Consider the following 226,261-nt stretch of genomic DNA (forward strand, 5'->3'; position numbering starts at 1 on the left):
CGAACGCAATCTCGGCCGTATCGCCCGGCTTGTAGACGCTCGACCCGATGCCGAAGCCGGCGGCGCCGACGTCCAGGTATTCCTTCATATTGCCGGGTTCGACACCGCCGACCGGAAAGACCGGCATGTCCTTGGGCAAGATGGCCTTCAACGCCTTCAAGCCCTTGACGCCTGCCAGTTCGGCCGGGAACAGCTTCAACGCATCGGCGCCGGCGTCGATCGCCGTAAAGGCTTCGGTCGCGGTGAAAAAGGCCGGGAACGAAATCAGGCCCAGCGCTTTAGCGCGTTTGATCACCGCCGGATTGGTATTGGGCGAGATGCAGATCTGGCCGCCGACGCTCGCCAAAGTATCGACGTCCTCGACCTTCAGCACGGTGCCAGCGCCGACGATGGCGGCCTTGCCAAACGCCTCGGCCATCAGCTTGATGCTCTCGAACGGCTCGGGCGAGTTGAGCGGCACCTCCAGCACCTTGAAGCCGGCGGCGACGATCTGCTCGCCGACGCTCAAGGCTTCCGCCGGAGTAATGCCGCGCAGGATCGCGACGAGCGGCAGGGTGTTCAGCGTATCCTGCCAGCGTTCGATAAGCGTCATATCAGTTTTCCTTGTTGCGCCATGGCCCACAGGCCGGCGGCAGAGGCGTCGTCGCCGTCGTGGCGGGTGATCTGCGTGAAGCCGGTGTGCTTCAGCGCGCGTTCGTACAGGTTGACCAGGGTGCCGTCGCCGATCAGGCCGACGGGGCGTACGCCGTGGCGGCCGATCTCGGCGCGGATTTCCGACCCGATCAGCAGGCCCGACAGGTACGAAGACAGGCTTTCCGGCTTGATGTGGCCGAACAGGCCTTCGGTGCGCACCGAGAAGACCAGCGACAGGAACGACTTGTCTTCCAGGGCGCGATCGACGCCCAGCAGGAAGGCGTCGGCATCGTCGATATCGTCGGTCATCAGGTCGCCGAGGATCGAATTGCGCTTCAGCACCTGGAACATTTCGCCGGTCATGTAGCTCGAGAAGCCGGTGATCTTGCCGCCCTCGACCTGCGCCCACTTGCAGTGCGTGCCCGGCAGGACGTAGGAGCAGTCGCCGGCCTTGGTCGCCAGGCCGTAGATCTGGGTTTCCTCGCCACGCATGACGTTGAGCAAGCCCTTGTGGTCGGCCTCGGCCGACAGGCCGGGCACGATCTTGGCCTTAAGCTTGTCCGACGGCGTGGTGACGATGCCGGCGACGATCTCGGGCAGGCCGGCAGGGCAGTGGACGTAGGGGGCTTCCTGCCAGCCGGTGCGCGAGCCGACCATGCCGCACAGCAGGATCGGCAGATCCGGACGCGCGAAGTCTTCCTTCATGACCGAGGTCAGCGCCTGTTCGAAGGTCAGCACGCCCAGGTTCTTGAGACCGATATTGGCATTGTGGCGCGCGATGATTTCGCCGTCGGTCCCGAACAGGAAGAGGCGGAAATTGGTCGTGCCCCAGTCGGCGGCCAGAAGGGCGGGAGCGCTGTCGGTCATATCGATTCCATTTGGTGGGACTAGAAAAACGTTAGCGGTATCTAGCCCTTAAACTTTTGCGGCTCAAGGCCGGTATGGCCGCGCAGCAATTCACTTGGGATTTCGAACAGTGTCCCGCCTTCACGGTCTTCTGTTAAGCCTTCGGCGGCCGAAGTAACGAACAGGCGGTCGAGCTTTTCGCCGGCGAAGCACGGCGACGTCGTCTGCTTGGCGGGCAGGTCGATATGGAAGTCTTCGGTGCCGTCGGCTTTGAAGCGCGTGACGCGGCCGGGTCCCCAGTGCGCGATCCACAGACCGCCCTGCGCGTCGGCCGTCATGCCGTCGGGGCCGCCCATGTCGTCGGTGAACTTGATGAACAGCCGCTTGTTGGTCAGTTCGCCGTTGTCGTCGATATCGAAGACGTAGACTTCGCCGACAGCCGTGTCGGTATGGTAGACCGTGCGGTGGTCGGCGGTGAAGGCCGGGCCGTTGGCGATCTTGTACGGGCCATCGACCTCCTGGACGGTCAGGTCGACATTGAGGCGATAAAACGCTCCGGAGACTTTTTCGATCGGCTTGTGCATCGACCCCGCCCAGATGCGGCCCAAGCTATCGGCCTTGGCGTCGTTGAGCCGGTTTTCCGGCTCGTGCGGGTAGGGATTGGCGATGTGCTTGATGGTCAGGGGATCGAGCGTGACCTCGGCGAACCCGCTCATCAGGCCGGCGATAAAGCCGCCCTGTTCGCGCTCGATGACCCATGTGATGTGTTCGGGGAACTGCCAGGTGCGCGCGCTGTTATCGAGATAGTATGCGTGCAGCTTGTTGCCGAGGATATCGACCCAGTAGACGCAATTGTCGCGGCGCGACCAAAGCGGGCCTTCGCCCAGAATGGCGCCCGCGGGCGAGCGGCGGATGATATCTGGCATGGTTTCTCTCCGAAGTCTGATGTTTTGTCTTTCTTCGCCCTCCCTGCTTGCGGGGAGGGGGGACCACGCGAAGCGTGGTGGGCGGGGTGTTCTGGCAGATGAATTGGGCGCTGAATTAACCAGTAGATGGCGCTTGTGGTGTCTACCAAAGTGCCCCGCCCACCACCTTCGGCGGTCCCCCCTCCCCATAAATGGGGAGGGCGAAGTGCTTCCATTTTATTCGATCAGAAGTATGCGTGCGGCGATAGGTGTCCTACCACTCCCGCACATAACCGTCCGGACCGCGCCAGGCAGGGTTGCGCCACGGGGGGCAGTCCTTGGCCAGCTCACGGACCTTGTCCTCGTCGATCTCGATGCCGAGGCCGGGGCCGGTCAGCGCCTCGACATAGCCGTCCTTCACGTCGAACACTTCCGGGTTCTTCATGTAGGTCAAGAGGTCGTGGCCGTTGGTGTTGTAGTGGATGCCCAGGGACATTTCCTGGATGACGTGGTTGGGCGTGGCGATGGCCAGCTGCATGCAGGCGCCGAGCGCCAGCGGCCCCAGCGGGCAGTGCGGCGCGACCGAGACGTCGTAGGCTTCGGCCATGGCGGCGATGCGGCGGACTTCGGAAATCCCGCCGGCGTGCGACAGGTCGGGCTGGATGATGTCGACGGACGCGGCTTCGAAGAAGGGCTTGAAGTCCCAGCGGCTGTAGAGACGCTCACCCAAAGCGATCGGCGTTGTCGTCAGCTTCGACAGCTGGGCGATGCCTTCGGGGTGCTCCGACAGCAGCGGCTCCTCGATGAACAGCGGACGGATGGGCTCAAGCGCGTGCGCCAGTTGCTTGGCCATCGGCTTATGGACGCGGCCGTGGAAGTCGAGACCGACGTCGAGACCCAGCGCCTGGACCGAGGTCGCGCGTTCCAGCACGCCGTCGATCACCTTGGGCGAATCCAGCCAGGCCATGTCCTCGCTGGCATTCATCTTGATGGCGCTAAAGCCCTGGGCGATGCGCGCCTTGGCGGCGTCGACCACGTCCGACGGACGGTCGCCGCCGATCCAGGCATAGACCTGCACACGGTCGCGCACGCGCCCGCCCAGCAGTTCCCACACCGGCACGCCGAAACGCTTGCCCTTCAGGTCCCACAGCGCCTGGTCGAAACCCGAAAGAGCCGACATCAGCACGGGGCCGCCGCGATAGAAGCCGAGGCGGTAGAAGGTCTGCCACATGTCCTCGATGCGGCTGGAATCCTGGCCGATGAAGCGTTCGCGGATTTCGGCGAAGGTGGCTTCGACCGCTTCGGTATGGCCTTCCAGCGAGGCTTCGCCCCAGCCGACAGCGCCGTCGGCGGTCTCGACGCGCACGAACAGCCAGCGCGGCGGAACGGCGAAGGTTTCGATCCGGGTGAGGGCGGCGCCCTTGGTGGTGAAGGTGCTCGAAGCCGGCATGGTATTCATCGTGAAGTCCTTGTGTCGCCCCCTTGACCTAGGCGCATGACGCCGCGAGGTCAAGAAAATTGTACTATAATATATCCAGACGCACGAGCCCCGATTTTCCGCCATCGGGACTCACATTAAGTTGACTTTACGTCCCATTATATTTTGCCCGTTATCTTGACGTTCGCGTAAACATCGCTCAGATAGTTCGCAGCATAATAAGGCGCATCGCCGGAGGATTCTCACCCCATGCCGACCCCTGAAAATTCAGCCTATATCTACGACCACGTGCGAAGCCCGCGCGGCAAGGGCAAGAAGGACGGAAGCCTGCACCAGATCACGGCGCTCGACCTGTCTGCGCAGGTACTGGCGGCGGTCCGCGACCGCAACGGGCTCGATACGACGCTTGTCGACGACGTGTCGTGGGGTTGCGTGACGCCGGTGGGTGAGCAGGGCGGGGACATCGCCCGGGCGGCCGTCCTGGCGGCGGGCTACGACCAGTATACGGCCGGCGCCCAGGTCAATCGTTTCTGCGCCTCGGGCCTGGAAGCCGTCAATATCGCCGCCGCCAAGGTGGTGTCGGGCGAAGCGACCATGGCGATCGGCGGCGGCGTCGAATGCATGAGCCGCATCCCCATGGGGTCTGACGGCGGCGCGTGGGCGATCGACGTGGCGGCGGCCTTCCCGCAGCATTTCGTGCCGCAGGGCGTGTCGGCCGACATGATCGCCACCAAGTGGGGTTTCTCGCGCACCGACTGCGACGCCTTTGCCGTCGAAAGCCACAAGCGCGCGGCCAAGTCCTGGGCCGAGGGCCGCTTTAAAAAGTCGGTCCTGTCGATCAAGGACCAGATGGGTGTCACGGCGCTCGACCACGACGAGACGATCCGCCCGACGACGGACATGCAATCGCTGGGCGGTCTCAACCCGTCCTTCCAGGCCTTTGGCGAAATGGCCTTCGACTCGGTCATCCAGCAGCGCTATCCCGAGGTCGAGCGCGTCAACCACGTCCATACGCCGGGCAATTCGTCGTCGATCGTCGACGGGGCGGCCGCCGTGCTGGTGGGCTCGAAGGAAGCCGGCAAGCTGTCCGGCCTCAAGCCGCGTGCCCGCATCCTCGGCACCGTGTCGATCGGCTCCGAGCCGTCGATCATGCTGACGGGCCCGTCCTTCGCCACCGAAAAGCTTTTGAAAAAGCTCGGCATGGCCGTCTCGGACATCGATATCTACGAGCTCAACGAAGCCTTTGCCTCGGTCGTCCTGCGCTACATGCAGGTCCTCGACATCCCGCACGACAAGCTGAACCCCTGCGGCGGCGCCATCGCCATGGGCCATCCGCTGGGCGCGACCGGCGCGATGATCCTGGGGACACTGGTCGACGAACTGGAACGGACCGGCAAATCGACGGGCCTGGCGGTCCTGTGCGTCGGCGGCGGCATGGCCACCGCCACCGTGATCGAACGCGTGTAATCGGGCGAAGAGGGAGAAACGACCATGGAAAACTTCAAGACCGAACTCGACGCCGACGGCATCCTGCTCTGCACTTTCGACGTGCCGGGCAAAACGATGAACACCTTCACCAAGTCGGCCCTGGCCGATGTCGAAGCCATCGCCGCGCGCGCCAAGGCCGAGGCCGACATCAAGGGCGTGGTCATCACGTCGGGCAAGACGACCGGCTTCTGCGCCGGCGCCGACCTGGAAGAAATGATCGGTGGCGCCTGGGAAACCGGCGGAAACCTGACGGGTGAAGCGCTGCTTAAAGCCAATTTCGACGCGGCGTTCGAGATGAACCGCGTCTATCGTCTGCTCGAAACCTGCGGCAAGCCGGTGGCGGTCGCCATCAACGGCCTGGCGCTGGGCGGCGGGCTGGAACTGTCGCTGGCCTGTCACTATCGCGTGCTGTCGAACGGACCCAAGGTCCAGGTCGGCCTGCCCGAGGTCAAGATCGGCCTGTTTCCGGGCGGCGGCGGCTCGCAGCGCCTGCCGCGCCTGATCGGCGCGCAGGCGGCCCTGATGGCCATGTCGGAAGGCAAGTCGTTCAAGCCGCAGGAGGCGCTGGGCGCGGGTGTGGTCGATGAGGTCACCGACGACGACAAGGTCGTCGAGGCCGCCAAAACCTGGATCAAGACCAAGGGTGACGCCGTCGCGCGCTGGGACAAGAAGGATTTCAAGATCCCCGGCGGCGGTCCCTACCATCCCACCGGCGCGCAGGTCTTCATGGCCGGCAACGCCCTGCTGCGCAAGCAATCCTACGGCAACTATCCCGCCGTGCTGAACCTGATGCACTCGGTCTACGAAGGTCTGCAACTGCCGTTCGACACGGCGATCAAGGTCGAGACACGCTTCTTCTGCAAGACGCTGGCGACGCCTCAAGCCAAGGCGATGATCCGTACCTTCTTCTTCTCGATGCAGGCCCTGGGCAAGGGCTCCGGCCGTCCCGCCGGTATCGCCAAGGCCGATTTCGGCAAGGTGGCGGTGCTGGGCGCCGGCATGATGGGGGCGGGCATTGCCTACGTCCAGGCCCTGGCCGGCATCGAAACCATCCTGATCGACCGCGACCAGGAGTCGGCCGACAAGGGCAAGGCGCACTGCGAAGACCTGCTGAAAAAGCAGGTGTCGCGCGGCAAGATGACGCAGGAAAAGGCGCAGGGCATCCTGGCGCTGATCACGGCGACGCCCGACTACGCCGCCATCGAAGGCGCCGACCTTGTGGTCGAAGCCGTGTTCGAGAACACCGAGCTCAAGGAAAAGGTCACCAAGGACGCCGAGGCGCAGCTTTATAAGGGCGCCAAGGCCGATACGGCGATGTTCGGTTCCAACACCTCGACCATTCCGATCTCGATCCTGGCCACGGCGTCGCAGAAGGCCGACAAGTTCATCGGCATCCACTTCTTCTCGCCGGTCGACAAGATGCTGCTGGTCGAAATCATCCGTGGTGACAAGACCTCGGACGAGACGGTCGCCAAGGCGATCGACTATGCGCTCAAGATCAAGAAGACGCCGATCGTGGTCAACGACAGTCGTGGCTTCTTCGCCAACCGCTGCTTCATTCCGTTCACCGCCGAAGGCATGATGATGTGGGCCGAAGGCATCGCGCCGGCCATTGTCGACAATGTCGGCCGCATGACCGGCATGCCGCGCGGGCCGCTGGAAATGCTCGACGACGTGGCTCTGGACCTCATGGTCAAGATCACCGCCGAGATGGCCAAGGCCGATCCGGATTACAAGCCGATCCCGGGCGAAAAGGAAGTCGCCCAGATGGTCGCCGACGGCCGTTACGGCCGCAAGAACGGCAAGGGCTTCTACGACTATCCCGCCGACAAGGGCGGCCAGAAGGTCCTGTGGGACGGCGCCAAGTCGATGTTCCCGGCAACGCTCACCGAAGCCGATCCGAAGACGGTCGAAGAGTTGAAGAAGCGTCTTCTGTACGTCCAGGCGGTGACGGCCGCGCGCTGTTTCGAGGAAGGCGTGATCACCGATCCGCGCGAAGCCGATGTCGGCTCGATCCTCGGCTGGGGCTTCGCGCCATGGTCGGGCGGGATCATCTCGCTGATGGACGCGATCGGGATTGCGGAGTTCGTGGCGGAACTCGAGCGCATGGAAAAGGCGTACGGCGAACGGTTTAAAGCGCCGCAGTTGCTGCGTGACATGGCCGCCAAGGGCGAGACCTTCTACTCGCGCTTCGGCAAGACCGAGACGGCGAAGGCGGCGTAAGTTTTTGCACCTCCCCGTTTTTCGCAGAAAAATGGGGAGGGGGAACGCACGACTGAGTGTTGCGGAAGCAACGGCGAAGGAGATGTGGTGGTGGGGTTTCTTGCTTCCAACCACACACCTGAAATTCAAAGAAAGCAAGAAACCCCACCACCACCCTGCGCTGACGCTCCGGGCGGTCCCCCTCCCCATCGCCCTACGCTAATGCTTCGGGCGACGGGGAGGTGCAAGTCAGCTTTTTTCTCCCCGACCGACGGTTTCGGCCCTTGCGTGCGTGTCTCCTGACATGCACTACTCCTGCGCATAAACGCGCAAGGTTAAGCGCCAACGATCATCCAGGGATGCCACCCATGTTCGACCGCCGTACCGTGATGGGCTTTACCGCCATGCTGGCCGCCTTGCCGGGGCTGGCCAGGGCACAAGCCGGACAAGCCAACGCGCAAAATACCCAACAGGAAGGCCTCCCGATCGCGCCGACCTCCGGGCCGGGCGTCCGGCCATCGCTGCCGTTGTTCGATATCTGGCCCGGCGACGCGCCCGGTGGCGAGCACGTTACAGCCGAGGAAAAGGTCGTCCTGCGCAAGCCCGGCGGCGATCCCAACGACACGGCCTATTACCATGTCAAGAAACCCTGGCTGATCGTCAAGAAGCCCGAAAAGCCCAATGGCGCCGCCGTACTGATCGCACCTGGTGGTGGCTATGTCCGCGTCGCGGTGTCGAAGGCCGGCAGCGATATCGACGCCTGGCTGGCGGGGCTCGGCTATACCGTCTTCACCATGGACTACCGCCTGCCGGGGGACAACTGGGCGGCCGGGCCCGACGTGGCGCTGCAGGACGTACAGCGCGCCATCCGCCTGATCCGTTCGAAAAGCGCGGACTTCGGCCTCGATCCGGCGCGCCTGGCGGTCATGGGTTTCTCGGCGGGTGGCCATGTGGCGGGGCTTGCGGCGACGCGGTTTGCCGACGCATCCTACGCGCCGATAGACGCCGTCGACAGCCTGTCCGCCAAGCCGACCGTCGTCGCCATGTGCTATCCGGTGGTGACGGCGACCCTGCCATACGCCCATATCGGCTCGGTCAACGAACTGATCGGCAAGACGCCCACCGACGAGCAACGCGTACGCGCCTCCGTAGAAAAACATGTACCGGCCGACGCGGCGCCGACCTTCGTCTGCGGCACGACCGATGATCCTGTCGTGCCCATGCACAACGCCATGCTGATGTACGAGGCGCTCAAGGCGCAGAAAATCCCGTCGGAACTGCACCTGTATGAGGGCGCGACCCACGGCTTCCCCCTGCACGACAAGGCCGGCAACGTCCAGCCCTGGGCCCTGACGGCGCTGGCCTTCATGGAGCGCCACGGGCTGAAGGCCGGATAATCAAAAGAGACGGTTAAAAAGCCGGGGGAGAACGGCGTCCTGTTCAGGAATTGTTAGCCGTGACAGCCCTACTGTCGCGGACAGATTTCAGACTTCGACAGGGCCTTTCGATGCTTTTCAGATCCCGTTCCGCGGCACAGACCGCGCAACAGCCTGAGACGACACCGGCGTATGAGCCGCGTTTTGAAGCCGCGCCGCCGGCCGTGGACGACTCTGCCGAAAAGCTGCGCAAGGTCATCGCCACCATTTCCGATATCGGGGGCTCGCTGGGGCTTGAGCTGGTGTCGGTCGCCGGCACGATCGACGATGTCGTCGCCCGCCACGCTGGCCAGGTGTCCAAGCTGCATGAACTGGCCGAAGCCGCCGAGCAGGTCGCCCAGCAGAATGCCGACGTCGTGGCCACGGCCCGCCAGGCCGAAGCTGCCCTGGAAGCGTCGGCCCGCCAGACGCGCGAACGCGTCGAAGGCACCATGCAGGCCATGTCGGCCTGGGTGCAGAGCGCCGAAAACGCCATGGCCAATATCGCCAGCCTGGAAAAGTCGCTGGGCAGCGTCGACTCCATCGCCAAGTCGATCGAAACCATCGCCGCCAATACCAACCTCCTGGCGCTCAACGCCACGATCGAGGCGGCGCGGGCTGGCGAGGCCGGCCGGGGCTTCGCGGTCGTCGCCACCGAGGTCAAGGCGCTGTCGGAACAGACGCGCGTCGCCTCGCGCCAGATCCAGGAAACCATGGGCGCGCTGACGCGTGAATTCGCCGCGCTCAACGACATCAGCGCCAATAATCTCAAGATGGCGCAGTCGATGTCGGGGCAGTCGGGTGAGACCGGCACGTCGCTGTCGGCCGTCAGCCAGGCCTTCGAATTCGCGCGCGGCACGGTCGAAGCCGTGTCGGCCAACGCTGCCGCCATCGAAAGCACATCGCGCCAGGTGCGCGCCGACGCCAGCCTGCTGGCCGAGGACGTGGGCGCGCTCGACAAGCTGCTGGGCGAGGGCGGCAAAAGCCTCGACAAGGTCGCCATGACGGGCGAGTCGATCATGCAGGCGGCCTCCGGCGCCGGCGTGTCGTGCGCCGACAGCCACTTCATCGACATGGCCAGCAATGCCGCGGCCAAGATCAGCGCCCTGTTCGAAAAGGCCGTGGCCGACGGCGCGATCACGCTCGATGCCCTGTTCGACAAGCGTTACGAGCCGATCAAGGGCTCCGATCCCGTCCAGCATATGACGCGCTTCGTGTCGCTGACCGACCGCCTGTTGCCGGATATCCAGGAAGCGGTCTTAAGCAGCGACAGCCGCATCGTCTTCTGCGCCGCGGTCGACACCAACGGCTTCCTGCCGACGCATAACCGCAAGTTCTCGCAACCCCAACGCCCGGGCGAAACGGCGTGGAACACGGCCAATTGCCGCAACCGCCGCATCTTCGGCGACCGCGTCGGCAAGCGGGCAGGGGCCAATAACGGCCCGACGCTTGTCCAGGCCTATCGCCGCGACATGGGCAATGGCGTCTTCGCCATGATGAAGGACATTTCCGCGCCGATCATGGTCAATGGCCGGCATTGGGGTGGGTTCCGGATCGGCGTGAAGCTGTAAGCGCTGAAGTAAGCAAGAAACCCCACCACCACCCTGTGCTAACGCTCCGGGCGGTCCCCCTCCCCATCGCTTCGCGACAGGGAGGTACAAGAAGGGCAGATTCGAACCTCTTGTGCCTCCCCGTTTTCGCAGAAAATGGGGAGGGGGACCGCACGACTGAGCGTTGCGAAGCAACGGTGAAGGAGATGTGGTGGTGGGGTTTCTTGCTTGATCCTCGCGAGGACCTAATCGATTTCCATAGTTCTTCTCGCTTGCCTTGGCCGGTCGTTCCCCGGCATACGGGAGGCTGCGAAAGGACTATCCATGAAAGACATCACCCGCCTGACCTCGGCCACGCTCGGCCGCGAGCATTCGCGCCGCGCCGTCAATGTCGGCGTCGAACGCGGCTCGACCGTGCTGATGGAAAGCGCCGAAGTCCTTTATGACGACGACATCAAGCCGACCTATGGCACCGACGGGCTTTCGACGCAAAACGAACTGTGTCGCCTGATCGCGGAACTGGAAGGGGCGGAACAGTCGTTTATCCTGCCGACAGGACTGGCGGCGCTGACCGTGCCGATGTTCGCGGTGCTCAATGCCGGCGATGAAATCCTTGTCGTGAACTCTTGCTATGCCCCCGTGCGCCGCTTCGTCGAAACTCAGCTGAAGCGCTATGGCGTCGCCGCGCGCTATTACGACCCGCGCCTGTCGCCCGACGAAGTGATTGCGCTGGCCTCGCCGCAGACCAAGCTGATCTATGTCGAAAGCCCCGGGTCGCTGACCTTCGACATCCAGGACATCCCCGGCATCGCCCGCGCCGCCAGGGCCAAGGGCATCCTGACGCTCTGCGACAACACCTATGGCGCCGGCGTCCTGTTCAAGCCGCTGGAACACGGCTGCGATATGAGCATGCAGGCGCTGACAAAGTACGTCGGTGGTCACAGCGATATCCTGATCGGTTCGGTCAGTGTGACCGACAAGGCCCTGGCCAAGAAGATCTACGCCACGCAGAAGGCCTGGGGTTTCTTCACCTCGGCCGACGAAAGCTATCTGGCGATCCGCGGCATCCGCTCGCTGCACCTGCGCCTCAAGCAATCCGGCGAGTCGGCCTTGAAGATCGCGCGCTGGCTGGAAGGCCGCCCGGAAGTCGCGCACGTCGTTCATCCGGGCCTCGAAAGCCATCGCGGCCACGACGTCTTCGCCCGCGATTTCTCGGGCTCCAACGGCCTGTTCATGGTGATCTTCAAGGGCGGGGACGAGACAAAGTCCCAGGAATTCCTCAACAGGCTGACCCTGTTCGGCCTGGGCTTCAGCTGGGGCGGGTTCGAAAGCCTGGCGGTCTATTGCGAGCCGCAGATCAAGAGCCGCGTCAAGCTAAGCAACGACGACGACTGGCTGCTGTCGGGTTCGGCAATCCGCTTCTATGTGGGGCTTGAGGATGCCGACGACCTGATCGGCGACATCGAAAACGCCCTCACAACGTTCGGCTGAGGCCGATCGACAGGGTCGGGCGGTCGCGGTTCCACGACGCATAGGCGTGCCAGTTGTTGACGCTGGCGCTGATGCCCATCTTCGGCGTCATCTGGTACCAGATGCCGATATTGGTGTTGAGCGAGTCCACGCCGCCGCGCTGCTTGTGGTAGCTGAGGCTAAGCCAGCCCGACATGTTCTTGATCAGGCCGTGGCTCAATGAACCGTTGAGGCCATAGGACTTGCGCACGCTCGCGAAGTCGGCGTCGCTATAGTCCATGCCGAGCGACGTGCCGACACCAAGCACGGTGCGTGACGCTGTGACCTGATAGGTCAGGCCGGAATCGTTATATTGCGGCAGGGTACCCGGGTAGACGCGGTATGTCGCCTGGTAGCGGATCGACGTTTTACCCAATGACTGGCGATAGCCGGCGTAGACTTGATCCTGGCTGTCGCTGCCCAGATTCGTATCGACGGTGCTGATGCCGGCGCCGTAGAAGGCGTCGGCCTTTTCGCCGGACAGATTGAAGCCCAGCTGGGGCTTCTTCATGATGACGCCGTTGATCACCGCCGAGGTCGACAGGCTGATCGAGGCGCGCAGGGTCGCCGGCTTTTGCCAATAGTCGGGATCGCCCGGATTGCTGCTGTCAGCCCAGGCCAGTCCGGGCACCAACGCCAGAAGAGGAATACATACAAGATACCGCATGACACCGCTTATACACGGCGTTGATATCGATTTCACTAAACGACAGGCTGAATCGAAATTAACTTTTAGATCGTTGTTTTTGCGGGTTAATCAGGCCGTTTCCGGGAGCGGAACATCTTGGAGTAGCGGCGTTTCAGGTAGCGCAGTTGAATTGCCCGAAAAGGCGGCATCATCGTCAATGCGCCGCCTATGGCCCCCGAAATCCCGCCGCTGCCGATACATACGAACGGGGCATTTGTGCGGGTAGGCAGGACATAAAGAACCAAAAGCGGAAACGCGAAGGCAGTAATCCACGGAATGCAAAGGATCAGGCGATCGCGCAGGGTTTCGGACATAAAAGAGCTCCGGAAGATGCGAAAAGGTTATCGCGATTTCCGGCAGGGCGCAATTACAGGTCGAATGTTCCGCGTTTCGTGGCAAAGGCGTCGCCCGCGGTGCTGAACTCCGACTTCAGCCGCGCCACCAAGTCAGCAACCGGCAGCACCTCGCGAATCGAGCCCACGCCCTGGCCGGCCGACCAGATCGTCTTCCACGCCTTGGCCTCGGGGCTGAGTTCGTGCGCCATGTCGATCTTGTGCTTCGGATCCTTCGCAGCCGCCGGATCGAGCCCGTTCTGAATCAGGGACGGGGTCAGGAAGTTGGCGTTGATGCCTGAAATCGCATCCGTATAGGTGATGTCCTTGGCCGAGGTTTCGAGCAGCATCTGCTTGTAGCCGTCGTCGGCGCGGGCTTCGGCTGTGGCGATAAAGCGCGTGCCCATATAGGCGAGGTCGGCGCCGGCCATCAGGGCGGCGGCCACGTCCTGGCCGGTCGACATGGCGCCCGACAGCAGGATCGTCCCCTTGAAGAAGCTGCGGATTTCGTTGAGCAGGGCGAACGGATGCTGCGTGCCGGCGTGACCGCCGGCGCCGGCCGACACCAGGATCAGCCCGTCGACCCCGGCCTCCATGGCCTTCTGCGCGTGGCGGGCATTGATGATGTCATGGAAGACGATGCCGCCATAGCTGTGGACGGCGTCGACCACGTCTTTTACCGCGCCGAGCGACGTGATGACCAGCGGCACCTTGTGTTCGACCGTGATGGCGATGTCGGCCATCAGCCGCGTATTGGTATTGTGGACGATCAGGTTGACACCGTAGGCCGCGTCGTCGGCCCCCAGCGCGGCCTTGATCTCCGTAAGCCACTCGGCATAGCCCTCGGATGTGCGCTGGTTCAGCGCCGGGAAGGTGCCGATCATGCCGGCCTTGCACGTGGCGATGACCAGTTCGGGGCCGGACACCAGGAACATCGGCGCGGCGACGGCGGGAAAGCGCAGGTTGCGCGAGAGCGGGGCAGGGATCATGCCCCAGTCATCTCAAAAATTGACGTTCACGTAAAGGGAAATTTGTGAGCGGGCTTTCTTGGGGGAGCCTTCTATGGCGTGGAAAAAGAATTCTTCGCCCTCCCCATTTATGGGGCGGGCGAAGGCATTGCTCTTCGCGATGCTTGCCAAACCTTGAGCCTGCGCTACATAAGCGCGATGAGCCATTATACCGACAACCTGACGCAGCTGGGCGCGGACGCCCGTCCCGCCGCCGATCCCGCGAACGCCACGCTGGAACGCGTGCCCAATCCGCACCCCGACATCGACTATGTCGCGCGCTTTACCGCGCCGGAATTCACCTCGCTGTGCCCCGTCACCGGCCAGCCCGATTTCGCGCATATCGTCATCGACTACGTGCCAGGCGACTGGCTGGTCGAATCGAAGTCGCTGAAACTGTTCCTGACCAGTTTCCGCAACCACGGCGCCTTTCACGAGGACTGCACCATCTATATCGCCAAGCGCCTGAAGGACCTGCTCGACCCGCGCTGGCTGCGCATCGGCGGCTTCTGGTATCCGCGCGGGGGCATCCCCATTGACGTCTTCTGGCAGACAAGCGAACCCTTGAAGGGCGTGCTGGTGCCGGACTTCGGCGTCCAACCCTATCGCGGACGGGGGTAAGGGGCGGCAATGGGGGGCAAGATGTGGGAAAAAGTCTGGGTAAGGCTGCCCGCCACGGCGATGATGCTGGTGGTGTTCAGCGGGTTTGGGTTTGTCGCAGGCGGCCTGCTGGCCAATTGGTTCGCCGCGACATTTATCGACCATGTCCCTTTCCCGTTCGGCCTGTACCCGAATTTCCGGTGGGGAATGCTGCTTCTCGTACTGCCGGGGCTTCCCCAGTGGTTGCTGAGCGAGCCCCGTGTCTGGGGTAAGCGCCAGCCGTTGCCGCTGGGCGCGTATCTTGCCTTTATTCCATTGTTTTTCTTCGTGCTGTATTGCGGCGTTTTTCTCGATATCCGCACGTTTTCAAACAACGCGCTTGCCGGGATGGCCACGCTGCTAGGATGTTATGCCGCCGCAATCGTCATCGCTGGTGCGGCGGGATACGGCTATTACCTGTTCTGGCAAAAGCGGCAGGACGCCCTGCCGCCGGTTGTGCCGGATGTTTTTTAAGCCGGCTGCCACCAGCCGATGCGGGCGCCGTAATCCGGGCGGTCGCGCTCCAGCGGCGCTTCGGACGGCGTGCCGAGGAATATCCAGCCGGCGACGTTTTCATGGCTGGCCAGCCCCAGCAGGGCCTTGGCGCCCTCGTCGTAGGAATACCAGTCGGTGATCCAGTTGGCGCCGTAGCCCAGGGCGCCCGCCGCGATCAGCAGGGTCTGGCAGACGGCGGCGGCCGACAACTGCTGTTCCCACAGGGGAATCTTGTGCGGCTGGACCGGCGAGGACACGATCAGCAGGGCTTCGGGCGGCGTCGTCAGCTTGAGCAGGGCGACTTCGGCCTTTTTGGGCTCGGGCTGCGTGGCCGCCAGAGCCATAAGCCGTTCCGCCAGCTCCGCCTTGGCTTCCGGGGTGAAGCGCACGACGCGCCACGGGCCGATCTTGCCATGGTCGGGCACGCGCAGGCCGATTTCGATCAGCAGGTCGACTTCTTCCGCCGACGGTCCGGGCGCCGTCAGGGTCGGCGCCGGCGCGCTGCGGCGGTGAAACAGCCGGTCCAGAACTTCGGTGGAGGCTTGCTGCGGCAGGGGCTGGCCGAAGGCGATGGGCGTACGGTCGAAATCGGGAAGGGGCATGAGACACCGCAATGAAGGAATCGCTTTGACTATATAGGCGGAGCGGTGCAAATCCACACCATGCAGCCGACATTACCGATTGATTTGCCGCCCTGGGACACGCCCGAAGCCGCCGAACGCCGGCCGCAATGGCGTACGGTCACGCAGGCGGCCGTTTTCGAGACCCCCTGGATTCGCGTCGAGGCCAGCGAGGTCATAGCGCCCACCGGCAATCCTGGACGGTATGGCGTCGTCCGCTTCGCCAACCGGGCCATCGCCGTGTTTGCGCTGCACGACGACGGCACCGTACCGCTGGTCGGGCAGGCCCGCTATCCCGTCGGAGCCTATAGCTGGGAAATCCCGGAAGGCGGCGGGCCGCTCGACGAAGATCCCGAACACGCGGCGCGGCGCGAATTGCGCGAGGAGGCCGGCCTCGAGGCCGCCGATCTTCGCCAGATACTGAGCTTCGACATGTCGAACTCGGTGACCGACGAGGTCGCGATCTGCTATCTGGCGACCGGCCTTACGCAGGCCGAAACCGAGCCTGACGAGACCGAAAACTTCGATTATGCCCGCGTTCCCTTTCCGCAACTGCTCAAAGCTGTTATAAATGGGCAGGTTCGCGATGGTTTAACCGTTGTCACGGTACTAAGGGTGTACCATATGGCGGTAACGGGTGCGTTGCCCGCCCATCTGTGCCGGGCCGTACTGGCCCGCGACTAACGGTTTTATGCAGGAGTCCGGCATGGCTCAGGTTTTCGAAGTCATCACCCCCGAAGACAAGCCGATCTGGCTGTGCCTGCGCCAGGAGGCGTCGGACACCCTGGCGGCCGAGCCGGGCCTGGCTTCGATGCTGCATTCCACCATCCTGTCGCACGACGACCTGGCGTCGGCCCTGTCGTATCATATGGCGCGCAAGGCCGGCGACGATACGCTGCGCGGCATGACCCTGCGCGAAATCGCCCAGAAGGCCTATGCCGCCGATGCGTCCCTGGTCGAGGCGGCCGAGGCCGATCTCCAGGCCATTTATGAACGTGATCCGGCGGCCAAGGGCTACCTGCAGGCCTTCATGTTCTTCAAGGGCTTCCTGGCCCTGCAGATTCACCGCGTCGGCCATCGCCTGTGGCAGGAGGGGCGCTATACTATGGCGCACTACCTGCAAAGCCGTGTTTCGGAACTCTTCCAGATCGATATCCACCCCGCCGCGAAGATCGGCAAGGGTATCTTCATCGACCACGGCACCGGCGTCGTCATCGGCGAAACCGCCGTCGTGGACGACGAGGTTTCGATGCTGCACGGCGTGACCCTGGGCGGTACCGGCGCCGACCGCGGCGACCGCCACCCCAAGATCGGCAAGGGCGTCCTGCTGGGCGCCGGCGCCAAGGTGCTGGGCAATATCACCATCGGCGACTATGCCAAGATCGCTTCGGGCTCGGTCGTGCTGAAGCCGGTGCCGGCCCATTGCACGGCGGCCGGCGTGCCGGCGCGGCTGGTCAACTGCAAGACCTGCGAAGACCCCGCGCGCAAGATGGATCACACCCTGGCCGACGTCGACTACGACTACGTGATTTAGGGGATAAGCGGCTTTTCTGTTTGCACTGCGGGAGCGTGCGCCGTATGAGGCCGACACGCAAATTTTATCCCTGTCCGGGGTGAACTGTGCTTTCATGAGATCATGGGGCGCGTGACAGACCCCGGAAGCAAACTGCATTCAGAGGCTGCCCATGTCCCCGACGGAAATCAACAAGGTTCAGGATTATCTGTTCTCGATCTTCAAGACCAAGGGGCTTGAGGTCAAGGCGCGCAAGCAGAAGGATTCGGCCGAAGTCTTCATCGGTGAGGAATTCATCGGCGTCGTCTATGTCGACGAGGACGAAGAAGGCTCGTACATGTTCGAAATGGCGATCCTGAAGGAAGACCTCTAAATCGCAAGCAAGCCGGCCGCCAGCACCAGGGCGGCCGTTTCCGTCGTCTGGCCTTCGTTGCACGCCCAGGCGCCGTTGTCTTCGCACGCATCGACAAAGCATTTGGCCGGCGGCGTGCCGCGCGCGATGACCGCGCCGAGCAACGGGTCCGCGCCCTGGGGCTGACCGTTCGGGCCGCCGCTGGGCCAGCCCGGCATCAGCTTTTTCTGCGTCCGGTAGGTCCAGTTGTAGGGATGGCTGACGAAGTGCGTGCCGTGCCCGGTGACAAAGCTTAAATTCAGCGCATTGCAGCCCAGCGCATAGTCGAGCACGCGTTGCGCCGTCCGTCTATGCACGGCGTCGCCCGTGACCTCGTGCGCGAACAGGCAGACGACGGCGCTGTCGAAGGCCATTTCCAGCGAACCCCAGCTATAGAGCGCCGGAATGGCCGCATATCCGTAAGGATCGCCGTCCTGAATGGCGGCGAGCGCGGTGGCTGCCCGATGCAGACCCGATATGGCGGCATCGCGCGCGGGACCCTTGGCGTAACGCGCCAGGGCCATGGCGCCCAGGACCTGCGGGCTGGGCCAGAAGAAGGGCAGGATGCCGGTGTCGTCGCGCGTTTTCAGGGGCGCGAACAGCCCCCACGCCAGGCTGGCCAGGTCGGCGTCGCCGATCAGCACGGCCATTTCCGACGTCGCCCACGCCACCTCCTGGCGGACATCGGGATCGACGTAGAAGGGATCGCTGTGCAGGACGTTGGGATTGGCCTTCAGCCACGCCCAGGACTTCAGCGCCGCCGCCCGGCACCGCTTTGCGAACGCCGGATCGGCCTTGGCGAATACACGGCTTGCCTGGCTCATCGCGCCGACGAAAACACCGGCATCGAGGCTGGAGGCGCCGCGGGCATTGCGCGGATTGGGATCTTCCGCCGGCGGCTTGCCCCAGGCATAGAGCGGCTCGGTATCGACCTTGTGCAGCACGCTGCCGTCGCGGTTCTGCATCCTGAGCAGCCATTCCAAACCCCAGCGCGCCTGCTGCAGCAGGTCGGGCAGGGGCCAGAGCGCCGGCATGTCGAGCTTGACGTCGGCCGCCGCCGGCCGCAGTTCGTACAACCACATCATCTGGCTGCTGCTGATGGCGGCCATATGCGTCCACTTGCCGAAATCGCCGGCATTGTACCAGCCGCCGGTCAGGTCGCGCGTCTCTTTGCCGACCAGGATATGCGCATCGGCGGGATGGCCGGCGGCGTGGCTCAGGCCCGTGACGGGGTCGTTCAGCGCGGCATTGGCGCGGATGATATAGAAGGTGCGCGCGGCGTCGTGCAGCAGGGGGCGATAGACGGTGTCGGCGATGGCAAACGGGGCGGACACGCGTTCGCCGCAACGGATGCGATAGCGGCCGGGCCTGGTCAGGGCGGAAAAATCACCGCTGGCGACGCGCTCGCCGGCGGCCTTGGTCAAGTCCAAGATGGGGCCGAAGCCACCTGAAAAGACGGTCTCACCGGTTTCGGTCTCGACGGTGAAGTGTCCGGGCAGGGGGATCGCCGTGGGATCGGCAATGGGATTGAGACCGCCGGCAAGGACGTCCGCTCCGGCGTCCGCCCCGGACGGCGTTTCCGACGCTCCGGCGACCGTCAGGCAGAAGCGTTTGGCCGCATCGGGCCGGAAGCCGATCTGGTTGAGCTTTGGCAAGTCGACGATCGGATTGACGGTATCGGCGGCGCGCGCCTGGCCTGTGAAAGCCAGGGCCGCGCCTGCGCCCATAAGCCACTGCCGCCGGCTGAGACTGCCCATAACGATCCTCCCCGTTTCGGGCGATCATGCGGGATTTGGCGGCCGTGTCTACTTAAGTTTAGTACATGTCCGCCTTGGTGCGGCGGCGGGCGCGCGGCTCGACGTCGGGCGGCGGGGGCGTGGCGCCGCGGGCTTCTTCGGCCTTGCGCACCTTTTCCTCGGCCTTGTGGACCTTGCGGCGGTCGAGTTCGTCGCCGGCGGCCTGGACCAGCTCGGCGAACATCGACAGGAATTGCGGGAAACGCGAGGCCAGGAAGCCGCCGATGATGGCGACGGCCGCGGCGGCGAACGGCGAATGGCGCGACATGCTTTCGATCATGCGCGACAGGCTGCCGACCGACGAATTGGCGAAGGCTTCGTCGAACATGCGCTCCTTTTTCGAGCGCTTGTCCTTGCGGTGGAAAACCTTGAAGACGCCATAGCCGACGATCGGCAGGAACAGCACGGCGCCGCAGATGGCCGGGCCGGCGATCAGGCCGAACTTGATGGTCAGAAAGTTGTAGAGCGACACGCTGAGCCAGATAATGCCCAGGATCGTACAGGCCAACATCAGGACAAAGCCGATCAGAGAGGTTTTGAACGACTCGATCTTGTGCGAAACGTTGAACATGGCGCCCTTCATACCTCCGGTCCCGATACAAACCTGATAGACAGCATACAGGAATAAGAGAACAATATGTTTAAGTTTCCAGTGATTTTCCGAGGCAAGTCAAGCGCATGATGCTGTTTCAGGGTTTATGGCACGCGCTTAAGGTGGTGAGCGCCGCGATGTTCTGGCTGATGGCGGTCGCGCTGGTCTGGGCGGGGCTGGCCCTGATGGGCAGCGATTCGCACTGGGGCTGGACCGATATCGCCGTGGCCATCGGCCTGGTGGCGGCGCGGGGCATGATTTCGCCGCGCTTCGTGCCGGGCGGGGCCAGCTACGTCATCGGCTTTGCCGCCCAGATCGTGTTCCTGGTGATCGCGGCGGTGCTGACCGGTTACAAGGTCTCCTGAAGCGCGTCGCGGATGATGGCGACGATCATGTCGATCTGGTCCTTTTCGACGATCAGCGGCGGCGACAGGGCGATGATGTCGCCGGTGACGCGGATCAGCAGGCCCTTGTCGTAGCAGCGGTCGAACACTTCGAGCGCGCGGGCGGTGGCAGCACCCGCGCGCGGCTCAAGCTCGATGCCGCCGACCAGTCCCAGATTGCGGATGTCGATGACGTGGCGCGCATCGCGTAAGCTGTGCACGGCGTCCTGCCAGTAACCGGCCAGCGACGCGGCGCGGGCGAACAGCCCTTCCCCGGCGTAGATATCGAGCGTGGCCATGCCGGCGGCGCAGGCCAGGGGATGGCCCGAATAGGTGTAACCGTGAAACAGCTCGATCGGCGTTTCCGAAGCCTGCATGAAGGTGTCGTATATGCGGTTCGATACGGCGACCGCGCCCATGGGCACGGCGGCATTGGTGATGCCTTTCGCCATGCAGATCATGTCGGGGCGCACGCCGAACCCGTCCGCGCCGAAGGCCGCGCCCAGCCGCCCGAAACCGGTGATGACCTCGTCGAAGATCAGCAGGATGTCGTGCTTGTCGCAGATCGCCCTAAGGCGTTGCAGATAGCCCTTGGGCGGTACCAGAACGCCGGTCGATCCGGCAACGGGCTCGACGATGACGGCGGCGATCGTGCTGGCGTCGTGCAGGGCGACGATCCGCTCCAGGGCGTCGGCAAGGTCGGTGCCGCCGTGCTTGGGCTCGCCTTTCGAGAACAGGTTGCCCGGGACGCCATGCGTGTGCGGCAGGTGATCGACGCCGGTCAGCAGAGTCCCGAAGGTCATGCGGTTGCGCACGATGCCGCCGACGCTGATCCCGCCGAAGCCGACGCCGTGGTAGGCGCGTTCCCGCCCGATCAGCCGCGTCCTGGCGCCCTGGCCGCGCATGCGCTGGTAGGCCAGCGCGATCTTCAGCGCCGTGTCGGCGGCTTCCGAACCCGAATTGGTCAGGAAGATGCGCTTCAGGTCGAACGGCATGATGCCGGACAGCTTTTCGGTAAAGTCGAAGGCGAGGGGATGGCCCATATTGAAGGTCGGCGCGAAGTCCATCACCGCGGCCTGCTTCTGGATCGCCTCGGTGATCTGACGGCGCCCATGCCCGGCATTGACGCACCACAGGCCGGAGGTCGCATCGAGGATCTGCCGGCCGTCATGCGACGTGTAGTACATGCCCGATGCGGCCGCGAGCAGCTTGGGCTTAGCCTTGAACGCGCGGTTGGGCGTGAACGGCATCCAGAAGCTGTCGAGGTTATCCATTTTCGAGGCTCTTTTTTGGCTGGCACGGGCGCGGAACGTGCTAATGTGACAGGAGTCGGCGTCCATTGTGATCACAGCGCCGGCCAGCAGACAAGAGGTCCGCGCGAATATGAAGGTGGTTTCCCGCAAGCCGGCGACGAACGACAATGCCAGCGCCCATGCGCAGGTCTACGAAGCCCTGAGCGAGGACTTGATCCAGGGCCAGATTCCACCGCTGAAGTCCTTGTCGCTACGCGGCCTGGCTCAGCGCTATGGCGTGTCGCCGATGCCGGTGCGCGAGGCGGTTCGGCGGCTGATCGCCGAAAAGGCGCTGGAGCTGCAGACCGAAAACAAGCGCCTGCGTGTGCCGCACCTCAGCGAGCATCGCCTCAGGCAACTGACCTTGGCGCGCTGCTGGGTCGAGCCGGAACTGGCGGCCATGGCGGCGCCGCGCATGACGCGCGACGACATCAAGCGCCTGCGCGACGACGACGCGGCCCTGATGCGGGCGCTGAAAAGCGGCGACGTCTCGGCCTATATGCAGGCCAATCACGATTTCCATTTCACCATTTACCGCGCCGCCGACGCCGATCTTCTGTGCGGCATGGCGCGGAGCCTGTGGCTGCAAAGCGGGCCGTTCATGCGTGTCGTCTTCGGGCGGCTGGGCACGGTGCAACTGCCCAAGGACCACCACCAGGACATGATCGCGGCGTTCGAGGCCGGCAATGCCGATGCGGCGCGGGCCTCGATGGCCGAAGACCTGCGCGAAGGTATGAACCTGATGCTGGACGCGATCGGCGAGCACGACGTGCCGCAACCCAAACGGCGGGGCAGGGGTTAGACGGAATATCGCCCTGATTTCTCCTCCCTATGCGAAGCAAGGGGGGCACGAAGTGGTGGAGGGGCCTCTTCCCCATATTGACTTCGCTTGTACCGGCAGTGTCTAATTGTGATCACAAAGCGCTTAAGCAGGTGCCCATGCCGATCTCTCCGCCGCAACTCCCCGCTGATACACTCGACGGCGTCCTGGCGTCGATCGCCAGGCTCGACCTGCCGAAACGGGCGCTGATCGACGGCAAGGAAGTCGCCGCCCATACCGGCCGGACCTTCGACAATTTTTCCTCGCGTGACGGTACGCGCATCAATGCCATCGCCGCCTGCGACATGACCGATGTCGATCAGGCGGTGAAGACAGCCCGTGCGGCCTTTGACGACGGCCGCTGGAGCCGCCTGGCGCCGCGCGCCCGCAAGAAGGTCCTGCACAAGCTGGCCGACCTGATGCAGGCGCATGCAGAGAACCTGGCCCTGCTGGAAAGCCTCGATACGGGTAAGCCGATCCGCGATGCGCGCGGTTTCGATGTCCCGGCGTCCATCAACACGGTGCGCTATTACGCCGAGGCGATCGATAAAATCTACGGCGAGGTCGCGCCCACCCCGCACGACCGCCTGTCCTATGTCGTGCACGAGCCTCTGGGCGTGATCGGCGCCATCGTGCCGTGGAACTTCCCGCTGCACATGGCGATGTGGAAGGTCGCGCCCGCCCTGGCCATGGGCAATTCGATCGTGCTGAAGCCGGCCGAACTGTCGTCGATGACGGCGCTCTATACCGCGATGCTGGCGCTCGAAGCTGGCGTGCCGGCGGGCGTATGGAACGTGGTCACCGGTCTGGGCACCGAGGCGGGCGACGCCTTGGCCAAACACATGGACGTCGACATGATCGCCTTTACGGGATCGGGCGTCGTCGGCCGGCAGCTGATGCGCGCCTCGGCAGACTCGAACCTGAAGCGGGTTTCGCTGGAACTGGGCGGCAAGAGCCCGCAGGTCGTCTTTGCCGACAGCGACAATCTCGACGGTGCGGCTTCGGCGGCGGCCTGGGGCGTCTTCTATAACCAGGGCCAGGTGTGCACGGCGTCGTCGCGCCTGCTGGTCGAGGAGAGCATCAAGGACGAATTCGTCGCAAAGGTCACCGCCGCCGCCAAGGCGATCACCGTCGGCGACCCGTTCGACCCGGCGACCCAGTTCGGCGCCATGGTGTCGCAGCGCCAGATGAACACCGCGCTCGACTATATCGAAAAGGGCCAGGCCGAGGGCGGACGCCTGCTGATGGGCGGCGCACGCATCCGCGACGAAAGCGGCGGCTTCTACGTCGAGCCGTCGGTGCTCGATAATATCACACCGGCCAATACCCTGGCGCAGGAAGAGGTCTTCGGGCCGGTCCTGTCGGTCATGACCTTCAGGGACGAGGCCGAGGCCTTTCGCATCGCCAACAGCACGGTCTACGGGCTGGCGGCCGGGGCGTGGACCTCGAACGTCAGCCGCGCCATGCGCGCGGCCAATGCCCTGAAGGCGGGGCTGGTGTGGATCAACGGTTGGGACGCCTGCGACATCACATCGCCGTTCGGCGGCATAAAACAGTCGGGCTTCGGTCGCGATCGCAGCCTGCACGCCCTATATAAGTATGCCGACCTTAAGGCCATTTCGATAAGCTTCGAGCCCTGATCATGAAACTGACATCCGCACAGGTCGCCCTGCTGGGCGAGACCATTTCGTTGACGCCGCGCGCCGGCTGGTTCCCGGTCTACAATCCCGCCGACGCTGGCGTCCTCGCCTATGTCCAGGAGCATACGGCCGATGACACGCGCACGGCGATCGCCGCCGCCGACAAGGCCTTTCCGGCGTGGTCCGGCAAGACCGCCAAGGATCGGTCGATCATTCTGAAAAAATGGAATGATCTGGTGCTGAAGCACAAGGAAGAGATGGCGCTGCTGGTGACCCTTGAGCAGGGACGGCCGATCAAGGAAACGCATGGCGAAGTCACCTATGGCGCAAGCTTTATCGAGTGGTTCGCCGAAGAGGCCAAGCGCGCCTATGGCCGCACCATCCCGGCGACCCTGCCGGGCAAGCATTTGCAGACGATCAAGCAGGCGATCGGCGTGTGCGCGGCGATTACGCCGTGGAACTTCCCGATCTCGATGATCACGCGCAAGGTCTCGCCGGCGCTCGCCGCGGGCTGTACCGTGGTCATCAAGCCGTCGGAAGAAACGCCGCTGTCGGCGCTGGTCCTGCTGCAACTGGCGAAGCAAGCGGGCCTGCCCGAGGGCGTGATCAATGTCGTCAATTCCACAAAAGCGGCAGAGATCGGCGGCGTGCTGACGTCCGACCCGCGCGTCAAGAAGCTGAGCTTCACCGGCTCGACCCCGGTCGGAAAGCTGCTCTACGCCCAGTGTGCCCCGACCATGAAGAAGCTGTCGATGGAGCTTGGCGGCAATGCGCCCTTCCTGGTGTTCGACGACGCCGAGATCGACGCGGCCGTCGAAGGCGCGCTCGCCTCGAAGTACCGCAATTCCGGCCAGACCTGCGTCTGCGCCAACCGGCTGATCGTGCAGTCGGGCATCTATGACAGCTTCGCCGCGCGCCTGACCGAGCGCGTCCGCGAACTGAAGCTGGAAGAGGGCTGGAAGGAAGACGCGACGCTCGGACCGCTGATCAACCGGAAGGCCATCGACAAGGTCCAGCATCTGGTCGACGACGCCGTAAAAAAAGGCGCGCACGTCGAGCTGGGCGGCAAGGCCCATGACCTCTTTTACGAAGGCACCGTGCTGACCAATGTCAGCCGCGAGATGGAGCTGTTCGACACCGAAATCTTCGGGCCCGTGGCGCCGCTCTTCCGTTTCGAGACGGAAGAAGAGGGGATCGCCATGGCCAACGACACGCCGTTCGGCCTGGCGGCCTATGCCTATACGCGCGACATCGGCCGCGCCATGCGGGTGGCGGCCAAGCTGCAATACGGCATGGTCGGCATGAACGACGGCCTGATCTCGACCGAGGTCACGCCGTTTGGCGGCGTCAAGGAATCGGGCCTGGGCCGCGAAGGCGCTGTCGAAGGGCTGGAGGAGTATCTCAGCATCAAATACATCTCCTACGGCGGGCTGGGGGCGATTTGATCGGTTCGCACGCATATTCTTGCACCTCCCTGTTTCCCGCAGCGTTAGCGAAGGGGAATGGGGAGGGGGACCGCGCGACTGAGCCGTTGCGCAAGCAATGGCGAAGGAGATGTGGTGGTGGGTTTTCTTATTTTCTTTTCAGCGTCGAGCATTTGGAAGTAAGCAAGAAACCCCACCACCATCCCACTTCGCCAAGGCTTCGTGGGACGGTCCCCCTCCCCATTGCTTCGCAACGGGGAGGTGCAAGGTGAGCGTGGATGATTTCATTTCCGAACAACAAGAATTGTTTGCCGCCGCCAATCCTGTCTCCCGAACGTTGTCGGGACAGGCTGCGGCTTGGCGATCCGGCGTTCCCATGCACTGGATGCGCGACTGGGCGACGACATTTCCAATTTACGTGAAATCTGCTCAAGGCGCTGTCCTGACAGACGTCGACGGCCATGCCTATGACGACTTCTGCCTGGGCGATACGCCTTCGATGTTCGGCCATGCGCGACCGGAACTGGCCGCCGCCATTGCCGATCAGGCTGCCAGGGGCGTCGGCTTCATGCTGCCGACCGAAACGGCCAATGCGGTCGGCGATCTTCTGGCGCAGAGGTTCGGTCTGCCGCAATGGCAGGTCGCCACGACCGCGTCGGACGCCAATCGCGCGGCGATCCGCTGGGCGCGGGCGGTGACGGGCAGGGCGAAAATCCTTGTCTTCGACGGCTGCTACCACGGCATGGTCGACGATTGTTTCGTCGCGCTTTACGATGGTAAGCCGGCCAACAAAAAAGGCCTGATCGGCCAGGTCCGTGACCAGACCGAGACCACTAGGGTCATCCCCTTCAACGACCTTCCGGCGCTCGAAGCCGCGCTGAAGACCGGCGAGATCGCCGCCGTCCTGGCCGAGCCCGTCATGACCAATTGCGGCATGATCCTGCCGCAGCCGGGCTTTCACCGCACCCTTCGTGACCTGACGGCGCGATACGGCACACTGCTGATCCTCGATGAGACGCACACCCTGTCGTCCGGCCCGGCGGGCTATGCCGGTGAACACGATCTCAAACCCGACATGCTGGTCATCGGCAAGGCGATCGCCGGAGGTATCCCGGCCGCGGTCTGGGGCGTCACGGCCGATCTGGCCAGGCGCATGGACGATGCTCAGTCCGCGGCCGGTCCAGGCTCAAGCGGTATCGGCACGACGCTGTCAGGCAATGCTCTGGCCATGCGAGCCATGCATGTCATGCTGACCGAGGTCATGACCGATGACGCCTATGCGGCGATGCTCAGGGGCGCGGACGAACTTGTCACTGCCTTGCGCGAAGTCATCGACCAGCACGACCTGCCGTGGTCGGTGGTCCATGTCGGGGCGCGCGCCGAACTGATCTTCGCCGCGACGCCACCGCACGACGCGGCTGCCATGCGCACGGTGCTGGACCATGACCTGCTCGAAGCCTTTCATCTCTTCCTGATCAACCGCGGCGTATTGATTGCGCCCTTTCATAATATGATGCTTATTTCGCCGCAGACCGACTCAAGCGCCATCCAGCGGCTGGTGACGGCGGTCGGTGATTTTGCGGCGATCTTCAGGACCCTTTCATGAATCTGTCCCCTCAACAGCAGGCCATATTCAGGGAAGCCGTGATGCTGCATCAGGGCGGGCGGCTGGAGCCTGCGCGAAACCTGTATCATCAGATCCTCCAGGCGGCGCCGAACAATGCCGACCTGCTGCGCTTCGCCGGGACGGTCGAATGCCAGTTGGGCAATCTGAGCGACGGCGCCGGTCTTTTGGCCCGGTCGCTCGACATGGCGCCCAACCAGCCGGAGGTGCACCACAATCTCGGTCACGCCCTGTTGCAACTGGGACGTATCGAAGAGGCGGTGCGCCGCTATGAAGGCGCGGTCGCCCTGCGCCCCGACTATGTGTCAGCCTGGTCCAGCCTGGGCGCCGCCCTGATGACCCTGGACCGGTCCGATGAGGCCCTGGCCTGCTTCGACCGCGTCCTTGCGATGCAGCCTGACAATCGCGAAGCGCTGTCGCACCGCGGCGGTCTTCTGATCTTGGCGGAACGCTTTGCCGACGCGGTGGCCAGCTATGACCGTCTGCTCAGGCTGGCGCCCGGCCAGGCCGCCGCCTGGTCGAACCGCGGCATCGCGCTGACGAAAACCGGCCGTTATGCCGAAGCGCTTGTCAGTTACGATCGCGCGCTCGAACTGGAGCCGGACCTTGCCGACGCGTGGAGCAATCGCGGCGACGCCCTGGGCGGACTGGGCCGTGACGAGGACGCCATCGCCAGCTGCGACCGCGCCTTAAGCCTGCGCCCGGATTTCGCCAAGACCTGGAATATCAGGGGCAATGCCGAACTGAACCTGCGCCGGCCCGAAGACGCCCTGGCAAGCTACGATCGCGCCCTGGCGCTGATGCCCGGCCATGCCGAGACCATGAGCAGCCGCGCCGGCGCTTTGCTCAATCTCAAGCGCTACGCCGACGCCCTGGAAAGCAGCGAAGCCGCCCTGGCGCTCAAGCCGGATCTGGTCGAGGCCCGCAAGAACCGGGGGGCGGCGCTTCTGGGCCTTGAGCGTTTCGACGAGGCCCTGGCCGAGTTCGCACGTGTGCTCAAGGTCCGGCCCGACTGGGCCGAGGTGCACAACAACTGCGGCAACGCCATGCAGGGGCTGAAGCGCCTCGATGAGGCCGCCGCCTTTTACGACAATGCCTTGCGCTTCGATCCCGACAATGCCGAGGTGCACAATAACCATGCGGGTATCCTCGTGCAGTTCGACCTGACAGAACGGGCCCTGGCCGGCTACAGGCGCGTCGTCGCCCTGCAGCCGGACTTTCCCTGGGCAGCCGGGCAGGTTCTGCACAACCAGATGCACCTGTCGGACTGGACCGGTTACCGTGAGCAACTGGAGCATATCTCGGCCCGGTTGCGCCGTGGTGAGAAATCCGTCGTGCCGTTCGGATTGCAAGCCATGGTCGATGACCCGGCGCTTCACAGGCTTTCCGCCGCCGCGTTCGCCGGCGAACTTTATCCCGGCCGTAACACCCTGCCGCCGTTCGCCGCTCCGCCGGAACACGACCGTCTGCGCATCGGCTACGTCTCGTCGGATTTCGGCGAGCATCCCGTCACCTATCTGCTGGCCGGGATGCTGGAGCGGCACGACCGCACGAAGTTCGAGATATTCGCCATCTCCCTCGGGAAGGGGACCGGTCCGTGGCGAGAGCGCGTGGTTGCCGGTGTAGAGCACTTCATCGACGTCTCGGACCTGAACGACGCCGACATCGTAACCCGCATGCGTGAGCTTGAGATCGACATCGCCGTCGATCTCAACGGTTACACCCAGGCTTGCCGTACAGCGGTCTTCGCCGAGCGCGTGGCGCCGGTTCAGCTCCACTACATCGGTTTCCTCGGCACCATGGGCGTGTCCTTTATCGACTATATCATCGCCGACGACATTCTCATTCCGCGGGACCTGTACGACGTCTATGCCGAAAAGGTCGTCAGCCTGCCGAGCTTCCAGATGAACGACGACCGGACATCGCCGCAAGCGCGAAGCTTTACGCGGGCCGAGCTGGGACTGCCGGACGACGGCTTCGTTTTTTGCTGCTTCAACCAGAATTTCAAGATCACACCGGACGTCTTCGATTCGTGGATGCGCATTCTCGACCGTGTGCCGGGCAGCGTCCTGTGGCTGCACGTCAAGGCGCCGGTCGCCATGCAGAACCTGATCGCCGAGGCGGAACGGCGCGGCATTGCGCCCGGCCGCCTGGTATTCGCGCCGCGCGTGCCCCTGGAAGACCATCTGGCGCGCCAGACCATGGCAGGGCTGTTCCTCGACACGCACCCCTATAATGCCGGCGCGACCGCCAGCAATGCGCTGCGCGTCGGCTTGCCGGTCCTGACCATGATCGGGCAGTCCTATGCCGGCCGGATGGGGGCAAGTCTTCTCCACGCCGCGGGAATACCGGACCTGATCACCGACACGCCGGAACAGTACGAAGACCTTGCGGTCGAACTGGCGACGCAGCCCGACCGGCTTGCGGCGATACGGCGCAAGCTTACCGACGGGATGGCGACCTGTCCGCTGTTCGATACCGGCCGCTCGACGCGGCATATGGAAGCCGCGTTTATCGCCATGCACGACCGCGTCCGCAAGGGACTCCAGCCCGACCACATTACGGTGAGCGACACCTGATGAGCCTGTCCGCGGACCCGGAAGCGATAATGCGCGAAGCCGTCGGCTTCCACCAGCAGGGGCGGCTGGACCAGGCCATGGCGCTCTATCGCAAGGTTCTCGATCTGCGGCCGCGCGATGCCGAGGTCCTGCGCCTGATGGGGACGGCGGCCTGTCAGGGCGGGCGTCCGGACCATGGGGCCGCATTGCTCGAACAGTCGCTGGACCTGTCGCCCGACCAGCCCGACGTCAGTCATAATCTCGGCCACGCCTTGCAGTCGCTTGGCCGGTACGACGCGGCGCTCATGCGTTACGACCGGGCGCTGGCGCTCAGGCCCGGCTATGCCTCCGCCTGGTTCAGCCGGGGCAATGCGTTGATGAACCTGGGGCGGCTTGAGGCGGCCATCGAAAGCTACGACCGCGCCGTGGCGCTGAAGCCCGACTATGCCGAGGCCTGGCTGCACCGCGGCAACGCTCAGATGGACCTCGATCGCCTGCCCGAGGCGCTTGCCAGCTATGACCGGGCCCTGGCCATCGCGCCCGGCTTCACCGAAGCCTGGATCAACCGCAGCGACGTGCTGATGAACCTGGCCCGGCCTGCAGAGGCGCTCGACGGTTATGACCGCATCCTCAGGGCGCAGCCCGGAATGGCCTATATCTGGTCGAACCGGGGCACCGCCCTGGTCGCGCTTAAACGCTGCACCGAGGCGCTCGACAGCTATGAGCACGCCCTTCGTCTCGATCCCGGCCTTGCCGATGCGCACAGCAATCGCGGCAATGCCCTGCAACGCCTTGGCCGCAACGAAGAGGCCATCGAAGCCTGCCAGGCCGCGCTGAAGCTTCGTCCGGACTTCGCCAGGGCCCTGAACATTCGCGGCAACGCCGAGACGGCGTTGCGCCGTTTCGAGGATGCGCTGGCAAGCTATGATCGCGCTTTGGTCCTGCAGCCAGGCTACGCCGAGGCGCTGGGCAATCGCGGCGGCGCGCTGATGAATCTCAAGCGGTTCGCCGATGCGATCGCCAGCTGCGACCAGTCCCTGGCCATCATGCCCGACAGTGCCGAGACGCATAACAATCGTGGCAGCGCCCTTCTGGGGCTTGAGCGGTTCGGCGAAGCCCTGGCCGAATTCGATCATGCCCTGCGCCTGGCGCCCGATATCGTCGAAGCCCACTCGAACCGCGGCAATGCGTTGCAAGGCCTGAACCGCTTCGGGGAGGCGGTGGTCTGCTACGACCAGGCCATTGCGCTGGACGCCGCCTACGTCCAGGCCTGGACCAACCGGGGGAATGCCTTCCAGTTCATGGACCGTTTCGAGGACGCCAATGCCTCCTACCGGCGCACGCTCGAACTCAAGCCCGACGCCGCGTGGGTACCGGGACAGATTCTGCACAACCAGTTGCTGGTGGCGGACTGGGAGGGGCTTGAAGACGGCCTGGCGGACCTGGTCGAGCGCCTGCGCAAGGGCGACACGGTGGCGACGCCTTTCCTGCTGCACTCGCTGATCGACGCCCCGGACCTGCATCGCCGCGCCGCAAGGGACTTTCTCGCCGAACGTTACCTGCCGCGGGACGACTTGCCGCCGCTCGTCCCGCCGCCGGCGCACGCCCGCATCCGGCTGGCCTACGTGTCCGCCGACTTCGGCGAGCATCCGGTCACCTACCTGATGGCCGGCGTTCTTGAGCACCACGACCGCGCGCGCTTCGAAGTCTATGCCATTTCGCTGACCCGGGAGGGCGATGCCGGCTGGCGCGAACGCGTCGTTGCCGCCGTCGACCACTTTATCGACGTCTCGGACAAGACGGATGCGCAGGTGACGGCCCTGATGCGCGAACTCGAAATCGATATCGCCATCGATCTCAACGGCTATACCAAGGGCTGCCGCACCGCCGTCTTCGCCGGCCGCGCCGCGCCGGTCCAGGTCAACTATATCGGCTTTCTCGGTACCATGGCCGCCGACTATATCGACTATGTGATTGCCGACCCGGTCATTCTCCCGCTCGCCGCCGCGCCCGATTACGCCGAGAAGATCGTTCACCTGCCGGTCTTTCAGGTCAATGACGACCGGCAGGCGGACCCGGCGCCCGCGCCATCCCGCAAGGCCGCCGGCCTGCCCGAGGACGCCTTTGTCTTCTGTTGCTTCAACATGGTCTACAAGATCGCGCCGGACGTCTTCGCCATCTGGATGCGGATACTGAAGCGCGTGCCGGGCAGTGTCCTGTGGCTCTACGCCAAGTCGGAAAGCGTGAAGGCCAATATGAAAGCCCACGCGGAAAGGCACGGCGTCGATCCGGGCCGGATTCTGTTCGCGCCGCGCGTGCCCCTGGCCGAACACCTGGCGCGGCAGAAGAGCGCCGATCTCTTCCTCGATACCTTTCCCTACAATGCCGGGGCCACCGCCAGCAGCGCGCTGAAGGCCGGATTGCCCGTCCTGACGCGCATGGGCAGGTCCTATGCGTCGCGCATGGGTGCAAGCCTCCTGACGGCCGCCGGAATGCCCGACCTGATCGCCGCGTCCCCGCAGGCCTACGAAGACCTGGCCGTTGCGCTGGCGACCGATCCGGCGCAATTGCAGTCTGTGCGCCGCCGGCTGGCCGAGGGGCTCGTTGCCGGCGGTCTTTTCGATACGGCGCGCGCCACGCGCGCCATGGAATCGGCCTATATCGCCATGCACCGGCGCTATAGCGATGGCCTGCCGCCCGATCACATCTCCCTGACGCCCGCTGAAGCCGGATAGGAAAGACCCGAAGATGAGCCTGCCGCCGCACCCGATGGTCGCCACGCCCGACGAGGCCAAAGCCTTCCTCGACGCGCATCCCCACATTCAGTATTTCGAGGTCTTCTTCACCTCGATGGCCGGGGTGCCACGCGGCAAGCGCTTGCGCCGTCATGAGCTTCTGCCGATCTACGAATACGGCCGCTTCCTGCCGGGCTCGATCCTGGTGGTCGACACGCAGGGCGCCGATGTCGAGGAAACCGGGCTGGTGTGGGAGGACGGCGATGCCGACCGCGTGGCGCGTCCCGTGCCCGGAACCCTCGTGCCGGCGCCGTGGCTGGGCGACGACATCGGCCAGGTCATGCTGTCGCTCTACGAGCTTGACGGCGCCCCCAACGATATCGATCCGCGCCACGTGCTGAAACGCGTCCTCGACCGCTATGAAGCCGATGGCCTGACGCCGGTGGTGGCGTGCGAACTGGAATACTACCTGGTCGACATCGCGCGCGGCGTGAATGGAGAGCTTCAGCCCGCGTCCGCCTTCAATACGGCTGAGACGCCGCAGGGCACGCAGGTCTACGGCCTGCCGGAAATCGAAGCCCACGGCGCCTTTTTCCGCCAGCTGTGGGAGACGGCGGACGCCCAGGCCATCCCGCTGGAGGGGGCGATTTCGGAATTCGCGCCCGGGCAGGTCGAACTGACGCTGAAGCACAAGCCGGATGCCCTGCGCGCCGCGGACGACGCGGTGATGTACAAGCGGCTGGCCAAGGGCGTGGCGCTCAATCTCGGCATCGAGGCGACCTTCATGCCGAAGCCGTGGGCCGACCGCGCCGGATCGGGCTTCCACGTCCATATCTCGGTCGCGGGCAAGGACGGCAAGAACCTGTGCGCCGCCGACGATCCGTCCGGCTCGCCGCTGCTGCACCATATGATCGGCGGCATGAAGGATCATCTGGCGGACTGCATGGGGATCCTGGCGCCCGGCGCCAACAGTTTCAAGCGCTTCAAGGCCAATTCCTATGCGCCGGTCGGCCTGACCTGGGGTGTCAACAATCGCACGGTTTCGCTCCGTGTCACGGCGGGGCCGGCGCACACGCGCCACGTCGAACACCGCGTCGCCGGCGCCGACGGCAATCCGTACCTGGTGCTGGCGGCGATCCTGGCGTGCGCGCACCACGGTATTACGCACAAGACCGATCCCGGCCCGGCGGTCGTCGGCAACGGTTATGCGGCGGCGGCCGAATCGGGCGCGACCTTGCCGACCAACTGGTACGCGGCTGTGGATTATCTCGATAAATCGCGGACGCTCAGGGAATATCTCGGCGACCGCTTCGTTGACATGTATGTCCGCGTCAAGCGCACCGAACAGGCGCGCTTTTTCGAGGCCGTCGGCGAACTGGATTACGAGTGGTACCTGCGTAACGCGTGAATTCAGGCCACGGTCAGTGGAAATCGGAAACTGTGCCCGCCTGTGATCACATTTAGCGATTGACAAGGCCTGAAAGCCGTATTCCTCTTTGTTAACGATTTGTGTCGCGTGCCCTATCCGTCCAGCCACCCGGAACATCCCAGGAGCCAGCCATGAGTTCACGTACATCCCGCCGTTCGCTGTTGACCGCGCTGGGCGCGGCCGCCGTAGGCATCAGTTTCGCGGGCCTCGAAGGCTGCAGCAAGGCCGATGGCTCCAAATCCGCCGGGCCCGAAGAGGCCAAGCTCAACTTCTACAACTGGGATACCTATATCGGCGAAACGACGCTCGACGACTTCAAGAAGGCGACGGGCATCGCGGTCAATATGACGCTGTTTGCGTCGAACGACGAACTGTTCGCCAAGCTGAAGGCCGGTAATCCCGGCTATGACGTCATCGTCCCGACCAACGATTACGTGCCGCGCATGATCGAAGCCAACATGCTGATGCCGCTCGATCACAGCAAGATTCCGAACTTCAAGAACGTCAATGCCGACTTTCAGAACCCGGTCTACGACCCGGGCCGGAAGTACTCCATGCCCTATACCTGGCTGGTCATCGGCCTCGGCTACCGCAAGTCGAAGATGAAGGGCGTCGTGCCGGATTCGTGGAAGTACGTTTTCGACTCCGACATGTTCAAGAAGCGCCTCACCGTGCTCGGCGATTCCGCCGACATGGTGCGCCTGGCCGCCAAGTACCTGGGCTACAGCCTCAACAACATCCCCGACGACGGGCTTGCCAAGATCGAGGCCCTGCTGACCAAGCAGACCAAGGCCGGCAATATCCTCAAGTTCGCCGGCGACGAAGGCGACCAGATGCTGGCCGACAAGGAAGCCGACCTGGTCGTCGAATACAATGGCGACATCGCGCAGCGCATGCTGGTCGACAAGGATATCGGCTTCGTCATCCCCAAGGAGGGCAGCGAACTGTCGTCCGACACCCTGGCCATTCCGGTCGGCGCGCCGCGTCCCGACAATGCGCACAAGTTCATCAACTTCATCCTCGACGGCCAGAACGGCGCGGAAATCGCCAAGACCATCCAGTATGCGACGCCGAACGACGCGGCGCGCGCGCTCATGCCCGACACGTACAAGAACAATCCGATCGTCTTCCCGACCCCGGCCGAACTGTCGAAGTGCGAATACGCCCAGTTCCCGGGCGTCGAGCGGGCGCAGAAGTACGAGGAGATCGCGACGCGCGTAAAGGCTGCCGCTTCCGGCGCCTGACGATCCGGGACAGCCCGGCGTGACGCCGGGCTTTTTCGCCTGCGGATTTGAAGGAGAGACATGGAACAGAGCTGGCGTCAGGCCAAATCCATATTCGTGACCATGCTGAGCGCGCCGCTGTTCTGGCTTGTCGTGTTCTTCATGGTGCCGATGGCGGTCGTATGGCTGTTCAGCTTCGGCGAGAACAGGGGGGTGGTCGATATCGCCATCACGGGAACCTGGTCGAACTACGCCCACGCCCTTACACCGCTCTATCTCGGCATCTTGTGGAAATCGATCTGGATCGCGGCGCTTACGACCTTTCTGTGCCTGGTCATCGCCTTTCCGGTCGCCATGGCGATCACCTTTGCATCGGAAAAGTACAAGGCCTGGCTGCTTCTGCTGATCATGCTGCCGTTCTGGACCAACCTTCTGATCCGCACCTACGCCCTGATCGCGGTGCTGCGCCACGAAGGTTACGTCAACAGCCTGTTGGGCATGGGCTGGTCGGGCGCCAGTCACCTGGTCGCGGCCATGGGCGGTCATCCGCTCGGCGATTTCCAGCCGCTGGACCTGCTGTATAACAATTTCGCGGTGATCATCGGGCTGGTCTTCGTCAACCTGCCCTTCATGGTGCTGCCGCTGTATTCGACGCTCGACCGCATGGACCGCTCGCTGCTCGAGGCCTCCATGGATCTCGGCGGCGGACACCTGCGCACGGTATGGAACATCATGGTGCCGCTGGCCATGCCCGGCATCGCGTCGGGCATCCTGATCACCTTCATCCCGGCGCTCGGCTCCTACCTGACGCCGGACATGCTGGGGGGGCCGGATTCGCAGATGATCGCCAATATCATCGAGGGTCAGTTCAAAGGCGCCAACAACTGGCCCTTCGGCGCCGCGCTCAGCTTCGTCCTGGTCTACATGACCTTTATCGGCATCGCGATCCAGGGCGTCATCGAGAGCCGCAGCAAGCGGGAGCGCCTGGCATGAGCGACGTCGTCATCAACCGCCGCCTGCCGCCCGGGCCGCTGGAATATCTACGGCGCTGGCCGATCCAGCTTTGCCTGGTGGCCGTGGCCCTGTTCCTGTACGTGCCGCTGATCAGCCTGATGGTCTTCAGCTTCAACGACACCAAGTCGAATGTCGTCTTTCATGCCTTTTCGCTGAAATACTACGAGAAGGCCTTCACCGATGACAGCCTGGTGACGGCGCTGGGCAATTCCCTGACCATTGCGACAGTGTCATCGATCATCAGCGTCGTCATCGGCGCCATGGCGGCCATCGTGCTGTGGCGCTTCCGCTTTCCGGGCAAGACAGCGTTCGATGGCGGCCTGGCCATCCCCATCGTCGTGCCGGAAATCTGCATGGGCGTCGCCATGCTGGTCTTTTTCGCCAAGATCTGCCCGTGGCCGACCAACCTGCCGTGGCCGTTCAACATGGGCGCCATCATTATCAGCCACGTGTCGTTTTCGTTTCCCTTCGTCACCGTCGTGGTGCGCTCGCGCCTGGCCAGTTTCAACCGCGAACTCGAAGAAGCGGCCAAGGACCTGGGGGCAGGGGAACTACGCGCCCTGCTGGACGTCGTGGTGCCGCACATCCGGCCGTCTCTGATCGCCGGGGCGCTGCTGGCCTTTACACTCAGCCTCGACGATTTCGTCATCACCTTCTTCACCGCGGGGCCCGACACCCTGACCTTCCCGGTCAAGGTCTATTCAATGGTGCGGTTCTCGGTGACGCCCGAGGTCAATGCCGCCTCGACCATCCTGATCGTCATCACCGTCCTGTTGACCTTCGTCGCCCTGCGCTTCCAGGGCAAGAGCGCGCTGACCGCCGGTCACGGCGTGCCCGATCATACCTGAGTGGACCCCATGACCGACGCGAAACCCATCATCCAGTTCGAAAACATCACCAAGCGCTTCGGCAAGGTGGCTGCGGTCGACAATGTCTCGCTGACCATCAACGAAGGCGAGTTCTTCTCGCTGCTCGGCCCGTCGGGCTGCGGCAAGACCACGCTTCTGCGCATGCTGGCGGGCTTCGAGATGCCGACCGAGGGGCGCATCCTGATCGACGGCAACGACGTCTCGCTGGTGCCGCCGAACAAGCGGCCGGTCAACATGGTCTTCCAGTCCTACGCCGTCTTTCCGCATATGAGCGTGCTCGACAACGTCGCCTACGGCCTCAAGATGGATGGCGTCGCCGCATCGGAGCGCCGCGACCGCGCCGAGGAGGCCCTGAACCTGGTGCAACTCGGCGGCTACGGCACACGCAAGCCCGACCAGCTTTCAGGCGGCCAGCGCCAGCGCGTGGCGCTGGCGCGTGCCTTGGTCAAGAAGCCGCGCGTGCTGCTGCTCGACGAACCGCTGTCGGCGCTCGACGCCAAGCTGCGCGACCAGATGCGCACCGAGCTGGCCATTCTGCAGGACAAGGTCGGCATCACCTTCATCATGGTCACCCACGACCAGGACGAGGCCCTGGCCCTGGCGACGCGCTGCGCCGTCATGAACAAGGGCCTGCTGCAACAGGTGGCGACGCCGTCGGACCTGTACGAGTTCCCCAATTCGCGCTTTGTCGCCGACTTCATCGGCAGTGTGAACCTGTTCGAAGGCACGCTCGACGTCGACGCCAAGGACCATGCCGTCATCAATACGCGCGACATTGGGCCGATCTATCTCGACCACGGCGTCACCGGCCCGGAAAAGGGGATCGTCTGGGCCGCCGTCCGTCCCGAGAAGATCGAGCTGCACAAGCGTACCGACACGCCGCCCAAGGTCGATGACGCGCCCGAAGGCTACAATGTCATCGCCGGCGTCATCAAGCTGATGACCTATCTCGGCTCGGAAACCATCTACGAGGTCGAGATCAACGGTGGGCGCCTGATCAAGGTGGTGCGCCCGAACCTGACGCGCTGGGAGCAGGAAGATTTCACCTGGGACGAAAAGGTGTGGCTCAGCTTCCACGCCTGCTCACCGGCGGTGCTGTTAAGCTAAGGGAAGTGGTCCACAGATTACACAGATTTCACAGATTTTTCAGGGCATTATTGGTTCGATCGTAGCTGACGACCTGTTCTGAATGCGCTTCGCGCAATCCAATCTGAAGTCTCCGGACCACAACATCACGCTCGGAATAGTCTGTGAAATCTGCGTAATCTGTGGACCACTTCCTTCAGAGTTTTCCACGCCTTGAAAAATGGTAATTTCCCTCCGTCCACGGCATTTTTTTGCTTCCAAATTCGCCTGTTTGGCGTACCTTCTCATTTTCCTGAAATGGGAGACGGCGCATGGCGAGCAAAAAGCCCGTTGTCGGCATCATGGCCTGTAATCGCACCGTGGGCGTGGAAAACGCCCACGCCGTGATGGAACGCTATGTGCGCGCCGCCGTGCTGTTCGGCGATTGCCATGCCCTTCTGATCCCGCCCATGACCGAAGGCTTTTCGTCGGGCGCCATCACGGAGCGGCTCGACGGGCTGATGCTGACCGGATCACCGTCCAATATCGGCGCGCAACGCTACGGTCAGGACGGCGGCGAGGGACCGTTCGACGACGGCCGCGATACCGTCTCGCTGGCCATGATCGAATGCATGGTCACCATGGGTAAGCCGGTCTTCGGCATCTGCCGCGGCTTCCAGGAAATCAATGTCGTGCTGGGCGGGTCGCTGCGCCGCGACGTCGGCCGCCGCATGGGCAGCGCCTTGTCGCACCATGCCCCCGACAGCGCCGGTTTCGACGCCATGTTCGATCATCATCATCCTGTCGATCTTGTGCCGGGCGGCGTGCTGGCGGGCGTTTACGAACGGCCGCGGATTTCGGTCAATTCGGTGCACTATCAGGGCATCGACAAGCTGGGCGAGGGGCTGACCGTCGAAGCCCGTGCGCCCGACGGCCTGATCGAGGCGGTAAGCGCCAATATCGGCGGATCGCAGGTCCTGGCCGTGCAGTGGCACCCGGAATGGCATACGGCCAGCCACCCCGACAGCCAGGTCTTCTTCCACCTGATGGGCTGCGCGCTGCGCGGCGTCCCTATGGAAACCGTGCGATTGCAAGCTGCAAAATTGTGATCACAATATTTGACTTTCGGCCCGGTTTGGCCGAGAGTCGGCGCCAGTAATTCCATAGGCCGCGCCATGACCGTTCCCGTTTCGAAGCCCATCCGCAACTACGATGTCGACGCCCTGCGTCAGCTCGACATGGCGCACCACCTGCCGGCCCAGACCGACTACCAGCTCCAGCACAAGCTTGGCGGTTCGCGCATCATCACACGCGCAGAGGGTTGCACCATCACGGATGCCGAAGGGGTAAGCCTGCTCGACGGCATGGCCGGGCTGTGGTGCGTCAATGTCGGCTACGGCCGTGAGGAACTGGCGCGCGTGGCCTATGAGCAGATGCTGGAACTGCCCTATTACAACACCTTCTTCAAGACGGCGACACCGCCGCCGGTCAAGCTGGCGGCGAAGATCGCCGAGAAGATGCGGATCGGCAATCCGGACCTGACGCACGTCTTTTTCAACTCCTCGGGCTCGGAAGCCAACGACACCATCTTCCGCCTGGTGCGCACCTACTGGGACCTGGCCGGCCAGCCGAAGCGCAAGGTCTTTATCAGCCGGCGCAACGCCTATCACGGTTCGACCGTGGCCGGCGCCAGCCTCGGCGGCATGAGTTTCATGCATGTCCAGGGCGACCTGCCGATCCCGGGCATCGAGCACGTCGACCAGCCTTACCTGTTCGGCGAAGCCTTTGGCGAAAATCCCGACGCATTCGCCGACCGCATGGTCAAGTCGATCGAAGACCGTATCCTCAAGGTCGGACCGGAGAACGTCGCCGCCTTTATCGGCGAGCCGGTGCAGGGCGCCGGCGGCGTCATCATCCCGCCCAACGGTTACTGGAAAAAGGTCGAGGCCCTGTGCCGCAAGTACGGCATCCTGCTGATCTGCGACGAGGTCATCTGCGGCTTCGGGCGCCTGGGCGAATGGTTCGGCCACCAGCATTACGGCATCAAGCCCGACCTGATCGCCATGGCCAAGGGCCTGTCGTCGGGCTATCTGCCGATCTCGGCGGTGGGCGTGTCGAAGACCATCGTCGACGTCCTGCTCGAAAAGGGCGGCGACTTTGTCCACGGCTACACCTATTCCGGCCATCCGACGTGCGCCGCCGTGGCCCTGGCCAATATCGAAATCATGGAAAACGAGGACCTGATCGCGCGGACACGCGACGTTACCGGGCCGTATCTCGCGAAAGCGCTCAGGCGTCTCGATGCCCATCCGCTGGTTGGCGAAGCGCGCTCGCTGGGCCTGATCGGCGCGGTCGAAATCGTCGCCGAAAAGGGTACGAACACACGTTTTACCGGCAAGGAAGGCGTCGCCGGACCTATGGTTCGCGATCTTTGCATCAAGAACGGCCTGATGGTGCGCGGTATCCGCGACAGTATCGTCATGTGTCCGCCGCTGATCATCACCGAGGCCGAGATCGACCGCCTGGTCGATATTATCGAACGGTCCTTGACCGAGGCCGAACCGGCGCTCCGTGCCTTATGACTGAATGATCACGCCGTACCAGCCGAGACCTTGGTAGGTCTCGTAGCCTGGCGTGCGGTGGAATGCGATCAACTGCCCCGACGCATCGACATAGTGGCCCGAAGCCGTGCCGCCTGTGATCAAATGGATGCGTTCGGTCAGGATACCCTTTCCGTCCGAAGCCGCGATAACCAAGCCGGTCGAGTCGATCAGCAGGGCGCGCGTCCGCGTCCGTTCGTCCTCGGACAGACGCACGCCCTCGGTGATCGCCGCGGCCTGGGGCGCCCAGTCGAAATGAATGCCCAGCACGCCGATCAGTTCGCCGTCGGCGCGGCCACCGCGCCGGACACCCGTGGCGTAGGTGGCGATCTGCGAATGGCGAAGCAGCGGCTCGGTGACGATATCGGCGACGGCGAATTCGGTGCCGCTGCGCAAGGCCGCGGCGCGCTTGAACCACGGACGGTCTCCGACATTGGTGCCGATGACGCCGTAGCGGTCGGGGCGGCCGTTGGCGATGACGCGGCCTTCCAGGTCGCACAGCCACAAATCGAGATAGACGGTGTAGGAGTCGAGAATGACGCCCAGGCGCTCGCAGGCGTGCTGGCGGCCTTCGGGCGAGGGGCCGCCGGCCTGGCCGACCATGGCCGCGTCGGTCGCCCACCAGCGCACGTCGCACGTCCGTTCATACAGGTTGCGGTCGATCAGTTCGACGGCGTTGAGCGCCAGGTCGGTGAAACGCACGCCCTGGCTCTGCGCCGCCATATCCTGGGTCAGGCCGTCGAGCTTGACGATCTCATGGCCCAGGTCGCGCGCCAGGTCCTCGACCTCGCCTGATATCGAACGCACCTCGTCGGCGACCACGGAAAAACCGGCGCCCTTGTCGCCGGCGTGCTTGGCTTCGATCAGGGCGTTGAGCGCCAGGATGCGCAGCTTGCTGGTCACGGCGCGGATGTCGCGGACCTTGGCGCTGGTGACGGTCTTGGCGCGCGTCGTTTGCGCGATGATGTCGGCCAGCGACACGGCCGAGCGTTCTGCGGAGGGCATGGGTTACCTTTGTTGCGTTGCAATATGGCGCGACGCTGAAGGCCCCGGAGTTAATGCGGGGTAAATTTTGCGGCCCCACAAACCATTGCACAAGGGGTAATATGTTGCGTGTGCGAAGACTGTCACGCCTTTGCCACGCTTGCTTTTGCGCTGAAACGATTTTGGTTTCAATTGAAATTATGTGTGACGCGAGGAGGCGCTGGCCGGTTCAGCCCTGAATGATCACGCCGTACCAACCCAGCCCCTGGTAGGTCTCGTAGCCGGGCGTGCGATGAAAGGCGACAAGCCGCCCCGAGGCGTCGGTATAGCTGCCCGAGGCGCGGCCGTCGGTCCGCATCTGGAGGCGTTCGTTAAGGAGGCCATGGCCGTCCGAAGCGGCGATGACGCGCCCCGTGGAATCGGCCAGCAGGGCGCGGGTGCTGCCGCGTTCGGCTTCCGACAGCCGCAGCCCCTGCATGATCGCCATGGCCTGGGGCTGCCAGTCGAAGTGGACACCCAGCACCCCCAGCAGCCTGCCATTCGCATCGCCGGCTTCGCGCACGCCCGTGGCGTAGGTCGCGACGTGCGCGCCGCCGAGCAAGGGCTCGGCGCGGATATCGGCTGCCGTGAAGTCGTCACCCGTGGCCAGGGCGCGGGCCTGCTGGAACCACGGTTCCGCGGCGACGCTTTTGCCCGCGACGGCGTACACATCGGGCCGGCCATTGGCAATGACATGGCCGTCGAGATCGCACAGCCACAGATCGAGATAGACGGTGTACGCGCTGAGGATCACCCCCAGGCGGCGCGAGGCATGCTGGCTGTGCGCCGGCGATGGCTGGCCGGCAGCCTCGACCACGGCCGTATCGGTCGCCCACCAGCGCACGTCGCAGGTGCGTTCGTAGAGGTTGCGGTCGATCAGCTCGATGGCGTTGAGCGCGAGGTCGGTCAGGCGGGCGCCCTGGCTTTGCGCGGCCATGTCGCGGGTCAGCTGTTCCAGGGCCGAGATCTCCTGGCCCAGTTCATCGGCCATCAGCTTGGAAATGGCTTCGACCTGAGTGGAAATCTGGCGGACTTCGTCAGCGACGACGGCGAAGCCGGCGCCCATGTCGCCGGCGCGCTTGGCTTCGATCAGGGCGTTGAGCGCCAGGATGCGCAACATGTTGGTGATGCCGGTGATATCGCGCAGGCGTCCCGTGGTGACGGATTTCGCCTTGGCGGTATGCGCGACGATATCGCGTATGCTGATGGCCTGCATGTGTTTCCCCCGGAGATTCCTCCGATTATTTGTATGATGTGTGGCGGGGGACTGGTTAATCGAACCTGAATTTTGCCGCGCGTGTCACGCTCTGTTTCAAAATGTTTCGACCATGTGAAACTTGTCTTGTGGACTTACAACCGGTCGCGCAGGGCGTAATAGCTGAGCCCGGTCACCAGGGCCGGCCATCGCAGGAAGCGGCCGCCGAAAAAAGCCGGGGTCGGCAGGCGCGACAGCAGTTCGATATCGCGGGTATCGCCCATGACGGCGCGCGCCAGAAGCTTTCCGAAATAGGGGGCCAGCACGACGCCCTGGCCGCTGTAGCCGGCGCTGACCAGGACATTGCGCGACAACCGCCGCACGAACGGGGCGCGGCTGAGCGTGATGGCCAGGGTTCCGCCCCAGGCGTGGGTAACGGCGGCGTCCGCCAGTTGCGGATAGATTTTCAGCATATTGCGCCGGACCATGCCGGCGATGTCTTTCGGGAACCACGGCGTATAGTTTTCGCCGCCGCCGAACAGCAGGCGGTTGTCCGGCGTCTTGCGCCAGTAGTTCACCACGAAGCGCGAGTCGGCGGCCGCCACGTCGCGCGGCAGGACGGCGGGATCGTCAAGCGGTTCGGTCACCAGGATGAAGTTGTTGATCGGCATGACGCGGGCGTCGACCGTGCCGTCGAGCCCTTCCATGTAGCCATTGCCGCACAAGAGGACCGTATCGCAGGTCAGACGGCCGTGTTGCGTATGCAGAACGGGCCGTGCGCCCGCCGTATCGATGCGCAGAACACGGGACTGTTCGAACAGGCTTGCGCCGACGTCCTCAGTGGCACGCGCCATGCCCAGGGCCAGTTTCAACGGGTGCAGGTGTCCGCCGCCCGCGTCGTAAATTCCGCCGTGATAGACATCGGTGCCCAGTTCGGCGGCGACCGCATTACGGTCCAATAGCGATACCTTGTCATAGCCGTATTCCCGGCGGACGAAGTCGGCATAGGCGCTGTCGTCCTTGGCGAAATGCGGCTTGTGCCAGGCATGAATCAGGCCGGATTTCAGCTCGCAGTCGATACCGTGCCGCGCAACGAGGTCGTAGAGGCTGGCCTTTGCGTCCTCGGCCATGTCCCACAACTGGCGCGCGGCATCGGCCCCCAGTTGGGTGGAAAGGGTCTCGGGATCGACGCGCTGTCCGGTGTGAATCTGCCCGCCGTTGCGGCCCGACGCGCCTGAGCCGATATCGGCGCCTTCCAGCAAGGCGACACGGACGCCCTTCGCCGCCAGTTCCAGCGCGGCGCCCAGGCCGGTGTAACCTCCGCCGACAATCCCGACCTCGACGCTCAGCTCGTCCTCAAGGCGGGGCCGAACCGGCGGCGCATTGACCGTCGCTCGGTACCACGATCCTTCGGGATGGCCGGTGTTCTGCATCAGGCGTTCAGGTAAGGAAGGGGGCACGTGGGGGAAACGCTGTTTCCCCCACGAAGACTACACGTTGAGAAGCAGGAATTCCCGCTCCCACGGGCTGATGGTCTGCATGAAGGTCTCGTATTCATAGAGCTTCACGCGCGTATAGGCCGTGCAGAACTGTGGCCCCAGCAGGTCGATGATCGGCTGGGCGCGCTCCATCTTGATGATGGCCTGGACGAGCGAATAGGGCAGGTCGCCCTGCGGCAGGGTCGAGGCGTCTGAATCGACGGGATCGGACGGCTTCAGCCTGTCGATCATGCCGAGATAGCCTGACGCCAGCACGGCGGCGATCGCCAGGTAAGGATTGGCGTCCGACGACGGGATGCGGTTCTCCAGGCGGCGGTTGTCGCTGTCGGCCGGCGGTACGCGCAGGCCCGCCGTGCGGTTGTCGTAGCCCCACTGCGTATTGACCGGGGCGCCCGAGCCCTTGGCCAGCCGGCGGTAAGAATTGACATAGGGGGCCAGAAGCGAGGTGATGGCCGGCATGTATTTCTGCTGGCCGGCGATGAAGGCGAAAAACGCGTCGGTCGGCTGGCCGGTCTGGGGATCGGAAAAGATGTTCTGGCCCGTTTTTCGGTCAATGATTGACTGGTGAATGTGCATGGCCGAGCCCGGCTCCTGCGCCATCGGCTTGGCCATGAAGGTGGCGTAGATGTCGTGCTCCAGCGCCGTTTCCTTGATGGTGCGCTTGAACATCATCACCTGGTCGGCCAGTTCCAGCGGATTGCCGTGGCGCAGGTTGATTTCCATCTGCGCCACGCCGGATTCGTGGATCAGGGTGTCAATTTCAAGCCCCTGCGCCTCGCAGTATTCGTACATATCCTCGAACAGGGCGTCGAACTCGTTGACCGCCGAGATCGAATAGCCCTGGCGGCCGGTCTCCGGCCGGCCGGAGCGCCCGACCGGCGGCTTCAGCGGATAGTCGGGGTCGATATTCTTTTCGACGAGATAGAATTCCAGTTCGGGCGCGATGACCGGTTCCCACCCCTTGGCTTCATAGTAGCCGAGCACGCGGCGCAGCACCTGGCGCGGGCTTTCCTCGACCGGGCGGCCATCGGGATGGAAGGCGTCGTGGATGACCTGGGCGGTCGGGTCGTGCGCCCACGGCACGACCGACAACGTGTTGAAATCGGGCCTGAGGAAGATGTCGGTATCGGACTGCACCGTGCCGACGACGCCTTCCAGGTCGGGATAGTCGCCGGTGATCGTTTGATAGAAAACGGCCAAAGGCAGGTTCATGTACGGGGCGTTGAGGAACTTCTTCGCCGGCATGATCTTGCCGCGCGCTACGCCGGCCAGGTCGGGGATCAGGCATTCGATCTCCTCGATGCCCTGGCTGGACAGCCACTCGCGGGCATCGTCCAGCGACGCCACGCCGCGCCGGGAAAAGGCCTTCTTGCGCTTGCCCTTCGATTTCATCGATGACTTCATGTTGTCGTGCGACATGGGAATCGCCTGCCGGATTGGATGTTCGACCGATCATGACACCGGCGGGAGCTCAATCCAAGGCTCCATCGTCAACGGCCGGCCCAAAGGGGAGGGCACCGGAAGAGTGTCGTGAATTTGTGATCACAATATGCCTGAAGACGGCGCGGTCGGCAAGCCGGGCCGGTGAGCCTCGCGATATTTTGTCCGTGACGCTGGCGGCGGCAGGCGATATGCAGCCGCCATGCCGATGATCGAAATTTCAGATGCCGCCGACCCGCGCCTCGACCTCTATCGCGATGTGAAAGACCGCGACCTGACCGGGCGCGACGGCCTGTTCATGGCCGAGGGCAAGGTGGTGCTGGAGCGTTTGTTCGTCTCGCCCGTGGCTGTTTGCGTGAATGTATTAACGACGCCCGAACGGTTGAAGACGCTGAATATTTCCGGGCTGATCGAACGCGTTCCGGTTTATGTGGTGCCGCAGGATATCATGGACGCGGTGGCGGGATTTCCCATTCATCGTGGCTATCTGGCGCTCGGGCGGTATGCGCCGCCGAAGAGTCTTACGGATGTTCTGACCGCCCCGCGCGTACGCGTCCTGGCACTGTCGGCGATCGCCAATACCGACAATATGGGCGGGCTGATGCGCAATGCCGCCGCCTTCGGCGTCGATGCGGTGATCCTCGACGCGGAATGCTGCGATCCGCTCTATCGCAAGGCCATCCGCGTCAGCGTGGGTGGGGTTTTGAAGGTGCCGCACTATCGCGTCGACGATCTGGCGGCGGCGTTCCGCGAACACGACCTGGCGGCCTATGCGCTTAGCCCGTCAGGCAGGATGACGCTCGATGAGGTCCAGCCCGGGCCGCGCTCGGCCTTTCTGTTCGGCGCCGAAGGGCCAGGACTGCGGCCGGAACTGATGGCCGCCTGCACCAGCGTTCGCATCGATATGCACGGGGGCTTCGACAGCCTCAACGTCGCCACGACCAGCGGCATCGTGCTTTATCATATGTGCCGGAACCAATAAAAAACCTCCCTTGTCGCCAAGGGAGGTTCATTATTGGGAGCTTTCAGGCTCGTATCAGATTTCCTGATTGTACGACCCGATTTCGGAATACTTGGCCAGGCGCGGCTTGACCTCCTTACGGAACAGGTCGCGCATGTCGTCTTCCGACCGCAGGCTTTCGACCACGACGACCAGTTCCGGCTTGTTCGACGAGGCGCGCACCAGCACCCACGAGCCGTCGTCCAGGTGGACGCGGGCGCCGTTGACGGTGATGACTTCCTTGATCTTGCGGCCGAGAATCTCGCCGCCGGCCTTGAACAGGTCTTCGTATTCCTTGACGATGCGTTCCAGCACCTCGTACTTCACCAGGTCGCCGCAGTGGGGCGACATGGTGAGCGACGTATAGGCGACCGGCAGGGCGTCCTTGAGCTCCGAAAGCTTTTTGCCCGGATTGCGGTCGAGCATGGCCAGGATCCACGACGCGGCGACCAGGCCGTCGTCATAGCCGCGGCCGAGCGGGCTGTTGAAGAAGAAGTGGCCCGACTTTTCGAAACCGGCCAGGGCCTTCAGTTCCGAGGTCTTGCGCTTGATGTAGGAGTGGCCGGTCTTCCAGTAGACCGTGGTGGCGCCGTTCTTCTTCAGCACTTCGTCGGTGGCATAAAGGCCGGTCGACTTGACGTCGACGACGAAGGTCGCGTCCTTGTACTGTTCCGACAGGTCGCGCGCCAGCATCAGGCCGATCTTGTCGGCGAAGATTTCCTGGCCGGTATCGTCGACCACGCCGCAGCGGTCGCCGTCGCCGTCGAAGCCCAAAGCCAGGTCGGCGCCTGTTTCCTTCACCACCTTGGCCATTTCCATCAGCATGTGATGGTCTTCGGGGTTCGGATTATACTTGGGGAAGGTGTTGTCGAGGTGCGTATCCATCTCGATGACCTCGACGCCCATGGCGCGCAGGGTCTGAGGCGCGAACGCGCCGGCCGTGCCGTTGCCGCAGGCGCAGACGACCTTGAGCGGGCGCTTGACGTGAACCTTGGACGAAATGTCGTCCATATAGCGCTGCTGCACGCCTTCGATCAGCTTGACCGAACCGCCGGGGCGTTCGACGCCCTGTCCGCCCAGCACGATTTCCTTCAGGCGGCCGATCTCGTCGGGGCCGAAGGTCAGCGGCGCCTGGCAGCCCATCTTGACGCCGGTCCAGCCGTTTTCGTTGTGCGAGGCGGTGACCATGGCGACGCACGGCGCGTCGAGGTCGAACTGGCCGAAATAGGCGATCGGCGACAGGCACAGGCCGATATCGAGGACTTCGCAGCCGGCCTGGACCAGGCCCAGGATCAGCGCGTTCTTGATGTTGATCGAGTACGAACGGAAGTCGTGGCCGGTGACGATACGCGGTTTGACGCCACGTTCCTGGATGTAGGTACCGAGGCCGAGGCCGAGCGCCTGGACGCCGAGATAGTTGAGATCGTCGCCGAACAGCCAGCGCGCGTCGTATTCGCGGAACCCGGTCGGGGCGACGACGGCATTGGTTTCGTAATCATAGGAGTTGGGCTTGGGTCCGACCTTGGGCAGAAGAGTCATCTATCGTCCTTCGTTTACAAAATGCGTTATTTGAAAAAGGGGGTGAGCGCATCCCGGGCGGCTGGGCCGAGGTGCGGGTGTTTCAAGGCGAGCGCGACGTTGGCCCTGAGGAGGCCGATCTTGTCGCCGCAGTCATAGGTGACGCCGTCATATTCCAGCGCGTGGAAGCTTTGCGTCGTCATCAGCCGCGCCATGGCGTCGGTCAACTGGATCTCGCCGCCGGCGCCGCGTTCCTGCGAGGCCAGAAGCTCGAAGATTTCCGGCTGGAGGATGTAGCGGCCCGACACGATCAGGTTCGACGGCGCCGTGCCCTTGGCGGGTTTCTCGACCATGCCGGTCATCTTGTTGAGGCGGCCGGACTGACCGTCCAGCGCGACGACGCCGTACTGGTGCGTCTGGTCATGCGGCACGGGCTCGACGACAATGATATTGCCGCCGACGCTCGCTTGCGCGTCGATGGCTTGCTTGAGGGCAGGGACGTCAGCGTCCATCACCATGTCGGGCAGCAGCACGGCGAAGGGCTCGTCGCCGATGATGTCGCGGGCGCACCAGACGGCGTGGCCCAAACCATGCGGCTGCATCTGGCGCACGAAGCTCATCTGGCCCGCCTGCGGCAGTTCGCTCAGCAGTTCGTCCAGGATGGCGGTCTTGCCCTTGGCGGTCAGTTGCGCTTCGAGTTCGAGCTGATGGTCGAAATAGTCTTCGATGGCGCCCTTGTTGCGGCCGGTGACGAACACGAAGTGCTCGATCCCCGCGGCCTTGGCTTCGGCGACGACGTAGGACAGGATCGGACGGTCCACCACGTTCAGCAGTTCCTTCGGGACGACCTTCGTCCCCGGAAGAACCCGCGTTCCCAATCCCGCAACCGGCACTACCGCCTTGCGTACCCGCTTCAATGACACGATGACCTCGGCAAAGACAATTTATGAAAAATGGCTGATCGAAATACGCACGGCCAGCTTACTTTGCTGCACTGCAAACAGCAACAGACGAATAAAATTTCAATTAGAGCGTATGTGTTACAGGACCATTACGGACGAAGCGGTAATGACATGCCATAACAGCATATTCCGGACTTTTCACTTGTATTAAGTAAAATTGTAATATTAATTCGCCGCAGACCGCCCGTTGCGATCGGCGGCGGACACATAACATAAGTTTGGGAGACGATCATGAATTTTTTCAAACAGATGGCGTCCTGGTGCGCAACGGTCTCGCTGGCTCTGGCGCCGGTTGTGATTCCGGGGAGCGCGCAGGCGCATGGTGAACTGACCCTGGAAAAGCCCAAGCCCAATGTCGCCGCGACCCCGCCCATGGGCTGGAACTCGTGGAACCACTTCGCCTGCAATATCGACGAGGCCAAGATCCGCGGCGCCGCCGACGCCATGGCCAGTTCGGGCATGAAGGATGCCGGCTACCAGTATATCGTCATCGACGACTGCTGGCAGACCAGCCGTGACACGAACGGCAAGATCGTTGCCGATGCGGCCAAGTTTCCGTCGGGCATCAAGGCGCTGGCCGACTACATCCATTCGAAGGGCCTGAAGTTCGGCATCTATTCCGATGCCGGCATCAAGACCTGCGGCGGTCGTCCCGGCTCGCGCGGACACGAATACCAGGACGCCAAGACCTATGCCGAATGGGGCGTCGACTACCTGAAATACGACTGGTGCAATACCGGCCCGGCCAATGCCGAGGCCAGCTACACCGTTATGGCCATGGCGCTGCGCGATTCAGGCCGCGATATCCTGTTTTCCCTGTGCGAGTGGGGCGACAACCATCCGCGCGACTGGGCGGCCAAGGTCGGCCACCAGTGGCGCACGACCGGCGATATCCGTGATTCGTGGGACAAGAGCGAAGGCTATAGCCACTCGCTGCTCGAAATCCTCGACGCCCAGGTCGATCTGTGGCGCGATTCCGGCCCCAACCAGTGGAATGATCCGGACATGCTGGAAGTCGGCAATGGCGGCATGACGGATACCGAATACCGTGCGCACTTCTCGCTGTGGGCCATGCTGGCGGCGCCCCTGATCGCCGGCAACGACCTGTCGAAGATGGACGACGCCACCAGGACCATTCTGATGAACAAGGACGTCATCGCCATCGACCAGGACGCGCTCGGCCAACAGGGCCGCCGCGTCGCCAAGGACGGCGATTATGAAATCTGGGTGCGTCCGCTGAAGGGCGGCGATCGCGCCGTCATCCTGTTCAATCGTTCGGCAGCCGCCCACGACATGAAGGTCGACTGGGAGACGCTCGACTGGCCGGCGGGGCTCAAGGCCGATGTCAAGGACCTGTGGTCGAAGGCTGTCACCAAGAACGCCAAGGGCAGCTACGGCGCCAGCGTGCCGTCGCACGGCGCGGTCATGGTGCGGGTGACGCCGAAGACGTGACGAAAAACGAGAGCGTTTCACTTCGCCCTTCTTGCTTGCGGCATGGCGGTTGCACCCTTCTCCCCTATTCAAGGGGAGAAGGAAAAGGTAACGCGTTACATTGGAATGCCATATGCGATTGCCCTGCCGTAAATGGGGGAGGGCGAAGAAAGCGCACTCGTATCGGGCAAATGCCGTCAGGCGTTCTGGGCCTTGCGCGCCTCGACGGCGGCTTCGGAGGCTTCGATCAGGTTCAGCGATTCGCGCAGGATCGATTCCGACGCGCGTTCGGCGCTGATCGCGTCGCCCTTTTCAATGGCGACTAGGATGGCTTCGTGCGCCGCGATGCTGGCCGTGTGGCCGGCGATCTTGTTGGTCAGGGTGATCGACAGGCGCAGCGCATTGGTGATCAGCGGCTTCAGGCGCCAGAAGAACGGATTGCCCGACGCCTTGAGGATCGAGACGTGGAAGTCGATATCGGCCTGCAAGCCGGCTTCCTGGTCGCCGGCGTGGGCGACCATGGCTTCCAGGCCTTCACGGATGGCGGCGATGGCCAGCTTGTCCTGAACCTCGGCGGCCAGGGCAGCGGCGGTCGGCTCTATCGCCAGGCGCATCTGGGTGAATTCGAGGAAGATCTTGTTGGAGAAGGGGCGCTCCATCAGCCAGCGCAGCACGTCCGGATCGAGCAGGTTCCAGTTGTCGACCGCTTCGACACGCGTGCCCTGGCGCTGGCGCGAGGTGACCAGCCCCTTGGCCGACAGCATCTTGACGGCTTCGCGCATGACCGTGCGGCTGGCGCCGAAGCGCTGGCAAAGCGCCGCCTCGGTGGGAAAACCCGTGCGATCGAATTCGCCGGTGACAATGGATTGCCCTAAGGATCGCATCAAGCCGTAGGCGAGGCTGACGCCAAGTTCCGAACGCATAGTCTCCGCCGTTCCTGTTCTTGTTATTGTGCCGCCATAACTCAGACCGAATCGGGCAGCAGAGTTTCATCTAAAAATCTATAGAAAATTCCGAACGCCACAAAGGATTTTCGCCATTTTGGTCTTGCGGGTCTCCATACCCTATTATACGACAAATACGCGCCAACTGTTCGCCGTCAAAGCACTAATGAGCGATGGGGCTCGCCAATGGGGAGAAATAAAATGATGAAATCCGTTTCAATCTTTGCCGTATCAGCGATGTTAGCGCTAACGGTCTCTGCTGGCAACAGTGTGGCAAAACAGGCCCACGCGGCAGCCCCCATTCCCCAACTGGTGCAGAAGAACGGCAAGTTCGCGCTGATGGTCGACGGCGCGCCGTTCCTGATCCTGGGCGGGCAAGCGAACAACTCGTCCAACTATCCGGCGGCGCTCGACAAGGTCTGGCCGGCGATCAAGGACATGAACGCCAATACCTTGGTCATGCCGGTGGCGTGGGAGCAGGTCGAGCCGACCGAGGGCCATTTCGATTTCAGCTTCGTCGATACCCTGATCAAACAGGCCCGCGCGCACAATGTGCGCCTCGGCATCCTGTGGTTCGGCACCTGGAAGAATACCGGCCCCAGCTATACGCCGTCGTGGGTCAAGACCGACAACAAGCGCTTTCCGCGCCTGACCAACAAGGACGGTTCGACCTCGTACTCGCTGTCGCCGCTGTATGACGCGACGCGCGAGGCCGACAAAAAGGCCTATGTCGAACTGGTCAAGCACCTCAAGGCGATCGACGGCCAGCAGCACACCGTCATCATCCTGCAGGTCGAGAACGAGACCGGCGTCTATGGCGCCGCGCGCGACTATTCGGCCAAGGCCGACGGGCTGATGAACCAGCCGGTGCCGGATGCGCTGGTCAAGAAGCTGGGCAAGCAGCCCGGCAACTGGCACCAGGTCTTCGGTGACGACGCCGACGAATTCTTCCATGCCTGGTCGATCGCGCGCTATTGCGACGATATCGCCGCGGCGGGGAAGGCCGTCTATCCGCTGCCGACCTATATGAACGACGCGCTGAAGGACCCGCTGAATCCGAAATCAACGCCGGGTTCGTACGCCTCGGGCGGTCCCACCTATAACGTGCTCGATATCTACAAGGTGGCCGCGCCGCATATCGACCTGTTGGCGCCCGACCTCTATACGCCGACCTCGCAGAGCTATGAGGCGTCGCTCGCCTTCTACGCCCGTTCCGACAATGCGCTCTACGTCGCCGAAAGCGGCAACAAGCCGGTCTATGCGCGCTACATCTTCTCGACCTTGGGCCGCCAGGGCATCGGCTTCGACCCGTTCGGCTTCGACTATTCGGGCTATTCCAACTATCCGCTCGGCGAAAAGACGTGGGGACCGGACCAGGTAAAGCCGTTCGGTACCGTCTACGCCCTGTTCCGCCCGTTGGAACGCGTCTGGCCGAAGCTTTCCTACGAAGGCCAGGTGTGGGGCGTCTCCGAACCCGACGACCATTCGGGCCAGGACCTCGACCTCGGGCCGCAATGGAAGGCGCGCGTCACCTATCGCCAGTGGCAGTTCGGCATGCCGGAATGGGATCCGGAGCACAAGAACGGCTATCCAGAAGGCTCCGAGGTGCCGTCGGGCGGCGTTGCCGTGGCGAAGCTGTCGGACAATGAATTCCTGGTCGCCGGCATCAATGCCCGCATCTCGTTCGACGCCGGCCCGGCCAACAAGGACAAGGGCATGCTGCTCGACCGCGTCGAGGAAGGCCATTACGACAAGGCCGGCAACTGGGTGTTCGAACGCGTGTGGAACGGCGACGAAACCGACTACGGCCTGAACCTGACCAACACGCCGCGCCTGCTCAAGGTCCGGCTATCGACCTATACGAAATAACAGCAAGAACGCCGGGCGATGCAAATATGGGGAAGGGTTGACGCTGCAGAGGTTGGTACTCCGGTCGTTCCCCCTTCCGTCACTCGCTCCGCTCGTGCCACCTTCCCCGTAAACGGGGAAGGAATTAGTCGATTTTAGCTCCCTTCCTTCCCCGTTTACGGGGAAGGTGGCTCCCCGAAGCCTTGGCGAAGGGGAGACGGAAGGGGGCGCGTAGTTGCAGGAAGGGCCAGTGTTTCAGGGAAGACTCATGAAGGTCCGGGTAAACTTAAAGGGAGAGACAAAATGAAAGCAAAACACGCTCTGGTTTCGGCCTCGGCCCTCGCGCTGCTGCTCGGTGCGGGCGCGGCCATGGCGGGCAGCTTCGACAAGACGGCGACGGGCATCGTCGTCCACCCCGATACGGGCTCGGCCAAGGCGGTGACGCTGGAGGTCATCAGCCCGTCGATCATCCACGTCGTGGCGGTCGACGATCCCGCCCGCGAACAGATGCCGTCGCTGATGGCGATCGCCCAGCCCAATCCCGGCAATTTCACCGTCAAGACCAAGGCCGTGAAGGGCAAGAAGAGCGTCGTGCTGAACGCCGGCCAGGCCTCGGCCGAGGTCGACCTGAAGACCGGCCTGGTACGCTTCTTCAACGCCAAGGGCCAACCGGTCCTGACCGAAACGCGCGCCGCCATCACCCCGGTGACGATCGAAGGCAAGTCCTACGTCGCCACGGCCGCCCAGTTCAATCCGGGCACGACCGAGGCGCTCTATGGCCTCGGCCAGCACCAGTACGGCCAGATGAACCTCAATGGCCAGGACGTCCTGTTGTCGCAGCACAATATGGACATCGCCGTGCCGTTCATCGTGTCGGACCGCAATTACGGCCTGCTGTGGGACAACGACTCGATTACGCGCTTCGGCAATCCCAAGCCCTACGGCGATCTCAGCCGCGACCTCAAGGTGGTGGGCGAGGATGGCAAGCCCGGCCTGACCGCCAGATACTATGTCGGCGGCAAGCTGGTCCTGACGCGCACCGAAAGCGACATCAAGTACCAGTACCTGAAGGACGTCGCGGAGAACTGGCCGAAGGAGGTCCCGACCAAGGGCGACGTCAAGGTCGTCTGGGACGCGACCCTGTCGTCCGACGTGGCGGGTGTGCACAAGCTGCAGCTTTACGCGTCGGACTATGCCGACCTGACGCTCGACGGCAAAAAGATATTGAGCGTCTGGCGGCAGGGCTGGAACCCCTGGTACCACAATTTTGAGCTGACCTTCGCCCGTGGCAAACCGGTCAAATTGCACCTGGAATGGAAGCCGTCGGGTGGCATGGTCGCGATCAAGCATTCCGATCCGCAGCCCGCAGCTGAGCAGCATTCGCTGACCTTCACATCGGAAGCCGGCACGGGCCTCGGCTACTACTTCATCGCGTCGGACAGCATCGACGGCGCCATCGCCGGCTATCGCACGGTCACCGGCCAGGCAACCCTGATGCCGAAATGGGCCTACGGCTTCTGGCAGTCGCGCCAGCGCTACGAGACGCAGGACCAATTGCTGGGCGTCGTCGCCGAATACCGCAAGCGCGGCTGGCCGCTGGATAATATCGTGCAGGACTGGTTCTACTGGCCGGAAGACCAGTGGGGCAGCCACGACTTCGACAAGGCGCGCTTCCCCGACCCCAAGGGCATGGTCGACGCCGTCCACGCCCAGCACGCCCACATCATGATCTCGATCTGGGGCAAGTTCTACGCCAATACCGACAACTACAAGGAGTTCGAGTCCAAGGGCTACATGTTCACGCAGAACGTCAAGAACGGCAAGCGCGACTGGGTGGGCCCGGGCTACCTCAACAGTCACTATTCGCCCTATAATCAGGAAGCGCGCGACATCTATTATCGCCAGCTCAAGGACAAGCTGATCGACAAGGGCTTCGACGCCTGGTGGATGGACAATACCGAGCCGGACGTTAATTCGAACGAGCGCCCGGAGGACTTCGCCAAGCTGATCACGCCGACCCAGATGGGGCCGGGCGCCATCGTGCACAATCCGTACGCCCTGATGAACACCAAGGCCATGTATGACGGCCTGAAGCGCGACCAGCCGGACAAGCGCCAGTTCATCCTGACACGTTCGGGCTTCGGCGGTCTGCAGCGCAATGCCGCGGCCGCCTGGTCGGGCGATACGGCCAGCCGCTGGAACAACCTCTACGACCAGATCTCGGCCGGCGTCAGCTTCTCGATGTCGGGCATTCCCAACTGGACGCACGATATCGGCGGTTACGCCCAGGAGACGCGCTACCAGGGCGCGGACGCGGGCTCGGCGCAGGAAAACCGTTCGACCGGCAATGCGTCGATCAAGCCCGAGGACCTGAAGGAGTGGCAGGAGCTTAACCTGCGCTGGTTCCAGTTCGGCGCCTTCTCGCCGCTGTTCCGCAGCCACGGCGAAGTCGTCAAGCGCGAGATATACAACATCTCGCCCGAAGGCTCGGACATGCGCGCCTCCATGGTGTGGTACGACGAGCTGCGCTACCGCCTGATGCCCTATATCTACGCCACGGCGTCGGACACCTATTTCAATTCCGGCACCATCATGCGCGGCCTAGTCATGGATTTCCCGGGCGACCAAGCCGTCAAAGACATCAAGGACCAGTACCTGTTCGGCCATGCCCTGCTGGTCGCGCCGGTCACCGAATACCAGGCGCGGTCGCGTGAGGTTTATCTGCCGAAGGGCGCTGACTGGTACAACTTCTATACCGGCGAAAAGCTGACGGGTGGCAAGAGGACACAAGTCGACGCGCCGGTGACGCAAATCCCGCTGTTCGTGCGGGCAGGGGCCATCGTGCCCATGGGGCCGGTAACGCAGTACGTGGATGAAAAGCCGGACGCGCCGCTGACGCTGACCGTCTATACCGGGGCCGATGGCACCTTCAGCCTCTATGAGGACGACGGCGTGTCGAACGGCTACACGCGCGGGGCATTTACGCGCATCCCGCTGAGCTACAACGACAAGACGGGCACACTCACCATCGGCGCGCGTACTGGCAGCTATCCCGGCATGGTGGCCAAGCGCACCTTCCGCGTCCGCTTTATCAAGGCCGGCACCTCGACCTCGGGCGCGTTCGACGCCAAGGACGCCGAGGTCGCTTATGACGGCGCATTGGTTACGGTAAAACGCTAACACTCGGATGCGGTAAAATGTAACGGCGCGGAGGGAGACCTCCGCGCCGTTAACGTTTTTGCCAAGCACATTGAATTCTGATATTCTGGACGCATTTAATGATTGGTGCCGTCCGCCCCGATCCGAAGCGCACGGCTGAGCGTAAGAACGTCAATACCCATAACCAGGGAGCCGTTTCGCATGTCGTCCAGTCCGATTTCACCCGCCTTTTCCGATGTTTCGGCCATGCTGGGAGCGCCCCAGGCGACGCTCGACGACGTGCCGCTGATCGCGCGCAAGGGCGTGGCCATGCTGCAAAAGGCCTGGCAGTTCGGCTCGATGGCGGTGGTCTTCCCGAACGGCAAGCTTTTGACGCTGAAAGGCACCGAGCCTGGACCATCGGCGACGCTGCTGGTGCACGATTTCAACTTCATCAAGCGCGTGCTGGCGTCGGGCGATATCGGCTTCTGCGATGGGTACCGGGACGGGGAGTGGGATACGCCGGACCTGGCGACCCTGCTGGAAGTGCTGACGCTGAACAGCGAGCGGTTGGGCCAGCTGTTCACCGGCAATATCGTCACGCGCACGCTCAACAATATCTGGCACGCCTTTAACAGGAACACGAAGAAGGGCTCGCAGAGGAACATCTTCGCGCACTACGACCTGGGCAACAGCTTCTACGACAAGTGGCTGGACCAAACGATGACCTATTCGTCGGCCCTGTTTGCCGGCCGATCGGCGGAAACCCACGACCTCAAGGCGGCGCAGCAGGAAAAATACGCGCGCCTGGCCGAACTGGTCGACCTCAAGCCCGGTCAGCACGTGCTGGAAATCGGCTGCGGCTGGGGCGGCTTCGCGCAGTACGCCGCCGAAACGATCGGTGCGCACGTCACTGGGCTGACCATCTCGCCCGCCCAGCACGACTTCGCCGTCGAGCGCATGCAGCGTCTGGGACTGTCGGACAAGGTCGAGATCAAGCTGATGGACTACCGCGATATCCAGGGCGAATTCGACGCCGTGGTGTCGATCGAGATGTTCGAGGCGGTCGGCGAAACCTACTGGGGCGCCTATTTCGACAAGGTGCGTGCGGTCCTGAAAAAGGGCGGCAAGGCTGGCCTGCAGATCATCACCATCGCCGACGAGATGTTCGACGACTATCGCAGCCGCGCCGACTTCATCCAGAAGTACATCTTCCCGGGCGGCATGCTGCCGTCGCTGCAGAAGCTGGGCGAGCAGACGCAGAAGGCGGGCCTGAACCTGATGTCCAACTTCAATTTCGGCCAGGACTATGCCGAGACGCTGAAGCAATGGGCCCAGCGCTTCGAGATCGCCTGGCGCGACGGCAAGATCCACGGTTTCGATGCCCAGTTCCGCAAGCTGTGGCTGTTCTACCTGGCCTATTGCGAGGCCGGCTTCCGTACGGCGCGCACCAATGTCGTGCATCTGGAGTTGCAGCGAGCCGACTGAAAATAATTCTGGCCGGCCGATCCGTTTCGGCCGGCCGAAACGTCTTTCCTGTGCAAGCCCACTTCACCGCAGGAACGGACCATGCCCCTTAAGCTTTTTGCCGCGCTTGCGGCCATACCCCTGGTCCCGGCGGCCGTGCAGGCCGCGGATTTCGTCACCATCCCTCTGGAAGCCACGATCGATGCCCCGGCCGATGTGGCCTGGGCGAAGGTCAGCGGCTTCTGCCAGATCGGTGTGTGGTTCAAGACGACCTGCGAGATTACCTCAGGGACCGACGGTCAGGTCGGGGCGGTGCGCCGCATCGCCGGCCGTGTCGATGAGCTGATCGTCGCCAAAACGGCCTCAAGCTATACGTACAGCCAGCCCAAATCACCGATCGACTATCACGGCACGGTCGAAATCCGCCCGGTCGATGCCGGGCATTCGAAACTGCTTTATACCCTGGTCTATGACGCTGACGCCCTGCCCAAGTCCGCGCCGGAAAACAAGGCGGCCGACCGTGAGGCCCGGACGAAGATATTCACGGCGGCGGTCGCGGCCATCAAGGCCCAGGCGGAGGCGAAGTAGATGGCCATGATGATCGTCATCTATCCGACGCCCGAAGACGCCGAGGCCTTCGACCGGCATTATTTCGGCCTGCACGTTCCGCTGGCCAAGAAGATCCCCGGCCTGCACAGCTATGAGGTCAGTGACGGGGCCATCGCTACGCCGGTCGGCAATCTCAATGTCCACAGGATCGGCGTGCTGCATTTCGACGACATGGCGGCGATCGGAAAGGCGTTTGCCAGCCCGGAAGGGCAGGCGGCCGGGGCGGATCGCAGGCTTTTCGCGCCCGATCATTCCGGCGTGCAGATGTTCCTGTTCGACACGCGCGAAGTCTGAAATGATCAAGAGGAAAGGGAGCGCGATGTCCGAACCCAAGGCTGCCTTTGTCCTGGTCCACGGGGGTTGGCACAATCATTCCGTCTGGGACAAGGTTGCGTCCCGGCTGGAAGCCAATGGCTTCGCGGCCTTTGCGCCCGATCTTCCGGGCGCCGGCGTGCACGCGACCGCGCCGGCGTCGTTGACGGCCCGCCCGTTCGACGCCGAAGCCTTCGCCACCGAGCGCTCGCCCGTCGCCGATCTCACCCAGGATGCGCGGACCGAGGCCGTTATCGCGGTGGTGAAACAGGCGGCGGCCGCCGGCGGCAAGGTCGTTCTGGTGGGGCATTCGGCGGGCGGTATGACGGTGTCGGCGGTCGCGGAACGGGTGCCGGACCGGCTGTCCGCCATCGTCTTTCTGTCCGGATTCATGGTTCCGCCGGGCGCGTCCTTGCTGTCCATGCTGATGCACGAATCCATGGCCTCGGCCCTGGGGCCAAAGCTGTTCATCGGCGATCCCGCTATCATCGGTGCAACACGCATTCACGCCGGATCGGCAGACGAAGCCTACCGCGCGCTGCTCAAGGCGTCTTTCTACGCCGACGTCTCCGCGGCCGAGTTTGAGCGAGCGGCGGCGCAGTTGCATTGCGATGAGCCGAACGGTGGCGCCGTGACGCCGTCACAGATTACACCGGGACGATTTGGCGCCGTGCCGCGCCACTATATTCGCTGCACGCAGGACCATGCCGTGCCCCTGGCCGGCCAGGACCATATGATCGCGCTGGTCGACGCCGCGATAGGTGGCCTGACGATCATCCACACGCTGGACAGCAGCCATTCGCCCTTCCTGTCGCAGCCGGCAGCCCTGTTCCGCATTCTCGCGGACATAGCCGAAAGCGCCCCGATTTCGTAACATCCTGTTGAATCCATGGCGTGTTTGCGTCATGGAAATCAGGGGCGTTGCCGAGATCAGGCGCGCGGGCGTTCGAAGGGGGCAACATGATCATCGGCATCGACCTGGGCACCACCAATTCGGCGGTGGCGGTGTGGCGCGACGGCAAGCCCGAACTGATCCCGAATAGTCTGGGCCAAATGCTGACCCCGTCGGCTGTCGGCATCGACGACACCGGCGAGTTGCTGGTCGGCATGGCGGCGCGCGAACGCTAGTCGACGCATCCGCACCTGACGGCCACGGCCTTCAAGCGCTATATGGGCACGACCCGGGCGACGCGGCTCGGCAAGACCGACTATACGCCCGAACAACTGTCGGCCATGGTGCTGGCGCGGCTGAAGGCCGATGCCGAAGTCTTTCTTGGCGAACCGGTCACCGAGGCGGTCATCACCGTTCCGGCCTATTTCAGCGACAAGCAACGTAAAGCCACGCGCCGGGCGGGTGAGCTGGCCGGGCTGAAAGTCGAGCGTCTGGTCAATGAACCGACGGCTGCGGCGCTGGCCTACGGCATTCACAACCTGGCCGACGAATCACGCTTCCTGGTGTTCGACCTTGGCGGCGGGACCTTCGACGTATCGATCCTCGAAATCTTCGAAGGCGTCATCGAGGTGCGCGCCTCGACCGGCGACAACCGGCTGGGGGGCGAGGACTTCAACGATCTCCTTGTTTCGGTCATGCGTCATCGCTTTGACAAGGAGCTGAAGACGAAGCCGGAAGACTGGGACGCCCTGCATCAGGTATTGCGCGCCGCGGCCGAACGGACCCGCCGGGCATTGACCGCCGAAGCCTCCGCGTCGATGGACATAGTCTGGAAGGGCAAGGCGTACAGCCACACCGTAACGGCGCAAGATTTCGAGGGGATGGCTGCGGCGCTGATCGAGCGGCTGCGTGAGCCGGTTTTGCGCGCCTTGCGCGACAGCGATATGCGCCCGTCCGACCTCAGTGAAATCGTGCTTGTCGGCGGTGCGACGCGGATGCCCATCGTGCGCCGGACCGTGACGCGCATGTTCGACCGCTTTCCTTCGCACGCCGTCAATCCCGACGAGGCGGTGGCGCTGGGGGCCGCGGTGCAGGCGGGACTGAAGAGCCGCGATGTCGCCTTGCGCGAGATCGCCGTGACCGACGTATGTCCGTACAGTCTCGGCGTCGATGTCGCGGAACGCCGCGAGGATGGCGGTTTGCGGGACGGGCTGTTTTCGCCAATCATCGAACGAAACGTCGTGGTGCCGGTCAGCCGGCAGCGCGTCTTTTCGACGATGCACGACGGGCAGCAGATGGTTCGTTTCGGAATCTATCAGGGGGAATCCCGGCACGTCGCCGACAACATCCTTCTTTCGGAGATTTCGATCCCCGTGCCCCCCCGACCGGCCGGGCATGTCGCTGTCGAATGCCGCTTCACCTACGATATCAACGGGTTGATCGAAGTCGACGTGCATGTTCCGGTGACCGGCGAACGGCGCGAGCTGGTCATCGTGGACGAAGACGGGCCTAAGGGCGACGACCTGGAACGGCAGCGCACCGCCCTTGCTGCACTGAAGGTTCACCCGCGGGACCTCGACGCCAACCGTGCAGCGATGGCGCGTGCCAATCGCTGTTATGAGGATTTCCTTGGAGACAAGCGTGCCCTGGTCGGCCAATGGATCGGTCAGTTCGAAAGTATTCTGGAAGGCCAGGAACCGCGTCAGATCGACCATGCACGCGCGGAATTAATGAAAGCGCTCGATTCCCTGGAAGGCGAGAGCTTCCTGTGACGCCGATCTGGAAGACGCTTGGCATCGCACGCACCGGCGACCGGAGTGCCATCCGGCGTGCCTATGCGGCTCGGCTGAAGGAGACCAATCCGGAAGACGATCCGGAGGGCTTCAAGGCCTTGCGTGAGGCTTACGAAACGGCGCTGCATCAGGCTGGGCGCCAGGCGCGGCCCACCGAGGTTACGGTGGTCCGTAGAGAGGATGTTGTCGCGGAACGCCAAGCGGAGCCCGGGCTGTCCGCCGAGGAGGAACTGTCCACCCTGGTTCCAGACGCCGACATGCTAAAGATTGCGGAGTCGCTTAAGGCGATGGGCCGGACCCACGCGCCGGTAGAGTCCGACAATGCCCTTCAGATGGCACGTGAACATCTCGAAACCCTGTTAAGGCGGGATAGTGAGTCTGACGACCAGGCACGGCTTGAAGCGTTGCAACGCCTTTTGCAACTGCCCGATCTGGAACGAATCGACATCCGCAATGCAACCGAAGCGTGGCTTCTTCACCTGCTATGCGCGCGCATCCCGCGTTCGGACCCGTTGATCGGTATCGCGCGCCGCTATTTTGATTGGAACGACGATACGATCGAACATAGACGGCGCGGCGACGACGCCGCTTTGAAAAACCGTCTTATCGAACGCGAGAAGGACCTGGCATTTTTAAGGCGCATATCGCAGCCCGGCAGCGAACACTATCGGGCTTTTCACGTCCTCAGCCGGCCGCCTAAGCAGGACACCTGGCGTACCCGTCTGCTACCTGAGGCTAAGCTGTCCGAGGTGCGGGCGCTACTGGTTCGCATTAATGTGAACCGGCCCCAGGTTGAGAATGAACTAAACCCTCAGACAGTCGCCTTGTGGGAAGCGCGGCTTGCGCGTCCTGGGCTGGCCGGCATTCATTTGTGGATGGCAATTCTTGCCGCGCCATGCCTGGCCGTACTGATACTTGCTTTCTGGTTTGCGGACAAAGTCCCGAGCGACCTTAGCCAGTCGGCCGGTCCGTTGTTGGTTCTCGCAGCGAGCGTGCCGGTTGTCTGGACGGTCGTGCGCAGCGTGGCAATCCTGGCCTACATCTGGCCGCGAAAGGCATGGAAACGATATGCAGACGCTCGCCCCATACCCTTGTTCGGCTTCATCGGTGCGGGCGGGGTGGTCATTCTTTTTGCGCTTTCGACTCTTCCGCCATCTCCGATCCTTGGCACACTGGTAATTGCCTTAGCCCTTGTCACCATCTGGTGGTCGCTGGTCACAGAAGAACTGGAGGAAAGCGGCGGCAACTGGACGTGGCATGTGCGGCTGGTTTTCGCGGGCGGGGCGGCTCTCCTGTGGTGGTTGGTCGGCTTGAGATCACCGATGGACGGCGAAACAAAGACCATGTTGAGTATCGCCTTTATAGCCGGCGCGCTCTTCGTTGGATGCGGCAGACGCCGCGCCCTGAGAGCCTGGAGCAGTTTGAAAGCCAAGGGGCGCGCGGCCGTATTCATGGGATTGATTGCCGCCTGCGCCGCCGGCTCGGCCGGCCTGTGGCTGAGTACTGACTCTGTATCCCCTGCTGCTTTCTGTATCGTAGCGTTGGCGTTGCTCTTCCATCAGTGGACCTTCCCGTTTGGAAAAGCATGGCCAATGAGCGCCATCGGACGGACGGGCTTCTACGTCGTTGCTGTGGTGTTCCTGAAGTGGAGCAGCGATGATGCTGGCGTTGCCATCGCTGCAACTGCCTTGACGGTGTGGCTAGGGAGTACTTGGTTGGTACGCTCGGGCCGCGCGGCGTAGCTATAAGCGCTGTGCAACTACAGCTTATCCCGTCAAAGAACCGCTTAGCGCCTGTGACAAAGCCCTTGTCTCTCCAGACAAGGAACGTTACGACGGACGCCCGTTAACAACCAGCACCGAATCCCGGATCGCCCGGGAAATGGCGCTTTGGGGGCATTTTGCAGGACAAGGGCGGCAAGGATTCAGGCGCAGGCGACGCCAAGGGGCATGGCACCGATATGCCGGTCGTTATCGCGGCGCCCGGGGCCATTACTCTTGTGCGTCATGGCGAACCGGCCCTGTCGCGCCGCGCGCTGCTCGACTGGGAAGGCTATCGCGACTGGTGGGCCAGGTACGAGGAGTCCGGCTTGCTGGAAGGCCAGACCCCGCCCCATATCCTTGACGGCTATGCCCGCGACGCCCGCTATATCTATTCCTCGACGCTCAGGCGTTCGATCGAGACCGCCCAGGCCATCTGCGGCAAACGTCCGTTCGAAAGCCTTGAGATGCTGGTTGAGGCGCCCTTGCCGCCGCCGCGCCTGCCACGCTGGATCAAGCTGTCGCCCAAGTCGTGGGGGTGGGGGACGGTGTCGCGCCTGTGGTGGTGGTACACCGACACGCACGGCGCCTGGGAAACGCGCAAGCAGGCCGTCGCCCGCGCGAAAAAGGCTGCCGATTTTCTCATGGACAAGGCGCGCGAAGGTGGTGACGTGCTTGTGCTGGCCCACGGCTATTTCAACCTGATGATCAGCCTTGAACTGAAGAAAATGGGTTATATAAAGACGGTGGAGCAGGGGTTCAAATACTGGGGGTGCCGCCGCTACGAGAAGACGACGAAGGATTAAGCACCCATGTCCGAAACCACCGAACTCTCCTTCGAAGCGGCGCTGAGCCAGCTGGAAAAGATCGTCACCGAACTCGAATCCGGCCAGGCGCCGCTCGAAAAGTCGCTGGAGCTGTATCAGCGCGGCGCCGAGCTGAAGGCCCTGTGCGAGGCGCGGCTCGAAGCCGCCCGCCTGCAGGTCGAAAAGATTTCCCTGAACAAGGCCGGGCAAGTCGAAGGCGTCGCTCCGGCGAGCTTCGAGTAAATGCTGACCCCCGTAGCAGCCAATTCCGATCTTCCTCCGCTCAAGCAGCGGCTGGCCGAGACCGCCGACCTGGTTACCATGGCGCTGGACGAGCTTCTGCCGCGCGGCGAGGGGCCTGAGGTCCGGCTGACCGAGGCCATGCGCTATGCGGCGCTCGGGCCGGGTAAACGCATCCGTCCCTTCTTCGCGCTCGAGACCGGCCGGTTGCTCGAGGCCGATTCCAATTCGGTGCTGCGCGCCGCCTGCGCGCTTGAATGCATCCACGCCTATAGCCTTGTGCATGACGACCTGCCGTGCATGGACGATGACGACCTGCGCCGGGGGCGGCTGACCGTCCATCGTGCTTATGATGAGGCGACCGCCGTCCTGGCCGGCGACGCCTTGCAAAGCATCGCCTTCGAAATCCTGGCCAGTGAGGACACGCACGAGGACCCTATGGTCCGCTGCGAACTGGTGCGCCTGCTGGCCCAGGCTTCGGGCGCGCTCGGCATGGCCGGCGGCCAGATGATCGACCTGATCGGCGTCCACGACGACCTGGGCGGCGTAGCGCGCATGCAGCGCCTGAAAACCGGCGCGCTGATCGTCCATGCCTTTGAAATCCCGCTGGTTATTGCCGATGCCCCCGAAAAGGAAGGCCTGGCCCTGATGCACTTCGCGCAGGACCTGGGACTGGCCTATCAAATCTCGGACGACGTGCTCGATGTCGAAGGCGACCCGGAGGAGATGGGCAAGGGCACCGGCGGCAAGGACGCCGAAAAGGGCAAGACGAATTTCGTGACCCTGCTTGGCCTCGGCGAGGCCAAGCGCCGCGTGGAGATGCTGAGCGATCAGGCCAAATCGCGGCTTGATATTTTCGGCGGAAAGGCGCGATACTTGCGCGACAGCGTTGACTTTGTTCTCAATCGGCGCAACTGACCAGCCCTCCTGTTACGCCCGCAACGGTACCCGCGTTGATGCCCGACACGCTCCTTCTCGACAGATTGCAGAATGCCGACGGATTCCATCCCGAGGTCATTCACACCTTGAATCCAGCCGAACTGCGCCAGCTGGCCGATGAGGTCCGCGAGGAAACCATCGACGTCGTGTCGAAGATCGGCGGGCATCTGGGCTCGGCGCTGGGCGTGGTCGAACTGACGGTGGCATTGCACCATGTGTTCAACACGCCGCGCGATATTCTGATCTGGGATGTCGGCCATCAATGTTATCCGCACAAGATACTGACCGGGCGTCGCGACCGCATCCGCACCCTGCGTCAGGGCGGCGGGCTGTCGGGCTTTACCAAGCGTTCGGAAAGCGCCTACGACCCGTTCGGCGCGGCCCACGCCGCCACCTCGATCTCGGCGGCCCTGGGCTTCTGCGCCGCGCGTGACCTGAAGGGCGAAAACAACAAGGTCGTGGCCGTGATCGGTGACGGTTCGATGTCGGCGGGCATGGCCTATGAGGCGATGAACAATGCCGCCGAAACGACCAAGAACCTGACCGTCATCCTCAACGACAACGACATGTCGATCGCGCCGCCGGTCGGCGGGATGAGCGCGTACCTGGCCAATCTTGTCTCGGGCGGCACCTACCAGTCGATCCGCCGCATTTCGCGCGGCATCGCCGAACACCTGCCGCGCCCGCTGTTCGAGACGGTGCGCAAGATGGAGGAGTTTTCGCGCACCTGGGTGACCGGCGGGACCTTCTTCGAGGAACTGGGTTTCTACTATGTCGGTCCGATCGACGGCCACAATATGGAGCACCTGCTGGCGGTGCTGAAGCGCGTGCGCGACATCAACGACCGTCCGGTGCTGGTCCACGTCGTGACGCAAAAAGGCAAGGGCTATGTCCCGGCCGAAAGCGCGCCGGACAAGTATCATGGCGTCGCCAAGTTCGATGTCATCACCGGTGAGCAGGCCAAGCCCAAGAGCAATGCCCCGACCTATACCGAGGTCTTCGCCTCCGAGCTGATCAAGCAGGCGCATCGCGATCCCACCGTCGTGGCCATCACCGCCGCCATGCCGTCGGGCACGGGGCTCGACCGTTTCGCCGAGGTCTTCCCCGACCGCGTCTACGATGTCGGCATCGCCGAACAGCACGCCGTGACCTTTGCCGCGGGGCTGGCCGCCGATGGCGCCAAGCCGTTCTGCGCGCTCTATTCGACCTTCCTGCAACGCGGTTACGACCAGGTGGCGCACGATGTCGCCTTGCAGAACCTGCCGGTGCGCTTCGCCATCGACCGCGCCGGCCTGGTTGGCGCCGACGGCGCGACGCACGCCGGTTCCTTCGATATCGGCTATCTGGGCGCATTGCCGAACATGGTGATCATGGCGGCGGCGGATGAGGCCGAACTGGCGGCGATGATCGCGACGGCCACCGCGTACGACGACGGTCCTTCAGCCTTCCGCTATCCGCGCGGCGAAGGCGTAGGCATCAATATCCCCGAAATGTCGGAACCGCTGGCCATCGGCAAGGGCCGCATCGTTCGCGAAGGCTCCAAGGTCGCCATCCTGTCGCTGGGTACGCGCCTGACGGATGCGCTCAAGGCCGCCGACATGCTGGCGGCGCGCGGCCTGTCGACGACAGTCGCCGATGCGCGCTTCGCCAAGCCGATCGACCGTGAGCTGGTGCTGCAACTGGCGCGCCATCACGAATGCCTGATCACGGTGGAAGAGGGCTCCGAAGGCGGCTTCGGCGCCTTCGTGCTGCAGTTCCTGGCGGCGGAATGCGCGCTCGACGCCGGCCTGAAAATCCGTACGCTGACCCTGCCGGACCGCTTCCAGGACCAGGATACGATGAACGCCATGTATGCCGATGCCGGCCTTGATGCGGCGGGCATCACGCTGACGGCGCTGAAAGCCTTGGGGCTGGAAGAGGCGATGATCGCCAAGAGCGCCAAGCGATAAAAGAAAAACGGCGCCCTGAGGCGCCGTTTCCATATCCGGTCTACTGGTTCAGGATGATCGAGGCGATCACGCCCGAGGCGACGGCCGCCAGGACGTAGTTGCCGTCCACTTCGCGCCATTCATAGCCGTAGGGCGGCTGGCGGAGATGGTAGTACCGGTAGTCGATGTGGCGGCCGCGATTCCAGTCGCCCCAGCCGACATAGCCGCCGCGGCGCCAGTCGGACCGGTCGCGCCAACCGCGATGGTAGCCGTTGTCGTAGTGGCCGCGGTCATGATAGCCGCGATTGTAGCCGTGGTCGTAACCGCGATCGTAGCGGCCGTGGTCGCGATCATGGTCGTGCCAGCCCTGGGCCTGGGCGGCGGTGCCGAAGGCCAGGGAACCGGCCAGGACGGCCATCGCCGTCGTCGTCAGAATGCGTTTCATGGTGATCTCCTTCGTACGCAAAATCACCCCCGATGACGCATACGATACGCCTTTCGACATGAACCTGTAATGAACATTGAGGTTCAAAAAAATTCAGGCAACATCAAGAGCTTCGGTATCCGCTTCGCGGCCCGGACCCAGCATTTCGGTCCATAGTCCGGCCATGTCGGCGACGGCGTAGGACGCGTCGTTTACCAGGCCGGCAAAGAGGTCGAAGCCCAGCGGCAGGGTGTCGTAACGCCGGTAGATCGTGCGCACGCGCGCCGCCAGAAGGCGTTTGGCGAAGGCTTCGGCCTGGGGCGCGATGGCGTCGAGGCCGGCGGAGACGATCAGGGTGCGCGGCTGGCCGGCCAGGACGCCTTCCGTGGCGGGCGAAATCTTCGGATCGGCCGGGTCCACGCCCGCGCCGGCATAATGCGCAACCATGATGTCGAGGTCGGCGGCGTTGAGCGGCCAGTGTCCGGCCTGTGCGCCCGACTTGATCGCCGGATCGGCCAGGCCAAGCAGCGGCGTCACCAGGAGCTGCCCGGCGGGCAGGGGCCTGAAATCACGACGCAGGTCCAGGCACAGGCGCGCCGCCAGGCTGGCGCCGGTCAGCACGCCGCCGACGGCCACGTCACCCGACGTGGCGCCGAGGCGGAAGGCGTTCGCTTGCGCCCATTCGAACGCCGCGCGGGCATCTTCACACGCGGCGGGGAAACGATAAAGCGGCGCCAGCCGGTATTCCGGAATGAAGACCGGGCAGCGCGCATGGTGGGCGAACAGGGCGCAGAAGGCGCGCGACAGTTCCGGCCCGCCCAGCACGCCACCGCCCTGGTGGAAGAAGACCAGCAGGGGCGCGTCCGCCGCAATCGTCGCCGGGCGGACAAGCAGCCCGCGCATGGGGGACGGTCCGTAAGGCGATCCGACGGGTTCCGCGCCGATGTCCTCGATCCTGACGCGTGCGGCCGACGGCGTGCCCAGCAGGGCCGCCATGTCCTGCCACTCCTGGCGCGCCTGTTCCAGGCTTTTGCCGGCGAGGCTCAGGGGCTGGGCGGCGGCGCCGGCGAACCAAGACCGCCACAGGAACTGGATTTGCGGATCGAGCGTCCGGCCATCCGTATAGACCACGCCGCCGCCTGCAAAGAAACGCAGGCATGCCGGCGGCAGGGACAGGACCTGCTTCAACAGCCACAGGCGCAGGAGGGACGTACGCATCGTGTCTCCACATTCCGAGTCGCCGCCGGTCGGAGGCATCCATTCGATTTAACACCATTCGGTGGCGCGCGCCCAAGGTCTCGCGCAATAATTTTGCTTTCGAGATGCAATAGTGGGACATTTTCGCCAATATTGGCAGGAAATCGCAGGCCTGTACCCGGCTTGTAACGCCTTTTCGTTTGACCGATCGGTAAACCACTGGCTTAATGTTTCCACAATTCGTTACTCTGGCTGCCTATGCTAAGGGGAGCGGCGCTTTTGCCGGTCCCGGACTTGCTGCTACCGAGACCACGATTGTCCGCGGGAGGTCGAAGCCCTGCGGCTCGATAACAGCTCGTTCAAGGAGAGCGCACATGGCCGAAGGTACGGTCAAATGGTTCAACAGCACCAAGGGCTTTGGTTTCATCCAGCCCTCGTCGGGCGGCAATGACGTGTTCGTCCACATCTCGGCCGTTCAGCGCGCAGGCCTGCAAGGCCTGTCGGACGGCCAGAAGGTCAGCTACGAGCTGCAAACCGAGCGCGGCAAGACCGCGGCAGTCGATATCAAGCTGCTCTGATCGCATCAGAATTCTGAGGCAAAAGACGCAGGTCCGGGCAACCGGGCCTGCGTTTTGTTTTGTGGCGCGCGGGACTACGCCTTCGGCGCGGCGGCCAGCATGGCCTTGACGTCGATCGCGCCCATGCCGTCGGCGCGATAGTCGCGCAGGCTTTTCGATCCCTTGCGCTTGGCCAGGCGGCGGCCCTCGTCGTCAAGCAGCAGGGCATGGTGGTGATAGCGCGGGGTGGCCAGGCCCAGCAGGGCCTGGAGCAGGACCTGGGTATGCGTCGCATCGAACAGGTCGTGGCCGCGCACGATGTCGGTGACGCCCTGGCGCGCATCGTCGACGACGACCGCCAGGTGATAGGCGATGCCGATATCCTTGCGGCCCAGCACGACGTCGCCGTTGATCTCGGGGCGGGCGGGATGAATGCCTGGACGGAAAGCCATTTCCCGGAAATCGAGCCTGTCATAGCCTGCGCCGAGGTGTAAGCGGGCGGCCTCAAGCGACAGCCGCCAGGCGGGATTGTCCGCCGTCTCCTGAACGGCTTCGGCTTCATCGCCTTGCGGGGCGCTGAGGGCAGCCTCGACCTGGGTCTTGCGCGTGCGGTGGTCGGGATAGACGACGCCCATGGCGCGCAGGTCGTCCAGCGCGGCCTGGTAGTCGGCCAGGTGTTCGCTTTGCCGCAACACCGGCCCGGGCCAGGTGACACCCAGCCAGGCCAGGTCCTCGTATATGGCCGTCTCGAACGAAGGCCGGCAGCGGGTATGGTCGATATCCTCGATGCGCAGGATGAATTCGCCGCCCGCGGCCTGCGCCGCGTCGAAGGCCGTCAGGGCGCTGAAGGCGTGCCCCAGGTGCAGGTAGCCGGTGGGCGAGGGGGCAAAGCGGGTAATGAAGGTCATGCCGCCAGCATAAATGCCCGTCATCGAAAATTCACTGTTTCCTTTCGGTGGAATCGGGTTCAATCTATCCACAGGCTGAGGCACCGGATTACAGGCGTGCGACAGACGCCTCTCCCGCTCCGGTACCCGTGGCCAGTAACCCGCGCCATAAGGAGCTTCGTCTTCAAAAATTGCGTTTGCCATAAGCCGCCTGACAGATCCGACCGGAGGATGTCATGCAGGTCCTGAAACACCCGCCGCACGACTGGCGCGCCCTCGTGCTCAATGCCGATTTCCGGCCTCTGTCCTACTATCCGCTGTCGACCAAGCCTTGGCAGGAGGTCGTAAAGGCGGTCTTCGAGGATCGCGTCGACGTGGTGCAGACCTACGACGTCGAAATCCATTCGCCGTCGATGAAGATGCGGCTGCCCAGCGTCGTCAGCCTCAAGACCTATATCGACCAGAACCGGCCGCCGGCCTTTACGCGCTACAATGTCTTCCTGCGCGACCGGTTCCGCTGCCAGTACTGCGGCTCTCCTCATGAACTGACCTTCGACCATGTCCTGCCGGTCAGCCAGGGCGGCAAGTCGAGCTGGCAGAACATCCTGACGGCGTGCGCCCCGTGCAACCTGCGCAAGGGCGGCAAGACGCCGCAACAGGCGCGCATGATGCCGACAAAAAATCCACACCGTCCGACAATGTTTCAGTTGCAGGAGCTCGGACGCTCTTTTCCCCCTAACTATCTGCACGAAAGTTGGATAGATTACCTGTACTGGGACACACCTCTGGAGGCGTAAGCGCTTTCCGGACACCGGTGGCCCGGGCAAGGTGGGGATACTGACGCCAGAACGGCGCGGCATAGCAGAAAGTTTGGCGGCACATGTCATCCGTGCGGTTCGAAATGGACAAACGCGCCTTCGGTGTCGTCAATTTCGTGCGCGGCAAGGGGCAGACGCGGTACGCCGTCGAACCGCTGAAGACGGCGCTGGAAGCCACCCTCAATGTGCGCGTGACGGCGAAACGCGAAAAGCTGTTCGGTCCCAAGGTGCACAGCTTCACCTTCATGGGCGAGACCATGAAGGTGCTGATGACCGACAGCGGCGATGCGCGGCTCGACCTCGGCCATATCGACGACGAGGTGCGTGAGACCCTGTTGGAGCACATGCGCCAGAGCCTGGACTTCGACGGCCGCTAAGGCGCTTTACGAAGATCACGAATTGCGCTCTTCTCACGGTCGGGAAGGGGATTTCCTATGACCGAACCTGCCGACGCCCGGCCTAAGGGCCTGCTGCATTTCCTGAAGATACTCGGACCGGGCCTGATTACCGGGGCGTCGGACGACGATCCGTCGGGCATCGCGACCTATAGCCAGGCCGGGGCGCAATACGGGCTTACGACCCTGTGGACGGCGTTGATCACCTTTCCGCTGATGGCGGCGGTCCAGGAAATGTGCGCCCGCATCGGCGTCGTCACCTCCCACGGCCTGACCGGCCTTCTGAAACGCCACTATCCCAGGCCGGTCCTGTGGCTGATGGTGCTGTTCAGCTTCCCGGCGATCATCCTAAATATCGGCGCGGACCTGGCCGGCATGGGGGCCGTATCGAACCTGATCTTGCCCAAGGTGCCGTCCGAAGCCTTTTCCGCCGGCTTCGCCGTCGTGCTGATGCTGGCCATCGTGTTCCTGCCCTACCAGAAATTCGCCGCGGTCCTGAAATGGCTGTGCGCGGCCCTGCTGGTCTATCTGGTGGTGCCCTTCCTGTGCAGCACGGACTGGATGGCCGTGCTGAAAAACACCTTTATTCCGCAGGTCCAGTTCAACAAGGACTTCGTCAACGTCCTGGTCGCCATCCTTGGCACGACGATCTCGCCCTATCTCTTCTTCTGGCAGGCGACCATGGAGGTCGAAACCGTGCGCTGCGACCACGTCGTCATCGACAAGCGCTACGTGCGCGATGTCGGTTTCGACGTCGACTTCGGCATGTTGTTCTCCAACATCGTCACCTTCTTCATCATCCTGACGGCGGGGACTGTGCTGTTCAACGCCGGCATCCATCAGATCGATACGGTGGAGCAGGCCGCCCGGGCGCTGGAGCCGCTGGCGGGGAAGGGGGCCTATTACCTCTTCGCCCTGGGCGTCGTCGGTACGGGCCTTCTGGCCATCCCGGTGCTCAGCGGCTCGCTGTCCTACATCATCTCCGAAGCGTTCGGATGGCGCGAGGGGCTGGACCGGAAGTTCGTCGAGGCCAAGGCGTTTTATACGGTGGCGATCCTGTCGCTGATCATCGGCTTGTTGATCAACTATCTCGGCATCAGCCCGATCAAGGCGCTGATCTGGTCCGCCATTCTGTACGGGGTGACGTCGCCGGTGATCATCGCCATCGTGCTGCACATCTCGAACAACAAGACAGTCATGGGCGACTATACGAACGGCTTCTGGTCGAACCTGTTCGGCGCCGGGGCGTTCCTGCTGATGACGGCGTCGGCCGGGTTCCTGATCTACTACCAGTTTGCCGGGTAATCAGATCTTCTCGCTGATCTTGATCGCCGCCATGCAGCCGGCCTTGATGACGGCCGACAGGAGCGGGTAGGCCGGGGCTTCGCGCGCGCCCTGTTCGATCGCGCGGTCGTGATGGCCCAGTTCGTCGTCGCGGAACCCCGCCAGCTTCGCCGCCAGCTCCGGATCGGACGCCTGGACGTCCCTGACCTGGCCGGCATAGTGCTCGCCGATCACGCTTTCGACCGCTTCGGTGCAGGCGTGCGCCGCCTTTTCGCCCAGCAGGGCCGTGCCGATACCCAGGCCCAGGGCCGCCAGCCGCCAAACGGGTGTCATGACGGTCGGCCGGACGCCGCGTTCGCACATCAGGGCTTCGAACGCGTCGAGATGAACCTGTTCCTCGCCCTGCATGACCTCGAACTGCTTGCCGAAGGCGTCCTTTTTCGTGCCGCCGAAGACCAGGCTCTGGCCGCGGTAGATATGGACGGCCGCCAGTTCACCGGCATGGTCGACGCGCAGTATCTCGGCCAGCCGGTCGGTGCTTGCACCCAGGCCGGGCCTGGGTGGGATGTCGGGGTGGTCGGCGGTCGTCGTCATGGGTGGACCTTGCGGCGGGGCGAGCGGAAGCGGACGGAAGCGGTCAGGCTGAGGACCGCCAGGACGGTCGAGATGATGGCATTATAGCCGGCCATGCTGAGGCCGAACATGCGCCATGCCGCCACATCGCACTGCGGACCCCGCGTCGTGGCGCCGCCGAGGAAGGCGGCCATCTGGTCGATGCTGATCTCGCCGCGCGCGGCCGTGCAGCTTTCGGGGCCGGGCCACCACTTCCATTCCACGCCGGCATGGAAGGTCGCGAGCGCCGCGCCGGTGGCGAAGATGGCGAACAGCACGAACGAAAAGACGCGCGGGGGGCCCTTGGCGCCGGTGAACAGCGCCCAGACGCTGCACACGCCCGAGACGCCGACCGCGATCCAGTAGATGTCGCGCTGCTTGAGGCACAGGTGGCAGGGATTGAGGCCCTGGAACAGCTGGAACCACCAGGCCGTCGCCAGCATGGCCAGGGACAGGAACAGGGCGGTCAGGCTCCACCAGCGGCTGAAAGCCAGGGCCAGCTTGGTGTTGGCGATTCGCGTGCGCAAGGTCGTCATCAGTGGCCCTTCGCCAGATACTTCATGGCGACGAATCCTATCACGATGACGGCGATAACGACAGTGCCGACCAGATAAATCCGCTTTTCGATCAGCTCTGTAACCTCCGGGCCGAAGCGCTTGCACAGCCAGGCCACCAGCATGAAGCGCGCCGTGCGCGTGATCGCCGACGCCAGGAAGAACTGCAGCAGGGAAAAATGCGCCAGGCCCGCGGCGATGGTGGTGATCTTGTACGGAATGGGCGTGACACCCTTGGCCAGGATGACGAAGAAGCCCCACTGGCCGAACCATTGGCGATAGGCCTCGAGCCCCTCGGAATGGCCGAAGAATTTGAGAATGGCCAGGCCGATGGGCTCAAGGCTGTAGCCGATGAAATAGCCGAGGAAACCGCCGATCACCGACGCCACGGAACAGATCAGCGCATAGCGCCAGGCATTTTCCGGGCGCTTCAGCACCATGGGCGCCAGCATGATGTCGGGAGGGATGGGGAAGAAGGAGGCTTCGGCGAACGATACGACAGCCAGGGCCTTTTCGGCATGGCGGCCGCCGGCCAGGGTCATCATCCAGTTGTAAAGGCGTCTCAGCACGAACGGTTTCCGGCAAATGTGGCAAATATCAATGCCCTTAACAGGACTTTGGCGGCTTGTCGCGAGGAAGCGCGTCCGTGGGCGCGATTGCGGGCGGAAATTTTCCGGCCTCCATGTCAATGGCGTAACATTGGTCACCGTTCATTAGGGTAAATCGTCAAACTCTTGAAAATTACTCATTTGTAATTGGTCCGGTATCCCGGCATTTAGGATACTGCCCTACGAAGGATTCGTTGTTCAGATGACGCAGACTACGCTTACGCTTGACGAGTACATGCCTTATCGCCTGGCGGTGGCGTCCAACGCCGTCAGCACCCTGATCGCGACCGCCTATGAAAACCTCTACGGCCTGCGAATTCCGGAATGGCGCCTGATCATGATCCTGCGCGAGGACGGTCCTTCGACGCAGCAGGCGCTGGTCAAGCGCGCCGGCATGGACAAGGTCACCATCTCGCGCGCCGCCCAGGCCCTGGCCAAGCGCCGCCTGATCACGCGCGCTCCGCATGAGCATGATGGGCGTTCGCACCACCTGATCCTGACGGCCGAAGGCGAGCGCCTGTTCGCCGACGTCGCGCCGGCGGCGATCGAGTACGAAAAGGTCATGCTGGCCGAATTCTCGCTCGATGAAGTGCTGCAGTTCAAGAAGCTGCTGCGCCGCGTCGAGGAAGCCGCGCTCAAGGCGCAGGGCAACCGCTAGGCTCTGTACTCAATAAGGTTGCGCGTTTGATGGATTGTTGATTCAAAGTCTCTTTTAACTCGGAGGCTTTGCATGGCACGTCAATTAACGTGGTTGAACGATGCAGAATGGGCACGGATAGAGCCACTGCTTCCTAGGGGTCGCAAGGGCGCGCACCGTGTAGATGACCGACGTGTCGTCTCCGGCATCGTACACATGTTGAGGATTGGTGCTCGCTGGCGTGACTGTCCTCCAGAGTATGGTCCCTACACAACCATCTACAATCGCTTTCACCGCTGGAGTCAGCAGGGCGTCTGGTTCGCAATCTTCGAAGCCTTGAGCGGAGCTAGCGGCGTATGGGGTTCGGTCGCCATCGATTCGACCAGCATCAAGGTTCATCGCTCGGCGGCGGGCGCAAAAGGGGGGCCTTCGCGCAAAGTATCGGCATCTCACGTGGCGGACGCACCAGCAAAATCCACGGCCTGACCGACACCACTGGACGCCCACGGGTTCTGCTGCTTTCGCCCGGTAACATCAGTGACATGACCATGGCACCAGCACTGATTGAAGCAGCCCGTGGGCGCTTCGATCAAATGATTGCTGATCGCGGCTACGACAGCAATGCCATTCGTGCCGCCATCAAAGCCAACGACGCCGAAGTTGTCATCCCGCCAACACGCAGTCGCAAAACGCCCATCCCCTACAATCGCGACGCCTATCGTACCCGAAACCTTGTGGAACGCCTGTGGTGTCGACTCAAAGACTGGCGCCGTATCGCCACGCGATATGACAAAATCGCAGCCAACTATATGGCGGGTGTCTTCATCGCTGCCATCATCTCATTCTGGTGCTAATTGAGTCCGGAGCCTAATCCGCTGAAAAGCCACAGCTGAGGGGAAAAATCCCGTTCCGGATACGGTAAATGGGCGTTGCGGACTCGCGCCCTTCAGTGCAATCTGTTAACCTTCCAAAACGGCTGTGCACCGAGGTGCCACCAAGGGGAAAGGAGGGGAGGCCGACATGGACGACAAATATGATGCGCCGCCCGTGGCCGATTTCCCCACCGACGTCGGCGGCCACCACGATTTCCTGTTCTGGACGGCGGTGACGGTCTGTCTGATCGTCCTGGCCAGCATTCTCACCATCGTCTTCAAGAACGCCCAGCGCGATGCGTCGGGCGGTGGCGGCGGCGCCATCGACCGCCGGGTCGATGCAGTGAAGAAGCTTCTGTCGACGGCCGCCAAGGCCGGTCCGGACGACCAGGTCGAAAAGGCCGAAAAGGCGCGCGCCGCCATCTCCGAGAATTTCCAGCATACGCTCAAGCTCAGCGCCGAGCTGAACAAGGTGGTGGGCAAGCTCAACACCGCGATCGAAGGCACGAAGGAAGAGGTGTACAAGCCCAAGGGGGCGGCGCCCGCGGCCATGGGCGGGACCGTCATCAACATCGCCGTCAATGCCTCCGAGGTCCAGCCGATGGCTGCCGCCGTGCCTGCGCCCTATGCCGCGGCGCCTGCCGACGCCGCGCCCGAAAAGGTGCCGATGAGTGCCGACGAGAAGAGCGAGGCCATCTGGAAGGCCGTGCAAAAGCTGTTCAATTACTGGAAGAATATGAGTGCCGTCGCCACGGCCTTCCGCGCCGCCCAGGCGCAGCTGATGGCGTCGCCGGCGTGGGAAGACCCGCGCGAAGAGGGCATGGGCCCGGGTAAGTCGAGGAAGTAATGGCGCGTTCCGATCCCGGTTTTGACGATACGTTCGGCGGCGACGCGCCCGACCCGTCCGGCTATGGCCCCGGCCTGCACGTCGATCCGCGCATCCTCGTCACCCTGATCATACTGGGCCTGGCTATCCTGGCCGTAGGCGCGCTGGCTTTTTATACCGGCCGGCAGCGCGGCCGCCGCCGTCTGGCGCGCCAGCGCGAGGCTTCGGCCGAGGCTATCTACAAAAGCGTGCGCTGGCATCTCGACCGGGCGCTGAAATCGTCCGGCGCGGTGATCCTCGAGCGCGCGCGCGAGGTCGGCGAGGTCCTGGAAGCCCGCCTGGGTTTTGTCATCGCGCTCAATGCCAAGCCCGGCAAGATCGTCGGCGAACTGGACACGGCGCTGAAGGGTGAAAAACCGTCGGCCGCGCCCGATCCGACACCCAAGGTCAAGGTCGCCCTGGCCACCGAGGCCCACTACCTCGAAGTGTGGAAGGCCCTGCAGGGCCTGAACAAGCTGTGGCAGGACAAGCCGGCCGTCATGGCCATGATCCGCGCGGCGCAGGACGAGCTGGCCACGCCGCCCAGGCCCGAAAGGGCGCCGGTCCGGGCGCCCGTCGAAAAGCCCAAAGCCGTCAAGGAAAAAGCCGGTCATCATAAGGCTGCGCCCGTGGCCAAGCCCGTTGCCGCTGCCTCCGAGGCCGCGCCCGATCCGTCGCCGACACCCCCGCCGCCGGCTCCCGCGCCCAAGCGCGGCAAGAAATTGCCGGTGCACAAGCGCAATATGCTTGCCTGATCAAGGTTGCGGTGCAACAAATCGGCGTTGTGAAGATCTTACTTCGGTGTAAGTTTCTAAAACGGATCAAAAAAGCATATAAATATCCTGCACTTTTCAGTGCCGATTTCATAAAGATATTACAAATATCGCCTGGCAATGCTTATGCGCTGACCCGTTAATGACGCGCCGAAAGGCATTATTTACCCCTTTGCGCCATTCTTTGCCGACAGGTAGAGGATTGTATTTCGTGTTCAGGGGCTGGCTGTCCAAAATCGCTGCGAACAATCGCGGCAATGTCACGATGATCGTGGCCCTGAGCGCGGTGCCGTTGCTGCTCACCAGCGTTGGTGTGCTTGAAATCACCTCCATTTCCAACGACCACGGCAAGCTTCAGGCGGCGGCCGACGCCGGCGCGCTTGCCGGTGCCGGACGCCTGTCCGTCGCCACCGGCACGGTTTCCGGGCCGACGGCCACGGCGACGACCGTGACGCAGCAGACGGCTGCGCAGTCCGGGATCACGTCCCAGGTCAATGTCCAGGTCACGGTCGCACCGGACAACAGCGCCGTCACGGTGGTTGCCTCCACGGTGCACACGCCGATTGTCGACCTGCTTGGCACCCGCACCATCACCGCCACGGCCAAGGCCGAAAACATGGGCCATATCCCGCTGTGCGTGTTGCAGACCGGCACGGGCGGGGTCCGGTTGCAGAACCAGGCGCGCATCCGAGCCACGGGCTGCGCCGTCCACGCCAATGACGACATCAAGATCGATCCCGGCGCCATGGTCCAGTCGGACCGCACCGAAGCCGTCGGCACGATTACGGGGCCCGTGTCGCCCGCCGGCTTCTCCGGCGCCATGAATATCGACGATCCGTTCGCCTCGATGAACCTCAACCCGCCGCTCGACTGCATCGGCAAGCCGCTGAAGATCAAGGAACTGACCGGGCTGGTCCTGCCGCTTCTGCCGGGTGTGCATTGCGAGCAGTACGAGATCGACAAGGACGCGACCCTGATCCTGCTGCCGGGCGAGCACTACTTCATGAACGACGTGAACGCACACGAAAACGCCATCATAACCGGCGACGACGTGGTGCTCATCTTCGGCTCCACCAAGAAGATCAACTTCGCCGACAAGGCCCAGGTCACGCTGGGGGCGCGCAAGAGCGGTCCGTTCGCCGGCTTCCTGCTGGTGACGACGCGCGACAACACGCAAACCTTCACGATCGCGTCGGACCACGTCAACAAGCTGCTGGGCACCATCTACATCCCGAACGCGACGCTGGATGTCGAAACCTCGGGCAATGTCGCCCAGGATTCGGCGTGGAGCATCATCGTGGCCGAGAACCTGATCCTGAAGCAGAACCCCAACCTGGTGATCAATTCGGGCTATGTCGGGTCAGGCGTGCCGGTGCCGGACGGCGTCGGCCCCAACCGCAACAATCCGAAACTGGCGCAGTAGCGCTCAGCCCGGACCGGCCGCCAATGCCGGCAGCCACCTGGCGCACGCCGATATCCGGCCTTCGAGGTTGTGCAGCGCCGCCGGCCCATGCCGCCGGTCGCTGTCGCGCAGGCGCCGGGCCGCGTCTTCAAAACCGGCATGGACGTCCTCGGCGCCGGCCCGCGTCCCATTACGGAACCATTCGACCGTGTGCGGCTCGAAGATGCGGAACATCAGGCCGTTGCCGGGATTGATCATTTCGCCGCCCCGTCCTTTGGTGATCCAGGCGCATGACAGGCCGGAATTGTGTTCGACCAGCTCGCCGCCGCCGGACTGGCGGACGGGCAGGGCGGCCTTGTTTCTTTTCATCTCCGGGTTGGACAGGAACGGACAGTGCGTCAGCGCGGTCCGCGCGCATTCCGGGTGGGCCGGAGGTTCGGCGGTACATCGGTTTATCAGGCTGACAGGGCCGATGATCCAGGCGCGGAACGCGAAAAGCCGCTGGCCGCAGATCCAGCACAGATCCTGTTTCCAGCCGTCGATCAGCTTGCGGCCGTCGACAATTCTGAAGTCGGGCTTGCCGCCCGGCCAGTCGACGAACCATGGCACGGGGATGCCGCGCTCATCGAGCGGCAGGGTTCGCATGCCTGTCGGCAGCGGATCAAATCGGTTCATGTTTTTGCCCCAGGAACCTGCGTAAACTGCGCCGGTCCATGGCGAAGTCAATAACCCCCGGCGCCTATTTTTCGGCTTCCGCCCGGCGGTAATATCAGGCCGCGGCCCGGACGCTGGCCGAAAATTCGGAGGCCGGGACGGGGCGGCCGAACAGGTAGCCCTGGAGGGCATGGACGCCGGCGGCCTTCAGGTGCTTGTGCTGGCTCTCGGTCTCGATCCCCTCGGCCACGACCTGCATGCCGAAGGCGCGGCCAAGGCCGGTGACCGCCTGGATGATGGCCAGGGCTTCCAGCGCCGGCTTGGGTTCGCCATCGAGCGCGGTGACGAAGACCTTGTCGATCTTGACCTTGTCGAAGGCGAAGCGATGCAGCGCCGTGAGACTGGAATAGCCGGCTCCGAAGTCGTCGAGGGCCAGCTTGACGCCCATGGCATGGATGTCGTCGAACACCTGCGACACGCGGCCGGGATCGTTCATGAAGGCCGTCTCGGTCATCTCCAGCACCAGCCGGCTGGGCGGATAGCCGGTTTCCGACAGGAGGCGGCGGATGTCCGACACGAAGTGCGTGTCTTCCAGTTCGATCGGCGAGACGTTGACCGCCACGGGAATCGACCAGCCCATGGTTTCGGCCAGCACGGTCCGGCGCACATGGGCGCCCAGCTTGCCGATCAGGCCGCTGCGTTCGGCCAGGGGCACGAAGACGTCGGGACCGATGGGCGCGCGGCCGTCGCGGCGCCAGCGGACCAGGGCCTCGGCGGAAACGATCTGCTGTCCGGCGCGGTCGAAGATCGGCTGATAGACCATCTCGAAGGCGCCGGCGTCGATGTCGGCCTCCAGCTCGGCGGCAAGGCCGTCGGCCGCCGGCGTCTTTGCGGCGGGGGAGGCGATGTCCTTGCCGGGCAGCGCCGTCAGCGTGCCTTGCAGCGCCGCGTGCAAGCCGGCCAGGTCGTCGGCCGTCGCCTTGCCGCCGGCCTCGCGGATCGTGTGTTCGATGGCGGCGGAAGCTTCGGCGACGGCGCGAGCGCCAAGGTTCAGGCTCATCGACTTGAGCGCATGGGCGGCGCGGGCCACGCCTTCGTCGTCGCGTGCGCCGTGCGCCGCCACCAGGTTGGCCAGCGCTTCCGGTGCATGGCGGCGGTAGAGGTCGAGCACGCGGTCAAGGAAGGCGTCGCCGCGCGCGAACAGGGGACCGGCGACCTCCATGTCGAACAGCGGGCTTCCGGCCGGCATGGCACCCGGCATGGCGACCGGGATGGCAACCGGCTGGGCGGGGACGTCCGCGGCCTGGGCCGCCGGCGCCTGGGCCAGCCCGGAGGGGAGCCAGGCTTTCAGGACGCGGCCGAGGTCGGCGACGGTGAAGGGCTTGTGCAGCACGTCGTCCATCCCGGCGTCGCGCCAGGCTTCGGCGGCGGCGCCTACCACATGGGCGGTCAGGGCGACGACGGGCAGGCGGAGCGTCCCGGCTTCCCTGTCCCGCAGAACGCGCGTCGCTTCATAGCCGTCCATGACGGGCATCGAGCCGTCCATCAGGATCAGGTCGAAGGACCGGGCTCCGATGATGTTCAGCGCGGCCTGGCCGTCATTGGCGGTTTCGCCGCGGACGCCGAAGCGCAGCAGCGCTTCCAGCGCCACTTCGCGATTGACCTCGCTGTCGTCGACGACCAGCACGCGGGCCTCGGGATAGAGGGCGTCGATCGCATCGCGGGCGGCTTCGCTGTCACGGACGGCGAAGCCGGTGCCGTCGCGTAGCCCGCACACCAGGGCATCGATGTCACGATGGCGCAGCGGGCGGGGCAGGGCGCAGGCGGCGCGGCCGGCGGCGGCCAGCGCATCGCCTTCGCCGTCCTCGGGCTCGACGGCCAGTACCAGAACCTGTGGCGCGACGCCCTTGCGGTTGGCGGCGTCGGCGATGACCAGGTCGGCATCGCCGTCCACAAGGGTAATCCCGGCCGCGGTCAGGCGGTCGGCGACGGCGCGGCGTTCGAGCGCGGCCTCGATGCGGACCGAGGCCGTGCCGCGTCCGGCCCAGGGCGGCGCGGCCGATGCGGCCTGAGGTTCGGCGGGAAGCCGGACATGGAACTGTGTGCCGTGGTTTTGGCTGGGGGCCTGTTCGCTGGTGACGGCGATGGCGCCGCCCATGGCTTCGGCCAGGCGCTTTGCGATCGACAGGCCGAGGCCCGTGCCGCCGAAACGGCGCGTCGTCGTCTGGTCTTCCTGTTCGAAGGCGGTGAAGATCGATTTCAGCTTGGACCTGGCAATGCCGATGCCGGTGTCTTCGACGACCAGCCGCCAGAAGCCCGGCTTGCTGTCGGCGGTGACATAGACGCAGACATGGCCGGTTTCGGTGAATTTCAGGGCGTTCGACACCAGGTTGGACACGACCTGGCCCAGGCGAACGGGGTCGGCGGGGACGATGCGTGGCGCGTCGGGGTCGGTAAGCGCGATCAGCTCCAGGCCCTTTTCGCGCGCCTTGGCCTTGAACAGGCTCAAAGTGTCGTCGACCAGGTCGAGGATGTCGACCTCGCAGGTCTCGACCTCAAGCTTGCCGGCCTCGATCTTGGAAAAGTCGAGGATGTCGTTGATCACGGCCAGCAGGTTGCGGCCGGACCGGGCGATGGTCGAGGCATAGCGCCGCGCCTTGGCCGGAAGGCCTTCGGCCGCCAGCAGTTCGGCCATGACCATGACGCCGTTCATCGGCGTGCGGATTTCGTGGCTCATGGTCGCCAGGAAGTCGGACTTGGCGCGGTTGGCCGATTGGGCTTCGTCCCGCGCCGCCAGATAGTCCCGGGTGCGGGCGGCGACCTCAGCCTCCAGGCCCTTCATGTGGGCGGCGATCTCGCGGTCGCGCTCGGCGATCGCGTCGAGCATGGCGTTGAAGCCGGTGACCAGGGTGCCGACCTCGTCCTCGGACCGGGTCTCGACGCGGCGCGAGAAGTCGCCTTCGGCGGCGATGGCCTTGACCGAGCGCGTCAGGTCGGCCAGGGGCGCGGTCATGCTGTATTGCAGGCGCCGGGCCAGCCACAGCGTAAAGGCCAGGGCGCCGCCGGCCAGCAGGAAGATGCCGGACAGGGCCTGCAGCAGGGTGGCGCCGAAGCCCTCGGACGTATGGACGATCACGACCTGGCCCAGGCGGTGCTGGCCGACCTGGATCGGCGCCACGACGCGGATGGTGCGTGTCAGCACCAGGTCGCGAATGCCGGCGCGCGGCGCGTTGGTATAGAGCGTCAGGTCGTTGGACAACCGCGCGCCCGCGCCGGTTTCCGCCAGGGTCTGGCCCTTCGCGTTCTGGATGCGGGCGTAGGCGACGCCAGGTGTATGTGTCACGGCGCGCAGGACGGCGAAGGCCTGGGCCTGGTTGTTCGCTTCAGCGGCTTCGACGGCGTTGCCGGCCAGCAGGTTGGCGACGGTGCTCATCGACGCCCAGCGCGTCTCGGCCTGGCGCGCGGTCTCGCGCACGATGAACAGGGTGGCGACGGGGATGGTCGAGAGCATGACCGAACCGAGCACCAGGCCGCTGAGGCGGCGGCGGATCGACGCGGTCTTACGGGGCGTCTTGCGCTCGGCGCCGCTGTCCTGGCGGTCTTTTGTCACCTTTTTCGCCATTGAGACTCAAGCCTAGCGCGCATGGATGGGATTCTCTCTATTGCTAATAATCACATGTTAAAAACTTCCTGATAAATCCAAGGGCGGGGCGATAACGAGAAAGTCCGGAGGACGATCCTCCGCCGCGTACAGGGAGCAGTTCGGACACCATGCCGAAAGACCATTTCGTTCACTTTGAGAACGCCCGTCTGCTGGTCGTGGACGACGATCCGATTTTGCGCGAATTCGCCGCCGCCAACCTGGCCACGCCCAAGGTCGAGGTCGAGGTCGCCGCCGACGGCGACGAGGCCTGGCATCGCCTGTCGCGTGGGGATTTCGACATTGCGCTGATCGACCTCGACATGCCGGTCATGGACGGTTTCGAACTGATCGGCCTGATCCGCGCCGACGAACGCCTGAAACACCTGCCGCTGGTCATCGCCACCGGCCGCGAGGACATGGACGCGGTCGACCGCGCCTACGCCGCCGGCGCGACCTCGTTCGTCGTCAAGCCGCTGAACTGGCGCCTGGTGTCGCACCAGCTGTCCTACGTGCTGCGCGCCAGCCGCGACGAGGCCTTTACGCGCAAGACGGTCAATGCCCTGCGGCGCAAGGTCGCCGTCCAGGACGAAATCCTGTCGACGGCCGAAACGCGGCTGGAACGCCTGGCCGGCATGCCGGCCACGGTCGGCCAGGCCCCGGCTGGCGAGGCCCCAGTTGGCGAGGTCGGGCATCTGCGGAGCGATATCGAGCGCCTGCGCCACGACCTGGCGCGCGCGCGCAAGCTGGTCGGGTGAATTTCTAAACCTGATTGTTCCGTAAGCGGACAATTGCCGCCTTTCAAGCGAATGTGTAGCCGCGTGTGTCATTCGCGCCGCGAAACCGCTTTAATTCCAACAAAACGGGCGCATATTACTATCATAAGAAAAAGACCGGCCATGTCGCCGGAGCAGGGATAGTAACGTGTTAGTATTTCAGCGCGCGCGGGCGTTCGTTTTCTCCGCGACCCTTATCGTAGCGGGCATCGTGCTCTATGTGCCGATCGCGCTTGTCATGGCCGTCGGAATGGGGTTGTCCAAGCCGAAGCCGGTCAACGGGCTGATCGACTTCGAACCCGCAGCCAAGCCCATGAAGACCGTGAAACGATCGCGCGCGGTTTAGTCACTTATTCACATCTTTGACAGTAGCGTTGGGCATAACCTCAGAAGAGGAACGCCATGACTGCGTTTGCCAGAAGTTTTGCATGTATCCTGTGGTTGACGGCCATTGTCGCCGCCTGCTCCACATCCTATCTCGACCAGGCCTCCACCCTGGTCACCATGGTCCGTATCTACGCCTATGCCGCCGGCGGGCTGGGTGGCCTGCTGATCATCCTGTCTTTGCCGCGCATGGCGGTTCCGCACCGGGCAGCCGCACCGGCCAGGACCTTCGTCGCCCAGCCGCGTGTCGCGCACGCCGTCCGTTCGGCGGCTCCGGTCGTGCGTCTCAAGCCCCGTCAAAGCCTGAAGCCCGCGGCGTCCGCTGACGATCCGGCTGCCCTGAAAGCCCGGTCCCGCCGCCTGTTTGTGACAGCGGCTTAGTTTTAGCGGACGAAGGACAATTCCCCCGACGGTTGCCGGAATACGTATTCAAATTCCGGCCGTGCCCACATGATGGTACAGCTCTCCCCAAGCACATAGACGCGCCCAAAGGGCCGCGCGACGGGGAGTTATCATTATGCACGCATCTCACGCGGCCGTCCGGCTGCGCCGGATTTCTGTTGTCCTGAGCCTGGGCGCGGCCCTGGCCGTCGGCGCCTGCGGTGGCGGGGGAGGAGGGGGCTCGTCCTTCGGCGGCTCGTCGTCCTCGTCTTCGTCATCTTCGTCGGCATCCGCCCTGACCCTGACCATCCATTACAAGCGGCTCGACGGCGACTATACCGGCTGGGGCCTGCACCTGTGGAACGACGATGCCGCCCATCCGGCCATCGCTACCTCGGTGGCGACCACGTGGACATCGCCGCACGCCTTCGACGGTGTGACCGGCGGATGGGATACGGCGGTCATTCCGCTGACGGATGCGTCGGCCAGGCTCGACTTCATCGTGCACAAGGGCGACGCCAAGAGCCCGATGCTGGACCTGTCGGTCACGCGCGCCACCTTCGGCAGCGATGTCTGGGTGGTGCAGGATACCGGCACCGTCTACGCCAGCCAGGCCGACGCCGACGCGGCGTTTTCCCGCGTCGGCCACCAGTCGGACAGCCTCGACCTGTCGGCCGTCACGGTCGGGTCGACAGCCTCGGCCCTGCCGGCCAACTGGAACAAGCGCGGCCAGTTCATGGAAATCTTCGTGCGCTCGTTCAAGGACAGCGACGGCGACGGCAAGGGCGACATCAAGGGCCTGACGTCCAAGCTCGACTACCTGAAGTCGCTGGGCGTCACCGGTCTGTGGCTTATGCCGATCTACAAGAGCCAGGATCACGACCACGGCTATGCGGTCGCCGACTATCGCGCTATCGAGCCCGATTACGGCACGATGGCCGATTTTGACGACCTGGTCACCCAGGCGCACGCGCGCGGCATCGGCATCGGCATCGTGCTCGACTATGTCATGAACCATTCGGCGGCGCAAAACCCTGTCTTCCTCGACGCCGTATCGTCGACGAGCAATGCGAAGCGTGACTGGTACCTGTGGAACGCCACCGATCCAGGCTGGACCGGCTACGGCGGGGCGGCGTCGTGGCACGTGTCGGAAAGCGGCTATTATTACGGCATCTTCGCCGACTCCATGCCCGACTGGAACCTGCGCAATGCGTCGGTCGTCGCCTATCACATGGACAATCTGCGCTTCTGGCTGAACCGCGGCGTCGACGGTTTCCGCTTCGACGCGGCGACATCGCTGATCGAAAACGGCCCCACAGCCTGGTACGACCAGCCGCAGAACCAGACCTTGCTGGCCCAGGCGCGCGCGGTGATTGAGACCTATGCCAACCGCTACATGGTCTGCGAAGCCTGGGACAATGTGTCGGCCTACGCGGCGTCATGCGGCCACAGCTTCGCCTTCGGCCACCAGGGCGATATCAAGACCTCGGCGACCTCGGGCGCGCTTACCGCCGGCATGGTCGGCTACCTGACCGAGGCCGACCGGGCCAGCCTGCCGCTCTTCATGTCGAACCACGACAGCGGCGCCGGCGCCCGGCCGTATTCCGAACTGAGCGGCCACGGCGAGGGCGACTATCGTATCGCGGCCGCCATCGAGCTTCTGGCCTCGGACACGCCGTTCATCTATTACGGCGAAGAGGTGGGCATGGGCAATAACAGCGACGGCGGCGATTCCGGCGTGCGCGCCCCGATGAGCTGGAGCAATACGGCGCTGACCGCCGGTTTCACGACGGGCACGCCCTATCGCGGCCTGGCGGCCAACTTCACCACGCAGAATGTGGCGGCCGAAGCCGGCGTGACGGGCTCGTTGCAAAGCTGGTACACGGCGCTGCTGGCGGCGCGCGCCAGCAATCCGGTGCTGCAGTCGGGAACGCTCACCCTGCTGTCGCATGCCGGGGACGGCAGCCTGATCTTCCTGCGCCAGGACAGCGGCCATACGGCGGTGGTGCTGATCAACCTGACCCAGGCCTCGGCGATGCTTTCGGCCGATACCGGGCTGGCGTCGACCAGCTTCACGCAACTGTTCCCGGCGGCCGGCGGTGCTGCCACCAGCAACGCTTCGGGGCGGCTAAGCGTCACGGTTCCGGCCCAGGGCGTGGTGGTTCTGTCCACGCCGTAAGGCCTGGTCCAACGGCGCGGCGGTAACGCCGCGCCGCTGCTCAAGTAAATTTGTACCAAGATTGCAAGAATTGGAGTATTATACGCCTTTAACGGCAGACGAGGCGATCATGACCAGTCGGCGTAACGCGATCTCCGTGGAGATTCATCCGGAATCCCACTTTGTCCTCTTCAAGATCCAGGGCGTCGCATACGGCAAGGAACTGCTCGACATCACCGAGCGGACCTATGCTTCGCTGACCGAGCCCTGGCGTTACAATCGCCTGTACGATATCCGGCAGTTCATCAACGTCCTGCAGTTCGACGACTTCGCGGCGATGGCCGAGCAGTGGCCCCGGCTGGCCGGGCGGGTGCGGACGCTGAAGGTCGCCATCGTGACCGAGGATCCCGTCCGTATTGCCCGGGCCGACACCTTCACGAGGGTCCTGCCGAATGTCGAAGCGCGGACCTTCGCCACGATCGAGACGGCCGAAACCTGGCTGGCGGAAGAGGTGCCGGTCAAGGCCGGGGCTTCGCACGGCTAGGATCGCCAGGGATAAGGATACCGCATTGCAGCACGAATCCGGGCATTGCTATCCACGTAACGCTTGATATAAGCTCGTTATTTTCAAGCGATTATATTTTCAAACATGGCTATCCGGAAAACCCTGCGGCCGGAAGATTTGGCGTCCGCCGCGCTGGAACTCGTTGCTGAATCGGGGATTGGTGGACTGACCCTGCGGCCCCTGGCGGCCAGGCTGGGGACGACCGTGTCGGTCGTATCCTACCAGTTCGGCCAGAAGGAACAGATTCTCGAGACCGTGATTCGCGGCGCCGGCGATGCCGAGGCCCGTTATTTCGACGACTGGCGCCGGAAGCTGGGGCCTTCGCCTGCGATTTCGGCGGGCCTGGCTGCCCACGTTCTGGAGCAGGTCCTGGTCGACCTGACGACCGGACACCGCAGCCATACCCTGTTGTATTCCGAACTCCTGTTCAATGTGAGCAGCGTGCCTGAGTCCGAGGCCCTGGCCGCATGGGTCGAGCGCCGCCGGCAGTTCTGTGCCTGGCTTGTGGCGCACATGGCGCAGCGGCCGGCCTTCGACCTGGCCGGGCTGATCGACGGCTTCCTGGTCGACGAGTGCGCCTATTCCCTGGCCCTGGACCGGCTCGAAAGCTATCGCTGGATGCGCCGGCTGTGCATCGGCCGGCTGATGGGCGGCCTGTTGCCGGCCAGCCGCGAGGCCGGCGACCAGGCGCTGTTCGACGTCAATTTCGAAAACATGCGCGATGAAGCCGGTTATGCGGCGACGCGCGAAGGCCGCGATTACGATCGTGGCCAGGACGAGATCGTCCAGGCCTGCGCCGACCTGATCTCCGAAAACGGCATATCGGGCCTGACGCACCGCTCTGTCGGCCAGAAGGCTGGAGCGGCGGCCTCGACCGTGGCCTATCATTTCCCGACCCAGCCGGACCTCGTCCGGGCGGGCCTTGCGCGGCTGATCCCCGGCGAGCAGACCCGGATACAGCGTGACGGCACGGCGATCTACGCCGCGACGGAGGTTGCACAGGCACTACCGTCCCTGCGGCGCCTCCAGGGGTTCGAGATCGCCCGGGCCGGCTTCGGCATCGCGCTGAGCGCTGTGCGCGATCCGGACTGGTTTGCCGCCGCCGCCGACTTTCGCGCGTTGCGGGGTTTCTTTTTGAGCAACACCATGATCGCGGAAATGGAACCGGTGCCATTTGACCGCCTGGGCGTGCAGGCCGTGGTGCTCAGCGCCTCCGGCTGCGCCAACCGCGACGCCTGGCAGGGAGCGGAAATAGCTACCCGCAAGGCCCTGCAATTGGTCTTCGATACCTTGGAAGCCCTTCAATAGATTGAGCAAATTTTCGTGTATGCCCGCCACGGCGAATGTCCGTCCCGCGGCCCCGAACATTCGTTCGTCGATTTCGCGTGAAAGGATGTATCCAACGATTTCATTGCCGCCCCTATGGTTGAGGCGCTCGAACAGGTGTATAAAATTAACACCCCGTTAGGTATCTTCTGACAACTTTCCCGTGCGTCAGCCACGCAGGTGTTACGCGTTTACAGGGGCTTTTGCGGTGAAAAATCTATCTGTTCGGGCACGCGTCATCGCGGCCCTGTCTATCGTCCTGGCCAGCACGCTGGGTCTTGGACTCTTCTCCATAACGCGGCTCGAAGCGGTCAATGCCGCCGCTCATGACGTATCGACCAACTGGCTGCCCGCCGCCAACTATCTCGGCGACCTGTCGCAGGATTTCGAGCTCTACCGCTCGCGCCAGGGCCAGGTCCTGCTGCTGGCCGGCGACAAGCGCGAAGCCATGGCCGCCAAGCTCGACAAGACCGGCGAAGACATCCGGAAGGACTACGCCAATTACAATGCCACGGTCGACTCGGCGGAAGAACGCGTGCTGGCCGACGCCATCAAGTCCAGCCTCGACACCTATATGGAGCAGTCCGTGCCTTTCATGCAGAAGGTCGAGGCCAACGACGTGGCCGGCGCCACCGATACCTATTTCGGCGCCATGCAGCCCCTGGTCGACAGCCTCCGCACGGCCATCCACAAGGATCGCGAATACCAGGTCGCCCAGGGCAACAAGGTCGCCGACGCCGGCATGAAGCTCGGCCGTAACGCCGCCACCCTGATTATCGCCGCCATCGTGGCGACCGCCCTGATCTGCCTCGGTATCGGCGCCCTGATGATCCGCACCGTCTCCATGCCGATCCGGCGCATGGCCGATGTCATGCGTATCCTGGCCAAGGGCGACACCTCGATCACCATCCCGAACAAGGGCGAACGCTCGGAAATCGGCGAGATGTCGGCGGCGGTCGATGTCTTCCGCGAAGGCATGATCCGCAATATCGCGCTGGAGGCCGAAGCGGCCGAGGCGCGGGAAATGGCCGAGGTCGAGCGCAAGCAGACCATGCTCAGCCTGGCCGACCAGTTCGAAAACGCCGTCGGCGGCATCGTCGAAATGGTGTCCTCGGCCGCGACTGAAATGCAGGCCACGGCGTCGCAACTGACGTCGTCCGCCCAGGAATCGGCGTCGCAGGCCACCTCGGTGTCGGCCGCCGCAGAGGAAGCGGGCACCAATGTTACCTCCGTGGCGGGGGCCGCCGAGGAACTGGGGGCGTCGGTCGGCGAAATCGGCCGCCAGGTCGAAATCTCGCTCGACAAGGCGCGTGAAGCGGCGACCGAGGCGGACACCACCGCCGCCGTCGTCCATCAGCTGTCGGATGCGGCCAACCGCATCACCAGCATTGTCGACATGATTTCGGGCATCGCGTCGCAGACCAACCTGCTGGCGCTCAACGCCACCATCGAGTCGGCCCGGGCCGGCGAGGCGGGCAAGGGCTTCGCGGTCGTGGCCGCCGAGGTCAAGGCGCTGGCCAGCCAGACCGCCAAGGCGACGACCGAGATCAATGCCCAGATCTCGGAAATCCAGACGACGACGACCCAGGCCGTGGCGGCCATCCAGAGCATCACCGGCATCATCCGCTCGATCAACGAGTCGTCGGCGACCATCGCCGCCGCCGTCGAACAGCAGGGCAGCGCCACCAAGGAGATCGTCGTTGCCGTCAACCAGGCGTCGGTCGGCACGACCGAGGTCACGGCCAGCATCACCAATGTCGCCCGCATGGCCGACGAAACCGGAGCCGGCGCGTCGCAGGTGCTGAGCGCGTCGTCGGAGTTGGCGTCCCAGGCGTCGAACCTGCGCACCCAGGTTCACGCCTTCCTCAGCCAGGTCAGGGCCGCGTAAAGCGAAAGTGTTGCCTCCTTGCCAGCGGCGGTCATGCGATCGCCGCTGGACTATTATTGGCTGTATGGGCCGGGTGGAATCCGCGTAAAAGGAATGGCATGAGCCTCACCTCGACTTATCACGCCCTGCGCGCGGCCCTTCGCCGTCACCGCAAGCTGGTGCTGGTCGCCGCGGCGATCTTGCTGCCGGTCTTCCTGCTGTCGGCGGTGGCGGTCAATTTCTGCGTCCATGACATCGCCGTCGCGAAAAAGGAACTGACGGGCACGGCCTATCTGCGCCGGGCCTGGGCCATGGTGTCGGCCTGCGATGCGCGGCAATCGGCCACCGCCTGGAACGCCGTGCCCTTCGGGACCGGCGTGAAGCCGCGTCCGCGCCTGGACGCCATGGGGCAGGCGCTCGAAGTCGAGCTGGCGCGCACTCCGGTCCAGTCCGAGACCTGCGCTCACGCCCGGACCTTCCTCGACCAGATCGCCGACGATACGGGCCTGACGCTCGATCCGCGGCCGGACTCCTATTATCTCATGGAACTGGTCGTGACCAACCTGCCGGCCTTGAGCGGCCGCAGCGCGGGGCTGGAGCAGGCATTCGGACGGGACCCGCAGAGTGCGCACGGGCAGGGTGCGCTCACCTTCGGCGCCGGAGCATTGCGCGACGCGCTGCAGACGGTGACCGCGTCGGTCGCCGACGCGTCCCACGGCGCCGACGGCAGCGTGCAGGTGGCGACGGCGGTGCCGCTGGTGCGCCTGTCCGACAGCATCCAGCGCTATGCCGAAGCGGCCGAAGGCGCGTCTGTAGGACTGGGCGACAAGGACATGCCCGCGCGTGCGAGGGGCATGGTGCGCGAGGTGCGCGGCGCGACCGACAGCCTCTGGGTCGTCGGCGTCAACCAGCTGGAACGGCTGCTGGCCCGGCGGATCGCCGCTGCGCGCCTGACCCTGTGGGCCACACTGGCCGGGGCCGCGGCGCTGACCGTGCTCGCGATCATGGCCCTGGTCTGGTACGACCTCTACACCCAGCGCGAAGAGGTCATGCAGCTCAACGACAGCCTCAGGCAGTCGAACGAGGAGCTTGAGCGCTTCGCCTATATCTGTTCGCACGACATGCAGGAACCCGTGCGCATGATGAGCCTGTATGCCGAGATGCTGATGGAGGACGCGGGCGAACGGCTGGACGAGGCCGACCGCCGGCACGTCGATTTCATCGTGCGCAATTCCCGCGTCATGAAGACCATGATCAGCGACATCCTACGCTTCTCGCGGGTCGGCCGCGATCCGGTCGAGTTCTATCCGGTCGACAGCGAGGCCATCCTGAAGGACGTGCTGCTCGAACTGGCGCCCGAAATCGAGCGATTAAACGCCAGGGTGACCTTTTCGGGCCTGCCGGCCTTCCGCACCAATCCGACCCTTGTCCGCCTGTTGTTCCAGAACCTTGTCGGCAATGCGCTCAAGTTCCAGACCGGCGCGCGGGCGCCGGAGATCGCGGTTTCGGCGGAGGAGGGTGACAAGGCCTGGCGCTTCGAGGTCCGCGACAACGGCATCGGCATAGACGAGCGCTACCGCGACGAGGTCTTCGCCATCTTCCGGCGCCTCCATACGCGTGACGAATTCCCCGGCAACGGCATCGGTCTGTCGACCTGCCGCAAGTTCCTCGGCCTTGTCGGCGGCGCCATCGACTTCACGTCGGTGCCGGGCGAGGGGACGACGTTTACCTTCATCCTGCCGGAGGCGCGCCTTGGCGGGCAATGAAAGTGTAATAAAACAACGTAGTTCCGGCTTAGAGATGGATTAAGGATGTCGTGGTAATCGATTTCCTGAAGGCAGTCCCTTGTGGGGGCGCGTGCCGATCCTTTTCTGCGAAGGTTGTCAGGCCGGTGATGAGATTGCTGTTCCGAAAGTACGCGTCCGATAAACGCGGCAACACCGCCATGGTGTTCGCCCTGTCCCTGGTCGCGCTGCTGAGCGCGGTCGCCGGCGCCGTCGATTTCTCGCAACTGCTGTGGCAGAAGCGCCAGGCCCAGGACGCGCTCGACGAAGCCGCGCTGGCCGTGGCCATTTCGTCGACCAACGACACCGACACGCAGAAGACGATCGCCCTGACGGTCTTCAAGCAGAATGTCGACGCCAAGAAGGTCAATGCGACCATCACGGCGATGAATTTCAATTCGACGGCGCGTACCTTCGCCATGACGGCGAGCGGCACCTACCAACCCTATCTGTTGCAACTGGTCGGCATCACCTCCATGCCGTACACGGTCAACAGCAGTACGATCAAGGCGGCGGACGGAACGCTGGAAGTCGCCCTGGTGCTCGACAATACCTGGTCGATGAGCGAGGCGCTGGATGGGTCCCAGACCAAGATCCAGGTGCTGAAGACCGCCGCCGCGTCGCTGGTCTCGTCGGTCATGACGACGGCCAACAAGAGCTACGTCAAGATGGCCATCGTGCCGTACGCCAACTACGTCAATGTCGGCACGGCCAATCGCAGCCAGAGCTGGATGTCGGTGCCGGCCGACTATTCGACGACCTCGACCAAGACCTGCACCACCATATCGACCCAGACGACCTGCAGCGGCGGCACCAAGGGCACCTGCACCGGCACCCAGGACGGCGTGCCCTATACCTACAGCTGCTGGATCGTGGCGCAGACCTGTACGACGGTGAATATCACGCCGTATACGAGCTGCACCACGCCGACGACGACCAATTACAAGTGGTACGGCTGCGTCTATAACCAGATGTCGTCGGGCAAGCTGGTCATGCCCGACCCCACGACGGCCTATGTCGGCTTCCTGGGGACCAGCCAGGCGTGCCTGAATCCCATCGTACCGCTGACCAACGACAGTTCGGTCATCACCACCGGCATCAACGGGCTGGTGGTCAACATCGGCAGCTACAAGCCGGAAACCTATATCCCGAGCGGCCTGATCTGGGGCGTCAACGTGCTGTCGCCGCCGGCGCCCTTCCAGGAAGGCGCGGCCTATGACAGCAAGAACAAGCAACCGCGCAAGGCCATCGTGCTGATGACCGACGGCGCCAACACGCAATATTCGACCTCGTCGGGCAGCGTGTCGACGGCCAACGCCACGCAGCTCGCGACCACCTATTCCGACCAGAAGCGGGTCTGCGACTACGCCAAGTCGAAGAATATCGAAATCTACGCCATCGGCTTCGGCGTGACCGACGCGACATCGCTGGCCAACCTGAAATACTGCGCCACCGATACCGCGCACTATTTCGACGCCCAGAGCTCGGCCGACCTGATCGCCGCCTTCAAGACCATCGGCGGTCAGTTGACCAAGGTGCGGATCACCGGCTAATCCGCCTTGCGCCACCGCTTCCAGCGGGCGGTCAGGGCACGCGCCAGCTTTTTCGGACGGGCGCGGTAGAAGGCGGCCGCCGCGGCAAAAGCCTGGTCCTGCATATCCTTGCGCTTCGACGCAATGACCGCGCGCTGCTCATCGGTGACCTTGTCCGCCAGCACCGACAGGTCGTGGTCCTGCCCCAGCAGGTCGCCCTGCATCTTCAATTGCCTGTTCCAGCGTGAGACCCGCTTCGGCCAGATGTCCTTCAGCGCCTCGAGCTGGTAGCGCAGGGACTTGGCCTGCTTGCGCCATTCGTGCAGCGCTTCCGTATCGCGGGTTTTCAACGCCTCGGCGTGGGCCGCGCTGGCTTTTTTCCATATACGGCGGAACGCGGTCCTCGGGTGGGCGTGGCTGAGCGTCAGGCCTTCCAGGCGGCGCCGCGCCGGGAACAGGGCGTCGCGCACGTGCGACAGGGCATCAGGCATGGGCATGGCCGTTTCGATAGAGGCGGCCTCGGCCTGGAGGGCAGCGCGCAAGGACGCGGTGTCGGCGGGGGCGAAATGCGCCGTGCCGTCCTTTTCCAGTGCTTCGAGCGTGCGGATGAGCACATGGCTGTCGCGGCGTCCGGAAAACAGACGCCCGAGGTCGCGGACCATGGCATTTTCGCGGGCAAAGGCCTCTTCACCCATGGCGTCGCGCAGGATCCGCAGCCAGGCGCGGATGCGCTTTCCCGATACCCTGAGGTCGTGCACTTCGTGGTCAGGGCGCGGCGGATAGCACATGTCGTCCATCTCGCGCAGGATCAACTGACGCACGCTTTCGGCCAGGGGCCTGTGGGCGATGTGGAGATTCGTCATGATGCGACTATAGCCGCCGCCGGCCCGCCAGTCGATGCGGCTTGCCTGCCGCCCGAATAAGCCGCGCGCCGTTTTTCAGGAGCCGACAGGGTTAGCAAAGCCCTAATAAGGAAAGAGTATTTTCAAAAATATAGGAAACATATTGATAAGTATTTCGGAATATTGTGCGTTTAGTTTATTGCTGTGGCCGGGGCGGTATTTTTGCCATCGGTCGCCTTGAGTAGAGAATACGGTTGAATACGTACCCGACGTCTTCTGTTTCGGAACCCTTGCCTGTGAATGCGAAGGGCGGCGCCGGCTGGCTCCATATCACCAACCTGAAATTCGAGGCGGCGATCTTCATGCTGATCGCCCTGACCTTTGCCGCGGTGCTGGGCCAGGAGGCCATCACCAGCAAGGAGCTGGCGTTCACTTCGCAGGACAGCAAGTACTATCCGTATTCCTATACCGACAAGAATGACGGCGGCAATTCGGTCCTGACGCAATCGACCACCCCGTTGAAATGGTCGTGCGACCTGATTCCGGGCAAGGCCCAGTACCTCTATTGCGGCTACGGCCTGTGGCTTGACCAGGACAACAAGGGCAAGGGGCTCGACCTGTCCAAATACAAGGACATCACGATCCGGTTCAACTATCACGGCGTGGGTACGCGCATGAAGCTGACCATCCAGAGCGCTCCCCCGGCCGAGCTTAAGGCCAAGATGGACAAGGGCGAGACCATGCCGATGGTCGCGATCTTCGATGTCGCCCAGGGACAGAACGAAATTCATCTGGCCACCACCCAGTTCAGGGCCGAACAGTGGTGGATTTCGAAGCACAGCATCCCGCCGGACGAAGCCGTTTCCAAGCTCGACAACGTCATCTCTTTCGCCTTCGGTTCGGGCGACCTGACACCGCCGGGCCGTCTGGCCGTGTCGGTACAGAAGATCGATTTCAAAGGTGTCTCGATCTCGACGGCCCAGTGGTACCTGATCATCCTCGGTGCCTGGCTGGTGGCGACCGGCGCCTTCCTGGTGCTGCGTTTCCTCGGCCTGCGCCGCGCTTACGAAGACCGCCAGCGCCGCCAGGCCGAAGAGGCCCGCGTGCTGGCCGAAGCCCGCATCGCCGCCGAGGACGCCAGCGCCGCCAAGTCGCAATTCCTGGCCAATATGAGCCACGAGCTGCGCACGCCGCTCAACGCCATCCTCGGCTACGCGCAACTGCTGAACGGCACGGCCCTGACGCCGCCGCAGTCGTCGGCGGTCCAGACCATCTACTCCAGCGGCGAACACCTGCTGACAATGATCACCGACATTCTCGACATCGCCAAGGTCGAGGCGGGCAAGCTGGACCTGCTGCCGGAAACCTTCGACATCCGCGCCTGTGTGCAGACCGTGGCGCAGATGATCCGCCTGCGCGCCGAGGAAAAGGGCCTGGACTTCACGGTCTCTGTCGCCGGCGACGTGCCGCACAGCGTGGTCGCCGACCAGAAGCGCGTGCGCCAGGTGTTGATCAACCTGCTCGGTAACGCCATCAAGTTCACCCAGGCGGGCGCGGTCCGCATGGCGGTTTCGGCGGTTGCCGTGGAGGAGGGCGCGGCCCGTCTGCGCTTCGACATCATCGACACCGGCATCGGCATCGCGCCCGAGCACATCGGCCGCATCTTCCGGCCGTTCGAGCAGTCCGGAAATTCGATCGACCGAAGCGGCGGTACGGGCCTTGGTCTCAGCATCACGCACAAGATCGTCCAGATGATGGACGGCGACATCACGGTCGAGAGCGAACTGGGCAAGGGCAGCCGCTTCCGCGTAGAAGCGGTCCTTCCGCTGGCCGCTGCCGATGAGACCGCGCAGGCCCCGGCCCAGGATTGCGGCCGCTACGAAGTCCTGATCGTCGACGACCGCAAGGCCAATGTCGACCTGCTGAAGGCGGCGCTGGAATCGCGCGGCTTCCGCGTGCGCACGGCCAGGAACGGGCTGGACGCCGTCGCCAGCTTCGACACGGCGCCGTCCGACGTCGTCCTGACGGACCTTAAGATGCCGGTGCTCGACGGCAGCGAAGCCATCCGCCGCATTCGTGCCCGCGCCACCCGCCATGTGCCGGTGATCGCCATCACCGCCAATCCTTCGCCGGAAGCCGAGGCCGAAGCGCTGGCCGCCGGCGCCGACCGCCTGCTGGCCAAGCCGGTCGACCTCGAGCGCCTGCACCAGGTCATGACCGGGCTGCTGGAAACCTCGGCGGCCGTCCGGGAAGCGGAAGCAAAGCCCGTCGTCGTGCCGCAGGGCGAGGTCTATGACCGCCTGCTGGCCCTGGCGCGCGAAGGCAATCTGCGCGCCATCCGCAAGGAAGTTCCCGCCATTGAGGCCCTCGGGCCGCAATATGCGCCATTCGCCAGCCGCCTGGACGCTCTGGCGGCCGCTTGGCAATCTCCCGCCGTGCTTCGCTTGATCGAGCAGGGCGCCGAAGAAAAGACCGCCGCCTGACAGTAATGAGTACGCCCATGTCCCACCCGCGCATCCTTGTCGTCGACGACAATCCCGTCAATCTGGGGGTTCTGGTCGATAACCTCGAAGTCCACGGCTATGAAGTGCTGGTCGCCCTCGGCGGCCACGAGGCGCTCGACCGCGTGCGCTTCGCCAGGCCCGACCTGGTGCTGCTCGATGTCATGATGCCCGACATGGACGGCTTCGAAACCTGCCGCCGCCTTAAGGCCGACCCGGCCAGCCACGATATCCCGGTCATTTTCATGACGGCGCTGACCGACGTCGACAGCAAGGTCAAGGCGTTTGCCGCCGGCGGCGTCGACTATGTTTCCAAGCCCTTCCAGATCGAGGAACTGATGGCGCGGGTGCGGACGCACCTGGCCCTGCGCCAGGCGCAACTGGACCTGATGGCGCAGAAGGCCAGCCTGGAGGAGGAAGTGGTGACCCGTACGGAGGCCGAGGCCCGGGTCCGTTACCTGGCGCTGCACGACGCCCTGACCGGTCTGCCCAACCGCAACCTGCTGATGGACCGGCTGAACCACGCCATCGCCCACGCCCGCCGCGACGGCACCCAGGTCGGCCTCTTGCTGCTCGACCTCGACCATTTCAAGCATATCAATGACAGCCTCGGGCACTTTGTCGGCGACGCCCTGCTGGAAGAGGTCGCCAGGCGCCTGCGCAGTTGCCTGCGCGAAAGCGACACGCCGGCGCGTCTCGGTGGCGACGAATTCGTGGTGGCGGCCACGGGCCTGGAAAAGCCCGAGGATGCCGAAGCCCTGGCGCAGCGCATCCTGGAAGCCTTTCGCCCCATGGCCAAGGTCGGCCGCCACGACCTGCATATCGGCTCCAGCATCGGCATCGCGCTCTATCCCGGCGACGGCGACAATCCCGCGGCCCTGCTGCAGGCGGCCGATACCGCCATGTACCAGGCCAAGAAGAAGGGCAGGGGCAGCTACCGCCTGTTCACGCGCGACCTCAGCGTCGCCGCCGAACGCTGGCACGTCCTGTCTAACGACCTGCACGGCGCCTGCGAGCGCGGCGAATTCGTGCTGCACTACCAGCCGCAGGTCGCTGCCGACAGTTCCGACATTACCGGCTTCGAGACCCTTCTGCGCTGGAACCATCCCCAGCAGGGCCTGATCCAGCCCGGCCTGTTTATCCCGTTGCTGGAAGAGCACGGCAAGATGGTCGAGGTCGGCCGCTGGGTGCTGATGACCGCCTGCCGCCAGAACGCCCTGTGGCAAAAGCAGGGCCTGCCCCGGGTCCGCGTCGCCGTGAACCTGTCGGCGCAGCAATTCTATCGTGGCGATATCGTGCGAACGGTGCGCGAGGCGCTGGACCAGTCGGGTCTCAAGCCCGAGTGGCTGGAACTGGAACTGACCGAAAGCCTGACGCTGGACGACACCGAAACCACCATGCGCATCATGCGCGAGCTGAAGGCGCTGGGCGTCAAACTGTCGCTCGACGATTTCGGCACGGGCTGGTCGTCGCTCGGCTATCTCAAGCGCTTTCCGCTCGACCGCATCAAGATCGACCGCTCCTTCGTGCGCGACCTGGTCAGCGACCATTCGACGGCGGCCATCGTGCACAGTATCCTGGACCTGGCGCGCTCGCTGGACCTCGACTGCGTGGCCGAAGGCGTCGAAACGACGGAGCAACTGGAGCGTCTGCGGGCGGAACGCTGCCCCGGCATTCAGGGTTTCCTGTTCAGTCAGGCAGTCGAAGCCGCGGCGGTGCCGGCCATGCTGGCGACCGGCCTGCGTCCCGCCGACATCCTGTCGAAGAGCGACGCGGCCTGATTCAGCTCGAGCGCCGTCAATCGTCGTTGGCCATAAGGCCTGATCAGTGGCTGCGGCTGTCGCAGCCGATCCGCGCCAGGAACTCGGTGAGCAGGCCGGGCTGAAGCGACGGCGGCATGCCCGTGCGCATCACTTCCGGATAATCCCTCAGGCGCGCGCCCCTGGCATAGACCGGCACATGGATGCCGGGCACGTGCAGGAAGGTCGGGTGGGACTCGTCCGCGCGGGCATAGCCGATGAAAAGATTGTGGTATTGCGCGCCGAACTTCTGGCGGCCCGGGCGCGGGACCAGGTGATGGTCGGCGCTGTCGTACCACAGGTCCATATGGCTGGCGGTGGTGCGGCCGGCGGTCTTCGCGAACCAGCCCAGGAACAGGGCGAAACCGTTGGGCAGGGCGTCGCGGCGGCGAATGGCCGATACCAGATCGCGCGGCGTGTCGTGCAGCGACAACTGGGCTTCGCGCGTGCAGGCGGTCTTCAGCAGCCACCATGACAGCAGTTCGGCTTCCGGCTCGGCGACCGTCAGCTGGCCGGTGGTGAGCAGCCGCGTCAGCACGTCCTCGACCGACGTGTCCAGGTCCCTCATCCAGCCCTTGTTGCAGTCTTCGCAGACGGACGGCGGGACGGTGCGGGACCGGGCAGCCGGCGCCATGCCGGTGCGCATGACGACCGAGGCGGGTTCCGAATGCCGCACGGCCCAGGCGGCATGAAAGGCGCGCCCGGCGCTGCCGGTTACGGACTCACAGAAATAACAGTTGTGTTCCACTCTGGCAGCCCTCCGTAAGAGGAGGCGGATCGGCATTGCGCCTGTTCTGCATTGCTCCGATGGCGGATTATTCCGAATAATCTGCAATGGTGCATTGCCAAAAGAAACGGCACATGCTTCGCCCCATAACACGGGTATTAATTTTTGTTAACTGGCGCAAGGCCTTACGTCGAAAGGATGTAAAAGACTAGACGGGCTGTTGCTGCGGCGCAACGGGGAGGCCCCGGCAAGGCACATCGAAAATGCATTCGTTTTTACAGGAGGCGAATCCTGCTACTTTCGGTCGTGTGAAAATTTCAGGGGGTAACGATGACCGAAATAACGCTCAACGGGATGCGCATGGCGTTCAATGCGTCGGGCATAGCGCGTCTTGATCATGGTGCCGATCAGAACGGACAGCCGGCGGTCACCGTCTACGGTTCCATTCCGCACACTTTCATTTTCGCCGGGACGGCGCAGCAGTTCATGGCCGTGATCGGTGTAAACGGCGGCTATGTCGATGTGCGCGGCGCGCCGGGCGGGGCACTGATGACGCTGAACGCCAAGGCTGTGTCCTGGATACGCGAGCCGCTTCCGAGCGATCACCCTGCCGCGCAAAGCGTGCTGCAATGTGGCGGTGTTACCCTGAACCTTCTGGATACCTATGCGACCGTCCTGGCGGCGGTAAAGCAGGCCGGCGGCGGTTTGTAAGGCTGGCCATATGACCGGCCCCGGGGTGCCCGTATCGTCCCCCGGGGCCGGGAGGCTGTCAAATGCGGAAAGCTTTACCGGTTCCGTGAACGCCGTCGATAACCACAACCTCCGTCGCGATGACGGGTTCAGGGTGCTTGCATCCTGGTGTCCCCCAGTCGGACTCGAACCGACACACCTCTCGGTACTCGGATTTTGAGTCGAGTATATTCGTTGATTTCACTGCATAAAATAGGACTATGTGCTTGTTGGTGTGCTAAGTGCGGTGTCGGCAGTATCAGGGTTCAGTCACGTCACTTCGGACAGACCGGCCTTGCGCATTTCGACCAGAAGCCGCCGGGGGTGGCCTGACAATAGCCTCTTTCGGTGAGGTTCCTGATCGCGTAGTCGCGGTCCCTGCAGGCTGGGGTGTTCCGGTAAGGCATAGTTTGGCCGATTTGGCCTCGTCGTCGACGATCGTCGCGACGAGATCATCGAGCGGCTCGCGGCGATCTCGGTCGCAGGGATGGAAGCGGCCGGTCGGGAACGAGGTTTCGAGCAGGCCGACAGGACGATGATGGCTAATGTCGCTCCGTTCATTCGCCACATATTCGTTCCGTCCGCCCTGCGGCGAAGAGAGCGCCCCTTCGTTCCGCCCAGGCTTGCCAAGAGACGGCTGATCAGTAGCGTTTCCCTATCGTTGTGCAACGTCTTTAAACGCTGTCGCAAAAGTATTGGTAGGAAAAAATCGATATCGACTTCAAAAATTTCTAATTCCGGCAATTTTAAAGGTCATTTTGGGTATTTTTCTGCTGTTATTTCAAAATAATCGAAAAATAATTTAGCAATATAATCCATTAAATACATGTGGTTGCGGATGCACATGTGAATTTATAGATGCGAATGATAAATAAAATTTCGAATAATGTGGATTTTTCTGACGTTCATGCCCAAATATGCAAAAGGCCGGCAGGATCGTGGCAAATGCCCCGGGGCCACGCCTGAAAGGCCCTGTTATATGTCCGTATTCAACCAGGCGCGAAAAAGCCGCGTTGCCACCATGACATTGTTCCCTTCCGGTCCCGAGCCGTTGCCGTCGCCTTCAAGGCACGGGCGTGGCGCCGTCACGGTCTCGACCGCTCACGCAATATCGGGTGGGCTGCGATACCGGCCTGCGCCGTTTTATCTTAAGATAGAGGGCCTCGACGGGCCGCGCCCGCCGCGCTATGTTCAGAGGGACTGATATCATGACGTCTCCCGACCGCAGCGTCCAGGACCTCGTCCACTCCCAAGTCCTGAAGAGCCTTGTTGCCCTGGTTTCGCGTCACGACCCGAAGCTGCTTATCCGCCTGGAGGCCGATGTCGGCCGCTTCGTCTCGGCCTTGCCGCCGGATCAGCAGGCGGCCGCGCTGGCCTGCTTTTCGAGCTTCATGGGCGGCGTCGTCAGTGCGGATTTCCGCGCTGGCGCCGAAACCTTGCTGGAAGGGGCGCCGGATTGGGTCAAGATTTGGCTGGACGCCCCTTATTCGGGTAAGCCGGACGGTTCGGCGGCCATCCATTTCGAACTCATTCCCCGCAATTCAAAGTGGCGGATTACGCAGGAGGGCAAGCTGTACGGCGAATTCCTCAAGCGCGAGGACGCTGTTATTACCGTGAAGGCCGCAGTCGACGCCATCCGCGTGGCGGGCGGGGAAGCGGACTGGTTCGACGCCGTGAACTGACGGTTGCAAGGTGATATTTTTCTGTGTCGATACCTGAACTGACGCTGTGCCACCGCACGGTCTACCAATATAACAGTCCGGTCAGGCTTGAGGCCCACCGGCTGGTGATCCGCCCGCGCGAAGCGCCGACGCTTCAACTGGGCAGGATAAACCTCGCCATTACGCCGGAGGCTGACGTGACCTGGGCGCAGGACGTTTTCGGCAACCATATCGCCACCGCCCGGTTTGACGGCGAAACCGATTATCTGTGTATCGAAGCGACGTCGGCGTTGATCCTGTCGTCTCCACAATGGCCGGTCTTCGCCATCGATCCCGACGCGACGGGTTTTCCTTTTCCTTTGCGTGAGGACCTTCGTGCTGACCTGGGCCTATTGGCGCGTCCGCAATATCCGGACCCGAGCGGCCGGGTCGGCCAGTGGGTCCGAAGCTTTATCGCGAGCCGGCCCATGGATACCCTGACTCTGCTGCAGACCATCAACAGCGGACTTTTCGCGGACATGACCTATGAGGAGCGAACCGAAGAAGGCCATCGCGCGCCGCTCGAAACCCTGATCCTGCGTTCGGGGGCTTGCAGGGACCTCGCGGTGCTGTTCGTTGAAGGTGTCCGCAGCCTCGGTTTCGGCGCCCGGCTGGTATCGGGCTATCTCTACGATCCTGCCGGATGCGCGACCGGTACGACGTCGAAAGGGGCGACCCACGCCTGGGCGGAAGTCTTCCTGCCTGGCGCCGGCTGGATCGCCTTCGACCCGACGAATGGACGTATGGGCGGACATAACCTTATCCCCGTCGGCGTCGGACGTTGTATCGACCAACTGGTACCGGTGAGCGGATCATACCTGGGGGCGCAAAGGGCTTTGCGGGATATGGCGGTTACCGTGACGATCGGTTGATGTCCCCTCAGGCTACTATCCTATATTCATTGCCACCCGGTCGCCATTGTACGCGTTTTCGGCCAGGGCAATGGCAGTGGTCATGACCTTGTCCTGATCCAGCCGTCCGTCCTTATACGCGGCCAGGACAGTGTCGAGATGGGCCAGCAACTGCTCTTGGTCCCCGGCGCGAAGGGTTTCCATGGGGGCAAGAGCGACGCATAGGGCGGCGATGGCCCGGCTGGTATGTGCAGGCGCCGTCAGGCCGGCGAAAAATCGGCTCAGCAGGTCTTCCACGGTGTCGACATATAAGGGGCGGCCAGCCGTATTATCGATGGACATTTTCGTTTTCCTTTTGCCTGCCTGTACGGGTGATTAGGATCACATTATTGACTTGGGGCGGCCGAACCAGCGTGTTGTATGCTGCGGCATCGCGTCCAGGTCGCGGTCGTAGCCACTGCGCAGGCCGGCTTCGCGGACGGCCTCAAGGCTGAGGATCGAAACGATCGGTGGGACATGGATTTGCGACGGCAGGGCGCGGGCGTCGATATCGTACCAGTGGTCGCCCACAATGAATACGCCCGCGCTGGCGCCGTCCCTGTGCACCTGAAGCGGCTGCTCCGTGCCCTCGATCCGGACCCAGGCACTTTCATACAGGCGAAAGCTCATGATCCGCCCTTCGGTTGCAAGGCCAGCAATTCCGCACAGCCGCCGCCTTCGAACACCTCCTGCATAGCGCTGTGCGCGGCGTCCAGAGCTCCCGATCTCGAGACATAGCCGCCCTTCAGCCGCCCGTTGCGGAACACTTCCCAAAGGTCGTCGCGGGGCCGGATTTCGAAGCGGACCGGGATATTGCCGTTCAGGACGCTGTTCTCGCCGGATGTCGGCCAAAGATCGTCCCAGCGCGACACCAGCGACGGCGCGGACGGCTTTTCGCCAAGGCGGATGACTTCGCGCACAAAGCGGGCAGCGTGCGTCGCCGTCGAAATCCGGTCGTACCTCAAACATCCGGCTTGGACGGGATTGTTGAAGGTCGCACTCAGTCTTTCGAGAAATTGCGGTTCGGTTTCGACCATGTGCGCTATTAGCGCCTGCAAAATCTGTTCGTGGGCCAGGACGCGCCGTTCGAGATCGGTATCTTCGGCGCTCATCGAAAGCTGTCTGCGTGGAGCGCGGCAGACGCCCTGTACGGGACAGGGGCGGAATTGTGCGGAAGATGCATTGTGAAAACCCCTTTCAAGGGCAGGTCATCCGTAACGCAGGATTGCGGCGACCTTGGGCGCGAACGCCCGCAGTATTGGACATGGGGATGCGGCAGGCGTTCGGTAAGTCCTGCGGTTGGTTATTTCGCGAAACACACAAAATGTCGTCGCTTTGCACGGGGAATTCCGGCGGCAGCCTGTCGACCAAGGACTCCCGCCAATTCCGTGACCACCCCCAGTGGCCACACACTCCGTCGCGATGACGGGTTCAGGGTGCTTGCACCCTGGTGCCCCCGGTCGGAGGGCTTATCTGTAGTCAATTCAACGGGTTATTTTTACAAACCAAGGGTATGTGTTCGTTGATTTTATTAAGGTATTTGGTAGGCCTACAACCCGGAGAGGACCAATACCGTGCGGCAAGTTTGCAAAGTTGGTGATGTTGTCCAAGTGACGTTTAGCGATGAACGTGCAGCGTCCCTTCGTCAAGACGGCTACAACGTTACGGCGGATTTGCAGACAGGAGTCGTCCTTGAATGCTTTCCGGGCGGCGGATTTTTATTTCGACCGTTTGACACAACGATTGGTGACGTTCCGCTCATTTCGCAGGAAGGCCTGAAGGTCGTTCAGGACGAGGACTTTGATTAGCCCGTCGAATCCCAAACCGCCATTGCCTGTTGCGCTTTTTTTCGGCGGTTGACGTCGCGGATGTAGGGCTCGAGCTCTTTGGTGCTCTTGTGGCCGGATATGCCAATCGCGGTGTCGCTATCGACGCCCAGCTCGATCAGGGTTCGGCAGGCGGCTTTGCGCAGGCCGTGGGGGCCGCGCGTACCGTCGATGCCCGCTTCCTTCGCGTTCTGGCGTATCCAATTGCCAAACCCTTCGGATGTGCGCGCCTTTCTGGTTTTTGGGCTATAAGCGAACATCATCTGCCCCGCCGGCATGCGCGCAATTTCGGCGCGCAGTTCGCTATGGAGGGGGATCCAGACCCGCGTCCCGGTCTTTTCCTGGACAACGCTGATTTCGCCGTCGCGGACGTGCTGCAGCCCCATTTTGACGATGTCCGACCGGCGTTGCGCCGTGTATAAGCACAGATACAATCCCAGGCGTTCCGGCGTGCCCGGTCCCCATTTGGCCTTGTAGCTCTCGATGTCGTAATCCGACCACGGCAGGAATCCGTTGCCTTCCTTCGGCAACTTCACCCGGGCGGCTGGATTATCGCCTCGGAAGCCCTCGGAAACGCCGAAATTAAACAGTGTACGCAGACGCTTTAGTAGCGTCCGGCCGGCGCCTGGCCGATCGGCATAGGCCGCCTTGACCTTGTTGAGATGCGCCGGCGTGATCGCCCGCACCATCACATGACCCACGCCGGTGCGGAAACGCTCGATCTGCTCGCGATACCGCTGTCGTGTGCGAGGTTTCAGGTGTTTGAATTCGTAGCTTTCATAATAACGGGCGCATAGATCGTGGACCGTGCCTTTGATGATCGACTTTTGGCCAGGCAGGGGATCGGCAATGTCAGCGCACGCCGTCTTGGCGGCTTCGTAATTGGCGTCGAATTCATGAGAACCGAATTCGCCGGCGACGGCAATCGCCTTCTTGCCGGGCACGCGGTAATAGTGTCGCGTCTTGCCATGACGATCGCGGAAGCTATTTAGGTTTTTGTATTCCTTGGTTAAACGCGACATCGAACGCCTGATCTGCCTCATTCGCCTCTTTATCGGCTTCGGTTACATCTGGGGCAGCCGGTAGCGTGCCGGCTAAGACCTCAATTACGGTGCCGTCTGGAAACACGGCCCGCGCCGGGATGCCGCTGCGGCCGAGCTGCTTCAAAGCGCGCAGCGCACTGGGAGCGCGTTTTGTCTGGCTCATGACAAACTCCATTTGATAGGCGGAGTCGGGGAGGGCGTCGACGGCAATCGGGCTGGAATTTTGGCGCTCATGTTACGCGGCCTCCTGTTGAAGCATGGAAATTCGGTCTTTTCGGGCAGATTGAAGCGCGTCGAAGTCTGCGCCGGCCACGATCGCCATCAGGACGGGCGTTTCCTGGTCCTCGACGCGGCCGTAGACGCAGGCCTCGACCTGTTCGCGCGGCTGTTCCGGCCGCAGAGCGAAGTGATTGGCCGGCCGATCGAGGTGCTGCTCGAGGACGGTAATCACCTCGTCCGGCGCGGCCGTGCCGAGGTAGTGCCAGAGCTCGGAAGATCCGCGCGGGATATCCGCGCAGCCAGGAGCCCAGGCAGTCAGGTGGACGATGACGCCGATCATCGTAGGATCTTCAACATTCGTTCAAAAAGCTTGGACGACTCGTCCAGCAGCTTTCGGGCTTGGCATAGCTCCGCCAACATTTTCAGATACAATGCGACTAGGACCAGCAGTTCGCCGATGCCGAAACCGAGCAGCATGGCCAACCAGCCGAAGCGTGCGGACACGGCGGCGAATGCCAGGCCGACAACGATGATGAGGGCAGCGTATTTCATGGCCGGCCTCAAAACGGTATGGAGTCGTCCAGATCGACAGCTGTGACCGGCTCGATCGGGATGAAGCGGACGGGCATGGGCTGCCGCGGGGCAATCGCCACGCCGGCGGGCACCAGGACGTAAAACGGGGTGTTGTGGTAGGCCGTGGCGAGGCGCTCGGCTTCGAGCCTAGCGCCGTCGAGCGTTCCGTGCTGGTGGCGCGGATAGGAAGCTTGCGGGTTCCAGACGAGAAAGCCGGGATGCGTCGGCGTGGGAATGATCGTGCCGCCGACAGGACCTTCAGCGCGCGCCGCGTTGAGCAGCGTGTCCAAAAGCTCGGGGCTCATGCCCTGGCTCCAGCACATTACGAACTGAGGCTCGGCCGCGGCTTTCAAAGCGATGGCGTCATAAAGGCGCGCGTTTTCAGGCGACAATGCCTTAGACATTGGTCTCTCCTTCGTTTTTCGGGGAATTTTTCGCGGCGTAAAGCCTGCGGCTGTAGTCGCGGGCGTGGGTCAGGTTCCGCTGGCGCCAGGCGCGCATATAGGCGCGGCGCCCTTCGGGGTCGGTCGCCATGTCGAGCTGGTACTGCAGCTTGGCACGGGCGCGGACGGCAGCCTGACGTTCTTCAGGGGGCTGTGCCATCGGTCAGCCTTCCAGCGCCGACATGTAGAGGTCGATCATCGCCTCCTCTTCGGACAGAGCGGCCTTGTCCGTTTTCCGGATCCTGACCACCTTTCGCAGGATCTTCACGTCGAAGCCTTCGCCCTTCGCCTCCTGGTAAACTTCCTTGAGATCGTTTGTGACGACGGCTTTATCTTCCTCAAGCCTTTCAATGCGTTCCACAAACGACTTGAGGCGGCCTTGGGCGGCGCCGGTGATGACGTCGTCGGAGCTGAAGGACGGCGTGTCGCCGCTGTTGTCGCCGATCGGCGCGGGTGCGCCGCGCGGCTTAGTCGCCGCCGGGCTATGCGCGGCGCATTTGTAGATCTTGCCGGCGCGGCCGAGCGTGCTTTCGGTCCAGCCTGCCGGCAGATCGTCGGCCGTGGTCACGGCATCGCATTTCGAACATTCGAAACGGGGCACAGTTAATGTCCTTTCTTGGTCTGGGCCGCCGCTTCAGGTGTCTTGAACACCCAGCAATGCAGGTGCCTGCCGGTGACCGTGTTGACGGTCGCCTGCTCGACAAAGGGGCGGGATTTTGAGGTTTTGAGGTGGCGTTTCAGCTCGTCCAGCGGCGGGCAGGAGATGTTCTCCTTGCGGCACCGGGCCTCGAACTGCTGAAGGTTGATCGCGATAAGGTCTTTGGACTTGCGGTGCAGGTTGAGCGGATCGTTCGTGAGCTCCAGTTCCTGCGCCTCGAGGTAGGTGAACACGTCCCAGAAGTCCGCGACGATCTTCGGATCGGCCTCAAGCGCCTGGTCACGGTCGACGGCCAGGCGGTCGATATGGGAATGTGTCTTGGTGAGAATGTCGGCCGGGATCTTCATTACCGCGGCCAGAGCATCGAGGCCGGCGTGCAGTTGGGCGAAGGTTTCGCGGATCCGGTTGTTGCGAACCTTGCGGGCGCCTTGCAGGAAGGCCGTCTCGTGGCTGCCGCACACGGCCTTGAACTTGGCCATGTATGCGTCTTCGCGCTTGATGATGTGGACCATGGTCCCGGACACTGAGTCGACCGGCCAGCGCTTGAGGGCCTCCGCCGCCACCTTGGTGTCAGCATTCCAGCCGTCCTTGGTGAACAGCATGTGCATGATGCGCTCCATGACGGCCGGAGACGCGTTGACGGGGTAGTTTTGCTCGATGATCAGGGCGCCGCGGAACGGGGGTTCGTAAGTGTCGTTGCCGTTGTTCTTGACGCCGCGGGAGCGGACAACGCGGCCCTGAAACAACGGCTTGATTTCGTCCCAATCGAATTTACGGCTGTGCCGCGCGTCCTCGTTGCGGTCGCCTTCCATGAAGACGACGGGCAGGTTGGCGACGCGCGCCAGGTTGCGCGCCATTGCCGCCGGCGTCGCCTTGGACGGGTCGAAACCTTCGTAGTTTTCCCGGCCGCACAGCTTCCACAGGAACTCGATCAGGGTCGATTTGCCGGTACCGGGAATGCCGGACATCTCGATAAAGCCGAGCAGCTTGTATTCGGCGCGGATCTGCTCGGCGAAAAACGCCATCACCCAAAAAGTCAGGGTCACGATGCCGTTGCAGCCGAATGCCTGCCAGATCGTCATCAGCCAGCTGGTGTCGAAGTTCTCCGTGTCGTATTCGATCGACAACATGCGGTCGTGTGACCGAAGCTTCAGCTGCACCGGGCCGAGGTCGAAATAGTCTTCCTCCGTGATCGGCAGCACCTTACCGCGATACACCGCCAGGTCGCCTAGCACCCAGGCGCCGTGCTCGCGGCTATAGCCGGTAAAGTCGAGCGTCTGGACGCGCTTGATGCCGCGTTCCCGCTGCTGCGACACGAGGATATCGAGCTGACGGGTGGAGCCCAGCCATTGTGCGCCGGGATCTACGCCGAGCAGACGCTTTTTGAACTCGGCGGCGGCGGCGAGCGTTCCGGCCGTGAAGGTGGCCTTCGTCGGCGGGGCGTCGGTCGGAGTATCGACGCGCAGGTAATAGTGGCTTTCGTCAATTGCCTTGTCTTCCTGGAAGTACAGGATACGGAAAGCGCAGTTGGCGATTTCGGAGACGTTGGCGCAGGCGCGCGCGGCGACCACCTCCTTGACGTCCTCCTTCAGGACGGTTTCGGCGATCTTCGCCTCGTCAAAGCTGGCCCACCAGGTGCGATTGTCGTGGACGAAACTGAAGCTAGACCAGCCGTGCCGCTTCCATAACAGCAGGGCCTTTTCCGTGGCGTTCTCGGCAAGGAGAACCTCGCCGTACCACAGATATGTTTCCAGCCACGGCCGGCCCTTGTCGTCCACGCCTTTGAGGCGGTCGCGCTCGAGGAGGTCGTTCCAGTCGAGCTTGTCCGCTTCGCCTTCGGCGCGGGGTTGGGCGGCGATCGCGCGCCAGCCGTCCTTGATGGCGCGCTCTACGAATTTCCGGGTGTACTCGGTGCCGGCGGCGCCGACGTCGAAGGCGAAGACGAGCTCGGGCAGCGGCTTATTGTCTTCGGCACAGTGCCGGCGGAGCTCGTTGAGGCTCTTTTCCGGGTAGTTATAGACCGACATAGCCGACGTGGCCTTCAGGCCTGCCTGGCGCAACGCCAGGGCGTCGAAGATGCCTTCGGCGATCCAGATCCTGTCCGCCTCGGCGAGCGCCGGCGTGTCCTGGTCAGGCGCGTTCCACCAGAAACCGCCATACGACGCGCCCGGCCGGAATCGTGCCTTCCGGTCGAAGCGGCCGGGCTGGTCGATCAGCCGCTCCCACCAACTGCCGCCGGGCAGCGGAAAGCGGATCGTGGCCGATGTCAGGTTGCGGTCGCGGTCGTGATAGGTCTCCTGGCTATAGCAGCCGCGGAGACCCATCAGATTGATTTTACGGTTGTGGTAAAGGTAGGCATCGGCCGCGGCGTTCGGATCGGTTTCCGTGGCTTTGAAGCGGTTCGACCAGGTGTCGAAGATTTCGGGATAGGCGCCTTTGACGCTGATCTCTTCGCCGCATTTATTGACGCGGCCGCACTTGAGCACCCAGGGGCCTTCGGCATGGGCGAACAGCTCTCGCTTGCCGCACTTCGGACACTTGCCTTGCTGCAGCCATTTGCCCTTGGGCTTCAAGCCGTAGTCGCTCGTTATGCGGGCGAGAACGTCTTTTAAAATGGCGTCTTCCATGGACATCGTGAACGGCAACTTTCAGGCAAAGGGGGAGCGAGCGCGCCCACAGAGGGGCGCGTCCGGTATTTCTGGTTTTCCGGGTTGGTCAGGGCCGCGTGGGCGGCCGAGCTACCGGGTTGATGGGGACGATGGGCAGCGGGAGCGCTGGGGCCGTCGTCCTGGCCGGCCGGTCCTTCAGCCGCAGTTGCGGCAATGAAGTCCGGATCGGGCCTTTGGCGGAGGGCGAAAGCGTGGCGATGAATTCGAGATGAGCTACCCACGTATGACCGCAGTGAACGTCACCGCAGGCGTAGTAGATCTTTCGAAGCGTCGGGCTGACGTCCTCCGATGCCCTGATCAAGGATCGGGACAAGCAGACCGGACACCCCATGCCGGGCAGTCGGGTCTTTTTGAGGAGGCCGTTACCCATAGGGCGCCTCCCCTGTCGTTCGGTACATGTGTTACACCTGCCAGAGTGTTCGGCGACATCGCCGTAGATAAACCGCGGGACTGCGGTTTCTTGGAAAGGCTGACTGCAAGGGCCGTCATCATTTGCGGCCTCCCTTGTTTGTCAGCCTGAATTTCAGGGTGGTCAGGGCCTCGATCGCCTCGTTGCACTCGCGTATCGCGCCCTTGCGGTCTCCTGCGCCGCCGGCCAGGTCGAGCGCGGCTTCAACGGCCTCTGTGCTTTCGCGGAGCGCCGTGCGTGTCACGCGCACCAGGTTCTCCGGACTGTCGTCGTCCTCGACCTGGTCGAGCTCGAGGCGCGCGGTATAGGCTTCGTACAGGGGGGCGCCGTCGCCGCCGGCGCGGCGGAATGCCAGGTCAAGGCGCATCGCGTCCTGCAGGCTGATTTCGCGCTCGGTGTCCGGATCCGCATATTTGCGGATGGTCGACTCCGATTTTTTCAGGACAGCGGCGGCGCCGTCCCAGCCGATCTCGCCGGCGATGCGCGCGAGGGCGCGATATGCGGTCATCGGATGGCGTTGCTTGGTCATGCCGCGTGGGCCTTCAGTTGTGCCAGCTCACCGCGTGCGACGTTGAGGCGGTGCGCAGTGTCGGCCAGTTTAACGACGGTCAGGGCGCGCCGAGCTTCGGCCTCGGCCCAAAGCCCGTAGTAGTGGTCGCGGCTGATCTTGAGTGAAGCAATCTCGGCCTCTGCAGCCGGTATGCCGATGATCGGCGCCGGCGCGGCCGTCGACGTCGGGCCGGGCACGTACGGGCGCCACGCGACCGGCATGGCGGCTGCGTTGTGCCAGGCGACGTTTTCGGCCTTGAGGTTGCGCCAGCAATGCCAGTTTCCGGCGGCGGCTACGACCAGGACGTCGACCGTGTCGCCCGTCTTAAGGCCGAGTTGGTCAAGTCCCATGCCGAAAGTCAGCATCCATGGATTTCCGGCCTGTTGATAAGGCAAGATCATAATTCGCCCCTTGGCAAATCGGTGCCGCCGTCGACGGACGACGGCAGGCGGTTATATTTTCGAGGACAACCATGCGCTTTTTGCGCGGAGGTCATTTGCAGATCAGCACCCAGGCAATCACGCCTAAAACCGCCATACTGGCCGTGCTGAGGATAATCCGGCGCACCAGATGCGCCTTGCCGCCCATGCCAATCGTAAGCGCCACGCTAGCTGGCTTTTGACGGCAAATGGATCGCTGGGAGGCGGTCAATGCACCGCCCCGGGGAACAGGTCCAAATTCGGGTCGTAATTGGCGTATTCGCCAGTGTCCCAAGGCGATAAGGCTTCGCCATCGTCGCCGGCTTCTGCCGCCGTCTTAGGCTGAGGGCGGGGGTAGATGTCCGGACGCAGATCGTGGCGAGAAACGCCCGTGGCCGCTTCGATTGCCAGCACGCTTTCAGCGCGGACGCGGCCCGCTGAAATCCACTTTTGAACGGCAGTCGCCGAGACACCGCCGATCTTACCAAGCTTCGCTTGGGAGCCGGCCAGTTCGAGGGCTCGCATCAGAGCCCCATGAGGAGAGAGATTCGTTTCCATGGTTGCGACCATACAACCAAAGTTGCGAACATGGCAACTACCAAAATGCATTTTACCCCCACAACCAAGGTTGTAGGGTCGAAAAATGATTGATGGTCAAAGAGTCGCGGCGCTTCGAAAAAAGTTGAATCTTTCGCAAGATGGCTTGGCGGAGCTCGTTGGCATGTCCGGGGCCATGATTGGAAAGCTTGAGCGTGGTGAGGCCGCGAACTCGGCAAAGATCTACGACTTGGCGCGCGCGCTGGGGACATCGCCTGCATACCTGTCGAACGAAACAGACGACGACGCCGTTGGCGCACTGCCGAAGCCTACGCCGGAACTCATCGCACAGCAGCTCGACGTCGTGCAGATCCCTGTGCTCGATCTACGTTTCGGGATGGGCGGCGGTGGCTTTGCCGACAGCGTGACCAGTGTTGAAACAATGCCGGTGGGGCGGGAATTTATCCGGATGTTTTCGTCCGCCCCTGTCGACCAGCTCGTGTTCGCCATCGGTATCGGCGATTCAATGTATCCTACAATTCACGATCGCGACGGCCTTTTGATCGACACGTCGCAGCGGGAGTTGCGAATGGTCGATCAGATTTGGGCGCTCTATCATTACGGAATGGGGATGGTGAAGCGCGTCCGGCCGACCGCTGGCGGCTACATCATCAGTTCGGATAATCCACACGTGGCCGACATCAAGGCCACGGATGACGAAATGAGTGTCGTTGGCCGGGTCGTGGCTGCGATCAGAAGGTTCTAATCGGGGAGGGAGCCATGGAGCCGACAATCGAAATGTTCATGGATGCGCGCGACGCTCTCTGCGCGCGGTTGGTCGAGGCACGAACGACAAAATTCGGCAGACCGATAAACGGAATCTCGGTCTATGACGACGCGAATATGATCAATGCCGATCTAGGCCTTGAAGACGCTCCGCCTCTCGTTTTCCACTTTATATACCGTGATGCAAAGGGCGATCTTACCGGGCGTGGCTTTAAGCTGATGCGGCTCGGTGAGAATAACGAAAAGCTGACGGTTGGGGGCATTTGCTATCTACGACATGCGTATCGTCAATTTGTCGCCGCTAACATTGTCGAGCTTACAGACCTCGCCACAGGTGAAGTGTTTGACGACAGCATGTCGTATTTTCGTGCCCATCCCTTCTTGGGCGGCGTCTATACGCGAGCGCCGTCACAGGAAGAACAAGCGCTCAAATCTATGAAGGACGAACTGATCGTCTTGACGTTTGTTTCGGCATCAGATGGTGAGCTCCACGATATAGAGCTAGATGAGATGCTCAAATTCGTTTGTAAAAATTGGGACGAATCACTGAATGAGGCGGTCGTGGCCGCGCGGATTAAGTCGCTCGTACCAGACACTAACGCTTTCATGCGATCAATCCATCGCCTGGAGACGAAACCGGCTAAGGCGCGGGCGCTGCAGCGAGCTCTGCGGGCTGTAGTGGATGCTGACGGCCGCCTGGAACCAAATGAGCAGATTTTCGCGCAGTACGTCGTAGATCGACTCGAAGGTCGCGCTGGAAATTAAATTATGCGCGCGAAACGCATTGTCTTCCGGCCGCGACGGCTTCCGAAAAGTGTTCACCCGGCGCAAGTAAAAGGGCAGACCGTCGAGAAAAAGCCTGAAGCATTAACCCATCTGATCAATTCGACGGCTGGCATTGTCAGCGCCTTTTTGGCTCTTCTTACTATTGCCTCGGCCTGCTACCAGTACGGACTGTTGTCGTACTATGGTATCCGTTTCGAGCGCGTGCCAATTGGACTTTCTGATCTTTCCAAGACTGCTATTGTTTCGTTACCCGCCTGCGCTGTCGTTACCTTAATCGTCATGGCCGTCTTCGTGCCACTGGATTTAATTTGGCAGGTTGTCAAGTTCGCAGATCGAATAGCTAGAGGTCGCTTGGCGACAAGTAAGGTAAAATTCGATGATCCGCTCGCACCAGCGTTGGTACTCCTTACGATCTTGCTGACAATTAAGATATTTTGCCCTAACGTACACGCCGATAGTCTCGGCATTGGCTGGGGCGGCGCCACGTTGCTTTTGTATATCGCGTTCTCGGTCAATGATGGCGCGCGAAAAGCAGGAAAATCTCCCTCGCCACAGAGTAGCTTGTTCGCCTTCTCTGTATATTTCCTGGTCATCAGTTTCTCTGCCGGTTGGCTCAGTGCATTTCAAGCGCAAACGGGTGATGTAACGACGATTACCCGCTCGGGCAGCCCAAATCCGATTCCGCTGAAGGTTATTGCGCAATATGAAAAAGGTGTTCTGGTCGATGTCGGTGCCAAAGCAACGTTTATTCGATGGGATGACATCGCATCGTTAGACGTTGGCGAGGTAAAGCCGCCAGATGCTTTGAACTTGGTTCACTAACTCGCCTTCTTAAACAACTCCGGGATCTTCACGGCCTCGACCACTTCGGACGCCATATGCATCAGCTCCGGGTCGAATTCCCGATCTTCGAACACTGCATAGTGCTTTAACTTGCCGCGCGCGTCGTGACCCCAAAAATAGCTGTAGGGCGGGCTTTGTGGGAAGATCGCAATGCCGGGCGCCAGGTCCATCCGCATCATGCGGCCTTTTTCGGGGCTGATCAGAAAACATTCGCAATACCAGTCGAAGTCCTGGTCGGTCAGGCAAAGTGTCAACGGTTCGCGCAGGCCGCGGCCGATTGCCGCCTCAAGGCTGCACCAAATCCGATAATAGACACGGCTTACCGGGCTATCGATGCCGCGTAGCGACAGATGCGACTGGTAAACCTGCCAGGCCTTCTCCAACTCGGTCCCAAGGTTCATTTTAAACACCACCACGCTTTTTGCATTCTTATGTTCTTATTATGTTCTCATTGTGCGAGTCGTCAAGAGGGGTACGGAAGTGCAGCGTTGACGGTATTGGCGATTCGATTGAACGTCTTGGCAACTGGAGTTACGAAATGGATATCGAGTTGGAAGAGGCGAAGGCTGCTATGGTTCGTTTTGTCACAGCTCTGGCAAGAGCCCATGCCCTTCGTGATCACGAGCAGTGGCTTGCGGAGCACAGAGCAAGGATCGGGCAAGAAGCCAGGCAAAAGGCATAGCAATGCGTAGAGACATGGACCTAATCCGCGCGTTGCTGCTGAAACTCGAGGGCGGCAGTTTCGAGCCCGGCTCGACTCACGACATTTGGCCTGGCGACGACGAGGTCGCGATTGAAGGCTACAGCTTCGATCAGATCCACTATCACCTGTTGCTATTGGAAGATTCTGGCTACATCAAAACAGGTGGTTGGATGTCGAGCGGCTCCCTAATCTATAAAGGTCTCACGTCGGCGGGCCACGACTTCTTGGACAGTGTGCGCGATCCGGAAATTTGGCGAAGCACTAAATCCAAAATTGGTAAGGTCGCGGGCGTTACTCTCGACGTCGTCAAAGATGTGGCAGTTGACCTTATCAAGCATGCTCTAGGCCTCTAAGGGCCGGTTTCGAACTGCACATCCGAAGTCAGCCCGCCGCTACCGTCGACGGTGTGACTGATCTCGGAGATCAGCCATTTTTTCCCGTTGATCTCGGCCTTGAAGCCGGTGACCGATCCTGACCGCTCCGGATATAGATCCGGACGGCCCAGGGGCAGCGGAAACGACAGTTTCGCGCCGGCGCGTTCCATCTTCGTATTCTCGGCCGCGACGGCATGCTGCGCGCTTTTTTCGCTGGCATAGACGCGGCGCAGCTTCTTCGCCGGGCCGGACGTTGTGCCGCCTGCAGAGACGGTTTTACGGGTTGCGCTGCCCTTGTCATGGTAGACCGCCTCGACGCCGTTGTACTGGTCGCGCTGGGCACGTTCATAGCGCGCCTTGCCGGCTTCCGACCGGTCGATTGAGAATAGGGGCAGCGCGCTGCCCTTGCCCGTCTTGCCGCCGCCGATCGGCGCGAACAACAGGTAACCGGCCTTGACCGTAGCGACGGCATCGAAACGCCGGCCGAGCGCCTTCAGGAGCGCCGCATCCGATTTCAGGCCATAGCCTAGCGCCGGGATTTCCTTGGCGCCGAGATCCGTGTCCACTTGCGGCTGCAGGCCGTTGTCAGAGGCCACGGCCGCTAGGACGGCGCCGACCGTGGCGTTGACGAAGGAGCGCTCGCGGCGAACGCGAAAGGTGTCCGTAAAGTCGGCCGACCGTGCGCGCACGGTGATGATGTCGGGAGGGCCGGTCCATCCCGCCTCGTCCACGGTGAAGGTGCCTTTGTCGACCAGGCCGAGCGGCAGGCCGGAGCCGGCCTCCCAGCCGATGAAGACGCGCAGCTTGGCGCCGCGCGGCGGAATGTCGAGCAGTTGGTCGGAGTCGTTCAGCGTCAGATCGAGCTCGTCGGCCTCGTCGCCGCGCTTTTCCCGGATGGTCAGGCTGATCAGCCGCGGCTTGATCTTGTCGGTCAGATCCTTGCCGTCAAGCGTCACCTTCCATGCCGCCTTCGGCAGTTGGAACTTAGGCATCGCTCACGCGCTCGAGCTCGATGGTGAACTCGCCTTTCCGGGCTACGCCGTCGACAAAGAAAATCGACCTGTTGTCGCTGAGGCTGTTGATGATCCAGGAGCCCATGACGTTACCCAGGCCGTCCAGCATCAGGTAGGACTGGCCGGCGTCGGCCATCGACCGGATGGTGTCAAGCGAGCTGAACTTGCCGGCAAGCGACGGGTACAGGGCGCCAGTCAGCGTTATCTTGTCCGTGCCTGGTCCGAGGTACTGGACGGCCGGACGCGCGCGGAATCGATCGCCCTTGCCGTAGCGCCACTCGGTTTGTCGGGCCAGCTCCTGGTAGGGCAGCGTGCCGATTTCAAAGCCGAAAAGGCCGAGGGTCATCATCATGCGTCGTCATCCTCATATGCGGAGCGGGTGCGGGCGGCTTTCTCGCGGGCATGGCCGAGCAAGGCGTCTTTGATGGCTTCGCCGATATCGCTGGCCGATTGTCCTGCTGCGGCATGCACAACGATCGCGCCGGCGCCGATCTGGATGATGACGCCGCCGCCGCCAGTACCGCCGTAGGCGGACGCGCCCGCGCCACCACCACGCGGCTTAAATCCGCCAGCGCCTGCAACGCGAGCCGCCATGTCCCTGGCGCTGGCGATTGGATCTCCGGCGCCGTTGTCGATGCCGCGGCTAAGGCCGGCCGTGATGTGCCCGCCCATGGCCATGAAGACGCGGGACGGCGATTTGATGCCCAGGACTTTTTTGAAGTAGTTGACGCCGGCCATGGCGACCTTGCCCATGGCCATGATCAATAGGGGTATGCCACCAATAAGGCCGGACGCGAGGCCTAACAGGACATTTTTACCGACGTCGAGCCAGTTGATCGACCCGAAAAAGTTTTCCAGCTTTTTCCAGACGCCTCCCACGATCGTCTGGATTTGCTTCCAGTGGGTGAAAGCGTAGACGACGCCGGCGATGACGGCCGCGACGGCGACACAGGCGGCAATCACCGCGAGGATCGGCCAGGCCACTGCCCAGACGCTGACGGCCGTGGCCCACATCGACGCCATGAAAGGACCGTTTGCCGCCGTCATCAGAGCGGATCCTGCCGCCCATATCCGGGCGAACACGCCGACCTTCTGCATCCACAGCATGGCGTTATAGAGCTTGATGGCCGGGCCGATCGTGGCGCCGAAGGCCAGCCGGGCACCGCCGAGCACAAGGTTCAGACCTGCGATTGCTGCAACACCGTTGACGATAACACCGGTCAGCATGGGGTGTGCCGAAGTCCACTTGAACAGGCTGTCTGTCACCCGAAGTACCCGGTCGCTGAGGGCCACAGCAGTCGGAAGCAGCTTATCGCCGGCGACGATGGCTAAGTTCTGCAGGTTGCCTATTAAGGCGCGCGCTTGAACACTCGCATTTTGACTGCGTAGCGCGAAGTCGGCGTCGATTGTGCCCTTGGCATTTAAGGCTTCCGCGCGGATTTTCCGGTATTCGTCAAGGTTCTGGATTAGAGGGCGAAGCGCGGAGGCGGCTTCCTGATTGGTGAAGATCTGGCCGACTTTAGACAGGTCACCTTTCGTCGCCTTGTTCGTCAGCTCCGCGATGGCTTCCAGCGGCGTTTTGCCTTCCGCATAGGCTTTCTTCATGGCCTTCGGCAGGTCGATGCCGAATTCCTTGAACTTCTTGATTGTCACGGAAGCATTGATCTTCGTCAGAAGATCCTGGACGTTCGTTGCTGCGGATGCGGAATCGCCTGCGCCTGTACGCGCGATCTGCAAGGCGGCGGCAAGATCCGCGACGACCGGCACGCCTTTTTGTCCGAGCGCCTGCGCTTGGGCTGTTAGGGCTGGGAAGTATTGTGCCATGTCGGCAATTTCGAAGTTGCCGTCCTTGCCGGCCTTCGACATGGCATCCAGGGCTAGACCGACCTGATTAACAGGGACTTTGAGGTTTGAGACAGCAGCGAAGCTTGCGCGAGACAAATCCTCAATCTGGGCACGGTAGGCCGTGGCGGCGCGGCCGATCGGGCGCAACATCAGAATTGCTGTCCGTGGATCCATGCCTGCGCCGGCGAGGAAGTCTTCGCCGGCGCGCATAGATTCCGGAAGCTGTTTCGCCGCGGCAGCTGCAGCGATGATGTTCGTCTTCAGGCGCGCAGTGTCCCTCGCCGACAGGTCAGCCTTCTGCTGAATATCCGTCATGCCGTCCTGGAAGTCGGCAGCCTGCTTTACAGCGAGTGCGAGCGGCAGGCCCATCGCGGTGCCGGCCGCGATGTTCTTTTGCCCAGCCTCGGTGGCCGCATCGCCGCGAGCTTTCCATTTGGCCAGGCGTTCGACCGCCTGTTTCTGGACGTTGAGCTTGGCCGTTGTCGCGGCGATCTGGCGCTCAAGGCGAGCCTGTTGCGCCGTTAGAGCGCCGTCGGCATCACCCGTCTCGGCGATCTTCGCCTTGAGCTGCGAAAGCTCCTTGCGCTGTGCAGAGTATTCCGCCTTCAGCGCCTTGAGCTTGCCCTTGGCGCCGTCGCTGGCACCCATCACGGACTTGAGCATGCCGGTAACGCCATCGACGCCCTTCATGACCAGGGTCAGGGCAAGGCGGCGCGAGTCGCTCATTTTTCGGTCCTGTTCATCTGGTTCCAGCGCGAGACAGCCTTTTCGCGCCAGCGGCTAAGGTCTTCGAGCGACATCGCCTCCATCTTTTCCGGATCCCAGTGAAAGATGACGGCGATATCGCTCATCAGGTCTTCAACATCTGCTCCGCTAAAGCCCGCTGCGCAGGCGTGAGCAAAAAACTCATCACGTGCCCCGACAACTCGGCCAGGTCGGCCGGGTCCAAGGCCTCGACCTCGGGCTGTGTCAGGCTGGGCACCGTTATGCGCGGCAATACCTTCAGTACGTCGTCGACCTGGCCGTTGAGCAAATTTGCGGTCGAGCAGCCGCGCAGCTCGCCGGCGCCGGGCTTGCGAAGGCGGATCGAGCTGATGGTCGTTTCGCCGCGCTTGATCGGCTCGACCAGGGGGATGTCGTCGGTCATGGCCGGTGAGTTGGTGGTGTTCTGAGTTTCCAAGGTGATCTCCGAAAAAGAAACGGACCATTCCCAAGGGACTCGGGAATGGTCCTAGTTGGGAGGAAGGTTAAAGGCCGATGGCGGCGCGCATCTGCTGCATGCGATCGACGCCGTTGACGATGAAGACCATGTTAGCGATGTCGATCTCGATCAGCGTGGCGCCGTTCTCGACCAGCTTGTAGTAGCTGCAGACGGTCTTGACGGTCATTTCCGTCTTGTCGCCGGGCTTGCCGGAGCCGGGATCGATCTCCTGGTGACGGCCGCGAACGACGACTTCGACCGCTTTGACTTCGCCAGTGTCGTCCGACTGATAGGCTCCCATCCAGCGAAGCAGGATGCCGTCGACGGTCGGCTCGCCGAAGCGGGTGAATACGGACGTAATGTGGCCGCCGGGCTTCCATTCGAACTCAATGGGCTCCTGGCCCATGTCGATCTGAACTTCGCCGTCCATTCCGCCGCCGCGATAGCCGTCCATCTTGCGGGAGAGCTTCGGGATCGTGACTTCGGGCACCAGGCCGGCAAACGAGCCGCCGTCGTGGAAGAGGTTCATATTCTTGAGGGTTGAGGGCAGCATCGCGGAATCCTAAAAAAGTGAGCGGGAAATGCGCCGGTTTAGCCGACCAGCTTCGCCAGCTCGTCGGCCAGCGAGCTGTAGTATTGGTCGGTGATGACCATGTTGAGGTCGATGCTTTCGGCCGGCGCGCAGGGCGTGTAGTCGAAGTCGATCACGATCTTGCCGGCGGCGAGATCCGTGGGACTATTGTGCGCGGCAACGTACCAGGCGCGGGCGCCCTGGATGCGGCCCTGCGTTTTCAGGCCGCGGAACTTGGCGTTGATCGTCTCAATGATGTCCTTCACCAACTGCGCGGTGATCGGCTTGTCCGCGGCCCAGACCAGGCCCTCCGCGATCGTATCCTTGAGCACTTGGCCGGTGCGGACGGTCGACTCGAAGGCGTACAGTGGATCGTCCGAGCAGGTACGGTTGCCCCAATAGCGGAAGCCCTGGCTGCGGATGATGGTCGTGATGTCGGCGTCGTTGAGCACACCGGCCGTGTTGCTCGAGGACAGGATATCGAAGTCCACGGCCTTTGAAATGCCGGTGACACCTTCCACGGCGACATTGGACAGCGTCTTGTGCCAGCCGGTCGTCTGATCGATCAGGGCGCGCAGGCCGAGAGCGCGCGCCACGCTCGAACCGTCCCAGTCGGTGAAGTCCGGCCAGATCAGCATCAGCTCGCGGTCGCTGAAGCCGTCGCGATAGGTGACCACATTCTCCGCAATGTCGCCGACCGCCTTCGCGTATACAAAGGCGCGCAGGCTCTTGGCCACGGGCATCAGAGCGGTAACCACGGCGTTGGTGTCGTGACCGGGGATGCCGATAATACGCGGGCGGACGCCGGTCTGCGTCTCGGCCGTCAGCAGGGCTTTCAATCCGGTCATCTGGCCGTCTTCGGTCGTGGTGCCGATGATGTTGGTTTCGGTGGCAGCATCATCCACGCCTGGCGCTACACGCACGACGATGACGACGGGGCTGCACTGGTCTGCGATGGCCGACAGGGCTTTGGCCAGCGTCCCATTGACACCGGCCTTGCCGATGGCGGCGCGTACATCCGACACCAGGACGGGCTTGTCGAGCGGGAAAACAGTCGCGTCGGCGTCGGTCGAGATGGCGACCAGGCCGATGACCGCCGTGGCGATCGTAGCCAAGGCGCGGGTGCCGGTCGCTGCCTCGTTGATGCGGATGCCGTGATTGATGCTGGTCATGGAAACCTCTGTCAGAGAGAAACTTGCTGGTTGAAAGCGGGCGCGTTCGGGAGGTCAGTACGCCGGCCAATGATGGTGGCGGCGAGCTGGCCGGTAGCGTCGCCAGCGACGACGACGCGGTCGAGCTGGATACGGTTCTCCCAACGATCGATGGCGCCGGCCGTGGCGGCGGCGTAAAGCAACCGCGTCATGCCGTTGATCGGCAGATCGGTGAGTTCGTGCAGCTGGGAGCCGTATTCACGACGCATGACGCGGCTGCCCTTCGGCGTTGACAGAATATCGCCGATCGATTGCGCGATGTGTGCTGTACCGTCCAAGGGCTTGCCGGTGTTGCGGTCCATGCCGGTCATTTCGCGATGACCTTTGTGGCTGGGGTTCCGTCCGAGAGCATGGCGGGCTTGATCGCGCCCTGGCCGAGCGTGGAGGTGCCATCGACGGCCAGGTTACCGGAGACGGCTGCCGATCCATCAACCGACAGATCGCCAGCGATGTCGCCACCGCCACTAACGGTCAGGTCGCCGGTAATCGTTACGTTGCCCTGAACGTCCATGTCGGCAATCAGGCTGACGCCGGCCGGCGCGACGATCTCGACCGATCCGCCGGAGAGGGTCATGGTCAGTTTGTGGGCTTCCGGATCATAGTCGATCGTGGTGCCGTCCGGAGTCTTGAGGACCAGGCGCAGGCCGGACGCCGGCGGCGGATTGGTGTCCGAGAAGATGCCGTGCATGATAACCGCGGCTTCGATATCGCCTTCCGGGCAGACCAAGAGCACCTGTTCGCCGACCGAGGGTGGACACCAGATGGAAAAGCCGCCTGCAGGCGTGAACCAGCGCAGGGGCGGCGTGGTGACGTCGCCGGCCTTGACCACAGCAAATCCTGCCTCGAGGTCGACGGAATCGACCGTGCCGAAGCGCATCAGATCGCCAATGGTCTCGTTAGGATGGGGTTCGCGCGCGGACATGGGGCCATGATGTGAGCGATGGCCACGGACGCCAGCGCGCGCCCTTGTCAGATCGGATTTACGAAGCCGACGGGGTTGGATCGGCGACGATGACGCCGAGCTCGATCTTCCTCTCGACGCCGGCGGCGACCTCCTGGACGCGCGCAACTGTCGCGTCGTCGTCGTATTTGCCCTTGGCGTCGTAACAGGCATTCACGTCGCGGGTGTGTGTCACGCCGTTATGCTCGAAGAAGACCGGCACCGTACGGCGCGCCTTGTCGAGTTTTCCGATTTCGTGTCTCATTGGATGTCCTCAGTAACCCCAGGCGAGAACGCGGGGCGTGGTTGAGCGGTTGTCGGAGCCGCCTTCGACCTGGCGCTGTACGGTGACGCCATTGACGGTCGGGGCGCCGACCTGCTGGTAGACGATGTCCGAGGCCGAAGATCCGGAGCCGATGTCCGTGGTGATGCTGACGCCGAGGCAGGCGGTCGGGAAGGCGACGGGGAAATTGACGGTCTGCGTCGTCTCGCTGCCGGTTGCATCGGTCGACCCGGACGCCCATTGCCACATAAAGCCGTCATGGTCCTTTCGCCAGCCGGGATTGGCGAAGGAATGCGTCACCTCGGATTTCTTGACGTAGGCCGTCGAGTCGAGCCCGTCGAACAGATCCGCGTCTGCGCCCGATCCGGAACCGTCATTGCCGGCGTGCCACACGGTATTGCTCGCGATCGACATCGACGTCGAAGCCGCGACGGTCGGCGCGGTGATGCCGCCAGTAAACGTGTCTCCGGCCTTGTTCGCCGGGGTGAAGCCCAGTCGCGCGATGATGTTGGAATACCAGCTTCCCTCTTGGCCATCGAGAAGATCCGCATCGAGCCCAGATCCGGAACCGTCGTTCGATGCCCGCCAGACGGCGAAGGATGAAAGCCAAGCGGTAAAGGCTGCGAGCACACCATGGGGCGTGACCGCACGCGTGGTGTCCGTCCCGGTCGTGGTCTCTGTGTCGGTCGCGAGTTCGACCTCGCCCTTGTTGTCCGTGGTCGCCGGCGGCAACACGAAGTCCGTAGCGCCGAAGATAATATTGGCGGCGTTCACGTCGGCGAAGGCCACGTCCACGGACAGCATCATGGAAGCCGCGGCCGACTTTTCTACGATTACACCGGCCTGGCTGTACACCGCGAACAGCGTCCCATCATTGAGATACAAGCCGAACGATCGAAGAGAATAAACGTCCGTGCTGGTGTCCTGCATGGTAACGTGGATGACATTCGCGGCGACGGTGACTCCGGCAATAGTCCCCATCCGTTTCAGTTCGCCGGTCACGGCTACCGTCGTGAAGTCAAAGGCGAAGTTGGTCGCCGAGACGCCGATTTGCGTGATGTCCACTTGGTTGGTGCCGGTATTGGCGGCATCGACCAGGGCATTACGGCCGGCATTGGTGACGATCAGGTTGAGTGTCACGGTCAGGCTCCTACGAATTCATTGCCATAGGCATTGACGAGCTGCGCGCCGTCCGCGCCGGTGAGGTAAACGAGGTCTTTTGCCGGTGAGACCGTGTCGAGGCGGGCATACGTAGCGGCGCGCGCGGCACCGATCTCACCCACCTGGCCGGCGGCGCTCACCTTCTGTTTGACAACCGCATGTGCGGCCAGGCGCCGAATTCTCGCCAGGCGATCAAGCACCTGGTCGATGTAAGCGGCCGTGTTGGGGACCGCCGGATTATCGATGTCGAGCGCAAGCTCGAAGGTGAACGGATCGCCGGCCGGCGTCTGCTCCCACCATTCCGTCACCGTTACGTGCCCGCCAAGCGCGGCGATTTCAGTGTCGACGGCTCCGCGCGAGCCCTTGCGCATTTGATCAAGGATGGCCGTGCGCGCCCGCTGGCGCTTTTCGGCCTCCGACCAGGTCGTGTCCCAATTGTCGATCGACAAGCCCCAGACCAGCCACGGTAGGAGTTCGACCGGGCACGTGTCCGGATCCCACAGTTGGCGCAGCGGCACATCGAGCGCGGGAGCCTGGATGGCCCCCTCAAAGGCGCGCTCGAGGGCCGTGGCGTTGGGCGGCAGGAGGCTCATTGCGCCTCGCCAATGAAATTCAGCACGATTCCGGTGCAGTAGGACGCCTGCGTGTCATCGATCGGGACGTCAGCCGCGGGCAGGTTCAACACGACCTTCTGGACGCCGGCGGCGTGCAGTTGCGCGGTAATGGCGCTTCGGACCACGTCAAAGCCGATGCGGCGGATATTGGTGGCGAAGGCGGCGACGTTCGTTTGCGCGGCGGCGAGCACGACCGACCGATCGGGGCCGGCGTACGTGTAGATGTCAGCCTGGATCGAATAGGTGACGATCTCGGCCGAGGCCACGGTCACCTGGTCGCAGAGGGGGCGCTTGTCGGCTGGCGATAGTGCAGCCTGAACATTGGCCAGCATACCGGCGTCCGCCGTCCCATCGCCGGCAGCGGCCAAAACGGAAACGAGCACGGCGCCGGGCGTCGGCGAGATCGCCTTCACGTCCTTGACCCCGGCGTCAGCCGACCGGGCAATGTACTCGTATGCGCCAGATGCACCGGCGGTCGAATAGGCGTCCGGCGCCAGCAAGATTCGCTCTCGAAAGGCCTCGATATCCTCACCTGGCAATTGCGCCACGCCGAACAAGGCGCCGAGATTGACCAGGTCGTTACCGAGCGCGTAGGCCACCATGACCGACTTCGCAGCGTCGTTGACGCGCTGGCGATCGAGCAGCCGGCTATAGGCAGCGACCTGAAGGATTTTGACGGCCGGATCGCTTTCGATCGTTTCGTCAAAAGTCGGAATGCCGGCGAAGACGCCGGCCACGCCGGTTTTCACGAGCGCCGCCATCTGGGCAAAGATCTGCTCGAAGCTCAGTTGCTCGATCACGTCAGGCAACGGGATCTGCGACAGGTCGATTGCGTTGTTGGTTGTGCCGGCCATGTCGGCATTTGGCCGAGGCAATCCCGCGCGCGCACGCGGTCGCACTTCGCAAATCGGGTTTGACAACGGGGACCGCTGGCCTTGCCCGAGCGCCATGCTGATCTGACAGCATGACCAAGCCCGAAATCGCCATCTACTGGACACTCAGCTTCTTCAGCTCGTTGACCATCGTCGCGGGCAAGCTGGGCTATTCGCTGTTCGGCCTGGGCGAGGCCCAGCCGGACGATCCGGTGCTCGCCGCGCACTGGCGCCGCAAACGCCTGTGGCTGGCGATCAGCGAGCTTTCTGCGTTGCCGGCCTTCGCGACGGTCGGCGTCACCGCCACGATCTACTGGAACCTGCCGGCCATTGCGTCGGTCGGCATCTCCATGGTGCTCGGCGCCATGGGCTTCGGCTTCCTACTCAACGGCGTGGCCTATTTCGCCAAACGCAAGTTGAACATGGAGGACAGCCAGTGAATGTCCTCGAACTGATCGCCGCTGCCAGTGCCGCAGCCACGGTGTTCGGGCTGGCCGTCGCAGGCGTACATGCCTGGCGCGAGGCCCTGCATAAAGATCGCGAGGTGCGTTGATGGCTCCGCGCGTCCTAGCCGCAAGTGACATCAACACGGCACTCGGGTTCACTCCGGCCGACGTTTCCGCCGGCGTCCTGAAGGCTGCCAAGGTTTTGGCCGGATACACGGATGGTGGCTCCATGGGCATCGGCGGGCTGAACCTGACGACGACACAGGTGTCGAACTCGCAGGCGTATTGGCCAATCGACGCGGTCGCCAACGGCAGTTCCGTGACTATCTTCTACTGCCTGACCAAGTCATCGGGAACGGTGACCATGTATCTCGGCGACGGTACTTCGGCGTCGAAATCGAACACCGTGACGCTGACTTGTGATGGCACGCCCCGCCTGGCGCTCCTGACCGCCAACGCCGCCGGCGTGGTTCGCCTGGTCACGCTGAACACCGGCGCCATCGGCAACACCCTGACCGGCGGCATCATAGCGCTCAACGGCGACTACACGGCCGGCGGGCTGCAAAACGACAAGATGACGACGGCCATGCTGGCCATGGTGAACATGCTTGGACTGGCATTTTCCAATGCGTCATCCCAAGCGCTCGCCGCGGCCGTCGCCAGCTATTCGGCTATAGGTGTCCTAAAGTCGGCTGTTGTCCTGTCCGGTTATACCGATGGCGGATCGAGCGGCATCGGCGCGCTCAACCTGACCACGACCACGGCGTCGAACGCGCAATTCTATTGGCCGATCGATACGGTAGCGAACGGCAAGTCGATCACGGTGTTCTACTGCCTGTCGAAGTCGGCCGGCGCCCCGACGATTTACCTTGGCGACGGCACGTCGACGCGCATTTCGAACCAGGTAACGTTGACCTGTGACGGCACGCCTCGCATGGCGGTTCTCACCGCCACGGCTTCGGGTGTCGCGCGGCTGGTTTCGCTGAACACCGGAGCGGTAGGCAATACGCTTACCGGCATGGTTGCCGGGCTCACCGGCGACTATACGGCGGCATCCCTACAAAGCGACAAGCTGACCACGTCGCTGCTGGCCGTCCTTAACCTGCTGACGTTGTCGGCGTCGAACAGCGCTACGCTCCGTCAGGCTATCTCGACCAACACGGAAGGCCTCGGCGCGATCCTTGGTGCGACCACGGCGCCGTCCGGATGGAGCGCCACGACCTTCGGTCCCGGCGTCGGCGAGTTCAGCGTCACGGCACCGAACAGCACCAACTGCTTTTTCTATTGGCCGGTCAACGCCGCGAATGCCGTTACCATTACGGTCTTTTACCGCCTGTCGAAAACGTCATCGGCGACACCGACGATTTGGCTTGCCGATGGCGCATCCACCAATCTGACGAGCGGCGGCGCAAAAAATCTGACGTGCGACGGTACCTGGCGCACGCAGACCCTGACCTCGACCGGAGCCGCGACACGGCTTTTCATCCAGCTAAATGCCGGCGCCGGACAGACCGGTACGCTGTCAGGGGATGTCTTCGCAATCGTCAGCGATGCGACAGCTGCTACGGCCGGCGTCAACGGCCTTTACAACATGATCGTCTCTTTCATGCACGGCGTGAAGACGACGCTCAATTCCCTACTTTCCAGCGTGGCCGCGAACTCCTTGGCCATCGCCGCCAACACCACGAACATCGCTGCGATCACGACTGGCCGGGTCAAAAAGTACTCGCCGATCTCGGCTCGTAATCAGGTCTATTGGGGTGTGCAGATCCGAACGGGCGCTGACTCTGTGTCGCGCCGGCTAGTCAACGGCTACGGAATCGCCGAGCAACTCGGCATCATCATTCCTACCTGGTACCTGGGGAACTCGGGCGGCAACCTGGTGCAGATCCCGCTGCCGAACGATATCCGCGGGAAGGCGACATTTGAACCGCTTGGCGTCGGCGCCGCGGCGCCATCACCGATCTACTATCGCGGTTCAACCGACATCTGGATCAAGATGGCCGAATACGCCGATGGCCGCAACGCTCTCGCGTTTGAGCTCGGCGGGCTTCAGATAGCATCGCTAGGCGCTTTCAAGGTTCACCTGAACTTTTACCCCGTCGATGCCAGCGGTAACTATCTGCCGAACGGCTACTTGCCGTTCGGACAGCAATCGGCAAACGCCAACGGGGCCGCAAATGGCGACCACTATGTTGTCGGCGCCACGCCGATCACATCGGATAAGACCGGCGTGCTGGGCGGTGAAACGACCTACAACCAGAGTCCAGCTAACCTTTTCGACGTGATCGTCATCGGCCGCCGTAAGGCTACCAAGAGCGTTATTTCTTTCGAGGACTCGATCCACGCCTTTGCCGAAAACCTGACCGGATCCTCCGACAATGACGGCCATGTCGGCTGGGTCGGCCGTCTGTACGGCAAAAACCATATCGACCTGCTGCGTATCGCGCAGCCGAGCCGCATGCTGTCCGAATTCGTCAACATCACAACTGGCGCCCTGCCAGGCGTGACTGAGCTGCTGAACCTGATGGGCGAGTCCTACGTGGTCGAGCTCGGCGTCAACGACTTCGGTGCCGGTCATACAGCCGCGACGATGTTGAGCCAGCTTAACACCTTCTGCACTTTCATGAACACGGCCGGCTTTGCCTATGGCGGCGTGGCGACAGTGCCGGCATCGCCGACAAACTCTTCGAACAACTGGATCGATGGTTCTGGCCAGACAAAGCAAAACGCGTCGGCCCGCGCGGAAAAGCTTTCATACAACACGACCCTGCGCGGCGCGCTGCCGTCCTCTGTCAGCTTCGTCATCGATGTGGCGTCGGACATGTGCGACCCGACCGACGTCGATCTGTTCCTGACGGACGGCACGCCTAACGACTTTACGCTCGATGGAACGCACGGCACCGGCAAGCTCTACGCGATCGTCGCCAACAACCGCCCCGATCCCAAAATCGGCCACCGGTTCTAACTCCGGGAAATGACACATGACTGACTTTCAATATCCCGAGTTCCAGCCCGTCGATGATGCCGCGCACACCGGCGGTGACTTCCTGGTCGTGACTGCGGACGGCCACGTCATGACGGCCTTCTACGACAAAATGCTCGGCTGGACCGACAATGCCCGCGGCACTTTATGGGGCTTCGATGTCGTCGGCTATCTCCCGCTGCCTTCGGTCGACCAGGACCAGCTGCAGAAGATGAACGACCGGATCGTCGTCTTTGAAGGCCCGGTCGAGCCCGAGCCTTCCGAGGAGCAAGCCGAAGGCGAAGAGGCCGTCGAGCTGAACCCAACCATCGATCAAGACCAGGAATAGGATCAGGAGGTTCCATGGCACTGCGTGACAGACTCGACCGCGAAGAGGGCAACGTCCTCACCGCATATCCAGATCCGCTATCTGCGCTGGCGAAGGCCTGCCGAGCCGCCGGCATCAATCCCGTTCTCAACTATCGCCAGCTCGCTAACTGGCGAAATTACGACGGCGCACCGTGGACTATCGGTCGCGGGCATACCGGCGCCGACGTGCATGAAGGTCTGACCTGGACGCAGTCACTATCCGACGCTGCCCTTGACAAGGATATCGCCGACGCCCGCGCGGATCTCGGCAAGCAATTGCCCTGGACGCGCCAGCTCGACGGCGTGCGCCGCGACGTGCTGGTCGATATGGCCTTCAACATGGGCATCGGTAAGCTGTTGGGTTTCAAGGAGACCCTCCGCCTTGTCGAGGCCGGCCGTTACACGGACGCCGCTGGCGAGATGCTGCGCTCGGCGTGGGCCAACCAGGTCGGCGCCCGCGCCGTTACGTTGTCGCGGATCATGCGTACGGGGCACGACGAATGAAGTTCGGCGACGAAATTCTAAGTCATCTGGCGGCGCTCATGGCCGGCATCATGGTCGGGTGCACCATCATGGCCCTTTGGGGCCAGATCAAACCGCTCAAGGCCGAGGTCAAGGAAGCGCACGCCCAAACCGCACAGGTCACCGCGTCGGCATCGAGCGCATCGAGCGCCGAGGCCGGCCTTCAGCACAACCAGGACGCCGGCCGCAGGGCCGCAAACGAGGCACATCATGCGATCGATACCGCACCGACGCCGGCAGGCGCGAATTGCGACTACAGCTCTGTCATTGGCGCTTGGCGCGATGGTGTTGACAGCCTGCGCGAGCCGGCCGACGCCGACGGCCCCGCTGTTCATACCGCCGATCGCCCTGCAGGCGTGCAAAACTGACGATCCTGCCGGCGTGAAAACGGTGCAGGATCTGGCGAACTTCTCGATCGAGCAGCAGCGCGTCATTAAGGAATGTGAGGCGAAGCGCCAAGCGCTCGTCAATTTAATCATAGGCGCCCGCTAACGCGTAATTCCCGACTCATGTTAACTAATTTTGATGGTCGGAATAAAACTTGGGCCGCGCCGGGCCCAGAATTGCTGGCGGTGCGAAGTTCACAATGACGGGTCGAGCGCGTTTTGCCACCGCTGTAAAGCCGTTCTCGAAGGCGAAAGTTGGGAAAAACAACGACGGTCCAGTTGCATATATTGCGATACCGTCGCAAGGCTCACTGAAGAGCATATATTCGGCGACTGGATATTTCGAAAATATAGAAGGCCTGGGATAACCAGCGGCCACCTTCTTTTGCGTCCGAACATAGTCCAGTATGAGACACCGCAAAAATTTGAACAGGTGGAGCAACGCACTAGGGAGACGTACGGCGAGGTTGTCTATAATGTGTGCAGAACATGCAATAATAACTGGATGTCTCAACTACACGTCAAAGCGGCCCCTATTGTGTCTGAGTTAGCTGAGGGCCAATGGAGAGCGCTGACAGATACGGATTGCCAGGTGCTCGCGCGCTGGGCGGCCATGGTTGCTATCAACCTTCAATGCCGGGCTAAACTGCTAATGGCATTTCCTATTGAGCGCCTGACTATCATGGACGGGAAACTGCCGGACGGGTGGCAAATTTCGGTGGGGGCCATGTATGACAACAAGTTGGGCGGAGACTCTTTCACAAGAGGCGTGGCGCTTCCAATTCAATTGGAGGAAGATGTTGCGATCCCAATGGTTAGTTGTTTGTTCGTCGTGGAGAAAATTTGCTTCCATGTGTTGTCAACAATTGCCGCGCCCTTGTTGGAAATGGGAATAATGTTCACGTCTGGAATGAGCGATGGAGTTCCGGGATTCCGACAGTTGTGGCGCAGGAATACGACATCCGATGCCCCGCCCGATACGTACTGGGATGGCAAATCTCTTGTGCAGCTGCAGAACCTAATGACCGGAAAGTGGTGACAGTTAGCCTTTTTCGGGACGTACCAACTGGTGTGCTAGCGTTCCTGCGGGCAACGGCCTGAACAGAGCGGCATGGGGGCGTTAGGAACGCCCCTTACGAACCCAGCTACGAGGTGTTCTTGATTTGGAAAGAGGAGATGATCACCAAGTGGGCCGACAACGAAAGAGCTGACGGCCTGGCCAAGTTGACAGCAGAGCGCGACGCGCTAATGGCAGCATGGAGCAAGGCGCACCACAGGGAAGCCGTGTAGGCGTCTCGACGTCGATACGATCTTGAAATGACCGGCACATTACCCAACATAGGGCGTTCAAAGATGTCGGGCAGGGATAGCCAAGATGGAAAACATAGCGTTCAAAGCAGACCGTCTCGGCGGAAAAGACGTTGTTTTGACGCCTGGTCTTCAGGTCACTCATTGCACCACAAAGATTGAAACCTTTGCCGGCGGGAAGCCGCTTTCCACAGCCACGGGCTTTTGGTTTCGTTTCGTTGACGATCTCGGCGGGACTCATTGCCTGGTAACTAACAAACATGTCGTCGCCAACGCTGAAACGATGGTGGTGGCACTTCATCTTAAAAATTCAGATGGAAGCCCATCGAAAGAGGTAGTGGAAATTGAATTCGATATCGACAGCGTTGCCGAGCACCCAGATGATAAGGTGGACTTGTGCGCTGTGAGCGCGATGCCGTTGATTGAGGAAATCCATAAACTCGGGCGCTCGCCCTTCATTACGACGTGTACGATGGCGGATTTGCCGTCCAGGGAACAATGGATCCATTACGACGCGATCGAAGATATCGTGATGGTCGGTTACCCCAAGGGCCATGGGGACCAGGTGAATAGGTTACCATTGGTCCGACGTGGCATAACGTCGACTGCGCTCGCTATTAATTTCGACGGCAAGCCTGAATTCGTTGTTGATATGGCGTGTTTCCCCGGTTCATCCGGTTCGCCCATCTTCCTTTATAACGCCAACGGGTACTACGACTACCAACAGGCAAAGTTCGTCGGCACCCCTAGGGTGAAACTGGTCGGGGTGTTGTGGGGAGGCCCCCCAACCTGGGAGAAGGCCATCGAAATTACGGGCGCGCAATCGGAAATTTACTCAAAATCTCCTTTGCACCTCGGCTTCGCCATTCGAGCAACGGAGCTGATGGCTCTGGATGGCGTCATCAGGAAGCTAGTCCTGGCACAAGCCCCTGGAACGGCGGCCGACACAGTGGACGTTCAGTAGCGGTATTACACCTGCATATGCCGCAGCACCAGGTCGAGGATATCTTCGCGGTCCTGGTTGGTGACGCCGAGCAGCTCGCGCTGCGCATACTGAACGGTCGGGCCACGCCTCGACGTGCGGTCCTTGCCGCCTTCCTGGTGGATTCGCGCGATGCCGGCAACCTTGCCGAGGAAGCCCACCCACAGGCCATAGTCGTCAACGCCTGATTTCAGGTAGCGGCCGGTGCGCAGCTTCCGGAACATGGCCTTTTGCTTGATGGTCAGCCGGTTGCGAATATTGCCGCCGCTGGCCTTGTTATCTTCCGCCGGCGACACGCCGAGAAACTTGATGATTTTTTTGGTCTCAAACGAACGGATGCCGCCAGCCTCGACGTCGAAGCCGGTCATCAGCGGGCCGTCATAGGACCAAGACTTCATGAAGACGATGCGCGGGGGACCATTGCCGCCGGACGGATATAGGAAGCGCCTGGCACCATTGCCGCCGCGGGGCTCGCCGCGCTTTTTCCGCGGGGCGAAGGCGGCGCCGTCCGGATTCTGCTGTTTGGCGATGCGCGCGGCCTGACCGGCTTTCAGCTCGCGGGCGATCTTTCGCAGGATGTCGCGCCTGCCGGCGTCATCGATGGCGGCAAGGAGCCTGCCGGCCTCTGTTTCCAGCTGCTCGAGCGCCTTGAAGTCCTGGGACACGTCAGGCCTCCGGTGCCTGATAGATCAGCTCGTTGTCGGGCGTATAGACGGCGGAGATCTTCGTGCCGGCGGGCACGTTCTCGACCAGGTCAAAGCCGATCGCCGGCGGCTCCGCGCGATGCGTAAGCCGGAAGGAGCCGTCCGGTTGCTTCGCGACGTCCACGGCCTCGGTCAGCTTGATCTGCAGCTCGAGGTCGACCGTCTTTTCATCGAGCAGATCCACGTCGAAGGTGACAGCCTGGTCGCCGTTGTCGAAGTTCTGCAGCGCGACCTTTTCGTTGTCCGTCAGCCATACCAGGACCGGCAGGAATATCTGATCTGGATGGCCGGTGAAGCCGAGGATCTGGACATGCAGCGTGTAGCGGTACTCGTAGTTGAAGCGGTCTGGCGACCAGCGCGCCGCCGTGCTGCCGCCCTTGACGTACATCTGCAGCTTTTCAGGGTTGCGTTTCAGTTCGGGCGCCCTGGCGACCAGAAACGCGCGCAGGCTGTCGGGTTTTTCCACGGATCACTCCCAAAGTTTGACAATGGTCGACACGGCGACAGGCGCCGCCGTGATGACCGGCAGCGTTATGACCAGACCTTCGGTAAGAACCGGGCCGAGATCCGCGATGCCAGGATTGAGCTCAAGCACCTGCTCGACAACGCCTGATCCAGCCTCAAGCACGCGCCAAACCAGGGCGTCGAGCGTTTCACCCTGCACAGCGGTCGCGGTGAAGGTGGTAGCCGCCATCAGATCAGCTCTACGGTCGATCGGCCGACGCCGAGGATATCGCGGATGGCATGCAGTGCGTTGCGCCTGTGGTCGCCAACAGACGGCCCCATGGCTTCGGACTGGCCGGCGCCCGCGGCCGTCGCGGTGATGTCCTGGTGGGTCTCGGAAAGGTCGGCCGTCGCGTAGGAATAGACGGCGCGGCGCCACCGAAACGTCAGGCGCGTCTCGGCGCCGATCGGCGGCGACGGCACGGTCGCCAGTGTGTCGTAGCCTGCGGCCTCCTGTGTGGCGCGCCAGTCGGCCAGATCCTCTTGCACGTCGGCTATGGCGACCTGCAGGGCTTCCGTCAGCCGGGCGTCGGGGATGGTCGACGCGCCGATCCGCATCGTGTCGCGGAAATGGTTGAGGTCCACGGCTGGCCAGAATTCCTCGCCGAGGACCATTGTGCCGTCTGGCGATGCGGGTTCGGGCGGGATGGAGATAAAGCCAGTCATATGCACCTCGGTCAGATAGTTCAGGGGGGTGAGGATCAAGGTCAGGGGCGGAGATCAATCCATCTGACCAATCACCGCCCCCCTGGCGCCGTGGGGCGGCTTATTCCGTCAGCTGTTCAGCCGGCGGATTCTTGCGGAGCGCCATGCGCAGGCGCTCGATCTCTTTCTTGACGCCGGCTTGCGGGTTAAGCCGCAGCGCCGTGGTCAGCATTTCCAGTGCAGCGGAGCGCGCGTGTTGGGCGCCGCCGGCGGGACCGTCCGCATCGGCTTCGGTTGCCTCGGCCCTGCGGATCAGCTGCAGGCCGATAGCCTTGCGCAGCTTCGACTGCACGATGTCGTTGACGTCGTAGGGCTGCACCAGCGTCAGGGCGCGGCCGAGAATGTCGAGATCGAAGTCTTCATCGACCGAGGTCGCTTTCAGGCCGGCCTCGGCGATTTCTTCGGCGATCAGCGTTTGCGCATTGCGGTTGAAGCGGTCGGGCAGAACCAGGCCGTGTGTCAGGACGTGCTCAGCCATCTGCAGCGCGCGGTCGTAATAGGCCACATCGATGTGCCAAATCATGAGGGTGACGAAAACTTCGTCCTGGACGGCCTTTCCCGTCTCGGCCGTCGTGTCGAGCACCGCGTCAATGTGCGGCTGATAGGCCTCGATCATTTCGCGCTTGGCTTCGACCTTGCGCTCGGTCGACGCGATGTCGGACAGGCGGCGGCGATCGGCGCCGAGCTGGGCCATCAGCAGGTTGTAGGCGGTGGCTTCCGGGCCTTCTTCAGGCCGAGCCGGAGCGATGGTTTCCAGTCCGGCAGCGGCGCCGGCGGCGACAATTGCGGCGGCTGCGGCGGTTCGCATCAGGTGGCGTTGTGCTGGGCTAAGCATACAGATCTCCGTTAAAAAAAAGGGCGGGACAAAGCCCGCCCCTCGGCTCGCTGGGGTTATTCTAAGCGTTACGCCGCCGGCTCGATGTTCTCGGCCATGGCTGCGTAATCGACGTCTTCGATGACGTAGGAGTCGTTGTCCGACTGGTAGTTTTCGATCTGGTCGCGCTTCGGGTTGTCGATGATCGCTCGACGGCTCTTGCCCGTCTGGCGGTAGATCGACAGGTTGTCGTAGCGGGTGATGAGAACTTTGCCATTCGGGAAGAACGGCACCACGGCCGCCGGAAGACCGCCGAGGCGCTTGGTCGACAGAATGACATCGCGCGCGACCTGTTCGGTCGGATCCAGATCCTGATTGACGATCGGGAAATATTTATCGTGCAGCAGATCCTGACCGACGACCGCCACCAGGCCGGTGTCTTCACGTGCCCAGGTCGGCAGCAGCGTCTGGCGAAGATCCCAGACCAAGGCGTCGAGATTGGCATAGTCGCCGCCGGTGCCATAGGTGACGTGGTTGGCCACCGCGCCGCCGGTCATAACCTGGCTGGCCTTTTCCGTGCGCAGCTTTTGCAGCCAGCCGACGTTGACGTCTTCGAGGTTGGTGTTCACGCCAGGATTGGTCGTTGCCGCCGCCGAGGTGCCGTTCCAGCCGATGCGGATCATATCGAGCGCAATCGCACGAATGATCATGTTCTGAATGCGGACTTGGAAGTCGGGGAACTTGGCCCACATGTCCAGCTTCGCATATTTCAGAACGGTGTCGTAATCGGTCTTTTTGCACTCGTAGTCGCGCTCGTCGAGGCTCGACGGGTCGCGGCCGACACGGTCGGCGTTCGTGGTGTCGGTGCGGCGGGCGAGCGTGCCGGTGACCATCAGGCCAAGGATGGCGCCCTTGAGTTCATCGACCGGCACGATGTTGATCAGCTTCAGGAAGTCGCTCGACTCCTGCACCTTGTTGATCAACTTTTGCTGTACGGACGGGTCGACCGTGAATTTTTCGGTTGCGTCCTCAACACCGTTCAGCAGCGCGATCTGGGCCGCATATTGGTTGAAGAGGATACGGGTATCGTTGCGCATAGGTGGCTCCGGGCGTGAGGGCGGCGTTTCAGGGTGGTGTTAGCACTCCGCGCGGATTTGGCCGTTTCCGCCGGTGGCGGGAGGGCGCGCGGTGTACGAATTGGACGGGGTGGACTCGACCTTCGTCTTGAAAGCCGCGAGATCCGCGGCGACTTGACCGATCGTTTCCTTGTGCGCTTTGTTGCCGGCCTCGATCGCCGCGGACATCAGTTGCATGCCCTGCGTGATCTGGGTGGCGAAGGCCGAGAATTCGGCCGGCACGGCGCCCGTGGGGGCCGGAGGCGTGACGGCGGGTGCCGGCGTGGCGGGCGGCGTGTTCGCGGCCTTGAGCAATCCGCTGAAGAAATCGCCCATCGCCTTGAACGCACCATCAGATGCGGTCTGAGACACCGGCGCAGCCTCGAGCTCGAGCTTCAATTCGTCCGGCGTGGAGACGAGGTTGCCATAGGCCTTGGCATGCGCCGTGAACTGCAGGCGCTCGGTACCGAGCGAGGCGGGCGAATCCGTCACGGCCAGGCCGACGAGATAGGCCTCATTCGTGCCGGAGAAGTTGGGGAGCAACTCGACCGAGCTGTAGAGCTTCTGGCCGTCCTTGTTCAGCGCGACCAGATCGTCGTGGGCGTCGATCTGGGCAAACAGGCCGACACGTTGTTCGGGCTTGCCGGCGACATCGATGGTCACCGGTTCGGCCTTGAGTGCCAGGACGTCGCCGACCGCCTTGAACGGCGCTTGGCCGGTGGCGCCGCGGATGTGCTCGATATTGGCGCGGGCGGCATAGGTGTCCGGATTGTAGTTCTTCGCGGCCTGTTGCAGCTGCGCGGGGTCGATAGTGCGGCCATCGATCGTCGGGCCGGACACGGCGACGCGGATGAACTTGGACTTGGCCATTTGGGCGGGTCTCCTGCCAGAGAAACGGATCTGTCAAAGCCATAAGAGGCCGGTTCCGCCGACCGATTTGCAACGCGGGCCGCTTCGTAAATCCGATCTGACAAGGGCGCCGTCTCACGCGCGCGCGTAGTCGGGCCGTATCGTCTGGGCATGACGTTGCGAATTGAAGACATGCCAGCGCCTTTCGATCCCGAAAGGATTGCCCGCACCTTGTATTGGTGCGGCTGGCGCGTGCAGCAGATCTCCGACGTTCTGGAAATCGCCCGGTCGACGGTTCAGAGCTGGAAGGACCGTCAGAAATGGGACGAGGATTCGCCCCTCACGCAGGCCGAGATGACGACGGCCATGCGCTACAACATGCTGGTCATGAAGGACCAGAAGACCGGCCAGGACTTCAAGGAGATCGACCTTCTCGGACGCCAGATGGCCCAGATGGCGCGCATTCGCCGCTATGACGCGCCGGGCGGGCATGAAGGCGACCTCAACGAAAAGGTCGGCAACCGCAACGCAGGGCCGAAAAAGCAGAAGTCGCCGCCGAACCTGATCAGCAAGGAGTCGATCGACAAGCTGAAGGCGGCGCTTGAGCGCGGCATGTACGTCTTTCAGGAGACGTGGTGGAATGCGCAGTCCGAGCGCATCCGCATGCTGCTCAAGTCTCGCCAGATCGGCGCGACCTACCATTTTGCGCACGAGCGCCTGTTGCGCGCTCTGGAGACCGGCAACAACCAGATCTTCATTTCGGCCAGCCGCAACCAGGCGAACATCTTCCGCCAATACATCATCGAGTGGGTCCAGAAGGAGACCGGGATCAAGCTGAAAGGCGATCCCCTGGTGATCGAGCGCGGCGAGGACGAGGACGGCCAGGCGCTTGAGCCGGTGACGCTGTATTTTCTCGGCACCAACTACCGGACGGCGCAAGGCTACCACGGCGATGTCATCATCGATGAGTGCTTCTGGATCTACGGTTTCGAGCAGCTCTACAAAGTGGCCTCGGCCATGGCGACACAGAAGCGCTACACGATTACGCTGTTTTCAACGCCATCGAGCATCACCCACGAGGCTTATAACCTTTGGTCGGGCGAGCGCTTCAACAAGCGCCGGCAGAAGGCAGATCGGGTCAAGATCGACATCAGCCACAAGGCCCTGAAGCGTGGGGTCCGATGCGCGGACAATATCTGGCGCCAGATCGTCACGCTCGATGACGCGGTTGCTTCCGGCTATGACCTGATCGATGCCGAAAGCCTGCAGCTGGAATACGGCGTCAGCGAGTTCGAGAACCTGTTCCGCTGCATGTTCATCGATGACAGCGAGTCGGCGTTCCCGATGCAGCTGATCCACCCGGCCATGATCGACACCTGGGAGGTGTGGCGCGATTTCGAACCGTACAACGCGCGCCCGTACGGCGACGGCGAAGTGTGGCTCGGCTACGATCCGAACGAAGGCGGCGGCGATGATGCCGGCCTGGTCGCCGTCGCGCCCCCGAACGGGCCGAAAGGCAAGTTCCGGGTGCTGGAAAAGAAAAAGCTGACCGGCCTCGACTTCGAAGCGCAAAACCGCGTCATCAAAGAATGGGCGCGGCGCTATCGCGTGACCGAGATCTCGATCGACGGGACCGGCACCGGCGCCGCCGTCTACCAGCTGGTGAGCAAGTGGTTCCCGACCGCGCGCCGGATCGACTATTCGCCCATGGTCAAGACGCTGATGGTGCAAAAGGCGCAGAACGTCTTCCGCAACCGCCGCATCGAGTTTGATGCCGGCTGGACGGATCTGGCGATGGCCCTAATGTCGATCCATCCCCAGCTAACGGCCGGACAAAAGCAGATGACCTATGTGGCGCGTCGATCGGCCGAGACCGGCCACGGCGATCTCGCCTGGGCACTTCTGCACGTCCTCTATTGCGAACCTTTGGAAACCGCCGACGGCGGCAGCAAGAAATCCACCCTGGAGATCATGGGATGACCGACGACGAACTCGATCCCGGCGCTCGCGCCGGCGTGCGCTCTTTCAGCTTTGGCGATGCCGAGGGCGTGCTCAACAGGCGCGACGTGCTCGACTATGTCGAGGCGTATTCGAACAGCCGATGGTACGAGCCGCCGATCCCACGCCGTGCCCTGGCGCGCGTGCTCAATGTTTCCGGTCACCATCGTTCGGCGATCAGCGTCAAGCGCAACCTGCTGGTCAAGACGTTCATCCCGTCGACGCTGCTCGATCGGTCGAATTTCGCGAAGTGGGTGCTCGACTTCCTGGTCATGGGCGACGGCTACCTCGAGCGCGTAGATAACCTGGTCGGCCGACCGCTGCGCCTCGAACATAGTCTCGCGCTCTACACACGCCGTGGGCTGCAGCCTGGGCAGTTTTTCTTTCTGGAGCACGAGAACCGCTACGACCCGCATGAATTCCAACCTGGCAGCGTGTTCCAGCTGATGGAGCATGATGTCAGTCAGGAGATCTACGGCGTGCCGGAATACATCTCGGCCCTGCAGAGCGCGTTCCTCAACGAGGCGTCGACACTGTTCCGCCGCCGCTATTACATCAACGGCGCCCACGCCGGGTTCGTGTTCTATGTATCGGAGTCGACCATGGACAACAAGGACGTCGACGCGATCCGCGAAAGCCTGCGCCAGGCCAAGGGCGTCGGGAACTTCAAAAACCTGTTCCTGCACGTTCCGAACGGCAAGAAAGACGGCGTCCAGATTATTCCGATCAGCGAAGTGGCGGCAAAAGACGAATTCCTCGGCATCAAAAACACGACGCGCGACGACATTCTTGCCGCGCACCGCGTGCCTCCCCAGCTGCTCGGCGTTGTGCCGGCGAATGCCGGCGGATTCGGCGATGTCGAGAAGGCGGCGGCGATCTTTTTCCGCAACGAGATCGAGGCCCTGCAGATGCGCACGCTTGAGCTCAATGACTGGTTAGGCATCGAGGTCGTGAAATACGCGCCTTACGACGTCGCAACGGCGTCCCCAGCTCCCGCGGCTTAAGCCCGGCAGGTGTCCCTCTGCCAGGCCGTCACCTGTTCCGCTTTGCAATGGAACAATAAGTGAACGAGCTTAAGGAGCGCAAGCACCATGAATACCCTATCCACAGTCGCGCCGGCGAAGCCGGTGGCGGCATATATCGGCGGCAAAAAGAACCTGGCTAAGCGCCTGGTCGAGCGCATCAATTCCGTGCCGCATGACGCCTATGCCGAGGCTTTTGTCGGCATGGGCGGCGTGTTCCTGCGCCGCGATCGGCGGCCGAAGGCCGAGGTCATCAACGACATCAGCGAGGACGTGACGACCTTCTTCCGGATCCTGCAGCACCACTACGTTGCGTTCCTGGACATGCTGCGCTTTCAGATCAGCTCGCGCGCCAACTTCGAGCGACTGGCGGCGACCGATCCGTCGACGCTTACGGATCTGCACCGGGCGGCGCGCTTCCTCTACCTTCAGCGCCTGGCCTTCGGCGGCAAGGTCAGCGGCCGGCATTTCGGCGCGGATCCGGGCAGGCCTGCGCGCTTCGACGTGACCAAGCTGCAGCCAATGCTGGAAGCCCTCCACGAGCGCCTGGCCTCTGTGACGATCGAGCGTCTGCCGTGGCAGGAGTTCATTCGCCGTTATGACCGCCCAGGTGCGCTGTTCTACCTCGATCCGCCTTACTACGGATGCGAGGACGACTACGGCAAGGAGGTGTTCAGCCGCGACCAGTTCGAAGAGATAGCCGAGCGCCTGGCCCAGCTGCACGGCCGGTTCATCCTAAGCCTCAACGACCGACCAGAGGTGCGGCAGATCTTCGCGGCCTTCCAGCTCGAGGAAGTAGGCGTCACCTATACAGTCGGCGGCGGTGCCAAGAGCAAAGCCGCCGGCGAGCTGATCATCAGCAACTAACGGGGCATCGCGCCTAAGCCTCACAGAAGGCCGTACAGCGCCTCGGCTGGCCAGTGGTCCGCCGGGGCGCGTGCACGTCAGGCCTGCCCTGTACGGCCGGCAGCGGGGCACGACGGGCAAGGGGGCGCCAAGGGACAGGGCATCGGTACGCCGCCCCCACGGCGCGCGCTCGTCCCCACACCTCGCCCGCCCGCTACTCATATCGCTTTTGATGCAGCCGGGCTTTCCGACGCAAGCCAAACGGCAAAAGGCTTTGCTGGCCGCAGGTAAAAGCCCAGCCGTGACGCATTTTGACGCAGGAAATGACGGTTTTTCGCCAACGCGGAAGGTCGGAATTAAGCAAAATCGAATTGTCGATCGCAAGCAAGTTGGTGGGTCGTATCGGGAAACGCCTTACCTTTCTTATATGAACGCACCATTCCGAAATGGCGTCGAAAAAAGCGACTAATGTTCAATGGCTTGCGACTTCGCCACAGGTAAGGCTAACGTTCACACCCCGCCTTACCTTTTGTGGCGGAAAAACTTACGTCACTGAATTTATTACGAAAAATAATTAGAATATGTAAGTTTTAAATCATCTCACATGGTAAGGCGGATGTAAGGATTTTGTGAGGCATTTTTTCCAATAAAAACAGTGAGGTAAGGAAGGTAAGGAAATCCCCGCGTACTCCCTTCCATTTTCACATGTTTCCATTACGGGTAAGACATTGCCCGGCCCGTTGAGATCGGCTTGCTTCGTAAGTTGCAACAGTCCGCGCAATTCTTTGATCGGGCTAGGGAAATGCCATTTGCCGGTGGGCGCTGGGCTGCCGTTGTCATCGATAGCCGACTCAGCTAGCGTCGTGTCGTCATTGCGATACCCATAAGGAAGCGAAAAAGGCGTTTACTGACTTCACCAGGGCCCGCGTGTGTAAAACCTTGATCAGCCTAGGGTTAAATCTTGTGTCAATGGTTGATTTTTGTCTTAAAGACTGGTTAAGGCGTTGCGTTTAGAATCGTGATAGTTTATGGACGCTGGCCCGCTTAGCTCGGTCTGGTTGGTTGCGCGCACGGAAAACGATATGACGGCTAACATCGCCGACCACCTACTGGAGTCAAATCCTATATTTAACGGTAGCGGCAGCCCAAAGCCGGCTGAGCCATGCGGCTTATCGCGTGAGGCGATCGAGCAGTTGGCCGAGGCTGTGGCGCAATCAGTTTCATATGAACCAGCTATGGCTTTGGACGAGGTCGTGGATGCGTTTGGTGGTGATCTCCAGATTACCGATCCGGTGAACCTTTTGCAGACTGGTTCCATCGTCGTGCGGAACGAAGGTGATTTCACGATTACCATTCCGACCTTCACATCCATTCTCCGGGACCGATTTACGATCGGCCACGAGATCGGGCACTACGTCCTTCATTATCTTTTGCCAAAGCAGACGGACGCTGATTTTCCACCTATGTTTGCGTCGAGATACGGATCCAACAGGGCCGAGTGGGAGGCAAATTGGTTTGCCTCAGCATTCCTTATGCCTTCAGAGCGTGTACGTTCGCAATGGGGAGGGTCACAATCGGTGGCCGATCTCGCCGAAACGTTCAACGTGTCGACTGCAGCAGCCCGGCTGCGCGCGGCTCGTTTAGAACTGCTTTCATAAGATTGCGGGGTAGGGGCAGCCATGCCGGAGGGTTACGACCTTGCGCGTGCAATGGGGCCTCGACTCCGAATCTTTTTTAGCATTGACTTGTGCGGCTCCACTAAACTGAAGCAAGGCGTTGGCGAAGCGCAGTGGAAAATATCCGGCGAGCTCGTACAGGACGCCTGGCAGACAGTCATTTTGGATTTTTACAAAGAGTTCAATACATATCTAAGTGAAGCTTGCGAAACCGCGAGATCGAAAAAGCAGTCATACCAAAGCTATGTTCCTCGAAACTTCGAGTTCTGGAAGAGCGTGGGCGATGAGCTGCTCTATACAGCCGAAATCGAAGTTCCAGACCAAGCGATGATCTTTACGACCATTTGGCTTGATGCCTTACAGCGGTACGGTCAGAAAATAAGACAAATACATGGCCTCGACGTTAAGTCGACAGCTTGGCTTGCCGGGTTTCCAATAAGAAATTGTGAGGTGATCTTCGAGGTCGGAGAGCCACGCAAACTTGATCTCGAGGACGCATCATTAGGCCAGGCCCGACAATACGTGCTTTTGAAAGAGTGGTATAGCGGCGTCGAGCACCGAAATGGGCTCATGATTGATTTTATCGGGCCGAGCATAGACACCGGATTTAGAGTGTCCCAACACTCTGTTCCATCTCGAATGTGTTTGTCGGTTGATTTAACTTGGATGCTGGCTCAAAAAAACTCTAATACCGACCTCGGTGAGCTAAGCTTTCATTACATTGGCCGTCGCCAACTAAAGGGTGTCGCGGGGGGGAGGGACTATCCAATATTTGCGGTCGATGTACCGTGTGAGGATAAATTCCTAGAGGCTGAAATACGGATGTTGAAGGTTCAAGAGCTGGATAACACCCATATCGCAAAGACATGTGAAGCTTATATTAGCAATAAAGCGCATATGGTTGGCATTCCGTTTGTGCCCAACTCCAAAGAAACTGTCTTTGATAAGCATCCAGAAGACTATTATGAAAAGCTGCGGAATCGGCAGGCGTTTCTGGAAAACGAAGTTGCGAAAGCGCAAGATTTGAAAAACAGCATGCATGACGGTGAAGTCTCCGGCACTGATATCAATATAGACCAGAAGATGTCTATTTTAAAAACCATTCAGCCGGACGCATCTCCCAGCGACGGTGAGCAAGCTAGGCCTGCTTAGCTAGGGTAAAGATAGCCGAAGCTACGGCTGTTATAACTCCAGCAATCGCAATTATCGCGGCCACGTTGAAGTATATATATTTCGTGTTGGCAATTTTGCTATTTGTGTGCATTTGACAAAGTAAGTCTTCAATGTAATGGTCCTCGAAAATATTTTGCTGTGCAGGTTTGTACTTATTTTCAATTTCCTGCTTGTAGTGAGAAAATGTTTTCGAAGCTGCGGCGCCAAAAAACAGAGAATATCCACCCTTCTTATAATCTGTATTGTGCTGCCCGCCAAGCAATGACGCGACGAATGAACTCAGTGCAATGATGGCTGAAATTCCCAGGAATATAAGTGAATAAGCGAGACGTGTCTTAAAAGCGCCATCGGTGACTTGGGGGTTGTAGATTGTTGCCGATATCCCGAGCATCCATGCGGAGCAAAATGCCAGTAACGCAGCGTGTTTTGTCTCCGCGAATTTAAGGAAATCATTAACTCTGGTTAGGTTCGCGGCAATCATGGCCTCGTAGGATTTTTCTTGGTCGGGTGACATTATTATGGCCTTTTATCTCGGTTTTAACATCTGCCGCCCTCGCCTATCATGCGAAGTCACGAACAATTTGACCTTAAACTCTAGCTGAAGGTCGCCGCAAGAGGGTATTATTCGCCCAATTCCACGTAGTGGCCCGCAGGGAAACAAGTGGGGAAAACACATTCGCTGTCAGTAAATAAGCCTTACGGTTTAGTCTGTTACATTAAAAATCGACGAGTCCACCTTCTCCGCAGACATTTGCAGGTCCGGCAGACCGTGCGATTAGGCGACAATTCGCATGGGACCAAAGCCCGTCGAAGGGAAACAATAAGAACATTGTGGGAATGAAAGTCTACAAACCCTTTTTACAAACCTAACTTAATCCACTGAAATATAAATGGAAAAAAGCGTTTGTGGTGCCCCCGGTCGGACTCGAACCGACACACCTCTCGGTACTCGATTTTGAGTCGAGCGCGTCTACCATTTCACCACAGGGGCCTTGGGCGAAGGCATGGGTGATACCGGCTTTCGGACAGGCACGCAAGGCGCTTTTAGAGCGCTTTCCACATCCTGACGTGGGGGATGGTGACCTCTTCGAAGACGGTGCCGTCGGTGTCGTAGCCATGGCGCGCGTAAAAGCCTTCGGCGGTCTGGCGGGCGGCGAGCGTGATGCCGGAATAGCCGCGCGCGCGGGCCTCCGCCTCGAAGGCCGAGAGCAGGGCCGCGCCTGCGCCCGTGCCGCGCGCGTCGTCCGACACCGCCATCTGGCGCAGCTTTACGGTGTTGTCGCTATAGGCCGTCATGACGACGGTGCCGACCAGGCGGTCGCCGGCCCAGGCGGTCAGGTGCGTATCCGCGGCTTCGCGGGCCAGGTCTTCCGGTGTGAAGTCGAGGCCCAGCGGCGTGCGCAGGACCGCACGGCGTAAACGCACGGCGGCCTCGTAATCGGAGGAGCCGTGGGGCGCGTTGCGGATCGAAATGGGCATGGAAAGCGGCATGGTTTTGTGCTTTTCTTTTAGCAGGGGCAGACCAAGTCGCAAGTCTTTGGGGGCAAGTCATGAGTGGGGCGGAAAATCATCCGCATCCCGGCAAGGCGGCGGACGCTATCGTCTTTGCGGTCAAGGCCGGGTTGTTGCGCGTGCGGCGGGCGGTGCGCGACGCCTCGGATCCCGCGGCACGAAGGCGTCCGGTGATGATTTCGATGGCCGGCGACGTCCTGGCCGAAGTGGTGACACCGCTCTATACCGAACACGATCCCAATGAGCGCGCGCTGCAACTCGGCAAGGTGCAGAACCTGCGAATAGGGGCTAAGGCGATCGATGGCGCGCGGCTGGAGGCCGGGCAGGTTTTCAGCTTCTGGGCACAGGTCGGACGGCCGACGCGGGCGCGCGGTTTTGTCGAAGGGCGCGAACTGCGCCAGGGCTGCATTATCCCGACGGTGGCCGGTGGGCTGTGCCAGTTGTCCAACAGCCTTTTCCGCGCTGCCCGCCATGCGGGCTGCGAGATCGTGGAGCGTCACGGCCATACGGCGCCCATCCCCAATTCGCCGTTCCCGCCGGGCGAGGACGCGACCGTGTTCTGGAATTATGTCGATCTGCGCTTTAGAGCCCGGCGGCCGGTGACGGTGCGGGTGCGCCTGTCGGAGAGCGACCTGATCGTGCGGCTGGAGGCGGCATGAACGCCCATAGCCCCGCCAGCTGCGCGACCTGCGCCAACGCCAATTGCCGCCTGAGTTTTGTCAGCCGCGATATTGCGCCGGTGGACGAGCGTACGGCCTTCGTCCTCGATGAGATGTGGCCGGAACTGCGCGGCCATGTCGCCCGGGTGGCGCGGCCGGACGACCAGGTCCTGATCCCCGGCGCGTTCGGCAGGACGCTGCCGCGCTATGCCTGGGGCCGGGGCGCGACCGCCGGCGGGATCGAGACCGTGCGCCGCCACATGATCATGCGAAAGGTGGCGCGCGCCGCCGGGGCCGTGCGGCAGGCAGCCTATCTCGACGCCGACCGCGACCTGGCCACGGCAATGGCGCGGCGCATCGATTTCCGCGCCGGGCATGTGGTGGTCAGCCAGACGCTTTTGCCCTTCCTGTGGCGCGACGGTGTCCTGGGCGGGCGCAGTTTCGACGTGCTGATGACGCGCTATCCGCTGGCAGCCCTGCATGCGCGCCTCGATGCGATGGCGGCGCGTCATACGCACAGTCCGACCATCGCCGATTTCCGCGCGCCGGAGACGATGGTAGCCGACGAGGCCGAGGCGCTGGCCGCCGCGCGGCGTGTCGTGTCGCCACATCACGACATCGCCGAATCGTTCGGTGACCGCGCCGTCTGGCTCGACTGGCAGGCGCCGGTGACACGGCCGCGCCGGACCGGTGACCGGACGGCCTTCCTGGGACCGACCGTCGCACGTCAGGGCGCGTATCAGGTTCGCGAGATCGCCGCAGGGCTCGGCAAGCCGCTTATCGTTTTCGGCGCCGATCTGGAAGGGCCGGGCTTCTGGCGTGGCGTGGCGATCGAGCGCCGGACGATGGACGCGGACTGGCTCGACGACATCGGCGCCATCCTGCATCCGGCTGCAGTGACCCATGCCCCGCGTAAGCTGGTCGAGGCTCATGCCCACGGCGTGGCCATATACGCCGATGCCTCGTGCGGCCTGGCGCCCGGCCGGTTTCAACTGGTGTCGGCCTTCGCGGGCTAATGGCTTATCGAGCCCTTATGGCCGCCGGACCGGGAAGGTATGGCCTTGCCGGCCGTCTCGCGGCACAGTCGGCATATGAAAGCTTTTGCCGTCCTCGTCCTTGCGTGTCTCGCCGCCTGTTCGCCCAGGCCGCAACCGGCGTCGGGCGGTTCAGCGGAAAGCGCCACCGTATCGGCGGCGTCGGAGGCCGCCAGTTCCAGCGCCGCCTCGGCTATCGACGCCATCGCCTTACCGGCAAGTGGACAGGGCCTGAAGGCACCTGGCTCGATATCGCGCCGAAGGGCGAAGGCTATCGGGTGACCGTCAGCAATCTGGACGGGCCGCGTGATTTCGACGGCACGGCCGACGATGGCGGCATCCGCTTCATGCGCGACGGCCAGACCTTCGTGATCCGCCCGGGCAATGGCGACGACACCGGCATGAAGTGGCTGGCAGGCAAGAAGGATTGTCTGATTGTCGCGCCGGGCGAAGGGTACTGCCGCGGCTAGATCTAAGGGCGCTCATTTCCCAAATTCACAACAGACTTTTTATGGCCTGTGTGTGCAGACTTTTCGCGGGGACGGGCGCTGACACAGCGGGAGCGACGCCACATGTCTCGAAACCTTATCATGTCCGGCAGCGATACACGGCGCTGGCAGGCGGCAGCTATACTGGTGGCCGCGCTCCTGCAGATCGCCTTTGCCCGTGTCACCGATCTGCTGCATGTCGGTCAGAGCGTGGAAATCCGGTCCGCCCTGAGCAGCCATCCGCTGGTGCCCCTTGGCTACGCCTTCGCCATCTGGGGCGCCATCTACGCCTACGCGCTGGTGGCGGCCCTTTGGCAACTGGGCCCCAAGCACCGCAACAACGTGGCGCTCAGGGATATAGGCTGGCAGACGGCCGGCATCTATACGCTCAATGCCCTGTGGCAGGTGTGGGTGCCGATCCGCGGCCTCGACGCCGTCAGCGTCATCATCGTCGCGGCGGCCATGGGACTCGGGATCACCAGTCTCCTGCAGGTCCGTGACCTGCATCTGTCGAAGAAGGACGAAATCTTCGTCGTCGGACCGGTGGCGCTGACCACGGGCTGGCTGACGGCGGCCTTGTGCGTCAACATCACCTCGTCCCTGGTGGCGGCGCACAATACCGCGGTCAATCCAATGGAGGTCAATGTCTCCGTGATCTTCCTCCTGGCCCTGATCAGTGTGGGCGCGGTGCTGACCTACATCACCCGCAGTCTGCTCTACAGCGTGGCGCTGATCTGGGCGCTGTTCTGGGTGATGATGGCCAATATCTACCGCGACCACGAAATGACCATGGCCACGGTGGCGCTCGGCGGTATCATCGTTGCCACGGCGATCACAGGCCGCCAGCTCTATCAGAGCGGCCAGCGCGGTGTCTTCATCCACGCGTGACAATTTTCCCACCGTTTTCCCGAATTTGTGTCTGTGGCGACACGATCCCGGCGACTCGTCTGGTGATGCCGGACGGCCCGTGCTAGGCGGACAGGGCCGCCAGTACCGGCGGTAATTTCTGTCTGCTTTTGGGGGGACATCATGAAAACTTTAATCGCCGCCACGGCTGTGGCGTGCCTGCTCGCGGCTGCCGGTTCTGCCAGCGCCGCGGACAACACCTGGTCGTTTTCGGCCGGCGCGCTGAACAAGATCGACCTGGACTACGGTTCGAACTCGACCGCGATCCACACGGCCTACAAGGCCGGCACGCAGTTCGGCGGCGCCTGGAGCAGCAAGCCGCAAGGCAACTGGCACTGGGACATCGCCGTGTCGTTCAGCCACCAGGATATCGACCGTTCCGTCTATTCGGGCGCCGTGAACCACACCAACACCACGTCGGGCAGCCTGAAAACGGCTTCGTTCTGGCTGGACGGCGTCTACGACTTCCCGGTCAAGGGCCCGGTGAAGCCCTATGCCGGCGCCGGCTTCGGCGGGACGCACGTGTGGGTCGATGACGGCGTGGCGCTGAAGGGCGATCTGCAAAGCCCGGGCGTCCAGGTCTTCGGCGGCGTCAATGTCGCCGTGTCCAAGACTGTGGACCTGTTCGGCGAAGCGCGCTTTGAACGCCTCGGCAACTTCGATATCGAGGTCAACGGTAACGGCAGCCATGCCGAACTCGACACCAGCGCGGTCGTCGTCGGTCTGCGCACCCGCTTCTGATAAAAAAGCGCCGGTGCGCTGGACGGAGCGCACCGGCGAAAGGCCGGCCGGGAGACAGATATCCGGCCAGGCCGAGCACTCGCAATACGCCGCGGCGGCCGTTCCGGATCACCGTCGCGGTTTTTTCGCCCGCTGCCGGGCGGAATCCCTGTAGAGCCGAGAGCAACGGAGGTGCGGATGGACATCGGTTATGCGACGGCCAGGGACAAGGCGGGTTGGTGGAGCCTGTGGCAGGCCTATCTCGACTTTTATAATCAGCCGTTGCCGGACGAGATCAGCGACCTGACCTTCGGCCGGTTCCTCGATCCGCATGAACCCATGGTGCTGCTGGTGGCGCGCGACGGCGATGACATCGTGGGGTTTGCAGCGCTGGTCGAACACCGGTCGACCTGGGCGCGCAACGGTTATGTCTATCTGGAAGACCTGTTCGTGGCGGAAAGCGTGCGCGGCAAGGGCGCCGGGCGCAAGCTGATCGAGGCGACCGTCGACCACGCGAAAAGCCGCCATTGCGAGCGCGTCTACTGGGTGACGCACGACCACAATGCCACGGCGCGCGCCTTATACGACAAGGTCGCCAGCCTGCCGGGGCTGACGACCTATTTCGCCGATATGTAAAAGGGTTTATTTCAGTGCCGCTTCAAGCGCCGTGTTGAACGCGTCCGGCTGGTCCAGCATCTCGAAATGCAGGCTGTTGTCGATGCGCACGAAGTCGATGGCGGGCTTTGCAGCATAGGCGGCCCTGTACATCTGGTCGAACATCGAAGCCTGCACACCGGGCGCCGCCGGATAGATCAGCACGGCGGGCGTCTTTATCGCCGGCAGATCGGCGCGCAGGTCGGTGACTATGTCCTCATAGAAGGCTTCGGCCATGACGTGGCGGTCCGACGTCATCGACCAGTCGAGCACCCTGGCGCGGTCGGCCTCCGAACTGACGAAGCGTTGCGTCATGGCCGTCTGCTGTCCCTTGAAGGCGTCGGCGGGCATGGCCTGCATGCCGTCGCGCATGGCGGCGGCCTGGGGTTTCACGGCATCGACCGTGGCCGTGGGGCTGAACAGCACGCCGACGAAGGGCAGGGCGTCCGCGATAACGATCTTGCGGGCGTCGTCGGGATGGGCCTTTGCCAGCATCAGGCTGAGCAGGCCGCCCAGGCTGTGGCCGACCACGACCGGCGATTTCAGGTGGTTGGCGGCGATATAGGCGTGGATGGCCTCGACCTCGGCCGGCAGGATGTCGCCCTGGGCGTTGGCGCCCGCCGGTTCGCCGGCAAAGCCTGACAGGTTCAGCACGTGCAGGCGGTAGTGGTCCTTGAGCTTCGCCACCGTCCCGTCCCAGACGGCCGACGAAGAGGCCAGGCCGGGAATCAGGATGATGTCGGGCCCCGTGCCCGTGACCGTGACGCTGAAACGGGCATTCTGCGCGTCGGGGAAGCGGACTGTGTCCGCGTGGGCGTGGCTGCTGACATAGAGGGCGGTGATGATGCCGACGATGACGGCCAGAAGCGCCATGGGATTCTTGAAGATGCCTTTGCGGCGGGAGTCTGGGGCTTGGGACACGGGAACCTCCTCAGTTCAGAATGAGCGCGATAAGGGCGTGGACGATGGTCCGGGCGAAATCGGGAGACAGGACGGCCAGGACGATGGGGAGGCCGGCGACCGCGTAGGTCGCAATCTGTACCTTGTGGTGGATCCGGGCAAGGGGCGGGCGTGAGCGCGCCACGGGGCTGCGGTCCGGCATGGGGATTTCCTTGTGTGGTAAGGGCTAGGCGTTCGGCCGGTACGGGTTTTCGAAGATCGCCTCGACGGGTTTGTCGAAGACGCCTGAGATCTTGTAGGCCAGTTCGAGCGACGGGACGTGCTTGTCGGTCTCGAGCGCGATGACGGCCTGGCGGGAGACACCGAGGCGGGCGGCAAGATCGGCCTGGGTCAGGCCCGCCAGGGTCCGTAGTTCACGAAGGCACTGTTTCATGCGGCGCTCCTGTAGAGGGCCGACGCGCCGCCGTACAGCGCCCAGAATACCGGATAGACCAGGTAGAGCGAGAAATGATGCGCCCCGGCGTTTTCTTCCAGGAAGCCCCACGCGGTGCAGGCGAACAAGGTCAGGCCGGTGGCGACGATGAAGCGTTTCAGCGTCACGGCGCGCACATATTCGTCGACCTGGTCGATATAGCGCAGGAAGACCCAGATCGAGCCGCCGATCGGCAGGGCGGGCATGACGGCCACGGCCCACAGGGCGGGGCCGGCCAGGCCCGGGTGCGATTGCAGGATCAGGATCGAGGCGACGAGCAGGGCCGCATAGGCCGTCATGGCGCCGCCCATGCCGATCAGATATTGCGTGTTGGCGGACAGTTTCGACATGGCTGTGTTCCCTTGATGTAATGTCTACCTTACATAAGGCCGGATGTAATGTCAACCTGACATTCGGAAAAAATGTAAGGCTTACCTGACACAAGAAAATGTGTGTCCGTTCCGCGTGGACTTTCGGGCGGCACCTCGTAATATGCGCGGTATAAAAGTGCAGGGAAACGAAAGCGTCCATGTCCGCCGAAATCATCGCCTTCAAAAGGCCCGACAAGCCCGCCGTGAAATCCGCCGCGGCGCCTGTCTCCCGGCGCATCGACGCCCTCGATATCCTGCGCGGCCTGTGCGTCATGGGCATGATCCTGGTCGCCTATGCTGGCGACTGGACTACGCGCTTCGCCGTGCTGAAGCACGCCGACTGGCACGGCCTGGCCCTGGCCGACATGATCTTTCCGGGCTTTCTGTTCTGCGCCGGCGCGGCCATTCCGCTTTCGCTGTCGAGCCGCGCGGCGCGCTCGACCCGCACGGGGCTGAGCCTGCACATCCTGTGGCGGGCAGGGGCGCTGATCGCACTCGGTGTCGTGCTCAACGCCATTCCGGCGGCCATCTGGGGTCACCTGCGCCTGCCCGGCATCCTGCAGCGCATCGGCCTGTGCTACGGGCTGGCGGGTGTCTTCTGCCTGGCTGTCGGCCGCAAGAGCGACAGCGACTTCTCCATGAAGATCTGGCCGGTGGCCGTCACGGCGGTGATTGTATTGGCCGCCTATGCCGCCATGCTGATGCTGTGGGCGACGCCGGGATGTCCCAACACGTGCTTCGACCCGTTGAACGCCCTGCCGGCGGTAGTCGACCGCGCCGTCTTCACGACCACCTATATGTGGCAGTACGGGACGTATAACGGCGCCGTCACCTATGATCCCGAAGGCCTCGTGTCGACGATCGGCGCGCTCGGCAACGTATTGATCGGCGTCATGGCGGCCCTCTATATCCGCCGCGACGGCATTAGAAACGCATTGGTCGGCCTGTTCATGCTGGGCGTCGTCCTGTTTGTCGGCGGCGCCGCGCTCGATGCGCAACTGCCGATCGTCAAGAAGATCTGGACGCCGTCCTTCACCATGGTGTCGGCGGGCGTGTCGCTGATGATCTTCACCCTGCTGGCCCTGGTCGCGGACGTCCTCAAGGCGCGGTCGTGGGCCTATCCCATCCGCGTTTTCGGGGCCAATGCGACCCTGGCCTTCGTCGGTATCAGCCTTATCGACGTGGTCATGCAATTGCCGCTGGCCGCCGGCAAGAGCCCGCACGACAGCCTGTCGGCCTGGCTGGCCGGCGCCATTGCCGATGGCCGCATCGCGTCGGTAACCTATTCGGCGCTGCTGTTGCTGGGCCTCGGCCTGATGCTGTGGCCGCTCTACATCAAGCGCTGGTTCGTAAAGATATAAAGCCGTTTCATCATTGCCGCCTTACCGGCCGTCATATATAGTACTGACCGGTCAGTACTAAAAAGGTCGGTCATGGACGGTGAGGCGACAGGCGGACGCAAGCGCGCGAAACGGGCGACGCCCGAGGTGCGTCAGGCCGATATCCTGGATGCGGCCCTTTCCGAGTTCGCCGAACATGGCTTTGAAGGCGCGCGCATGGAAGACGTGGCGCGCCACGCCCGCGTCAGCAAGGGGACGGTCTATCTCTATTACCCGACCAAGCAGGCGCTGTTCGAAGCCCTGGTCCGCCGCGATATCGCCCCGCGCGTGGCGCTGGCCGAACTGTTCCTCAAGGGCTATGACGGGCCGGTCCGGCCGGCGTTGCTGCGCATAGTGGACATGGCCGCGGCGGCTATCGCCGCCGGAAAGCTTCCGGTTTATCCGAAGCTTTTGATCGCGGAAGCCGGGCGCTTTCCCGGCCTCGCCGCCTTCTATCGCCGTGAGGTCGTGGGCCGGATGCTGGAGGCGCTCAGCCAGCTGTTCGCCAAGGCGGCGGCGCGCGGCGAAATCGATTCCGTAAATTGTGAAATGACTGCGCACCTGTTCATCGCGCCGATGTTGAAGGCCATGATGTGGTCGTTCGTCTTCGCGCCTGTCGAGGACGAGCCCTTTCCGCCGGGGCCTTATCTCCAGGCGCACGTCGATGTCTTCCTGCGCGGGCTGGGTTACAAAGGGGAGGTTGAAAATGCCTAAGGTCCTGATTTCGCGGATGGCGCTGCCGGCGCTGGCCGCGTTGGCATTGGCCGGGTGTACGCAGAAGACCGACACCGGCTATAGCGGCTATGTCGAGGCGCAGGCCGTGGCGATCGCCGCGCCGCAGGCCGGCTGGTTGAGCGCCGTTTCGGTCGATCGCGGCGATGCCGTGCACGACGGCCAGCCCCTGTTCAGCCTCGATGCCACACAGGCCGGACATGCGCTGGAAGGCGCCGAACAGCGGGCGGTGGCGGCCAACGCCAATGCCGAGGACCTGCAGAAGGGCGCGCGTCAGGCGGATATCGCGCCGCTGGTCGAGCAAAGGCGTCAGGCCCAGGCCCAGCTTGACCTGGCGCGCTCGAACGAGGCGCGATACGCGCAGCTTGAACCCAAGGGGTTTGTGTCGGCGGCGCAGATGGACACTTTGCGCGCCACGACGCGCCAGGCCGAGGCGTCCCTGGCCAATATCGACAAGCAGATTTCCGACAAGCAACTGGCGGCGAGGACCGACCAGCAGAAGGCGGCCCTGGCCCAGGCGGAAGCGTCGCGCGCCGATGCGGCGTCGGCGGCCTGGACGGTCGGCGACCGTGACGTGCGGGCGCGCATCGAAGGCCGCGTCGAGGAGCGCCTGCGCGAACCGGGTGAGTTCGTGCCGCAGGGCGCGGCCGTCGTTACCATCCTGCCGAAGGACCGTGAATTCGTGCGCTTCTACGTGCCGCAAGCCGATCTGTCGAAATTTTCGCTAGGGAAGCTCGTCCATGTCCGCTGCGACGGCTGTGCGGCAGGGCTGACGGCGAAGGTGCGCTTTATCTCCACGGTTTCGGAATTCACGCCGCCTGTCATCTACAGCGTCAAGGAACGGCAGAAGCTGATGTTCCTGGTCGAGGCGACACCGGCCAGGCCCGAAGCGATCCACGCCGGCCAGCCGGTCGATGTGAGCTTGTGATGGGGAACGGGCGAATGTCGGAAGCAAGAAACCCCACCACCACACCGCCTTCGTTGTCGCTATGCGACAAACTCAGTCGTGCGGTCCCCCTCCCCATTTCCTTCGGAAACGGGGAGGTGCAAGATATCGCGCTTTCTTACATCTCCCCGTCGCGTAGCGATGGGGAGGGGGACCGCACGAGCGAGATTTGCGTCAGCAAACGAGCGAGATGTGGTGGTGGGGTTTCTTAAATGCCGCAAGCACAAGAAACCGCCATTGATGTTCGTGGGCTGACCAAGCGCTTCGGCGACCGCATCGCCGTCGACCATGTCGACATCACCATGCCGCCCGGGCAGGTCTGGGGCTTCCTGGGGCCCAACGGCTCGGGCAAGACGACGACGATCCGCATGCTGTGTGGATTGCTGCGCGCCGACGAGGGCCAGGGCACCTGCCTCGGCTACGACATCCAGCGCCAGAGCCGCCAGATCAAGCGCAATGTCGGCTATATGACGCAGAAGTTCTCCTACTGGGAGGACCTGACCATCCGCGAAAACCTCGAATTCGTCGCCAATCTCTACGGCATCAAGAACCGCAAGGCGGTGGTCGACAGGACGCTGGAAGACCTGGGCCTGACCTCGCGGCAGAAACAACTGGCCGGGACGCTGTCCGGCGGCTGGAAGCAGCGCCTGGCCCTGGCGGCGTGTACGCTGCACGATCCGAAGATGCTGCTGCTGGACGAGCCGACCGCCGGGGTCGATCCGCAGGCGCGCCGCGACTTCTGGGACCAGATCCATCGCTTGTCAGCCAAGGGCCTGACCGTGCTGGTCTCGACGCACTACATGGACGAGGCCGAGCGCTGCGACCAGATCGTCTATATCGCCTATGGCAAGCTGATGACGCAGGGCCGCGTCGAGGACATTATCGACCAGAGCGGCCTTTTCACCTTTATCGCCGAAGGGGCCGGCGTCCGCGACCTGATGGAACGCCTGCGCGGCAAGCCCGGCGCCGAACACGTCGCCTATTTCGGCAATGCCCTGCATGTCAGCGGTTCGGACCTGCCGGCGCTCAAGGCGCTGATCGCCGGTGAAGGCCAGGCGCCCGGCGTCAAATGGCGCCAGGAACGGCCGAACCTTGAGGACGTCTTCATCCACCTGATGGGCAAGTCCGGGGGAGGGCAGTGATGTTCGAAGCGTTGCGCAGAATAGCGGCCATCCTGCTCAAGGAATTCATCCAGATGCGGCGCGACCGGCTGACCTTCGGCATGATGATCATGGTGCCGGTCATCCAACTGACCCTGTTCGGTTTCGCCATCAATTCCGACCCGCGCCATCTGCCGACGCTGCTCTACCTGGAAGACGACAGCACCGTGGTGCGCTCGCTGACCGAAGGGCTGCAAACCTCGAGCTATTTCGACATCAAGGGGCGCGTCATGAGCGCGGCCGAGGCGACCGAACGGCTGCAAAGCGGCGACGCGGCCTTTGTCATCACCGTGCCGGCGGGCTTTACGCGGGCCTTTTTGCGCGGCGACCGGCCGGAGATACTGATCGAAGCCGACGCGTCCGATCCGTCGGCCGCGTCCAACGCCGTCGGCCAGATTTCGCAGATCGTGCAGTCGGCGCTGAGCCATGACCTGAAAGGGCAATGGGCCGGGTTGCAGCAGACCGCGCCGCCGCTCGATATCGTCGTCCACCGCATGTACAATCCCGAAGGCATATCCCAGTACAATATCGTACCGGGGCTGCTGGGCGTCATCCTGACCATGACGATGATCATGATCACGTCGATCGCGATGACGCGGGAAACCGAGCGTGGCAATATGGAAAACCTGCTGGCCATGCCGGCGCGGCCGTGGGAGGTCATGGTCGGCAAGATCGTGCCCTATGTGGGCGTGGGCCTTATCCAGACAGGCATCGTGCTGGCGGCGGCCGTGTGGCTTTTCGAGGTGCCGTTCGTCGGCGATCCCTGGCTGCTGGCGCTGGGCGTCGCGTTGTTCATCCTGGCCAACCTGGCGGTCGGCTTTACCTTCTCGACGATCGCGCGCTCGCAGATGCAGGCCATGCAGATGACGTTTTTCTTCTTCCTGCCGTCGATGCTTTTGTCGGGCTTCATGTTCCCGTTCCGCGGCATGCCGGACTGGGCGCAGATGATCGGGCAGATCTTTCCGCTGACGCATTTTCTGCGGATCGTGCGCGGGGTGATGCTGAAGGGCGCGGACTGGCACGCCATCTGGCCCAGTATCTGGCCGATCCTGATCTTTATCGTCGCGGCGACGTGCGTGGCGATGCTGAGATACCGCTCGACGCTGGATTAAGGCTGCATTGTTATAGTTGAGTATTTAAGACTTCGGCCCTCCTCGTAAACGGGGAGGGCTATCGCATATGGCATTCCTAGAGCGGAATGACTTTAAATGGAATTGCCCTTCCGCTCTAAGTTTTTGTTTTATCGCGATGTTTATGCCGAAACGAAGTTAGGCGAAGCCAAAACCGCTGACACTTTCCGGCACATCGCTCTAGGTGATGCGCTGCGTTTTCCTTCTCCCCTTGAATAGGGGAGAAGGTGGCCCGCAGGGCCGGATGAGGGGTAAATCCGGCATCTTCCGCGCGCGTATCTGCTGCCGGTTTACCCCTCACCCTACCCTCTCCCCTAAAAAGGGGAGAGGAAGAATAAGACGAACCCGGCAAATTCCATATGCGATAGCCCTCCCCGTAAACGGGGAGGGCCGAAGACGGTCTTTGGCCCGCTACTTCATATGCGCTTCGATGATGTCGAGCAGCGGATGCGGTGTACGTTTCAGGTCGGCCGCCCGTCCTTGTTCGGTCGCATAGTAGAACTGGCCTGACGTCACATCGGGCGCCAGTTCGTAGTCCATGGCGTCCCACACGTCCTCGCGGAAGCTGTAGAAGGCCCAGTGCGAATGGTGGCTGTTGAGCGTGTCGAGCACGTCGTTCAGATAGGTCCCACAGTCGGACCACATGCGCACGCAGCCGAATTCGCCGGCGACCATGCGGTTTTCCGGTACGCCGTGCGCCGCTGCCCATTGGAACGGACCGTCGAGATAGCGGGCAACCGTGGCGCGGTCCCAGGTGACCTGTTCGCCGCCCAGCCACGACGTGACGCCGGGATAGCGCAATTGCGGTTTCCGTTTGATATTGGGCCCGCTGGTCGCCTCGTACGGCTCGTACATATGGAAGGCGTACAGCACCTTCGAATCGCCGAGCGGCCCCGGCCAGTAGCTGAAGCTCCAGGCATTGGCGTACCAGCCGCCGTCGACCATGACGGGCGTCGAGGGATCGACCTCGCGGATGGCCGCAATGACGGCCTGGTAAAAGCCCGGCAGGTCGTGCGTCGTGCCTTTATATTTAGCGTACCAGGCCTGGCGAACCTCGGGCGTCGCGTGCTCGTCCAGCCCCATGCCCTTTTCCGGCGTCGGTTCGTTGAGCAGGTTATAGCCCGCCACCGCCGGATGGTCCTTCAGCGCCGTGGCGAGGTCGCGCCAGAAGGCCGCCGACTGCTGCCAGTACACGCGGTCGTTCCATAGCCGCTCGTCCTGCTTGTTGCCGTTCTGCTGGTTCCAGCGGTCGCCGGGCAGGCTCAGCGGCGCGATCACGACCTTCAGGCCCGCGGCGTCGGCGGCGTCGAGCACGCGGCGCAGGGTGGCTAGGTCCGAGGCGGGAATGCCGGCATAGTGGTCGGCGTCGCCGATCAGGAAGTCGCGGCCTTCGCCCTTCCACTTGGTGAAGGTCAGGCGCACCCAGGTGGCGCCGGTCGCGCGCAAGGCCTTGAAATAGGCGAGGTCGGGCGGCGATCCGTTGAAGCTGTTGCCGCCGTGCTGCGGCGTATTCCAGAAGGCGATCAGGTCGGCGGCGTGAACCGCGGGCGCGGTCATGGCGATGGCGGCCGCGAGGCACAAGGCTTTCAGACGCATGGCGATACCCTCCTGTCGGCCGCATCATGCGGCAGGGGAGGGCGTCTGCCAAGTCTTACGATTCGGTCGGTAAACCTGCCATTTTCCACGCGCGCCGTCCTCAAAAAGCGGAGCGTTAGGACAACCAAAAACGTGCGCGCGTATAGCGAAGGAACGAGCCGTCAGGACTCCGTCGGCAGTCCCGCCATTTTCCACGCGCGCAGCCCACCGGCCAGGTGCTCTTCCAGGCTCAGGCCCGCGCCCTGGGCGGCATTGAGCGCCGTGACCGAGCGCACGCCGCCGGCGCAGCTGAGGATTACGCGCTTGCCCTGGCCGACGGGAAGGGCGGCCGGATCGAAGCTCGACAGCGGCATGTTGATCGCGCCCTCGATGCGCTCGGCGTCGAATTCACCGGGTTCGCGCACGTCGATGAGCAGCGTGTCGCCGCCTTCCAGCGCGGCCTGAACCTCTTCCGGCGTCAGATTGATGACTGTCATGGTGCTTTTTTCCGCGATGTCGTTGAGCGTTGCGTCACGGCTTTAAACCGCTCAGCCGTGCTGTCAATGGCCTGGTCAGCGGACACCGGACGCGCCGGCGCTTATCCCTGCAATTTTCAGGCGTTCAATTGCGTCGCTTTTGTAAAGATGAGTAAGAATATCGGAGGTGGAACCGCTTTCAATCTATGACATGACAACGCTGTTCAGGTGCCGGAAATGGCCTGAAAATAATTGCAATTTATGTCATATCTGTCACATGGCATTTCGAGGTGACGGTAAAAAGTCAATTTAATCAATATGATAATTATATATTATATATGAGTAATTAAATATTGCTCGCTGATACCGGTAACATACCTTTGTTACCGGTACCGTCGCATTGACAACGTTGTCGTTCATAATTGTAATGCCGGCACTCCGTTGCGATGGCTACTCATGGTTTTAAAACCTGGGCGGTTTGCCGCGCCGGAAAGACAAAAATCCAAGTTGGGGAGACTACAATTGCAAAAGTTCCTGCACCCTCGGGTAGCCTTGATGACGGCTGCCTCCTGCTTAAGCCTGGGTCTTGCGCTGGGCGCCGCTTCCGCGGTCCACGCGCAGGACGCAGCGCCCGCTGCCGCCGCCAAGCCGGCTGACAGCGACGTCGTGGTCGTGCGCGGCTTCCGCGCCTCGCTGCAAAGCGCGCTGTCGACCAAGAAGAAATCGAACCTGATGATGGAATCGGTCGCGGCCGAGGACATGGGCAAGTTCCCGGACCAGAACATCTCGGAATCGCTACAGCGCCTGCCGGGCATCCAGATCGACCGCACCAACGGCCAGGGCACGACCGTCCGCATCCGCGGCCTGTCGCAGAACGTCACCACGCTGAACGGCGACGTCTTCCTGTCGGGCCTGGAACTGTTCCGCCTGGGTGAGGGCGGCTTCCAGAACCAGAAGTCGCTGGAAGGCATCCCGTCCGACCTGATCGGCAGCGTCGATGTCTACAAGTCGCCGGACGCCTCGCTGCTGGAAGGCGGCCTGGGCGGTATCGTCAACCTGAAGACCCGCAATGCGCGCGACTTCAAGGGCGACAACCTGCTCAGCGTCAACCTGCGCATGAACGAAGGCACGGGCACCGACTGGAAGCCGAACGCCTCGGTCGTGTTCGGCCACAAGTTCGGTCATGACTTCGCCATCCTGGGCAGCATCACCTACGACAAGGAATTCAACCAGAGCGACCTGCTGCAGGGCGAAAACCGCGGCACCTGGGCGTATCTGGGCCACGCCACGACGACGACCCCGGTCAATGTCTGGTCGCCGGAATACCGCTACACCACCAACCGCAACCAGGAGCGTGAGCGTACCGGCTACTCGCTGGGTGCGTCCTGGCGCGTGTCAGACAGCCTGAACCTGACGGCCGACTGGTTCCATTCGGACCTGAAGATCTTCACCTACGAATACTCGATGAAGTTCCCCTTCAACAACGAGGGCGCGACCTATTCCAGCACGGGCCTGTCGATCAATCAGGACGGAACCCTGGCCAGCGGCCAGGTCACGGCCAATTCGCAGGAAGGCGACACCTTCGCCCAGAACGCCGAAGCCAAGACCGACAACGTCCAGCTGGCGGCCAACTGGGACAACGGCGGCAACCTGACCGGCAAGTTCCGCGTTGCCTATTCGAAGACCGATTACGCCTCGAACTCGGGCCAGGTCGACGAACGCTACACCCAGTACGGCGTGCGTAACGGCACCCCGTCGGGCACGGTGCTGAACACGGCTGCCCCGGCGACCGCCACCTTCACCTACACCAACGGCGAATATCCGGTCTTCACCCCGTCGGCGGCCAACCTGTCGGCCCTGACCAACCCGGCCGCGGTCTTCTTCAAGTCGCACTGGGCCTTCGGTGAAACCAACGTCGCCAAGGACTTCGCCACCTCGGCCGATTTCAAGTACAAGCCGGGCTTCGCGCAGAACCACGACCTGGTCGTTAGCTTCGGCGCCCGCTATGCCGACGCCAAGCTGGACTATACCTACGGCCGTTACCTCAACGATCTGTCGGGCAAGAAGACGGCGGGCGGCGATCCGGAAGAACTGCCGGCTTCGGCGCAGGGCCAGTATGTCGTCGGTTTCGACGCGCATAACAACCCGATCTACGGCCCGTCGACCGCTCCAGGTGCGACCTTCGTCGACTGGACGCCGTACGGCTACTTCCAGGACGGCGCCATCGGTCCCAAGCGCTGCGACATCGCCAGCGCCGGTTGCGGCCGTTTCGGCAGCGGCGACGCCATGATGACGCCGTACGCCACCGCCGCCAGCGCGTCGAACCGTGCGGTCACTGCATCGGCCGGCGACGGCATCACGGCGATCTTCCAGGACGCCCAGCAGATGAAGGACCCGGTCGCCTGGATCCAGAACCTGTATCCGTCGACCAAGTTCGCTTACTTCGCCGACCCGCTGCAAAGCTTCAAGGTCGACGCCCAGACGACCACCGGCTACCTTATGGCCGATGCCGGCGACAATTCGTCCGGCTATCACCTGAATGCCGGCGTCCGCGTCGTCCACACCAAGCTGACGGCCGACACCTCCAACACGCCGGCCCAGCCGCTGTGGTGGGGTACGGACAGCTGGAACGGCGTGCTGAAGAACCCGGATGCCTCGCACACCGTGCGTGAGTACACGGACGTCCTGCCGAGCGTGAACGCGGTCTTCGACGTCAACGAGCACGACAAGGTCCGCGCGTCGGGCGCCCGCGTCGTCTCGTCCCAGGACCTGTTCTCGCTGGGTCAGGGCAATTCGTACAACTTCACCCGCAACTCCGACCCGACCAGCGTGAACTTCAACAAGTTCATCTACACCAACGGCTCGGGCGGCAATCCGACGCTCGACCCGTATCGCGCCAACCAGTTCGACCTGGGTTACGAGCACTACTTCGGCAAGCAGGGCCTGATCGCGGCGACCGTCTTCTACAAGAGCGTCGACTCGTTCATCACCCAGAACACCTACACCGTCACGGTGAAGGACCAGTCGCAAGCCGGCGCCACCGCCGGTCTGTTCTCGTCGCCGGTCAACGGCCGCGGCGGGTCGATCAAAGGCCTGGAACTGATCTACGAAACCTCGTGGGACAACGGCCTGGGCGTCAACGCCAACTTCACCTACTCGGACTCGAAGTCGCCGTTCTCGAACGACTACGAGTCGAACCTGCCGGTCCCGGGCGTGTCCAAGACCGCCTTCAACGTCCAGGCCTATTATGAAGGCCATGGCTTCGAAGGCCGCCTGTCGTATGCCTGGAAGGACAAGAGCTATAGCGGCAACTTCTCCTTCGGTTCGGGCGCCGACACGCACTCGCTCGGCATCTGGACGCGCGCCTATGGCCAGCTCGACGGCTCGATCAGCTACAATCTGAGCCCCAGCCTCAAGCTGTCGCTGGAAGGCATCAACCTGACCAAGCAGGCCTCCAGCGCCTACCTGCAGTTCCCTGACCTGCCGTTCCGTTACCAGACGGGCGACCAGCGGGTCATGGTCGGCATTCGCTACAACTTCGGTAGCTAAACATCCCTGTTTGCCGAAAGTGTATCGAAGGTGTGTCCGGCTATGACCTCTTGCCGGACGCATCCCAGTTGTAAAAGACTGGCCAGTGCAACAGACTGGGCCGGTTCCTTTTGCGAGGAACCGGCCTCCTTTTATGAGATATCCGATGGTCCGCAGGCCCGATCCCATTCGTCAGATCACCATTGTCGGCGGCGGCACGGCCGGCTGGATGTGCGCGGCGGCCCTTGCCCGCAATCTGCCGGGCGTCGCCATCACCCTGGTCGAGTCCGAGGAGATCGGCACGGTCGGGGTGGGCGAGGCGACCATTCCGCCGATCAGGCTGTTCAACGCCATGCTGGGCCTGGATGAGGCCGAGTTCCTGCGAGAAACGCGCGGCACCTACAAGCTGGGCATCGCCTTCCAGGACTGGGGAAACCTGGGCGAACGCTATTTCCATCCGTTCGGTGTTTATGGATTGCGGCCTGAGCTGGGGCACTTCCTGCAATACTGGCTGCGCATGAAGGCCCTGGGCGAGGTGGGGCCCATTTCCGATTATTCCCTGTGCACCCTGGCGGCCATGTCGGGCCGCATGGGCACGCAAGGCGACGACCCGCACAGCGCCCTGTCGACCCTGGGATCGGCCTACCATTTCGACGCCGGCCTCTATGCCCGTTATCTGCGCCGTTACAGTGAAAAACGCGGGGTCACGCGTATCGAGGGCCAGGTCGGCGACGTCGCGCTCGATCCCGAAAGCGGCTTCGTCACCACCCTGACGCTGAAGGACGGGCGGACCCTGGGCGGCGACCTGTTCATCGACTGTTCGGGTTTCCGGGGGCTGCTGATCGAGCAGGCTTTGGAGACGGGCTATGAAAACTGGACGCGCTGGCTGCCGTGCGACCGCGCCATCGCCATGCCGTGCGAACATGGCCAGCGGGACGCCAACGGCGAGCCGGTCATCGCCCCCTATACGCTGTCGACCGCGCGCGAAGCCGGCTGGCAGTGGACGATTCCGCTGCAGCACCGCGTCGGCAACGGCTATGTCTATTCCAGCCAGTTCAAGGCGGATGACGCCGCCGAGGCGACCCTGCGCGCCAACCTTCAAGGCAAGGTTCTGGCCGAACCCAACCGCCTGCGCTTCGTCACCGGGCGGCGCAAGGCGTTCTGGAACCGCAATGTCGTGGCCATGGGCCTGGCGTCGGGCTTTATCGAGCCGCTGGAATCGACCAGCATCCATCTGATCCAGTCGGGCATCAACAAGCTCTTGCTGCACTGGCCCGACCGCGCCTTCGATCCGGCCAATATCGAGGCTTACAACCGGCGCCAGCACCTGGACTATGAGCGCATCCGCGACTTCATCATCCTGCATTATCATGCCACCGCGCGCGACGACACGCCGCTGTGGCGCTATACGCGCGACATGGCCATTCCCGATACGCTGGCGCACAAGATCGCCGTCTTCCGCGAGCGCGGCGCCTTCGCCAACGCGGCCGAGGAGATGTTCACCCCGACCTCATGGATGGCGGTGATGATGGGGCAGGGGATAGAGCCGCAGTCCTACGACCCGCTGATCGAGATGCAGGACATCGCCCCCATCCGCGCCGGCTTCTCGCGCATGAAGACCCACCTGCAAAGCCTGGCCGACGTCATGCCCAGCCACGGCGAATACCTGAAGCGGCACAATATGGTAGCGCGCGAGGTAGCCTAGGCGACGGGTTTGGGTGCGAAGCGCGTAAAAAGGCTATTGAGCAAAATCGATCAAAACTGATAGATTTTGCTCGCCCTCCGCGAAACGCCTGAAAGGTCCGCCATGCACAAAGCCGTCCGTCTTGCCCTCTGCCTCGGTCTCGGCACGGCGTTGTCGACTTCGCTGGCGCACGCGGCCGCCCCGCACGTCGCGCCGGTTACCGTAAACGCGCCGGTGACCCTGGTCGATAATGGCGACAGCTGGACGCTCGACAACGGCATCGTCAGGATGACCGTGCTGAAGAAGAACGGCACGATCGGCCTGTCGAGCCTTTCCTATCACGGTGTCGACATCGTGCCGAACCGCAACGAGTTCTGGGAAGCGACGCCGGGCGGGCAGGTGACGGCGACCATCACCATCGATCCCGCGACGAACGGCGGCGAGCGCGCCGAAGTTTCGATCAAGGGCATAAACCCGGGCGGCGGCCCCGAAACCGCCAATGACGGCACGCAGGGGCCCGGCAAGCTGAAGAACGGCGGCATGGACATCGAAGTCCGCTATACGCTGGAGCGCGGCACCAGCGGCTTCTACACCTATGCCGAATACAGCCATCCGGCGTCGTACCCGGCCGCGGGCTTCGGCGAGAACCGCTTCATCCTCGAGTCGATGAACAAGAGCTTCGACTGGCTGAGCGTCGACGACGACCGCAACATGCTGATGACCAGCGACGACGACCTGCAAAAGGGCGTGGTCATCCACGCCAAGGAACAGCGCATCCTGACCTCGGGCCTGTACAAGAATTCGGTCGAGCACAAGTACAGCTACAACGCCATCATGTACAAGCTGAAGGCCTGGGGCTGGTCCAGCACGAAAGACCATGTCGGCGTCTATTTCATCAATCCGTCCAACGAATATATCGGCGGCGGCGCCGAAAAGCTGGACCTGATCGACCATATGAGCGGCACGCTGCTCGACTACTGGACCAGCGGCCACTATGCCGGCGGGGCGGGCAACCACATCCCGCAAGGCGAGGACTGGAAGCACGTCGTCGGCCCGATCTTCGTCTATATGAACGCACTCGACAGCGCCGAGGATGCGTCGCCCAAGGATCTCGATACCTTCCAGGCGAGCTATGGCAGCGGCGATCCGGCGGTGCCGAAGGCCTGGCGCGACAACGCCCTGGCCCTGTGGAACGACGCGGTCGAAAAGTCGAAGGCGGTCAAGGCCGCCTGGCCCTATGCCTGGGTCAAGGGCATGGATTATCCGCTTAAGGCGGACCGCGCCACGGTCAGCGGCCAGTTGGTTCTGGACGACGCGCAGGCCGCGACCAGGGCGCTGCCGCACCTGACGGTCGGCCTCTCCCACCCCGATTACCAGAGCAATGCCGGCGGCTATCAGACGCGCTATGGCACCGGCACGACGGTGACCTGGCCGCACGACGGCAACTACTACCAGTTCTGGGCCGACGGCAGCGACGACGGCCATTTCAGCATCCACAATGTCCGTCCGGGCCACTATACGCTGCATGCCTTCGCTGACGGCGTGCTGGGCGAATATGCCCGCGCCGACATTACGGTCGAGGCCGGCAAGGATATCGACCTGGGCAAGCTCGACTGGCAGCCGGTGCGCTATGGCCGCCAGGTGTGGGAGATCGGCGTCGCCAACCGCAATGGCGACGAGTTCTACAAGGGCGACGAATACTGGCTGTGGGGCTGGCCGCTGCGCTATGGCGACCTGTTCCCCAAGGACGTCACCTATACGATCGGCAAGAGCGATTACCGCAAGGACTGGTTCTTCGAAGAGGTGCCGCATTCGACGACCGACGCCTGGAAGAACCCGGCGGCGAAAGACCCGCTGAACCAGCGTTTCGGCTGGGTCAACCTGCCGGACGGCCAGAAGGACATGTGGCGCGACTGGGGGCAGGGCCGTGCCACGACCTGGACGGTGAAATTTAAAATGCCGAAAGTGCAGTCCGGCACGGCGGTGCTGCGCATCGCCCTGGCCGGAGCGGACGGGCTGGCGCCCAATACGCCGGGCCTGGCGATCGGGGTCAACGGCCAGGCGGTCGGCGCGCTGCACCCGGTGCAGACCAACGCCCTGCGCTACAATACCGACAAGGGCGTGTGGTACCAGTATACGCAGACCTTCGACGCCGGGCTGCTGAAATCGGGCGACAATACCATGACCTTCACCGTGCCGGCGGGCGACGTGACGACCGGTGTGGTCTGGGACTATGTGCGGCTCGAGGTCAATGACGGCAGCCAGTCCTACCCGGTCCCTCCAGCCGATGGGCGCCCGGATATGCCGCGCGGCCCGGCTCAGTAGCTGCGGCGGAAGCGCAGTACAGCCGACAGCGGCGGCAGCGTCACCACCTGGGGCCGGCGGACCGCCGGGTCCGCGGCCTCATACTGCGCATAGCCGAGATAGCCGATGTCGCCCAGATTGACGCGCGCATCGGTCAGGTTGCGGATGTCGAGCGACAGTTCGCTTACACGCCAGCGCACACCGAACCGGGCATTGACGATGGCATAGGCTGGCCGCACCAGGTCGCTGCTGCCGCCGCCATTGCCCGACACGCTGTCGCCCGTATAGGCCAGGTCGCCGGTGACAAAGGCCGCCGCTCCGCCGCCGACCGGCCAGCGGTAGGTGCCGGACGCCGTCGCTGTCCAGCGCGGGATCTGATAGACGCGCGCCCCGGCAGCCTGGCCCGACACGCCGGCACGGGTGATGCGGGCGTCTTCGTAGCCCATGCCCAGCCGAACGTTCAGCCGATCGCCCAGCCGGCCAGCCAGTTCGAATTCCGCGCCATTGGCGGCGGCCGCGCCGGCATTGGCGGTGATGATGAAGGCGCAACTGGGCAGGAAGACGCTTTGCTGGATGTCGCGCCAATCGAGGTGGTAGATCGCCCCCGTCACCAGCAGGTTCGGATCGGACAACTGATGCTTGGCTCCGGCCTCATAGCTCCATACGGTGTCGGCGCCGTAGCGTTCGGCCTGGTCCGCGCTCAGCCCCAACTGCGACAGGGAGGCGTCGCACTGCGGGATCACCGCCTGGCCCGAGCCGCCGGCGCGGAAGCCCTTGGCGGCCGAAACATAGATCTGCGTGGCGTCCGATGGCTGATACGACAGGGCGGCCTTGGGGCTGACGCCGCGTTCCGTGTTTCGGCCTGGTACGCCGTCGCTCAGCCCCCCGTCGAGATAGCCATCGGCCAGCAGGTGATAGGTCTGGGTCAGCCAGTATTGCCGCGCGCCCAGGGTCACGGTGAAGCGGCCCACGGGATAATAGAGCTCGCCGAACAGGGCGGCGTTGCTTTGCGTGTCGCGGATGTCCGACAGCCAAATCAGGTCGTCCGGCCAGTAATCCGCGCCGGCCAGGCCCGTAGCGCTGACCGGCGGGATGACGAAGTCGTCGTGGCCGCGCGAATAAAAGACGCCGGCGATGCCGTTCAGGCCCGCCGCCGCGCCGAAGGTCAGGCGCGTTTCGTGCGAAATTTGGCTGCGCGTGCGCCGGCTGGTCCACACATAGGGCTGATCGTTCAGCGGTGTACCGATGGCGGCCAGAAACTGCGCAGTGCCGGTGGACGAGTCCTCTACTTCGTGGATCGTGCGCTCGAAATAGCTGGTCGACGACGACAGCGCCCAGCCGTCGCCGCGATACGCCAGATCGAAGGACGGCATGAACCAGCGGTCGGACGCCTTGGGCTGGATGTCGAAGGCGCGCGGCAATTGCGCCAGCGGCCGGAAGGCGGGCAGGGGCGCGAAGGCCGCCGGGAAGCCGTAGTCGTCCTGGCGCTGCGCCATCACGCGGAAGGTCAGGTCCAGCCGGTCGTTGGCGTGATAGAGCGTTGTGGCGGAAAGACCGAAGGCCGACTGCGCGCCCTGGTCGCCGATGCGGTGCCCGTCGACCGTCCGCTTAAGGAACCCCGCATCGTGGGCGCCGAAGACGACCAGGCGCGTCGCCAGCGTGCCGGGAACCCACACCAGGTTATCGGTGAACGACAGGCCGGCGTCAGGGCTGCCACCGCCCGACGTCGCGCCGGCTTCGGCGGCGAGATCGAGCGAGGGCCGCATCAGGAACGGGGCGGTGCTGATCACCTTGACGCTGCCGCCCAGCGAGCCTTCGCCGTAGAGTGTGCCCTGTGGCCCCTTGAGCACCTCGATGTGGTCGATATCCAGCAGGCGCGGATCGATCGACCCCGGTACGGGCGTCTGGTCGATATAGACGGCGGTGGTGCCGGCGCCCGACACGCCGCGTATGGCCAGGGTCCGGGCGTCGCCGACGGCGGTCGCGCCGTTGCCGTAGGCGAAGGACAGGTTGGGCGTCTGCGTGGCGAAATCGCTGAATGCGCGGATGCCGAGGTCATCGATCGTCCGGTGCGAGAACACAGTAACGCTTTGCGGCACGGCCAGCAGGCTTTCCGGGTGTTTGCGTGTTGTGACGACGACCGTGTCGTCCGGTACGGCCGCGCTTACGGCCAGGCCGATGGCGAGTGCTGTCAGCATGAAATCCCCCTTTTTAGTCCAAGCCCGGAAAGGCCGTGCGGATCGCGTCGATGGCGGCCTGTTCGCGGGCCTCCCCCATGCCGTGAATGACGACATAACGCAATCCGCGCCGCTCCAGCTCGGCCCGACAGGCATCCATGAAACGGCGGCGGTCGGCGATATCGGCAAAATAGCGCGTGCCATCGTCTTCCCATGGCAGGTCGATATCGCACAGCAGATAAAGGTCGGCGGGTTCGGCCACGGTGCCGAGCCCAGGCGTGCGGCTGCCCAACAGCATGTCCGACCACACGGCGGTCAGCACCGTGTCGGTGTCTTCGACCAGAATACGGCTAGCCTGGGGTTTCGCGGCGGCGACACTGGCGGCCTGCCCCTGGGCTATGCGCTCCAGGTCGGTTGCGTCGACGCGCACGCCGAAGACGCCGGTATAGGTGCGGGCGTATTCCGGCACGAAGACCGTATCGAAATGCACCGCCAGCCGTACAGCCAGCGACGACTTTCCGGTCGATTCCGGTCCGAACAGGCAGACGCGGCGGACAAACCAGGGCCTGACCGGCGCGGGGATGTGCGGCCAGTGGCGGAAGGGATCGGTCCGGATCATCGTCGCGGATACGGGCACGGCCTGCCGGCCGGGATCGACGGGGACGAACCGCGCGCCGGTCTCTTGCGCCAGTCGGACCCCATAAGGCTCGGACGCGAAGACGACGTCGGGCTGCCCGGCATAGCGGCGGACGACATCGCGCCAGATCGGCCAGAAGTCGGGATGGGCTGCCGGTTCCTGCGGCAGGGGCTCGTGGCACCACTGCACGTCGCAATCGGGAAACAGGGACCGCATCCAGGCGAAGCGCTGTTTTCCCGGGATGGGATCGCCGTCGAGGGAACAGACCAGAATGGTCAAACGGCGGCAACTGGCGCGGGCGAATTCGCACAGATAGACGTGGCCGTTGTGCGGCGGCATGAACTTGCCCAGGATGAAGCCGGTCTGCGGGCGCGTCATGACGCGGCCTGCAGGCGCAGGACCTTGCGCCAGTGCAGCCAGCCGTAGGCGGCGTTGGCCAGCAGCACAGTATAGACACCGGTGGTCAGCCACAGGTGCTGGTTGGCATAGACCGCGATCGACGCGGCGTCGGCCACGGCCCAGACAATCCAGTTCTTCATCTGCTTGCGGTCGAGCAGGACCTGCGCCAGCACGCTGAGCGCCAGGATGGCGGTATCGCCGACCGGTGTCCGGGCGTCGGTAAAACGATAAAGGCCAAACGACACCACGGCGGTGAACAGGGCCGCGACGACTCCCAGCAGCGCTACGATCCGCCACGGCCAGTCACTGATCGGCGGCTCACGGCCGCGATCGCCGCGCAGCCAGAACCACCAGCCGTAAAGCTGGATCAGGGTGAACCAGACCTGCAAGCCTGCGCTGGCATAGAGCTTCGCGTCTCGGAAGACGAAGAAGAACAACACCGTGGCGGCGATGCCGACGGGATACAGGCTCTTCTTCAGGTAGACGGTCAGGACGACGCTCAGGACCGTGAACAGGTTGGCCAGGATTTCGAGGACGCTCATCGGGCGCCGTCACGGATCGATGTGGTCATGCTTTCCCCGCAATGCCCACCGGTCTGTAATCGCTTTGACGACACCCTGCAACGGGCGGGGAGGGCTACTTCCCCGCCTGTTTCGCCCGTTCCTTTTCGAAATCGTCGCGGGCGTCGCTGACGATATGGCCCAGCAGTTGCGGATCGACAAAGGCGCCGGTTTGGCCGGCCTTCACCCTGGCCTCCCGGCCCAGCACATCGGCGAATTCCGGGTGGGCCGGCAGCACTATATCGGCCTTCATGGCGCCGACCGTGGCGAAGCTCTGCTCATAGTCGCGCACGATGCCGGGATAGGCCGTGTTGTGCACCAGCACATTGCCGGCGACCGTCAGGCTGCATGGGAAGACGACGGTCAGTACGCGGTTGGGCTCTATGACCTCGGTCGACCAGGTGGTGCAGCCGCGCGTATGGCCGGGCGTGAAGGTCGCCTTCATGCGCACGCCGCCCAGCGCCACGCCTTCCCCGTCCTTCAGCACGCGGTCGACATGAACCGCCGGGAAATGGCCGCGCGGATAGGTGGTCTGGCCGTCGTGCGTGCCGTGCTCCAGCGCCCAGCGGTCGCCCGGCGAAGCATAGAAGGCCGCGCCGGTATCCCGCTTGATACGCGCAATCCCGCCGGCGTGGTCGGAATGGGCGTGGCTGTTGAGGATGATCTTCACGTCGCGCAGTTTGAACCCCAGCGCGGTGATGTTGTTTTCGATCATCGGCGCCGCAGCCTCAGGCCCGCCATCGAGCAGGATGGCCTGCTTGCCGGCGACGACCAGATAGGCGCCTATGCCCTTGGTGCCGACATAGTAGACATTGCCGGCGACGCGAAACGGCGCGGTGGGCGTCGTCCAGTCGGGATTGTCCTGGGCATGGGCGTTCGTTGTCAGCGCCAGGGCCATGGCGCTGAATGCAATAGTTAATTTCATGATGTGCTCCTGTCGCCCAAGGGATAGCCCCGGAAGGTCAGTCAGGCAAACGATGAAATTTGGGTTCAGCTATAAGAAAAATTTGGGTCTGACATGGGCGGTCCGTCCGGCATCGATGCGCCGGGCGGACCTTTAAGCCTGGAGCATGATGACTTTAGCTTCGCTCAAATCCATGCTCCAGGTCTTTGTTTTGTCGCGCAATGTGTTCAAAAAGTGCGTCGCACTTTTTGGATTGCGCTTTAGTGGCGGTGGTGGCGGCGCCAGTGATGATGGCGGTAATAATGCCGGCGCGCATGATGGCGTGCCCGATGGGCGGCATGGGCGTAGGTGGTCGAATGGCCAGCCGGCGCCATGGTGTTGCGTCCGTTCGGTCCGTTGTTGCCGGTCATCTGCGCGTCGGCGGCCGTCGCGGCCAGACCCATGGCAGCAGCGGCCAGGATCAGGGAGTGAATGATTTTCATCGCGTTTCCTCTCGGCGCGAAGTGCGCCACGCTATCGAGTAAGCGGGTGGCGAGAAAGACGCGCCGGGTAAGCATGCCGATAAAATCAGGAATCGATAAGCGAGGGCACCCTGTCGCCGAAGTCTTGCGGGAGGCCAGCGGGGGGATTAGGCTTCTTTCAGGGAGGGCCGTACAATGAAGGCGCTGGTATCGATCATTCTTATCCCGGTTCTGGCCGGCGCCCTGTCGGGGTGCATGACCAGCCATGGCGATGTCGTTATTATCGACGACGGCCGTCCGGAGTGGGGCCAGGCGTCGCTGGTGGCGGGAAGGCCCTACGAAAACGCGCGGGCGACCCTGGTGAAAAGTGGCCTGCAACCGCTCGCGCAGGAACACGCCAGGCCTTCGATCATCTGCGACGACGGCTTCTGCAAACAGTACCCGGAGGTCGTCGAATGCTCGGAAGAGCATCTGGGGACGTGCACATTTGCCTATCGGGACACCCGCACCGGGGCTTATGTCGTCGTTGAGACGGTTGGAGACCGCGAGCCGGTGGTCAACGGCGTCTGGATCGTGGACGACAACTACATCGCGCGCATTCATCGCACCTGAGCGGCGCTACACCCGCCGTCCGGCGGCGCCCAGCAACCCTCGCGAATAGAGCCTGTGCAAGGGAATCAACTCGTCGAAGCCGAGGCCCAGCCGCACCCGGCCGTCCGGCGAGATGCGCTGGGGCACGATGGCGCTGCCGAACCACAGCCGCGTTCCGCCCTGGGGCAGGGGCTCGACCATCAGCCATGACCGCGTCTTGCGCATGAAGTCGCACATGACGATCTGAGCGTCGTCGCGGTCCTCGACCGTCCAGGCGGCGAAGCGCGACCGTTCGCCCGCCGCCAGGGCGTGTGCCTGGGCGTCGCTCGACGGCTTTGCAACCAGCGTCGCCAGCACCAGCCTCTCCATTTTGAACAGGGGCGTGGTGTAGAAGGCCGCGATGTAGCGGGAGAGCGTCACCGCGCCCGGCACGTCCAGATAAAAGGCGTCCGTATAGGCGCTGGCGGCGCGGTAGGCATTGAGCAACGACGCCGTGGGCAGATTTGGGGACGCGACGACTTTCATGGCTTTGGGCCCTCCGGCGCAAGACTGCACGATAAGGCCGGATGGTGAAAGCCGACATGATGTCGCGGCCCGCGCCGGCTGAGCCGGCGGTGTCGCGGCCCGTGCCGGCTCAGCCGGCAGTGTCGCGGCAATGTCATACCCGGATGACAGTATTTCGGTTATGGTCGCACGGCCAGTGAGTCCCTGGTCCTTATCCCGTCTGCATAGCTTACGTCATCCGGCCGTACTGCCGCGTCCGTGACGAGTGATTTTCCAAAAGGCAATTTGCGTTTATCGATACAACCTATGGAGATTATCATGTCGAAAAATTCCCGTATAATTATCGTTTCCGCCGCTGCCGCCCTGACCGGCCTTGCCGCTACCAGCGCCCTGGCCGCAGCGCCCAAGCCCACCGTCGTGCTGGTCCACGGGGCGTTTGCCACCGCCGCCAGCTGGGACAAGGTCGCCGGCATCCTGCGCGCGAAGGGCATTACGGTCGCGACCGTCGACAATCCACTGACCTCGCTGGCCGACGACGTGGCGGCCACCAGGGCGGTGCTGGCCAAGCAGACCGGTCCTGTCGTCCTGGTCGGCCATAGTTGGGGCGGCGTGGTGATCGGCGAAGCCGGCGACGACCCCAAGGTCAAGTCGCTGGTCTATGTCGCCGCGTTCGGTCTCGACAAGGGCGAAAGCATCCAGGCGATCTCGGCCGGCTCGCCCCCGCCGGCGGGTATCCACGCCCTGCGTCCTGACGCCAAGGGCAACCTGCTGGTCGATCCGGCGCAGTTCCCGACCGTCTTCGCGGGCGACGTGCCCGTCGACGAGGCGAAAGTGATGGCGGCGGGGCAACTGGCCGCCAGCCCGGCCATCTTCGCCGCGACCTCGACGGTCGCGGCCTGGCACGTCAAACCGAGCTATTACGTGGTGTCGTCGAACGACCAGATGATCCCGCCCCAGGCCGAAGCCTTCTTCGCCCAGCGCATGAAGGCGACGACCATCACGCTCCCGGCCAGCCATGCGGTTATGGTCTCGGAACCCGACAAGATCGCGGATTTGATCATTCAGGCGGTGGACGCCAAGTAGAGCGGTTAAAGGATTGGTGAAAGCAAGGGGCCTCGCCGCACCTTCCCGTTTTTCGTAGAAAAATGGGGACAGCCCGGAGCGTTAGCGTAGGGTGGTGGTGGTGGTGGTGGTGGTGGGGTTTCTTGCTTTCGAACCCCGGTCATGCCTCAAGCCCGGCCGGGGGGCAGCATACTGTCGCCTCCGTATCTCGGAGCAACATCGCCCTGCGCAGCGTTGCTCAGACGTCGAAACCTACGTTGCCAATAGAAACAGCATAACCCTTCGTCTTAACCTACAGATTTATTCCTCTCCGCAGGGCGGACGGGGAGGGGCGAGCGCATCCTTGGTAAGGCTGAGGTCAGAAGGGCAGACCATGTGCACGCTGTGCACCTGGACCAAGCGCACATGACGACATTCACCATGTGCACCGTGTGCACAGTAACCCTTAGGCTTAACCCTCAGATTAAGATTTACGTCTTCGCCAAGAGGCTTGGCGGTATGCGGAACTGACGTCGATGGCCGCAGCAATGGGGCGCAACAAGCATCGCGCATGACGACTGACGGCTTCAATTTTGTGGGAAAGAGCGAAAATGAAGAGGGATTTCATAACCTGCCCCCGAAATCCGAAAATCCGACCCCGAAATCCGAAATTCCGCGCGATAAGCACAATCCTCCATGTCTGGCCCATCAAAAGTGACAAATTGCATATTAATTTCATAATTTGAATTTATGAAATTGATATGCAATATATATGTAGAGCCACGAATCGAGTCTTCTCATGACCAACGTTGTCTACCTCCATAAGCCTGACCCTATCGCTCAATTCCTGCGAGTGGGGCATTCGGCACACCGTAGCCTGGAGCACCTTTTGTTGACGGGAAATCTCCCATACAGCAATTTTGTGATAGATGCTGGTGTTTATTCCAAGCAATTGGAATTTATATCAATGTTAAAAAAGGTTGGAAGAGAGGTTATACTTGATACAAATATAGCTGAATTGTCGGCTGTTGGAAAATATCAAGGTGCAGCCAAAGGGGCGCCTTGGGCGAATGGCGAAAGAATACTCACAGAAAGTGACCTCAGGCCCGGGGCGAATGATCATATTATTGGGGAAATTGCAAAATTTGCTGTTGAAAATGGCGTTGACCGTGTTCTGGCGCCGGCGCATTTTTTGGTGGGGGCAACAGATGCGTGGTTTAACATTGATATCGCGGCTTGTTCCCGCTTGAGAAGTGCTCTTGATATTGAGGGAGGTAAGAGTATCGCTATTGATTATCCGCTTATCATTTCAAATAAAATTTTGAACGATGAATCTCAGCGGCGCGTTATAATTTCTGCATTGCAATCGGTTCCCTTAAACAGTTTATGGGTAAGAGTTTCTGGATTTGGTAGTGATGCGACGCCGGTGGGCATTAGAAAATATATTTCTGCGGTTCAGAACTTCCATGCGCTCAAGATGCCGGTCGTTGCTGACTTTTTGGGTGGAATGTCAGGTCTAGCGGCACTATCTTTTGGTGCTGTATGCGGAATTGCCCATGGAGTAGCTGAGAAGGAAAGGTTTGACGCTACAGCGTGGAGCAAGCCTCCAACTCCAAAGGACCCCGAGAAGAAGCAGGGCGGGATAAACTCTTATCATATGCTGCTGCCTGGCATCGACAGGCTGTTAAAAGCTGAACAAGCTAAGGCGCTGGTTGACTGTCCATCTGGGCGCCGACTTTTGTCATGTAATAATCGTTCATGCTGCCCTCGGGGGTTTGAAGATACGCTTAGCGATCCAAAGAGGCATTATTTACGCCAGAGAGCTTTCCAGTGTGAGGCAATTTCTGACGTTCCTGAGTTAAAAAGGGCGGAACATTTTTTGAATGATAATTTGGCAAATGCTGATCGAGTTGCCCGAAATCTTACAAAATTGAAGCCAACGGACCCAGTTCTGAGTGGGCTCTTGGAAAAGAATGCAAAGAGATTGGATGGCATGAGGTTTGTATTGGAGGATCTCATAAAAACGGAAGGTCAAGGTAGTCGATCTCCAGCCTTTTCAAAAGCTCATATTAATAATGTTTCTAGTATATTTGGGGGGTAAACATGTCTGTTGCTGTAAAAAAAATACTTGAACATTTGCAATCGGATGGCGGGTTGCAAGGCAAAGATATTGCTAATATCGTTTCGGTGTCGCCCGCCACTGTGTCTCGCTGGACCAATGGCAAGGCCTCTCCGGATCTCAGGACACAAACTGTTATTGCTGAGCTAAGGTACGTTGTTGACCGGCTTGCCGAATTTTACACACCAGACGAAACACGCTTATGGTTGCATGCGCCGCATCCGCTGCTAAAAGGAGAGCGTGCTATTGATTTGATCAATTCCAATCGAACTGAGGAGGTTCTAGGGGTGATCGAAGGCTTGGACACGGGGACTTACACATAAGTGGCAGCAGAATTAAAAAAGGCTAGGGACTTAGGAATTCTCGACAGGCTGGACTCGTTGGAGCGAACCGAGTTCAAGCAGGATGTTTGGCGGGTATGCCGAACTGGGCGAGACCCGATTTTGGGAACCGCTTCGGCTAGCCGGTGGTGTAATGGCGAATTCGACGTGCTATACACGTCCTTAACAGCCGATGGCGCCCGTGCAGAAATATTTGCTTTTTTGAATGATCAGCCTGTTTTCCCGTCGAAAATTCAGTACAAATTGCACAAGGTAAGTGTTACATGTGCGGATGCTATTGTTTTGCCAGATATGGATGCGCTCGGTAAGCTTGGAATAGACGTCAGTCGCTATCGCGATAGGGAATATTCGGATACGCAACAAATAGCTGATGCGGCGTATTTTCTTGGGTTTAACGCACTTGTTGCCCCGAGTGCTCGCTGGCCATGTATGAATGCCATATTATTTACTGACCGTTTAGGACCTGCAGATTTGAGCTTAAATGAAGCGGCTTCTACGGATATTGATTGGCAAGCTTGGCGTAGGTCGTCCGTCCGGGGCGCTCACGATTAGATATTCGATAGCGCGACAGTTGGCTATTTGTAACCGATTTCACTTCCGCGTACCGTCATTTCCCGCTATCCCTCCGACGCACAGAATCGGAGGTCTGGCATGGCTGTATCGTGGGGAAAATCGTGTCTGATGGCAGTATCACTGCTCGCCCTAAGTGCGGCGGGTGAGGCGGCTCCGAAGCTGCAACCCTACACCTGGGCCACCATTCCGTTCGGCGGCGGGGGGTATATCGACGGCTTCCTTTATCACCCGAAAGTCCCGAACCTGCTCTATGTCCGCACCGATGTCGGCGGGGCTTATCGCTTCGACTACGGGCACAAAAGCTGGATTCCACTGATGGATGGGTTCGGCAGGGGTGACTGGGACTGTTTTGGCACTCTGTCGCTGGCGGTCGATCCCAATAATGCGCAGCGTCTGTATGCCACCTGCGGGCTGTACCTGTCCGACCGCGTGCCCCAGGCTGGCGTCATCGCGTCCGACGACCAGGGCAGGACCTGGCGCAAGACGGTCCTGCCGTTCCGGCTTGGCGGCAATGCGCTGGGGCGCGGCACTGGCGAGCGGTTGCAGGTCGATCCGAAGAACGGCGACCGTTTGTTCCTCGGCACCAACCAGAACGGGCTGTGGGTGTCGGCCGACCGCGCCAAAAGCTTTGCCCGCGTCGAGGGCTATCCCGAAAAGGGCGTGACCTTTGTGCTGTTCGGAGACGGCGTCATCTATGCCGGATCGGGCACCAATACCAGCGAATGGCAGGGCTCGGACGGCGGCGGCGTCTTCGTCAGCCGTGACGATGGCAAGACCTTCTCCCTGATCCCCGGCTCGCCGAAGCTGATCCCGCACCAGGCAGCGATCGATGCGGGCGGCGCGCTCTATGTCACCTTTGCCGACGGGCTGGGGCCGCACGGGGTGACCAATGGCGCGGTCTACAGGCTCGATCCGTCCGGCGCGTGGACGGATATCACCCCGGCCAGGCCGTCTGCCACCGAGCCGTTCGGCTATTCCGGGCTCGATCTCGACCGTTCGCATCCGGGTACGCTGGTGGTCTCGACCTCGGACCGTTACGGCACGACGCACGACGACCTCTATGTCAGCCACGACCGCGGCGCGACCTGGAAGGGCGTCAGCCAGGCGGCCGTGCACAGGATCGACGATTATCCCTGGCTCAAGGCCTATATGGGCGGCGACGACAAGGACGGCGGGGCCAGGCGCAATATGGGCCACTGGATGGACGCGGTGAAGATCAACCCGTTCAACGCCGATGAGCTGGTCTATGGCACGGGCTACGGCGTGTGGATGACCAGGGACCTGTCGGCGCTGGATACCGGCGGCACGGTCGCGTTCGACTTCGCCGACGCCAATATCGAGGAGACGGTGGTGCTGGGGCTGGAAAGCCCGCCGGTCGGGCCGCGCGTGCTGATGGCGGCCGGCGATGTCGGCGGGACGGCGTTCGATGACTTTTCCAAGAGCCCGTCGCACGGCCTGTTCACGCCGGAAAACAAGACCAACCAGTCCGTCGCCTTTGCGGCGCTAAAGTCCAATGTCGTGGTGCGCAGCGTGGATTATGAAAAGGTGCGCGGGTTTATCTCATATGACGGGGCCGAGACATGGGCGCCGCTGCCGTCTTCGCCCCCGCCTTTGGCCACGGCCGACTGGCAGAAGCACCGTGCCGGCAAGCTGAGCATCTCGGCCAAGGCGACGTCTATGGTCTGGGTGCCGGAAGGCGAGGGGGCTTATTACTCGAAGGACGAAGGCAAGACCTGGACCTTGTCGGCGGGCTGGCCGCAGATGGGGCGCGGGGCGGAAGTGGTGGCCGATCCGGCAAAGGATAGCGTGTTCTACGCCTATGATCGCAAGGCGGGCGCGATTGTCATCAGCGACGACGGCGGGGCGACGTTCCGGAGCCTGTTGTCGGGGGTGAGTACGGACGGCACGCAACTGCGCGCCATGCCGGGCCGGTCGGGCGACCTGTGGCTGGCGACGGCGACGGGGCTCTATCGCGTGTCGGACGGCAAGGCTGTCGCGATCAAGAACGTCGATGCGGCCTGGGCGGTGACCTTCGGCAAGGCGGCCAAAGGGGCGAAGACGCCTGCGGTTTATATCTGGGGCAAGGTCGAAGGCGTCGAGGGCCTGTGGCGCTCGGACGACGCGGGCAGGGGCTGGGTGCGGATCAATGACGATGCGCATCGCTTCGGCCAGATGCGCGCCATCGCCGGCGATCCAAGGCGGTATGGCGTCCTGTATATCTCGCCGGACGGACGCGGAACTATGGTGGGGGAGCCGGCTTCGAAATAGGGCCAGGCTGCACCTCCCTGTCGCGAAGCGATGGGGAGGGGGACCGCACGACTGAAGCCTTGCGTCAGCAAGGGTGAAGGAGATGTGGTGGTGGGGTTTCTGGCTTCCTTTTCACGCACCTGCGGCAGGAAGAAAGTAAGAAACCCCACCACCACATCTCACCGCTTCGCGGCTCGTGCGGTCCCCCTCCCCATTTTCTGCGAAAACGGGGAGGTACAAGGCTGGAGGAGCGCTGTGGCCTAATACGTCCGCGACATGTTGAGGACAAAGGCCGGCCCCAGGTCGACCGTCTGTTTGGCGCCGTTCAGGTGCACGGCAAAGACCAGCTTGCCCTTGTCGTAGTCCTGGTCGATATCGCCCTCGACTGAGTAAAGCTGCCACTGGTCGGTGATGGCGAAGTCCTTCTCCATCACGCCGGTATAGGGCGCCGAATTCATTTGCAGGCGGCCGTGCAGCGTCGTGCTGGCCGGCGTCTTGGCCTTGAGCCACACGGCGCAGACGACATGATCGCCCTTGGTGAGCTTCTGGTTCACGTCGACCTGGGCCGCGGCGGCGTAGGATTCGCCGACGCCGGTGGCGGACGCTTCGATGGCGTTGCCGCCCTGGACCTTGTCGTCCTTGATCTTCTTGTTGGTCTGTGCCGCGCCGTATATCTGCCAGGATCCGACGTTCGGATTGCTGACCAGATGCTTGGTGATGTCGTCCTGGGCCTGCGCGGGGGCAGTGAAGACAAGTGCGGTGGCGATCCCTGTTAAAACAGCTAAGCTTTTGAGCGGAAGCATGTTTTCTCCCTTTATAAGTTTTTTATAAAGAGAGATTAACGCGGATTATGGCTTTTGGCCATAGGCATAAAGCCCGACGATCGTACCGACGAAGCCGCCGGCCTTGGCGGTCGACAGGTTGGTCGCGTCCACGTTGTCCTTAAGCACGCGGGCCTTGCGCCCGGCGCCGAAGCTGAATCTGGCCAGGCCGCCGTCTATATCGAGACGGATCGTCACCGGGCCTGACGGCGCGGGCATGTAGGTGACGGGCTGGCCGTCGATGGGATCGCCCTTGCCGTCGCGGCGGCTGACTTCAAGCACCGTCTGGCCCTTCACGCGCGAAAGCCCGTAGAACAGGTAAAAGTCGTCGTTCTGCAAGGCCATGATGCCGGCGCGGTCGCCGTCGCGCACCGGACGGAAGCTGACCGTCGTCTGGAACGTCATGCCGACATGGCGCTGACGCAGGCCGATAAAGGCCGGGTGCGATTTTTCATCGCCGATCGCCTCGGGCAGGGCCTTCAGCGTGATCTTTTCCGGGCTGCCGGCGACGGTCAGGAAGGGCTGGCCGGGCGTGCGCACCTGCAGCCATTCGTATTTGGCCGCGCTATAGCCGACCCGCTTCGTCGCGCCGGTATAGTGCGGCTTGCCCGCCGTCTGGTCCTTCGGCAAATCGACCAGCAGCGGCACCGGATCGCCCTTGGACAGGATCAGCGGCCAGGCCACGCCTTGCGCGTCCTTGCGCCACGACACGGGCAGCATGAAGGTCTGGCGGCCGGTATTGTAAAGCCCGCCCTCATAGGGCTGGGTGCCCAGGAAGACGGCGTACCAGTCGCCCGCGGGGGTCTGCACCAGGTCGGCATGACCGGTCGAGGTGACGGCCAGGGCGCGGGCGGGATCCAGGTCGCGTTGCGTCAGGATCGGGTTGCCGGCATAGGGCACGTAGGGGCCGTCGATCTTGTCGGAGCGGAAAACGACTTCGGAATGGTTCTCCGACGTGCCGCCTTCGGCGCACATCAGGTAATAGGCGCCGTTCACATGATAGATGTGGGGGCCTTCGATCCATACGGGCTTTTTCGAGATATCGCTGCCGCCGTTGACCAAGACGGTGCGCGGGCCGGTCATCTTTTTCGCGACGGGATCGAAGCGCTGGAGCCAGATGGCGCGGTGGCCGTTGTACAGGGGCTGGCCTTCGGGCGCGTCGTTCCACACGACCCAGGCCTGGCCGTCGTCGTCCCAGACAATCGACGGATCGATGCCGCCGAAATCGAGCCAGGCGGGATCGGACCACGGCCCCGCCGGGTCCTTGGCCGTGATGACGAAATTGCCTTTGCAGTCGACGCAGGTATTGATGATCCAGTAGAGGCCGTCATGATACGAAATCTGCGGCGCGAACACGCCGCGTGACGTGGCCAGCCCCGAGAAGTCGAGCTGGTTCGGCCGGTCGATGGCGTTGCCGATCTGCTGCCAGTTCACCAGGTCCTTCGAGTGGAAGACCGGAATGCCGGGGTAATAGGCAAAGCTGGAATTGATCAGATAGTAGTCGTCCTTGACGCGCACGATGCTGGGGTCGGGATAGAAGCCCGGCAGGATCGGGTTCTCATAGACCGCCTTGTTTTGCGGGTGCTCCAGCAGGTCGGTCGTGCTGTCGTACGATGTCCCCGTAAAAACGGCGACGCCCGCCGATCCGCCAGAAATACTGGAATTCGGAGCAACGGGCGCGGCCTTGACGGGCTTGTGGCCCTTGAGCTGGAGATAGGGCACCGGGTCGGCAGAGGCAGAACCGGCGATCAACAGGGCAGCAAGGGCTAGTCTTTTCATCGGGGCGAGGCGGCCTTGAAGGCGTCGGCGATGGCAGCGGTCAGCGGCTTCGGCTTGAAATCGGCATCGAAGGGGGCTGGGCGCAAGGGCTGCTTGTCGTCGCGCGGGGTGAATCCTTGCAGCCAGTTATAGCGGTCGGTAATGCCCCAGGCCAAGACATCTTTTGTCTGCTTATACGACAGGCAGAGGTCGAGATATTCGCGGCCGATCTTCGCCACCACGGCGTCGCGCTCGGCAATGGTGCCTTGCACGTGGCGGTCGTTGACGTCGAATTCGGTGACCAGCAGGTCGAAGCCCAGGCCCGTGGCGGTATTGAGGAAGTCCGTCCACGCCTTGACGTTGCCAAGCGTGACATCGTGGTCGGTGCCGAGGTGGCTTTGCAGGCCCAGCGCGTCCACGGGGACCTTGTTGTCACGGAACCAGTGCAGCAGGGTGATGACGCCGTTGCGATGGACTTCGCCGCCGGTTTCCCAGCCCATATAGTCGTTGTAGACCAGCTGCATGTGCGGCAGGTGTTCGCGCGTGGCCTCATAGGCGATGCGCAGGGCGTCCATGCCCAGCACGCGGGAAAAGGCGTTTTCGCGCACCTTGCCGGTCTGCGGATCGATGGTTTCGTTGACCACGTCCCATGAGGTCAGCGCCGTGCCGTAATGGTCGGCGACGGTGGCGATATAGTCGCGCAGCAGCTTTTCGGCGGCGACCTTCGGGTTCGGGCCGAAGTCGTAGGATTTCAGCCATTGAGGCGTGAATTCGTCGCGCGCCCAGAACAGGTTGTGGCCGCGCATGGCGATATTATGCGCCTTGGCGAAGGCAAGAATCTGGTCGCCCGGGCCGAAATTGTAGTCCTTCGCATTGTTGTTATGCGTGACGTACATCTTCAGTTCGTTTTCGGGCACGATGATGTTGCATTCGCGCGCGATCAGCGCCGCCACGTCCGGATCGGACACGCCGCCCTTGCCGGCGGGTACGGCGGTACCGAAGCGCAGGCCCTTGGCGCGGGCCAGGTCCGCCAGGGACGGGCTGTCGGCAAAGGCGGGCAGGGCAGCGGCGGCTGCACCGGCGGCCATGAGGCTGAGGGCCGAACGGCGCGTCAGATCATTTTTCGAGTGGATCATTGGTTCTCCCTGTTGTGTTTTTTGCTGTTACCGCTAACAATGTCACCGTTGGGGTAGGGCGTCAATTGAACGGCGGCGGATTTCCCCAAGCGTCATATATTTCGCGGATTCGATAGGAATCGGTTAAAGGTGGCGCGTCCAATCTTATCGCGCGTGTTTCCGCCGATGACGGTGGAGGCCCGTTTCCAAAAACGGCCCCGTTCGAGGGCCGTGCAGAAGAACAGGGAGAACTCTACCATGTCTCAACCGACCAAAGGTCTGTCGCGCCGCGCCATCACGTCCGGCGCCTCGGCCATGGCGCTGGTAATGGGGGCCACGGGCCACGCCATCGCCAAGCCCAAGGCGAAGTCGACCCGTCCGGCCAACAAGGCCGACGCGCCGGTCTACAAGGACGCGACGCAACCGATCGACGCCCGCGTCGCCGACCTGCTCGGCCGCATGACGCTGGAAGAAAAGGTCGCGCAGATGCAGTGCGTCTGGCAGGCCAAGGGCGCCATCCAGACGCCGAAGGGCGACTTCGATCCGGCCAAGGCGCAGGCGAAATATCCGAACGGCCTCGGCATGATGGCGCGGCCAAGCGACCGCCAGGGCGTCAATGTGGCGACGGGCGCCGGCGACAACGGCGCGGTGCCGAACCGCAACGCCAAGGAAACGGCCGACTATATTAACGCCGTGCAGAAGTGGGCGATCGAACAGACTCGCCTCGGCATCCCGCTGATCATGCACGAGGAAAGCCTGCACGGCTTCGTCGCCCGGGACGCCACCTCGTTCCCGCAGGCCATCGGCCTGGCGTCGTCGTTCGATCCCGAAATGGCTACCCGCATCTTCAGCGTCGCCGCGCGCGAAATGCGCGCCCGCGGCGCCAACCTGGCGTTGGCGCCGGTGGTCGACGTGGCCCGCGAACCGCGCTGGGGCCGTATCGAGGAAACCTATGGCGAAGACCCGCACCTGTGCGGCCAGATGGGCAAGGCGGCCGTCATCGGCTTCATGGGCGAGACCCTGCCGCTGGCCAAGGACAAGGTGTTCGCCACGCTGAAGCACATGACCGGCCACGGCCAGCCGGAAAGCGGCACCAATATCGGGCCGGCGGAAGTGTCCGAACGAATCCTGCGCGAAGACTTCTTCCCGCCGTTCGAAACCATCGTCAAGGAAACCAACATCCGCGCCGTCATGCCGTCGTACAACGAAATCGACGGCATCCCTTCGCACGCCAACAAGTGGCTGCTGACCACCATCCTGCGCGGCGAATGGGGCTTCAAGGGCGTCACAGTTTCCGACTACTTCGCCATCCATGAGATGATCACGCGCCACCACCTGGTGATTGACGACACCGAAGCCGCTTTCCGCGCCTTGAAGGCCGGGGTCGACATCGAAACCCCGGACGACCAGGCCTATTCCAAGCTGGTCGGCCTTGTGAAGTCGGGCCGCGTCACCGAGGCCGAGATCGACGCCGTCGTGAAGCGCATCCTGACCGTCAAGTTCGAAGGCGGCCTGTTCGAAGCGGGCTATGTCGACGCGGCGAAGGCCGACTCGCTCACCGCCACGCCGGACGCCGTGGCCCTGGCGCATGAGGCCGCGACCAAGACCGTCGTCCTGCTCAAGAACGACAAGGGCGTGCTGCCCTTCGACCCGAAAAAGATCGGCAAGCTGCTGGTGCTGGGGACCCACGCCAAGGATACGCCGATCGGCGGTTATTCTGACCAGCCGCGCCACGTCGTCTCGATCCTCGACGGCGTCACGGCCGAGGCCAAGAAGTCCGGCTTCACGGTGGACTACAAGGAAGCCGTGCGCCTGACCGAACAGCGCATCTGGGGCCAGGACAAGGTCAACTTCACCCCGCCGGAAGTGAACGCCAAGCTGATTGCCGAGGCCGTCGAGGCCGCCAAGTCCGCCGACACCATCCTGATGGTGCTGGGCGACAACGAACAGACCTCGCGCGAAGCTTGGGCCGACAACCACCTGGGCGACCGGACCTCGCTGGACCTGATCGGCCAGCAGAACGACCTGGCCAAGGCGATCTTCGACCTCAAGAAGCCGACCGTGGTCTTCCTGCTGAACGGCCGTCCGCTGTCGATCAACCTGATCGCCGAACGCGCCGACGCCATCATCGAAGGCTGGTACATGGGCCAGGAAACGGGCTGGGCCGCCGCCGACATCCTGTTCGGCCGCGCCAATCCGGGCGGCAAGCTTCCTGTCACCTTCGCGCGCAATGTCGGCCAGCTGCCGAACTTCTACAACGCCAAGCCGTCGGCGCGCCGTGGCTATCTCGACGACACGACCAAGCCGCTGTATCCGTTTGGTTTCGGCCTGTCGTACACGACCTTCGACATCTCAGCGCCGCGCCTGGGCAAGTCGACGATCGGTACCAATGACAGCGTGACGGTCGAGATCGACGTCTTGAATTCCGGCAAGGTCAAGGGCGACGAAGTCGTGCAGCTCTATATCCGCGACGACGTGGCTTCGGTCACGCGCCCGATCCTGGAGCTGAAGCACTTCAAGCGCGTCACGCTGGAGGCGGGGGCGAAGCAGACCGTAAGCTTTACGGTCACACCGGCCGATCTTCGCTTCTACAACGCCGATATGCAGCGCGTTGTCGAGCCGGGGACCTTTACGATCTTCGCCGGACCGAATAGCGTCGATCTGAAAACGGCGACGCTGACCGTCGCCTAAAGCGGAGACGAAAATGGACAGGCGTAAGCTTCTGACCGGCGGCCTGATGGCCGGCGGCGCGATTTTGGCCGGACAGGCCGCGGCCCAGGCCTCCGGTCAGGCGGCGACACCCCAGGCCACGATCCCGGCGACCCAGGTCCCGGAAGCCAGCCCTGTCACCCCGCCGGAAGCCAGTGACGCGGCGCGGGTGGTGCAGGCGCCCCCCGCACCCCCGTCGCCCAATATCGACTGGGCCAACCTCAAGCGCTATCGCCAGGCCAATATCGACGCCATGGCGCTGGCGCCGGCCCAGCGCAGCATCGTCATGATGGGCGATTCCATCACTGACAACTGGGCGAAACCAGAACATGGCAACGGCTTCTTCGACGCCAACGGCATGATCGGGCGCGGCATTTCGGGGCAGGTGACGGGCCAGATGCTGATCCGTTTTCCGCCCGACGTGCTGGCGCTCAAACCGCGGGTCGTCCACATCCTGGCCGGCACCAACGACATTGCCGAAAACCAGGATCCGTACGATCCGGCCGTCACCACGGGCAACCTGCTGGCCATGATCACCCTGGCCAGGGCAAATGGCCTCAAGGTCATCGTGGGCTCCGTGCCGCCGGCCACCAGCTTTGCCTGGCGTCCGTCGCGCGGCAACCCGCTTCAGGCCATCAAGGCGCTGAACGACTGGACCCGTGGCGTCTGCGCCAAACAGAAACTCGTCTATGCCGACTACTGGCCCGTGCTGCAGGGGCCGGACGGCGGCTTGAAGCCGGAACTCGGCATCAACGGCGACAGCGTCCATCCCAATGCCGCCGGGTACGCCGCCATGGCGCCGGTCCTGCTGGCGGCCGTCAAAACTGCTTTATCAAAAGGATAGCCCATGATCGCGGCGCTCGTTCTCACCACCCTGGCGGCGGGCGCCGTCGATTTCAAGCCGTCCAAGACGGGTTTCGCGCTGATTGCCAACGGCAAGCCAGCGGCCGTCTATGTCGATGCCGACGCCGCAAAGCCGGTGCAGCGCGTGGCGGCCGACTTTGCATCGGACCTCGAAAAGGTGTCGGGCAAGCCAGCCATTGTCATCCATGATCTGAAAGACGCCAAGGGGCCGGTGGTCATTATCGGTGAGATCGGCCATTCGCCGGTCATCGACGGCCTGGTGGCCAGCGGCAAGGTGTCCGCCGACATCAAGGGCCAGTGGGAAGCCTACCGCCAGACGGTGACGGCCGTGCCGGGCGCGGGCAAGGCGCTGGTCATCGCCGGCGCCGATCCGCGCGGCGCGGTCTATGGCACCTATGATATTTCCGCCAGGATGGGTGTGTCGCCCTGGTACTGGTGGGCCGACGTGCCGGTCGAACACCATGCTACGGTTTCGGTCGCGGCAGGTTCGCGCATGGACAAGCCGGCGGTGAAATACCGTGGCTTCTTCATCAACGACGAAGAGCCGTCGTTCGGCGGCTGGGCGCGCGAAAAGTTCGGCGGCATCAATCACAAGCTCTACGCCAAGGTCTTCGAGCTCGACCTGCGCCTGAAGGGCAACTACCTGTGGCCGGCCATGTGGGGCAAGGCGATCGCCGCCGACGATCCGGAAAGCCTGAACACCGCCGATGAATACGGCGTCGTGCTCGGCACCTCGCACCACGAGCCGATGACGCGCGCCCAGGACGAATGGCACCGCAATACCGACCAGGGCGTGACCGGCGGCAAGTGGGACTATACGAAAAATGCCGAAAATCTGCGCACCTTCTGGCGCGGCGGCATGGAGCGCGCCAAGACACACGAGTACGTGGTGACGGTCGGCATGCGCGGCGATGGCGACGAGCCGATGACCGAGGGCACGGCGACGCAACTGATGGAAACCATCGTGGCGGATCAGCGCAAGATTATTGCGGAGGTCACCGGAAAGCCTGCATCCGAAACGCCGCAGGTCTGGGCTTTGTACAAGGAGGTCCAGGACTATTACGACCACGGCATGAAGGTGCCGGACGACGTGACGCTGCTGTTCTCGGACGACAACTGGGGCCAGATTCGCCGGTTGCCTGACCCGACTGCGCCCAGGCGGGCAGGGGGCTATGGCGTCTATTACCATTTCGACTATGTCGGCGGGCCCCGGAACTACAAGTGGATCAACACCAACCAGATCGAAAAGACCTGGCAGCAGATGGAACTGGCGTATGAGACCGGCGCCGACCGCCTGTGGATCGTCAATGTCGGCGATATCAAGCCGATGGAATATCCGTTGAGCTTCTTCCTGGATATGGCGTGGAACCCGAAGGCAATGACGCCGAGTGCGTTGCAGGGGTATCCGAAAGCCTGGGCGAAACAGCAGTTCGGGGCGGCGCATGCGGCCGAGATCGGCGACATTCTGACGCGCTATTCGCAGTACAATGCGCGCCGGAAGCCGGAACTGCTGGATGCCAAGATGTTCGAGACCTATCCGGACCTGCGCATGTTGAGTTTGGAATATCAGATGCAGAAACACTTTATGCCGTTGGCGCAGCCAGGTAAGGCGTATGACGCGGCGTGGTTTCAGCTGGTAGAATATCCCGTGTTGGCCAGTGCCAATCTTTATTCGTTGTACGACTTCACCGCTCGAAATCATAAGGCAGCGGCGGACAATTCGACGCTTGCCAACACCGAAGCCGCCTTGGCCCGGGCAGCGTTCGAGGAAGATCGCAAGCTGCGCGACCAGTACCACGCACTTGCGGGCGGCAAGTGGAACCATATGATGGACCAGACGCATATCGGCTATACCGGCTGGCAGCAGCCGGACGCCGATGCGATGCCGGAGTTGAAGACGGTGGAAGCGGCAACCGCGACAGGTCTGGCGCCTCCGACAGGTGAGACACGGCTGCACTATGTTGTCGGCGGTGTGGAACGGGATGAATTGGCGCCGAACGGGCGGATGTTCCTTGAAAACGACGGCGCTGTGGCTGTCGAAGCGGAGTATTTCGCCCGCAAGGTCGACGGCAAGGCCGTGCGCTGGCAGGTCATCCCCAATCTCGGCCGGACGCTGTCTTCGGTGATTTCCCTGCCGCAGGCCGCGCCGGCGACAACGGTCGCCGACGGTGTCCGGCTGGAATACGATGTGAAGACGGTCAAGGCCGCAGATGCAACGCTGAAGCTCTATCTCGCGCCGACATTAGACACAGCGGGCAAGGGCGGCTTGCGCATCGCCGCCGCCATCGACGGCCGTCCCGCGGAGACGCTGAGCTTCGACTTGCACCCCGACAAGCCGGACTGGAACGCGGCGGTGTCGGACAATATCCATATCCTCAGCCTGCCGGTCAAAGGGCTGAGCGCCGGCAAGCACACGATCAAGGTCTATCGCATCGACGGCAATGTGGTGCTGGAACGCGTGGTGCTGGAAACGGGAAATGTGACCCCAACCTATCTCGGCCCGCCGGAAAGCCCGACAGGGAAGTAACTCTGCCGGAAAGATACCCCTCCACCGCTTCGCGGTCCCCCTCCCCACGCTTTGCGTAGGGAGGAGAAACAAGCGCGAACGCTCCTCCCCATCGTCAGATGGGGAGGGGGACCCCGAAGGGGTGGAGGGGGTTCTTGTGTCATCTTCCGCGGACACCGACCGTGTAATTACAAGACGCACGAAGTGATCCCCGCGCACGGTCCGCATCGGTTAGGGTAACTAAAAACAATGCCACGAGACCGCCGATGACCCGCCCTGCCGACCATGCGTTACGACGAACGCTCAGCGACCTTATGCATGAGCGGACGATCCCGATCTTCACCGCGCCGGTGGTGCTCCGAAGCTGGGTCTATCTGGTCAACGACGCCGAGCGCGCCACTGAGAGCCAATGGATCGCGGGGCTGGCCGGTGACGACGACCTCGACCGCTGGCGCCACGCCGAGCTGACCGGGACCGGCGGTTCTATCTGGGAACGCCACGGCGAGTTTTCGACCTATCTCACCTTTTCGACCGCAGCGAAGACGCCGGCCTTGCTGCGCAACAATTTCGGCTTCTGCACGATCAGAACCGAGGATTTCCATTGGCTCAACGGCGCGCCGGGCTCCGTCTTCCGCAGCGTCGAAATCGTCGTTCTGCCGCACGCGCCCAAGCCTATGACGCTGCAATCGCATATCGACCTGACCAGCGCCGTGTGCTGCGACGCCTTCGACGGAAGTGCGCGCATCTGGTCGGATTTCCGCATGCACGAAGGCGGGGCGGGCCGCATCTACGTCCAGGACAAGGGCCTGCGCAACGACGAGCTGTCGCGCCTGCTGCAAAGCCTGATCGAGATCGGCCACTATCGCAAACTGGCGCTGCTGGGTTTCCCCGTGGCGCGAGACCTGATGGGCTGGCTGAAGGACGCCGAGGCGCAACTGAACGCCATCACGTCGGACATGGCCGGACAGGCCGCGTCGCAGCAACAGATACTCGACCGGCTGATGACCCTGTCGGCCGAGGTCGAGCATCGCGTCACCTCCGTACGCTTCCGCCAGGGCGCGACCGAGGCCTATGCCCGGCTGACACACGACCGGCTCGACAGCCTTCGCGAAGCGAGAGTCGAAGGCTTTTCGACGCTACAGGAATTCATCGAGCGCCGCCTGCAACCCGCCATGCGCACCTGCGAGGCTGCCTCGCGGCGGCTAGACGATCTTTCGCAGCGCCTCGGCCGCGTCAGCGACTTGCTGCGCGCACGCATATCGATCAGCCTGGAAGTGCAGAACCAGGGCCTGCTGAAAAGCATGGACCTGCGCTCGAAGCTGCAAATGAAGCTGTCGCACCTGGTCGAGGGCCTGTCGGTCTTCGCCGTCAGCTACTATGTCTTCAACCTGGTCAAATACGTCGTCGATCCGTGGTTCGCCGGCCACGAAGACCTTGCGCACAAGCTCTATGCCGTGATCATTATCGCCATTGTCGGGCTGGCCTGGCTGTTCATCAGCCACCGCAAGCGCTCGATTACGGTGGAAGCGGGCGAGTGAAGCGAAGCCTTCTGATCTTGATATTGCTGCCGGGCGTGGCGCAGGCCGCGGCCGTCGCCGACTGGACACGCCCCTGGCCGAAAGGCGAGGTGCCGTACCGTTTCGCGCCGGAGTTTCTCAAGGCCGCCGGGGCGAAGGGCAAGGATTGCACGGGCTCCGAACACTGGACGCCGGGCGCCGCCGCGACCCTGGCCTGCCGGGCGATGGTGGAGTGGACCGAAAAAACCGGCGTGCGCTTCTTCGCCGCCGACCGGCTGGACAGCGTCGATTTCATTCCCGGCACCGGCTCGGACGGCACGATCGGGCACTGGCCGATCGGCAATCATATCCATATCGAAAAGCACGCCACCTATGGCGCCGTCCTGCATGAACTGGGGCACGTGCTGGGCCTGATGCACGAACAGCAGCGCCCCGACCGCGATACCTATATCCAGTTGTCGCCCTTCCTGCGCGACGACATGAAGCACTGCACCGCCGGCTTCAATGTCTGCATCGACGTGGCGACCAACTTCCCGACCGTGAAGACACAGATGCAGTCGGACTACGATCCGTGCTCGCTGATGCACTACCTGGCCGATCAGACACCGCGTCACCGCGAAGACCCGCGCTGGAGCCGGATCTATACGCTGACCACGGGCGGGCAGGCCGCGTTCGCCAGATGCCGGGTCAGGCTCAACTCGCTGCCGTCGCGATGCGACAAGCCGGGACAGAAGTGCACGATCACGGCGGATGACGCCATGATCGTGCGCCGCTTTGAACTGGGAAAATAGAAAACGGAAGGAAACACCATGATCCGCACGCTTCTTATCGCCGCCAGCCTTTTGATGGCCGCGCCCGCCTTTGCGCAGGACGCCGCCGACCACACGACCCAGGCCAGCGCCGCCGACATAAAAACGCAGGTCGCCGCCATGATGGCGGATATGAAGCCCGGGCAGGGGTTCATGTGGCGGTCGCTGCTGACCACAGGCGGGCAGACCGCAGGGCTGGAGATCTGGAAGGCGCCCGGCCGTCCGGCCATCCACACGGCGGAAGCCGAGTATTTCACCGTGGTCCAGGGCACCGGCACGCTGGTCACCGGCGGCACCATGGTCAATCCGAAGCTGGTCCGTGACGGCTTTGTCGACGGCGACGTCATCCAGGGCGGCACGACGCGGCAACTCAAGGCCGGTGATTTCGTGCTGATCCCGGCGGGCGTTCCGCACTGGTTCGGTATTCCGGGCGAGCCGCTTGTGCTTCTCGGCATCAAGGTTCCGGTGCAGGCCGCCCATTGAGGTACGGCAGGAACCAGTCGCGAAACGCCGTAACGGCCGGTTGTGTCTCCAGTTCGGAGCGATAGGCCAAGGCGTAGAACCGTCCGCTGGCAGCGTGGCAATCGGCAATGGCCTGCAAGGTTCCGGCTGTAAGGTCGGCCTCGGCCAGGCGTTGCCGTGTCCAGATGACGCCCAGACCGCGCCGCGCCGCTGACTTTAGAAGCGCGGCGTCATTGACCTCAAGGCCCTCGGGCCGCAGGCGGGTCTTGCCGAGGCGCGCCGGCCACGGAGTGTCGGTATGGCGCAGCATGTCCGATGGCGGCCATCCCGCCGGATCGGTGCCGTGCTGTTCGATCCAGTCCGGCGCCGCCACAGCGATAAGCGCTTCCTCAGGCGAACGGTGGACGCTCAATCCGGCCTCATCGAACACGCCGAAGCGCACGGCCACGACGGGCAGGGCCGGCGGCAGGCTCATCATGGCGTACTGGGTCAGCAGCGACAGGCGTATATGCGGATGGCGGGCGCGGAAATCGGCCAGATGTGGCAGGATCAGGCTTTCGGCGATCGACGGCAGGGTGAACAGGCTGAGCGGGGTTTCGCGCACCGTATCGGCGGCCAGAAGCGCATCGTGCAGGGCCTGCATCGGCTCGCCCAGCCGGTCGCGCAAACCTTGGCCGTCGGGTGTCAACCTTACCTGCGGGCCGTTGCGTGCAAACAGGGGGGCACCGTACCAGTGTTCCAGCGCCTGGATATGGCGGCTGACCGCGCCGGGCGTCAGGTTGCGCTCAGCGGCAGCGCGGCTGAAACTGCCGAGCCGGGCGGCGGCTTCGAAGGCCTGAAGGACGGGCAGGGGCGGCAGGTGTTTCATATTGCGTAATGCTCACAATGACGGTCGCAATATATCGCTTTATGATGCGGCAATGGAATTATAAAATGACGACCATGAGCGAAGAACTGACCCTGATGCAGGCGGCCGATCGCGCCGCCGCCGACTATATCGCCGGTGTCGATAGCCGCCGTGTCTTTCCGGATGCCGAAACGCTGGAGCGGCTCGACGGCTTCGACGAGCCCTTGCCGCAGCAGGGCGTCGATGCTGCCGCCATCATCGACCAGCTCCACACCTTGGGCTCGCCCAATACGGTCGCCAGCAACGGCCCCAACTATTTCGGCTTTGTGCTGGGCGCGGCCTTGCCCGTGGCCGCGGCTGCCGATCGATTGGCCCTGGCCTGGGACCAGTGCGCCTCGTCGTGGGACGGCTCACCAGTGGCGGACACGCTGGAACGGACGGCGGCGCGCTGGCTGCTCGATATTCTCGACCTGCCGCGCGATAGCGCGATCGGCTTCGGCACCAGCGCCACGGCGTGTTCGATGGCGTGCCTGACGGCGGCGCGGCGTGAGCTGCTGAAGCGCAAGGGCTGGGATTTCGACGCGCGCGGTCTCGATGGCGCGCCGCGCGTCAGGATCGTCATGTCGCAGGCCATCCATATCACGCTGAAACGCACGGCGCGGGTTCTGGGCTTCGGCATGGACATCATCGACTTTGCGCCGTGCGATGCATACAACCGCGTCGATCCTGAACGGTTGCCGCCGCTCGACGACATGACGATCCTGTGCCTGCAGGCGGGCGAGGTGAATACGGGCGAGTTCGATCCCTTTGCCGCCATCATCCCGGGGGCAAAGGCGGCGGGCGCCTGGGTGCATGTCGACTGCGCCTTCGGGCTGTGGGCGCGGGCCGGTAGTGACGCCGCGCGCACGGATGGTATCGAGCTGGCCGACAGCTGGACGACCGATGGGCATAAATGGCTGAACACGCCCTATGACGGCGCCATGGCGATCTGCCGCGACGGGCATGCGCTGGCGGACGCCATGCAGAGCGATGCGCCCTATGTGCCGGCGGTGTGGGACGCGCAGAAGAACCTGACTTTGGAGTTTTCGCGCCGGCCGCGCGGCATCGCCATCTGGGCGGCGTTGAAAGGGCTGGGCCGCGACGGCGTGCGCGACATGGTCGACCGCCATTGCGCCCTGGCGCGCCGCATCGCTGACGGTGCCAGGGCGGCTGGGTTCGAGGTGCTGAACCGCGTGGTGCTGAACCAGGTCCTGATGCGGGCGCGTTCCGACGAACAGACGCAAGCAGTCATGCCTTATGTCCAGGCGTCTGGCCGTGCCTGGTTCGGACCGGCCGTATGGCAGGGGCGTCCGGCTTTTCGCATCAGCGTGTCATCATGGCGGACCGAAGAGACTCACGCTGACGCCTTGGTGACTCTATTGGAAGAAGCGCTGCGCGCGACGACGTCTTAAGAGGAAGAGAAGTGATCCACAGATTACACAGATTTCACAGATTATTTCGAGCAAGTGTAACGGTCTGAGCGGCGACGCTACCGCGGCGCACTGCAACAGCTGAGTTGGCCGCGCGATAGCGCGCTTCGCGCATGTATTTAGGTAGTCGCCGCGGTAGCGGCGCAGCACGGAAAACCGTTACAAGCTCGGGATAATCTGTGAAATCTGTGTAATCTGTGGATCACTTCTCTTTCTTATTCTTGCTTAAGCCCAGTCCGGCTTATCCCCGCGCCAGCCGATGCAGTTCGGCGCCGACAGATCGATATCGAACCGGCGTTCATGCCGCGACTCGACCGTAGACTTCAGCGGCGCCAAAGTCTTCCACGCCTTGGCCGCCAGCAGATAGGCCGGCTTCACCGCATCGGGCGTGCCGCGCGACTTCAGCTTCAGGCCCACGGCGCGCTTCAGGCGGCCATTGAGGTAAAACACCCCGTTGGTCAGGATCGAACGCGGCGTCGAATACTCGATCGAGATCGACACGTTGAGATCGCCGCCATTGGTCACCCGGTGCGGCGAATGGATCGGCCAGGATACGGCTTCGCCCGGGCCCAAATCGACCGACGCCACGGACGCCTCCATCTCGGGGCGATAGGGCAGGTCGCTCAGGTTTTCCTTGAGCAGGATGGCCTCCAGCGCCGCTTCGGTGACGAAGTCCTCGCGCGGCGGGTAGACGTGGATCGTCTTGTGGCCGCGGATATGCCACAGCATGGTCTCGGCCGGATCGACGTGGAAGAAGATGCCCATGTTCGGGCTGGACATCAGAATGGCGCCGTCGGCATTGGTCAGGCGCACGCCCGTGGCGGCCGCGAATTCGTCCATTATGCGGCGGAACAAGGCGCCATAGACCGGATTGACCGTCATGACATGGCGCGGGCTGACCCACAGGTGGCCACGCTTGACCGCTTCCAGGATATCGCCGCCGTTCATGCCGCGGGCTTCGCCTGCGATCCAGCGCTCGTGCGCCGGCGGGTTCGGGCGCATGGTGCAGATGGTCAGTTCTTCGCGCGGATGGCTGTCGAGCAGGCGGGCCAGCGTCTCGTCCTCGAACAGGCCGGTCTCGCGAAGACGATGGTTGAAACGGACGATTTCGTTACGCACGCGGTCGGGCGTCGCGCCCCAGCTTTCGATCAGACTGTGCGAATTTGCGTCAAATGCCATGACAAACCTCCGGCGTCGGGTTTTGAGACTCGAAGGCTTCAAGAACCATGCCGGATTGGGCCGAAACAATCTTGTGAATTGACGGCGGGGCGTCTCACGGAACAAAACAAAAACCGGATCGCGCAAAAAGCCGCTGTCGTTCAAGGCCAAATCACCGCACAAGCGGGCAGGGCCAGTGTTCAGTGGAGTTTACGCGTGGCGCGGGGCGGAAGCCGGCAGCTGTATGCCGAGAAACTATTCGATTGCTGCTGGGTGGAATTGCAGGGCCATGTGCGCCCGCAACTGGTCGTGCAGAAGAAGCTCAAGCCCCGTATTTTCCGTATCGGCGACTTTCTGTACGACGAACGCGGCACGGCGCTGCCGTGCGACGGCGAGCCGCCGGTGGTGCTTTTGATCTACAACACCACGATCTCGCCGCGCCGGATTGTCGCTTAACGCGGTTTGAGCGCGCCGGGCTTGTGCGCGGCGACAGCGCCGGTCTTGTCGCTTTCGACCAGATATTCCGGATTGCCGGGTGACGCAGCGACATGATGGTCCTTGATATCGACGGGCTTTGTCAGCTTGCGCTTGACCGTGCCGTGCGTCTCGCCCTGCGACGTTTCCCACGTCACCGTGGTGCCTGGCTTCAGCGTCTTGGTCATGACAATCCTCCGGAACGTCAGTGTGGACGGTCCGGAGTCAAGTTTCGATCCGTTTAGGCCGCCTTCGCCCAGAACAGCCCGGTCTTCAGCGTGAACGAGCCGTCCTCGGTGACGGACAGGGCATCGCGCACCTCGGCCGGAGCATCCTTCATCAGGGTGCGGATGGCCGCGACGCGTTCCGGCGGCGTTCGCATACGGGTGACCCAGGTGTCGAAATCGAGCGGCAGGGGGAAGGTCCGTTCCTCCAGCACGTCGAACCCCGCTTTCGCGATCGCCTGGCGCCACTGTGAGGCCTTGAGATTGCGCACATGGCTCTTGTCGCGCAGCAATTCCATCGCCTGTAGATGCGTGTCGACCAGGTCATCCTCGTCGCCGACCACGTCGATCATCAGCAGATAGCCGCCGGGCTTGACCACACGCCGCATGTCGCCCAGCCCGCGCGCGATGTTGCCCCAATGGTGCGCCGAATAGCGCGAGGCGGCGACGCAGATCGTGCCGCTGTCGAACGGCAATTCGCCCGCCGCCGTTTCGACTGTTTCGATGGGCAGGCCGCGTTCACCGGCTGTTAACCGAACTGTTTCAAGCATCTGGGGTGACGGATCGGCCGCGAACACGCGGGCGACGTGCGGCGCCAGGGCATAGCTCAGGTGGCCGGCGCCGCAGCCGAGGTCGAGCACGACGCCCTTTTCACGGGGGATCGCGCCCGACACCAGTTCGGCGGCGCGTATCAGGTCGGGACCAGAGGCGTGGACCGCACTGGTCAGGTAGGCATTGGCCTGCGGATCGAACTGGGCGTGGACGGTGTCGGTGTGACGGGCCGGGGCTGTCATTGTGATCTCCTGTGATTTGTCCAGGAAGATAGCGGGCGTTTATACTGGTACAAGTTCACCCGTTATCCTAGTATAAGAACCACCTCCCATGCCGATCACAGAACTCAGCCAACTGGGCGATTTCGTCCGGGCCGTGCGCCAGCGCCTGCGCCCCGAAGATTTCGGCCTGCCCAAGGGCACGCGCCGCCGTACGCAAGGTTTGCGGCGCGAAGAGGCGGCGTTGTTGTGCGGGATCAGCCCGACCTGGTTCACCTGGATCGAGCAGGGACGGACGACCGGTATTTCCAATCCGAGCCTCGAAGCCATGGCGCGCGGCCTGCGTTTGTCGCGGGCGGAGCGCGGGTATCTGTTTACGCTGGCCGGTCGCGCCGAGCCGCCGGGCGCGTCGGTGGAAGAGTCCGATCCGCACGATGTCGAGCCTTTGCTGGCGGCGATTGCGGCGCCCGCCTATGTGCTCGACCGGCACTGGGATGCCGTGGTGTGGAACGAGGCGGCGACCGAGCTGTTTTCCGGCTGGCTGGGCGGGGAGGGGGATCGTAACCTGCTACGTTATGTCTTTACCGGCGAGGACGCGCGCAATTTCATCGCCGACTGGCCGGAGCGCTCGCGGCGGCTGGTGGCGGAATTCCGCGCCGATACGGCGGCGTTTCGCGACGATCCGGTGTTGCACGACATGGTCGAGGATTTGAGCCGGTCGAGCGCGGCGTTTGCGTCAGCTTGGAAGGCGCAAGAGGTGCTGGCGCGCGAAGGGGGCGAGCGGCGGTTTATCCACCCGAAATCGGGGCCGTTGAGTTTTACGCAATATACGTTGCGGTTGACGGCGTTTCCGGATCTGAAGCTGATCAGCCTGGTGCCGGATCAGTCTTCGGCGGATGGCTCTTTAGGGAAATAGGAAATTGGGATGCCCTGGCTCCGGCAAACCCACTCATAAAATTCCTGCATTCCCTTGTGATCTTGGATGAGCTTTTGAAGCATTTCTCTTGCCTCCTCCGCTTCGCTATTCGCAATCCTTTCTAGGGATAAGATGTAATCTCGGCACCATTCTCCGGGATGGGCCATGTACGGAAATGGCGTGTCGGGCATCAACACGACAGTCGTGTCAGTAACGATCCACAGGAGCTTGGCCGGTTTATAGTCATCTGTGCCGGCTATTTGTCCACTATCGGGTGGCAGTCGAAGGTCACGGCTACCCTTATAGGTCAATCGACCGTCCCGGTAGTCATTGGAAGCGTAGAGCGACCTTGAAATAAAAATCAGGGCGTGTTGCACCGCCTCTAACGGGTCTTCGCCATGGGCTCGGTTGACCTTCGACTTGCCAAATCCCTGCATCAGGTAGGCGCACTCGTATAGTAAGGCGCCCTGCTCGGGCTTCCAGACGTAAACATCGACATGGCCGCCATCACTCAGATCGTAGCGGCGCGTCAGGATGGCGTCGTTGATATCCAGATCCGGCACAGTGTTCCCCCGTGGCATAGACGCAGTTGTGCGGGGAAACGGCTTCGTTGTCCAGAAACTCTCCTCCCTACGCGAAGCGTGGAGAGGGGGACCACGAAGTGGTGGAGGGGTATCTTCCTTTAGCTTCGCCACCCTTCGGGCGGCTTCGCCCCCTCCGTCAGCTACGCTGACACCTCCCCATCTTGCGATGGGGAGGAGGGCGTTTTACCTACTCCGCCGGCTCAGCGGCCGCCGGCACGTCGATCTCGCTGCCCAGCGCCTTGAACTTCGCCGACATCTCGGACATGCCATTTTCGATATCGGCGCGTTCGTTGTCGCTGAGGCCGGCGGCATATTCCCGCACCTCCTGCGTGATCTTCATCGAGCAGAATTTCGGCCCGCACATCGAACAGAAGTGCGCTGTCTTGTGCGCCTCTTTCGGCAGGGTCTCGTCGTGATAGGCGCGCGCCGTTTCCGGATCGAGGCCCAGATTGAACTGGTCCTCCCAGCGAAATTCGAAACGCGCGCGGCTCATGGCGTCGTCCCACATGCGCGCGCCGGGATGGCCCTTGGCCAGGTCGGCGGCGTGGGCGGCGATCTTGTAGGCGATCACCCCGTCCTTGACGTCCTTGCGATCGGGCAGACCCAGATGCTCCTTGGGCGTGACGTAGCAGAGCATGGCCGTGCCGTACCAGCCGATCATGGCGGCGCCGATGGCTGAGGTGATGTGGTCATAGCCCGGCGCGATGTCGGTGGTCAGCGGCCCAAGCGTATAGAAGGGCGCTTCGCCGCACGTCTTCAACTGCTTGTCCATATTGGCCTTGATCTTGTGCATCGGCACGTGGCCGGGGCCTTCGATCATCACCTGGACGTTCTTCTTCCACGCGATCTGCGTCAGTTCGCCGAGCGTTTCCAGCTCGGCGAACTGCGCCGCGTCATTGGCGTCGGCGATCGAGCCCGGGCGCAGGCCATCGCCCAGGGAGAACGAGACGTCATAGGCGCGCATGATGTCGCAGATCTCGTCGAAGTGCGTGTAGAGGAAGTTTTCCTTGTGGTGCGCCAGGCACCACTTGGCCATGATCGAGCCGCCGCGCGACACGATGCCCGTGACGCGCTTGGCCGTCAGGTGGATATAGGCCAGGCGCACGCCGGCGTGGATGGTGAAATAGTCGACGCCCTGCTGGGCTTGCTCGATCAGCGTGTCGCGGTAGATTTCCCAGGTCAGGTCCTCGGCGACGCCGTTGACCTTCTCCAAAGCCTGGTAGATCGGCACGGTGCCGATCGGCGCCGGCGAATTGCGGATGATCCATTCGCGGATATTGTGGATATTGCGCCCGGTCGACAGGTCCATGACGTTGTCGGCGCCCCAGCGGATCGCCCACACCATCTTTTCGACCTCTTCCTCCATCGACGAGGTGACGGCCGAGTTGCCGATATTGGCGTTGATCTTGACCAGGAAGTTGCGGCCGATGATCATCGGCTCGACTTCGGGGTGGTTGATATTGGCCGGGATGATGGCGCGGCCGCGCGCCACTTCGTCGCGCACGAATTCCGGTGTGATGAAGTCGGGGATTTCGGCGCCGAAGTCCTCGCCATCGCGGATGACCTCAGCCAGCTGTTCACGGCGCAGGTTTTCGCGGATGGCGATATATTCCATTTCGGGCGTGATGATGCCGCGGCGGGCATATTCCAGTTGCGTGACGGATTGGCCGTCGCGGGCGCGCAGGACCTTGGGCAGGTTGGGGAATTGGGGCGCCAGCTTGCCTTCCGACACATTGCCGTTGTCTTCGGGTTTGACTTCGCGGGCTTCGATTTCCTCGACATCGCCACGCGCGCGGACCCACTGGTCGCGGATGCGCGGCAGGCCCTTTTCGATATCGGGCGTGAAGCCTTCGTCGGTATAGGGGCCGGACGAATCGTAGATGGTCAGCGGCGCTTCGTTGGCCGACGGATGCACGCAGACCTCGCGGAACGGCACGCGCAGCTCAGGGTGCAGCGACCCCTTCTGGTAGACCTTGCGCGATCCCGGGATCGGCGAATGTTCGACGGTGATGGGCTTGTGATCGAGTGGCTTGTTCATAATGTCCCTCAACAAAAAGAGGGATCATGCGCGTAAGACGGCGGGCGCCCGGAATGAGCGTATCCAACTCCCTTCGCCGGCATGACCCGGATCAGGTTCTACGGGTTTCATCTCAGCCCCAGCAAAGGGACACCCCGGTGAACTGCGCGGGAGCATAGGGGAATGTGGGGGAGGGTCAAGACGAATTACACCTCCCCGTTTTCGTAGAAAACGGGGAGGTACAAGAGGGCTTTACCGAAATCTTTTTATCCGGTGACCGCTTTGGCGCTGACAATCGTTACAGGCGCGGTGTATGCGGGTAGCGAACGGAGACAGGCATGAGCGACATCGAAATCACTGAAACGCACAAGGTCCATGGCGGGACGCTATCCTTCGTCCGCCACGCCTCGGCGGCGACCGGCGGCCACATGACGTTCAGCATCTTCGTTCCCGAAGGCGAGGGGCCTTTCCCCACGCTCTACTGGCTGTCGGGGTTGACCTGCTCGGCCAGCAACTTCACCGAAAAAGCCGGCGCCTACCAGAAGGCCGCCGCACTTAAACTGATCGTGGTCGCCCCCGACACCAGCCCGCGCGGCGACGGCGTGGCCAATGACGAGGCCTACGACCTGGGGCAGGGGGCCGGCTTCTATGTCGACGCGACGCAGGCCCCGTGGAAGGCGCACTTCCGGATGGAAACCTATGTCACAGCCGACCTGCTGGCCGTGGTCGAGGCGAACTTCCCGGCCGATCCGGCGCGCCGCGGCGTCAGCGGCCATTCCATGGGCGGGCACGGCGCGCTGACCATCGCCATGAACCACGCGCACCTGTTCCATTCGGTGTCGGCCTTCGCGCCCATCTCCGCGCCGTCCCGTTGCCCATGGGGGCAGAAGGCGTTTGGCGCCTATCTCGGCAGCGACCACGCCGTTTGGGAACGCCATGACGCCAGCCTGCTGATGGCGGCCGGGGCAGCAAAGCCTTACGACGCCATCCTGGTCGACCAGGGCACCGCCGACACCTTTCTTGAAAGCCAGTTGATGCCGAGCCTGCTGGAGCAGGCCGCCGCGGCCGGGGGCGCCAACCTGACCCTGCGCTACCAGGACGGCTACGACCACTCCTACTATTTCATCCAGAGCTTTATCGACGACCACCTGGCCTTCCACGCCGAACGTCTGGCGCGGGTTTGAGGAGATACGCATGAAGATCGCCATCGCCGCCGCCTTGATCGCCTTCGCGCCTGTCGCGAGCTACGCCCAGACGCCCGACTCCAAACCGTCGGCGCCGACCTGCACCATGGCCATGGATACGGCCCTGCCGGCGGCGCTGGCCGACTGGACGAAGCCCGAAGCCCTGCCGGCCGGGGCCAACGGCGCGACCCAGCCCGATATCACAATCGGCCACGCCTATAAGGTGCAACTGTCGCCCGTGGCGGCGGTGCAGTATCCGGTGGCGCCAAAAAAGCTGAAGGACGGCTCGTTCGGCGGGTTGTTCATGCTGACGGTCGACAAGGCCGGCACCTATACGGTGGCCTTCGACAGCGGCGCCTGGATCGACGTGATCCATGACGGGCAGGTGGTGCGTTCGTCGACCTTCGGCCACGGCCCGGACTGTTCGACCATCCACAAGATGGTCGATTTCGACCTCGCGCCCGGCCACTACACGATTGAGGTCTCGTCGGCGCCGAAGGACACGGCGGTCCTGATGGTCGTGGTCAAGAACTAGACGTCCGCCGCCGGGCCCTTCGGGGCCTTCGGCTTGGCGATGACCTTTTCGAGGAAGCCCAGCATCAGGGCCGAGACGACGAAGGTCAGGTGCATGCAGACTGTCCAGGTCAGGGTCGTTTCCGAATACTGGTCGAGGTTCAGAAAGATCTGCAGCATGTGGATCGACGAGATGGCGACGATCGAAGACGCCACTTTTATCTTGAGCGAGCCGGAATCGAGCTTGCCGAGGAAGCTGACCTGGCCGGAATCGTCGTGTTCGTCGAAACGCGAGACGAAGTTTTCGTAGCCCGAAATCATCACCATGACGATCAGCGACGCGACCAGCGCCGCGTCGATCAGCCCCAGCATGGCCAGGATCATGTCGTTGGCGTCGTAGTCGAGGACGTGCGTCGCCACCTTGAACAGCTTGATCGCGAACGAAACGCCGTAGAGCGCCAGCGCGATCGCCAGGCCGAGGTAGAAGACGACGAGCAGCCAGCGGCTGGACAGGATCAGGCGCTCGATAATGTATTCCAGCTTGGGCATGGGCAGGCTCCGTATGCGGTGCCGGACAACCGTACGCCGACGAACGCAGTCAGTCGAGGATCAGTTCGCGCAGGCGGTGTTCTTCCGCCAGCTTTTCCTGCGTCAGCCGCTCGGCCTCGGCGGCCCGGTCCTTGAGGATGTCCAGCGCCGTCCAGACGCGGCCGATGGCGTCGTCCTCGGTATGGGGCGGGATCGGCGTGTCGTAGGCGCCGTCAGCGACGCTGACGATGGCGTTGCGCACGGCCATCAGTGGCCGGCCGATCGCAAACACCGCGATCCACAGCGATCCGCCGAGCATGATCAGGATGCCGGAACCCGCCATCAGCAGGAATTGCGACTGGCGCTCCTGTTCGAGGCGGTCCAGGCGTTGCTGGGCGGCTTCGGCGCGCGCCGTAAGCCGCGCCACCATGGCGTCGATGCGGCCCTGCATGACTTCGCGGTCGCTGCTGTACTGGATATGGTTGCCGAAGCCGTCCGCCGCCTTCAGCGACTGGGTGCGCGCCAGCCGCGCGGTGGTATGCACGCCGGTGATGATCTTTTGCATATTGGCGTCGACCAGATCGAGTTCGGGGAGGGAACCCGGCGTACGGATGGCGCGCCAGTGGCCGAGGAAGGCCGCCATGCGGTCGACCGAGGCGTCGACGCGGTCGGCGCGCTGGCGTGCAATGTCGTCCGAACCCGAAAGATAGAGGCCGCGTGTTTCGACCGCGATATCGAGGACGTACCGGTTGAGCTGTTCGCCGCGGAAGGCGTCGGCCGATGCCGACTGATATTCGTCGATCAGGCGATTGTAGTCGCCGATGGTCAGCAGGCTCAGGCCCGTGATGGCGGACGCCATGACGGCGAAGGCGGCGACAAGCACCAGAATCTTGGCTTTGATGGTCATGGCCATACCCACGAAACGCGATTACAACGCCGTGTTATAGCGCCTGAGCGTTAATAAACCGGACAAGTGCCGTACACCTGTATAAATCCGGTGGCGGCGCTTGACTCTTCAGGCGTCCTCCGCCATAAGCCGCGCTTCCTGCGCGCAGCCGATGGGCTGGGCGGGGAATTTTCACGGGTTCATTCCGGGCTGCCGTTTCCATCGCATTCCTTACCGGGGATGCCAGCCGGAGTAAAATACAAGGTACGACCATGTCCAAGCGCCATAGCGCCAAGTACAAGCTCGACCGCGCCATGGGTGAAAACCTGTGGGGCCGTCCCAAGTCCCCCGTCAACAAGCGTTCGTATGGCCCCGGCCAGCACGGCCAGCGCCGCAAGTCCAAGGTCTCGGACTTCGGCCTGCAGCTGCGCGCCAAGCAAAAGCTGAAGGGCTATTACGGCAACATCACCGAAAAGCAGTTCCTGCGCACCTACGAAGAGGCTGACCGCCGCAAGGGCAACACCTCGGAAAACCTGATCGCGCTGCTGGAATCGCGTCTCGACGCCGTCGTCTACCGCGCCAAGTTCGTGCCGACCGTCTGGGCTGCCCGTCAGTTCGTCAACCACGGCCACGTCCTGGTCAACGGCAAGCGCGTCAACATCCCTTCGTACCGCGTCAAGCCGGAAGACGTCGTGGAAGTCCGTGAGCGTTCGCGCAACATGGCCCTGGTGCTGGAAGCCCTGCAATCGGGCGAGCGCGACGTGCCGGACTATATCGAACTCGACGCCAAGGGCATGAAGGCCCGCTTCGTGCGCCTGCCGGAATTCTCGGAAGTGCCGTACGCGGTCAAGATGGAACCGAACCTGGTCGTCGAATACTATTCGTCGTAATCGGTTCGAAATCGAATTTGGAAAACCCCGGAAGCGAAAGCTTCCGGGGTTTTTTGCTATTCGTCGTCGCCGCCGAACATGGCCAGGATAGTGTCCTTGTCCTTGCCGGCCTTGAGCGCATCGATGATGGCGCGGGCCTGGGTGGCGTTTTCCGGGTTGTGCGGATCGCTGGCCGCCGGCGTCAGCAGGGTCGTGGCGTCTTCGTAATCGCCGGATTCGATCAGCATGCGCGCGGCGTTGTAGGCATAAAGCGTGACCGACGGCGCCAGATTGCTGGCCTGAACCGCCGCGCCGACGGCCGACTTGCTTGAGGGACCGTTCAGCGTGGCCTGGGCCAGCGACAGATAATAGAGATTGGGCGCCGACATCGAATCGAGCTTGTAGCTCAGCAGGAAGGCCTTGCGTGCCCGGTCCATGGCGTCGGCGTCATGGTGTTCGACGGCCTTGCGGTAGTTCAGGCGCCCCAGAAGGTATTGCGCTTCGGCGTCGTCCGGGTGCGCGTCGGCGCGCGCCAGGGTGGCGGCCTCGGTCTTCGACGCATCGCCGATGACGATCTCGGCGCGCTGCAGGGTGGTTTCAGCAAGGGCGTCGCCGGGATAGCGCGCGGCTTCGGCCTCGATCTTGCCGAGCAGGGCCGGGCGATACTCGGACGGCGCACAGCCGCGGACCGCCGATCCCCACAGCAGCAGCTTGTCGGCCGATTTCGGCATTTCCGTCACGGTGACGGCGGGCTCGGCCATCGTCTTCAGCGTAAACGATACGACGGGCACGCCCTTGGCCAGATAGGCCTTGAGCACGGAGGGCAGGTCGGCGACCTTGACGCCGAATTTCGCTTCGAAAGCCGCGACCGGATCGGCGCCGGCGTTGACGGCGTCGATATAGGCGCCGAAAGCCTTCAGCCGCTCGGGCGAACTCATGATGTAATGGGTCAGCAGCCAGGACTGGGCATAGAATTTCAGCTGGTCGCTGTCGCTGCGGTAGGTCACCTTGTCGCGCAGGATGTCGGCATAATCGAACCAGACATTGGTGAACAGGTCGCTATAGCGCTCCTGGCGCGCCGTGCCGATGGCGATGTCGCGCCCGTGCAGCGTCATGGTCATGAAGTATTCGGCGAACCCTTCGACGTACCAGCGCGGCAGCGGCGTCGTGTAGTTCTGGAACATGAAATGGTGCGCGTATTCGTGGAATACCGTGGTGTTGTCGAAGTCCGCCTGGGCGGTGCCCAAATGCGATCCGACGCGGGCATTGCCGTCGTTGATTTCAAAGGTGGCGTAGGCGACCGAGCCTTCGCCGCACTGGGTATAGAAGCCGGCGATCAGCTCGTCGATATGCGGGCTGACCTCGCGCATCTCCATGCGGTCCTTGAGCAGCACGACATCGAAGCGCGGCGTCGCCGTTTCCGCGCCGGGATTTTTCATCTGATACAGCAGGTAAAGAACGTCGTGATAGCCCTCAAGCCGGGTGGCGAACAGCTTGGCGACCGCCGAGGAGCTGTCGCTGTAGACGGTAAAATGCTCGGACTGCGCCCTGTACCAGGTGTTGGCCCACGACGGCGCCGCCGTCAAAAGCAGCCCCGCGCATGCCGCGCCCAACCAAGTCCTTGGTGTCATTGCCAGGCCCCCCTTACCGCAAGGGTTCAACCATATGGCAAGTGGCGGAAGAGCGGCAACTGTTTTTATCGATCAGTCGCCGTTCATCACGCGCATGACCTCGTTGGCCGTCTTGCCGGCCTTGATGGCGTCGACGGCCTTTTGCAGCTTTTCGGCCTGGGCGCGGTTATGCGGATCGCCGGTATAGGGCGTCAGCATGGTCACGGCCTCGTCGCGCTTGCCGACCGCCAGGTTCACGAAGGCGTCGAAAATGGCGTATTCGGCGATGCTGGGGGCCAGGATGTGCGCGGCATTGGCGGCATTGACCGCGTTGGCGTCAGGAAAGCCCGGCTTGGACTGGAAGCTGCGCGCCAGGTAATAGAGGTTGGCCGCGTTCGATTTGTCGAGCTTGTAGGCCGCGATGAAGAAACCGCGCGCCGCGTCCGTCAGGTCGGTCCGGTCCTTGTCCAGCGCCGTTTCGGCTTCCTTCATATAGACCCGGCCCATCAGGTAGTTGGCCTCCGGGCTGTCGGCATGGGCGTCGACGACAGGGCTGAGCGTCGCTTCCGCCGCTTCCGCCTTGTCGTACAGCAACTGGGCGCGGGCGACCGCCAGCTTCAGCTCCCAGTTGGCCGGCGCGGCCGCCGCCTGGGTCTGCAGCCGGCCGAGCACCGCCTTGCCCTGGTCGGGCATCATGCAGGTCGTCAGCAGCGAGCGGTCCAGCAGCCATGCCCCGGCGTCCGGGGCGATATGCGTGACGGCAATATTGGCGTCGGTATAGGACGGCACCGGCACGGTCAGGTACATCATGTGGTTGCTGTAGCGGGCCAGCGTGTCGTGCAGGTTCGCAAGCTTCACGCCCGTGGTCGCCTCGAAGCTCTTGACCGGGTCGCCACCCTTGGCCAGTTCGGCGAAATAGGCATTGATGCCCTTGGCCCGGGCGGTGTCGCTCAGCATGTAGTGGGTCAGCAGCCACGACTGGGCGTAGAAGCTTTCGACCTCCCAGGCGTTGTTCGACTTGTCGCCTGCGAAGCCGAAGCTGGGCTTGAGGACGCGCTCGTAGGGAATCTGCCGGTCCTCGGCCAGGGTCCAGCTGCGCCACTTGTTGTTCTCGCCGATCGTGATCTTGTCCTTCATGGGATCGGCGGTCGACAGGTACTCGGCGAAGCCCTCGACGTACCAGGGCGGATAGTAGGTGCGCGCGTGCTGGAACATGACGAAGTGGCTGTATTCGTGGAACAGCACGATCAGGCTCGGGTCCTGGTCTTCGAGCATGTCACCCTTCATCTGCACGCTGGAATAGGCGGAATCGCCTTCGCCGCAGTTGAAATAGACGCCGGCGACCTGGTTGGCGAAACCCGGGCGCACCAGCTTGATCTGGTCCTGGTTGTTCAGCAGATACAGTGTAAAGCGCGGCTGCGGGCCATTGTCCGCGCTGCCCAGCAGGAGCAGGGTCAGGGTGCGGAACTGCTCCAGGTCCTTGATATAGGTCCGCGTCTGGCCTTCGGACGCGTTGCTGTAGAGCGTGAAATGATCGGACTGGGCCTTGATCCAGCTGTCGGCAGCCGAGGCCTGTCCCCCGAACGCCATCATCAGGCCGGCGGCCAGCGCCGCCACGATTCGTTTTTTCATCCTGGCCCCCCTTGGCCGGTTTTTTTAAGACAATACCTCTGATTTGCCGGATATAAAAGGTACAGGCCCAAATGAAAACGCCAGGGCGCGGCGGCCCTGGCGTCTGTCCTGTGGGGATGTGCGGCGGCTCAGGCCGGCAGCAGGCCCTTTTCGTCGAGCGTCGTCTTCAGTTCGCCCGACTGGAACATCTCGCGCACGATGTCGGCGCCGCCGACGAATTCGCCCTTGAGATAGAGTTGGGGAATGGTCGGCCAGTCGCTGTAGACCTTGATGCCTTCGCGAAGACCTTCGTCCTGCAGCACGTCGACGCCGACATATTCGACGTTCAGGTGGTCGAGAACCTGGACGACCAGGCTCGAAAACCCGCAGCGCGGCTGTTCGGGCGTGCCCTTCATGAACAGAACGACGTCGTGGTCCTTGATGGTCTTGTCGATAAAATCGTGAATCTCGTCGCTCATTGCGGCACTCCAGTCTGATTACTGCTCATATAGGCGAGGTGGGCGCGCGAATCCAGCCCGGGCTGACCTCAGGCCGTCCGGCCGCCGGGCAGATGGCTGGTGAAACGCGCCATTTCGATCTGCGCCGGTACGGACGAGGGCAGGTGGCGTTCCGGCACGGCGGCCAGGGCCTCGATCTTTTCGGTCTTGTCGGCGTCGATCAGGATGCAGGACAGCGACGGCAGCGACAGGGCATAGCCCAGGCACAACTCTTCGGGCGTCCATTCGGCGGTCTGGTGCAGGAAGGCGTGGGTGCCGGCGCCGGCCAGCGGATCCTTGGGCTTGCCGCCGAAGAAGCCGAAGCGCGCCTTGGCCGGCACCACATCCGCTTCCTTGCGATAGATGTCGGGGAAGTAGTCGGCGCCGATGACGCACATATTGCTGTGGATGGCGTGGTCGATCTGGTGGCGCTTTTCCCAGGTCGAATCGATGTCGAATCCGGTCTGGATGACGCTGAACTGGCGCGTGGCGACCAAGGGCTTGATGTCGGCGGTGTCGGCGACGGCGCCGACATGGCGGATCATGGCGGCGCGCTTGAGGTCGCGCAGGAAGGCAAAGCTTTCCGGCGGGATATAGTTGGCGCCCGGCTGGCCGAACATCAGCAGGTCGATCCACTGGAACCCCGTGCCCTTGACCAGGTCGCGCAGGCGGTCCTTCATCTGCGGCATGGTGTAGCCGGCAAGGTCGCCCGGCTGGCCGGGCAGGTCGGGGCTGACGCTGATGAACAGCAGGCGGCGTTCGACCACGGTGAACAGGGCCGCCATCTCCTTGAGGAAGGTCAGGTCGAAGGCGTCGAAATGGTAGGTGTTGATGCCGGCTTCCAGCGCGGCCATGATCAGCTTTTCGGCCTGGCCGGTATGCTTGCGCAGGTGCGCGACGTCGAGCCTGAGCCCGACGGCCGACAAGGCCTGTCCTGAATGCCCGAAGGGACGATAGCGCATCCCTCCAAATCAGCACTATTCGGTTAAGCCGTGGTTATCATGCGTTAACAAAACCGCGATTTGCGCTATCATGACGCCGTTATCGGGGAAACGGACCATGAAACGGATGCTGGCGATGGGCGTTGCGATGGTGTTTGCCATGGGGATGGTCAGTCATGCCAATGGCATGACGTGCGACCGAAACTACGACGCGTCCTTGACCAAGGCGTTGGGGGCGACCGTGGCGGCCGTGGCTGGAAACAAGCCCGACGCGCTTCTGGCGCAGATCAGCCCCGACGGCGTGGCCTTCGGCACCGACGGGCCTCTGGTGTCGCTGATGGCGCTGAAGGCGCAGTTCGCGCAGAAGACCGGGCGGTTCTGCGACCTGTTTCCATGCGGCGCGAAGCCCGCGCCGTGGAAGCGGTTGTTCGTTCTCGGCAAGATCGACAAGCAGATCGACGCGGCGCATGGCCTGGCCAGCATCGTCATCAACGCCAACAGCCAGGACGAACTGGATCTGAGCTACAAATTCACCACGCAGTGCAAGTGGGAGATCACCGGCATCGGTGTGCCTTAAATCATGCCGAATTTACGGATTGCCGCGCTCAATTTCGGACCCGCAATCGGCAAGATGTCGGACATCTCGGGTACATTTTCAATGAATGACACATATATCAGATTGTCCACATCCGGATCGTGTTCTGACAGGCCTTGCTCAATCACTTCGACAAGCTTTCGCAAGGCTTGGTGATCCTGATCCTTGTCGGACTTAACGCATTCTTCGACGAAGCGCGTGACGTCGCCGAAAAAGACATGCGGCAGAATTTCTTCGTGATAGTCTACGTGTTCCTGAAAAAGCTCGGACAACTCAGGGCAGATCTGCGCAACACGTTTGCAGAGGCCCTGAGATGCCTCTCGGCTCATTTGGAGCCCGCCATGTACTCCGGCAGCCAGCGCTCGTTGGTCGCGCGGATGGCTTCGATTTCCAGCGACAGGCCCGGATAGGTGAGGGTGGTGCCGCCCGCCACGCCGATAACCGCCGCCGGAACCTCAGCCTCGGCCGCCTGGGCCGTGACGAGGTGCGCCGACGCTTCGTCGACCGCGATCAGGTAGCGCGCCTGGTCTTCGGCAAAACCAAAGACATGGCCGCTGAGGTCGCTCGGGTTCTTGAGCTCGAGGCCGATGTTCGACGCCAGCGCCATTTCGGCCGCAGCCACCAAAAGGCCGCCGTCTGACAGGTCGTGCACGCCCTTGGCCACGCCAGACTTGATCAGGCGGCGCACCAGCGTCCCGTTGTTCCGTTCGCAGGCCAGATCGACCTTGGGCGGGGCGCCGTCCTCACGGCCCAGCACTTCGCGCAGATAAAGGGTCGAGCCCATCTCGCCCACGGTTTCACCGATCAGGATCAGCACCTGGCCGGCGCGCACGCGGTTGAAACCGGCGCGCTGGTCGTAATCCTTGAGCAGGCCGACGGCGCCGACGGTCGGCGTCGGCGGGATCGCCTGGCCGTTGGTCTCGTTGTACAGCGACACATTGCCCGACACGACCGGGAAGGCCAGTTCGCGGCAGGCCTCGGCCATGCCGTCGATGGCGCGCACGATCTGGCCCATGATCTCGGGGCGCTCCGGGTTGCCGAAGTTAAGGTTGTCGGTGATGGCGATCGGCTCGGCGCCGACAGCCGTCAGGTTGCGCCAGGCTTCGGCGACGCACTGCTTGCCGCCTTCATAAGGATCGGCCTTGACGTAGCGCGGGGTGCAGTCCGACGTGACGGCCAGCGCCTTCTTGGTGCCGTGGACGCGGACCATGCCGGCGTCGTGGCCGGTCGAGCTGTCCGACAGGGTGTCGGCCATGACGTGGCGGTCGTACTGCTCCCACAGCCAGCGCTTCGACGCCTGGTCGGGCGACGAGACGATCTTGAGCAGCGCTTGACCCAGGTCGTGGGCCGGCACCGAATCGGGATCGATCGCAGGCTCGAGCGCGGGCTGGACCCAGGGGCGATCATAGAGCGGCGCGTCGTCCGACAGCGGCGACAGCGGCAGGTCGCACACGACCTCGCCCTTGTGCATGAGCACGATATGGCCCGACGTATTGGTCTCGCCGATGACGGCGGCGTCCAGGCCCCATTTCTTGAAGATGCGGTAGCCGTCTTCCTCGCGGCCGGGCTTCAGGATGGCCAGCATGCGCTCCTGGCTTTCCGAAAGCATCATCTCGTAGGCCGACATGTTCTCTTCGCGCTGCGGCACCTTGTCGAGGTCGAGCGTGATGCCGAGCCCGCCCTTGCCGGCCATTTCGACCGAAGACGAGGTCAGGCCGGCGGCGCCCATGTCCTGGATGGCGGCGACGGCGCCCGACGCCATCAGCTCGAGCGTGGCTTCGATCAGCAGCTTTTCGGCGAAGGGATCGCCGACCTGGACGGTAGGGCGCTTCTCTTCGGAGTCTTCCGAGAATTCGACGCTGGCCATGGTGGCGCCGTGGATGCCGTCGCGGCCGGTCTTGGAGCCGAAATAGACGACGGGCAGGCCGGGCTCGGGGGCGGCCGAATAGAAGATCTTGTCGGCGTCGGCCAGGCCCACGCACATGGCGTTGACCAGGATGTTGCCGTTATAACCGGGGTGGAAGTTGGTCTCACCCGCCACGGTCGGCACGCCGACGCAGTTGCCGTAGCCGCCGATGCCCGACACGACGCCTTCGACCAGGCGGCGCGTCTTGGGGTGGTCGGGTTCGCCGAAGCGCAGGGCGTTGAGCAGCGCCACCGGGCGCGCGCCCATGGTGAAGACGTCGCGCATGATGCCGCCCACGCCCGTCGCCGCGCCTTGATACGGCTCGATGAAGCTGGGGTGGTTGTGCGATTCCATCTTGAAGATGCACGCCTGGCCGTCGTCGATATCGATGACGCCGGCGTTTTCGCCCGGGCCGCAGATGACGCGCGGTCCCGTCACCGGGAATTTGCGCAGCTGCTTGCGCGAGGATTTGTAACTGCAGTGCTCTGACCACATGACGCTGAACACGCCCAGCTCGACATAGTTCGGTTCACGGCCCAGGCGGTCCAGGATGACCTGGTATTCGTCGGGCTTGAGACCGAATTCGGCGGCGAGTTCGGCGGTGGTTTTCGGCTTGGCTGCGGTCTGTGTGCTCATGGGCGCGCGTTTAACCGATTACGCGCGCCGTGTCAGCCCAAAACCGTCCGATGTCAGCGCTTTGCCGTCAGGATGAATTCGAATTTCGGATGATCCCCGGGCAGGCAGGCCGCATCGACATGGGCGTCGGCGGTGGCCAGGAATTGTTTGACCATGGCCTGGGCGCACGGGCTTTGCCGGCTGACGCCGTGCGTGCGGTTGGCGAAGGTGTAGTGCGCGCCGTGGGAAAGGCGTTTCACCGCCGCGTCAGACAGCTCGGCCGGGCAGCCGGCGTCGATATCGGCGGTCAGCAGCAGGGCGGGGACATCGCTGGTCAATGGCTGGTTCTCGACGGGATCGGGCGCGCCGACCTTGAAACCTTCGCACACCGGGAAGAAGCGGCGGACGTCGCGCGCCGTCGCCTGGGCGATCGGATCGGCTTCGTCGAGGCCGGTTTCGACGGCGGACGGCTGCTCGAAGGGGAATTCTTCCTTGCACATGTGGGTGAAGAACTGGCCTTCGACATAGCCGCTCTGTTCGACCATGAACTGGTCGAGACCGCGATAGTCGCCCTTGACCAGGGCATCGATCGAGCCGGGCAGGGCGCGGGCGCTGTCGGTGCCGTAGATGGCGTCGAGCAGGTAGGCGGCCACGCCGTCGGCCGTATAGGTCTTGCCGTCCTTGACGACGGGCGCTTTCAGCCAGGCCGTCAGACGCTTGTCGAAGCGGCGCTCAAGGTCGGGATAGGCCGCGTTGCAGGCCGTGTCGGCGGCGCACAGGGTCAGGACCTGGCGGACCTCGCGCGAGACCAGCCCAGGCAGGGGACCGGTGGCGCTCGCTTCGGGCGGCCAGACCGAATCGAGCACGGCAGCGCGCAGATCTTTCGGGTCGTGCTGCATGACGGCCATGGCGACACGCGTGCCATAGGACACGCCGAACAGGTTGTAGGTGGTGATATGCAGGGCGGCGCGCAGGTCGCGGATATCCTTGACGATGACGGCGCTGTTGTATTGCGACAGGTCGATTCCGGCGGCGGTGAACTTTTCGCCGCAGGCTTTGAGGATGCCGACGCCTTCGTCGGAGGTCACGCCGGCGTCGGACAGGGGCGCCGTGCCGCAGTCGAGCAGCGGCGTCGACTGCCCGGTGCCGCGCTGGTCGAAGAATATCCAGTCGCGATCGGGCGTCAGCGGGACTTTTCCGGCGCGCAGGCGGTCGGCCAGGCCATGGATGATGCCGCCGCCCGGGCCGCCGTGGAGGTAGATGACCGGATCGGCCTTGGGCCTGGTGTTTGTGGCGTGGACGATAACGACGGGGAAGCTGACCAGTCGGCCATTGTTCGCTCCGCGCGTCTCCTCGACCGTCATGGTGCCGCAATCGACCTTGTTGGGCAGTCCTGCAAAGCTTTCGGCGCACGCCGCGGCGGCGAAGCCGGGCTTCGGCTTTTCAGGCTGGGCGGGATGGGGCGTGCAGCCGGCGACAAGGGCCAGGGCGGCGAGGGCGCGAACTTGTTTCATTCGTACCTGATAGCCGATTAACCGTGTTTCGTCACTACTTGTACCTCCCCGTCGCGAAGCGATGGGGAGGGGGACCGCGAGCGTAGCGAGTGGTGGTGGGGTTTCTTGCTTTCTTTCTGTCGCGGGTGTTTCAAAGCAAGCAAGAAACCCCACCACCACCCTCCGCTATCGCTACGGGCGGTCCCCCTCCCCATGCTTCGCACGGGGAGGGGCAAAAGCGTCAAGCCACCTGCAGCGCGCTGACCAGGCTATGGAACATCGGCGCGCCGTCGGACGAACCCAGGGCCGGTTCGAAGGCGCGGTCAGGGTGCGGCATCATGCCCAGCACATTGCCGGCTTTATTGACGATGCCGGCGATGTCGTTGACCGACCCATTGGGGTTTTCGGCGTAGCGGAAGACGACCTGGTCGTTGTCCTCGATGGCCTTCAGCGTGTCGGCATCGGCGAAGAAATTGCCGTCGCCATTGCCCTGCGTCATCCACACGGTCTGCTGGTTGCCGTAGGCATTGGTGAAGCGCGTATTGCGGTTTTCGATCTTAAGCTCGATCGGCTTGCAGACATATTTCAGCTGGGCATTGCGCAGCAGGGCGCCGGGCAGCAGGCCCGATTCGCACAGGATCTGAAAGCCGTTGCAGATGCCCAGCACCGAGACGCCGCGTTCCGCTTCGGCCTTGACCGCCGCCATGACCGGCGACAGCGACGCCATGGCGCCGCAACGCAGGTAATCGCCGTAGGAGAAACCGCCCGGAATGACGATCAGGTCGAGACCGGAGGGCAGGGTGCTTTCCTGGTGCCAGACCATTTCGACCTGGCCGCCGACCGTCGTTTCGACGGCCGTCTTGCAGTCGCGGTCGCAGTTGGAACCCGGAAAGACGAGGACGGCGGCTTTCATGCTCAGGCGACCTCGACCTTGTAGGATTCGATGACCGTATTGGCCAGGAGCTTGTCGCACATGGCCTTGAGCTCGGTCTTCGCCTCGTCTTCCGACGTGGCGTTCAGGTCGAATTCCAGCACCTTGCCGACGCGGACGTTCGAGACGCCGTCCCAGCCGAGGCCGTGCAGCGCGCCTTCGACGGCCTTGCCCTGGACGTCGAGGACGCCCGGCTTCAGAAACACGTGAACTTTCGCCTTCATTACTGCATTCCGCCTTCGATGACTTTCGGCATATCGCCCATGATGCCGAGACGCTTGGCGACCTCGGTATAGCTTTCGATGACATTGCCCATGTCGCGGCGGAAGCGGTCCTTGTCCAGCTTCTCGTTGGTCTGGGCGTCCCACAGGCGGCACGAATCGGGGCTGATCTCGTCGGCCAGGATGACGCGCGAGAAGTCGCCTTCGAACAGGCGGCCGTATTCGATCTTGAAATCGACCAGCGTGATGCCGACGGCGGCGAACATGCCGGCCAGGAAGTCGTTGACGCGCAGGGTCATCGCCAGGATGTCGTCGATTTCCTGGGTGTTGGCCCAGTTGAAAGCCGTGATGTGCTCTTCGGTGACCATCGGGTCTTCGAGGGCGTCGTTCTTGTAGTAGAATTCGATGATCGAGCGCGGCAGCTGCTGGCCTTCCGGCAGGCCGAAGCGCTTGGCCATGGAGCCTGCGACGACATTGCGGCAGACGACTTCCAGCGGGATGATCTCGACTTCGCGGATCAGTTGTTCGCGCAGGTTCAGGCGCTTGATGAAGTGGTTCTGCACGCCGATGTTCGTCAGCTTGGTCATGACGAATTCGGAGATGCGGTTGTTGATGACGCCCTTGCCTTCCAGCACGGCTTTTTTCTGCGCGTTGAAGGCGGTGGCGTCGTCCTTGAAGTACTGGATCAGGGTACCGGGCTCGGGGCCTTCGTACAGGATCTTGGCCTTGCCTTCGTAGATTTTCTTGCGGCGGGTGGTCATCAGCGGTTCCAACTTTGCGAATCCATTGGCGGACGGCGGCGGAATTGCTCCGGACCCGGCGAAAATGCCTGGATGACGACTGCGCGCCCAAAGGGGGCGTGACCGGGCCGTCAGGCTGTCGGGAAAGGGTTCGTCCGTCCTCAATTACGGTTCGGCATCTTAAAGGATGCCTTTCGCCGCCGCAAATAAACAAAAACTTTTGCTCTGTAAATGTCGGTTTGCAGGTTGCGCTTGCGGTTAAGGAGATTTAAAACATTCACCTGCCTGAAAGGTTTTCTCCATGTCCAGTATCGACCCGCGTTTTTCTGATATCGCCGTGACAGGCTTAGCTGTGACTGGTATCGCGGCGAATGGCCTCGACGGCGCGGACGGGTTCGAATACATGGCGGCTCAGCGCCGCAATCGTTTGATCGGCCTGTGGGCCGGCGAAAAGATGGGCCTGAACGGTGAGTCGATCGAATCCTACGCCCGCGCGCTCGACCGCGGCAGCGACCAGACCACCGAAGAAGACGTGATCCGCAAGATCCTGGGCGACCTCACGGCGTCCAACATCGCCGTGCGCGAATCCGAAGTCCGCGTGAAAGCGGCCGAATTCCTGGCCCAGTCGCGGGAATCGCTGAAGGCCGGGGCGTAAAGCGCCGCCTTACACAAACCGTCCGATAATCGAGAAGCGCGGGCCGCCGGCATAGGGCGCGACCGAGGCGATCGAGCGCGGCTGGTCGCCGGCATAGAGCGCGAGGTCGTTGAGGCGCGGCATGATACCGCCTTCGATATCGCCCGACGGCGAATGGAACAGAAGCTGCCCACCCCAGTCCGAGCGCCAGCCCGGCGTGAAGCTCCATTCGAAGCACAGGCGCGCGCCCAAATCGGTGTGCTGGGTGAAGAAGTCTCCGGGACGATAGCAGACCGCGTCGAGCGCCGTCAGCGTCAGGCCCGACAGTCCCGTCAGGCTTTCGCAGAAGGCCGCGAAGTCGGGCGAGGCTATAAGCGATGCGATATCCGACAGGGCGATATCGTCGCGCGATCGGTCCATCAGCCCGTAACCCAGGCGCAGCCACGACAGGCCGTCCTGCGCCAGTTCGGCGGCGTCCTGCAGGCGCTGCTGGATATCGGCCTCGGGCAGGGCGGACAGTTCGCGGCGGTTGATGATCTCAGGGGCGCCTTCGCGGCCCATCAGATGCAGTTCCCACGGCGTCTTTTGCTCCAGCGCGAGGTGGACGGCGTCGGCATCGTCAGCCGACACCGCGCCTTCCAGCCGGACGCGGCCCTTGTTGGTGAAGCGGCTGACATAGCCGGCCGTATCGAAGGCGTCGCGCTGAAGCTTAATCATTGTCCTGAATTCCAACGGCAAATGAAATTGCCGTTGGCAAGGGCGACTGCCCGTCGGGCACGTTTGCCCGAGCCATGCGGCGATTGAGCTGAAGAAAGAGATTTTTAGCCGAAAACTCGGCTAAAAATCGTGTCGACGTGCTTGGTGTGGTAATCCATGCTGAAGAAGGGCTCGAGTTGTTCGCGCGTGAAGAACTTGCCCACGTCTTCGTCGGCCGCCAGGAAGTCGAGGAAGTTGCCTTCGCCGCGCCACACCTTCATGGCGTTGCGCTGCACGGCCGAATAGCTGTCCTCGCGCGACATGCCCTTCTGCGTCAGGGCCAGCAGGACACGCTGCGAATGGACCAGGCCGCCCAGGCGGTCGAGGTTCTTCTGCATGTTTTCCGGATAGATGACCAGGTTTTCCATGACCATGCCGAGGCGTTGCAAGGCGAAGTCGAGGTGAACCGTGGCGTCGGGCGCGATGCCGCGTTCGACCGAGGAATGGCTGATATCGCGTTCGTGCCACAGGGCGACGTTTTCCATGGCGGGCACAACGGCCGAACGCACCAGGCGCGCCAGGCCGGTCAGGTTTTCGGTCAGGACCGGGTTGCGCTTGTGCGGCATGGCCGACGAGCCCTTCTGGCCGGCCGAGAAGAACTCCTCGGCTTCCAGCACTTCAGTGCGTTGCAGGTGGCGGATTTCGACGGCCAGGCGCTCGATCGACGAGGCGACGACGCCCAGCGCCGCAAAATAGGCCGCGTGGCGGTCGCGCGGGATGACCTGGGTCGAGACGGGCTCGACGCTGAGACCCATCTTGTCGGCGACATAGGCTTCGACTTCGGGAGAGACGTTGGCGAAGGTGCCGACGGCGCCCGAAATGGCGCAGGTCGAGATTTCGTCGCGCGCCGTGATCAGGCGGGCGCGGGCGCGGGTGAATTCGGCGTAATAGCCGGCCAGCTTGAGCCCGAAGGTCACCGGCTCGGCGTGGATGCCGTGGCTGCGGCCGACGGTCGGCGTATACTTGTGCTCTTCGGCGCGCTTTTTGATCGCGGCCAGGACGCGGTCGACGCCGTTGATCAACAGGTCGGTCGAGCGCTGGAGCTGGACGGCGAAGCAGGTGTCGAGCACGTCCGACGACGTCATGCCCTGGTGCAGGAAGCGCGCCTCAGGGCCGACGATTTCCGAGACGTGGGTGAGAAACGCGATGACGTCGTGCTTTACGGTGCGCTCGATCTCGTCGATGCGGTCCGAATCGAAGGCGGCGTCCTTGCCCTTGGCCCACAGGGTTTCGGCGGCATCAGCCGGGATGACGCCCAGTTCCGCCATCTTGGTGGCGGCGTGGGCTTCGATCTCGAACCAGATCTTGTACTTGGTGGCCGAATCCCAGATGGCGGCGGCTTCCTTGCGGGCGTAACGGGAGATCATGAGCGGAGCCTTTGCGGTGCATATGCGGGGGAAAATCAGGTCGCGCGCTTGATTGGGAATACGGGGGCATTAGTCAAGTCAAAATGTCACAATGCAGCCCCGTCGTTGCGGTGCCAAAAAAAATCGGTTAATTTACCCTTAACAGGTGTGAGCCCTTGGCGGTGCGGTATATAAAAGGTTAATTCCGAGACGAATATCCGGGTAAGTTGGGGTTGTTTGCCGTGTTGAAATCCTTGCTGCGTCGCAGTTCCGCTCTGTCCTGCCTGAAGGCGGGCGCCGCCTTGATTCTGGTCGCCGCCCTGTCGGCGTCGCCGGCGGGCGCCGCCGTAAAGCACAAGCCGGTGGCCAAACCCCCGGTCGCCAAGCCTGAGGTCAGCGACTCGTTCAAAGCCGCGTCCAAGGTCGCCGCCGAGCGCACCGTCCAGGTCCTGCAAAAGGGCACCAGCGACGCCGCGCCGCAGGGACCCGACACGCGCCTGCCGCCCGTCGACGCCCATGAGGCGGACGAAGAGGCCGCCGGCGTCATCGCCTGCAAGGACAAGGGCGACAAGGACCCGGCGATGAAGGACCTGCCGGCTGACGTCCGCGACAACGCCAAGCCGGGCGAATGCTATGCGCGGCTGTTGTCGCCGCCGCAGATGGAGGCCTATAGCGACCATGTGATGGTGACGCCCGAACACGTCGAAAAGCGTGTCGTTCCCGCCGTGATCCAGGAGGTCGACAAGGACGTGGTGGTGCGCCCCGAGCGCGTCGAACACCGCGTCATTCCGGCCGTAACCTCCATGCGCACCGAGACGGTCACGGTCCGCGAGGCCACGGTTCGGGAAGAGGTCGTGCCTGCCGTCTATGAGACGCAGACCGTGCATGAGCTGGTCGAGCCCGCGCACCAGGAATGGGTGAAGAGCGCCGGCGAGGCGCTGGACGCGCCGATGGTGACCCCGGTCGATCATGCGCCGGTGCGTTATCGCGACGACGGCTATCTGACCTGGCCCGGAAAGAATCACGATCCGGTGCCGACCACCGAAGAGGCGCGCCGTTACCTGAAGGACGGCAATCCGCCGGCCGTCTGGTGCCTGAAGGAAATCCCGGCCAGGTACCGCGACGTGCAGAAGCGCGTCATGGTCCAGCCCGAAACGACCCGCCGCATCGAAGTGCCGGCTGTCACCCGCCAGGTCACGCATCAGGTGGTCGACCAGCCCGAGCGCGTCGAGGATCACGTCATCCCGGCGGTCGTCGAAAAGCGCCGCGTCAAGCAGGTCGTGACGCCCGAGCACACCGAGACCTATACGATCCCGGCCGTCTATCAGGACGTCCAGAAGACCCGCGTCACCCAACCGGCCGACGCCGTATGGCGCCGCGTCCTGTGTCGCCGCAATGCGTCGCCGGGCCTGATCACACATATTCAGCAGGCGCTGGCGGCCAAGGGATACAATCCCGGCGCCGTCGACGGGCATCTGGGTGCGCAGACCGTCCAGGCCATGCAGAAGTTCCAGGCCGACAATAACCTGCCGCAGGGCCAGATTTCGCTCGAATCGGTCAAGGCGCTGGGCATCAACCCGGAACTGAACGACACGAAATAAAGCGCGGGCCCTGTCACATTCGCCCTGGGCTAACGTCCCTTCATCGCCTTGCGTAAAAACGCGAACAGCCGTTCGTCGTTGCATTGCGCGACGTTGAAACGCAGGTACCCGCTGGCCGATTGCGACAGGCTGAAGGCATTGCCGGGCGCCAGTACGATATCTTCCTGAAGCGCCTGCCGCGCAAGTTCCGCCGCGTCGAAACCCTCCGGCAACCGGCACCAGATGAACATGCCGGCTTCGGGCTCCAGCCAAGGCACGATGCCGACAGCCTTCAGATGCGTGATCGTCGTCGCCATGGCGCGCGACAGCTTGAGCCGCAAACCCTCGACATGCTTGCGGTAGCTGCCGTCGCGCAGCACGTTGAATACCAACTCCGCCCCCAGCCGCCCGCCGCCGAAGGATGTCGCGATCTTCAGGTCGCGCAGGCCCTCGATCCAGTCGCCGCGCGCCGCGATAAAGCCGCAGCGGATCGAGGCCGACAGGGTCTTGGTGAAGCTGCCGACGTGGATGACGCGATCCAGCCCGTCGAAGGCCGCCAGGCGCGGGGCGGGCAGGGGCTCGAAATCGGCGAAGATATCGTCCTCGATGATGGTGACGCCGTGCTGCTCGGCCAGCTTGAGCACCCGGTGCGCCGCCACCGGCGACAAAGTCGCGCCCGTCGGATTATGCAGCGCCGAATTGGTGATGTAGAGGCGCGGTTTTTCCACCGCCAGCACCTCGGCGAAGCGTTCGATGTCGGGGCCGGTCGGCGTATAGGGCACGCCGACGACGCGGGCCTGATGGGCGCGCAGCAGGGCGTGGAAGTTGAAATAGCACGGATCGTCGACCACGACCGTATCGCCGGGCTCCAGCATGAAGCGGCAGATCAGATCGATGGCCTGCGTCCCCGATTCGGTCAGCATGATGCGCTCAGGCGGCGCCTCGATACTGCGGTCGGCCATGCGCCGTGACAGCAATTGCCGCAGGGCCGGCAGGCCGAGCGGCATGCCGTAGTCGGTCAAGGTGGCGTCGTCTGCGCGCGAAAGCGTCCTCAACGCCTTGCGCAACCCCTCCTGCGGCATCCAGTCCGCCGGCAGCCAGCCGCAGCCGGGCTTAAGCGTCGTGTCCGCCTCCAGCGACTGACGCGACACCCATAAGGGATCGACGGCACGGTCGAGCCGCGGTCCGATATCGGCCAGGGACAGCGGCGCCAGTTGCCCCGCGACATAAAAGCCCGAGCCTGGGCGCGAGCGGATGACGCCTTCGGCGGCCAGCCGTTCGTAGGCTTCGACGATGGTCGACACCGACATGGCCATGGTTTTGGCGAAGGCCCGCACAGACGGTAAGCGGTCGCCGGGCGTCAGACTGCGCGTCTGGATACGGCCGCGGATCGCCGCCATGGCTTCGGCGACGCGGGTTATGCCAGGAAGGCTGTCAGCCATCTGTATGGATCCTTTGAGCATAACAGTTCGGTCAAACTGTATCATATCGTCTCTGGTCAGGCGAGGGGCCGCAAGTCATAGACACACCTCCATATAGAGGAGAGTGTTATGACCAAGGCGGCCAGCGGCTGGCTCAACGGATTGATTGGCGTGGTGATTTTCAGCGGCTCGATGCCCGCGACGCGCGCCGCCGTGCTGGATCTCGATCCGGTATTCGTGACCATGGCGCGCGCCGCCATTGCCGGTGTCCTGGCCGTGGCCATGCTGGTGTATTTCCGCGAAAAGCGTCCGTCGCGCGCCGATTTCCGGCCGCTGCTGATCACCGCCGGAGGTGTTGTCGTGGGGTTTCCGCTGCTCAGCGCGCTCGCGCTCAGGCACGTCACCTCGGCGCACTCCCTGGTCTTTATCGGCCTGCTGCCCTTGTCCACCGCCGTGTTCGCGGTGCTGAGGGGCGGGGAGCGGCCACAAGCGCTGTTCTGGCTGTTTTCGGGACTTGGCAGCCTGTGCGTCGGCGGTTTCGCCGTTGTCCAGGGGCTGTCGGCGTCGTTTCTGGGCGACGGCCTGTTGCTGGCCTCGGTGGTGGTGTGTGGACTGGGCTATGCCGAGGGCGCCAGACTTTCGCGCACGCTCGGCGGCTGGCAGGTCATCTGCTGGGCGCTGGTCATCGCCTTGCCGGTCACGCTGCCGGCCAGTCTGGTCCTGTTGCCTTCGGCCGGACAGCCGACCATACCGTCGCTTGCCGGCCTGGCTTACGTCTCGATCTTCAGCATGCTGATCGGCTTCATCTTCTGGTACCGCGGCCTGTCGCAGGGCGGAATCGCAGCGGTCGGCCAGCTGCAATTGCTGCAGCCCTTCTTCGGCCTGCTCCTGGCGGCGGTCCTGCTGCACGAAGCGGTCAGCGCGTCGATGTTGCTGGTCATGGTGGCGGTCGTCGCCTGTGTCGCCGGGGCGCGGGCCTTTGCCCACCGCAGGATCGGGCTGCCTTCGGCGCGGCAATCGGCCTGATTTATTGACATAATCGGACACAGGGGGACGCCGGCGGAGAAAATTTCCGCCGGCGTCTTGCCATGTGCCCGTCAACTGTGTATACCGTGTATATGAAGCTTGGTTTCGTCTTCTCGCAGACCGACAACAGCCCCATGTATCAGCAGATCATGGAGCAGATTAAGCAGCGGATCGCCGTCGGGGACTGGCCGCCCGACACGCCGCTGCCGTCGATCCGCGAGCTGGCCGTCGAAACCAAGGTCAGCGTCATCACGATCAAGCGCGCCTATCTGGAACTGGAGCGGGACGGGGTCATCGTCACGCAGCAGGGCAAGGGCAGCCGGGTCAGCGACGCGATCGATCTGAAGACGATCCAGAGACAGGAACTGCGCGGGCATCTCGAGCAGGTCGGCCGGCTGGCCAGGTCGCTGGATCTGCCGGAAAGCACGATCGTGCAGATGCTGAAACCATATATGGAGTAGGGGAGCGAGCTATGGACTTGCCGTTGGCGGTACAGTGCGTGGGCATCAACAAGCGCTACAAGCATTTCAATCTGAAGGACGTCGACCTGGCGTTCGAACAGGGCGCGGTCATGGGCCTGGTGGGCCCTAACGGCGCCGGCAAGTCGACCATATTGCGCATCGTCATGGGCCTGATCGGCCCCGACAGCGGCGCGGTCAAGGTCCTGGGCTACGACATGCCGGCCCGGCAGATCGCCGCCAAGCGCGATATCGGCTTCGTGTCGGACGACATGCGGCTGTATGAGACCCAGACGATCCAGTTCCACATGGATTTCGTCAAATCGATCTTCGACACCTGGGACGGCGAATACGCCAAACGCCTTCTGCGCAGCTTCGATCTCAACGCCGGGCAGAAGGTCAAGGGGCTGTCGCACGGCCAGCGCGTCAAGGCGACCCTTCTGCTGGCCCTGGCGCGGCGGCCCAATCTTCTGGTGTTCGACGAACCGACGACCGGCCTTGATCCCGCCGTACGCAAGGAGGTGCTGGACGAGATGATGAACGCGCTGGAAGACGAGACGCGCTCGATCCTGTTTTCGTCGCACAACACCCAGGATGTCGAACAGATCTCGGACTACATCACCTTCGTCTATGGTGGCCGCGTCCTGGAATCCGGCAACAAGGAAGACTTCATGGACAACTGGCGCCGTCTGCGCCTGACCAATCGGGACGGCGTCGCGCTGCCGGCACTGCCCAATATCAGGGATGTCGAACAAAGCGGCCGTTTGTGCATCGTCACGCTCAACAATTACGACGACAGCGTCCTGGCCGCCTTTACCGGCGCGGGGCTGAGCATCGACGCCGTCGAGCGCCTGAGCCTTGAAGAAATCTTCCTGATCAACGTCAAGAGCGCCAAGGCCGGCGCCGTCCTGGAGCGTGCCGCATGAGCGCCTCGATCGTCTCTCAACTGGTCCGCAAGGACTTCCGGCTGGTGCGTGGCGTCGTGCTGAGCTTCGTCCTTGTCAGCGTCCTCTTCATCGGCATCCTCAGCGTCATGCAAGGACACGTGCCGTTCGTCCTGATGGCCAATCTCGGCTTCATCATGGTGATGGGGCCGGCCGCCACCTGCGGCATCGTCGTCCTGATGAAGACGAACGTGATGGAGAAGGAAAAATCGACGCAAGCCTTCATCATGAGCCTGCCGGTGACGGTGAAGGAATTCACCCGCGCCAAGCTTACGCTCAACCTGTCGGTCTTTACCGTCTTCTGGCTCGCGATCATGGCCGTGGCCTATTATTTCGCCTTCGGACGGGGGCTTTTGCCCCTGGGGGCGCTGCCCTTCGTCACCATGATCTTCATGGGCGGCTTCCTCGCCTATACCCTGATCCTGAGTGTCAGCCTTCTGAGCCAGGCCCTGGGACTGACCGTGCTGTGCATCGTGCTCTTCGAAGTCGGCACCTCGGCCTCCATGTGGACGATCGCCTATTTCCCGCCGATCGGCGCGCACATCTGGGACGCGGCGCCGGTGTGGAACGTGGAGGCGGTCACGGTCGTGGCCGTCCAGGCTGCCTTGGCGGTGACGGCGATCGCGACGACCATGCTGGTACAGAACACCCGGCGCGACTTCATCTGATCAGGCTTGCCCCGCGGGGCAGGGGGGAGGGGCAAGCCGTTCGTCGGGACCTGGAGCGGACGGCTTGCCCCAAAAGGGGATAAAATGAACTACGTGCGCAGCCACGGTTTTTCGCGAAGCTTCCGGGATGACGAGCCCTTCCGCCAGCAGGTGCCGGACGTCGGCGACACGGCGCGGGGCGCCAATATCCAGGATGCCGCCGCCCATAACCGCAAGATCATCATGCATGCCATCCGCGCCCGCGGGGGCGCCGGCCGTAAGGACCTGGCGGACATCACAGGGCTGACGCAGCCGGCCGTCTTCAAGATCGCCAAGGATTTGCTCGGCGAACGCCGGCTGGTCAGCACCCGGGTGCGCGACGGCGGCAAGGGGCAACCCGCCGCGGTCCTGACCATCAATCCGGAAGCGGCCTTTACGCTCGGCCTCAATATCGACCGCGACCAGTTGACTTTCGTGGCGCTCGATTTCGCCGGCACGGTGCGCATGCGCCAGCACCTGGCCACGCCGCTGGCTTCGCCCGATACAGTCCGCCGTTTCTTCGCGGATTGCATCGACACCCTGCGCGCCGACGGCGTCATTCCCATGTCGCGCATCGTCGGAGTCGGCGTGGCGACGCCCGACAGCCTCGGGGCCTGCCGGGCCGGCGACCCGCCGTCGCGCTACGGCGAATGGGCGCACAGGCCGGTGCAAGCCGTCATCGGCGACCTGGTCGGGACGCCGCTGCTCCGGGAAAACGACGTGGCGTCGGCCGCCATCGGGGAAATGCTATGCGGCGCCGGGCTCAGGGCCGACAGCTTCGTCTACCTGTTTATCGGTGTCGGCCTGGGCGGCGGACTGGTCATCAACCGGCGCTATATCCGCGGCTGTCACGGCAAGAGCGGCGAAATCGGCATCCTGCCGCTATCGAATCCGTTCCGGTCGAGCCGCAGCGACCTGTCGCGCACCATCGAGCATGCGGTTTCGATCCCGGGACTGTTCGAAGCCCTGGGCAAACGGGGCCTCCATGTCCGCCGGCTCGACGATATCGACCTGTCCGATCCTGTGGCCAGCGAGGCCGTCGACGCCTGGACCGGTGCCGCGGCGGATCTGCTTTACCTGCCCCTGCTGAGCCTGGTCTCGACCGTGGACCCCGAGGCCATCCTGATCGGCGGCCGCCTGCCGCCTGCCATCACCGATCGCCTGTGCCTGGAGGTCGCGCGGCGGCTGTCGCTGAATGTCGGTGAAAACTATCCACGGCTCAGGGTGCGCCGTGCCAGCCTCGCGGCGGATGCCGCGGCCGCCGGCGCCGCCATCCTTGCCTTCCGGGACATATGGGGCGATTGAAATCCCTTGGAGACGCACGCATGAAACGCATCATCTGGATACTTGTAGCCGTACTGTCGATCGGCAGCGCCATCGTCTTCGTGCCATGGGACCTGGCCTATGCCTACATGGCGCCGCTGCCAGACACCGTGCAGGGCGAGGTCGACCAGGCGGTGCAAAATCGCCTCGACGGCGTCGTCGTCTATGTCGACCGCAAGGGGCAGCCGCCC

Annotated in this window: 219 protein-coding genes, 1 tRNA gene, 2 pseudogenes and 1 riboswitch (2 of these 223 only partly in view); of the genes and pseudogenes, 119 read left to right on the forward strand and 103 right to left on the reverse strand. The window is 63.0% G+C overall.

The window, feature by feature from the left end:
- From AB8717_RS06750 to dgoD, 4 genes are all read right to left on the reverse strand, one after another.
- Positions 1–592, reverse strand: the 5' portion of a protein-coding gene (locus tag AB8717_RS06750; protein ID WP_443750271.1) for a 2-dehydro-3-deoxy-6-phosphogalactonate aldolase. Its footprint begins 47 nt before the window's first position; only the first 592 of its 639 coding nucleotides appear in the window; the start codon lies at positions 590–592; the stop codon falls past the left edge of the window.
- The gene (locus AB8717_RS06755; protein WP_443750272.1) at positions 589–1,500 is read right to left on the reverse strand and encodes a 2-dehydro-3-deoxygalactonokinase; all 912 of its coding nucleotides are present in this window, start codon (positions 1,498–1,500) and stop codon (positions 589–591) included. The genes AB8717_RS06750 and AB8717_RS06755 overlap by 4 nt, the downstream gene beginning before the upstream one ends.
- Before the next feature lie 41 nt (positions 1,501–1,541).
- Positions 1,542–2,405 carry an SMP-30/gluconolactonase/LRE family protein gene (locus AB8717_RS06760; RefSeq protein WP_443750273.1) on the reverse strand — a complete coding sequence of 288 codons (864 nt, stop codon included), beginning with the start codon at positions 2,403–2,405 and terminating at the stop codon, positions 1,542–1,544.
- A gap of 253 nt (positions 2,406–2,658) precedes the next feature.
- Complete coding sequence (dgoD, locus tag AB8717_RS06765; protein ID WP_443750274.1) at positions 2,659–3,843, reverse strand: galactonate dehydratase; 1,185 nt, start codon at positions 3,841–3,843, stop codon at positions 2,659–2,661.
- A 228-nt stretch (positions 3,844–4,071) separates the two neighbouring features.
- Between dgoD and AB8717_RS06770 the strand changes: the two genes are divergently transcribed.
- From AB8717_RS06770 to metC, 5 genes are all read left to right on the forward strand, one after another.
- Positions 4,072–5,289 carry an acetyl-CoA C-acetyltransferase gene (locus AB8717_RS06770; RefSeq protein ID WP_443750275.1) on the forward strand — a complete coding sequence of 406 codons (1,218 nt, stop codon included), beginning with the start codon at positions 4,072–4,074 and terminating at the stop codon, positions 5,287–5,289.
- A gap of 24 nt (positions 5,290–5,313) precedes the next feature.
- Complete coding sequence (locus tag AB8717_RS06775) at positions 5,314–7,533, forward strand: 3-hydroxyacyl-CoA dehydrogenase NAD-binding domain-containing protein (RefSeq protein ID WP_443750276.1); 2,220 nt, start codon at positions 5,314–5,316, stop codon at positions 7,531–7,533.
- Between the two features lie 347 nt (positions 7,534–7,880).
- Positions 7,881–8,909 (forward strand): alpha/beta hydrolase, encoded by a 1,029-nt coding sequence (locus AB8717_RS06780; RefSeq protein WP_443750277.1) that lies wholly within the window; start codon positions 7,881–7,883, stop codon positions 8,907–8,909.
- 110 nt (positions 8,910–9,019) lie between these two features.
- A complete protein-coding gene (locus AB8717_RS06785) occupies positions 9,020–10,498 on the forward strand; it encodes a methyl-accepting chemotaxis protein (protein WP_443750278.1) in 1,479 nt (492 codons plus the stop codon).
- A 303-nt stretch (positions 10,499–10,801) separates the two neighbouring features.
- Positions 10,802–11,968: a cystathionine beta-lyase gene (gene metC / locus AB8717_RS06790; protein WP_443750279.1), complete on the forward strand. Its 1,167-nt coding sequence runs from the start codon at positions 10,802–10,804 to the stop codon at positions 11,966–11,968.
- Here metC and AB8717_RS06795 read toward each other — a convergent pair.
- The 3 genes from AB8717_RS06795 to AB8717_RS06805 form a co-directional block, all read right to left on the reverse strand.
- Positions 11,952–12,653, reverse strand: coding sequence for a hypothetical protein (locus AB8717_RS06795; RefSeq protein ID WP_443750280.1), 702 nt, complete (start codon positions 12,651–12,653; stop codon positions 11,952–11,954). The two genes, metC and AB8717_RS06795, sit on opposite strands and share 17 nt — an antisense overlap.
- Before the next feature lie 86 nt (positions 12,654–12,739).
- On the reverse strand, positions 12,740–12,988 hold the full coding sequence (locus AB8717_RS06800; protein WP_443750281.1) for a hypothetical protein: 249 nt from the start codon (positions 12,986–12,988) through the stop codon (positions 12,740–12,742).
- A 53-nt stretch (positions 12,989–13,041) separates the two neighbouring features.
- Complete coding sequence (locus AB8717_RS06805; protein WP_443750282.1) at positions 13,042–13,995, reverse strand: NAD(P)H-dependent flavin oxidoreductase; 954 nt, start codon at positions 13,993–13,995, stop codon at positions 13,042–13,044.
- A 177-nt stretch (positions 13,996–14,172) separates the two neighbouring features.
- Between AB8717_RS06805 and queF the strand changes: the two genes are divergently transcribed.
- Positions 14,173–14,634 (forward strand): preQ(1) synthase, encoded by a 462-nt coding sequence (gene queF, locus AB8717_RS06810; RefSeq protein WP_443750283.1) that lies wholly within the window; start codon positions 14,173–14,175, stop codon positions 14,632–14,634.
- Between the two features lie 9 nt (positions 14,635–14,643).
- On the forward strand, positions 14,644–15,126 hold the full coding sequence (locus AB8717_RS06815; protein ID WP_443750284.1) for a hypothetical protein: 483 nt from the start codon (positions 14,644–14,646) through the stop codon (positions 15,124–15,126).
- Here AB8717_RS06815 and AB8717_RS06820 read toward each other — a convergent pair.
- Positions 15,123–15,749 carry a nitroreductase family protein gene (locus tag AB8717_RS06820; RefSeq protein WP_443750285.1) on the reverse strand — a complete coding sequence of 209 codons (627 nt, stop codon included), beginning with the start codon at positions 15,747–15,749 and terminating at the stop codon, positions 15,123–15,125. The genes AB8717_RS06815 and AB8717_RS06820 overlap by 4 nt on opposite strands.
- A gap of 45 nt (positions 15,750–15,794) precedes the next feature.
- Between AB8717_RS06820 and AB8717_RS06825 the strand changes: the two genes are divergently transcribed.
- The 3 genes from AB8717_RS06825 (at position 15,795) to AB8717_RS06835 (ending at position 17,653) form a co-directional block, all read left to right on the forward strand.
- Positions 15,795–16,451, forward strand: coding sequence for an NUDIX domain-containing protein (locus AB8717_RS06825; RefSeq protein WP_443750286.1), 657 nt, complete (start codon positions 15,795–15,797; stop codon positions 16,449–16,451).
- Positions 16,452–16,473: 22 nt separating this feature from the next.
- The gene (cysE, locus tag AB8717_RS06830) at positions 16,474–17,301 is read left to right on the forward strand and encodes a serine O-acetyltransferase (RefSeq protein WP_443750287.1); all 828 of its coding nucleotides are present in this window, start codon (positions 16,474–16,476) and stop codon (positions 17,299–17,301) included.
- A gap of 151 nt (positions 17,302–17,452) precedes the next feature.
- The gene (locus tag AB8717_RS06835; protein ID WP_443750288.1) at positions 17,453–17,653 is read left to right on the forward strand and encodes a DUF3126 family protein; all 201 of its coding nucleotides are present in this window, start codon (positions 17,453–17,455) and stop codon (positions 17,651–17,653) included.
- On the opposite strand, the gene AB8717_RS06840 is transcribed toward AB8717_RS06835, so the two are convergent.
- Positions 17,650–19,428 (reverse strand): glycoside hydrolase family 9 protein, encoded by a 1,779-nt coding sequence (locus AB8717_RS06840; protein ID WP_443750289.1) that lies wholly within the window; start codon positions 19,426–19,428, stop codon positions 17,650–17,652. The two genes, AB8717_RS06835 and AB8717_RS06840, sit on opposite strands and share 4 nt — an antisense overlap.
- Before the next feature lie 58 nt (positions 19,429–19,486).
- A complete protein-coding gene (locus tag AB8717_RS06845) occupies positions 19,487–20,038 on the reverse strand; it encodes a hypothetical protein (RefSeq protein WP_443750290.1) in 552 nt (183 codons plus the stop codon).
- A 107-nt stretch (positions 20,039–20,145) separates the two neighbouring features.
- Between AB8717_RS06845 and AB8717_RS06850 the strand changes: the two genes are divergently transcribed.
- Positions 20,146–20,424, forward strand: coding sequence for a hypothetical protein (locus AB8717_RS06850; protein ID WP_443750291.1), 279 nt, complete (start codon positions 20,146–20,148; stop codon positions 20,422–20,424).
- Here the strand turns inward: AB8717_RS06850 and AB8717_RS06855 are convergent.
- Positions 20,409–21,716: an aspartate aminotransferase family protein gene (locus AB8717_RS06855; protein ID WP_443750292.1), complete on the reverse strand. Its 1,308-nt coding sequence runs from the start codon at positions 21,714–21,716 to the stop codon at positions 20,409–20,411. The genes AB8717_RS06850 and AB8717_RS06855 overlap by 16 nt on opposite strands.
- Before the next feature lie 109 nt (positions 21,717–21,825).
- On the opposite strand from AB8717_RS06855, the gene AB8717_RS06860 reads away from it, so the two are divergent.
- The 13 genes from AB8717_RS06860 (at position 21,826) to AB8717_RS06920 (ending at position 40,717) form a co-directional block, all read left to right on the forward strand.
- Complete coding sequence (locus AB8717_RS06860) at positions 21,826–22,536, forward strand: GntR family transcriptional regulator (protein ID WP_443750293.1); 711 nt, start codon at positions 21,826–21,828, stop codon at positions 22,534–22,536.
- A 137-nt stretch (positions 22,537–22,673) separates the two neighbouring features.
- Positions 22,674–24,194 carry an aldehyde dehydrogenase gene (locus AB8717_RS06865; protein WP_443750294.1) on the forward strand — a complete coding sequence of 507 codons (1,521 nt, stop codon included), beginning with the start codon at positions 22,674–22,676 and terminating at the stop codon, positions 24,192–24,194.
- A gap of 2 nt (positions 24,195–24,196) precedes the next feature.
- Complete coding sequence (locus AB8717_RS06870) at positions 24,197–25,639, forward strand: NAD-dependent succinate-semialdehyde dehydrogenase (protein ID WP_443750295.1); 1,443 nt, start codon at positions 24,197–24,199, stop codon at positions 25,637–25,639.
- A 283-nt stretch (positions 25,640–25,922) separates the two neighbouring features.
- Positions 25,923–27,224, forward strand: a complete 1,302-nt coding sequence (locus AB8717_RS06875) for an aspartate aminotransferase family protein (protein WP_443750861.1) — start codon at positions 25,923–25,925, stop codon at positions 27,222–27,224.
- Positions 27,221–29,821: an O-linked N-acetylglucosamine transferase family protein gene (locus AB8717_RS06880; protein ID WP_443750296.1), complete on the forward strand. Its 2,601-nt coding sequence runs from the start codon at positions 27,221–27,223 to the stop codon at positions 29,819–29,821. The genes AB8717_RS06875 and AB8717_RS06880 overlap by 4 nt, the downstream gene beginning before the upstream one ends.
- A gap of 29 nt (positions 29,822–29,850) precedes the next feature.
- Positions 29,851–32,535 (forward strand): tetratricopeptide repeat protein, encoded by a 2,685-nt coding sequence (locus AB8717_RS06885; RefSeq protein ID WP_443750297.1) that lies wholly within the window; start codon positions 29,851–29,853, stop codon positions 32,533–32,535.
- Between the two features lie 13 nt (positions 32,536–32,548).
- Positions 32,549–33,943, forward strand: a complete 1,395-nt coding sequence (locus AB8717_RS06890) for a glutamine synthetase family protein (protein ID WP_443750298.1) — start codon at positions 32,549–32,551, stop codon at positions 33,941–33,943.
- A gap of 152 nt (positions 33,944–34,095) precedes the next feature.
- Entirely contained in the window at positions 34,096–35,208 is a 1,113-nt protein-coding gene (locus AB8717_RS06895) for an ABC transporter substrate-binding protein (protein WP_443750299.1), read from the forward strand.
- A 60-nt stretch (positions 35,209–35,268) separates the two neighbouring features.
- Entirely contained in the window at positions 35,269–36,180 is a 912-nt protein-coding gene (locus tag AB8717_RS06900; protein ID WP_443750300.1) for an ABC transporter permease, read from the forward strand.
- Positions 36,177–37,049, forward strand: coding sequence for an ABC transporter permease (locus AB8717_RS06905; protein ID WP_443750301.1), 873 nt, complete (start codon positions 36,177–36,179; stop codon positions 37,047–37,049). Before AB8717_RS06900 ends, AB8717_RS06905 begins: the two co-directional genes overlap by 4 nt.
- A 9-nt stretch (positions 37,050–37,058) precedes the next feature.
- Entirely contained in the window at positions 37,059–38,177 is a 1,119-nt protein-coding gene (locus AB8717_RS06910; protein ID WP_443750302.1) for an ABC transporter ATP-binding protein, read from the forward strand.
- Positions 38,178–38,467: 290 nt separating this feature from the next.
- A complete protein-coding gene (locus AB8717_RS06915) occupies positions 38,468–39,244 on the forward strand; it encodes a gamma-glutamyl-gamma-aminobutyrate hydrolase family protein (RefSeq protein ID WP_443750303.1) in 777 nt (258 codons plus the stop codon).
- Positions 39,245–39,310: 66 nt separating this feature from the next.
- Complete coding sequence (locus AB8717_RS06920) at positions 39,311–40,717, forward strand: aspartate aminotransferase family protein (protein WP_443750304.1); 1,407 nt, start codon at positions 39,311–39,313, stop codon at positions 40,715–40,717.
- On the opposite strand, the gene AB8717_RS06925 is transcribed toward AB8717_RS06920, so the two are convergent.
- The 4 genes from AB8717_RS06925 to AB8717_RS06940 all read right to left on the reverse strand — a co-directional run bounded on the left by AB8717_RS06925 (position 40,712) and on the right by AB8717_RS06940 (position 45,844).
- Positions 40,712–41,740, reverse strand: a complete 1,029-nt coding sequence (locus tag AB8717_RS06925; protein WP_443750305.1) for a methyl-accepting chemotaxis protein — start codon at positions 41,738–41,740, stop codon at positions 40,712–40,714. The two genes, AB8717_RS06920 and AB8717_RS06925, sit on opposite strands and share 6 nt — an antisense overlap.
- A 208-nt stretch (positions 41,741–41,948) precedes the next feature.
- Positions 41,949–42,974, reverse strand: a complete 1,026-nt coding sequence (locus AB8717_RS06930; protein ID WP_443750306.1) for a methyl-accepting chemotaxis protein — start codon at positions 42,972–42,974, stop codon at positions 41,949–41,951.
- Between the two features lie 134 nt (positions 42,975–43,108).
- On the reverse strand, positions 43,109–44,386 hold the full coding sequence (locus AB8717_RS06935; protein ID WP_443750862.1) for an NAD(P)/FAD-dependent oxidoreductase: 1,278 nt from the start codon (positions 44,384–44,386) through the stop codon (positions 43,109–43,111).
- A 57-nt stretch (positions 44,387–44,443) separates the two neighbouring features.
- A complete protein-coding gene (locus AB8717_RS06940; RefSeq protein WP_443750863.1) occupies positions 44,444–45,844 on the reverse strand; it encodes a glutamine synthetase family protein in 1,401 nt (466 codons plus the stop codon).
- Between the two features lie 250 nt (positions 45,845–46,094).
- On the opposite strand from AB8717_RS06940, the gene AB8717_RS06945 reads away from it, so the two are divergent.
- Entirely contained in the window at positions 46,095–46,874 is a 780-nt protein-coding gene (locus AB8717_RS06945; protein WP_443750307.1) for a TrmH family RNA methyltransferase, read from the forward strand.
- A 54-nt stretch (positions 46,875–46,928) separates the two neighbouring features.
- Here AB8717_RS06945 and AB8717_RS06950 read toward each other — a convergent pair whose 3' ends face one another.
- Together AB8717_RS06950 and AB8717_RS06955 are read right to left on the reverse strand one after the other, a co-directional pair.
- A complete protein-coding gene (locus AB8717_RS06950) occupies positions 46,929–48,431 on the reverse strand; it encodes a phosphomannomutase/phosphoglucomutase (RefSeq protein WP_443750308.1) in 1,503 nt (500 codons plus the stop codon).
- 26 nt (positions 48,432–48,457) lie between these two features.
- Positions 48,458–49,333, reverse strand: a complete 876-nt coding sequence (locus AB8717_RS06955) for a UTP--glucose-1-phosphate uridylyltransferase (protein WP_443750309.1) — start codon at positions 49,331–49,333, stop codon at positions 48,458–48,460.
- 270 nt (positions 49,334–49,603) lie between these two features.
- On the opposite strand from AB8717_RS06955, the gene AB8717_RS06960 reads away from it, so the two are divergent.
- Positions 49,604–50,824: a glycoside hydrolase family 27 protein gene (locus AB8717_RS06960; protein ID WP_443750310.1), complete on the forward strand. Its 1,221-nt coding sequence runs from the start codon at positions 49,604–49,606 to the stop codon at positions 50,822–50,824.
- 176 nt (positions 50,825–51,000) lie between these two features.
- Here AB8717_RS06960 and AB8717_RS06965 read toward each other — a convergent pair whose 3' ends face one another.
- The gene (locus AB8717_RS06965; protein ID WP_443750311.1) at positions 51,001–51,726 is read right to left on the reverse strand and encodes a FadR/GntR family transcriptional regulator; all 726 of its coding nucleotides are present in this window, start codon (positions 51,724–51,726) and stop codon (positions 51,001–51,003) included.
- Between the two features lie 258 nt (positions 51,727–51,984).
- Between AB8717_RS06965 and AB8717_RS06970 the strand changes: the two genes are divergently transcribed.
- From AB8717_RS06970 to dxs, 12 genes and pseudogenes are all read left to right on the forward strand, one after another.
- On the forward strand, positions 51,985–53,616 hold the full coding sequence (locus AB8717_RS06970; protein ID WP_443750864.1) for a DUF5597 domain-containing protein: 1,632 nt from the start codon (positions 51,985–51,987) through the stop codon (positions 53,614–53,616).
- Positions 53,617–53,898: 282 nt separating this feature from the next.
- Complete coding sequence (locus AB8717_RS06975) at positions 53,899–56,775, forward strand: TIM-barrel domain-containing protein (protein WP_443750312.1); 2,877 nt, start codon at positions 53,899–53,901, stop codon at positions 56,773–56,775.
- Positions 56,776–57,000: 225 nt separating this feature from the next.
- Complete coding sequence (locus AB8717_RS06980; protein ID WP_443750865.1) at positions 57,001–58,221, forward strand: class I SAM-dependent methyltransferase; 1,221 nt, start codon at positions 57,001–57,003, stop codon at positions 58,219–58,221.
- 81 nt (positions 58,222–58,302) lie between these two features.
- On the forward strand, positions 58,303–58,788 hold the full coding sequence (locus AB8717_RS06985) for an SRPBCC family protein (RefSeq protein ID WP_443750313.1): 486 nt from the start codon (positions 58,303–58,305) through the stop codon (positions 58,786–58,788).
- Positions 58,789–59,103 carry an EthD family reductase gene (locus tag AB8717_RS06990; RefSeq protein WP_443750314.1) on the forward strand — a complete coding sequence of 105 codons (315 nt, stop codon included), beginning with the start codon at positions 58,789–58,791 and terminating at the stop codon, positions 59,101–59,103.
- A gap of 25 nt (positions 59,104–59,128) precedes the next feature.
- Positions 59,129–59,995 carry an alpha/beta fold hydrolase gene (locus AB8717_RS06995; RefSeq protein ID WP_443750315.1) on the forward strand — a complete coding sequence of 289 codons (867 nt, stop codon included), beginning with the start codon at positions 59,129–59,131 and terminating at the stop codon, positions 59,993–59,995.
- A gap of 86 nt (positions 59,996–60,081) precedes the next feature.
- Positions 60,082–61,785, forward strand: a pseudogene (locus AB8717_RS07000) (Hsp70 family protein).
- On the forward strand, positions 61,782–63,548 hold the full coding sequence (locus AB8717_RS07005) for a hypothetical protein (protein WP_443750316.1): 1,767 nt from the start codon (positions 61,782–61,784) through the stop codon (positions 63,546–63,548). Before AB8717_RS07000 ends, AB8717_RS07005 begins: the two are co-directional and overlap by 4 nt.
- A 158-nt stretch (positions 63,549–63,706) precedes the next feature.
- Entirely contained in the window at positions 63,707–64,372 is a 666-nt protein-coding gene (locus AB8717_RS07010) for a histidine phosphatase family protein (RefSeq protein WP_443750317.1), read from the forward strand.
- A 6-nt stretch (positions 64,373–64,378) separates the two neighbouring features.
- Positions 64,379–64,615 carry an exodeoxyribonuclease VII small subunit gene (locus AB8717_RS07015; protein ID WP_443750318.1) on the forward strand — a complete coding sequence of 79 codons (237 nt, stop codon included), beginning with the start codon at positions 64,379–64,381 and terminating at the stop codon, positions 64,613–64,615.
- 3 nt (positions 64,616–64,618) lie between these two features.
- On the forward strand, positions 64,619–65,530 hold the full coding sequence (locus tag AB8717_RS07020) for a polyprenyl synthetase family protein (RefSeq protein ID WP_443750866.1): 912 nt from the start codon (positions 64,619–64,621) through the stop codon (positions 65,528–65,530).
- Between the two features lie 35 nt (positions 65,531–65,565).
- Positions 65,566–67,500, forward strand: a complete 1,935-nt coding sequence (gene dxs / locus AB8717_RS07025; protein ID WP_443750319.1) for a 1-deoxy-D-xylulose-5-phosphate synthase — start codon at positions 65,566–65,568, stop codon at positions 67,498–67,500.
- 40 nt (positions 67,501–67,540) lie between these two features.
- On the opposite strand, the gene AB8717_RS07030 is transcribed toward dxs, so the two are convergent.
- Together AB8717_RS07030 and AB8717_RS07035 are read right to left on the reverse strand one after the other, a co-directional pair.
- On the reverse strand, positions 67,541–67,924 hold the full coding sequence (locus tag AB8717_RS07030; RefSeq protein WP_443750320.1) for an RcnB family protein: 384 nt from the start codon (positions 67,922–67,924) through the stop codon (positions 67,541–67,543).
- A 93-nt stretch (positions 67,925–68,017) separates the two neighbouring features.
- The gene (locus tag AB8717_RS07035; RefSeq protein ID WP_443750321.1) at positions 68,018–69,121 is read right to left on the reverse strand and encodes an alpha/beta hydrolase; all 1,104 of its coding nucleotides are present in this window, start codon (positions 69,119–69,121) and stop codon (positions 68,018–68,020) included.
- Between the two features lie 353 nt (positions 69,122–69,474).
- Here AB8717_RS07035 and AB8717_RS07040 point away from each other — a divergent pair, with 353 nt between their 5' ends.
- Positions 69,475–69,678: a cold-shock protein gene (locus AB8717_RS07040; protein ID WP_443750322.1), complete on the forward strand. Its 204-nt coding sequence runs from the start codon at positions 69,475–69,477 to the stop codon at positions 69,676–69,678.
- A 74-nt stretch (positions 69,679–69,752) separates the two neighbouring features.
- On the opposite strand, the gene gluQRS is transcribed toward AB8717_RS07040, so the two are convergent.
- Positions 69,753–70,565: a tRNA glutamyl-Q(34) synthetase GluQRS gene (gene gluQRS, locus AB8717_RS07045; RefSeq protein WP_443750867.1), complete on the reverse strand. Its 813-nt coding sequence runs from the start codon at positions 70,563–70,565 to the stop codon at positions 69,753–69,755.
- A gap of 215 nt (positions 70,566–70,780) precedes the next feature.
- Between gluQRS and AB8717_RS07050 the strand changes: the two genes are divergently transcribed.
- From AB8717_RS07050 to AB8717_RS07060, 3 genes are all read left to right on the forward strand, one after another.
- Positions 70,781–71,341 carry an HNH endonuclease gene (locus tag AB8717_RS07050; protein ID WP_443750323.1) on the forward strand — a complete coding sequence of 187 codons (561 nt, stop codon included), beginning with the start codon at positions 70,781–70,783 and terminating at the stop codon, positions 71,339–71,341.
- Between the two features lie 104 nt (positions 71,342–71,445).
- The gene (locus tag AB8717_RS07055; protein ID WP_443750324.1) at positions 71,446–71,739 is read left to right on the forward strand and encodes a hypothetical protein; all 294 of its coding nucleotides are present in this window, start codon (positions 71,446–71,448) and stop codon (positions 71,737–71,739) included.
- A gap of 57 nt (positions 71,740–71,796) precedes the next feature.
- Complete coding sequence (locus tag AB8717_RS07060; RefSeq protein ID WP_443750325.1) at positions 71,797–73,062, forward strand: NRAMP family divalent metal transporter; 1,266 nt, start codon at positions 71,797–71,799, stop codon at positions 73,060–73,062.
- Here AB8717_RS07060 and AB8717_RS07065 read toward each other — a convergent pair whose 3' ends face one another.
- Genes AB8717_RS07065 through AB8717_RS07075 form a run of 3 tightly spaced genes read right to left on the reverse strand, consistent with a single transcriptional unit; the run spans position 73,063 to position 74,776 of the window.
- A complete protein-coding gene (locus AB8717_RS07065; protein ID WP_443750326.1) occupies positions 73,063–73,635 on the reverse strand; it encodes a demethoxyubiquinone hydroxylase family protein in 573 nt (190 codons plus the stop codon).
- Positions 73,632–74,189: a disulfide bond formation protein B gene (locus tag AB8717_RS07070; protein WP_443750327.1), complete on the reverse strand. Its 558-nt coding sequence runs from the start codon at positions 74,187–74,189 to the stop codon at positions 73,632–73,634. The genes AB8717_RS07065 and AB8717_RS07070 overlap by 4 nt, the downstream gene beginning before the upstream one ends.
- The gene (locus AB8717_RS07075) at positions 74,189–74,776 is read right to left on the reverse strand and encodes a YqaA family protein (protein WP_443750328.1); all 588 of its coding nucleotides are present in this window, start codon (positions 74,774–74,776) and stop codon (positions 74,189–74,191) included. Before AB8717_RS07075 ends, AB8717_RS07070 begins: the two co-directional genes overlap by 1 nt.
- Positions 74,777–75,017: 241 nt before the next feature.
- Between AB8717_RS07075 and AB8717_RS07080 the strand changes: the two genes are divergently transcribed.
- The 5 genes and pseudogenes from AB8717_RS07080 (at position 75,018) to AB8717_RS07100 (ending at position 79,385) form a co-directional block, all read left to right on the forward strand.
- Complete coding sequence (locus AB8717_RS07080) at positions 75,018–75,473, forward strand: MarR family winged helix-turn-helix transcriptional regulator (RefSeq protein WP_443750329.1); 456 nt, start codon at positions 75,018–75,020, stop codon at positions 75,471–75,473.
- Positions 75,474–75,545: 72 nt separating this feature from the next.
- Positions 75,546–76,240 (forward strand): annotated as a pseudogene (locus AB8717_RS07085) (IS5 family transposase); the annotation flags it as partial.
- 232 nt (positions 76,241–76,472) lie between these two features.
- Positions 76,473–77,171, forward strand: coding sequence for a hypothetical protein (locus tag AB8717_RS07090; protein ID WP_443750330.1), 699 nt, complete (start codon positions 76,473–76,475; stop codon positions 77,169–77,171).
- On the forward strand, positions 77,171–77,944 hold the full coding sequence (locus AB8717_RS07095) for a hypothetical protein (protein ID WP_443750331.1): 774 nt from the start codon (positions 77,171–77,173) through the stop codon (positions 77,942–77,944). Before AB8717_RS07090 ends, AB8717_RS07095 begins: the two co-directional genes overlap by 1 nt.
- Before the next feature lie 229 nt (positions 77,945–78,173).
- Positions 78,174–79,385 carry a pilus assembly protein TadG-related protein gene (locus AB8717_RS07100; protein ID WP_443750332.1) on the forward strand — a complete coding sequence of 404 codons (1,212 nt, stop codon included), beginning with the start codon at positions 78,174–78,176 and terminating at the stop codon, positions 79,383–79,385.
- Between the two features lie 3 nt (positions 79,386–79,388).
- On the opposite strand, the gene AB8717_RS07105 is transcribed toward AB8717_RS07100, so the two are convergent.
- Positions 79,389–80,039 (reverse strand): hypothetical protein, encoded by a 651-nt coding sequence (locus AB8717_RS07105; RefSeq protein WP_443750333.1) that lies wholly within the window; start codon positions 80,037–80,039, stop codon positions 79,389–79,391.
- Positions 80,040–80,133: 94 nt separating this feature from the next.
- Complete coding sequence (locus tag AB8717_RS07110) at positions 80,134–83,628, reverse strand: EAL domain-containing protein (RefSeq protein ID WP_443750334.1); 3,495 nt, start codon at positions 83,626–83,628, stop codon at positions 80,134–80,136.
- 161 nt (positions 83,629–83,789) lie between these two features.
- On the opposite strand from AB8717_RS07110, the gene AB8717_RS07115 reads away from it, so the two are divergent.
- From AB8717_RS07115 to AB8717_RS07155, 9 genes are all read left to right on the forward strand, one after another.
- Positions 83,790–84,416, forward strand: coding sequence for a response regulator (locus tag AB8717_RS07115; protein WP_443750335.1), 627 nt, complete (start codon positions 83,790–83,792; stop codon positions 84,414–84,416).
- A gap of 166 nt (positions 84,417–84,582) precedes the next feature.
- The gene (locus AB8717_RS07120) at positions 84,583–84,780 is read left to right on the forward strand and encodes a hypothetical protein (RefSeq protein WP_443750336.1); all 198 of its coding nucleotides are present in this window, start codon (positions 84,583–84,585) and stop codon (positions 84,778–84,780) included.
- 56 nt (positions 84,781–84,836) lie between these two features.
- On the forward strand, positions 84,837–85,199 hold the full coding sequence (locus AB8717_RS07125; RefSeq protein ID WP_443750337.1) for a hypothetical protein: 363 nt from the start codon (positions 84,837–84,839) through the stop codon (positions 85,197–85,199).
- 136 nt (positions 85,200–85,335) lie between these two features.
- Positions 85,336–87,378: an alpha-amylase family glycosyl hydrolase gene (locus AB8717_RS07130; RefSeq protein WP_443750338.1), complete on the forward strand. Its 2,043-nt coding sequence runs from the start codon at positions 85,336–85,338 to the stop codon at positions 87,376–87,378.
- Between the two features lie 109 nt (positions 87,379–87,487).
- Entirely contained in the window at positions 87,488–87,901 is a 414-nt protein-coding gene (locus AB8717_RS07135; RefSeq protein ID WP_443750339.1) for a hypothetical protein, read from the forward strand.
- 105 nt (positions 87,902–88,006) lie between these two features.
- Entirely contained in the window at positions 88,007–89,230 is a 1,224-nt protein-coding gene (locus tag AB8717_RS07140; RefSeq protein WP_443750340.1) for a TetR family transcriptional regulator, read from the forward strand.
- A gap of 226 nt (positions 89,231–89,456) precedes the next feature.
- On the forward strand, positions 89,457–91,136 hold the full coding sequence (locus AB8717_RS07145; RefSeq protein WP_443750341.1) for a methyl-accepting chemotaxis protein: 1,680 nt from the start codon (positions 89,457–89,459) through the stop codon (positions 91,134–91,136).
- A gap of 98 nt (positions 91,137–91,234) precedes the next feature.
- Positions 91,235–92,881, forward strand: coding sequence for a sensor histidine kinase (locus AB8717_RS07150; protein ID WP_443750342.1), 1,647 nt, complete (start codon positions 91,235–91,237; stop codon positions 92,879–92,881).
- Between the two features lie 128 nt (positions 92,882–93,009).
- Positions 93,010–94,452 carry a vWA domain-containing protein gene (locus AB8717_RS07155; protein ID WP_443750343.1) on the forward strand — a complete coding sequence of 481 codons (1,443 nt, stop codon included), beginning with the start codon at positions 93,010–93,012 and terminating at the stop codon, positions 94,450–94,452.
- On the opposite strand, the gene AB8717_RS07160 is transcribed toward AB8717_RS07155, so the two are convergent.
- The gene (locus tag AB8717_RS07160) at positions 94,449–95,294 is read right to left on the reverse strand and encodes a CHAD domain-containing protein (RefSeq protein ID WP_443750344.1); all 846 of its coding nucleotides are present in this window, start codon (positions 95,292–95,294) and stop codon (positions 94,449–94,451) included. The two genes, AB8717_RS07155 and AB8717_RS07160, sit on opposite strands and share 4 nt — an antisense overlap.
- Positions 95,295–95,569: 275 nt before the next feature.
- Here AB8717_RS07160 and AB8717_RS07165 point away from each other — a divergent pair, with 275 nt between their 5' ends.
- Both AB8717_RS07165 and AB8717_RS07170 read left to right on the forward strand, forming a co-directional pair.
- Complete coding sequence (locus AB8717_RS07165; protein WP_443750345.1) at positions 95,570–97,756, forward strand: ATP-binding protein; 2,187 nt, start codon at positions 95,570–95,572, stop codon at positions 97,754–97,756.
- Between the two features lie 17 nt (positions 97,757–97,773).
- Positions 97,774–99,555 (forward strand): putative bifunctional diguanylate cyclase/phosphodiesterase, encoded by a 1,782-nt coding sequence (locus AB8717_RS07170; protein ID WP_443750346.1) that lies wholly within the window; start codon positions 97,774–97,776, stop codon positions 99,553–99,555.
- Positions 99,556–99,598: 43 nt separating this feature from the next.
- Here the strand turns inward: AB8717_RS07170 and AB8717_RS07175 are convergent, their stop codons facing one another.
- On the reverse strand, positions 99,599–100,321 hold the full coding sequence (locus AB8717_RS07175) for a hypothetical protein (RefSeq protein ID WP_443750347.1): 723 nt from the start codon (positions 100,319–100,321) through the stop codon (positions 99,599–99,601).
- 309 nt (positions 100,322–100,630) lie between these two features.
- Here AB8717_RS07175 and AB8717_RS07180 point away from each other — a divergent pair, with 309 nt between their 5' ends.
- The 3 genes from AB8717_RS07180 to AB8717_RS07190 all read left to right on the forward strand — a co-directional run bounded on the left by AB8717_RS07180 (position 100,631) and on the right by AB8717_RS07190 (position 103,601).
- Positions 100,631–101,011 carry a hypothetical protein gene (locus tag AB8717_RS07180; RefSeq protein WP_443750348.1) on the forward strand — a complete coding sequence of 127 codons (381 nt, stop codon included), beginning with the start codon at positions 100,631–100,633 and terminating at the stop codon, positions 101,009–101,011.
- A gap of 1,226 nt (positions 101,012–102,237) precedes the next feature.
- A complete protein-coding gene (locus AB8717_RS07185) occupies positions 102,238–102,711 on the forward strand; it encodes a hypothetical protein (RefSeq protein ID WP_443750349.1) in 474 nt (157 codons plus the stop codon).
- 23 nt (positions 102,712–102,734) lie between these two features.
- Entirely contained in the window at positions 102,735–103,601 is an 867-nt protein-coding gene (locus tag AB8717_RS07190) for a transglutaminase family protein (protein WP_443750350.1), read from the forward strand.
- A 15-nt stretch (positions 103,602–103,616) separates the two neighbouring features.
- On the opposite strand, the gene AB8717_RS07195 is transcribed toward AB8717_RS07190, so the two are convergent.
- The 15 genes from AB8717_RS07195 to AB8717_RS07265 form a co-directional block, all read right to left on the reverse strand.
- Positions 103,617–103,922 (reverse strand): hypothetical protein, encoded by a 306-nt coding sequence (locus tag AB8717_RS07195; RefSeq protein ID WP_443750351.1) that lies wholly within the window; start codon positions 103,920–103,922, stop codon positions 103,617–103,619.
- 39 nt (positions 103,923–103,961) lie between these two features.
- On the reverse strand, positions 103,962–104,249 hold the full coding sequence (locus tag AB8717_RS07200; protein ID WP_443750352.1) for a hypothetical protein: 288 nt from the start codon (positions 104,247–104,249) through the stop codon (positions 103,962–103,964).
- Positions 104,246–104,731 carry a hypothetical protein gene (locus tag AB8717_RS07205; RefSeq protein WP_443750353.1) on the reverse strand — a complete coding sequence of 162 codons (486 nt, stop codon included), beginning with the start codon at positions 104,729–104,731 and terminating at the stop codon, positions 104,246–104,248. Before AB8717_RS07205 ends, AB8717_RS07200 begins: the two co-directional genes overlap by 4 nt.
- A 692-nt stretch (positions 104,732–105,423) precedes the next feature.
- Complete coding sequence (locus tag AB8717_RS07210) at positions 105,424–106,467, reverse strand: tyrosine-type recombinase/integrase (protein WP_443750354.1); 1,044 nt, start codon at positions 106,465–106,467, stop codon at positions 105,424–105,426.
- On the reverse strand, positions 106,430–106,651 hold the full coding sequence (locus tag AB8717_RS07215) for a hypothetical protein (protein ID WP_443750355.1): 222 nt from the start codon (positions 106,649–106,651) through the stop codon (positions 106,430–106,432). Before AB8717_RS07215 ends, AB8717_RS07210 begins: the two co-directional genes overlap by 38 nt.
- A gap of 72 nt (positions 106,652–106,723) precedes the next feature.
- Positions 106,724–107,047, reverse strand: coding sequence for a hypothetical protein (locus AB8717_RS07220; RefSeq protein WP_443750356.1), 324 nt, complete (start codon positions 107,045–107,047; stop codon positions 106,724–106,726).
- On the reverse strand, positions 107,044–107,259 hold the full coding sequence (locus AB8717_RS07225) for a hypothetical protein (RefSeq protein WP_443750357.1): 216 nt from the start codon (positions 107,257–107,259) through the stop codon (positions 107,044–107,046). The genes AB8717_RS07220 and AB8717_RS07225 overlap by 4 nt, the downstream gene beginning before the upstream one ends.
- Before the next feature lie 8 nt (positions 107,260–107,267).
- Complete coding sequence (locus AB8717_RS07230; RefSeq protein WP_443750358.1) at positions 107,268–107,684, reverse strand: hypothetical protein; 417 nt, start codon at positions 107,682–107,684, stop codon at positions 107,268–107,270.
- Entirely contained in the window at positions 107,677–107,883 is a 207-nt protein-coding gene (locus tag AB8717_RS07235) for a hypothetical protein (RefSeq protein WP_443750359.1), read from the reverse strand. Before AB8717_RS07235 ends, AB8717_RS07230 begins: the two co-directional genes overlap by 8 nt.
- 3 nt (positions 107,884–107,886) lie before the next feature.
- On the reverse strand, positions 107,887–108,168 hold the full coding sequence (locus tag AB8717_RS07240) for a DUF2312 domain-containing protein (protein WP_443750868.1): 282 nt from the start codon (positions 108,166–108,168) through the stop codon (positions 107,887–107,889).
- Between the two features lie 158 nt (positions 108,169–108,326).
- On the reverse strand, positions 108,327–111,008 hold the full coding sequence (locus AB8717_RS07245) for a toprim domain-containing protein (RefSeq protein ID WP_443750360.1): 2,682 nt from the start codon (positions 111,006–111,008) through the stop codon (positions 108,327–108,329).
- Between the two features lie 88 nt (positions 111,009–111,096).
- Positions 111,097–111,420: an ogr/Delta-like zinc finger family protein gene (locus tag AB8717_RS07250; RefSeq protein ID WP_443750361.1), complete on the reverse strand. Its 324-nt coding sequence runs from the start codon at positions 111,418–111,420 to the stop codon at positions 111,097–111,099.
- A gap of 118 nt (positions 111,421–111,538) precedes the next feature.
- A complete protein-coding gene (locus AB8717_RS07255) occupies positions 111,539–111,988 on the reverse strand; it encodes a hypothetical protein (protein ID WP_443750362.1) in 450 nt (149 codons plus the stop codon).
- Positions 111,985–112,410 carry a hypothetical protein gene (locus AB8717_RS07260; RefSeq protein ID WP_443750363.1) on the reverse strand — a complete coding sequence of 142 codons (426 nt, stop codon included), beginning with the start codon at positions 112,408–112,410 and terminating at the stop codon, positions 111,985–111,987. Before AB8717_RS07260 ends, AB8717_RS07255 begins: the two co-directional genes overlap by 4 nt.
- 246 nt (positions 112,411–112,656) lie before the next feature.
- Positions 112,657–112,986, reverse strand: coding sequence for a transcriptional regulator (locus AB8717_RS07265; protein WP_443750364.1), 330 nt, complete (start codon positions 112,984–112,986; stop codon positions 112,657–112,659).
- An 85-nt stretch (positions 112,987–113,071) separates the two neighbouring features.
- Here AB8717_RS07265 and AB8717_RS07270 point away from each other — a divergent pair, with 85 nt between their 5' ends.
- The 3 genes from AB8717_RS07270 to AB8717_RS07280 are packed head-to-tail and all read left to right on the forward strand — an operon-like array spanning position 113,072 to position 115,359.
- Positions 113,072–113,731, forward strand: coding sequence for an XRE family transcriptional regulator (locus AB8717_RS07270; RefSeq protein WP_443750365.1), 660 nt, complete (start codon positions 113,072–113,074; stop codon positions 113,729–113,731).
- A 14-nt stretch (positions 113,732–113,745) separates the two neighbouring features.
- Positions 113,746–114,516, forward strand: coding sequence for a TerB family tellurite resistance protein (locus AB8717_RS07275; RefSeq protein WP_443750366.1), 771 nt, complete (start codon positions 113,746–113,748; stop codon positions 114,514–114,516).
- A 3-nt stretch (positions 114,517–114,519) separates the two neighbouring features.
- On the forward strand, positions 114,520–115,359 hold the full coding sequence (locus tag AB8717_RS07280) for a hypothetical protein (protein WP_443750367.1): 840 nt from the start codon (positions 114,520–114,522) through the stop codon (positions 115,357–115,359).
- On the opposite strand, the gene AB8717_RS07285 is transcribed toward AB8717_RS07280, so the two are convergent.
- Positions 115,356–115,781 (reverse strand): hypothetical protein, encoded by a 426-nt coding sequence (locus tag AB8717_RS07285; RefSeq protein WP_443750368.1) that lies wholly within the window; start codon positions 115,779–115,781, stop codon positions 115,356–115,358. The two genes, AB8717_RS07280 and AB8717_RS07285, sit on opposite strands and share 4 nt — an antisense overlap.
- A gap of 283 nt (positions 115,782–116,064) precedes the next feature.
- Here AB8717_RS07285 and AB8717_RS07290 point away from each other — a divergent pair, with 283 nt between their 5' ends.
- Complete coding sequence (locus AB8717_RS07290; RefSeq protein ID WP_443750369.1) at positions 116,065–116,436, forward strand: DUF2513 domain-containing protein; 372 nt, start codon at positions 116,065–116,067, stop codon at positions 116,434–116,436.
- On the opposite strand, the gene AB8717_RS07295 is transcribed toward AB8717_RS07290, so the two are convergent.
- From AB8717_RS07295 to AB8717_RS07355, 13 genes are all read right to left on the reverse strand, one after another.
- Positions 116,433–117,449 carry a phage late control D family protein gene (locus tag AB8717_RS07295; protein WP_443750370.1) on the reverse strand — a complete coding sequence of 339 codons (1,017 nt, stop codon included), beginning with the start codon at positions 117,447–117,449 and terminating at the stop codon, positions 116,433–116,435. The genes AB8717_RS07290 and AB8717_RS07295 overlap by 4 nt on opposite strands.
- Positions 117,442–117,822: a phage tail protein gene (locus AB8717_RS07300; protein ID WP_443749693.1), complete on the reverse strand. Its 381-nt coding sequence runs from the start codon at positions 117,820–117,822 to the stop codon at positions 117,442–117,444. Before AB8717_RS07300 ends, AB8717_RS07295 begins: the two co-directional genes overlap by 8 nt.
- On the reverse strand, positions 117,819–120,041 hold the full coding sequence (locus AB8717_RS07305; RefSeq protein WP_443750371.1) for a phage tail tape measure protein: 2,223 nt from the start codon (positions 120,039–120,041) through the stop codon (positions 117,819–117,821). Before AB8717_RS07305 ends, AB8717_RS07300 begins: the two co-directional genes overlap by 4 nt.
- Positions 120,038–120,166: a GpE family phage tail protein gene (locus tag AB8717_RS07310; protein WP_443749695.1), complete on the reverse strand. Its 129-nt coding sequence runs from the start codon at positions 120,164–120,166 to the stop codon at positions 120,038–120,040. Before AB8717_RS07310 ends, AB8717_RS07305 begins: the two co-directional genes overlap by 4 nt.
- A complete protein-coding gene (locus AB8717_RS07315) occupies positions 120,166–120,495 on the reverse strand; it encodes a phage tail assembly protein (protein WP_443749696.1) in 330 nt (109 codons plus the stop codon). Before AB8717_RS07315 ends, AB8717_RS07310 begins: the two co-directional genes overlap by 1 nt.
- Positions 120,496–120,562: 67 nt before the next feature.
- Complete coding sequence (locus tag AB8717_RS07320) at positions 120,563–121,069, reverse strand: phage major tail tube protein (RefSeq protein ID WP_443750372.1); 507 nt, start codon at positions 121,067–121,069, stop codon at positions 120,563–120,565.
- Positions 121,070–121,107: 38 nt separating this feature from the next.
- Positions 121,108–122,259: a phage tail sheath subtilisin-like domain-containing protein gene (locus tag AB8717_RS07325; protein WP_443750373.1), complete on the reverse strand. Its 1,152-nt coding sequence runs from the start codon at positions 122,257–122,259 to the stop codon at positions 121,108–121,110.
- 11 nt (positions 122,260–122,270) lie between these two features.
- A complete protein-coding gene (locus AB8717_RS07330) occupies positions 122,271–122,609 on the reverse strand; it encodes a GPW/gp25 family protein (protein ID WP_443750374.1) in 339 nt (112 codons plus the stop codon).
- On the reverse strand, positions 122,606–123,220 hold the full coding sequence (locus AB8717_RS07335; RefSeq protein ID WP_443750375.1) for a phage baseplate assembly protein V: 615 nt from the start codon (positions 123,218–123,220) through the stop codon (positions 122,606–122,608). The genes AB8717_RS07330 and AB8717_RS07335 overlap by 4 nt, the downstream gene beginning before the upstream one ends.
- 58 nt (positions 123,221–123,278) lie before the next feature.
- Complete coding sequence (locus tag AB8717_RS07340) at positions 123,279–123,503, reverse strand: hypothetical protein (RefSeq protein ID WP_443750376.1); 225 nt, start codon at positions 123,501–123,503, stop codon at positions 123,279–123,281.
- Positions 123,504–123,512: 9 nt separating this feature from the next.
- Complete coding sequence (locus tag AB8717_RS07345) at positions 123,513–124,661, reverse strand: gp53-like domain-containing protein (protein ID WP_443750377.1); 1,149 nt, start codon at positions 124,659–124,661, stop codon at positions 123,513–123,515.
- A gap of 2 nt (positions 124,662–124,663) precedes the next feature.
- The gene (locus AB8717_RS07350) at positions 124,664–125,275 is read right to left on the reverse strand and encodes a phage tail protein I (RefSeq protein WP_443749703.1); all 612 of its coding nucleotides are present in this window, start codon (positions 125,273–125,275) and stop codon (positions 124,664–124,666) included.
- Positions 125,272–126,150 (reverse strand): baseplate assembly protein, encoded by an 879-nt coding sequence (locus AB8717_RS07355; protein ID WP_443750378.1) that lies wholly within the window; start codon positions 126,148–126,150, stop codon positions 125,272–125,274. Before AB8717_RS07355 ends, AB8717_RS07350 begins: the two co-directional genes overlap by 4 nt.
- A 110-nt stretch (positions 126,151–126,260) precedes the next feature.
- Between AB8717_RS07355 and AB8717_RS07360 the strand changes: the two genes are divergently transcribed.
- From AB8717_RS07360 to AB8717_RS07395, 8 genes are all read left to right on the forward strand, one after another.
- Complete coding sequence (locus tag AB8717_RS07360) at positions 126,261–126,608, forward strand: hypothetical protein (protein ID WP_443749705.1); 348 nt, start codon at positions 126,261–126,263, stop codon at positions 126,606–126,608.
- A 112-nt stretch (positions 126,609–126,720) separates the two neighbouring features.
- A complete protein-coding gene (locus tag AB8717_RS07365; RefSeq protein ID WP_443750379.1) occupies positions 126,721–129,582 on the forward strand; it encodes a hypothetical protein in 2,862 nt (953 codons plus the stop codon).
- A gap of 16 nt (positions 129,583–129,598) precedes the next feature.
- Positions 129,599–129,928 carry a hypothetical protein gene (locus AB8717_RS07370; RefSeq protein ID WP_443750380.1) on the forward strand — a complete coding sequence of 110 codons (330 nt, stop codon included), beginning with the start codon at positions 129,599–129,601 and terminating at the stop codon, positions 129,926–129,928.
- Positions 129,929–129,942: 14 nt separating this feature from the next.
- Complete coding sequence (locus AB8717_RS07375) at positions 129,943–130,452, forward strand: glycoside hydrolase family protein (protein ID WP_443750381.1); 510 nt, start codon at positions 129,943–129,945, stop codon at positions 130,450–130,452.
- On the forward strand, positions 130,449–130,838 hold the full coding sequence (locus AB8717_RS07380) for a hypothetical protein (protein ID WP_443750382.1): 390 nt from the start codon (positions 130,449–130,451) through the stop codon (positions 130,836–130,838). The genes AB8717_RS07375 and AB8717_RS07380 overlap by 4 nt, the downstream gene beginning before the upstream one ends.
- Positions 130,753–130,962, forward strand: a complete 210-nt coding sequence (gene lysC / locus AB8717_RS07385; RefSeq protein WP_443750383.1) for an Rz1-like lysis system protein LysC — start codon at positions 130,753–130,755, stop codon at positions 130,960–130,962. The genes AB8717_RS07380 and lysC overlap by 86 nt, the downstream gene beginning before the upstream one ends.
- Positions 130,963–131,448: 486 nt before the next feature.
- On the forward strand, positions 131,449–131,895 hold the full coding sequence (locus AB8717_RS07390) for a hypothetical protein (protein WP_443750384.1): 447 nt from the start codon (positions 131,449–131,451) through the stop codon (positions 131,893–131,895).
- Positions 131,896–132,231: 336 nt separating this feature from the next.
- Complete coding sequence (locus AB8717_RS07395; RefSeq protein ID WP_443750385.1) at positions 132,232–133,128, forward strand: trypsin-like peptidase domain-containing protein; 897 nt, start codon at positions 132,232–132,234, stop codon at positions 133,126–133,128.
- A gap of 5 nt (positions 133,129–133,133) precedes the next feature.
- Here the strand turns inward: AB8717_RS07395 and AB8717_RS07400 are convergent, their stop codons facing one another.
- The 7 genes from AB8717_RS07400 to AB8717_RS07430 all read right to left on the reverse strand — a co-directional run bounded on the left by AB8717_RS07400 (position 133,134) and on the right by AB8717_RS07430 (position 137,858).
- Positions 133,134–133,811 carry a phage virion morphogenesis protein gene (locus AB8717_RS07400; RefSeq protein ID WP_443750386.1) on the reverse strand — a complete coding sequence of 226 codons (678 nt, stop codon included), beginning with the start codon at positions 133,809–133,811 and terminating at the stop codon, positions 133,134–133,136.
- A gap of 1 nt (position 133,812) precedes the next feature.
- Positions 133,813–134,316 carry a phage tail protein gene (locus AB8717_RS07405; protein ID WP_443750387.1) on the reverse strand — a complete coding sequence of 168 codons (504 nt, stop codon included), beginning with the start codon at positions 134,314–134,316 and terminating at the stop codon, positions 133,813–133,815.
- A gap of 3 nt (positions 134,317–134,319) precedes the next feature.
- Positions 134,320–134,544 (reverse strand): tail protein X, encoded by a 225-nt coding sequence (locus AB8717_RS07410; RefSeq protein WP_443750388.1) that lies wholly within the window; start codon positions 134,542–134,544, stop codon positions 134,320–134,322.
- The gene (locus tag AB8717_RS07415; protein WP_443750389.1) at positions 134,544–135,020 is read right to left on the reverse strand and encodes a head completion/stabilization protein; all 477 of its coding nucleotides are present in this window, start codon (positions 135,018–135,020) and stop codon (positions 134,544–134,546) included. The genes AB8717_RS07410 and AB8717_RS07415 overlap by 1 nt, the downstream gene beginning before the upstream one ends.
- 100 nt (positions 135,021–135,120) lie before the next feature.
- Entirely contained in the window at positions 135,121–135,894 is a 774-nt protein-coding gene (gpM, locus tag AB8717_RS07420; RefSeq protein WP_443750390.1) for a phage terminase small subunit, read from the reverse strand.
- Positions 135,895–135,962: 68 nt separating this feature from the next.
- Complete coding sequence (locus AB8717_RS07425) at positions 135,963–136,970, reverse strand: phage major capsid protein, P2 family (RefSeq protein ID WP_443750391.1); 1,008 nt, start codon at positions 136,968–136,970, stop codon at positions 135,963–135,965.
- Between the two features lie 39 nt (positions 136,971–137,009).
- On the reverse strand, positions 137,010–137,858 hold the full coding sequence (locus AB8717_RS07430; RefSeq protein WP_443750392.1) for a GPO family capsid scaffolding protein: 849 nt from the start codon (positions 137,856–137,858) through the stop codon (positions 137,010–137,012).
- 171 nt (positions 137,859–138,029) lie between these two features.
- Here AB8717_RS07430 and AB8717_RS07435 point away from each other — a divergent pair, with 171 nt between their 5' ends.
- From AB8717_RS07435 to AB8717_RS07455, 5 genes are all read left to right on the forward strand, one after another.
- Positions 138,030–139,817, forward strand: coding sequence for a terminase large subunit domain-containing protein (locus AB8717_RS07435; protein ID WP_443750393.1), 1,788 nt, complete (start codon positions 138,030–138,032; stop codon positions 139,815–139,817).
- Positions 139,814–140,839, forward strand: a complete 1,026-nt coding sequence (locus AB8717_RS07440; protein WP_443750394.1) for a phage portal protein — start codon at positions 139,814–139,816, stop codon at positions 140,837–140,839. Before AB8717_RS07435 ends, AB8717_RS07440 begins: the two co-directional genes overlap by 4 nt.
- Positions 140,840–140,926: 87 nt before the next feature.
- Positions 140,927–141,724 carry a DNA adenine methylase gene (locus AB8717_RS07445; RefSeq protein WP_443750395.1) on the forward strand — a complete coding sequence of 266 codons (798 nt, stop codon included), beginning with the start codon at positions 140,927–140,929 and terminating at the stop codon, positions 141,722–141,724.
- A gap of 1,061 nt (positions 141,725–142,785) precedes the next feature.
- Entirely contained in the window at positions 142,786–143,361 is a 576-nt protein-coding gene (locus AB8717_RS07450; protein WP_443750396.1) for an ImmA/IrrE family metallo-endopeptidase, read from the forward strand.
- Between the two features lie 21 nt (positions 143,362–143,382).
- The gene (locus AB8717_RS07455; RefSeq protein ID WP_443750397.1) at positions 143,383–144,531 is read left to right on the forward strand and encodes a hypothetical protein; all 1,149 of its coding nucleotides are present in this window, start codon (positions 143,383–143,385) and stop codon (positions 144,529–144,531) included.
- On the opposite strand, the gene AB8717_RS07460 is transcribed toward AB8717_RS07455, so the two are convergent.
- The 3 genes from AB8717_RS07460 to AB8717_RS07470 all read right to left on the reverse strand — a co-directional run bounded on the left by AB8717_RS07460 (position 144,518) and on the right by AB8717_RS07470 (position 146,043).
- Positions 144,518–145,066, reverse strand: coding sequence for a hypothetical protein (locus AB8717_RS07460; protein ID WP_443750398.1), 549 nt, complete (start codon positions 145,064–145,066; stop codon positions 144,518–144,520). The genes AB8717_RS07455 and AB8717_RS07460 overlap by 14 nt on opposite strands.
- A 393-nt stretch (positions 145,067–145,459) precedes the next feature.
- Positions 145,460–145,543: transfer RNA gene (locus tag AB8717_RS07465), tRNA-Leu, on the reverse strand.
- Between the two features lie 53 nt (positions 145,544–145,596).
- Positions 145,597–146,043 carry a GNAT family N-acetyltransferase gene (locus AB8717_RS07470; protein ID WP_443750399.1) on the reverse strand — a complete coding sequence of 149 codons (447 nt, stop codon included), beginning with the start codon at positions 146,041–146,043 and terminating at the stop codon, positions 145,597–145,599.
- A gap of 59 nt (positions 146,044–146,102) precedes the next feature.
- On the opposite strand from AB8717_RS07470, the gene AB8717_RS07475 reads away from it, so the two are divergent.
- The 6 genes from AB8717_RS07475 to AB8717_RS07500 all read left to right on the forward strand — a co-directional run bounded on the left by AB8717_RS07475 (position 146,103) and on the right by AB8717_RS07500 (position 150,507).
- Complete coding sequence (locus AB8717_RS07475; protein WP_443750400.1) at positions 146,103–146,723, forward strand: VanW family protein; 621 nt, start codon at positions 146,103–146,105, stop codon at positions 146,721–146,723.
- Positions 146,720–147,739 carry a hypothetical protein gene (locus AB8717_RS07480; protein ID WP_443750401.1) on the forward strand — a complete coding sequence of 340 codons (1,020 nt, stop codon included), beginning with the start codon at positions 146,720–146,722 and terminating at the stop codon, positions 147,737–147,739. Before AB8717_RS07475 ends, AB8717_RS07480 begins: the two co-directional genes overlap by 4 nt.
- Positions 147,740–147,843: 104 nt before the next feature.
- A complete protein-coding gene (locus AB8717_RS07485) occupies positions 147,844–148,227 on the forward strand; it encodes a hypothetical protein (protein ID WP_443750402.1) in 384 nt (127 codons plus the stop codon).
- 102 nt (positions 148,228–148,329) lie between these two features.
- Positions 148,330–149,133: a hypothetical protein gene (locus AB8717_RS07490; protein ID WP_443750403.1), complete on the forward strand. Its 804-nt coding sequence runs from the start codon at positions 148,330–148,332 to the stop codon at positions 149,131–149,133.
- A gap of 141 nt (positions 149,134–149,274) precedes the next feature.
- Positions 149,275–149,892 (forward strand): outer membrane protein, encoded by a 618-nt coding sequence (locus tag AB8717_RS07495; protein ID WP_443750404.1) that lies wholly within the window; start codon positions 149,275–149,277, stop codon positions 149,890–149,892.
- 177 nt (positions 149,893–150,069) lie between these two features.
- Positions 150,070–150,507: a GNAT family N-acetyltransferase gene (locus tag AB8717_RS07500; RefSeq protein ID WP_443750405.1), complete on the forward strand. Its 438-nt coding sequence runs from the start codon at positions 150,070–150,072 to the stop codon at positions 150,505–150,507.
- A gap of 6 nt (positions 150,508–150,513) precedes the next feature.
- Here the strand turns inward: AB8717_RS07500 and AB8717_RS07505 are convergent, their stop codons facing one another.
- The 4 genes from AB8717_RS07505 to AB8717_RS07520 are packed head-to-tail and all read right to left on the reverse strand — an operon-like array spanning position 150,514 to position 152,247.
- Entirely contained in the window at positions 150,514–151,446 is a 933-nt protein-coding gene (locus AB8717_RS07505; protein WP_443750406.1) for an alpha/beta fold hydrolase, read from the reverse strand.
- 10 nt (positions 151,447–151,456) lie between these two features.
- On the reverse strand, positions 151,457–151,627 hold the full coding sequence (locus tag AB8717_RS07510) for a hypothetical protein (RefSeq protein WP_443750407.1): 171 nt from the start codon (positions 151,625–151,627) through the stop codon (positions 151,457–151,459).
- Positions 151,628–151,651: 24 nt separating this feature from the next.
- Positions 151,652–151,858: a helix-turn-helix transcriptional regulator gene (locus AB8717_RS07515; protein ID WP_443750408.1), complete on the reverse strand. Its 207-nt coding sequence runs from the start codon at positions 151,856–151,858 to the stop codon at positions 151,652–151,654.
- Complete coding sequence (locus tag AB8717_RS07520) at positions 151,855–152,247, reverse strand: hypothetical protein (protein ID WP_443750409.1); 393 nt, start codon at positions 152,245–152,247, stop codon at positions 151,855–151,857. The genes AB8717_RS07515 and AB8717_RS07520 overlap by 4 nt, the downstream gene beginning before the upstream one ends.
- A 179-nt stretch (positions 152,248–152,426) precedes the next feature.
- On the opposite strand from AB8717_RS07520, the gene AB8717_RS07525 reads away from it, so the two are divergent.
- The 5 genes from AB8717_RS07525 (at position 152,427) to AB8717_RS07545 (ending at position 157,597) form a co-directional block, all read left to right on the forward strand.
- Positions 152,427–153,629 carry an acyltransferase family protein gene (locus tag AB8717_RS07525; RefSeq protein ID WP_443750410.1) on the forward strand — a complete coding sequence of 401 codons (1,203 nt, stop codon included), beginning with the start codon at positions 152,427–152,429 and terminating at the stop codon, positions 153,627–153,629.
- A gap of 72 nt (positions 153,630–153,701) precedes the next feature.
- Positions 153,702–154,361 (forward strand): TetR/AcrR family transcriptional regulator, encoded by a 660-nt coding sequence (locus tag AB8717_RS07530; protein ID WP_443750411.1) that lies wholly within the window; start codon positions 153,702–153,704, stop codon positions 154,359–154,361.
- Positions 154,354–155,307, forward strand: coding sequence for an HlyD family secretion protein (locus AB8717_RS07535; protein WP_443750412.1), 954 nt, complete (start codon positions 154,354–154,356; stop codon positions 155,305–155,307). The genes AB8717_RS07530 and AB8717_RS07535 overlap by 8 nt, the downstream gene beginning before the upstream one ends.
- A 230-nt stretch (positions 155,308–155,537) precedes the next feature.
- Positions 155,538–156,467, forward strand: coding sequence for an ABC transporter ATP-binding protein (locus tag AB8717_RS07540; protein WP_443750413.1), 930 nt, complete (start codon positions 155,538–155,540; stop codon positions 156,465–156,467).
- Complete coding sequence (locus AB8717_RS07545; protein WP_443750414.1) at positions 156,467–157,597, forward strand: ABC transporter permease; 1,131 nt, start codon at positions 156,467–156,469, stop codon at positions 157,595–157,597. The genes AB8717_RS07540 and AB8717_RS07545 overlap by 1 nt, the downstream gene beginning before the upstream one ends.
- 429 nt (positions 157,598–158,026) lie before the next feature.
- Here the strand turns inward: AB8717_RS07545 and AB8717_RS07550 are convergent, their stop codons facing one another.
- Positions 158,027–159,211, reverse strand: coding sequence for a glycoside hydrolase family 5 protein (locus AB8717_RS07550; RefSeq protein ID WP_443750415.1), 1,185 nt, complete (start codon positions 159,209–159,211; stop codon positions 158,027–158,029).
- A gap of 161 nt (positions 159,212–159,372) precedes the next feature.
- Complete coding sequence (locus tag AB8717_RS07555; RefSeq protein ID WP_443750416.1) at positions 159,373–159,687, reverse strand: rhodanese-like domain-containing protein; 315 nt, start codon at positions 159,685–159,687, stop codon at positions 159,373–159,375.
- 534 nt (positions 159,688–160,221) lie between these two features.
- On the opposite strand from AB8717_RS07555, the gene AB8717_RS07560 reads away from it, so the two are divergent.
- The 3 genes from AB8717_RS07560 (at position 160,222) to AB8717_RS07570 (ending at position 167,203) form a co-directional block, all read left to right on the forward strand.
- Complete coding sequence (locus AB8717_RS07560) at positions 160,222–163,215, forward strand: TonB-dependent receptor (protein ID WP_443750417.1); 2,994 nt, start codon at positions 160,222–160,224, stop codon at positions 163,213–163,215.
- A gap of 145 nt (positions 163,216–163,360) precedes the next feature.
- Positions 163,361–164,899 (forward strand): tryptophan halogenase family protein, encoded by a 1,539-nt coding sequence (locus AB8717_RS07565; RefSeq protein ID WP_443750418.1) that lies wholly within the window; start codon positions 163,361–163,363, stop codon positions 164,897–164,899.
- 102 nt (positions 164,900–165,001) lie between these two features.
- Positions 165,002–167,203, forward strand: coding sequence for a polysaccharide lyase family protein (locus AB8717_RS07570; RefSeq protein ID WP_443750419.1), 2,202 nt, complete (start codon positions 165,002–165,004; stop codon positions 167,201–167,203).
- On the opposite strand, the gene AB8717_RS07575 is transcribed toward AB8717_RS07570, so the two are convergent.
- The 5 genes from AB8717_RS07575 to AB8717_RS07595 all read right to left on the reverse strand — a co-directional run bounded on the left by AB8717_RS07575 (position 167,197) and on the right by AB8717_RS07595 (position 172,341).
- Complete coding sequence (locus tag AB8717_RS07575) at positions 167,197–169,380, reverse strand: TonB-dependent receptor (RefSeq protein WP_443750420.1); 2,184 nt, start codon at positions 169,378–169,380, stop codon at positions 167,197–167,199. The two genes, AB8717_RS07570 and AB8717_RS07575, sit on opposite strands and share 7 nt — an antisense overlap.
- Before the next feature lie 13 nt (positions 169,381–169,393).
- Positions 169,394–170,374 (reverse strand): AAA family ATPase, encoded by a 981-nt coding sequence (locus AB8717_RS07580; RefSeq protein ID WP_443750421.1) that lies wholly within the window; start codon positions 170,372–170,374, stop codon positions 169,394–169,396.
- Positions 170,371–170,937, reverse strand: a complete 567-nt coding sequence (gene pnuC / locus AB8717_RS07585; RefSeq protein ID WP_443750422.1) for a nicotinamide riboside transporter PnuC — start codon at positions 170,935–170,937, stop codon at positions 170,371–170,373. The genes AB8717_RS07580 and pnuC overlap by 4 nt, the downstream gene beginning before the upstream one ends.
- A gap of 94 nt (positions 170,938–171,031) precedes the next feature.
- Positions 171,032–171,880 (reverse strand): subclass B3 metallo-beta-lactamase, encoded by an 849-nt coding sequence (bla, locus tag AB8717_RS07590; RefSeq protein WP_443750423.1) that lies wholly within the window; start codon positions 171,878–171,880, stop codon positions 171,032–171,034.
- Between the two features lie 239 nt (positions 171,881–172,119).
- On the reverse strand, positions 172,120–172,341 hold the full coding sequence (locus tag AB8717_RS07595) for a hypothetical protein (protein ID WP_443750424.1): 222 nt from the start codon (positions 172,339–172,341) through the stop codon (positions 172,120–172,122).
- A gap of 174 nt (positions 172,342–172,515) precedes the next feature.
- On the opposite strand from AB8717_RS07595, the gene AB8717_RS07600 reads away from it, so the two are divergent.
- On the forward strand, positions 172,516–172,932 hold the full coding sequence (locus AB8717_RS07600; protein WP_443750425.1) for a hypothetical protein: 417 nt from the start codon (positions 172,516–172,518) through the stop codon (positions 172,930–172,932).
- 6 nt (positions 172,933–172,938) lie between these two features.
- On the opposite strand, the gene AB8717_RS07605 is transcribed toward AB8717_RS07600, so the two are convergent.
- Positions 172,939–173,436: a hypothetical protein gene (locus AB8717_RS07605; protein ID WP_443750426.1), complete on the reverse strand. Its 498-nt coding sequence runs from the start codon at positions 173,434–173,436 to the stop codon at positions 172,939–172,941.
- Between the two features lie 297 nt (positions 173,437–173,733).
- On the opposite strand from AB8717_RS07605, the gene AB8717_RS07610 reads away from it, so the two are divergent.
- The 5 genes from AB8717_RS07610 to AB8717_RS07630 all read left to right on the forward strand — a co-directional run bounded on the left by AB8717_RS07610 (position 173,734) and on the right by AB8717_RS07630 (position 179,757).
- Complete coding sequence (locus tag AB8717_RS07610; protein ID WP_443750427.1) at positions 173,734–174,498, forward strand: alpha/beta fold hydrolase; 765 nt, start codon at positions 173,734–173,736, stop codon at positions 174,496–174,498.
- A 757-nt stretch (positions 174,499–175,255) separates the two neighbouring features.
- The gene (locus tag AB8717_RS07615) at positions 175,256–176,557 is read left to right on the forward strand and encodes a hypothetical protein (RefSeq protein WP_443750428.1); all 1,302 of its coding nucleotides are present in this window, start codon (positions 175,256–175,258) and stop codon (positions 176,555–176,557) included.
- A 2-nt stretch (positions 176,558–176,559) separates the two neighbouring features.
- Positions 176,560–176,898: a winged helix-turn-helix transcriptional regulator gene (locus tag AB8717_RS07620; RefSeq protein ID WP_443750429.1), complete on the forward strand. Its 339-nt coding sequence runs from the start codon at positions 176,560–176,562 to the stop codon at positions 176,896–176,898.
- Positions 176,899–177,468: an RES family NAD+ phosphorylase gene (locus tag AB8717_RS07625; RefSeq protein WP_443750430.1), complete on the forward strand. Its 570-nt coding sequence runs from the start codon at positions 176,899–176,901 to the stop codon at positions 177,466–177,468.
- A gap of 129 nt (positions 177,469–177,597) precedes the next feature.
- Positions 177,598–179,757, forward strand: coding sequence for an exo-alpha-sialidase (locus AB8717_RS07630; protein ID WP_443750431.1), 2,160 nt, complete (start codon positions 177,598–177,600; stop codon positions 179,755–179,757).
- 239 nt (positions 179,758–179,996) lie between these two features.
- Here the strand turns inward: AB8717_RS07630 and AB8717_RS07635 are convergent, their stop codons facing one another.
- From AB8717_RS07635 to AB8717_RS07645, 3 genes are read right to left on the reverse strand one after another with little or no spacing between them, the layout of a single operon-like run.
- A complete protein-coding gene (locus AB8717_RS07635) occupies positions 179,997–180,539 on the reverse strand; it encodes a carbohydrate binding domain-containing protein (RefSeq protein ID WP_443750432.1) in 543 nt (180 codons plus the stop codon).
- Between the two features lie 45 nt (positions 180,540–180,584).
- Positions 180,585–182,336 (reverse strand): glycoside hydrolase family 43 protein, encoded by a 1,752-nt coding sequence (locus AB8717_RS07640; protein WP_443750433.1) that lies wholly within the window; start codon positions 182,334–182,336, stop codon positions 180,585–180,587.
- Positions 182,333–183,451, reverse strand: a complete 1,119-nt coding sequence (locus AB8717_RS07645; RefSeq protein ID WP_443750434.1) for an endo-1,4-beta-xylanase — start codon at positions 183,449–183,451, stop codon at positions 182,333–182,335. Before AB8717_RS07645 ends, AB8717_RS07640 begins: the two co-directional genes overlap by 4 nt.
- 237 nt (positions 183,452–183,688) lie before the next feature.
- Here AB8717_RS07645 and AB8717_RS07650 point away from each other — a divergent pair, with 237 nt between their 5' ends.
- The 6 genes from AB8717_RS07650 to AB8717_RS07675 all read left to right on the forward strand — a co-directional run bounded on the left by AB8717_RS07650 (position 183,689) and on the right by AB8717_RS07675 (position 192,318).
- Positions 183,689–186,121: a glycoside hydrolase family 3 N-terminal domain-containing protein gene (locus AB8717_RS07650; protein ID WP_443750435.1), complete on the forward strand. Its 2,433-nt coding sequence runs from the start codon at positions 183,689–183,691 to the stop codon at positions 186,119–186,121.
- Positions 186,122–186,134: 13 nt separating this feature from the next.
- Complete coding sequence (locus tag AB8717_RS07655; protein WP_443750436.1) at positions 186,135–186,983, forward strand: GDSL-type esterase/lipase family protein; 849 nt, start codon at positions 186,135–186,137, stop codon at positions 186,981–186,983.
- Positions 186,984–186,986: 3 nt separating this feature from the next.
- Positions 186,987–189,530: a glycosyl hydrolase 115 family protein gene (locus AB8717_RS07660; protein WP_443750437.1), complete on the forward strand. Its 2,544-nt coding sequence runs from the start codon at positions 186,987–186,989 to the stop codon at positions 189,528–189,530.
- Between the two features lie 245 nt (positions 189,531–189,775).
- On the forward strand, positions 189,776–191,047 hold the full coding sequence (locus tag AB8717_RS07665) for a DUF3422 domain-containing protein (RefSeq protein ID WP_443750438.1): 1,272 nt from the start codon (positions 189,776–189,778) through the stop codon (positions 191,045–191,047).
- The gene (locus AB8717_RS07670) at positions 191,044–191,817 is read left to right on the forward strand and encodes a M12 family metallopeptidase (RefSeq protein WP_443750439.1); all 774 of its coding nucleotides are present in this window, start codon (positions 191,044–191,046) and stop codon (positions 191,815–191,817) included. Before AB8717_RS07665 ends, AB8717_RS07670 begins: the two co-directional genes overlap by 4 nt.
- Before the next feature lie 18 nt (positions 191,818–191,835).
- Positions 191,836–192,318: a cupin domain-containing protein gene (locus AB8717_RS07675; RefSeq protein ID WP_443750440.1), complete on the forward strand. Its 483-nt coding sequence runs from the start codon at positions 191,836–191,838 to the stop codon at positions 192,316–192,318.
- Here the strand turns inward: AB8717_RS07675 and AB8717_RS07680 are convergent.
- Positions 192,290–193,165 carry a LysR family transcriptional regulator gene (locus tag AB8717_RS07680; protein WP_443750441.1) on the reverse strand — a complete coding sequence of 292 codons (876 nt, stop codon included), beginning with the start codon at positions 193,163–193,165 and terminating at the stop codon, positions 192,290–192,292. The two genes, AB8717_RS07675 and AB8717_RS07680, sit on opposite strands and share 29 nt — an antisense overlap.
- A 65-nt stretch (positions 193,166–193,230) precedes the next feature.
- Here AB8717_RS07680 and AB8717_RS07685 point away from each other — a divergent pair, with 65 nt between their 5' ends.
- Positions 193,231–194,595 carry a pyridoxal phosphate-dependent decarboxylase family protein gene (locus tag AB8717_RS07685; protein ID WP_443750442.1) on the forward strand — a complete coding sequence of 455 codons (1,365 nt, stop codon included), beginning with the start codon at positions 193,231–193,233 and terminating at the stop codon, positions 194,593–194,595.
- A gap of 243 nt (positions 194,596–194,838) precedes the next feature.
- Here AB8717_RS07685 and AB8717_RS07690 read toward each other — a convergent pair whose 3' ends face one another.
- The gene (locus AB8717_RS07690) at positions 194,839–195,792 is read right to left on the reverse strand and encodes a hypothetical protein (protein WP_443750443.1); all 954 of its coding nucleotides are present in this window, start codon (positions 195,790–195,792) and stop codon (positions 194,839–194,841) included.
- A 195-nt stretch (positions 195,793–195,987) separates the two neighbouring features.
- On the opposite strand from AB8717_RS07690, the gene AB8717_RS07695 reads away from it, so the two are divergent.
- Positions 195,988–196,227, forward strand: a complete 240-nt coding sequence (locus AB8717_RS07695; protein ID WP_443750444.1) for a hypothetical protein — start codon at positions 195,988–195,990, stop codon at positions 196,225–196,227.
- Here AB8717_RS07695 and AB8717_RS07700 read toward each other — a convergent pair.
- Both AB8717_RS07700 and AB8717_RS07705 read right to left on the reverse strand, forming a co-directional pair.
- Positions 196,224–196,433, reverse strand: a complete 210-nt coding sequence (locus AB8717_RS07700; RefSeq protein ID WP_443750445.1) for a DUF2945 domain-containing protein — start codon at positions 196,431–196,433, stop codon at positions 196,224–196,226. The two genes, AB8717_RS07695 and AB8717_RS07700, sit on opposite strands and share 4 nt — an antisense overlap.
- A gap of 53 nt (positions 196,434–196,486) precedes the next feature.
- Positions 196,487–197,263, reverse strand: coding sequence for a class I SAM-dependent methyltransferase (locus AB8717_RS07705; protein WP_443750446.1), 777 nt, complete (start codon positions 197,261–197,263; stop codon positions 196,487–196,489).
- An 88-nt stretch (positions 197,264–197,351) separates the two neighbouring features.
- Between AB8717_RS07705 and AB8717_RS07710 the strand changes: the two genes are divergently transcribed.
- Complete coding sequence (locus AB8717_RS07710; protein WP_443750447.1) at positions 197,352–198,155, forward strand: helix-turn-helix transcriptional regulator; 804 nt, start codon at positions 197,352–197,354, stop codon at positions 198,153–198,155.
- Here AB8717_RS07710 and AB8717_RS07715 read toward each other — a convergent pair.
- Both AB8717_RS07715 and thiC read right to left on the reverse strand, forming a co-directional pair.
- Positions 198,122–198,718, reverse strand: a complete 597-nt coding sequence (locus tag AB8717_RS07715; RefSeq protein WP_443750448.1) for a DUF6968 family protein — start codon at positions 198,716–198,718, stop codon at positions 198,122–198,124. The genes AB8717_RS07710 and AB8717_RS07715 overlap by 34 nt on opposite strands.
- Before the next feature lie 208 nt (positions 198,719–198,926).
- Positions 198,927–200,777: a phosphomethylpyrimidine synthase ThiC gene (gene thiC / locus AB8717_RS07720; protein WP_443750449.1), complete on the reverse strand. Its 1,851-nt coding sequence runs from the start codon at positions 200,775–200,777 to the stop codon at positions 198,927–198,929.
- Positions 200,778–200,828: 51 nt separating this feature from the next.
- Positions 200,829–200,924: riboswitch (TPP riboswitch) on the reverse strand.
- Between the two features lie 170 nt (positions 200,925–201,094).
- On the opposite strand from thiC, the gene fghA reads away from it, so the two are divergent.
- Positions 201,095–201,940, forward strand: coding sequence for an S-formylglutathione hydrolase (gene fghA, locus AB8717_RS07725; RefSeq protein ID WP_443750450.1), 846 nt, complete (start codon positions 201,095–201,097; stop codon positions 201,938–201,940).
- A gap of 10 nt (positions 201,941–201,950) precedes the next feature.
- Positions 201,951–202,475 carry a homogentisate 1,2-dioxygenase gene (locus AB8717_RS07730; RefSeq protein ID WP_443750451.1) on the forward strand — a complete coding sequence of 175 codons (525 nt, stop codon included), beginning with the start codon at positions 201,951–201,953 and terminating at the stop codon, positions 202,473–202,475.
- Here the strand turns inward: AB8717_RS07730 and AB8717_RS07735 are convergent.
- Both AB8717_RS07735 and AB8717_RS07740 read right to left on the reverse strand, forming a co-directional pair.
- Positions 202,472–203,002: a TIGR00645 family protein gene (locus tag AB8717_RS07735; RefSeq protein ID WP_443750452.1), complete on the reverse strand. Its 531-nt coding sequence runs from the start codon at positions 203,000–203,002 to the stop codon at positions 202,472–202,474. The genes AB8717_RS07730 and AB8717_RS07735 overlap by 4 nt on opposite strands.
- A gap of 49 nt (positions 203,003–203,051) precedes the next feature.
- Complete coding sequence (locus AB8717_RS07740; RefSeq protein ID WP_443750453.1) at positions 203,052–203,888, reverse strand: hypothetical protein; 837 nt, start codon at positions 203,886–203,888, stop codon at positions 203,052–203,054.
- Positions 203,889–204,139: 251 nt separating this feature from the next.
- On the opposite strand from AB8717_RS07740, the gene rpsD reads away from it, so the two are divergent.
- Positions 204,140–204,757: a 30S ribosomal protein S4 gene (gene rpsD / locus AB8717_RS07745; protein ID WP_443750454.1), complete on the forward strand. Its 618-nt coding sequence runs from the start codon at positions 204,140–204,142 to the stop codon at positions 204,755–204,757.
- A gap of 56 nt (positions 204,758–204,813) precedes the next feature.
- On the opposite strand, the gene AB8717_RS07750 is transcribed toward rpsD, so the two are convergent.
- The 4 genes from AB8717_RS07750 to AB8717_RS07765 all read right to left on the reverse strand — a co-directional run bounded on the left by AB8717_RS07750 (position 204,814) and on the right by AB8717_RS07765 (position 209,416).
- Positions 204,814–206,367 carry a DUF1570 domain-containing protein gene (locus tag AB8717_RS07750; RefSeq protein WP_443750455.1) on the reverse strand — a complete coding sequence of 518 codons (1,554 nt, stop codon included), beginning with the start codon at positions 206,365–206,367 and terminating at the stop codon, positions 204,814–204,816.
- A 72-nt stretch (positions 206,368–206,439) separates the two neighbouring features.
- Positions 206,440–207,978, reverse strand: a complete 1,539-nt coding sequence (locus AB8717_RS07755; protein WP_443750456.1) for a hypothetical protein — start codon at positions 207,976–207,978, stop codon at positions 206,440–206,442.
- A gap of 128 nt (positions 207,979–208,106) precedes the next feature.
- Positions 208,107–208,436 (reverse strand): Grx4 family monothiol glutaredoxin, encoded by a 330-nt coding sequence (grxD, locus tag AB8717_RS07760; protein WP_443750457.1) that lies wholly within the window; start codon positions 208,434–208,436, stop codon positions 208,107–208,109.
- Positions 208,437–208,504: 68 nt separating this feature from the next.
- Positions 208,505–209,416 carry an aldo/keto reductase gene (locus tag AB8717_RS07765; RefSeq protein ID WP_443750458.1) on the reverse strand — a complete coding sequence of 304 codons (912 nt, stop codon included), beginning with the start codon at positions 209,414–209,416 and terminating at the stop codon, positions 208,505–208,507.
- Positions 209,417–209,513: 97 nt separating this feature from the next.
- On the opposite strand from AB8717_RS07765, the gene AB8717_RS07770 reads away from it, so the two are divergent.
- Complete coding sequence (locus AB8717_RS07770; RefSeq protein WP_443750459.1) at positions 209,514–209,972, forward strand: hypothetical protein; 459 nt, start codon at positions 209,514–209,516, stop codon at positions 209,970–209,972.
- Here AB8717_RS07770 and AB8717_RS07775 read toward each other — a convergent pair.
- From AB8717_RS07775 to purC, 6 genes are all read right to left on the reverse strand, one after another.
- The gene (locus AB8717_RS07775; RefSeq protein ID WP_443750460.1) at positions 209,969–210,319 is read right to left on the reverse strand and encodes a DUF7674 family protein; all 351 of its coding nucleotides are present in this window, start codon (positions 210,317–210,319) and stop codon (positions 209,969–209,971) included. The genes AB8717_RS07770 and AB8717_RS07775 overlap by 4 nt on opposite strands.
- Positions 210,316–212,532 carry a phosphoribosylformylglycinamidine synthase subunit PurL gene (gene purL, locus AB8717_RS07780; protein WP_443750461.1) on the reverse strand — a complete coding sequence of 739 codons (2,217 nt, stop codon included), beginning with the start codon at positions 212,530–212,532 and terminating at the stop codon, positions 210,316–210,318. The genes AB8717_RS07775 and purL overlap by 4 nt, the downstream gene beginning before the upstream one ends.
- Before the next feature lie 53 nt (positions 212,533–212,585).
- Positions 212,586–214,025, reverse strand: a complete 1,440-nt coding sequence (locus tag AB8717_RS07785) for an alpha/beta hydrolase (protein WP_443750462.1) — start codon at positions 214,023–214,025, stop codon at positions 212,586–212,588.
- Between the two features lie 220 nt (positions 214,026–214,245).
- Positions 214,246–214,917 carry a phosphoribosylformylglycinamidine synthase subunit PurQ gene (purQ, locus tag AB8717_RS07790; protein WP_443750463.1) on the reverse strand — a complete coding sequence of 224 codons (672 nt, stop codon included), beginning with the start codon at positions 214,915–214,917 and terminating at the stop codon, positions 214,246–214,248.
- Positions 214,918–214,919: 2 nt separating this feature from the next.
- Positions 214,920–215,159, reverse strand: a complete 240-nt coding sequence (purS, locus tag AB8717_RS07795; protein WP_443750464.1) for a phosphoribosylformylglycinamidine synthase subunit PurS — start codon at positions 215,157–215,159, stop codon at positions 214,920–214,922.
- The gene (gene purC, locus AB8717_RS07800; RefSeq protein WP_443750465.1) at positions 215,159–215,917 is read right to left on the reverse strand and encodes a phosphoribosylaminoimidazolesuccinocarboxamide synthase; all 759 of its coding nucleotides are present in this window, start codon (positions 215,915–215,917) and stop codon (positions 215,159–215,161) included. Before purC ends, purS begins: the two co-directional genes overlap by 1 nt.
- A gap of 280 nt (positions 215,918–216,197) precedes the next feature.
- On the opposite strand from purC, the gene AB8717_RS07805 reads away from it, so the two are divergent.
- A complete protein-coding gene (locus AB8717_RS07805) occupies positions 216,198–216,551 on the forward strand; it encodes an ATPase inhibitor subunit zeta (protein ID WP_443750466.1) in 354 nt (117 codons plus the stop codon).
- Positions 216,552–216,560: 9 nt separating this feature from the next.
- Here AB8717_RS07805 and AB8717_RS07810 read toward each other — a convergent pair whose 3' ends face one another.
- Complete coding sequence (locus AB8717_RS07810) at positions 216,561–217,247, reverse strand: 2OG-Fe(II) oxygenase family protein (protein ID WP_443750467.1); 687 nt, start codon at positions 217,245–217,247, stop codon at positions 216,561–216,563.
- A gap of 104 nt (positions 217,248–217,351) precedes the next feature.
- Complete coding sequence (gene purB, locus AB8717_RS07815) at positions 217,352–218,653, reverse strand: adenylosuccinate lyase (protein WP_443750468.1); 1,302 nt, start codon at positions 218,651–218,653, stop codon at positions 217,352–217,354.
- Positions 218,654–218,874: 221 nt separating this feature from the next.
- Between purB and AB8717_RS07820 the strand changes: the two genes are divergently transcribed.
- Entirely contained in the window at positions 218,875–220,233 is a 1,359-nt protein-coding gene (locus AB8717_RS07820; RefSeq protein WP_443750469.1) for a peptidoglycan-binding domain-containing protein, read from the forward strand.
- Positions 220,234–220,262: 29 nt separating this feature from the next.
- On the opposite strand, the gene AB8717_RS07825 is transcribed toward AB8717_RS07820, so the two are convergent.
- Positions 220,263–221,654, reverse strand: a complete 1,392-nt coding sequence (locus tag AB8717_RS07825; protein WP_443750470.1) for an aminotransferase-like domain-containing protein — start codon at positions 221,652–221,654, stop codon at positions 220,263–220,265.
- 108 nt (positions 221,655–221,762) lie between these two features.
- Here AB8717_RS07825 and AB8717_RS07830 point away from each other — a divergent pair, with 108 nt between their 5' ends.
- From AB8717_RS07830 to AB8717_RS07855, 6 genes are all read left to right on the forward strand, one after another.
- A complete protein-coding gene (locus AB8717_RS07830) occupies positions 221,763–222,659 on the forward strand; it encodes a DMT family transporter (RefSeq protein ID WP_443750471.1) in 897 nt (298 codons plus the stop codon).
- 92 nt (positions 222,660–222,751) lie between these two features.
- Positions 222,752–223,120: a GntR family transcriptional regulator gene (locus AB8717_RS07835; protein ID WP_443750869.1), complete on the forward strand. Its 369-nt coding sequence runs from the start codon at positions 222,752–222,754 to the stop codon at positions 223,118–223,120.
- 11 nt (positions 223,121–223,131) lie between these two features.
- Complete coding sequence (locus AB8717_RS07840; protein ID WP_443750472.1) at positions 223,132–224,043, forward strand: ABC transporter ATP-binding protein; 912 nt, start codon at positions 223,132–223,134, stop codon at positions 224,041–224,043.
- Positions 224,040–224,729, forward strand: a complete 690-nt coding sequence (locus AB8717_RS07845) for a hypothetical protein (protein WP_443750473.1) — start codon at positions 224,040–224,042, stop codon at positions 224,727–224,729. Before AB8717_RS07840 ends, AB8717_RS07845 begins: the two co-directional genes overlap by 4 nt.
- Positions 224,730–224,813: 84 nt before the next feature.
- Positions 224,814–226,052 (forward strand): ROK family protein, encoded by a 1,239-nt coding sequence (locus tag AB8717_RS07850; protein WP_443750474.1) that lies wholly within the window; start codon positions 224,814–224,816, stop codon positions 226,050–226,052.
- 20 nt (positions 226,053–226,072) lie between these two features.
- Positions 226,073–226,261, forward strand: the beginning of a protein-coding gene (locus tag AB8717_RS07855; protein ID WP_443750475.1) for a serine hydrolase domain-containing protein. 843 nt of this gene lie beyond the right edge of the window; the window shows 189 of its 1,032 coding nt (coding positions 1–189); its start codon is at positions 226,073–226,075; its stop codon lies beyond the right edge, outside the window.

Source organism: Asticcacaulis solisilvae, assembly GCF_052327315.1.
Lineage (GTDB): Bacteria > Pseudomonadota > Alphaproteobacteria > Caulobacterales > Caulobacteraceae > Asticcacaulis > Asticcacaulis solisilvae_B.

Bases quoted from the DNA above. Each gene is read 5' to 3' on its own strand.
- AB8717_RS06915 (WP_443750303.1), top strand. From the start codon at position 38,468: ATGGCGAGCAAAAAGCCCGTTGTCGGCATCATGGCCTGTAATCGCACC.
- AB8717_RS07500 (WP_443750405.1), top strand. From the start codon at position 150,070: ATGGACATCGGTTATGCGACGGCCAGGGACAAGGCGGGTTGGTGGAGC.
- AB8717_RS07555 (WP_443750416.1), bottom strand. From the start codon at position 159,687: ATGACAGTCATCAATCTGACGCCGGAAGAGGTTCAGGCCGCGCTGGAA.
- AB8717_RS07290 (WP_443750369.1), top strand. From the start codon at position 116,065: ATGCGTAGAGACATGGACCTAATCCGCGCGTTGCTGCTGAAACTCGAG.
- AB8717_RS07140 (WP_443750340.1), top strand. From the start codon at position 88,007: ATGGCTATCCGGAAAACCCTGCGGCCGGAAGATTTGGCGTCCGCCGCG.
- AB8717_RS07840 (WP_443750472.1), top strand. From the start codon at position 223,132: ATGGACTTGCCGTTGGCGGTACAGTGCGTGGGCATCAACAAGCGCTAC.
- AB8717_RS06805 (WP_443750282.1), bottom strand. From the start codon at position 13,995: ATGATCCCTGCCCCGCTCTCGCGCAACCTGCGCTTTCCCGCCGTCGCC.
- AB8717_RS06870 (WP_443750295.1), top strand. From the start codon at position 24,197: ATGAAACTGACATCCGCACAGGTCGCCCTGCTGGGCGAGACCATTTCG.
- AB8717_RS07060 (WP_443750325.1), top strand. From the start codon at position 71,797: ATGACCGAACCTGCCGACGCCCGGCCTAAGGGCCTGCTGCATTTCCTG.
- AB8717_RS07765 (WP_443750458.1), bottom strand. From the start codon at position 209,416: ATGCGCTATCGTCCCTTCGGGCATTCAGGACAGGCCTTGTCGGCCGTC.
- AB8717_RS06995 (WP_443750315.1), top strand. From the start codon at position 59,129: ATGTCCGAACCCAAGGCTGCCTTTGTCCTGGTCCACGGGGGTTGGCAC.
- AB8717_RS06950 (WP_443750308.1), bottom strand. From the start codon at position 48,431: ATGACTCTTCTGCCCAAGGTCGGACCCAAGCCCAACTCCTATGATTAC.
- gluQRS (WP_443750867.1), bottom strand. From the start codon at position 70,565: ATGACCTTCATTACCCGCTTTGCCCCCTCGCCCACCGGCTACCTGCAC.
- AB8717_RS07230 (WP_443750358.1), bottom strand. From the start codon at position 107,684: ATGTCTAAGGCATTGTCGCCTGAAAACGCGCGCCTTTATGACGCCATC.
- AB8717_RS07155 (WP_443750343.1), top strand. From the start codon at position 93,010: ATGAGATTGCTGTTCCGAAAGTACGCGTCCGATAAACGCGGCAACACC.
- AB8717_RS06775 (WP_443750276.1), top strand. From the start codon at position 5,314: ATGGAAAACTTCAAGACCGAACTCGACGCCGACGGCATCCTGCTCTGC.
- AB8717_RS07090 (WP_443750330.1), top strand. From the start codon at position 76,473: ATGGACGACAAATATGATGCGCCGCCCGTGGCCGATTTCCCCACCGAC.
- AB8717_RS07495 (WP_443750404.1), top strand. From the start codon at position 149,275: ATGAAAACTTTAATCGCCGCCACGGCTGTGGCGTGCCTGCTCGCGGCT.
- AB8717_RS07565 (WP_443750418.1), top strand. From the start codon at position 163,361: ATGGTCCGCAGGCCCGATCCCATTCGTCAGATCACCATTGTCGGCGGC.
- AB8717_RS06835 (WP_443750288.1), top strand. From the start codon at position 17,453: ATGTCCCCGACGGAAATCAACAAGGTTCAGGATTATCTGTTCTCGATC.
- AB8717_RS07580 (WP_443750421.1), bottom strand. From the start codon at position 170,374: ATGACGCGCCCGCAGACCGGCTTCATCCTGGGCAAGTTCATGCCGCCG.
- AB8717_RS07195 (WP_443750351.1), bottom strand. From the start codon at position 103,922: ATGTCCATCGATAATACGGCTGGCCGCCCCTTATATGTCGACACCGTG.
- purC (WP_443750465.1), bottom strand. From the start codon at position 215,917: ATGACCACCCGCCGCAAGAAAATCTACGAAGGCAAGGCCAAGATCCTG.
- AB8717_RS07735 (WP_443750452.1), bottom strand. From the start codon at position 203,002: ATGCCCAAGCTGGAATACATTATCGAGCGCCTGATCCTGTCCAGCCGC.
- AB8717_RS07115 (WP_443750335.1), top strand. From the start codon at position 83,790: ATGCCGAAAGACCATTTCGTTCACTTTGAGAACGCCCGTCTGCTGGTC.
- AB8717_RS06780 (WP_443750277.1), top strand. From the start codon at position 7,881: ATGTTCGACCGCCGTACCGTGATGGGCTTTACCGCCATGCTGGCCGCC.
- AB8717_RS07215 (WP_443750355.1), bottom strand. From the start codon at position 106,651: ATGAGCCAGACAAAACGCGCTCCCAGTGCGCTGCGCGCTTTGAAGCAG.
- AB8717_RS06860 (WP_443750293.1), top strand. From the start codon at position 21,826: ATGAAGGTGGTTTCCCGCAAGCCGGCGACGAACGACAATGCCAGCGCC.
- AB8717_RS06885 (WP_443750297.1), top strand. From the start codon at position 29,851: ATGCGCGAAGCCGTCGGCTTCCACCAGCAGGGGCGGCTGGACCAGGCC.
- AB8717_RS06900 (WP_443750300.1), top strand. From the start codon at position 35,269: ATGGAACAGAGCTGGCGTCAGGCCAAATCCATATTCGTGACCATGCTG.
- AB8717_RS07535 (WP_443750412.1), top strand. From the start codon at position 154,354: ATGCCTAAGGTCCTGATTTCGCGGATGGCGCTGCCGGCGCTGGCCGCG.
- AB8717_RS07015 (WP_443750318.1), top strand. From the start codon at position 64,379: ATGTCCGAAACCACCGAACTCTCCTTCGAAGCGGCGCTGAGCCAGCTG.
- AB8717_RS07080 (WP_443750329.1), top strand. From the start codon at position 75,018: ATGACGCAGACTACGCTTACGCTTGACGAGTACATGCCTTATCGCCTG.
- AB8717_RS07730 (WP_443750451.1), top strand. From the start codon at position 201,951: ATGAAGATCGCCATCGCCGCCGCCTTGATCGCCTTCGCGCCTGTCGCG.
- AB8717_RS07635 (WP_443750432.1), bottom strand. From the start codon at position 180,539: ATGCTTCCGCTCAAAAGCTTAGCTGTTTTAACAGGGATCGCCACCGCA.
- AB8717_RS07455 (WP_443750397.1), top strand. From the start codon at position 143,383: ATGCCGGAGGGTTACGACCTTGCGCGTGCAATGGGGCCTCGACTCCGA.
- AB8717_RS07605 (WP_443750426.1), bottom strand. From the start codon at position 173,436: ATGAAAGTCGTCGCGTCCCCAAATCTGCCCACGGCGTCGTTGCTCAAT.
- AB8717_RS07070 (WP_443750327.1), bottom strand. From the start codon at position 74,189: ATGACGACCTTGCGCACGCGAATCGCCAACACCAAGCTGGCCCTGGCT.
- AB8717_RS07560 (WP_443750417.1), top strand. From the start codon at position 160,222: ATGACGGCTGCCTCCTGCTTAAGCCTGGGTCTTGCGCTGGGCGCCGCT.
- pnuC (WP_443750422.1), bottom strand. From the start codon at position 170,937: ATGAGCGTCCTCGAAATCCTGGCCAACCTGTTCACGGTCCTGAGCGTC.
- dgoD (WP_443750274.1), bottom strand. From the start codon at position 3,843: ATGAATACCATGCCGGCTTCGAGCACCTTCACCACCAAGGGCGCCGCC.
- AB8717_RS07440 (WP_443750394.1), top strand. From the start codon at position 139,814: ATGACCGACGACGAACTCGATCCCGGCGCTCGCGCCGGCGTGCGCTCT.
- AB8717_RS06880 (WP_443750296.1), top strand. From the start codon at position 27,221: ATGAATCTGTCCCCTCAACAGCAGGCCATATTCAGGGAAGCCGTGATG.
- AB8717_RS06855 (WP_443750292.1), bottom strand. From the start codon at position 21,716: ATGGATAACCTCGACAGCTTCTGGATGCCGTTCACGCCCAACCGCGCG.
- AB8717_RS06845 (WP_443750290.1), bottom strand. From the start codon at position 20,038: ATGTTCAACGTTTCGCACAAGATCGAGTCGTTCAAAACCTCTCTGATC.
- AB8717_RS06980 (WP_443750865.1), top strand. From the start codon at position 57,001: ATGCTGGGAGCGCCCCAGGCGACGCTCGACGACGTGCCGCTGATCGCG.
- AB8717_RS06965 (WP_443750311.1), bottom strand. From the start codon at position 51,726: ATGCGTTCGGAACTTGGCGTCAGCCTCGCCTACGGCTTGATGCGATCC.
- AB8717_RS07775 (WP_443750460.1), bottom strand. From the start codon at position 210,319: ATGAGCCGAGAGGCATCTCAGGGCCTCTGCAAACGTGTTGCGCAGATC.
- AB8717_RS07645 (WP_443750434.1), bottom strand. From the start codon at position 183,451: ATGATCCACTCGAAAAATGATCTGACGCGCCGTTCGGCCCTCAGCCTC.
- AB8717_RS07160 (WP_443750344.1), bottom strand. From the start codon at position 95,294: ATGACGAATCTCCACATCGCCCACAGGCCCCTGGCCGAAAGCGTGCGT.
- AB8717_RS07365 (WP_443750379.1), top strand. From the start codon at position 126,721: ATGGCTCCGCGCGTCCTAGCCGCAAGTGACATCAACACGGCACTCGGG.
- AB8717_RS07415 (WP_443750389.1), bottom strand. From the start codon at position 135,020: ATGACTGGCTTTATCTCCATCCCGCCCGAACCCGCATCGCCAGACGGC.
- AB8717_RS07255 (WP_443750362.1), bottom strand. From the start codon at position 111,988: ATGACCAAGCAACGCCATCCGATGACCGCATATCGCGCCCTCGCGCGC.
- queF (WP_443750283.1), top strand. From the start codon at position 14,173: ATGAGCCATTATACCGACAACCTGACGCAGCTGGGCGCGGACGCCCGT.
- AB8717_RS07300 (WP_443749693.1), bottom strand. From the start codon at position 117,822: ATGATGATGACCCTCGGCCTTTTCGGCTTTGAAATCGGCACGCTGCCC.
- AB8717_RS07055 (WP_443750324.1), top strand. From the start codon at position 71,446: ATGGACAAACGCGCCTTCGGTGTCGTCAATTTCGTGCGCGGCAAGGGG.
- AB8717_RS07845 (WP_443750473.1), top strand. From the start codon at position 224,040: ATGAGCGCCTCGATCGTCTCTCAACTGGTCCGCAAGGACTTCCGGCTG.
- AB8717_RS07510 (WP_443750407.1), bottom strand. From the start codon at position 151,627: ATGCCGGACCGCAGCCCCGTGGCGCGCTCACGCCCGCCCCTTGCCCGG.
- AB8717_RS06960 (WP_443750310.1), top strand. From the start codon at position 49,604: ATGAATTTTTTCAAACAGATGGCGTCCTGGTGCGCAACGGTCTCGCTG.
- AB8717_RS07770 (WP_443750459.1), top strand. From the start codon at position 209,514: ATGAAACGGATGCTGGCGATGGGCGTTGCGATGGTGTTTGCCATGGGG.
- AB8717_RS07335 (WP_443750375.1), bottom strand. From the start codon at position 123,220: ATGTCCGCGCGCGAACCCCATCCTAACGAGACCATTGGCGATCTGATG.
- AB8717_RS07065 (WP_443750326.1), bottom strand. From the start codon at position 73,635: ATGACGACGACCGCCGACCACCCCGACATCCCACCCAGGCCCGGCCTG.
- AB8717_RS06785 (WP_443750278.1), top strand. From the start codon at position 9,020: ATGCTTTTCAGATCCCGTTCCGCGGCACAGACCGCGCAACAGCCTGAG.
- AB8717_RS07540 (WP_443750413.1), top strand. From the start codon at position 155,538: ATGCCGCAAGCACAAGAAACCGCCATTGATGTTCGTGGGCTGACCAAG.
- AB8717_RS07235 (WP_443750359.1), bottom strand. From the start codon at position 107,883: ATGGCACAGCCCCCTGAAGAACGTCAGGCTGCCGTCCGCGCCCGTGCC.
- AB8717_RS07050 (WP_443750323.1), top strand. From the start codon at position 70,781: ATGCAGGTCCTGAAACACCCGCCGCACGACTGGCGCGCCCTCGTGCTC.
- AB8717_RS07205 (WP_443750353.1), bottom strand. From the start codon at position 104,731: ATGAGCGCCGAAGATACCGATCTCGAACGGCGCGTCCTGGCCCACGAA.
- AB8717_RS06850 (WP_443750291.1), top strand. From the start codon at position 20,146: ATGATGCTGTTTCAGGGTTTATGGCACGCGCTTAAGGTGGTGAGCGCC.
- AB8717_RS07525 (WP_443750410.1), top strand. From the start codon at position 152,427: ATGTCCGCCGAAATCATCGCCTTCAAAAGGCCCGACAAGCCCGCCGTG.
- AB8717_RS07550 (WP_443750415.1), bottom strand. From the start codon at position 159,211: ATGCGTCTGAAAGCCTTGTGCCTCGCGGCCGCCATCGCCATGACCGCG.
- AB8717_RS07675 (WP_443750440.1), top strand. From the start codon at position 191,836: ATGATCCGCACGCTTCTTATCGCCGCCAGCCTTTTGATGGCCGCGCCC.
- AB8717_RS07680 (WP_443750441.1), bottom strand. From the start codon at position 193,165: ATGAAACACCTGCCGCCCCTGCCCGTCCTTCAGGCCTTCGAAGCCGCC.
- AB8717_RS06925 (WP_443750305.1), bottom strand. From the start codon at position 41,740: ATGCCCTCCGCAGAACGCTCGGCCGTGTCGCTGGCCGACATCATCGCG.
- AB8717_RS07805 (WP_443750466.1), top strand. From the start codon at position 216,198: ATGTCCAGTATCGACCCGCGTTTTTCTGATATCGCCGTGACAGGCTTA.
- AB8717_RS06815 (WP_443750284.1), top strand. From the start codon at position 14,644: ATGGGGGGCAAGATGTGGGAAAAAGTCTGGGTAAGGCTGCCCGCCACG.
- AB8717_RS06770 (WP_443750275.1), top strand. From the start codon at position 4,072: ATGCCGACCCCTGAAAATTCAGCCTATATCTACGACCACGTGCGAAGC.
- AB8717_RS07610 (WP_443750427.1), top strand. From the start codon at position 173,734: ATGTCGAAAAATTCCCGTATAATTATCGTTTCCGCCGCTGCCGCCCTG.
- AB8717_RS07325 (WP_443750373.1), bottom strand. From the start codon at position 122,259: ATGACCAGCATCAATCACGGCATCCGCATCAACGAGGCAGCGACCGGC.
- cysE (WP_443750287.1), top strand. From the start codon at position 16,474: ATGGCTCAGGTTTTCGAAGTCATCACCCCCGAAGACAAGCCGATCTGG.
- AB8717_RS07470 (WP_443750399.1), bottom strand. From the start codon at position 146,043: ATGCCGCTTTCCATGCCCATTTCGATCCGCAACGCGCCCCACGGCTCC.
- AB8717_RS07260 (WP_443750363.1), bottom strand. From the start codon at position 112,410: ATGATCTTGCCTTATCAACAGGCCGGAAATCCATGGATGCTGACTTTC.
- AB8717_RS07225 (WP_443750357.1), bottom strand. From the start codon at position 107,259: ATGAAATACGCTGCCCTCATCATCGTTGTCGGCCTGGCATTCGCCGCC.
- AB8717_RS06865 (WP_443750294.1), top strand. From the start codon at position 22,674: ATGCCGATCTCTCCGCCGCAACTCCCCGCTGATACACTCGACGGCGTC.
- AB8717_RS07030 (WP_443750320.1), bottom strand. From the start codon at position 67,924: ATGAAACGCATTCTGACGACGACGGCGATGGCCGTCCTGGCCGGTTCC.
- AB8717_RS07180 (WP_443750348.1), top strand. From the start codon at position 100,631: ATGACCGAAATAACGCTCAACGGGATGCGCATGGCGTTCAATGCGTCG.
- AB8717_RS06930 (WP_443750306.1), bottom strand. From the start codon at position 42,974: ATGCAGGCCATCAGCATACGCGATATCGTCGCGCATACCGCCAAGGCG.
- AB8717_RS07125 (WP_443750337.1), top strand. From the start codon at position 84,837: ATGACTGCGTTTGCCAGAAGTTTTGCATGTATCCTGTGGTTGACGGCC.
- AB8717_RS07095 (WP_443750331.1), top strand. From the start codon at position 77,171: ATGGCGCGTTCCGATCCCGGTTTTGACGATACGTTCGGCGGCGACGCG.
- AB8717_RS07265 (WP_443750364.1), bottom strand. From the start codon at position 112,986: ATGGAAACGAATCTCTCTCCTCATGGGGCTCTGATGCGAGCCCTCGAA.
- AB8717_RS06975 (WP_443750312.1), top strand. From the start codon at position 53,899: ATGAAAGCAAAACACGCTCTGGTTTCGGCCTCGGCCCTCGCGCTGCTG.
- AB8717_RS07710 (WP_443750447.1), top strand. From the start codon at position 197,352: ATGCCGATCACAGAACTCAGCCAACTGGGCGATTTCGTCCGGGCCGTG.
- AB8717_RS07350 (WP_443749703.1), bottom strand. From the start codon at position 125,275: ATGAGCCTCCTGCCGCCCAACGCCACGGCCCTCGAGCGCGCCTTTGAG.
- AB8717_RS07530 (WP_443750411.1), top strand. From the start codon at position 153,702: ATGGACGGTGAGGCGACAGGCGGACGCAAGCGCGCGAAACGGGCGACG.
- AB8717_RS07130 (WP_443750338.1), top strand. From the start codon at position 85,336: ATGCACGCATCTCACGCGGCCGTCCGGCTGCGCCGGATTTCTGTTGTC.
- purL (WP_443750461.1), bottom strand. From the start codon at position 212,532: ATGAGCACACAGACCGCAGCCAAGCCGAAAACCACCGCCGAACTCGCC.
- AB8717_RS07375 (WP_443750381.1), top strand. From the start codon at position 129,943: ATGGCACTGCGTGACAGACTCGACCGCGAAGAGGGCAACGTCCTCACC.
- AB8717_RS07460 (WP_443750398.1), bottom strand. From the start codon at position 145,066: ATGTCACCCGACCAAGAAAAATCCTACGAGGCCATGATTGCCGCGAAC.
- AB8717_RS07810 (WP_443750467.1), bottom strand. From the start codon at position 217,247: ATGATTAAGCTTCAGCGCGACGCCTTCGATACGGCCGGCTATGTCAGC.
- AB8717_RS07665 (WP_443750438.1), top strand. From the start codon at position 189,776: ATGACCCGCCCTGCCGACCATGCGTTACGACGAACGCTCAGCGACCTT.
- AB8717_RS07135 (WP_443750339.1), top strand. From the start codon at position 87,488: ATGACCAGTCGGCGTAACGCGATCTCCGTGGAGATTCATCCGGAATCC.
- lysC (WP_443750383.1), top strand. From the start codon at position 130,753: ATGGTGTTGACAGCCTGCGCGAGCCGGCCGACGCCGACGGCCCCGCTG.
- AB8717_RS06820 (WP_443750285.1), bottom strand. From the start codon at position 15,749: ATGCCCCTTCCCGATTTCGACCGTACGCCCATCGCCTTCGGCCAGCCC.
- AB8717_RS06985 (WP_443750313.1), top strand. From the start codon at position 58,303: ATGCCCCTTAAGCTTTTTGCCGCGCTTGCGGCCATACCCCTGGTCCCG.
- purS (WP_443750464.1), bottom strand. From the start codon at position 215,159: ATGAAGGCGAAAGTTCACGTGTTTCTGAAGCCGGGCGTCCTCGACGTC.
- AB8717_RS06935 (WP_443750862.1), bottom strand. From the start codon at position 44,386: ATGCAGAACACCGGCCATCCCGAAGGATCGTGGTACCGAGCGACGGTC.
- AB8717_RS07700 (WP_443750445.1), bottom strand. From the start codon at position 196,433: ATGACCAAGACGCTGAAGCCAGGCACCACGGTGACGTGGGAAACGTCG.
- thiC (WP_443750449.1), bottom strand. From the start codon at position 200,777: ATGAACAAGCCACTCGATCACAAGCCCATCACCGTCGAACATTCGCCG.
- AB8717_RS07515 (WP_443750408.1), bottom strand. From the start codon at position 151,858: ATGAAACAGTGCCTTCGTGAACTACGGACCCTGGCGGGCCTGACCCAG.
- AB8717_RS07480 (WP_443750401.1), top strand. From the start codon at position 146,720: ATGAACGCCCATAGCCCCGCCAGCTGCGCGACCTGCGCCAACGCCAAT.
- AB8717_RS06895 (WP_443750299.1), top strand. From the start codon at position 34,096: ATGAGTTCACGTACATCCCGCCGTTCGCTGTTGACCGCGCTGGGCGCG.
- AB8717_RS07785 (WP_443750462.1), bottom strand. From the start codon at position 214,025: ATGAAACAAGTTCGCGCCCTCGCCGCCCTGGCCCTTGTCGCCGGCTGC.
- AB8717_RS06760 (WP_443750273.1), bottom strand. From the start codon at position 2,405: ATGCCAGATATCATCCGCCGCTCGCCCGCGGGCGCCATTCTGGGCGAA.
- AB8717_RS07600 (WP_443750425.1), top strand. From the start codon at position 172,516: ATGAAGGCGCTGGTATCGATCATTCTTATCCCGGTTCTGGCCGGCGCC.
- AB8717_RS07425 (WP_443750391.1), bottom strand. From the start codon at position 136,970: ATGCGCAACGATACCCGTATCCTCTTCAACCAATATGCGGCCCAGATC.
- gpM (WP_443750390.1), bottom strand. From the start codon at position 135,894: ATGCTTAGCCCAGCACAACGCCACCTGATGCGAACCGCCGCAGCCGCC.
- AB8717_RS07450 (WP_443750396.1), top strand. From the start codon at position 142,786: ATGACGGCTAACATCGCCGACCACCTACTGGAGTCAAATCCTATATTT.
- AB8717_RS07410 (WP_443750388.1), bottom strand. From the start codon at position 134,544: ATGGCGGCTACCACCTTCACCGCGACCGCTGTGCAGGGTGAAACGCTC.
- AB8717_RS07250 (WP_443750361.1), bottom strand. From the start codon at position 111,420: ATGGGTAACGGCCTCCTCAAAAAGACCCGACTGCCCGGCATGGGGTGT.
- AB8717_RS07630 (WP_443750431.1), top strand. From the start codon at position 177,598: ATGGCAGTATCACTGCTCGCCCTAAGTGCGGCGGGTGAGGCGGCTCCG.
- AB8717_RS07575 (WP_443750420.1), bottom strand. From the start codon at position 169,380: ATGCTGACAGCACTCGCCATCGGCCTGGCCGTAAGCGCGGCCGTACCG.
- metC (WP_443750279.1), top strand. From the start codon at position 10,802: ATGAAAGACATCACCCGCCTGACCTCGGCCACGCTCGGCCGCGAGCAT.
- AB8717_RS07275 (WP_443750366.1), top strand. From the start codon at position 113,746: ATGGAGCCGACAATCGAAATGTTCATGGATGCGCGCGACGCTCTCTGC.
- AB8717_RS07380 (WP_443750382.1), top strand. From the start codon at position 130,449: ATGAAGTTCGGCGACGAAATTCTAAGTCATCTGGCGGCGCTCATGGCC.
- AB8717_RS07220 (WP_443750356.1), bottom strand. From the start codon at position 107,047: ATGATCGGCGTCATCGTCCACCTGACTGCCTGGGCTCCTGGCTGCGCG.
- AB8717_RS06945 (WP_443750307.1), top strand. From the start codon at position 46,095: ATGCCGATGATCGAAATTTCAGATGCCGCCGACCCGCGCCTCGACCTC.
- AB8717_RS07305 (WP_443750371.1), bottom strand. From the start codon at position 120,041: ATGAGCGACTCGCGCCGCCTTGCCCTGACCCTGGTCATGAAGGGCGTC.
- fghA (WP_443750450.1), top strand. From the start codon at position 201,095: ATGAGCGACATCGAAATCACTGAAACGCACAAGGTCCATGGCGGGACG.
- purQ (WP_443750463.1), bottom strand. From the start codon at position 214,917: ATGAAAGCCGCCGTCCTCGTCTTTCCGGGTTCCAACTGCGACCGCGAC.
- AB8717_RS06910 (WP_443750302.1), top strand. From the start codon at position 37,059: ATGACCGACGCGAAACCCATCATCCAGTTCGAAAACATCACCAAGCGC.
- AB8717_RS07360 (WP_443749705.1), top strand. From the start codon at position 126,261: ATGACCAAGCCCGAAATCGCCATCTACTGGACACTCAGCTTCTTCAGC.
- AB8717_RS07640 (WP_443750433.1), bottom strand. From the start codon at position 182,336: ATGAAAAGACTAGCCCTTGCTGCCCTGTTGATCGCCGGTTCTGCCTCT.
- AB8717_RS07355 (WP_443750378.1), bottom strand. From the start codon at position 126,150: ATGGCCGGCACAACCAACAACGCAATCGACCTGTCGCAGATCCCGTTG.
- AB8717_RS06905 (WP_443750301.1), top strand. From the start codon at position 36,177: ATGAGCGACGTCGTCATCAACCGCCGCCTGCCGCCCGGGCCGCTGGAA.
- AB8717_RS06920 (WP_443750304.1), top strand. From the start codon at position 39,311: ATGACCGTTCCCGTTTCGAAGCCCATCCGCAACTACGATGTCGACGCC.
- AB8717_RS07660 (WP_443750437.1), top strand. From the start codon at position 186,987: ATGATCGCGGCGCTCGTTCTCACCACCCTGGCGGCGGGCGCCGTCGAT.
- AB8717_RS06795 (WP_443750280.1), bottom strand. From the start codon at position 12,653: ATGCGGTATCTTGTATGTATTCCTCTTCTGGCGTTGGTGCCCGGACTG.
- AB8717_RS07830 (WP_443750471.1), top strand. From the start codon at position 221,763: ATGACCAAGGCGGCCAGCGGCTGGCTCAACGGATTGATTGGCGTGGTG.
- AB8717_RS06990 (WP_443750314.1), top strand. From the start codon at position 58,789: ATGGCCATGATGATCGTCATCTATCCGACGCCCGAAGACGCCGAGGCC.
- AB8717_RS06800 (WP_443750281.1), bottom strand. From the start codon at position 12,988: ATGTCCGAAACCCTGCGCGATCGCCTGATCCTTTGCATTCCGTGGATT.
- AB8717_RS07445 (WP_443750395.1), top strand. From the start codon at position 140,927: ATGAATACCCTATCCACAGTCGCGCCGGCGAAGCCGGTGGCGGCATAT.
- AB8717_RS07435 (WP_443750393.1), top strand. From the start codon at position 138,030: ATGCCAGCGCCTTTCGATCCCGAAAGGATTGCCCGCACCTTGTATTGG.
- AB8717_RS07395 (WP_443750385.1), top strand. From the start codon at position 132,232: ATGGAAAACATAGCGTTCAAAGCAGACCGTCTCGGCGGAAAAGACGTT.
- AB8717_RS07475 (WP_443750400.1), top strand. From the start codon at position 146,103: ATGAGTGGGGCGGAAAATCATCCGCATCCCGGCAAGGCGGCGGACGCT.
- AB8717_RS07615 (WP_443750428.1), top strand. From the start codon at position 175,256: ATGACCAACGTTGTCTACCTCCATAAGCCTGACCCTATCGCTCAATTC.
- AB8717_RS07185 (WP_443750349.1), top strand. From the start codon at position 102,238: ATGACGTCTCCCGACCGCAGCGTCCAGGACCTCGTCCACTCCCAAGTC.
- AB8717_RS07520 (WP_443750409.1), bottom strand. From the start codon at position 152,247: ATGTCGAAACTGTCCGCCAACACGCAATATCTGATCGGCATGGGCGGC.
- AB8717_RS07370 (WP_443750380.1), top strand. From the start codon at position 129,599: ATGACTGACTTTCAATATCCCGAGTTCCAGCCCGTCGATGATGCCGCG.
- AB8717_RS07285 (WP_443750368.1), bottom strand. From the start codon at position 115,781: ATGAACCTTGGGACCGAGTTGGAGAAGGCCTGGCAGGTTTACCAGTCG.
- AB8717_RS07295 (WP_443750370.1), bottom strand. From the start codon at position 117,449: ATGCCTAAGTTCCAACTGCCGAAGGCGGCATGGAAGGTGACGCTTGAC.
- AB8717_RS07750 (WP_443750455.1), bottom strand. From the start codon at position 206,367: ATGACACCAAGGACTTGGTTGGGCGCGGCATGCGCGGGGCTGCTTTTG.
- AB8717_RS07330 (WP_443750374.1), bottom strand. From the start codon at position 122,609: ATGACCGGCATGGACCGCAACACCGGCAAGCCCTTGGACGGTACAGCA.
- AB8717_RS07650 (WP_443750435.1), top strand. From the start codon at position 183,689: ATGTCTCAACCGACCAAAGGTCTGTCGCGCCGCGCCATCACGTCCGGC.
- AB8717_RS07755 (WP_443750456.1), bottom strand. From the start codon at position 207,978: ATGAAAAAACGAATCGTGGCGGCGCTGGCCGCCGGCCTGATGATGGCG.
- AB8717_RS07150 (WP_443750342.1), top strand. From the start codon at position 91,235: ATGAGCCTCACCTCGACTTATCACGCCCTGCGCGCGGCCCTTCGCCGT.
- AB8717_RS07685 (WP_443750442.1), top strand. From the start codon at position 193,231: ATGACGACCATGAGCGAAGAACTGACCCTGATGCAGGCGGCCGATCGC.
- AB8717_RS07280 (WP_443750367.1), top strand. From the start codon at position 114,520: ATGCGCGCGAAACGCATTGTCTTCCGGCCGCGACGGCTTCCGAAAAGT.
- AB8717_RS07430 (WP_443750392.1), bottom strand. From the start codon at position 137,858: ATGGCCAAGTCCAAGTTCATCCGCGTCGCCGTGTCCGGCCCGACGATC.
- AB8717_RS07040 (WP_443750322.1), top strand. From the start codon at position 69,475: ATGGCCGAAGGTACGGTCAAATGGTTCAACAGCACCAAGGGCTTTGGT.
- AB8717_RS07835 (WP_443750869.1), top strand. From the start codon at position 222,752: ATGAAGCTTGGTTTCGTCTTCTCGCAGACCGACAACAGCCCCATGTAT.
- AB8717_RS07490 (WP_443750403.1), top strand. From the start codon at position 148,330: ATGTCTCGAAACCTTATCATGTCCGGCAGCGATACACGGCGCTGGCAG.
- AB8717_RS07850 (WP_443750474.1), top strand. From the start codon at position 224,814: ATGAACTACGTGCGCAGCCACGGTTTTTCGCGAAGCTTCCGGGATGAC.
- AB8717_RS07270 (WP_443750365.1), top strand. From the start codon at position 113,072: ATGATTGATGGTCAAAGAGTCGCGGCGCTTCGAAAAAAGTTGAATCTT.
- purB (WP_443750468.1), bottom strand. From the start codon at position 218,653: ATGATCTCCCGTTACGCCCGCAAGGAAGCCGCCGCCATCTGGGATTCG.
- AB8717_RS07105 (WP_443750333.1), bottom strand. From the start codon at position 80,039: ATGAACCGATTTGATCCGCTGCCGACAGGCATGCGAACCCTGCCGCTC.
- AB8717_RS07740 (WP_443750453.1), bottom strand. From the start codon at position 203,888: ATGACCATCAAAGCCAAGATTCTGGTGCTTGTCGCCGCCTTCGCCGTC.
- AB8717_RS07340 (WP_443750376.1), bottom strand. From the start codon at position 123,503: ATGAGACACGAAATCGGAAAACTCGACAAGGCGCGCCGTACGGTGCCG.
- AB8717_RS07705 (WP_443750446.1), bottom strand. From the start codon at position 197,263: ATGACAGCCCCGGCCCGTCACACCGACACCGTCCACGCCCAGTTCGAT.
- AB8717_RS07320 (WP_443750372.1), bottom strand. From the start codon at position 121,069: ATGCTGCCCTCAACCCTCAAGAATATGAACCTCTTCCACGACGGCGGC.
- AB8717_RS06890 (WP_443750298.1), top strand. From the start codon at position 32,549: ATGAGCCTGCCGCCGCACCCGATGGTCGCCACGCCCGACGAGGCCAAA.
- AB8717_RS07570 (WP_443750419.1), top strand. From the start codon at position 165,002: ATGCACAAAGCCGTCCGTCTTGCCCTCTGCCTCGGTCTCGGCACGGCG.
- AB8717_RS07825 (WP_443750470.1), bottom strand. From the start codon at position 221,654: ATGGCTGACAGCCTTCCTGGCATAACCCGCGTCGCCGAAGCCATGGCG.
- AB8717_RS07310 (WP_443749695.1), bottom strand. From the start codon at position 120,166: ATGAGCGATATCGCCGTCATCTTTCACTGGGATCCGGAAAAGATGGAG.
- AB8717_RS07690 (WP_443750443.1), bottom strand. From the start codon at position 195,792: ATGGCATTTGACGCAAATTCGCACAGTCTGATCGAAAGCTGGGGCGCG.
- AB8717_RS07245 (WP_443750360.1), bottom strand. From the start codon at position 111,008: ATGGAAGACGCCATTTTAAAAGACGTTCTCGCCCGCATAACGAGCGAC.
- AB8717_RS06755 (WP_443750272.1), bottom strand. From the start codon at position 1,500: ATGACCGACAGCGCTCCCGCCCTTCTGGCCGCCGACTGGGGCACGACC.
- AB8717_RS07200 (WP_443750352.1), bottom strand. From the start codon at position 104,249: ATGAGCTTTCGCCTGTATGAAAGTGCCTGGGTCCGGATCGAGGGCACG.
- AB8717_RS07620 (WP_443750429.1), top strand. From the start codon at position 176,560: ATGTCTGTTGCTGTAAAAAAAATACTTGAACATTTGCAATCGGATGGC.
- AB8717_RS07035 (WP_443750321.1), bottom strand. From the start codon at position 69,121: ATGCGTACGTCCCTCCTGCGCCTGTGGCTGTTGAAGCAGGTCCTGTCC.
- AB8717_RS07595 (WP_443750424.1), bottom strand. From the start codon at position 172,341: ATGAAAATCATTCACTCCCTGATCCTGGCCGCTGCTGCCATGGGTCTG.
- AB8717_RS06940 (WP_443750863.1), bottom strand. From the start codon at position 45,844: ATGAAATCGAAGGGCAAGCGCAAGAAGGCCTTTTCCCGGCGCGGCGTG.
- AB8717_RS06840 (WP_443750289.1), bottom strand. From the start codon at position 19,428: ATGGGCAGTCTCAGCCGGCGGCAGTGGCTTATGGGCGCAGGCGCGGCC.
- bla (WP_443750423.1), bottom strand. From the start codon at position 171,880: ATGAAATTAACTATTGCATTCAGCGCCATGGCCCTGGCGCTGACAACG.
- grxD (WP_443750457.1), bottom strand. From the start codon at position 208,436: ATGAGCGACGAGATTCACGATTTTATCGACAAGACCATCAAGGACCAC.
- rpsD (WP_443750454.1), top strand. From the start codon at position 204,140: ATGTCCAAGCGCCATAGCGCCAAGTACAAGCTCGACCGCGCCATGGGT.
- AB8717_RS07545 (WP_443750414.1), top strand. From the start codon at position 156,467: ATGTTCGAAGCGTTGCGCAGAATAGCGGCCATCCTGCTCAAGGAATTC.
- AB8717_RS06970 (WP_443750864.1), top strand. From the start codon at position 51,985: ATGTTAGCGCTAACGGTCTCTGCTGGCAACAGTGTGGCAAAACAGGCC.
- AB8717_RS07655 (WP_443750436.1), top strand. From the start codon at position 186,135: ATGGACAGGCGTAAGCTTCTGACCGGCGGCCTGATGGCCGGCGGCGCG.
- AB8717_RS07210 (WP_443750354.1), bottom strand. From the start codon at position 106,467: ATGTCGCGTTTAACCAAGGAATACAAAAACCTAAATAGCTTCCGCGAT.
- AB8717_RS07170 (WP_443750346.1), top strand. From the start codon at position 97,774: ATGTCCCACCCGCGCATCCTTGTCGTCGACGACAATCCCGTCAATCTG.